Consider the following 230,686-nt stretch of genomic DNA (forward strand, 5'->3'; position numbering starts at 1 on the left):
CAGCTTTTTCCTGCAGTGTCAGTGCGCGCCATTTCGACATGTCGAAAATAGTCTGGGTTAATTGCAGCGAGCCGCTGGTCGTGTTGGAATGGAGACCACTGCTGTCGCGATAACCGTTGTTATAGGTGTAGTCTGCACCCAGGCCGAGCTGGGGTAATAATGGGCTACGCGCTTCGTTGATTTTCTCAAAGGCAGAATCGCGATCGGCAGCGGCGCTGCGCAGATCCGGGTTGCTCAGACGTGCTTGCTGGTAAACCTGAAGCAGGTCTTCGGCCTGGCTGGCGAAGCTGAAACCGCCCAGGCTCAGCCCAATAAAAAATGGGAGCAGTTTTTTCATTTGCATTCCTTTTGTTGCAGCAAATTGCAGTGGGTGCGCTGCCGGGTAGGCCAAAAAATTATCGCCGATTCTAGCAGAGGGCAACTGTGAGATAAGTTGGCTGAACGTGCCTTCTCCCCCTAATTTACGTAAATAATTCAGAAAGAACCACTTACATGGAGCACGGTGACAGGCTTTTTTCGCTCCACCCCAATCTGCACAAGGAACCTGATGATGCCGGAAGAAAAAAAATCCCCTGTGACTTTCACAAAAAACGATGTAGAAATTATTGCACGCGAAACCGTCTATGATGGTTTTTTTTCCGTCGAACGTTACCGCTTCCGCCACCGCCAGTTTAATGGCGAAATGAGTGGAGAAGTGCAGCGCGAAGTTTTTGAGCGCGGACATGCCGCCGTGCTGCTACCTTATGATCCCTTACGCGATGAAGTGGTGCTGATTGAACAGATCCGCATCCCGGCTTATGACAGCAGTGCTTCGCCCTGGCTGCTGGAGATGGTCGCCGGCATTATTGAGCCGGGTGAATCTGTTGAACAGGTTGTACGCCGCGAAGCCGTTGAAGAAGCAGGATTAGAAGTCGGCCGGGTTAAGCCTATGCTTAGCTATCTGGCCAGCCCTGGCGGCACCAGCGAGCGTCTGTCGGTGCTGATTGGGGAAGTGGATGCCAGCCAGGCAGAGGGATGCCATGGTCTGGAGGAAGAGAATGAGGATATTCTTGTCCATGTGGTGAGTCGCGAACAGGCTTACCGTTGGGTGGAAGAGGGGATAATCGATAATGCGGCGTCTGTCATCGCCCTGCAATGGCTGGCGTTGCACCATGAAAAACTACGCGAAGAGTGGATACAAAAATGAAACAGCGCTATACCCCTGACTTTCCCGAAATGATGCGGCTCTGCGAAACCAATTTCGCCCAGTTACGCCGCCTGCTGCCGCGTAACGATGAGGCGGGAGAATCGGTGATCTATCAGGTGAGTGGCGCACGTTATCAGCTGACGATCCAGGAGTCGACACGCTACACCACGCTGGTAGAGATCCGCCAGGTCGCGCCTGCCGTGAGTTACTGGAGCCTGCCCTCAATGTCGGTCAGGCTCTATCACGATGCAATGGTCGCCGAAGTGTGTTCAACTCAACAGATCTATCGTTTCAAAGCGCGCTATGATTATCCTAATAAAAAATTGCATCAGCGCGATGAAAAACATCAGATAAACCAGTTTCTCGCAGACTGGCTGCGCTACTGCCTGGCACATGGCGCGATGGCAGTTCCGGTCTGCTGATGCGTATAATGCAGTAAATGGCGTGGAGACGAAGGAAACGCTTTGGATAGCCTGCTAACTCTTCCTGCAGCGAACGGTTCCGAAATCAGGATTTTGCAAATCACGGATACCCACCTGTTCGCGGGAAAACATGAATCGCTGCTTGGGGTGAATACCTGGTCGAGCTATGAAGCGGTGCTGGATGCGATTATTGCGCAACATCGCGACTACGACCTGATCATCGCCACCGGCGATCTCGCCCAGGATCACTCTATCGAAGCCTATCAGCATTTCGCTGAGGGTATCTCACGTTTGCCGCGGCCCTGTGTCTGGTTGCCAGGTAATCACGATTTTCAGCCTGCGATGGTCGACACGCTGGCCGCATCGCACATCAATGCCCACAAGCAGGTGCTGGTGGGTGAGCAGTGGCAGATCGTGTTGCTCGACAGCCAGGTCTACGGTGTCCCGCATGGGATGCTGAGCGACTATCAGCTGGAGTGGCTCGACAACGCGCTGGCCCGCTTTCCGCAACGGCATACGCTGGTTATGCTGCATCACCATCCGCTGGCTTCTGGCTGTACCTGGCTCGATCAGCACAGCCTGCGCAATTCCCATCAGCTTGATGCCGTGTTGCAGCGCTACCCGTTAGCCCGGACGCTGGTCTGTGGTCATATTCACCAGGAGCTGGATATGGAGTGGCATGGCCGCCGGGTACTGGCGACGCCATCCACCTGCGTTCAGTTCAAACCGCACTGTACCAGTTTTGCGATCGATACCGTGGCTCCCGGCTGGCGCTGGTTTACGCTGCATCCCGATGGCGGTCTTGAGACCGAAGTGAACCGGCTCGACACCGACGCTTTTCGTCCCGACTTAGACTCAGAAGGATACTGACGCGTGGCGGCATTGCTCTATCTGCACGGTTTCAACAGCTCGCCGCAGTCGGCGAAAGCGACTCAGTTCCGGCAATGGTTAGAGACGCAGCATCCGGAAATCGAAATGATTGTGCCCCAGTTGCCGACCTTTCCGGCCGATGCCGCTGCCATGCTGGAAGATCTGGTGCTGAGCCGCAGTGGCGAAACCCTGGGGCTGGTGGGCTCTTCGCTGGGCGGTTATTACGCCACCTGGCTGTCGCAATGTTTTATGCTGCCGGCCGTGGTCGTCAATCCCGCGGTACGGCCTTTTGAGCTGCTGGCGGATTTCCTGGGCGAAAATCAGAATCCCTACACGGGCCAGCAATATGTGTTAGAGTCACGCCACATTTACGATCTCAAAGTAATGCAGATTGAACCGCTGGAAGCGCCCGATTTACTCTGGCTGCTGCAACAGACCGGCGATGAAGTTCTCGATTACCGACAGGCGCTCGACTATTACAGCGCGTGCCGTCACACGGTAGAAGAGGGCGGCAATCATACATTTACTGGATTCGAGCGCCATTTCCCGCAGATTCTGGACTTTCTCGGTCTGAATCATCCCTGAGTAATGCGGAAATCGCACCCCATTTCACCCTTCTAATCAGACATTTACGATGAGTCAATCAAACTATAACGCGGATGCCATTGAGGTCCTGACTGGCCTTGAGCCTGTTCGCCGTCGTCCGGGCATGTACACCGATACGACGCGGCCCAACCATTTGGGTCAGGAAGTGATTGATAACAGCGTCGATGAGGCGCTGGGCGGCCACGCGAAGCGGGTTGAAGTGATCCTGCACGCTGACCAGTCGCTGGAAGTGATTGATGATGGTCGCGGCATGCCGGTGGATATCCACCCGGAAGAGGGCGTGCCAGCCGTCGAGCTGATCATGTGTCGTCTGCACGCAGGTGGCAAGTTCTCCAATAAAAACTATCAGTTCTCGGGCGGCCTGCACGGCGTCGGCATCTCGGTGGTTAACGCCCTGTCAAAACGCGTCGAAGTCACGGTGCGCCGTAATGGCGAAATTTATGACATGGCGTTTGAAAATGGCGACAAAGTTCAGGATCTCACGGTCACCGGCACCGTGGCGAAACGCAACACCGGTACGCGCGTCCATTTCTGGCCTGATGAAAGCTTCTTCGACAGCCCGCGTTTCTCGGTGTCACGCTTATCCCATCTGCTGAAAGCCAAAGCGGTACTCTGCCCTGGCGTTGAGATTGTTTTTAAAGACAAGCTGAATAATACCGAACAGCGCTGGTGCTACGAAGATGGTCTGACAGATTACCTGTGCGAAGCGGTAGATGGCTTACCGACGTTGCCGGAAAAACCCTTTGTCGGCAGCTTTGCTGGCGATGTGGAAGCGGTGGACTGGGCGCTGTTGTGGCTGCCGGAAGGCGGCGAGCTGTTAACTGAAAGCTACGTTAACTTGATCCCGACCATGCAGGGCGGGACTCACGTCAACGGTCTGCGTCAGGGGCTGCTGGATGCGATGCGCGAGTTCTGCGAATACCGCAATATCCTGCCGCGTGGCGTGAAGCTCTCTGCGGAAGATATCTGGGATCGCTGTGCCTATGTGCTGTCGGTCAAGATGCAGGATCCGCAATTCGCCGGGCAGACCAAAGAACGCCTCTCTTCACGTCAGTGCGCAGCCTTTGTCTCTGGCGTGGTAAAAGATGCCTTTAGCCTGTGGCTGAATCAGAATATTCAGACGGCAGAACAGCTGGCTGAACTGGCAATTTCCAGCGCCCAGCGGCGTATGCGGGCGGCCAAGAAAGTGGTGCGTAAAAAGCTCACCAGCGGTCCGGCGCTGCCGGGCAAACTGGCGGACTGCACCGCGCAGGATCTGAATAAAACAGAACTGTTCCTGGTCGAAGGGGACTCGGCAGGCGGATCGGCCAAGCAGGCGCGCGATCGTGAATATCAGGCGATCATGCCGCTTAAAGGTAAGATCCTTAACACCTGGGAAGTCTCTTCCGATGAGGTGCTGGCGTCGCAGGAAGTGCACGATATTTCCGTGGCGATCGGTATCGATCCTGACAGCGAAGATCTTTCGCAGCTGCGCTATGGCAAGATCTGCATTCTGGCGGATGCGGACTCCGATGGTCTGCACATCGCTACGCTGCTCTGTGCGCTGTTCGTGAAGCATTTTCGCTCACTGGTCAGAAATGGTCACGTCTACGTTGCCATGCCGCCGCTCTACCGCATCGATCTCGGCAAAGAGGTCTACTACGCGCTGGATGAAGATGAGAAAGAGGGCGTGCTGGAGCAGCTGAAACGCAAAAAGGGCAAACCTAACGTTCAGCGCTTTAAAGGGCTGGGCGAGATGAACCCGCTGCAGCTGCGCGAAACGACGCTGGATCCGAATACCCGCCGCCTGGTCCAGCTGACCATCAGCGAAGAGAATATCGACCAGACGCTGCGCATGATGGATATGCTGCTGGCGAAGAAACGTTCCGAAGACCGGCGTAACTGGTTGCAGGAAAAAGGCGATAAGGCCGATATCGAAGTGTAAAAAACAGGACGCGAAAGCGTCCTGTTCTCTTTGTGCTTCAGCCAGCACATTCTCAGAGAACCTGGCAGATTCAGAGCAGAGACAGTAACCATTGTGAAGATTACCCTGGAAGAGCTACGCGCCTGGGTGGCGGTGGTGGACAGCGGTTCTATTACCGCGGCGGCATCCCAGCTGGCGCAGACCAGTTCGGGCGTCAGCCGGGCGTTGTCGCGGCTGGAGAGTAAGCTGCAGACTACCCTGTTGCATCGCACCACCCGACGGCTGGCGCTGACCGAAGAGGGACAGGTTTTTCTGGAGCATGCGCGCCAGATCCTGGCCTCGGTTGAGCAGGCCGAAGAGCAGATTGCCCTGCGGCGCGAGATGCCGTCAGGACGGCTGCGGGTGAACGCTGCCACGCCCTTTATGCTGCATGTAATTGTGCCGCTAGTGGACGATTTCCGCGCCCGCTATCCCCTGATCCAGCTTGAACTGAATACCGACGACATCATGATCGATCTGCTGGAGCAGCAGACCGACATTGCCATTCGTATCGGCGAACTGCGTGATTCCACGCTGCGCGCCCGAATGCTTGGCAGCAGTGCGATCCGGCTGATGGCCAGCCCGGCCTATCTGGCGAAAGCGGGCACGCCGCAAAGCGTTGCCGACCTCGCGCAGCATCAAACCATCGGCTTTAGTTACCCTGACACCCTCAACGTCTGGCCGGTCTGGCAGTCCGACGGCAATTTCATGCGCATTAAACCGACTCTCTCTGCTTCCAGCGGCGAAACCATCCGGCAGCTGGCGCTGGCAGGACAGGGCATTGCACGCCTCTCCGACTTTGTCAGCCGGGAAGATTGCGCGGCTGGCCGGCTGGTGCCGGTCCTCCCCGCTGAAACCCGCGATCTGCGCCTGCCGGTGCATGCGGTCTATTACCGTAACACGACGCTCTCTTCGCGCATCGGCTGCTTTCTGGATTTTCTTCGCAACGAGATTGATCGGCGACAGTTGCTCTGAACCGGTCTGTCACAAACAAAAAACCTCTGTCGCAGGACAGAGGTTCAGATGGGTGACAATTCTGCACTCGGGCGCATCTTACCGCAACGCATTAGCTCAGCACGCAGGGACCAGGGTCAGAGGAGGAAAACGTCCCGCGTCAGGGACGACGCGGGCCGAGCATGTCATGGATGACAGCTTTTGCGTTTTTCCGATCTGACCCTGATCCCTGTGCCGGCTCGATCTCACAGCGACGGTGGCCGGAATTTATCACCAGGCTTAACTCCGGCTACTCAACAGGGATTAAGCCTTCAGCAATAATCAGGCGCTCGGTTCCAGCACCAGAATCTTCACATCCACCACATCATCTTTAATGATGGCGCGATGCGCATCCATGTGCGGCATCTGCTGATGCTGCTCCAGATGGCGTAGCGTTTCCCACTGTTCCAGCATGAAAATGGAGTCCGGCGAGTTCTGCTTCCACGGCACCTGCGCCTGATGGTCCAGCAGCGCGTCATACTGATGGCAGCCATCTTCTTCTAAGACCAGCGGGATCAGCTTCTTCACCGCATCCAGCACGGCCTGACGGCGACCGGGTTTAACACAAATTTCAGCAACGACTGTTAACATTCGCGAATTCCTCTTTCGTGGGAAAATAGGGGATAGCCCCCAACCATCTTACGCAAAAACGCGGCTAAGATGGGTCCGATAAGCGGCAATATCGCGTGGCACGTCCGGCGCTTTAATCACGTCGTTACAGATAAAGGTCGGCAGCGCTTCCATTCCCAGGAACTGGTTGGCTTTGTGGAAGTGCAGATAGAGACCGTCGACGCCGACGCCTTCAAAGAACTGCTCCGGGTCAGTAAAGGCCTGCAGCGGCGCATTCCAGGTCAGTGACAGCATATATTTTTTGCCCTGCAACAGACCGCCGGAACCGTACTTCTTCGCGGCATCGGAGCGGGTGCGACCATCGCTGGCGTAGAGCGAGCCGTGGCCTTCGGTAAAGACTTCATCGATATAACGCTTAACCGTCCAGGGTTCGCCCATCCACCAGCCTGGCATCTGATAAATCACCACATCGCTGTCGACATATTTCTGCACTTCATCCGCAACCACATAGTTGCTGTCAGCCACGGTTACTGACACCTCATGGCCCATATCACGCAGCTGGCTGGCCGCGACATCGGTCAGGGTGTGGTTCAGTTCGCCTTTAGAATGGGCAAAGGTTTTGCCGCCATCGATAATTAAAATCTTGCTCATGAATAGATTGCCTCGTTTCCTGAATATGGCGCCCAGCTTACGCGTACCAGGGCCCCAGAAAAATGGGAGGTTGATCACAAGACTTTTGCTGTGGCAGCAACAATACGCCGGTTTATGGCACCATCGACGGGCAAACTCATCATCAAAACCATCAATGAAAAAACGTAAAATGAAAAAAATTGTCCTCTCTTTGCTGCTGGCCAGCGGTGCTGTCCAGGCACAGTCTCATCTCGACACCATTCTCAGTTCTAAAACACTTAAGGTCTGCACCACCGGGGATTACAAGCCTTACAGCTACCTGCGTCCCGATGGTCAGTATGAAGGGCTGGATATCAGCATGGCGAACGCGCTGGCGACGTCGCTCGGCGCGAAAGTGCAGTGGGTACCGACTACCTGGAAAACCCTGATGCCTGACTTTCTGGCAAAGCAGTGCGATATCGCTGTTGGCGGCGTCTCCGTCACGCTGAAACGTCAGCAGACCGCCTGGTTCGCCCGGCCGCTGGATGTGGATGGCAAAATCCCGCTGGTGCGCTGCACGGACAAAGATCGCTTCCAGACCATCGAACAGCTCAACCGGCCTGACGTGCGGCTGATTGAACCGGCGGGCGGCACCAACGAAGCCTTTGTACACAGTCATCTGCCGACAGCCTCACTGACGCTGTTCCACGATAACGTCACCATCTTCCAGCAGCTGGTGGACAACAAGGCGGATGTGATGATTACCGATGCCTCAGAAGCGCGTTTTCAGCAGCAGCATTACCCGACGCTCTGTGCGATCAATCCCGACAAACCGCTGCAGTATGGCGAGAAGGCTTACATGATCCCGCGTGATGACATCAGCTGGAAGCTCTATGTCGATCAGTGGGTGCATCTCAGCACCGCCACTGGCGAATATGGTGACATTGCCCGCCAGTGGATGGGCGCAAAGCCCTGATCCACTTCCGCAGAGAGGTCAGGCACTTGCCGGTCTGAATCCAGCGTGTCTCCGGCACATAAAATCGCGTGGCGGGACGCCTCTTGTCCCGCGCTTCCCCTGTGACTAACACCAGGGAATAAGGTACTATCCTCGCCAAACCACCGCCGGGTGTCCCGCCGTTGTGGGCCACGATGTGAGGATGAGAAATTAATGAGTGAACTGACTCAGGATGGTGCAGAGCGTCTTGCCCTGCACACATTCACCGAGAATGCGTACTTAAACTACTCGATGTACGTCATCATGGACCGCGCCCTGCCTTACATTGGCGACGGATTAAAGCCGGTTCAGCGACGTATCGTTTACGCCATGTCTGAACTGGGACTGAGCGCCAGCGCAAAATTCAAAAAATCGGCGCGTACCGTGGGTGACGTGCTGGGTAAATACCATCCGCACGGCGACAGCGCCTGCTATGAAGCGATGGTGCTGATGGCGCAGCCCTTCTCCTACCGTTATCCGCTGGTTGACGGCCAGGGTAACTGGGGTGCGCCGGATGATCCCAAGTCGTTCGCGGCGATGCGTTACACCGAATCCCGCTTGTCTAAATATGCCGAGCTGCTGCTGGGTGAGCTGGGCCAGGGTACGGTCGATTATCAGCCGAACTTCGACGGCACGCTGCAGGAGCCGAAGATGCTTCCGGCGCGCCTGCCCAACATTCTGCTGAACGGAACCACCGGCATTGCCGTTGGCATGGCGACTGATATTCCGCCACACAACCTGCGCGAAGTGGCTCAGGCCGCTATCGCGCTGATCGACTCGCCGAAAACCACGCTGGAACAGCTGCTGGATATTGTCCAGGGCCCTGATTATCCTACCGAGGCGGAGATCATTACGCCGCGTGACGAAATCCGCAAAATCTATCAGACCGGTCGCGGCTCCATACGCCAGCGTGCGATATGGAAGAAGGAAGAGGGCGAGGCAGTGATCACCGCGCTGCCACATCAGGTGTCAGGCGCGCGCGTGCTGGAGCAGATTGCTAACCAGATGCGCAATAAAAAGCTGCCGATGGTGGAGGATCTGCGTGATGAATCGGATCACGAGAACCCGACCCGCCTGGTGATCGTGCCGCGCTCCAATCGCGTCGATCTCGATCAGGTGATGAACCATCTGTTCGCCACCACCGATCTTGAGAAGAGCTACCGCGTTAACCTCAACATGATCGGGCTGGATAACCGTCCGGCAGTGAAAAACCTGCATGAGATCCTGACCGAATGGCTGGTGTTCCGCCGCGATACGGTCAAACGTCGTCTTAACTACCGGCTGGATCGCGTGCTGCGTCGCCTGCATATCCTGGAAGGTTTGCTGGTTGCGTTCCTGAACATCGATGAGGTGATCGAGATCATCCGTACTGAGGATGAGCCGAAGCCGGTTCTGATGTCACGGTTTGGCATCAGCGAAACCCAGGCCGAATCGATCCTCGAACTGAAGTTGCGCCACCTGGCAAAACTGGAAGAGATGAAGATTCGTGGCGAGCAGGCGGATCTGGAAAAAGAGCGCGATCAGCTGCAGGCTACGCTGGCCTCTGAACGCAAGATGAACACCCTGCTGAAGAAAGAGTTACAGGCTGACAGCGCCAGCTACGGCGACGATCGTCGTTCGCCACTGCATGAGCGTGAAGAAGCCAAAGCCCTGAGCGAAACCGAGCTGGTGCCGTCTGAACCGGTCACCATTGTACTGTCGCAGATGGGCTGGGTGCGCAGCGCCAAAGGTCACGATATCGATCCGGCCGGACTGAGCTACAAAGCGGGCGACAGCTATCTGGCTGCAGCACGCGGCAAGAGCAATCAGCCGGTGGCCTTTATCGACTCAACCGGCCGCAGCTACACGCTGGATCCGACGTCGCTGCCTTCCGCGCGCGGCCAGGGCGAGCCGCTGACCGGCAAGCTGACGCCACCGCCGGGTGCGGTGGTTGAACAGGTGCTGATGGAGCCGGATGACCAGCGTCTGCTGATGGCTTCTGATGCGGGCTACGGCTTTATCTGTACCTTCAGCGATCTGGTATCACGTAACCGCGCCGGTAAAGCGCTGCTGACGCTGCCGGAAAATGCCCGCGTAATGACGCCGATGGCAGTGCATCATGAAGATGACATGCTGCTGGCGATCACTCAGGCGGGACGGATGCTGATGTTCCCGGTCGGCGAGCTGCCGCAGATGTCGAAAGGCAAGGGCAACAAAATCATCTCGATTCCATCAGCGGAAGCGGCTGCCGGTCAGGACAAGCTGGCCTGGCTGATGATTCTGCCGCCGGGCAGTGCTATCACGCTGCACGTGGGCAAGCGTAAAATGCTGCTGCGCAGTGAAGAGCTACAGAAATTCCGCGCCGATCGCGGACGTCGCGGCACGCTGTTACCGCGCGGCCTGCAAAAAATTGATCGTGTTGAACTGGATGCGCCTGCGCGTCCGGCGAGCCCGGATAGCGAAGCGTAAACTACCCGGCTGACCCTGCGTCAGCCGTGGCTCAATGAGGGAACTATGTTACTGATTCTGCGTGCCATTATCGTCGTCATTTATTCGATCTTAGTCTGTATCTTTGGCTGTATCTGGTGTCTTTTTACACCACGCGATCCGCGCCACGTCGCGACGTTTGGTCGTCTGCTCGGCAAATTGTCGACGGTGTTTGGCCTTAAAGTAGAACTGCGCAGACCGGAAGGCGCGGATAATTATGGTAATGCGATCTACATCGCTAACCATCAGAACAACTACGACATGGTTACCGCGGCCAAAATGGTGCAGCCCTATACGGTCACCGTGGGCAAGAAGAGCCTGCTATGGGTGCCGTTTTTTGGCCTGCTCTACTGGCTGACCGGTAACTTGCTGATTGATCGCGATGACCGGGCTAAAGCGCGCGGCACCATTGGTGAACTGGTGGATCAGTTCAACAGTAAGCGTATTTCGATCTGGATGTTCCCCGAGGGAACGCGCAGTCGTGGTCGTGGCCTGCTGCCATTTAAAACCGGGGCTTTCCACGCTGCCGTGGCGGCGGGTGTGCCGATCATTCCGATTGTGGTCTCGAACACTCATGGCAAGATCAACCTCAACCGCTGGAAAAACGGCCTGGTTATTGTTGAGATGCTGCCACCGATTGATGTAAAAGCGTTTGAGTCCTCGTCGGTGCGTAAGCTGGCGACTCACTGTCGCGAACAGATGGCGGCAAAGCTGGAAGAGCTGAACGCCGAAGTCGCAGAACGCGAAAAAAACGGAAAAATCTGACCGGCGAACCACTCGCCGAACTATCCTGCATGGATGCCGCACGGTGGGCCTTTTCCGGCTCGCCGTGAACGCAGCACAGCAAATCAGAGCAATAAAAACAGGGTCGGCGCTTAGCGCCACGCGTAAAGGGTCAGAAGTTTTATGTCTTTCAGCAGACGTCAGTTCATCCAGCTTTCTGCCGGAGCGGCGCTTAGCGCCAGTGTATTACCTCATGCGGCGCACGCCGCTTCTTCAGCTAATGGCGATACGCTACTTCCGATTCCGCCGTTGCTGGAATCCCGTCGCGGCCAGCCGCTGTTTCTGACAATGCAGCGCAGCCACTGGTCTTTTAATGGCGACAATAACAAAGTGCCGGTGTGGGGCATCAATGGCCTCTATCTTGGCCCGACCGTACGGGTTTACAGCGGCGACGACGTTAAGCTGATCTACAGCAACCGGCTGAACGAGCCGGTCTCGATGACTATCAGCGGCCTGCAGTTGCCGGGCGCACTGATGGGTGGCGCGCCGCGTATGATGTCGGCCGGTGTCGACTGGTCGCCGGTGCTGCCGATTCGTCAGGCGGCTGCAACCTGCTGGTATCACGCCAACACGCCAAACCGCATGGCGCCGCACATCTACAACGGTCTGGCGGGTATGTGGCTGGTGGAAGATGATATCGGCCGGCAGCTGCCGTTGCCGAAGCATTATGGCGTCGATGACTTCCCGATTATCATTCAGGACAAGCGGCTCGATAACTTTGCCACGCCGGTCTATGACCCGCCGCAGGATGGTGGCTTCCTGGGCGATACGCTGCTGGTGAATGGCGTGCGTAATCCGTTTGTGGAAGTGTCACGCGGCTGGGTACGTCTGCGCCTGCTCAACGCCTCGAATGCGCGCCGCTATGAGATGGTGCTCAGCGACAATCGGCCGTTTATGGTCATCGCCAGCGATCAGGGCTATCTGCCTGCACCGGTCGCGGTGCAGCGACTGTCACTGGCACCAGGCGAACGCCGCGAAGTGCTGGTAGATATGTCGCAGGGCGATGAAGTATCGATTACTGCAGGCACGGCGGCGGGCATTATGGATCGGCTGCGCGGTTTCTTTGAGCCATCTTCTATTCTGACCTCAACGCTGATCCTGACGCTGCGACCTACCGGCTTACTGCCGCTGGTGACGGATAATCTGCCGATGCGGCTGCTGGCCGATCAGATTCTGGATGGTGTGGCGGTTCGCACCCGCGAATTCCGCATCGGTGACAGCATGCCGGGCATTAACGGCGCGCTCTGGGATATGAACCGCATTGACACCACCACGCAGCAGGGCACCTTTGAGCGCTGGATCCTGCACGCGGACCGGCCACAGTCGCTGCATATTCAGGGCGTGATGTTCCTGATTAAAAGTGTGAATGGTGCACAGCCGATGGGCGAGGATCGTGGCTGGAAAGATACGGTGTGGGTCGATGGCAGCGTGGAACTGATGGTGACCTTCCCACAGAGTTCGTCCGATCACTTCCCGTTCGTCTATTACAGTCAGACGCTGGAACTTGCCGATCGCGGCACGGCGGGTCAGCTGGTAGTGCAGCCCACCGCATAACAGCGCGGTCAGGCGGGAAGAACCCGTCTGACCGCGTTACTCTCTCGGCCCGACTGCAGGGCTGAGGGTTTTTAGTTAAAGGTTTCCGGGTCGGGTCCCAGACGGTTGCCGCTGTCCAGTTTCGCAATATCACTCACTTCATGCTTATCCAGACGGAAGTCGAACACCTTAAAGTTCTCTTCGATGCGTGCTGGCGTCACCGACTTCGGAATCACTACCAGGCCGCTATCCAGATGCCAGCGGATCACAATCTGCGCTGGTGTCTTGCCATATTTTTTCGCCAGCGACTTAATGATCTCCTGATCGAAGACCCCTTTACCGCCCTGAGCCAGCGGACTCCAGGATTCAGTCTGGATCTGATGCAGTGCGTTCCACGCATGCAGCGTGCGCTGCTGCAGCATCGGGTGCAGCTCAATCTGGTTCACGACTGGCGTCACACCGGTTTCATCCAGCAGGCGCTTCAGGTGCGCTTCATGGAAGTTACAGACACCGATGCTTTTAGTCAGACCCTGCTGCTGCAGTTCGATCATCTTCTTCCAGGCATCAACATAATTATCTTTCTCCGGGCACGGCCAGTGCATCAGATAGAGATCCACCTGATCCAGCTTTAGTTTCTCCAGGCTGGTTTCCATCGCCTGCTGAACGTTCTGCTGATCGTCGTTCCACAGTTTGGTGGTCACGAAAATCTCTTCACGCGGGACGTCGGTTTCCTGCAGTGCCTGACCAATCGCCTCTTCGTTCTTATAGGCGGCGGCGGTATCGATTGAGCGATAGCCGACCTCAAGCGCTTTCAGCACCGCATGACGCGCATCTTCAATGCTGGCCTGCCACACACCGAGGCCGAGTTGCGGCATCATATTGCCATCGCGCAGTTTGATAATGGGTTGGTCTGCCATAGTTGCTCCTTTCCGTTGCGGTTAATCCGTGAGATTTCACTGTGCTTAAGTCTAGCCAACAATTTTCAGCCTGCTCAGCTCGTGCAACAACAGCGGTGTGGCTGGCATGCCCGATTCGGTAAATTTCTTGCCTGATTCTCCAGGTGGCTGGCGATTCAGGCATTCGCGCGTCACACTGCATTTTTGCCCGAAAAAGGAGTCGCTATGGCGCACGATGCACTGTGTCACCGGCTGGCACAGCAGGTAGTCACATTAATGACCCACGGTCATGACCGTCTCTGTCCGGTCGAAAATGTGTCGCTGATTTATGCGAATCAATATCGTCCCCGTACGCCGATGATGTATCAGCCCGGCATTGTGATTCTGTTTCAGGGCAGCAAAACCGGCTATCTCGGCAGCACCGTATTTCAGTATGACGCCAGCAAGTACCTGATGCTGACCGTGCCGCTGCCGGTGGAGTGCGAAACCTGGGCCTCGCCGGAGATACCGATTGCCGGGCTGTGCCTCAACGTCGATACCGCCAGCCTTCAGGATTTGCTGATTGAAATCGGTGATGACGATCAGTTTCAGCCGCAGCCGCAGACTTCAGGCATTCACTCCGCGTGGCTGACCGAACCGATGCTCTGTGCCGCTGAGCGGCTGCTGGATGTGATGACCCAGCCACGCGATGCACGGGTGCTGGGACCGCACATCGTGCGGGAGATTATCTACTACGTGCTGACCGGCCCGATTGGCGGCGCGCTGCTCTCACTGGTGAGCCGACAGACGCAGTTCAGCCTGATCGCGCGCGCCCTGCGACGGATTGAAAATCACTATGCGGAAAACCTCAGCGTCGATGCGCTTGCGGCAGAAGTGAACATGAGCGTTTCAGCCTTTCACCATAACTTCAAAGCGGTGACGCAGACCTCGCCGTTGCAGTATCTCAAGCGCTATCGTCTGCATCAGGCGCGATTGCTGATGCTGCACGACGGACTGAAAGCGAGTACGGCGGCGGTGCGGGTCGGCTATGAAAGCCCCTCACAGTTTTCGCGGGAGTTTAAACGCTATTTTGGCGTGACGCCGGGGGAAGAGGTCAATCGTGTGCGGCAGACAGTAGCGGACCCGTCCGCCTGAGTGGCGGCGGGTCAGTAGGTTTCCTGCGCGTCAGGCGCGTTTCTGGCGACGCTGTTTCCAGATCACCAGGATGCTGCCGAACAGGCCGAGCACCAGCAACACCATCGGCAGGATCATCAGAATCGCCATCACCTGATCTTCATGACGCTTGATGAACGGCACCTGGCTGATGCCATAGCCAAAGGTCACTACAATGCCGACCCACAGCACGCCGCTGAGCCAGTTAAACAGCTGGAAGCGACCATTCTGTAAACCCGCAATGCCTGCCATAGTCGGCAGGATAGTGCGGATAAAGGCGAGGAAACGGCCGACCAGCAGCGCCATCAGACCGTGACGGTTAAACATATTCCAGGCGCGCTGGTGATACTGTGCGGGCAGATGCATCAGCCAGCTCTTCACCAGTCGGGTATTGCCCAGCCAGCGGCCCTGCAGATAGCTCAGCCAGCAGCCGAGGCTGGCGGCCGTCGTCAGGATCACCATCGTCGGCACAAAATCCATCACCCCTTTAGCCACCATCGCGCCTGCCAGCAGCAGCAGGCTGTCGCCCGGCAGGAAAGAGGCGGGTAACAGGCCATTTTCCAGAAACAGCGTCAGGAACATCACGCCGTACACCACCCACACCACATCCGGATTTGCCAGCGCGGCAAAATCCTGATGCCAGAGCGCCTGGACAATCTCGTGTAAAACACCCATTAGCGATTCCATCACGTCACAAGGAACAATCCGTCTGCGTTCAGGCAGCGCAGTGATTTCACTGACAACCTGAACGATGCGGGATAAATTTTAACAATAAATGAGCCGGTGCCCGGCAAACTCTGCGGGCCGCCACAGCCCGGTTTACCATCTGTTTACTTTCTGTTGAACTGACTCAGCGCGTCAGGCGCGCAAAACCGGCCTCCAGGTCAGCCAGCAGGTCGTCAACGTGCTCCAGGCCAATATGCAGTCGCACCAGCGTGCCGGTGAAATCCACGCCGCCCGCCGGACGAATCTCTGCCAGCTCTTCGGGCTGATTCGCCAGGATCAGCGATTCATAGCCGCCCCAGGAGTAAGCCATGCTGAAATGATGGAAGTGATCGAGATATTCCGCCAGCTGAGGCGCGTCTAATTTTTCCTGCAGGATGAACGAGAACAGGCCGCTGCTGCCGTTAAAATCGCGCTGCCAGAATTCATGACCTTTGCTTTGCGCCAGCGCCGGATGATTCACGCGCGCCACTTCGGGACGCGCCGCCAGCCACTCAGCCACCTGAATCGCACTCTCTTCATGCTGACGCAGACGGGTGCCCAGCGTACGCAGACCCCGGCTCGCCATGTAGGCCGTATCGGCATCGACCATCTGGCCCATCAGATAGGAGTTCTCGCGCAGCTGATCGATGCAGCGCGCATTGGCGACTGCGGTGCCAATCATCGCATCGCTGTGACCAATCAGATATTTGGTGCCAGCCTGAATTGAAATATCGATGCCATGCGCCAGCGCGTTAAAAAGAATACCGGCCGCCCAGGTGTTGTCGATCATGATGACCGCTTCAGGCGCTTTAGCGCGAACCGCTGCGACAATCGCCGGAATATCCTGCACTTCCATGGTGATCGAGGCAGGTGATTCCAGGAAGACAACGCGGGTATTGGGCTGCACCAGCTCACCGATTTCACTGCCGATGCAGTGATCGAACCAGCCCGTTGTCACCTGCAGCTTCGCCAGGATTTTCGTGCAGAAGTCCTGCGTCGGCTCGTAGACCGCGCCGCTCATCAGCACGTGGTCGCCCGCGTCGACAAACGCCAGAATTGCGTTCGCCACGGCAGCCGCGCCGCAGGGGTAGAGCACGCAGCCTGCGCCGCCTTCCAGCTCGGTCATGGCATCCTGCAACGCGAAGTGCGTCAGGGTGCCACGACGGCCATAAAAGAGTTCGCCTTTTGCCCGACCGGCGGTGGCGCGTTTTTTCTCCGCGACCGTATCAAAAACCAGCGAGGAGGCCCGTTGAATCACGCTGTTCACCGAGCCCTGGGTATAACGCTTGCTGCGTCCTGCACTGACGAGCGTGGTATCAATTTTTCTGGTGGTCATGAGTCGCCTTTACCGCTTCAGACTAAGCCCTCACGTTACCACGAAACAGCCAGCAGGGTTGAGACTCAATGGTGATTATCAGAGTGCATCGCAGGAAAATAAACGGCCCGCAAGCGGGCCGGTTTTCATTGCCTTACATCACGCCCATCAGGCGCGGCAACCAGAGCGAAATGGCGGGAATATAGGTAATCAGCATCAGGACAATGAACAGCATGCCGTAGAACGGCAGCATCGCCCCGACTACCTGCTCAATCTTCTGCTTACTCACCGCGCTGGCCACAAACAGCACGGTGCCTACCGGCGGCGTAATCAGCCCGATACCCAGGTTAGTCAGCATGATCATGCCGAAGTGAACCGGATCGACCCCCAGCGCGGTCGCCACCGGCAGCAGCACCGGCGTCAGGATCAGAATCAGCGGCGCCATATCCATCAGCGTGCCCACCACCAGCAGCAGGATGTTGATGCACATCAGAATCACATATTTGTTATCGGAGAGGCTGGTGAACGCCTCGGTAATAATGGTCGGCAGCTGCATAAAGGTCATCACCGCGCCAAACCCGGCCGCGAAGGCGATCAGCACCATCACGATGGTGACGGTTTTAATGGTGCGGAACAGCAGGATATGCAGCTGACTCCATTTAAAGTCGCGATAGATAAACATGGTGACGAAGAAGGCCCAGATGCAGGCGATCGCCGCAGATTCCGACGCGGTAAAGATGCCGGAGAGGATCCCGCCCATGATGATCACGACGGTAAACAGACCCCAGAACGCGTCGAAGAAGATCTTCAGCGCCTGACGAAACGGAATCCGCTCGCCTTTGGGATAGCCGCGTTTATGGGCAAAGCCCAGGCACATCACCATCAGACAACCGCCGAGCAGCAGGCCAGGGAAGATTCCGGCAACAAACAGCGAGGAGATGGTGACCATGCCGCCGGTCGCCAGTGAGTAGATCACTGAGTTGTGGCTGGGTGGCGTCAGCACCGCCTGCACCGAACCGCTGGCGGTCACTGCGGCAGCGAAATCACGCGGATAGCCTTTCTCCTCCATCTGCGGGATCATCACCGAACCAATCGAGGCGGTATCCGCCACCGACGACCCGGAGATGGCACCAAAGAAGGTCGATGCGACGATGTTAACCAGCGACAGCCCACCGCGAATAAAGCCGACAAAGATATAGGCGAAGTTGACCAGACGCCGGGCAATGCCGCCTTCCGCCATGATCGCGCCCGCGAGGATAAAGAACGGAATGGTCAGCAGCGAAAATTTGTTAATCCCGTTGGTTACCTGAATCACCACCGCCTCCAGCGGCAGGTCGATCCACCAGGCCCCGATAAAGGCGCTCAGGCCCACCGCAAAGGCGACCGGAAAGCCCACCATCAGCAACACCAGCAAACTGCCTATCAAGATCAATGCATCCATTTTTCTGCTCCGCGTTAGTGGGTGCCGCCCAGCGTGACAATCGGCCGCTGGCTCTGATCGCCGCTCAGCAGGCGCTCAACAACAAACAGCAGGGTGAAGATCGCGCCAATCGGGATTGGCAGATACATCTCGCCGTAGGTCACCGCCGGCAGTGAGGCGAGGGTTTGCACCCACATCGCTTCGCACAGGCTGTAACTGGCCTGGAAGATCACCAGGCAGGTGAAGATCATCAGCAGATCGCTGACGCGCAGCATCAGGCGCTGCCGGGCGGGCGACAGGCGATCGGTCACCATCGATACGCAGATGTGTGTCCCGGCGCGCAGGCCAACCGGTGCGCCGATAAAGGTAAAAATGATCATGCAGATAATAGCGACCGGTTCCGGCCAGGAGAGCGCACCATTCATCACGTAACGGGCGAAAATCCCAATCGGGATCACCGTCACCATGATCAACAGCGCCACGGCGGCCACCAGCATGCAGAGCAGATAAAGCCCATCCATCAGACGCGTATAAGCAGACATAATTGATCCCTGATTAAGCACGCCACACTGGAGTGTGGCGTCTGGATTATTTCACCTCAGCGATCCGGGTCATCAGATCCTGATATTTGCCGCCAAACTGATCGCGCACCGGCTGGGTCGCTTTGACGAAGTAGTCGCGGTCGGTCTGCTGGAAGGTGACGCCGCCCGCCTTCATTTTGGCGATCGACTGCTCGGTGTAGGTTGCCCAGAGCTGGCGCTCCTCATCCTGAGCCTCTTTGCCGAGCTTTTTCAGCAGTGCCTGATCGTCGGGTTTCAGGCGATCCCAGGCGCGTTTGGAAAACAGGATCATCTCTGGCTGGATAAAGTGGCCGCTGAGGGTGTAGTACTTCGCGACCGGCATGTAGTTATGCGCGACAAAGGTTGGTGGGTTGTTCTCGGTGCCATCGACCACGCCGGTCTGCATCGCACTGAACACCTCACTGACGCCCATCGCTACCGGATTCGCGCCCATCGCTTTCAACGTCGCCAGCGAGATGGCGCTGTTCTGCACCCGAATCTTCATCCCTTTGAGATCTTCCGGTTTTGCCAGCGGCTTCTTGGTGATCATGTTGCGCTCACCGGCATCGGTCCAGCCCAGGAACACCATGCGGGCGTTGGGATCTTTGTCGAACTTGTCGGCAATCTCGCGACCTATTTCGCCATCCAGCACTTTATGCATGTGGTCAACGTCGCGGAAAATGTAGGGCAGGGTCAGCACGCTGGTTTCCGGGGCAATCGAGGTGACCGGCGCCAGCGAGACACGGATCATATCGATCGCACCCAGCTGCACCTGTTGCAGCGTCTGATCTTCATCGCCCAGCACGCCACCGGCGTAGAGCTTCATCTCCAGCCGTCCATCGGTGGCCTGTTTGAGTTTGTCGCCCATGTGTTGAAGGGCGACCACGGTGGGATAGCCGGCAGGCTGCACTTCAGCCACTTTAATCACCTGTGCCGAGGCGGTGGCGCTCATCATCATCACCGCCAGGGCACTGGCCAGGCATGTTTTCGTCATTCTCATTATCTTGTCTCCCGCAGAGGTAAGACGGCCTGGGATCTGGGCTAACGCAGAGGGCCGTGTGCAGCCAGCATAGTGAAAACGCGTCTGAGTAAAATGCGGCAATGTTGATTGAATGAATGGCGTCACATTTTGAAACGTTGTTTTAATAAATTTTCATGCAACTTCACATTTTCGAAACATCCCTGCAAATAGTGTTTAAACAAGGTCAATGGGAGGTCAAAAGGAGGTCAATAGCGGCGATCGGGTTTGTAAATACTAATGAGAACTACTATCAATTCGCGGCCATTTTGCTATTATTCGCGCTTGTTTTGCATCCCTGAATCAGAAGTTGGAGAAGCAGCGTGGTAGCCAGTGATTTGATGCAAACGGACCTCTCCGTTTGGGGCATGTATCAACATGCCGATATCGTGGTAAAGGTGGTCATGATTGGCCTGTTGTTGGCCTCAGTGGTGACCTGGGCGATCTTCTTCGGCAAATATGCCGAACTCAGCGCTGCTAAACGCCGCCTGAAGCGTGAGCAACTGGCACTGGGCGAAGCCCGCAGTCTCAATGACGCCACCCGCATTGCTCAGTCGTTTACCGGTCACAGCCACAGCGTCGTGCTGCTGAACGATGCGCAGAATGAACTCGAACTCTCAGCGGGCGTGGAAGATACCAACGGCATTAAAGATCGCACCAGTTTCCGTCTTGAGCGCCGCGTGGCCGCGTTCAGCCGTCATGCAGGTCGTGGCAACGGCTTCCTGGCAACCATCGGTTCTGTTGCGCCGTTTATCGGTCTGTTCGGCACCGTCTGGGGCATCATGAACAGCTTTATCGGCATCGCGAAAACCCAGACCACCAACCTTGCGGTGGTGGCTCCGGGGATCGCCGAAGCGCTGCTGGCGACGGCGGTAGGTCTGGTGGCGGCAATTCCGGCCGTCGTGATCTACAACGTCTTTGCCCGCATGATCGCCAACTACAAAGCCTCGCTGGGTGATGTCGCCGCGCAGGTGCTGCTGCTGCAGAGTCGTGACATCGACCTGGGCACTGTTGCCACCGATGTTCCGCGTCCTGCGACCGCCCAGAAACTGCGCTTAGGGTAAGTTCTTATGGCAATGCGATTAAACGACGATCTGGAAACCGATGGTGAAATGCATGAGATCAACGTGACGCCGTTTATCGACGTCATGCTGGTTCTGCTGATCATCTTTATGGTGGCCGCGCCACTGGCCACGGTCGACGTGCGCGTCAATCTGCCCGCCTCAACCAGCGCGCCTCAGCCCCGCCCGGAGAAGCCGGTCTACCTGTCGATTAAAGCGGATAAGCAGCTTTACATCGGTAACGATCAGGTGACGCCGGATTCGCTGGTGAACGTGCTGACCAGCCAGACCCAGGGTAACAAAGAGACCACCATTTTCTTCCAGGCGGATAAGTCGGTGGATTATGAAACGCTGATGAGCGTGATGGATAAGCTGCGCACGGCGGGCTATCTGAAAATCGGTCTGATGGGCATGGAAACCGTGAAGAAATAGCGGGTTATCCGGCACTAAGGAAAGGCGACTGTTGAGGTCGCCTTTTTTTATGGCGGCGCTTCAGCCCTATAAAATCAGGCAGATCGGCGGCCAGGCGGATCATTTATGCTGCTTGAATTGAATTGTTAATTGGTTGTTACTTATGTACACAGATTTGTAAAGTGCAATGGTGACTCAGGTCACATTAATCCCGCCACAGGCAGGCTAAAACGGCTAAAAAACAACAGGAAGCCGTTATGAGTCACAGCCCGTCTTTACAAAAGCCGCCGAAAAGTGCTGCCCGAACTATCTTCACCGTCACCAGTGGTAACTTCCTGGAGATGTACGATTTTATGGTGTTCGGCTACTACGCGACCGCCATTTCCAAAACCTTCTTCCCCGGTGATGACCCGTTTGCCTCCCTGATGCTGACCCTGATGACCTTTGGTGCCGGCTTCCTGATGCGCCCGCTGGGGGCGATCATCCTGGGTGCCTACATCGACCATCATGGTCGTCGTAAAGGCCTGCTGCTGACGCTGGGCCTGATGGCGATTGGTACTCTGACTATTGCGGTGGTGCCGGGCTATGCCACGCTGGGCGTGGCGGCGCCGATTCTGATCCTGCTGGGACGACTGTTGCAGGGCTTCTCGGCGGGTGTTGAATTGGGTGGCGTGTCGGTCTATCTGGCCGAAGTCGCGCCTGAAGGACGCAAAGGCTTCTTCGTGAGCTGGCAGTCAGGCAGTCAGCAGATTGCGGTGATCTTTGCTGCTCTGCTGGGGCTGATGCTGAATCATCTGCTGGCGAAAGAGGCGGTGACAGAGTGGGGCTGGCGTATCCCGTTTGTGGTCGGCTGCCTGATTGTGCCGTTCCTGTTCTATATCCGCCGGATGCTGGAAGAGACTGAAGCGTTCAGCAAACGTAAACATCATCCGAGCATGACGGAAATCATGCGGTCGGTCGCCAGTAACTGGGCACTGGTGCTGGCGGGGATGCTGATGGTGGTCACTACCACGGTGATGTTCTACATGATCACTGCTTTTACCCCGACCTTTGGTAAAACCGTGTTGATGATGAGCGACAAGCAGGCCTTTATGGTGACGCTCTGCGTTGGTGTTTCCAACCTCTTCTGGCTGCCACTGATGGGCGCGCTGTCGGACCGCGTCGGACGCCGTCCGCTGCTGATTGGCTTTACCCTGCTGATGATTGTCACCACCTGGCCGGTGCTGCACTGGATGGTGGGTTCGGCCAGCTTCGCCCACCTGCTGGAGGCGGAACTGTGGTTGTCGTTCCTCTATGCCAGCTACAACGGTGCGATGGTGGTTTATCTGGCAGAGATTATGCCGGCTGAGGTGCGCGCTGCCGGCTTCTCCATGGCCTATAGCCTGGCGACAGCGCTGTTTGGTGGCTTCACGCCCGCGATCTCCAGCTACCTGATCCACGCTACTGGTGACAAAGCGATGCCGGGCGTCTGGCTCACCTTTGCTGCCGTCTGCGGACTGATTGGCACGCTGCTGATTGGCCGGATGGTGAAACAGTACCGGTTGCGTCATAACGGCACGACGACGGTCAGCGCCTCACTCTAAAACGACAAATCGACCACCACGCTGTCGCTGTAGTTTCCCGCAGGCGGCGTGTTCTGAGTGGTCAGGACGCGCGCGGTGTAGTTAAAACCGCGCGTCAGTCCATCCGTGGATACCGCCGTCGAGGTGGTACTGCTCCAGCGTTCCGTGCCTGCCGATCCCCAGCGATTGCTGGTGGTGTCTTTATAAATCTCATAGCTCAGCCGATTCGCTCCGCTCGCCATGTTCCTGACGCTGCCCACCGGATAACTGCCATTGCTAAGCCCGACGGTGTAGGTGCTGCCTTTGCTGCACAGCACGTTGATGGTCTGCGAAACGGCGGAGAAGCTGCCCACCAGCGGTGCGCTGCCAAAGCTGATATTGGGCGCGGTAATCGTGGTGCAATCGTTGGTGAGGATAACGGTGATGTTAATCGGGATCACGCCGCTGCCGTTCTGCTCGCTTAAACAGAGGTTACCTACGCTGACGCTGGTGCAGACACGGTAGGTTACGGCCATATTCAGCGTCACCTGATAGGTTCCGGCAGCCACCACCTGACCGGGCACGGTGCGCAGATAGACCGGAATCGCGAAGTTGAGGCTGCCCAGCAGACCCGCCAGGTTAATCAGCGTTTGTGACCCATAAACAAATGGCGTGCCGCCAACCGTCAGTTCGCTGGCACAGGCAGAGTCGGTGCAGAGCCGCACCGGCACATTATCGCTGCCGGTATCACCGCTGCGCTTCAGGATGCCACGCGTGCCGCTGACATTGGTCGCGCCGGTCAGCTGAAACGTTATCTGGTTATTACCGAGCAGCGACAGCGCCGATCCCGAGCCACAGTTGACGTTGGCGTTGGTGGTGACCGAGCTGACCGTGGTATTCGCCACAAACGTTGTGACCGAACCAAAGCTGGCGGTGGAGGCGGGCAGGGTACAGGCGGCGTAACTCAGCGACGGGAGCAGCAGCAACAGGCCAGTCAGTATCAGCGATTTCATCATGGTTGGGTTCCGGACGTAAAAGATTCGGCCTGAGATTTGGCGCTGCCTGCGGCGGGCGCGGGCAGCGCACAGGTCAGCGGGCCATAGGTTTTCAGCGCCTGCGGCTGACCGCTGGCGATGCGCAGTTCGATTTCGCAGCGGCGACCATCGGGCGTCACCACCTCCATCGGGTTACTGGCGGTGAGATCTTCCATCCAGACGATGCCATCCCAGCCGACATACTCCGTCGCATGATCAGGACGCTGCACCAGGCTTGAGACCGGCAGCGGCTGGCCCTGCGTATCGACCAGAATCACGCTGGCTGAGCGCAGTTTCTCCACCGGGAAGTTGAGCAGGTAGCCGCTCTGACGTTTCACCGCAAAGCGCTGCTCAACACGAGGTGTGGTCATATCTGCGGGCAGGTCGAGGGTATCGATATCATATTTGGCCGGATAGTAGCTGCTGATGGCGGGCACCAGCAGATAGCCCTGTTGATTGGTGCGTCCCATCGACTGGTTTTCATAGCGCACGTTCACGTCGGGGTAACCGGTTTTTACCAGCACAAAGGCGTCGTTGATGGCGTTGGCGGCAAAGACGCTGTTGTCCATTAACACCAGCGCGCCCGAGAGATCGGCCCACTGAGTCAGGTTGTCATCGTCGCCATAGAAACCGCCCGAGGTATCGATCTGGTTGTTGCGATAGCGCAGACTGCCCTGACGGTAATCGCCGCTGTCACCGCTCTGATTCGCCCATGAGGCATCCCAGGCGAACCCGCCGTCGCTGGGCATGGCGCTGGAAGCATAGATGCGCTGGCTGTCGCGACCGCGCTGATCGCGTTCGGTGCTGATGGCTGCGCTGCCCTGTTCGCCAAACGGGATCACCAGCGAGATGGCACCGGTCCAGCTCTTCTCCTCCTGATCGCGACTGGCGGAGACATAGAGGCTGCTGTTGCCCCACAGGTTTTTACTCCATGAGAGGTTCCACAGGCGGGTGCGGTCGCCCTGACCGTCGGTGATATCAATGAACGCGGCACCGACGCTGCCAAAGCGGTTCAGTGAGACGCTGGCGCTATACTGCGCACTGCGGCGTGACAGCGCATAGCGGCTATCCGCCTGGCTACCGGCACGGCTGCCGACCAGCGCCAGATTGCCGAAGTCGCTGCTGCGCTGGGTCTGCTGCGTGCCGATGTTGAACCAGCGGTTGTTGTACTGATAGCCCCAGCTGTATTGCCTGCCGCTTTTGCCATCGAGCTGACTTTGCGCCACCGCGCCATTGACCACGCCCCAGCTGGCAACGCGCAGCTGACCTCCCAGCCCGCCCATCGCCAGGCTTTCGCTGCCTTCGGCGTGACTCTCCAGCGTCAGCCAGTCGTTCAGGCCATAGCGATACGACCCGCTGGCGGCGGCCTCACCATAATCGAAGTTCTTAATGCCGTAGTTCTCGCGAATCGCGCCAGCAGAGAAAGCATAATCCGATAGCCCCGATTTCAGCAGATTGCTGGAGACGTAAAACGGCATGGTGGTAGTGACGCGTCGGCCCACCGCATCGGTGGTGGTGATCACCGCGTCACCCGCGCCGTTAACGAACGGCACATTGGTCATCGACCAGGGGCCGGGTTGCACGTTTGCCTGGCTGGAGCGATAGCCGTTGATAAAGAGATCGACGGTGGAGGGCACGGCAGCCTGGCCGGAAAAGGCGGGCAGTGGATAGGTCACCAGATCGGGACGGACGCTGAAGTCGCGACCAACACGGATGCCGCCGAGCCGCACGCTGCTGCTCCAGGCCAGCGAGTCAGTCACCAGATCGCCGACCCGCCAGCTCACCGCTGTGTTCTCATCTTCGTTACTCCACCAGCTGTCGTAGCGAATATAGCCGTTGTCCTGATATGTCGTACTGCCTTCCAGCTGCTGCTGCCAGACGCCGTTGGTAGAGAAGTGTCCGGCATCACCAAACAGCCGCAGTTCGTTCCAGGCGGAAAGCCGGGTGCCGGTGGTATCGGTGCGGCTGGCGTAGAGGTCGTAGTTGATCAGCGCACCGTTGCTGGTGCGTCCCGGATAGCGTGGCCCGTTCTTCGTCTCGCCAATCACCTGACCGGGCAGCCACTCCGGCGGCACGGTGAGCAGCAGGCGCTGACGGGAGGCGTCATACTCCACGCTGACGGGTTGCAGGCTGCTGACATCGATCTGCTCCTGCTGGCCCAGCTTATCCAGGGGCAGACCGGCGCGTTGCAGATCGCCACTGCGCAGCCAGAAATGCCCGTCACGCTGCTCCACCGGCACAATGTTGCCGTTCTCCTGCTGGTTAATCACCAGCTCCAGCATATATTGCTGACCGCTGCTGCTGGTCTGCAGGCTGGGCGGCGGAGGCAGGGATGAGTAAGTCTCCGCCAGCACAGGATCCGGCGTTAAAGCGTATATAACACTGGCCACCGCCAGCGCGCAGGGATGCAGGGAAAAAGGTCTCATTCAGGCGCTTATTTCTGGGCAGCGCTGCGCCACTGGCTCTTGTTGACCTCTGCGGTGAGTTCGCCGCTGACCGGCGCGGTGAGTGGCCAGCGGTAAGTGCTGTCCGCCAGCACATAACCGTATAAGCCTTCGCCCATTTTGCGACCGCCGATCGCCACATTGCTCAGCCGGGCATGACCGTTACCGCTGTTGGTCAGCTGCAGCCAGCGCTTGCCGCCCTCACTGACCTGCTGCCAGCGCAGAGCCGGACGGGCGCTGTCGGTAGTCAGCCCGCTGCCATACACAAACAGCGGTACGGAGTAGCGCATCTGGAAGGTCAGTCCGGCCTGATTCTCACCGGGCGTGCGCGGCGTCGGGATCTCATCCAGCACCACCCGATAGGCCAGCTCTTTCCCGGCGGCGGGCGGCGTCTGTTTGATCAGCCTGACCAGCTGTTTCTGGCCCGGCTCCATCCGCACCATCGGCGGGCTGGCGACCACCTGCTGCTGGGTCTGATACTGCTCCTGGCCGTTGCTCTGCTGCCAGCTGAAAACGCGGATCTGCATCATGGTGGTCGTGCTGCCGCGATTCTCCAGCCAGAGTTCGCTGGCTTTCTCTTCAGGATTAATCGCGGGATCGATGGGCCAGATCATCACCGAATTAGCGGCGAAGGCCGGAGAGAGCAGGGTGGAACTCAGCAGCAGCAGCAGGGCGCGCAGTGGCTTCATGATCATATCCTTGTTTTCTATCGCCTCACCAGCTCAGGGTGACGGTCAGCGTATCGGTATAAACGCCGGCGCGCGCAGTGCCGGGCAGTTGTAGCTGGCCATAAATCGGCAGCGTAATGTTATTGGCGTTGCTGTAGCTCAGCGGCACCGCCTGATTCACCGGGATCACCGTGGTGCGGCTGGCGTTACTAAAGAGCGTATAGGGAACGGTATTACTGAAATTGGGCAGCTTCAGGTTACGGGTCGTGGTGAAGTTGGCGCCCTGATTAATGCTCATGCTCAGCGTGGTGCCTGGCGTGCAGGCAAGATTAATCGAGGTGCTCTGCACAAAGCTGGCGTTAGCGGTCGTTGCCGCCACGCCAGACTGTGTGCCGAAGTTAAGCGTGCCGAAAACGCCGGTATTGGTACCGGATATCACGCAGCCTGCCACCACTGAAGCGGTAACCTGGAAAGTGCTGGTGGGCAGACTCCAGACGCTGACACTCCCTGTCAGCAGGGGCAGACCGCATGCGATCGTCAGGCAGGATCGCCAGAGAACCACCCTTATTTACCTGCGACAGCAGTTAGTAGTTCACGGCAACGTTAATCGTATCGGTATAGGTTCCGGCAGGGACCAGGGGGTTGAAGCCACCGCCGACCACCCGGCCATAAATGGCGTAGTTGGTGCCCAGCGTCGGGTCAGTCGTTCCACTGGCCGCAATAGGTGTGTTGTTGGCGATCGCCGTGGTGAAAGAGGCATCACTGTAGAGGGTATAGGCGATGCCCTGCGCATTATTCGATCCCAGAATCAGATAACGCGGCGACGTCGAAGCGGTGCCATAGATCGTGGCTGGCGCAGCATTACTGCTGGTCACCACGACGTTGTAGTCCTGACCGGTGGTGCAGCGCACAAAGATACCGTTGCCCGCCGCACCGACCAGTGTGGCGTTCAGGGTATCAAAGGTAGCGGCGCTGCTACCAAAGTTCAGGGTACCGAAGTTGACGCCCGCCGTGGCTGACTGACCGTTCACCAGGCAACCGGTGGTCAGCGTTAACGTGGCATTGATGGTTCCCGAGGTCGTCGCCGCCTGGGTTAATGATGGAATTGCGACAGTTAATCCTGCAGCGGCACACAGAAAAAGCTTGAGTTTCATAATATTTCCTTACGGATTATCGAGAGTCAGTGCTTTTTCACCCGGTGTTTATTAACGATTCAACCCAAAGTAAGGAAATAAAAGTAACAAGGCGGGCAGTGCCGCTGTCTTAAGAAAAATCTTAGACTTAAGAATGATGATTTATATCAGTTTTACTTACTATAGAACACTTAAAGCGTTACGCGAAGCCCCGCCCATTATTTTTCATTAATCAAATAGCCCCTTTTGCCGATAACCCAGTTACAGCAAGGCTTATAAGCGAGACGGTAAAGCAGAATCCTTTGTTTTTTCGGCATCTGGCACGCTTTCTGTTTCGGTGAGATGTTCCTTTACCAATCAGACATAATAACGATTTACCGGCTGGCACAGCTGACGGGTAATAAGATGCAGGTCTTTAAAGGCCAGCGTCTGCGAACGCGTTTTGCCGGGCCTTCGGGATAAATAAATACCGAAATTTAAATACTTTCACCCATTGGGTGTTTTTAGATCATTTATCAGACTACACACAGCATCCGTTTCTGCGCGGGTGGTGAGGAGCTACAGATGTTGCCAGTCACCTGGGATAGCGTTCTGATCTGCGTTTCGCTGATCGTGGCGTTTATTGCCTCTTTTACCGCCCTGGATACTGCCGGACGGGTTGCGGTATCCCGTGGCTGGAGCGCCCGGCTCTGGCTGCTGGTGGGCGGCACGGCAATGGGGATTGGCGTCTGGGCAATGCACTTTATCGGAATGCTGGCGATGATGATGCCGATGACGATGCGCTATGACACGCGGCTGACGATCCTCTCGCTGCTGGTGGCGATCCTGGCATCCATCATCGCCTTTGGTCAGACGGTAGGGGGCCTGTATCTCACTCGTCACCGGCTGCTGCGCGGCACGCTGATCCTCAGCGCGGGGGTGGTGGTCATGCACTATGTCGGCATGGTTGCCCTGCTGATTGATCCGCGACCAGAGTGGAATGCGCTGCGGGTGGCGCTCTCTGTGCTGATTGCGTTTGTGGCCTCTGGCGTGGCGCTGTGGCTGGCGTTTCATCTGCGTCAGGGCGACCATCATCTGCTGATGATGCGGGGCCTGGCCTCACTGGTGATGGGGATCGCTATCGCCGGTATGCACTATGTTGGCATGTCAGCAGCCCACTTCAACGAGAGCAGCACGATGCAGCCGGGCGGCGTCAGCAATCCGGGGCTGGCGGTGTGGGTGACGCTGATTACGCTGATCATTCTGGGCATCACGCTGCTGAGCTCAATGCTGGATGCGCAGCTGCGTGCTGCGCGGCTGGCCACCCGACTCCGGCGCGCTAACCAGGAGCTGCGTCAGCTGGCAATGCATGACAATCTGACCGCGCTGCCCAATCGGGTGATGCTGGAGCAGCAGCTCGATCTGGCGATTAAACAGTCTATGCTCAATGAGAGCCGCTTTGCCGTGATCTACATGGATCTCGATGGCTTCAAAGCGGTCAATGACACCTGGGGACATCACGTCGGCGATCGGTTGCTGGTGGCGGTGGCGGAACGGCTGCGCAGCCAGCTCAGCAACACGATGCTGCTGGTACGTCTGGGTGGCGATGAATTTGTGCTGATGGCCGAAGCGTGCGATATCACTCCGTCCCGTCAGCTGGCGCAAAAACTGGTTAAAGTGATCAGCACGCCATTTGAACTGGATCGCTACGTGCTGCACGTTTCACTTAGCGCGGGCATTGCAATATTTCCGCTGCACGGTCGCAACCGGCAGGAGCTGTTGCTGAATGCCGACGCGGCGATGTATCACACCAAACACAGCGGTCGGAACGGCTGGTGTCTGTTTGAACCGGAGATGAGAGTGGCGACGCAGCATCAGCTGGAGCTGGCAAATGATCTGTGGGAGGCGATCGATCGTCAGCAGATGCGGCTGTTCTACCAGCCCAAATTCCGTTCCGGTGGCACCCGACTTATGGGATTCGAAGCGCTGCTGCGCTGGCAGCATCCGCAGCGCGGTTTGCTGACGCCGGAGCTGTTTCTGCCGCGCGCCGAAAAAACCGGCCAGATTGTCGCGCTTGGCAACTGGGTGATCGATGAGGCATGCCGACAGCTGAGGATCTGGCACAGCCAGGGACACAGCGACTGGACGGTCTCGGTGAACCTTTCCGCGTTGCAGTTTCACCAGCGTGATTTGCTGGACACCCTGACCCAGACGCTGGCGCGATATCAGTTGCCAGGCAGTGCCATGATGCTGGAGATCACCGAAGCGATCGCGATGCGCGATCCCGTTTTCAGCCAGCAGCGTATTCGTGAACTGCAGCAGGCGGGTGTCAGCGTCGCCATTGATAACTTCGGCATTGGTTACGCAAACCTGCTGCATCTCAAGGATCTGGATGCCAGTGAACTCAAAATCGATCGCAGCTTTATCAACTGTCTGCGACCGGGCAGCGAAGATGCGACCGTGGTCAGCGCCATGCTAACGCTGGCGCAGAGTCTTAATCTGCGTATGGTGGCGGAAGGCGTTGAGACGGAAGAGCAACAACTTTTGCTCACCAGCTTAGGCTTTGATGCGCTGCAGGGTTATCTGCTGGGCAAGCCGACGCCAGCGGACCGGGTTGATGCGTTGAATTTTCCCCTGTTGCGACTGCCGGTGGCGTCACTGTCGGGCTGACGCTGACGATAGATTTCATCACTCAGAATGAGTGGAAAGGAGGCAGGGTTCGCGGCTGATTAACCGCCGCGCCGTGCCGATAACGAAGAGTATAAATTTAAAAAACCTCTGCCCAACCACCAGCACGGCTTCACGCGGGAATGCACTATGTTAGCGACCTCATACGACTCTTTTATCGTCATCGTCTCCGTCCTGGTGGCAATGCTGGCTTCGTTTACTGCCCTGGATATGGCGGGACGGGTGGTGCATTCCACCGGCAAAGTCGCGCTGGTCTGGCTGTTCGGCGGCGGTTTCTCCATGGGTATCGGCATCTGGGCGATGCACTTCATCGGCATGCTGTCGATGAACATGGAAATGGTCATGAGCTACAACTCCGGACTGACGGCTTTATCCGCCGCCATCGCGGTCTGTGCGTCGATATTTGCGCTGTGGCTGGTCTGTAGCAGTGTCGATCTGCCCTTACCGCGCCTGGCGGGCGGTGCGCTGATCCTCGGCAGTGGCGTCGTAGCGATGCACTACACCGGTATGGCGGCGCTGATGTTCTCGCCGGGTATCACCTGGAAATGGGGCTGGGTGGGCCTGTCGGTCGTGATCGCCCTGGCCGCTTCGGGCGCGGCGCTGTGGCTGGCGTTTAATCTGCGGGAAGGGCAGACGGGCCGGGTCACTCTGCTGCGCATTGGCGCATCGGTAGTGATGGGCTGTGCGATTGCAGGCATGCACTACACCGGCATGATGGCGGCAGAGTTTCCCGCTCACAGTCATTCGGTGGGTCAGGGCGTTAACAGCAACTGGCTGGCGATTCTCGTCACGGTAGTCACCATCTCGATTCTGGGCATAACCCTGCTGGTCTCGATGCTGGATGCGCGGATGCAGGCGCGTACCTCGATTCTCGCCAGCTCACTGGCTGAAGCGAATCGCGAGCTGGCACAGCTGGCGCTACACGACAACCTGACGCGCCTGCCAAACCGCATTCTGCTGGAAGACCGGCTGGAGCAGGCGATCAACAAAGCGAACCGTGAGCAGACGCAGTTTGCCCTGATGTTTATGGATCTCGACGGATTTAAGGCGGTTAACGACGCGTTCGGACACCACATTGGCGACAGGCTGCTGGTGGGCGTGACCGAGCGGATGAGTCAGCAGATGAACGGCTACTACACGCTGGCGCGGCTCGGCGGTGATGAGTTCGTACTGCTGGTGGAGATCGACGATCCCAATGATGCGGCGGCCATCGCCGATAAGCTGGTTAAAGCGGTGGGTCGTTCGTTTAATATCTCACGCTATGAGCTGGTGGTCTCGCTGAGTCTCGGCATCGCGGTCTATCCCGGCGATGGCGTGGATGAGCGCGAGCTGATGTTTAACGCCGATGCGGCGATGTACCACACCAAAAATAATGGCCGCAACGGCTACACCTTCTTCCAGCCCTCAATGAACATTCAGGCGCAGAGCCAGCTTCAGCTGAACAACGATCTCTGGCAGGCACTGGATAACGATGAACTGCGCCTGTTCTATCAGCCAAAATATTGCGCGCCGCGCGGACCCATTCTCGGTTTTGAGGCGCTGCTGCGCTGGGAACATCCGAAGCGCGGCCTGCTATCGCCGGATACATTCCTGCCGATGGCGGAAAAGACCGGCATGATTATTAACATCGGCACCTGGGTGATCCACGAAGCCTGTCGCCAGCTGCGCCAGTGGCATCTGCAGGGCCATCCGGACTGGTCGGTGGCGGTCAACCTGTCGGCATTGCAGTTTGAGCAATCGAATCTGGTGGAGACGGTGGTGGATGCGCTGGCAAAACATCAGATTCCGGCCGAACTGCTGACGCTGGAAGTGACAGAAACCACCGCGATGCGCGATCCCGATGAGAGCGTGCGTATTCTCACCGAGCTGACTCAGCTGGGGGTGAAAGCCTCGATTGATGACTTCGGCACCGGCTACTCCAGCCTGCTCTATCTGAAACGTCTGCCAGCCAGCGAGCTTAAGATTGACCGGGCCTTTGTGAATGAGCTGCAGCATCAGAAAGAAGATGCCACCATCGTCTCGGCGATTGTCGCGCTGGCGCAGTCGCTGCAACTGAAAGTGGTGGCCGAAGGTGTTGAAACCGCCGAACAGCAGGCTTTCCTGACCAGCCTGGGCTGTAACACCCTTCAGGGCTATCTGCTGGGCAGGCCGGTTCCCCCGGATCGGGTGCCGGAGCTGGCTAACTTTGTGCTGGCGGAAACGGATGACGCGGTGGCGGATGTGAGCCTCATCCCTGACGGCGACCCGCTGCTGACGCCGCACGTTGTGGCTATCTGACACGCCTGACGCAGCCTGGAGTCCGTGCGGTCGCCAACGATAAGCGATGCGCGCCACCTGTCATTGGTCGCCTGTCGTGGTAAAGTCTCGCGGTTAAACGACTTGTAGTTTAACTATTCACGGTTAAACAGGGAGAGGCGACCCGTGGCGAAATACCAGCGATTGATGGATGAGATTCAGCAGCAGATCGAGGCCGGCATCTGGCTGCCGGGCACCCGTTTACCCTCTCTGCGTCAGCAGGTGGCGCAGCAGGGTGTCAGCCTGATGACGGTGCTGCATGCCTATGAATTGCTGGAGAGTCAGGGCTGGATCGTCTCCCGTCCGCAGTCAGGTTACTACGTGGCACCGCGTGCCTTAGCGCCCGCACCGCTGAGTGTGGCGATCAGCGAACAGGTTGATATCAACGACTTCGTGTTTGATGTGCTGCAGGCCACGCGCGATCCCGCTATCGTGCCGTTTGGCTCCGCGTTCCCCGATCCCGCACTCTTTCCGCAGCGCCAGCTGATGCGCTCGCTGGCGAACGTCTCTCATCATCTCACCCCAACCGATGCGTTGCACAATCTGCCGCCCGGCAACGCCACGCTGCGACAGCTGCTGGCGCAGCGCTATGCACGTCAGGGCATTACCCTGTCGCCGGATGAAATTGTCATCACCAGCGGGGCGCTGGAGGCGCTGAACCTCAGTCTGCAATCCCTGACCGAACCCGGCGACTATGTGGTGATTGAGCAGCCGGGTTTTTATGGTGCGCTGCAGGCGATAGAGCGGCTCAGGCTCAAGGCGCTGGCGATCCCGGTCGATGCAAAGCAGGGTATCGATCTCGTCCAGCTGGAAGAGGCTCTGCAGCGCTGGCCGGTGAAAGCCTGCTGGCTGATGACGACGTTGCAGAATCCGCTGAGCGTGACCTTAACTCCGGAACGCAAAGAGCAACTGGTGGCGCTGCTGGCACGCTATCAGGTGCCGATGATCGAAGATGATGTCTATGCCGAACTCTGGGCAGGTGATGTGGCGCCGCTGCCGGCAAAAGCCTGGGATCGCCAGGGGAAGGTGCTGCACTGTGGCTCATTTTCAAAGTCGCTGGTGGCGGGATTTCGCGTTGGCTGGGTCGCGGCAGGGCAACATGCGCAGCGTATTCAGCGGCTACAGCTGATGAGCACGCTCTCAACCAGCGCACCGATGCAGCTGGCGCTGGCCGATTTTCTGGCCACGCGGCGTTACGACACCCATCTGAAGCGGCTGCGACAGATTCTGGCGAAGCGACAGCAGATGGTGCGTCAGGCGTTGCTGAAGGTGCTGCCGCCACAGGCCACGGTCAGTGAAGCGCGCGGCGGCTATTTTCTCTGGGTGACGTTGCCGGACAGCATCAATACCACCCGGCTCTATCAGCAGGCGCTGGCGCGGGGAATCAGTATTGCACCGGGGCAGTTATTTTCGGCAGGGGAGCAGTTCAGTCACTGTTTTCGGCTGAATACCGCCTGGCCGTGGGATAGTCGGGCCGAGGCGGCAATAGCCACGCTGGGTCAGTTGATGGCGGAGCCGCAGGTCGATTAGACCCGCGCGGCTTCCTGATGGCCCCAGGTCAGGTAGTAGACATCATAGAAGTCCACTTCCCCTTTTTGCGTCAGCAGACGCTGGATACCGGTTTTTACCCGTTCCGGTGTCTCGGGCAGCGACAGAATCCGGGAAATAGCCTGTTCGCGCACCGGCTGAACGTAATACCATTCGCCGTTGTAGCAGACGCGCAGATCGAGCGCATCGATATCTTCGAAGCGATATTTCGGATTGATATCCAGCAGCATCAGCACGCTCATCACCAGCACAAACACGGTGGCAAACCAGAAGGCGGGCCAGCCGAGCATCTCGGTGGTGAAGATCAGCGCTACGCACAGCCCGTAGCAGAGGTACATGACTGCCCAGAGGCCGGGATGGTTTTTCAGAAACGAGAGGCTAAAGCGCGGCAAATTGTCGCGACGTTCTTCGCGGTTAAGCGTGGCGATCTCGTCAATCAGGATTTGTTTAATAGCGTCCATGGGTTACCTCACTGTCATCTGTTAGCTATTACAACAGATAACAGTCAAGCATATCAGAAACAGATCTGTGCAGTTTTTGCATAACAGTTTAGCGCGTGCCTGCCCGCGTGACATTTTGCAACACTTTGCCGCAGTAAGAACCGCTTCCCATCGCCGCGCAGGCACATCGTTGCACTATTGTTAACGACACATTTGGCTTTAGTCAGCAATATCAGTCAATTATCTGAATTGTGTCGTCTGGCGCACATTGCATTGTGCCGGAGGTTTGCCACACTTAGAAAAAAACGGAGAACCTGTATGCGTGCCTCATCCTCCAGTCTGATGTTAATGATGTCCTTTGCTGCGGGAACCTTCTCGGCCGGGGCCTCTGATAATCCTCAGCATCTTATGCTCGGCATCCCCTCGGGCGGCGTGCCGAATAACCCGTTACCTCTGATTATCTGGCCGCGCGTAGTGCCGGAAGAGGAGGAGATCGCGACGTGGTTTGAGAAAACCTTCGAAGAAAACGGCTGGCCGCCAGCCTGGCGCTATCCGATTTACCCCTACACCCACTATCACCCCAACACCCATGAACTGCTGGGCGTAGCGGAAGGCTGGGCGGAAGTGCTGTTTGGCGGCGACAGTGGCCGGATGGTTACCCTGCGCGCAGGCGATGCGGTGCTGATTCCGGCGGGTGTCGGCCATCGTCAGGTCAGCGCCAGCGAAGATTTCATGGTGGTGGGAGCTTATCCGCGTGGCATGTCGCCAGAAACGATGCGCGATGAGCCAGCAAAGCTGAAGATAGCCCAGGAGCAGGTGAAAAAAGTGCCGTTGCCGACGCAGGACCCCTTCACCGGCAAAGAGGGTGCATTAACCGAGATCTGGCAGCCCATTGCCGCGCTGCATTTACAGCAACAGATGGACCTGTAAATAGCCATGCCCGTCACGAAATAATTAAGCGCGAGCACGCCTCGCGCTTCTGCTGTTCTGCCCTGAAATCTCTCTCTGACGTTAATCCCATTCGCTTAATCCTGTTGTCATACCATTGAATATTTGGCCGCCGCTGCCGATATATCACCTGCTAAGATTAGTTATTCTTCTTAATACGCTTGTGTTTGCAGACCTTTTCCGCTTTAGTCTCGGCCAGTTTATTAAGAATATTCCTAAGCCATCACCCGGCTACCGAGCAGCAGGCAAATAACAATGGATAATAACTCTGATGTCATCTATCGCATGCTGGTACAAAGCGTGATCGATTATGCGATCACCATGCTTAAACCGGACGGAACCGTCGCCAGCTGGAACGGTGGGGGTCTGCACGTCCTGGGTTACAGGCCTGACGAGATTATTGGTCAGCATGCCACCCTGTTTTACAACGAAGAGGATCGTCGACGCGGTCAGCTGCAGCGAGAACTCGATATTGCAGCGACCGTGGGACGGTATGAAACCGAAGGCTGGCGCTGCCGTAAAGATGGCAGCACGTTCTGGGCGCATGTGGTGATCTATCCGATCCGCGATGAAGCGGCCCGGCTGGTGGGATTCGCTGCGATCTGCCGTGACTGTACGCGGCAGCAGGAGCAGCAGCAGAAAGAGCGGGAGCAGGAGTCGCGCTTCCGTCTGCTGGTGGAAGGCGTCACCGATTACGCTATCTACATGCTCGATCATGACGGCAACGTAGTGAACTGGAACGCTGGTGCGCAGCGCGCCAAAGGCTATGTGGCGGAAGAGATCGTCGGCAAGCATTTTTCCCGCTTCTACAGCGCTCAGGATCGGCTGAACCATGTTCCGGAGCAGAATCTGCAAACAGCGTATCGCACCGGCCGCTTTGAAGATGAGGGCTGGCGCTATCGCAAAGATGGCAGTGCCTTCTGGGCGCATGTGGTGATCGACACGATCCGCGACGATCAGGGCAAGCTGCTGGGCTATGCCAAAATCACCCGCGACTGCACCGAACAGCAGCGCATCCGCAGTGAGCAACGTGAGCAGGAACAGCGTTTCCGACTGCTGGTCGAGGGCGTCACCGATTACGCCATCTACATGCTTGACGTCGACGGCGTGGTGGTGAACTGGAATGCCGGTGCCCAGCGTGCCAAAGGTTACAAAGCGGAAGAAGTGGTCGGTCAGCACTTCTCGCTGTTCTACAGTTCACAGGAGCGGCTGAACCGGACGCCGGAAGCCAACCTCGGTATCGCGCTGAAAACCGGCCGCTTTGAAGATGAGGGCTGGCGCTACCGCAAAGATGGCAGCGCCTTCTGGGCGCATGTGGTGATCGACGCCATCCACGATGATGACGGTAAGCTGGTCGGCTTCGCCAAGATCACTCGTGACCGCACGGAACGTCGTGAGCAGGAGCAGCAGATCCTGCGCGCCCGCGATCTGGCTGAAGCGCAGAGCACCCAGAAAACTGCGCTCTCTAAATTCCTCGATAACATCATCGCCAACATTCCCTCCTGCGTGATTGTGGAAGATGCGATTACCCGCGAGATCCTGCTGGTTAACGACCGCACTCAGCAGCTGTTCGGCCTGTCGAAATCGCTGATCGTCAATAAGCGCCCGCACGAATGCATGTCGCCTGAACTCAGTGACTACTTCAATAATCTGGCGGATGTGGCGCTGCGCAGTGAAGGCATGCATGAGCGCGAACAGCTGCTGATGACCGCCAGCGGCGAACGCATTCTGCATACCCGCGCGACCGCGATTAATGGCCAGGATGCGCGCCGTAACTATCTGATGCTGCTGGTGGAAGATGTCACCGAACAGCGCGCCGCCGATGCCCGTATTCACCATATGGCGCACCACGACAACCTCACCAGCCTGCCGAACCGCATGCTGTTCCGCCAGCGTCTGAGCGAAGCCTTGCGCAGCGCCGGTCAGGCTCAGCGTCAGACCGCCGCGCTCTGCCTCGACCTTGATAACTTCAAAAATGTGAACGATGCGCTGGGTCACCAGATTGGCGATGAGCTGCTGCGCAGCGTGGCAAAGCGTCTGCGCAACGCGCTGCGCGACCAGGATACGCTGGCGCGTATCGGTGGCGATGAGTTCGCCATCGTGCTGCCTTCGGTGGTGAACAGTGATGAGGCGAGCGCGGTGGCGCAGCGCCTGATCGAAGCGATCCGTCCGCCGGTTAATATCGAAGGCCATAATCTGTCGGTCGGGCTGAGCGTGGGCATTGCGCTCAGCACCACCATCACCAATACGCCGGAACAGCTGCTGCGCTGTGCGGACATGGCGCTGTATGAAGCCAAGCGCAACGGTCGCAACCGCTATGAGCACTTCACGCTGGAGATGGACGATGTGGCGCGCAGCCGTCGCCTGATTGAAAACGATCTGCGCGATGCGATCAGCGGCGGGCATCTGCGGCTCTACTATCAGCCCATCACCAACGGCGATCACCGCACGATTATTGGCTACGAGGCGCTGATGCGTTGGCATCATCCGATCCGTGGCTTGATCATGCCCAACGACTTCATCCCGATTGCGGAAGAGACCGGCCTGATTCATATGCTCGGTGCGTTTGCGCTCTACGAAGCCTGTCGTGAGGCGGCAAGCTGGGAAGGGGTGCAGTCGGTCTCGGTCAACCTCTCACCGCTGCAGTTCAAAAACAGCTCGCTGGTGCCGGTGGTCGAAGGCGCGCTGAAGGAGTCGGGTCTCGATCCGGCGCGGCTGGAAGTCGAGATCACCGAGTCGGTGCTGCTGGATGATTCGCTGGGGAATATCCGTACCCTGCAAAACCTCAAGGCGCTGGGCGTGCAGATTGCGCTGGATGATTTTGGCACCGGCTATTCATCGCTGAGCTATCTGCGATCGTTCCCGTTCGACAAAATCAAAATCGACAAATCGTTTATCAACGATATGGGCGACAGCCGCGAGGCGCTGGCGATTATCCGCGCCATCACCGGCATGAGCCGCAGTCTGGATATCCAGATTACCGCCGAAGGCGTAGAGAGCGATGAGCAGTTCGCTAAGCTGCGCGACGAGGGCTGTACGCTGTTCCAGGGCTTCCTGTTCGGACGGCCTCAGCCGTCGGAACTGCGGCTGAAAACGCTGGGTTAATCCGCGCCACATTAATCATAAAGGCCGTGCTGCTGGACCGGCGCATGGCTGAGATTATCGCGGATGCGGCGCACCGACTCACGCACCACCAGCCTGCCATTGAGCAGCAGGCTGCCATTGAGCAGCAGGCTGCCGGTGGGTGTGCCGGGATTCAGCCGCATCTCCTGCAGCATTCTTACGGCCGCAGCGCCCAGCTCATCACGTGGCACCTGCACCGACGTCAGCGGAATATCGTGGATCGCGGCCAGGTTAAATCCATCCATGCTCATTACCGAGATATCCTGCGGCACCCGCAAACCCGCCTGCTCCAGCGCCGTGACCGCACCGGCGGCAATGTAATCCCCGCTGGCGAGAATCGCGGTGGGGCGCAGCGCGTCCGGGCAGTGACGCAGATATTCCCCCAGCCGCTCCGCCGCCTCATTGCTGCTGAAGCTGTTCAGGGTCAGCAGATGCTGGCGGCTGTCAAAGCGCAGGTTCATGGCGTGCCAGGCGTCGCGGACACCCTGCAGACGCTGCTCCATGGTGTAGCGGCGCAGGCAGTGCAGCGACAGGATCTGCCGGTGTCCCTGCTCAAACAGATAGCGCGCTGAAAACTCGCCAATCAGCTGATGGTGTGGCGAGACCGACGGCAGGCGCATACGGCGATCGCGGGCGTTAATCAGCACGCAGGGTTTGTTCATCTCCGCCGCCAGCTGATGAATATGCTCATCATCAATGCCAATCAGCAGTGCCGCTTCGGTCTGCTGCATCTTATCGATAAACAGCGCGGCATCACTTTCCACCTCTTCCAGCGGGCAGTAGCGCAGCCGCACCTCATGCGGCTCCACCGCCTGGCTGATCCCCTGAATCACCTTGTAGTAGAAGATGTCACTGCGCACGTCGAAAGCGCGGGGCGGGGCAAAGACCATCAGATTATTCAGCAGCAGGCGACCGCTGTGCAGGTTGTTCAGCACGCCCTGCTGCTGCGCCACGGCCAGCACTTTGTCCCGGGTGGCGGGTCGGGTATTGGCTTTACCCGCCAGCACGCGCGAGACCGTGCTGATCGAGACCCCGCTCAGCGCCGCAATTTCACCCACTTTCAGCCTTTGTTTCATTCTGTGATCGCCTTCAAATCTGCTGATGAAAAATTTTTCATAGCCTGCTGAATCGCGTCAGATAAGCGTTTCAGTGCCATTTCCTGCCGGGATAAAGCCTGCCATGAAAAGCGTTGCAAAAAAGTGGCTGTACCCACGTTTCGCACTTTTCTAAATTCGTGAAAAGGACACGCGGTACGCCTGCTGGCGGTGTGCGTCATCAATGGCAATCAGGAGTGGCACAATGAGCCTCGAATCAACAACGAAACCCATCAGTGCGTCACGCACGGTGCGCGTGATTAAAAATTTACGCTGGTGGATGCTGGGCATGTTCCTGCTGGGTGTGACCGTCAACTACATCACCCGTAACTCGCTCGGCATTCTGGCACCGGAACTGAAAAACAGTCTGCATATGAGTACCGAGCAGTACTCCTGGGTGGTCGCCGCGTTTCAGCTGGCCTATACCCTGTTTCAGCCTCTCTGTGGCTGGCTGATCGATGTCATCGGACTGAAGATGGGCTTCCTGGTCTGCGCGCTGATCTGGTCGGTGACCTGTCTGCTGCACGCGGGTGCGGGAAGCTGGCTGCATCTGGCGCTGCTGCGTTTTGTCATGGGTGCATCCGAAGCCGCGGCCACGCCGGCTAACGCCAAAGCGATTGGTGACTGGTTTCCGAAAAGGGAGCGTCCGGTCGCCGCGGGCTGGGCGGGCGTGGGCTTTTCGATTGGTGCCATGCTGGCGCCGCCGATTATCTATGTCGCGCACATTACCTTTGGCTGGCAGGGCGCCTTCCTGCTGACCGGCGGTCTGGGCCTGCTGTGGGTGGGACTCTGGTGGTGGGGCTATCACTCGCCGGAGACTCATCCTCGTCTCTCTGATGAAGAGCGCGCCTTTATTAATCAGGACAACGAGGCGATCGGTGAAAAACTGCCGTTCTTCACCGCGCTGAAAGTGATTGGTAAAGAGAAGAAATTCTACGGCATCGCTATTCCTGCGTTTCTGGCCGAACCGGCCTGGGCGGTGCTGAGCTTCTGGGTGCCGCTCTATCTTGCCAACGAGCGCGGCATGGATCTCAAGCAGATCGTCATGTTCGCCTGGCTGCCATTCCTGGCCGCCGACCTCGGCAGCGTCGCCAGCGGCTATCTCACTAAACTCTATGTGCGCTGGTTTGGCATGACTCGCGTCAACTCCATTGTCGCCAGTTCGATGACCGGCGCACTGCTGATGGTCTCGCTGGCGCTGATGACGCTGGTGAAAGATCCCTGGCTGGCTATCGCCCTGATCTCCGTCGGTGGCTTCGGTCATCAGGTGATCTCCTGCATGCTGAGCGCACTGGTGGTAGAGCGTTTTGATCGCCGCCAGATGGCCACGGTCAACGGTATGCGCGGCTCCTGCGCCTGGATCGCCAGCTTTATCTTCTCGCTGATTATCGGTGTTACCGCCGATACCATCGGCTTTAATCCGCTGTTTGTGGCGATGGGCTTTTTTGACCTGATTGGTGCCGTTTTCCTGGTGATGCTGATCGCCGAACGCCGCCAGCGCCCTGCTAACCCATAAGGATATCGCGATGAAAACCCTGAAGAACTGGACGCTGCATCAGCAGGCCGATCACTTTGTCGAACTCAAGGTCGAAGATCGTCATTTCCTGCGGCTTTACGTGCTGGAAGAGAAGCTGATGCGCGTGCTGCTGAAGCGCGACGGTGAGCTGGCACTGAACCGCACATGGAGCATTGCGCCTGAGACTGATGTGCCCTGGGAGGGACGTAACCGCGAGGCGCTGGATGGCTTTACGCTCCCCGCATTTCAGGTGGAGCACGATGCGCATCAGCTACGTATCAGCACCCAGCAACTGCGGGTGACGGTACATCAGCCGCTCTGCCTGAGCTGGGAGCAGTTTGATGGCGAGAGCTGGCAGCCGCTGGCCGCCGATCGCCACACCGGTGCCTATCTGCTGAATGCCCACGGTGATGGAGTCGAACACTATCAGCGTCGTCAGCCGCAGGATCGGGTGTATGGTCTGGGCGAGAAGAGCGGCGACCTGAACCGCGTTAACCGCCGTTTTGAGATGCGTAATCTTGACGCCATGGGCTACAACGCCGCCAGCACCGATCCGCTCTACAAACACATTCCGTTTACCCTGACGCAGCGTGATGGCGTCAGTTTCGGCCTGTTTTATGACAACCTTAGCAGCAGCTGGCTCGATCTGGGGAATGAGCTGGATAACTACCATCTGCCTTATCGCCGTTATCGCGCCGAGGCGGGCGATCTTGATTACTACATGATGCTTGGCCCGACGCTGCTCGACGTGACCAAAGCCTTTGTGCGCCTGACCGGACGCACGTTGTTTCAGCCGAAGTGGAGCCTCGGATACAGCGGTTCTACCATGCACTACACCGACGCGCCGGACGCACAGCAGCAGCTGCAATCCTTTATCCGCCTGTGCCGCGAGCATGAAATTCCCTGCGACTCGTTCCAGCTCTCTTCCGGTTACACCTCGATTAATAACAAGCGCTACGTCTTTAACTGGAACTACGACAAAGTCCCGAATCCTAATGCGCTGAGCGACGCATTTCATACTGCCGGAATGAAGCTGGCGGCCAATATCAAGCCCTGTCTGCTGCAGGATCATCCGCGTTATCAGGAAGTCGCGTCACAGGGGCTGTTTATTCGTGACTCTGAGCAGGATCGCCCGGAGCGTTCGGTGTTCTGGGATGATGAGGGATCGCATCTTGATTTCACCCATCCGCAGGCGGTGCGCTGGTGGCAGGATAATGTCACGCAGCAGCTGCTGGAAAAGGGCATCGATTCTACCTGGAACGACAACAACGAATATGAGGTGTGGGATGGCGAAGCGCGCTGTCACGGTTTTGGTCAGCCGATCGCCATCAAGCATATCCGGCCGGTGATGCCGTTGCTGATGATGCGCGCCTCGATGGAAGCGCAGCAGCAGTTTTCCCCCGATAAACGTCCTTATCTGATCTCCCGTTCCGGCTGTGCCGGAATGCAGCGTTATGTGCAGACCTGGAGCGGCGATAACCGCACCAGCTGGCAGACCCTGCGTTACAACATCCGCATGGGGCTGGGAATGAGCCTGTCAGGGCTGTTTAACGTCGGACACGATGTCGGCGGTTTCTCGGGCAACAAGCCGGATGCCGAATTGTTTGTGCGCTGGGTTCAGAATGGCGTAATGCATCCGCGTTTTACCATCCACTCGTGGAATGACGATCACACCGTGAACGAGCCGTGGATGTACCCGGAAGTCACCCCGATGATCCGCGAGGCGATCCGGCTGCGTTATCGTCTGATGCCTTATCTCTATAATCTGGCGTGGCAGGCCAGCGTGGAAGATGAGCCGATGCTGCGCCCGACCTTCCTTGATCATGAGCAGGACCCGCAGACGTATCAGGAGTGTGATGACTTTATGCTGGGACGCGATCTGCTGGTCGCCAGCGTTGTAGAGCAGGGCGCGCGCAGCCGTGAAGTCTATCTGCCACGTAATCGCGGCGGCTGGTATGACTGGCACAGCGGCAAGGCGTTTGCAGGTGGCGAGACCATCACGCTGGATGCGCCACTGGATCGGCTGCCGTTGCTGGTGCGGGCTGGTGCGATCATCCCGCTGGGCGAGTGTGAAACCACCACCGATGCGCGGCGCGACACAGTGCGGCAGTGGCAGCTATGGCCAGCACCTGAAGGCGTAGCCACTCAGGGCGAAATGTTTGACGACGATGGTGAGAGCCATGGCTGGCAGCAGGGCAATGCTCTATGGCTGAGCTGGACGTTGTGCAGCAGCGCAAGCCGAATCGACCTGACGGTGGAAAAACGTGGAGATTACCAGCCCGCCTGGCGAGAGATCGCGCTGTTACTGCCTGCAGGTGAACGTCGTGAGCTGTGGGTGAATGGCGAGAAAGCAGCGAGTTACCGGCTGGAATAGCGGTGGCGTGGTGGCAAAGCCTAATCAATCAGGTTTTGGGCAGCAACGCTTAAATTCATTGAACAGGGAACAGGGGCAGAGGAGGAAAGCGTCCCGCGCCATGGATGGCGCGGGCCGAGCATGCCAGGGATGGCGGCTTTTGCGTCTTTCCGATCTGACCCTGTTCCCTGTGAAGGCACGATCTCGCAGCGACCAGGTCTTATACCTCAGTGGTCGCAACAGATATTATTCTGCGTGATTCTCAGTGCTCATGCGGCCCAGATCTTTATCGACCAGGAACAGACCGTTGCCGCTGTTGCTGACCAGCGCCAGTTTATCCAGCACGGTTTTGAACAGCTTCTCTTCTTCGTGCTGCTCGGCAACATACCACTGCAGGAAGTTGAAAGTTGAGTAATCCTGCGAAGTCATGGCAGCGTGCGCCAGCTCATTGATTTTGCTGGTGATCAGCTGCTCATGCTCCAGCGCCTGCTGCAGGATTTCATTCAGCGAGGTGAAAGAAACCGGTGGCGCAGCGATGGTGCCCAGCACCGGCATGCCGCCGGTATCGCTCAGGTAGTCAAACAGACGCTGCATGTGCTGCATCTCTTCGCGTGAATGCATCTTCAGGAAGGAAGCGGCACCCTCAAAGCCTTTGTCGCTGCACCAGGCGCTCATTTGCAGATAAAGATTGGCAGAGAAAAATTCCAGGTTCAGCTGGTCGTTTAAACGCCCAGTCATTTCAGCAGTCAGCATGGCCGAGTCCTTTTAAGAAGATGTTAAATACAGATGTATAGTCGGTGAATTATGCATCAAACATGTTAGTAAAGTGAAGCCTTTTCGGCAAAATGAGCGAATTTATCTGATTGATTTAACTAGAATTATTTCGGAAATTGAATGCGACCAATTCTCATTTTGCATCACAGGTTACCTGGCAATAAAGTCAGGGTAATCAGCACCATGATAGTGCGCACGTTCGTGAGTCTGCTGGTGCAACCGTCACAAACACAGGCGAAATAGCCACAATCTGATGACGTCGCGAAAATATAACCTCGTGGTCGGAAAACGTTATTTCGGAATGCAACTGACGGCTGGCAGGGATAAAACGTTCAGTAGCGACAGACACGCCGTTAATAATCGCGCTCTGATCTGCTCTGGCATAAATCCTGCTTAAAACTCACTTCCCTAAATTAAAATTTGCTACGCCAGGGAATTTACGGCAAAGCAGCTTATCAGGAGAAAGAGATGTCAGAAGAGAGTGTGGTTAATCCGGTAAAAATGACGGCGACCAAAGGCAGTTATGTCGCGTTAATTTTTGCCATCCTGTTTTTTTCAGGGCTGTTTTATAACGTCGAGGGTCTGAAATGGCTGGGTGCCTTTGACTTCACCACTCTGGGCGGCAGCTTTGGCACGATGAAAGATCCCGCAAGTAACACCTTTGTAGGCGCAGGCGGACTCAGCGCCAAAGCGGGCTTCCTGTTTGCGCTGTCGCTGACGCCTACGGTGATGCTGGCACTGGGCGTGCTGGAAATCTTCACCCACTATGGCGCGATTCGCGCGGCACACCGCTTACTGACCCCACTGCTCAAGCCGCTGATGGGGCTGCCGGGCCATTGCGGTCTGGCGTTAATCACCGACCTGCAAAGCACCGATGCGGGCGCGGCATTAACCAAAGAGATGGCTGACCAGAAACAGATCAGCAAAAAAGAGGTGGTGGTAATGAGCGCCTGGCAATATTCCGGTGCCGGATTAATCAATAATTACTTCGCCATCGGTTCTGCGCTGTTCGCCTCCATGACCCTGCCGATTATTATTCCGCTGTTATTAATGTTCGTTCTGAAATTTGTCGGTGCGGCGATAACACGCGCTGTGTTAAACAGTGTTTATAAGAAGGATTTCGCCGATGGAAAATAAATCCGTAAGCAGTAATCCGTTCGATGTGTTTGTGACCGGCGCGCGTAAAGGTTTTCATATCGCCATTCACAACCTGATGCCGAACGTAGTGATGGCCTATGTGCTGGCAGAAGTACTGAACCTGCTCGGCATTATGCAGTTTCTAGGGCATGTCTTTGCGCCGGTGATGGGGCTGTTCGGCCTGCCGGGTGAGGCGATTACCGTACTGCTCACCGCCTGGCTCTCATCGTCGGCGGGCACCGGCGTAGCGGTCAGCCTGCTGACTAAAGGGCTGCTGACCGGCGCGGATATCACTATTCTGGCTCCGGCGATTTTCCTGATGGGATCGCAGCTGCAATACATGGGACGGCTGCTGGGCGTGGCCGATGTGCCCAAAAAATACTGGCCGCTGCTGATGCTGGTGAGCATCATCAACGCGCTGATCGCGATGTCTGTTATGCGTCTGTTTATTCAGGAGTAACGCTGTGTCTAAGGTATTAGAGCATTACCACTATCTGCACGAAATTCCGGAGCTGGGTTTTCAGGAGGTGAAAACCTCGGCCTACATCGCAGACCAGCTGGAGAAAGCGGGCCTGAAGGTGACGCGTAATATTAATAACACCACCGGCATTGTGGCGGAGATCGACAGCGGGGTGCCTGGGCCGGTACTGGCGCTGCGTGCGGATATGGATGCGCTGGGCCACATCATTGATGGCGTGCCGTGCGCGCGTCACACCTGTGGTCACGACGGTCACTCTTCAGTGGTGCTGACAGCGGCGACGGCGTTGCTGCAGGAGGGCACGGTGAAACGTGGCCGGCTGAAAATCCTGTTTCAGCCCGCCGAGGAACTGGGTGCTGGTGCGCTCTCGATGATCGAAGGCGGCGCCCTGGATGATGTGGAGATGATTCTGGGCTTCCATCTGCGTCCGCTGGAGGAGTGCGTGGTCGGCCAGGCGGTGCCTGCCGTGCTTTACTCCGCCTGCAGCACGCTGGAAGCGACCATCAAAGGCCAGCCCGCTCATGCGGCGCGACCGCATCTTGGCATAAACGCGCTGGATGCTGCTGTACAGGCAGTGCAGGCGGTTAACGCCATCCATCTTTCGCCCGGCCTGACCTGGAGCGTCAAAGCGACGCGCTTCCTGTGCGATGCGGGTGTCACCAACTCGGTGCCGGATGAAGCCCGCGTGGTGTGGGATTTACGTTCGCAGGAGAACGGGCCGATGACGCTGCTGAAAGAGCAGGTCACGCGTGCCATTACTCACAGCGTGGCCGCACTGGGTGCCACCGCCGAGGTGCGTGTGCTGAAAGAGATGCCCGCCGCCGAGATTGATGATGAAGCGACGGCGGTGATCCGCGCCGCCATCGTCGAGGTGCTGGGCGAAGAGGGCGCACTGTCGACCCGGACCACGCCGGGCAGCGAGGACTTTTTCAACTATCCGGTGAAGCGTCCGGGTGTGAAAGCGGGCTTCTGGGGGCTGGGCACCAACCTGACGCCAGGGCTGCATCATCCCGATATGCGTTTTGATCTCAGCTCGCTGGAGATTGGTGTGCAGATCTTTAAAGCCTGCGTCAGGAAGGTGCTGGGATAATGGTGGCGGGACGGATGCCGATCCGTCCCGCACTGTTGCGGCATTAACCGTTCTCCGATTCTCCGCCCAGGAAATCCTGCCCCTCTCCCTGTAGGCCGCGCGCGCAAAATATTGTATGCTATGCCGCCTTAAAGCTGACCAGGTAACCGGACTTCACGCCAATGTAACTTCGCGCTGACCCGCCAGCGATCAATGATCGTTTTTGGCACCGTTTACCCGCCGGTAAGGTTCTGCCGGCCACCGTGATTTATCAGCAGCGCCAGTACGTTGCGCTGCCTATTGAGAAGAATTCCATGTCTAATCCCTTTTTAGAAGAGGTGGCACGCCGCCGCACCTTCGCGATCATTTCGCACCCGGATGCCGGTAAAACCACCATTACCGAAAAAGTGTTGCTGCTCGGACAGGCTATCCAGACCGCCGGTACGGTAAAAGGCCGTGGCTCTAACCAGCACGCCAAGTCGGACTGGATGGAGATGGAGAAGCAGCGTGGTATCTCCATTACCACTTCTGTGATGCAGTTCCCTTACCGCGATAGCCTGGTGAACCTGCTGGATACCCCAGGTCACGAAGACTTCTCGGAAGATACCTACCGTACGCTGACGGCGGTTGACTGCTGTCTGATGGTGATCGATGCCGCGAAAGGCGTCGAGGATCGTACCCGTAAGCTGATGGAAGTCACCCGTCTGCGCGATACGCCGATCCTGACCTTTATGAACAAACTTGACCGTGACATCCGCGATCCCATGGAAGTGCTGGATGAGGTGGAAAGTGAGCTGAAAATTGCCTGCGCACCGATCACCTGGCCTATCGGCTGCGGCAAGCTGTTCAAAGGGGTGTATCACCTCTATAAAGATGAGACCTATCTCTACCAGACCGGTAAAGGCCACACCATTCAGGAAGTCCGCATCGTGAAGGGCCTGAACAACCCGGATCTCGACACCGCAGTGGGTGAAGATCTGGCGGCACAGCTGCGCGAAGAGCTGGAACTGGTACAGGGCGCATCGCACGAGTTTGAGCAGGAAGCGTTCCTGAGCGGCAAACTGTCGCCGGTCTTCTTCGGCACCGCGCTGGGTAACTTTGGCGTTGACCATATGCTGGATGGCCTGGTTGCCTGGGCGCCACGTCCAATGCCGCGCGATACCGACACCCGTACGGTAGAAGCGAAAGAAGAGAAGTTCACTGGCTTCGTGTTTAAGATCCAGGCCAACATGGACCCGAAACACCGTGACCGCGTGGCCTTTATGCGCGTGGTGTCCGGTAAATATGAAAAAGGGATGAAGCTGCGTCAGGTACGTACTGGCAAAGATGTGGTGATCTCCGACGCTCTGACCTTTATGGCGGGCGACCGTTCGCACGTTGAAGAAGCTTATCCTGGCGATATTATCGGTCTGCATAACCACGGCACCATTCAGATTGGCGACACCTTTACCCAGGGTGAGAACATGAAGTTCACCGGTATTCCGAACTTCGCGCCAGAACTGTTCCGTCGTATTCGCCTGCGCGATCCACTGAAGCAGAAACAGCTGCTGAAAGGGCTGGTTCAGCTGTCGGAAGAGGGTGCGGTGCAGGTGTTCCGTCCGGTGCATAACAACGATCTGATCGTGGGCGCGGTCGGTGTGCTGCAGTTCGATGTGGTGGTCGCGCGTCTGAAAAGCGAATATAACGTCGAAGCTATCTACGAAGCGATTAACGTCTCCACGGCGCGCTGGGTTGAATGCAGCGATGCGAAAAAGTTTGAGGACTTCCAGCGTAAAAACGAAGTTAACCTGGCGCTCGATGGCGGTAATAATTTGACTTATATCGCGCCGACCATGGTAAATTTGAATATTACTCAGGAACGTTATCCCGACGTTACTTTCCGTAAAACGCGCGAGCACTAATCGCCTGTTTCAGGGCCATTCCAGCTGGGAATGGCCCTGATTTCCCCCTTCCAGACTCCTCCTAAAAACCTCGTTTTTCTTCTGTTTTGACGTGCGATCAACCAGTTAGCCAGGCAAATTGCAAAATGCCGTCTATGATTACTCTATCGGACGGCGGAAGAGACTTCTCTTGTCCTTACGTCCTGTTACGCAGTGGCCCTGGCTGCCTCTGTTTCGCCCACAGTTTTTTGGGTGAGTTAACTGATAGAAGGAAGATATCGATGAACAAGACTAAGATTGCTAAAACCCTGATGGCCGCCATGATTGGTTCAGCACTGATCAGCGGCAGCGCACTGGCTGACGAATCAATGTCGCAGAAAGCGTCACAGACAGCCGACAGCGCGGGTTCAAAAATCGATAGTTCTATGAAAAAAGTCGATGGTTATATGGATGACAGCGGCATCACCGCCAAAGCTAAAGCTGCTCTGGTGGATGACGACGCAATTAAAAGCACGGATATCTCGGTAAAAACGCATAGCGGCGTCGTGACCTTAAGCGGTTTCGTCACCTCACAGGATCAGGCTGAAAAGGCTGTGGCTGTGGTGCAGAAAATCGAAGGTGTTAAATCCGTCAGCGACAAACTACACGTCCGTGACAGCAAATCATCTTCAGTGAAAGGTTATGCCGGTGATGCCGCAACGACCAGCGAAATTAAAGCTAAGCTATTAGCAGATGACATTGTTCCGTCGCGCAACGTAAAAGTTGAGACTACCGACGGTGTTGTTCAGCTTTCAGGGCATGTTGCTAATCAGGCACAGTCAGATCGTGCAGAAAGCATCGCTAAAGCCATTGAAGGCGTGAAAAGCGTTAAGAATGACCTGACGGTTAAATCTTAATAGCTGACGTACGGTCACTCTGGTGGCCGCACGAATAAAAGACACCCATCCGGGGATGAAATAACCAGTTCGATTTTTTAAATTGGGTAAGGAGAGGCTTATGTTTCGTTGGGGCATTATTTTTCTGGTGATCGCACTGATCGCTGCAGCGTTAGGTTTTGGCGGTTTAGCGGGCACAGCAGCATGGGCAGCTAAAGTTGTCTTCGTCGTTGGTATTATCCTGTTCCTCATCAGCCTGTTTACCGGCCGTAAAAAGCTTTAGCCGATGAGTTCTGCAGTCTAATGCAACGCAAAGCATAGAGCGGAGACCAGTCATCTGTAGCGACTGACGTGAAGAGAGGGATATCTTCATATCGCTACAAGGTAAGCCAGCCCAGCTGGCCTGCCGGTTAAAGGAATAGATGACTGGTTCTCCGGAATGCTGCCGTCATAAACGGATCGATCCTCCAGCATACCCGGAACCCCTTTTTGAGGTTCGCACAGTGGGTATACGCATTCCCGTCACACTCGGCGCCATTGAACCTCTGGCCCTGACACCGTTTAAATCTCAGAAAATAGCTTTGGTTTGTGAAGGCGGCGGTCAGCGTGGCATTTTCACCGCAGGCGTATTAGACGAATTCCAGCGCGCCCGATTCAATCCTTTTCAGCTGATGCTCGGCACCTCTGCCGGTGCACAAAATCTCTCTGCCTTTGTCTGTGGTCAGCCCGGCTATGCCCGTCGTGTGATTACCCGCTACACCACCAGTAAACTCTTCTTTGATCCGCTGCGCTTTGTGCGTGGAGGCAATCTGATCGATCTCGACTGGCTGGTCGATATTACCCGCAGTGAATTCCCGCTGGCGATGAGCAGCGCGGAGCAGCTGTTCTCCAGCGGTCGCGAGTTCTATATGTGCGCCTGCCGCAGCGATGACTACACGCCCGGCTACTTCAATCCCACCGCCGACAACTGGCTGGATCTGATTAAAGCCTCCAGTGCCATTCCCGGTTTTTACCGGCTGGGAGTCAATGTGGAAGGGATCAGCTATCACGATGGCGGCATCAGCGATGCGATTCCGGTGCGTGAAGCCGCGCGACGCGGGGCCGATACTATTGTGGTGATCCGCACCGTGCCGTCGCAGATGTTCTATACCCCGAAATGGTTTAAACGCATGGAGCGCTGGCTCAGCACCGGCGCGCTGCAGCCGATGATTAACGTGCTGAATAAGCATGAGCAGAGCTATCGCGAGATCCAGCAGTTTATTGAGAATCCGCCCGATGATTTGCGCATCATTGAAATCTTCCCGCCGCACGTGCTGGCCAGTAGTGCGCTGGGCAGCAGCATCGCGGCGCTGAATCAGGATTACCATCTGGGACGCCGCTGCGGTCGCTATTTCCTCGCCACGCTGGGCCAGTGGCTGAGCGATGCGGAACCGATGGTCTCTGCGCGTATCGTCACGCCGCCTGCGCCTGTCGCCAATGCGCCGGATACCCGACTGATCATCACACCGCCGCTGGCGGACAATGATGCGGATTACGACAAAGGATCGCTGGCATGAAGTTTATCGACACGCACTGTCACTTCGACTTTCCGCCATTCGAAGGGGACATTGCCCCCAGCCTGGCGCGCGCCGCTGAGGCGGGCGTGGAGAAAATCATTGTTCCGGCAATCGATGCCAGCCGCTTCGAACGGGTCTGTGCGCTGGCCGCGGCGCATCCGCCGCTCTATGCCGCGCTGGGCCTGCATCCCATCGTCATCGAAAATCATCAGGACGCCCATCTCGACCAGCTGGAAACCTTACTGCAACAGCGGCCGCGTAAGCTGGTGGCGATCGGCGAGATCGGGCTGGATCTCTATCGCGACAATCCACAGTTTGATAAGCAGCAGCGCTTTCTCGACGCGCAGCTTAAGCTGGCAAAGCGTTATGCATTGCCGGTGATCCTGCATTCGCGCCGGACCCATGACAAGCTGGCGCAGATTCTGCGTCGTCACGATCTGCCGCGCCGTGGCGTGGTGCACGGTTTCGCTGGCAGCCTGCAACAGGCGCAGGCCTTTATTAAGCTGGGTTATGCGATTGGTATTGGCGGGACCATTACCTATGAACGTGCCAGCAAAACCCGTCAGACCGTGGCGCAACTGCCGCTCTCTTCGCTGCTGCTGGAAACCGATGCACCCGATATGCCGCTGCAGGGTTTTCAGGGCAAGCCAAACCGTCCCGAACGGGCGCGTCAGGTGTGGGAAGTGCTCTGCAGCCTGCGGGAAGAGTCACCTGAAGAGATTGCTGATGCGCTGTGGCACAACAGTCAGAAGCTGTTTCAGCTCGATCCCGCTTTTCCGGCGCTGCGCAGCTGACCAGCCTCCCGATCATCACCCCTTGCGTTAAAATGTTATAATAGTAACATTGCATCAGCTGGCGTATAATCGCTATCAGCGAGTGTAATTTGCCAATTCAGTCACGATTTATGTGGCAGGATTGCATCATTTTCTTATTTCTATGTGACTGCTGGCACATATCAGGCCGCTTCAGAGTGTTATTATTATAACATTCCGCCGGCAAGCCGGTGGGTTGCACCCCGATCCTTTGGAGAGCCTCATGACCGATATCAAACACCTTGCCCTGCGCGCCCTGAAACTGATGGATTTAACCACCCTGAATGACGACGACACCGATGCAAAAGTGATTGCCCTGTGTCATCAGGCTAAATCCCCGGCAGGCAACACCGCGGCAATCTGTATCTATCCGCGTTTTATTCCGATCGCGCGTAAAACGCTGCGCGAGCAGGGTACTCCGGAGATCCGCATCGCCACGGTAACTAACTTCCCGCACGGCAATGACGACATCGACATCGCGCTGGCAGAAACCCGCGCTGCTATCGCCTACGGTGCCGATGAAGTAGATGTGGTGTTCCCGTACCGTGCACTGATCGCCGGTAACAGCCAGGTCGGCTTTGATCTGGTGAAAGCCTGTAAAACCGCCTGTGCAGAAGCGGACGTGCTGCTGAAAGTGATCATCGAAACCGGTGAGCTGAAGCAGGAAGCGCTGATTCGTCAGGCCTCTGAAATTGCCATCGATGCTGGTGCTGACTTCATCAAAACCTCCACCGGTAAAGTGCCGGTCAACGCCACGCCAGAAGTGGCGCAGATCATGATGAACGTGATCCGTGATAAAGGCGTCAGCAAGGACGTTGGCTTTAAACCTGCGGGCGGCGTACGTACCGCGGAAGATGCCGCGATCTATCTGCAAATGGCAGAAGATACGCTGGGTGCCGACTGGGCCGATGCGCGCCATTTCCGCTTTGGTGCCTCAAGCCTGCTGGCGAGCCTGCTTAATACCCTGGGTCATGACAGCGACACCAGCAAAGCGGGTTACTGATCCCTCGGGCGGTCTCTGACCGCCTGTTCTCCATTCTGATTTCCCTGAACCAGGGGGCTACCTTGTTCCTGCCACAAGAAATTATTCGCAAAAAACGTGACGGCCATGCGCTGACGGAAGAGGAGATTCGTTTCTTCATCAATGGTGTGCGCGATAACACCGTCTCGGAAGGTCAGATCGCCGCGCTGGCGATGACCATCTGGTTCCACGACATGACGCTGCCAGAGCGGGTCGCGCTGACGATGGCGATGCGTGATTCCGGTACGGTGCTTAACTGGAAATCACTCAACCTTAACGGGCCGGTGGTGGATAAGCACTCGACCGGCGGTGTCGGCGATGTGACGTCGCTGATGTTAGGGCCGATGGTCGCCGCCTGCGGTGGATATGTACCGATGATCTCCGGTCGTGGCCTGGGTCATACCGGCGGTACGCTGGATAAACTGGAAGCGATTCCGGGCTTCGATATCTTTCCCAGCGATGACCGCTTCCGCGACATCATTAAGCAGGTCGGTGTGGCGATTATCGGCCAGACCAGCTCGCTGGCGCCGGCGGATAAGCGTTTCTACGCCACACGTGACATCACCGCCACCGTCGATTCCATTCCGCTGATCACCGCCTCGATTCTGGCGAAGAAGCTGGCCGAAGGGCTGGATGCGCTGGTGATGGATGTCAAAGTGGGTTCCGGCGCGTTTATGCCAACCTATGAAGCGTCAGAAAGTCTGGCGCAGTCGATTGTGGGCGTTGCCAATGGCGCAGGCTGTCAGACCACTGCACTGCTGACGGACATGAACCAGGTTCTCGCTTCTTCAGCCGGTAATGCGCTGGAAGTGCGTGAAGCGGTTCGCTTTCTCACCGGCGAGCAGCGTAATCCGCGTCTGCTGGAAGTGACGCTGGCGCTCTGCAGCGAAATGTTGATCTCCGGCAAACTGGCCGCCAGCGACACCGAAGCGCGTCAGAAGCTGATGACAGTGCTGGATAACGGCAAAGCCGCCGAGGTGTTTGGTCGCATGGTCGCTGCCCAGCAGGGACCGGCTGATTTCGTCGAACGCTACGACACTTATCTGCCCGCGCCAATGCTGAGCAAACCGGTCTATGCCGACCAGCCAGGCATCGTCAGCAGCATGGATACCCGTGCGCTGGGTATGGCGGTCGTCGCGATGGGCGGCGGACGTCAGCGCGCCAGCGACAGCATCGATTACAGCGTTGGCTTCAGCGAGATGATCACCCTGGGCGAACGTGCCGATGCGCAGCGTCCGCTGGCGATAATTCACGCCAGCAGTGAAGACAAATGGCAGCAGGCCGCCGCTGCGGTCAAAGCCGCGCTGGTGCTCGGTGATTCCGCGCCAGCTGAGACGCCAGTTGTCTATCGCCGCGTGAGCGATATCAGCTAACTGACCAGTAACCGGTGCCAGCGGTGATGCATTCGGGTATACTGATCTGATCGCTTTTTTTTGACTTGTCACGCGCCAATGCGCAGGAGACTTGCATGAAACGTGCTTTTATTATGGTGCTCGATTCCTTTGGAATCGGCTCCAGTAAAGATGCCGATAAATTCGGTGACGTGGGTTCAGATACCTTAGGTCATATCGCCGAAGCCTGTTTTAAAGGTGAAGCAGACAAGGGACGTAAAGGCCCATTGCATCTGCCTAACCTCACCGCGCTGGGTCTGGGCAAAGCCGCCGAGCTGTCGACCGGCCGCTTCCCGGCAGGCCTGGATCCTGAAGCGAAGATCACCGGCGCGTACGCATACGCCAGCGAACTTTCGTCAGGTAAAGATACGCCGTCAGGCCACTGGGAAATTGCCGGTGTGCCGGTGCTGTTTGACTGGGGCTACTTCAGCGACAAAGAGAACAGCTTCCCGCAGGAGCTGCTGGACAAGCTGGTTGAGCGCGCAGATCTGCCGGGCTATCTCGGTAACTGCCACTCATCAGGTACGGTGATCCTCGACCAGCTGGGCGAAGAGCATATGAAAACCGGCAAGCCGATTTTCTATACCTCTGCGGACTCCGTATTCCAGATCGCCTGTCACGAAGAGACCTTTGGTCTTGATCGTCTCTATGCGCTGTGCGAAATCGCCCGTGAAGAGCTGACCGAAGGTGGCTACAACATTGGCCGCGTGATCGCCCGTCCGTTTGTGGGTGACAAAGCGGGTCAGTTTGAGCGTACCGGCAACCGTCACGATCTGGCCGTCGAGCCACCATCCGCCACCATGCTGAAAAAGCTGGTGGATGAGAAGGGCGGTCATGTGATTTCTGTGGGTAAAATCGCGGATATCTATGCTGAGCAGGGCATCACCAAAAAGGTCAAAGCGACCGGTCTGGATGCGCTGTTTGACGCGACAATTCAGGAAATGAAAATCGCGCCGGATCAGTCGATCGTTTTCACCAACTTCGTTGATTTCGACTCAACCTGGGGACATCGTCGCGATGTAGCCGGTTATGCGGGCGGGCTGGAGCTGTTTGACCGTCGTCTGCCTGAGCTGATGGAGCTGGTTGGCGAAGATGACATTCTGATCCTGACCGCTGACCACGGTTGTGACCCGACCTGGCAGGGCACCGAACATACGCGTGAGCACATTCCGATTCTGATCTACGGACCGAAAGTGGAGCCGGGTTCACTGGGATACCGCGAGACTTTCGCCGATATTGGTCAGACAATTGCACACTACTTTGGCCTGTCCGAGATGGACTATGGCAAGAACATGCTGTAAATCAGCAATTTAATAAGGATTAAACAATGGCAACTCCACATATTAATGCTGAAATGGGCGATTTCGCAGACGTCGTACTGATGCCTGGCGATCCGCTGCGTGCAAAACACATCGCAGAAACCTTCCTGGAAAACGCGGTTGAAGTGAACAACGTGCGCGGCATGCTGGGCTACACCGGTACTTACAAAGGCCGCAAAGTCTCTGTAATGGGTCACGGAATGGGTATCCCTTCCTGCTCCATCTACACCAAAGAGCTGATCACGGACTTTGGCGTTAAAAAGATCATCCGTGTGGGCTCCTGTGGTGCCGTACGTGCCGACGTAAAACTGCGTGATATCGTGATTGGTATGGGTGCCTGCACCGATTCCAAAGTGAACCGTATGCGTTTCAAAGATCACGACTTCGCTGCGATTGCTGACTTCGACATGGTGCGTAACGCGGTTGATGCGGCGAAAAACCTGGGTGTTGAAGCGCGCGTGGGTAACATCTTCTCTGCCGATCTCTTCTACACCCCGGATCCGCAGATGTTCGACGTGATGGAAAAATATGGCATCCTCGGCGTTGAGATGGAAGCCGCAGGTATCTACGGTGTGGCCGCTGAATTCGGCGCGAAAGCGCTGACCATCTGTACGGTTTCAGACCACATCCGTACGCACGAGCAGACCACCGCTGCTGAGCGTCAGACAACCTTCAACGACATGATTAAGATTGCGCTGGAGTCTGTCCTGCTGGGTGATTAATCCGCGTGGCGGGTGATCGTTCCCGCCTGCTGCCCGATCGCCTGTTCAGATCCTCCTTTACCGGAGGATCTGATTTTCCCGCCTTGCCTTCCCGGTAACATTCACATCAAATGACACACTTTTGCTGAGGCTTGTGCATCTTCGCGCTGGCACCTCTGCGATCCCGCTTTATCATAGTGCGCAATAACAGATAATAATTAATCGCCTGATAATGCCCCCTGATGAACTTTCGTAACTTCGAAGCTGAAGAGAAGCTGTTTGCCCGCCGCGCCGCAATAGCCTTTGCTCTGGTCTGTATCTGTTTCACCATTCTTGGCGTAAACCTTTATCGTCTGCAGGTGCGCGATCATAGCTACTACCAGACGCGCTCCAATCAGAACGACATCAAGATGATCCCCATCGCCCCGACGCGCGGGCTGATTTATGACCGCAACGGCATTCCGCTGGTGCGTAACGTCAGCTGGTACGCCATTACGCTGACGCCTTACAAAATCACCGATATGGACGCCACGCTGCGGGAACTGACACCCATCGTTAATCTGACGCCGGACGAGATCGACACCTTCCGCCGTGCGCTGAAGCAGACCAGCCGTTACAAGCCGGTAGTGCTGAAAGAGGAGCTGACCGAAGAACAGGTCGCCCGCTTTGCGGTGAATCAGTTTCACTTCACCGGAGCCAGCATTGAGACCTATCAGGATCGTGAATACCCCTATGGCGCGGATCTGGCGCATGTGATCGGCTATGTGTCGAAAATCAACGATAACGACTACAAACGCCTGAATGCAGAGGGCATCGCCGAAAACTATGCCGCTGACCACAACATCGGCAAGCAGGGAATTGAGGGCTATTACGAATCGCTGCTGCACGGCAAGCCGGGTTATCAGGAAGTGGAAGTGGATAACCATGGCCGCATTGTGCGGGTGCTGAAAGAGGTGCCGCCGGTCGCGGGTAAAAACCTGACCCTGACGCTGGATCTGCATCTGCAACAATATATTGAGAGTCTGCTGGCGGGACAGCGTGCGGCGCTGCTGGTTGAAGATCCGCACGACGGCTCGGTGCTGGCGATGGTCTCCAGCCCCAGCTACGACCCGAATCCGTTTGTGAAAGGCATCAGCTATCAGGCCTACAAAAAGTTGCTGCAGGATAAAGACCTGCCGCTGATTAACCGCGTCACGCAGGGACTTTATCCGCCTGCCTCCACGGTGAAGCCTTACATGGCGATGTCGGCGCTGCTGACCCATGTGATTACGCCGCAGTCGCAGTTCTTTGGCGCGCCGACCTGGACGCTGCCAGGCACGGACCGGCGCTATCGTGACTGGAAGAAAAGCGGGCACGGCATGCTGGATGTCACCCGCGCCATTGAAGAGTCTGCCGACACCTTCTTCTATCAGGTGGCCTTCATGATGGGCATTGATCGGATTCACACCATGCTCAGCCAGTTTGGCTACGGCAAGTCGACCGGCATCGACCTCAATGAAGAGTACAGCGGCTTGCTGCCGAGCCGGGAGTGGAAGCAGAAGGTGCATAAAAAGGGCTGGTATCAGGGCGATACCGTTTCTGTTGGCATCGGGCAGGGCTACTGGGTGGCGACGCCGATTCAGATGGTAAAAGCGATGGTGGCGCTGATTAACAATGGTCGGGTAATTGCACCACATCTGCTGGAGAAAACCCAGCGCGGCACGCTGGTGGAGAACTACCGTCCGCAGAAGCCCGAGGCGCAGATTGGCGATCCGCATTCGCCGTACTGGTCGCTGGTCCGCCACGCGATGTTTGGCATGGCAAACGCGCCAAACGGCACCGGGTACAAATATTTCCACACGGCACCTTATGGCATCGCCGCGAAGAGCGGAACGTCTCAGGTGTTCAGCCTGCGCCAGAACCAGACCTATAACGCGAAGATGATCCCGGTGCGGCTGCGTGACCATATCTTCTACACCGCCTTTGCGCCGTTTAACGATCCGAAAGTGGCGGTGGCGTTGATTCTGGAGAACGGCGGCAACGAAGGGATTGTTGCGGCACCTGTGATGCGGGCGATTCTGGATCACATCTTTATTCCGCCAACGCCAGAAGCACCCGCTCAGGCAACACCGTAAAAGGGGGCGATTGCCCCCGCAGATCGTCAGGCTTTAAGCGTTTTGGTCACATGGCCGATAGCGCGCACCACATCCGTTGCGCCTTCACGGATTTCCGCAATCACGCCGCCCGCTTCCTGGGCCAGTTGCACACCCTGATCGGCGCGCTTCAGGTTTGATTCAATCCCTTTCAGTGCCCGGCTCGCCAGCAGGTGGTTTTGCTGTACCCGATTTTCGATGTCGGTCGTCGCGCGGTTGATGTTCGCCGCCAGCGTCCGGACTTCGTTAGCGACTACTGCAAAGCTGCGGCCATGGGTTCCGGCCCGTGCTGCTTCAATCGCGGCATTCAGCGCCAGCAGGTTAGTCTGGTCGGCGATCCGGCGGATACCTTCCACAATCGCGCCAATACGATCGGAGGATTCACTCAGCCCGGTAATATCACCGGAAATCCCCTGCAACTCACCGGCCAGGGCGTTCATAGTCTGCACGCTGCTGGCGATTACATCGGCTCCCAGCTTTGTGCTTTGATCCGTTTGCAGCGCGGTGTGATAAGCCCGCTGTGCCGCATCATGCTCCTGCTGATTCTTTTCCACCTGTGCGGTCACATCCGTCGCGAATTTGACGATCTTGTAGAGCCGCCCCTGTTCGTCAAACACCGGGTTGTAGGTGGCGCGCAGCCAGACCGTCTCGCCTCTTTTATTGACCCGGGGAAACTGGCCCGAGACAAATTCACCCCGGTTCAGCTGCTGCCAGAACTCGCTATATTCGCGGCTGTCACGCAGTTCCTGCGAGCAGAAACGGCTATGGTGAACACCTTCTACTTCCTCGCGGCGGTAGCCCATGGTTTTCAGGAAGTTTTCATTGGCTTTAAGCACTTCACCTTTCAGGTTAAAGGCGATGACGGCCATGGAGCGCTCAATAGCGGTGGTGATAGCGCGCTGCTCCTGCGCATCGTTGATATGACCGGTGATGTCGGTCGCCAGCTTAACGATTTTAATGACCCGGCCATGGCGGTTCTGCACCGGCACATAGTTGGCTTCGAGCCAGATCGGACGGCTGTTTTTCGCCATGCGCAGAAACTTATTGCTGAAGCTTTCGCCCCGGTTCAGTCGCAGCCAGAAATCCTGATACTCGCGCGACTGAAGCTGTTCCGGCGTGCAAAAGAGGCTGTGGTGCTGGCCTTCAATCTCTGCCAGCGTGTAGCCCATGCGCGCCAGAAACAGCGCATTGGCGCTGAGAATGGTGCCATCGGGGGAGAACTCAATCATGGCGATGGAGCCGTTGAGAGAGCTCAGCGTGGCGGCTGAGTGTGAGCGTTTCTGCCAGCTATGGCGCGAAGCAATTCCTGATGTAATGGTGGAAAACATGGCGATCCTTATTATTAGTGTTGGTCTCGCATGCTATATCGGCAAAACCTCGCCACAATGCAGCCTTTGCCGCTCCGCTGAGTGAAATTTATCCGGCCGACCGCGAGGTTTTTGCGCCAGGTCAAACCCGGTATTTGAGTTGATGGAAAAGCGGTCAGTCGACTGGATTTTGGTGAAAAGCGTTTGACGCTGCCGGGCCGCTTTGGTTTAATGCGCCCCGTTGCCCGAATAGCTCAGTCGGTAGAGCAGGGGATTGAAAATCCCCGTGTCCCTGGTTCGATTCCGGGTTCGGGCACCATCTTTAAAGAACCCGCCTCTGGCGGGTTTTTGCGTTCTGGAGCGAACCCGTTATCGAAGGTTCGATACACTCGCCACCTCCTGTGGCTCGCCCTGCGGGTCGCGCTGACGCGCGATGCAAAAATGCTCCCGGCATTTTAGTCCGGGTTCGGGCACCATCTTTAAAGAACCCGCCTCTGGCGGGTTTTTGCTTTTTAAGGCCACTCTATTCGCCAGACTCCCCGAACATTCCGAATTTCACCTCTCCCTGGTAAATTCCGGCTCTGATCCCTGGGCAATACAAACAGATTTCACGGCGAAACCAATTTGCCGGTTCGCCTCTGTGCTGTGATGCCAGACCCGCACCGCCTGATATCCTGTCCAGCCTGCAATTGACCGGGGCTAATCGTGTTTTATAAGCCACTCTTTACAGAATCCACCTGACAGGCACAATAGCCCTTTTTCCAGCTCCGTCTCGGTTATGTCAGAAGAAGCACTGCGTCTGCAGATACAGAACCTGAAAAAGCACAATGCGCGTCTGAAGCGTATAGCGCATGACGCCCGCACAAAACTCAACGCGGCGCTGGATGGCACCGGACTATTCCTGTGGCAGCTCGATATTCCCAGCGGCAAACTGGTGATCTTCAACCGGCGCTGGGGCGCGATGCTCGGCTTCCAGCCGAAAGAGACCGATGCCAATTTCGAGTCCTGGAAAGAGAGTCTGCATCCCGATGATGCCGACGAAGTTTTGCAGGCGTTCAACGATCACATCGCCGGCAAAGCACCTTACTATGAAGCGCTTCACCGCATGATCGCCAAAAATGGCAGTATCACGTGGGTGCTGGATCGGGGCCGGGTCAGCGAATGGAATGCGCACGGAGAGCCGGTCAAAGTGATCGGCACTCACATCGACATGACCAAAGAGAAGCAATATGAAGAGCAGCTCGCCTTGCTGGCGCTGCACGATCCTCTTACGCTGCTCAACAATCGCCATGCCCTGCAGACCTATTTCTGTGAACTGAAAGCGCAGGGGCCGCTCTGCGTGGTCTTTATCGACCTGGATAACTTCAAACACGTCAACGACACCCTGGGGCATCGCAGCGGTGACGAAGTGCTGATCCAGTTAAGCCATCGGTTTACTGAACTTGCTCCGACAGAGGTCATGATTGGTCGGCTTGGCGGCGATGAGTTCGTTCTGTTATTGCCGTTCGCGATTGATCATCCGCAGGTCAGAAAGCTGGCACACGCCTGCCTTGATGCCGTGATTACCCCTTTTGATATGGCCAACGGCCATGCGCTCATAGGCGCTTCAGTGGGTGTGTCTCAGGCACAGGCAAAAGATGACTTCGATACCGCCCTGGCGCGGGCTGATGAAGCGATGTACCGCATCAAGAAAAACGGCAAGCGCGGCGTTGCCTTTGATCCTGCTTTCACCGATCCACTCTGACCCTGTTTCATCCGGCATCTGTTTTGTCTGTTACTGCCGCTAAATCTCCTCTCATGCCTTTGCCCTGGCTCACCCACGACGTTTTGTACTCTGTCTTGCGCCTGCGTGTGCAATCCCTGCGTATCCCCGCAGAAACTCCTTTTTAGTACTATTCCGAAAATCTGATTTTCACAGCCAGAATAGGTAAATCCTGCCGCTTCGGTTAGTCGCTAATATGTACCAGTAGTCCTGAGTCTCTTCCGAATTAAAATTTTATTTAAATCAGCATAATTGATCGTTTAATGATCAATTTCGGCAGTTTTCAGCTGGTGCGAACAGCCTTTTGCGCTTCGCTTATTTATAATGTTATGAAAGGTAGGCGAAATTCTATTTATCGCTTCGCTTAGGTAATTTGATCGTTTATTGATCATCTTAACCACCTGATATTGATGGAATTATCTTAATACCGCTTCGGTTACTATTTTTTCAATTGGACATTTTTCGTAAATGATCGATTAATAGGGCGCGGCGATTTTCGTTAAAAAAGGTTTTACACGTCGCCGCTCTTTTAGGAATTGAAAAGAGCGATAGTTGAAATGCGTTATCAATCTGGATGAGGGTGGTACTGCCAATAAAACAGATCTATAGCGTGTTTTTTATTTGTCTTGCTTGATCGGATCGGTTTTCTGTCTACATTTATGTTGCTGAATCGGCCTGAGGAAGCATTAACTGTGAAAATTCTGATTTTAAATTCAAAGAGGAACACAGAATGACTCAATATCGCGGTGGGGCCGGGAACTTTGCGGCTGATAAGGAGCGTGCTGCAGAAGCAGGACGCAAGGGCGGTCAGAAAAGCGGCGGGAATTTTAAGAACGATCCCGAACGTGCCATTGAAGCGGGTCGCAAGGGAGGTAAGGTAAGCCGCCGTAGCTAAACGCGTTTAGTGCTGCTGTGATGGCAGTTTTAAAGCGTTTGCCGGGCTATACAGATTCTCATTCATTTGCCTGCAAGATAATTACCCACTAAATTATATCGCTGCTTTATTACTGGCAGGGAGATACACCGTTAATTAAACCGGAAGGGTTTTCCTTTCCGGTTTTTTTTATTTCCAGGCGATTAAACTTATACGATTTAATAAAACCTTGTACAACTAAGTTTTGACTGGTTCTTTTTTTATGCAGTTAATCTGAAAAAATTTATACAGCTTTTTATTACTTTGTACAAATTATGGTGCAGATAGCGAAGCCGCAAACATAAAAACATTCTCCTGCTAAATGTCTGCTGTAAAAGGAAAATGCATTTTACATGCCACTTTTGTCTTAAATTCATACTGAAGCGGCGTGCGATATTAGGAATCTCCACTAGACTTTTCAGGTGTCAACGATATGACTGGCGTTGCGTTATTTCCGACGCAGCTTTTTAATCAATGAGGCTATCTTATGACAGTGAAAACGTTAAACGACCTGTTCATCCATGACTTATCCGATGTATACAGCGCTGAGAAACAGATAACCCGTGCATTGCCTAAAATGGCGCGTGCAGCCAGTGACGAAAATCTTATCGCTGCGTTTAATCAGCATCTGGAAGAGACCCGTGCTCAGATTGAACGACTCGACGAGCTGGTGGAAGTGACACCTGAAGTCAAAATTAAAAGAATGAAATGTCATGCGCTTGAAGGTCTGGTTGAAGAAGCGCAGGAAATTATCGACTCGGTCGAAAAAGGCGAGATCCGCGATCAGGGGCTGATCGGTGCGGCGCAGAAAGTGGAGCACTATGAGATTGCGACCTACGGCACTCTCCATGCGCTGGCGCTGAAGCTGGGTTACACCAAAGCCGCGCAGCTGCTGGAAGAAACCCTGAATGAAGAGAAGCAAACGGATGAGAAGCTCACCCAGGTAGCCGAGGCTATTACTGTCTCTTAAGGAGTAACACATGACCGCGATTGAACATTATCATGACTGGCTGCGCGATGCGCATGCGATGGAAAAGCAGGCTGAAAGCATGCTGAGTAAGATGGCAGGCCGTCTTGATCACTATCCGGCGCTGGAACAGCGTCTGGCGCAACATCTGGAAGAGACTAAACATCAGCTGACGCTGCTGGAGCAGCTGCTTGACAGCCACGGTATCGATCACTCTGTGATGAAAGATGCGATGGGTAAAATGGCCGCCACCGGGCAGGCTGTGGGCGGTATGTTCAACTCAGATGAAGTCGTGAAGGGCGCCATCAGTGGCTACATATTCGAGAATGCGGAAATCGCCAGCTACACCAGCCTGATTGCCGCGGCTGAGCAGGTCGGCGATACGCTGGGCGTACGCGTGCTCAATGAGATCCGCGATCAGGAAGTGGCGATGGCGGAGTGGCTGCTGCAGAACCTGCCTGACGTCACCCAGCAGTTCCTGCAACGTGCCTCACAGCCGGGTACTGAAGCGAAGAAATAACGCTTAAACGCGTGCATGAAAAAAGCCGGGAAATTCCCGGCTTTTTTGCGTTAATGCTTTTCAGGCTGTGATTTTCAGTCAGCCATTAAATGCCCATACATCGTCATCAACTTGCGGGTAACGCCGTTAGTCCAGCCGAAGCCATCCTGTAACGGATATTCACCGCCGCCACCGGGACGCGCACGATCGCCACTGATGTCATACTTCTCAACCAGCTTGTGGTGCAGCTGATAGAAGTTACTGACCGTATTAAGCCAGTTCACCGCCACTTCCGTCGCCAGCGTCTCTTCACCGTAGTTATTCAGGCCAACAATCGCCATCCACTGCATCGGTGCCCAGCCATTCGGTCTATCCCACTGCTCGCCGCTTTCCACCATTGAGGTCAGCAGACCGCCGTTGCTCAGCAGCAGATGACGCAGAGAGATGGCCTGCAGATGCGCCTGATGCGGCGTCGCCAGGCCGACAAACAGCGGAACCACCGAAGCCACGGTAAAGGCACCAAAACGTTCCCGACGCCAGTCGTAGTCGCGGAACACACCGGCAGTGCTGTCCCACAGATAACGGGTAATGGCACGTTTACGCGCTTCCGCTTTTTTCTGCCATGCCAGCGCCGTCAGCTCTTCGCCTTTGGCGTGGGACAGAGTCGCGATCATCAGCTCCAGCTTGTACAGGAACGAGTTCAGATCGATAGGGATAAACTGCGTGGTACGGATACTCGACAGCCGTTTCGGGTTACGCAGCCAGCGCGAAGAGTAATCCCAGCCTGACTCCGCACCTGCGCGCAGGTCACGATAGACTTCACTGGCCGGACGTTTAGATTCGCGGGCAGTTTCAACATCCTCTATCCACGATTCATCACGCGGCGTATCGCGGTCATCCCAGTAGCGGTTCAGCAGTGAGCCGTTTGGCATGCGCACCACGTGACGATAAGCCTGGTTTGGCATCAGAGAACCGGCGCCATCCATCCAGAACTGATACTCCTTCATCAACTGTTCCTGATAGCGCTTCGCACCGCGCACGCCATCCTCTTCGAACAGCTCCACCATCAGCGCAAACACCGGCGGCTGAGAGCGGCTGAGATAGTAAGTACGGTTGCCGTTTGGCACATGGCCGTAGTTATCAATCAGCCAGGCAAAGTTATCCGCCATGTGACGCAGCAGGTCATCACGACCCGATTCTGCCAGGCCGAGCATGGTGAAGTAGGAATCCCAATAGTAGGTTTCGCCAAAGCGTCCGCCTGGTACGACATAGGGTTTCGGTAACGGCAGCAGCGATGAGTGCGGCATATGCTGCTGCGGCATTTTGGTCAGAACCGGCCACAGGTCATCAATATGCTCATTGAGCGTTTTATCCGGGTTGGAGACATAAAAGCTTTCGTTTACGCCAGGCAGATAAAAGTGATCGGCGACAAAACGCGACAGGTCGAAATCACTGCTGCGTTTCTGTCGACGATAGCGCATCAGCACATCCAGCGGATCGTACTTAGGCGAACAGTCGGGGAAGGTTTTGCTGTCCTCGAAGATCCGCGACATCTGGACATGTTCAAACAGTTCCAGATAACGATCGGCAGGCGTCAGCGCATCCGGGGCCGGTAAGCCTTCAATCAGCTCCGGCTCCGGTTCAGAATCCTGCATGCGATCCAGTTTCAGTTCATGGGGATCGTATTGATACTCAACTTCCGCCCCTGCACGAACTTCTTCAGGTGCATTTTGTTGCTGGCGATGGGTATTAATAACGGCCTCCTGAGCGGTCGTGGTTGCACAAAGGACAAATTATAGACCTCTCATCCCGCGGAACAACAATGCAGAATATCTATGAACGTAATAAAAATTGTCGATTAATCGAGCTTTTCTAATAAATTCCAGCCAATTCAACCAAATATAGCGGAGTTCACAAAAAATACATTTCGGATGAATCTCTTAGCGACATGAATAAAAAAATTTAAGCTGAAGAAAACTGGCATTTATTCACATTTTGTAAAAGAAACCGCAGCCGTAAAGGGTGCAGAAGATGGCATACGCAACGGAAATCAGGGCAGGAGAGGGAGGTGAGCGGGCCGGGTTGCCCGCTCAGAGAGATCTGGATTAATGGTTCGCCAGTGCTGCGCGGATCACCGCCTGCCAGCTTGTGGTCGGGCGACCGATCAGTTTGCTCAGCTGACGCGAATCGTCAAACAAACCGCCTTTTTCTGCACCGGCATCAGAATCTGCCAGCATCTCTGCCAGACCCTCTGGCAGACCTGCACCTTTCAGCGCGGCGGCAAAGTCAGCCTGAGACAGATTAACGTAATCGACCTTCTCACCACTCTGTGCGGCAATTTCCGCAGCAAACTGCGCCAGCGTGTAGCTGTCGTCGCCGGACAGTTCATACACTTTCCCCGCCTGGTCCTCACGGGTCATCACTTCAGCCGCCGCTTCAGCATAATCCTGACGGGCAGCAGAGGCGATGCGGCCTTCACCCGCCGCGCCGATAAATGCATGATGCGCCAGCGCCGGTGGAATGCTGGCGGCGTAGTTCTCGGTGTACCAGCCGTTACGCAGCAGCGCGAACGGAATGCCAGAGGCTTTCAGCAACGCTTCTGTCGCGCGGTGTTCAACGCCTAAACCCAGTGGCGAGGTATCTGCATGCAGCAGGCTGGTATAGGCGATAAAGCCCACGCCTGCCGCCTGCGCAGCTTCAATGACGGCTTTATGCTGCGCTTCGCGCTGGCCGACTTCACTGCCGGAGATCAGCAGCAGTTTATCGACGCCTGCAAAAGCGGCCCTGAGCGTCTCTGGCTGACCATAGTCGGCCTGGCGGACAATGACGCCCAGCGCTGCAAGATCGGCCGCTTTGGCTGGCGTACGCACAGCGGCGACGATTTCTCCCGCCGGCACTTTTTTCAGTAATGCATCGATAACGAATTGGCCCAGCTGGCCGGTGGCACCTGTAACTGCAATCATGGGATAACTCCTGTGGCTGTTGGTGAAATCCAGACTAGGGTATAAACTAATTTTTAGTAAGTACTTACAGAATTGTTAGTTTGAGGTGTGCAGGTTAAATGTCTGAAAAGCTGAGTGAAAAATTTAGTCGTGGCGAACTGCTTAACGTTAACTGCCCGTCGCGGGACGTGCTGAAACGCGTGACCAGTCGCTGGAGCGTATTGATCCTGCTGGCTCTGCAGGACCAGACGCTGCGCTTCAGTGCGTTACGCCGGGCGGTTGGTGGCGTCAGCGAACGAATGCTGGCGCAGAATCTGCGCTACCTTGAGGAAGATGGCTTTGTGCAGCGCATCGCCTACGATGTGGTGCCGCCGCACGTGGAATATCGCCTGACCCCGCTCGGGCGCGAAGTCGGTGAGCAGGTGGTGGGGCTGGCGGACTGGCTTGAGCTGAACCTGAGCCGGATTCTGGCACAGCGTGAAAAATCCGCAGCAGAGTAAATTACCCCCTTCTAAGCCGTCAGACTGTGACGGCATCGCTATCCTTTCCGCAAAATATCTGTTCACGCTTATCGTGGATCTGGCTCTCCTGAACCGCAATAACGTAACGGCAGAGAAAATAATTTCGGCGCAATTTTCGCACTGTTGCTGCTTATTAAATCATTTTATCAGGGGCCGGACTGGAATAATTGACTGCATAAGGAGTGCCGTTAATTGAGGTCTGCTTTTTGACTCATTTCTTTAACATTTTCACTGGCGCTTAACTGTGCCATTTCCACTTTATTTCATCAAAAATAATGGCGTGATTGGCAGGGATAAAACAAAAAAGAAAACAAAGCGGCAGAGGTAAGTGTTTACGTTTTTAACCTGTTAGAAATCAAGTCGATTTAGATTTTTTACTCTCATTTTTTGCCTTGTTATCTTTAAGGTTTATCGAAAAATAGCGTCTGAAAACAGGCCGTTGAACACTTTTTTAAGACAGGCGACGCTTTAGCTTATGCGATTTTTAAAGTAAGAATTACCGTAACATTAACGACACATAAACACCCTCTGATTAACCTTTAAGCCTTATTTTTAAATAAATATTTCCCGCCAAAAACAATGATCAAAATCAACAAAGACTGTTATAGTTTTCATTAACCCCACTGTTTCTGTTTCCTCGTCGCAAATAGCTCTAAATTTGCGGCGGGAATTTCAATAAGCGCAGAGAAGTCAGCGCATCAGGCTTAAGTTGTTAATTATAAGTAAATACATGGTGTTCTATGTGGCAAAGAGGTAAGCAATGTTCGGATTAGATGCCTTTCATCTGGCCAGGATTCAGTTCGCATTTACTGTGTCCTTCCATATTATCTTTCCCGCCATCACCATCGGTCTCGCCAGCTTCCTGGCCGTACTCGAAGGTATGTGGCTTAAAACCCGCGATCAAACCTATCGCGATCTCTACCATTTCTGGTCGAAAATCTTTGCCGTAAACTTCGGTATGGGTGTGGTATCAGGGCTGGTCATGGCTTATCAGTTCGGGACTAACTGGAGTGGCTTCTCGGCGTTTGCGGGCAGTATCACCGGTCCGTTGCTGACCTATGAAGTGCTGACGGCGTTCTTCCTGGAAGCGGGCTTCCTGGGCGTGATGCTGTTCGGCTGGAATCGCGTGGGGCCAGGTCTGCACTACTTTGCCACCTGCATGGTCGCCCTGGGTACGCTGATTTCGACCTTCTGGATCCTGGCCTCTAACAGCTGGATGCAGACGCCTCAGGGCTTCATCATCGAGAACGGCATTGTGGTTCCCCAGGACTGGTTCAAGATTGTCTTTAACCCCTCTTTCCCTTACCGCCTGTTCCATATGTCGGTAGCAGCCTTCCTGGCAAGTGCCTTCTTTGTCGGTTCGTCGGCGGCCTGGCATCTGCTGAAGGGCAATAACAATCCGGCTATCCGCAAGATGTTTTCCATGGCGCTGTGGATGGCATTAATCGTTGCACCGATTCAGGCGATGATTGGTGATGCGCACGGTCTGAATACCCTGGAGCATCAGCCTGCCAAAATCGCGGCGATCGAAGGACACTGGGAAAACCCGCCGGGTGAAGCCACGCCGCTGATTCTGTTTGGTATTCCGGATATGGAGCAGGAGCGCACCAAATATGCGCTGGAAGTGCCTTACCTCGGCAGCCTGATTCTGACGCACAGTCTGGACAAACAGGTTCCGGCGCTGAAGTCGTTCCCGAAAGAGGACCGGCCTAATTCCACCGTGATCTTCTGGTCGTTCCGCGTGATGGTCGCGCTGGGCCTGCTGATGATTACGCTGGGCGTGGTCAGCCTGTGGCTGCGTTTCAAAGGGCGTCTCTACGAGTCGCGTCCGTTCCTGTGGTTTGCGCTGCTGATGGGGCCATCGGGTCTGATTGCGATTCTGGCGGGCTGGTTTACTACTGAAATCGGTCGTCAGCCGTGGGTGGTGTATGGCGTGCAGCGCACCATTGATGCGGTCTCGGCACATGGCGATATGCACATGAGCATCAGTCTGCTGGCCTTTATTCTGGTCTACAGCTCAGTGTTTGGTGTGGGGTATCACTACATGATGCGTCTGATTAAGCAGGGACCGGTTGTCGGCGAAGGTCATATCACCGAAGAGGGTGGACCGGGTCAGAAGAAAACGCCAGCGCGTCCGCTTTCCGCTGCCACCTTTAAGGATGGAGACCACTAAGATGATCGATTTTTCCGTTATCTGGTTTGTGATTATCGTCTTCGCAACCCTGATGTATATCGTGATGGATGGTTTCGACCTGGGTATTGGTCTGCTGTTCCCGTTCAATAAAGATGCCGGTGAGCGCGACATGATGGTGAACACCGTTGCGCCGGTCTGGGATGGTAATGAAACCTGGCTGGTTCTGGGTGGCGCAGGCCTGTTTGGTGCGTTCCCGCTGGCTTACGCGGTGATTACCGATGCGCTGTCGATTCCGCTGACCGCGATGCTGATTGGCCTGATTTTCCGTGGTGTTGCCTTTGAGTTCCGCTTCAAGGCGGTTGAAGGCCACCGGGCATTCTGGGACAAATCGTTTATTGCCGGTTCCGTTATCGCTACCTTCAGTCAGGGTGTTGCGGTCGGTGCGTTCCTGGATGGCATTCCGGTTGAGGGACGCCGTTTCGCCGGTTCCGCACTGGACTGGCTGGCACCGTTCCCGCTGTTCTGCGGCGTGGGTCTGGTTGTGGCGTATGCGTTGCTGGGTTGTACCTGGCTCATCATGAAGACCGAGAACGAGCTGCACCGCAAAATGTCTGCGCTGGCGACGCCGCTGGTGATCGCGCTGTTAGTGATTATCGGCATCGTCAGTCTGTGGACACCGTTTGCGCATGCGGATATCGCGCATCGCTGGTTCAGCAAGCCCAATCTGTTCCTGTTCCTGCCGGTTCCGGTGCTGGTGTTGCTCTGTTCGTGGGGCATTGTGCGCGCCATTAAGCGTGAGGCGCACTATTCACCGTTCCTGCTGACGCTCGCGCTGGTCTTCCTCGGCTTCTCCGGTCTGGGTATCAGTGTATGGCCAAACATTATTCCGCCATCCGTGACTATCTGGGATGCCGCGTCGCCGCCGCAGAGCCAGGCCTTTATGCTGGTGGGTAGCCTGCTGATTATCCCGATGATCCTGGGTTACACCTTCTGGAGCTACTACGTGTTCCGTGGAAAAATCAAAGCAGATGAAGGATATCATTGATATGAAAAGCCTCAGCAGCATGAAAGACCACAATCACCAGGAAGAGACGAAAGCGCCGTGGTGGAAGCGTGTGATGTGGCTGGTATTGATTTATGCCGCCAGCGTGCTGGCACTGGGCGTCGTCGCCTCGCTGTTTCGCATGATGATGACTGCAGCGGGTATGCGTAGTCATTAATTGTCGCAGGCTTGTTCTCACCGCTATGTCGCGCTGATTTTATCAATAAGCAGAAGGCTGACGTTAGTCAGCCTTTTTTAGTTAGTAACCTAAGCAATTAATGCGGAATCGCCTCGAACAGGCGCGTGCGCCTTACCCTTTCCTTACACCGATTCGCGATTTTTGTTATCCTTTTGTAACGAAAATCCCAGTCCTAACCCGCGTCGTAAATCGCCATCATGCTCAGTCAGGCTATTAAAAAACAGCACATTAACGATCTGGTCGAGTGGATAGAAGCCAATCTCACCGACGATCTCAATATCGATCAAATCACCCTGAAATCGGGTTATTCGAAATGGCACATGCAGCGCATGTTCAAGGAGATGACCGGACAGACGCTGGCGGCCTATACTCGTAAGCGGCGTCTGACGATGGCGGCCATGGCGCTGCGTCTGACGCGTATGACGCTGATCGATATCGCCGTGCGTTTTGGTTTTGATAACCAGCAAAACTTTACCCGGGTATTCAAAGGCCACTTTGCGCTGACGCCCGGCGCGTTTCGTCGTATTCCCCATTTGCCAGTCAAAAACTTCCACGGACGCATTCTGGTGCGGTCGCTGGCAGAGCGCGCAACGCTGGTGGAACGCTATGAAGCGCTGCATCTGCGCGGAGAGACGCAGGAGTGGGAGTGTAGGTTCGGTGATTACATTGCCGACCACGATCACCGGGTCGCTGATCAGGCGCGACAACTGGTTACGCTGGCGGGCAGACACGTGACGCAGGGCTGGTTAGGCTTTCAGTATGGTCCCGGGCACAGTTCGGCTGACCAGCAGAATATCAGCCTGTTTCAGGCGCTGGAGCCGCAATATGCCGGCCTGCTGGGTGACCACACCGACAACTGGAGTGAAGTGCCGGGCCTCTATGCGTCGATTCGCTGGAGCGGCAAGCCAGAGCAGCTGACGCGCTTTATCGAAGATATCTATTACCAGCATCTGCCCGCGCTGGGGGTCTCCCGTCGTCCGGGCAAAGATCTGCTGCGTCTCGACTTTGCACAGTGTAAGTCCGACTGGCTGAGCGGCGTTTTTTCTATTCCGGTGATGCAGGCGTAGCCAGCAGGGCAGGGCGCGCAGCTACGTGCCCTCACAATGCATAATTCGTGCGGTAAACTGTGACAAACCGCACGATTCTATAAACTAACTCGCCATTCTGGCGTAAAATCCTCCACCGAAACCCCGTCATACCTGAATCATCGTGCATCTGTGATGGGGCTGGAACATTCATCTGCATTTCAGGCCTTTTCCGGCCAAAACGACAAACGAAGACAACTATGCGACGCTTAATGATTTCACTGATTCTGGCATTGCCTGTTATGGCAATGGCGCAGCAGGCTGAGCCTTTCTCACCGCCCGCCGGACTTCATCCGCACTCTCAGACTTCTCAGCATGAAATTCTGGGTGACGGTGAGCTGCCGGAACACACCAGCAGTAACGCTTCCCTCTCCGGATTCAACGACACGCTGTAAGTGCTGATGCGCTGCCAGACCCGGCGGCGCACTATGACCGGCTCGTCAGGAGCCGGCCAGCCTTAACCTGATCTGCCTGCCTCAACAACCCGCTAATACCTCTCTCTGAACATTTTCAGGGCCGCCTCACGCCTGCCATACCCACATCTGTAACTCTATAAAATATATCTTAAGCCGCCTGATCGCATTTTTCGTTCTTGTGCTCAAGATATATCATAGCTAATCTCCCGGCTTGAGATGAGAATGATTGTTATTCCATTACAGTTTTATGACAGTGAGCATGCCCCTGAATCACGGGCATCGATCCCGATTGAGGAGAGATATTTTGACTGCATCAGCTAATCAGCGCTTACCCCAGCGCGTCCGTAATGAACTGCGTTTCCGCCATATCCAGGTCGTCAGTAAAACCAACGTTGCCGGTAAATTCTGGCGCATCAGTTTCAGCGGCAGCGATCTGGCGGGCTTCACATCGCCAGGCTTTGATGACCACATCAAGGTATTTTTCCCTTCTTCGGAAGGTGAAACACTGGCTCTGCCGCAGATAACCGACGCGGGAATTGTCTGGCCTGAAGGTCTGCGTCCGCAGGCACGTGACTACACGCCGCTGGCGTTCGATGGTGTCTCTTCACTGACCCTCGATTTCTATATTCATCAGCAGGGCGTAGCGAGTGACTGGGCAACGCAGGCGCAGGCAGGCGATAAACTGATTATCGGTGGGCCACGCGGTTCGCTGGTGGTGCCGACCGATTATGCGTTCCAGCTTTATGTCTGTGATGAAACCGGGTTGCCAGCCTTTGCACGCCGTCAGCGTGACGCAAGGGCGCAGTCGCTGCATCTCTATGCCTTTACCGATGAAGCGACGGGCTGCGACTATTTATCGGATACGACTGGCGTAACGACAAACTGGCTGGGCAGTGGTCAGATGCAGAAAGCGCAACTCAGCCAGCTGATTGCCCGGCTGGATCAGCTCGCACTTCCGGCGGAAGATTACTTTATCTGGCTGACCGGCGAAGGTGAGTTTGTCAAAGCGCTGTCTGACTACTTCCAGGTGCAGCGCGGCCTCAGCAGTGATTTTGTTCGCGCGGTAGCCTACTGGCATCAGAAGTAAGCGCCTTTGGCAATTGAGTTTTACCAGACGGCGGACTACCATCAATCCGACTTTTTTTCCGCAGGGCAGGCTATGAAACAGCATCCGACTTCCACATCATCTGACGATCAGAGCGCGCGCGCAGGCGGCTGCGGCGGACGACGAAAACGTCGTGAAAAGATGCTGGAAGCGAGTGAGATCCGCCTGCTGATGCTCCATTTCCTGGCGCAGAATGCGGCGCACGGCTATGAGCTAATCAAGTCGGTTGAGGAGCTGTCGAAGGGAGAGTATTCACCCAGTCCGGGGATCATCTACCCCAATCTGACGCTGCTGGAAGAGATGGAGGCGATTGAGGTGGTGGATGCGCAGGCAGCGCGTAAAGCCTACCGTCTGACCGCAACGGGAGAGGCGCAACTGGCAGAAAACCTGGAAACGGTGACCAGCCTGATAACTCGGCTCTCTACGCTGGCGATTCTGGTCAATAACCGCAACATTCCTGCTGTTGAACAGGCGATTCATGGACTGAAGGTCGCGCTGAACCGGCGGCTGGCGCAGGAAGATATCTCAGAAGCCGCGCTGCAGACGCTGATTAAGGCGCTGCACGACGCGGCTGAAAAAATCACCGACAGTTAATCAGCTGATTTCAGCTTTGTTTTTGTCGATGTGGCCCAGGGTACGATCCGGGAAACAGATGTCGCGCACGCGCTGTTTCAGCGTGGTCGCATCCGGGAAGCCACCATCGCGCTTACGTTCCCACAGCAGATGCTCATCCAGCGTAATCTCAAAGATACCGCCGGTGCCTGGTTTCAGCGTCACCTCCGCCAGATCCTCAGCGAAAGTATGCAGAAGTTCCTGTGCCATCCACGCTGATCGCATCAGCCAGTTGCATTGCATACAGTAGTGAATAACAACCACAGGTTTTTGCGCCATAACTCTATTCCTTTACGTGTTGATAAATGCCAGTGCATTCAGGTTAAAAAAGTGTGCGCTGTGGTCTGTAAGGTTAATGTAAATAAGATTGATAATGATTATCACTTGCATTAGATTCCCGGCAATAATGATTACACCCGCAAGATGTTCTGACTTTTTACGGCTTTTATGCAGGGCCGTTTTTATATAGCAGCAAGCAAGTGAGCGAATACTAACAATTAATCAGGTAATTCGCGCCTATGTCACCACGTTTTCGGAGATTGACGCAAACGCGTCTGTCTCAACTGGCGTTGTTCGCCACATTCATCACAACCCCCTGCACGTATGCCGCGCGCAGTGAATCTGTCCCGCAGAAACTTTCCGACCGCCAGGACAGCAGTGCCGAGCCGGTAATGACTGTGATGTCGCCGGAAATCAAAAAAACGGCAGGCAGCAAGACTACGCTCTCTGCCAGCGATCTGCAGCAACGTGGCGCCACCGACTTCGGATCGATCATGCGCTATGAACCGTTGATCAGCGCTACCGGCACCAGTGGTGGTTCCTCGGCGGGTAAAAGCGGCTTTGATCGGGCGGGTTATACCGGCTACAACATTCGTGGTCTGGAGAGCAACCGCGTGGGTCTGGATGTGGATGGCATTCCATTGCCACAGGCCACCGGCCGCAGCTATGTGGGACGCGCCGGTCTCGACAGCTTTGGGATTGGCCGCGATTACATCGATCCTTATATGTTTGGCCGCATTGAGATAGAAAAGGGCGCCACAGCAGTGGATCAGTCCAACACGTCGCTTGGCGGCAATGTCTCGTTCCGTAACAAATCCCCGGACGACTATCTGCATCCCGGTAAAACCACTTATTTCGGTTATCAAAGCGACTACGACTCATCCAGCCGCAGCTGGCACAACGGCATGACTGCGGCAGCAGGTGACGATACGCTACGGGGGATCTTTGTTTACAGTCGTCGTGACGGACAGCAGGCCCGCAATAACAGTGACACGCTTGATGCTTATCCGGCCAACTGGCACTCCGACGCCTTTATGACCTCCGGCATCTGGCAGCCCAATGATGTTCACAAGTTCAGCGCGACGGTCGATTACTATCACAAAACCAACCACAGCCATTACGACAGCTGGAGCACATCAGGCAATACCGTCTGGGGAACGGCACAGCAGCAGAGCGATACCCGGCGCTGGGGCATTAGCCTTGCGGATGAGTACACGCCGTATAATGACCTGATCGACAGTCTGACGACCCGCGTTTACTGGCAGCAAACCCAGGCACATGACAACACCTTTATGCCGTCAAGCGCCACCGCCTGGCAAACCGTCTACTCCGACTACAATAGCGACAGCTACGGTTTTGACACTCGCGCGCTTAAAAGCATCGGGCGACATGAACTGAGCGCCGGGCTGAATGCGCGTCTGGTCGATACTGAACGACCTTTCCGCCAGGCACCGCCCGCCAGTGCTTTTGCTGAGATCATGCAGCCGCAGGCTAACAGCCGCAGCTATACCGTGGGCGGTTATCTGCAGGACACCATCAGCTTTGATGCTGACGGGCACCGTGCGGCTATCGTGCCGGGCGTGCGCGTGGCGTACCAGAATACCCGACCGCGTGATGTGGCGACGCTGACCACCAACAGTAGTGTGCTCGACGCCAGCGAAGTCTCTGCGCTCTACGGTTCGCCAAACAGCGACACTCAGATATTGCCGTCGATCGCCTTCCAGTACGATCTGACGCCGAAGCTGATGACGTATCTGCAATATACCCGTGGCGCGCAGTTCCCCAACGACTCTCAGCTCTATGGCTCCTGGAACCTTGGATCCAGCTATGCCGGCCCCGCACAGTATGCGCTGATTGGCAATGCAGACCTGAAAACCGAAACCAGCAACAATTACGAGTGGGGTATAAAAGGTCAGGTTGCAGAAGGCGTCACGCTTAATACTGCTGCGTTCTATAACGACTATAAAAACTTCATCGCCTTTACCCGCTACAGCCGGGCGGCCAATCCGGGTAAGTTTGTCAATGTACCCAGCAACATCTACACCACCTATCAGGCGGAGAACCGTGACAAAGCCTACATCTATGGGGCTGAAATCAGCAGCAAAGTGAACTTCGGCAGCTGGTTCAGCGAGGTCGAGGGGCTGAGCGCGAATCTGGCGTTGGGTTATACCCAGGGCGCGGCGAAGTCAGGCTACGCAGGCGATCGCTACGTCGATCTGGAGAGCGTCGCGCCGATGAAAGCGATTGTCGGGCTCGCCTGGGATGATGAGACGCGCAACTACGGCGCCGCCGTCACCGCCACGTTTGTTAAAGGCAAGAAAGCCAGCGCCACCAACCGCAACAGCTTCACTAACTCCGGCAATAGCCTGACTGATTCCAGCACTGATTACATGCGGGTGCCGGGCTATGGCATGGTGGATATGACCGCGTACTGGCGCGTTGCACATAACGTCAGGTTAAGCGGCGGACTTTACAACATTACCGATCGCAAATACTGGGATTATCTCAGCAGCCGTGAACTGACCAGCGCCACCCAGCAGGAGCGCAACGATCAGGCACTGGCCGTGATGCCGGGCCGCACTTTCCAGTTAGGTGTTAACGTCGATTTTTAATCACTGTCGCCCTGCGCTGATGCAGGGCATTACTAAGAGAATCTAAACCATGAGTCCGATTTATCAGCACTATCTTGCCCTTAAGGGTGAACAGCCGAAAAAATATGCCCGCGACCTGGCTTCGCTTATGGGTATCAGCGAAGCGGAACTGTGTGAAGCGCGCATCGGCGTTGATGCCGTGGCGCTGAAACACGATTTTCCGGCTCTACTGAAGGCACTGGGCGCAGTCGGCGAAACCAAAAGCATTACCCGTAACGCTTATGCGGTGCATGAGCATCTGGGCGAATACCAGAATGTGCAGATTGGCGCGCATGGCGGCCTGGTCCTTAATCCCCGCGCGCTCGACCTGCGTCTGTTTGTCGGACAGTGGTTCAGCGCCTTTGCGCTGCAGGAGACAACCGCGAAGGGCGTCCGTCACAGCATTCAGATCTTCGATCGTCACGGCGATGCGGTGCTGAAAGTTTACGTTACGGAGCAGACCAACATGGCGGCGTGGCAGGCGCTAATCGCCGACTTTACCCAAGCCGCTGCGATGCCGCTTGTGGTTGAGCCGGAAGCTGCTGCTACCCAGACAGAGACCATTGATGCCATCGCCATTGACCGTGAATGGCGCGCCATGACCGATGTTCATCAGTTTTTCGCGTTGCTGAAGCGCCATCAGGTGTCTCGACCGCAGGCGTTCCGCGCAGTGGGTGAAGATCTTGCCTGGCAGACCAGTAATGACGCGCTTGAGCGTGTATTGCAGATGGCGAAGCAGGCGGGCAATGAAATTATGATTTTTGTCGGCAACCGTGGCTGCACCCAGATTTTCACCGGCAGGGTAGAGAAGCTGCAGCCAATGGAAAACTGGCTCAACATCTTCAATCCACAGTTCACGCTGCACCTGATGGCTGACCAGATCAGCGAAAGCTGGGTCACGCGCAAGTCAACAGGCGATGGCTTTGTTACCAGCCTGGAACTGTTCGCCGCCGACGGCACGCAGATCGCCCAGCTCTATGGACAGCGCACGGAAGGCACGCCAGAACAGGCCTGCTGGCGTGAGCAGGTGAGCGCACTCCGCACACCGGGAGCCGCGGGATGAAATGCCTGAGTCTGTTGTGGCTGCTGATGGCGCTGCCATCACTGACGCTGGCGGCGGAGCGGGTGGTGTCGATTGGGGGAGATATCACCCAGATTATCTACGCGCTTGATGCCCAGTCACAACTGGTGGCGCGCGACAGCACCAGTCTGCGTCCGGCGCAGGCTGTGCGACTGCCGGACGTAGGGTATATGCGCCAGCTTAATGCTGAAGGAATCCTGGCACTGAAGCCGACGCTGGTTCTCGTCAGCGAGCAGGCAAAGCCGTCGCTGGTGCTGCAACAGATTGCCCGCGCGGGCGTCAGGGTGGTGACGGTCAGCGGCGAGAGCAGCCTGCAAGCGATCCCAAAGAAAATTATGACTGTGGGCATGGCGCTGCAGCGTGAAGGTGAAGCTCAGGCACTGACGCAGCAATTAACGCAGCAGATTCACCAGTTGCCGCAGCAACCACTGCCGGTGAAAGTGCTCTACATCATGGCAAACAGCGGTATGAAAACGATGGCAGCGGGAAATCAGACCGCGGCTGATGGCGCAATTCGCAGCGCCGGGCTGGAGAATGCCATGGGCTCGGTGCCGCACTATCAGGCGCTGTCGCAGGAAGGCGTGATCGCCGCCGCGCCGGATCTGGTGGTGATCGGCGAGGAGGGTCTGAAAACCCTGGGCGGTGAAGCCCAGCTGTGGCAGTTACCGGGTCTGGCGCTGACACCAGCCGGACAGCAGCATCGTCTGCTGGTGATCGACACCATGGCGCTGCTAGGTTTTGGACTTGATACACCACAGGCAATGGTGAAATTGCGTCAGGCTGCGGAATCGCTGAAGCATGATTAATGGCAATGCGCTGCGTAGCCTGGCGCTGATGCTGATTGTTCTGCTGGTAGCGATGGTGCTGGCGGCGAATCTGGGGGCGATGTCGCTGTCGGTGCGGGCGCTGTGGCAGGCACCGCTCAGCGATCTCATCTGGCAGATCTGGCTGGATATCCGCCTGCCGCGCGTGCTGCTGGCGGTGGTGATTGGCATGGCGCTGGCGGTCTCTGGCGCGGTGATGCAGGGCGTTTTCCGTAACCCGCTGGCCGATCCGGGTCTGCTCGGTATCAGCAGCGGCGCGGGGCTGGCGGTAGCGGTGGCAATCGTTATTCCGCTGGCCTTGCCGCCATCGCTGGCATTGTGGCTACCGATGATCGCTGCATTTATCGGCAGCCTGCTGGTTACGCTGCTGATCTTTAGTTTCAGTCGGCTGGCACGCGGCAATCTCTCCCGACTGCTGCTGGTCGGCATTGCGATTAATGCGCTCTGCGGCGCGGCGGTAGGCGTGCTGTCGTGGCTGAGCGATGACCAGCAACTGCGTCAGCTGTCGCTGTGGGGCATGGGCAGCCTGAGCCAGGCGCAGTGGCCCGCGCTGCTGATCTGCCTGCTGCTGATTCTGCCTGCGTTGCTGCTGTTACAGACTCGTGCCCGCCACCTTAACCTGCTGCAGGCGGGCGAGGAGGATGCGCACTACATGGGCATTGATGTGAAACGTACTCAGCATCAGCTACTGATTATCAGTGCGCTGCTGGTTGGCACGGCGGTCTCGGTCAGCGGCGTGATCGGCTTCGTCGGACTGGTGGTGCCGCACGTGATGCGTTTTTGTCTGGGTAGCGATCATCGCTGGCTGCTGCCCGGTTCAGCGCTGGCGGGGGCGATTCTGCTGCTGCTGGCCGATACTCTGGCACGCACCCTGGTGGTTCCGGCAGAGATGCCGGTCGGGCTGCTCACCAGTCTGATTGGCGGTCCGTGGTTTCTCTGGCTGATCCTGCGTCAGCAGCGAGGATTTGAGTGATGGAAACGTTAAAGGCCACAGGATTGTGTCTCACCCGCGGCGGCAAAACGGTTATTGATCATCTTGACGTCACGCTGTCAGGTGGCGAGCTGGTGGCGCTAATCGGTCCCAACGGGGCGGGTAAATCGACATTGCTGCGGATGCTGACCGGATTTTTACCGCCCGAAAAGGGGGAGTGCTGGCTGAACGATCGGCCGATGTCGGCATGGCCGCGCGAGCAGCTGGCGCGACGCCGTGCAGTGATGCGTCAGCAGAACAACCTGACTTTTTCGCAGTCGGCGCAGTCGGTAGTGGCGATGGGCCGTGCGCCCTGGCCGGAGGCGCACACATCGCAGATTGTGGCGGAGGTGATGCAATTGACAGGCTGTGAACGGCTGGCGCAGCGCGATTACCGCCAGCTCTCCGGCGGCGAACAGCAGCGGGTGCAGCTGGCGCGTGTCCTGGCGCAGCTCTGGCAGGAAGGAAGACCACGCGGCTGGCTGTTTCTGGACGAGCCGACTTCGGCGCTGGATCTCTTCTGGCAGCAGCAAACCCTGCGTTTATTGCGCCAGCTGACGCGTGCCGGTGATCTTACCGTCTGCACCGTGTTGCATGACCTGAATCAGGCGTCATTGTGGGCCGATCGCATCCTGCTGCTGCACGCGGGTAAGCTGGTGGCACAGGGCTCGCCGCAGACGGTGATGACGGAAGCGACGCTGATGCGCTGGTACCAGGCCGATTTGCAGGTGGTGGCGCATGCGGAGAGTGGACAGCCGCATATTCAGCTGCGGGTTTAGACCGTTTCGCTTTAAAAACATTGCCTTGCGCGCTTTGATTCGCTGATTTTGCGCTATACCTGGAGTTCCGGACAGTCTTAAGGAGACCATAATGGCAAAATCATTAGATCAAACCGCTGAGCAACTGGGTAATATTTTACTCTCCTCCGGACTTCATCTGGCAACCGCCGAATCCTGTACCGCCGGGCTGATCAGCATGACACTGGCCGCGGTGGAAAACAGCGGTGACTTCTACACCAGCGGCTTTGTGACCTACAGCGAAAATGCCAAAACGCGTCTGCTGGGGGTACATCCTGACACGCTGAAACAGCATACGGCGGTGAGCGAACAGACGGCGAGGGAGATGGTGCAGGGAGCCTGCGCCCGCTCGGGTGAACCGGTTGGATTATCGATCACCGGCTATGCCGGACCGGATGGCGGCGAGGATGGCACACCGGCAGGCACTATCTGGTTTGGCTGGGTATTGCCCGACGGCAGGGACGAGGCGGAATGCCACCAGTTCAGCGGCGATCCGAAATCGGTAATGGAGCAGGGCACGCAGTTCGCGCTGGAAGGGCTGATTAAACGGCTGCAGCGAGCCGATCGATAAAGGCGCGATTCACGCGCCTTTAAAAGCGTTAGCGGCAGTCGACAATCAGACGGCCCTGCACTTTGCCATCCAGCAATGCCTGCGCACCTTCTCTGGCTTCACTCAGCGGAATAACCCGGCTCAGCTTATTGAGCCGTTCGCTATCCATCAGCTCACCGAGTCGCTGCCAGGCCTGCTCACGAAGCGGCTTCGGACACATCACGCTATCGACACCGGCCAGCGTCACGCCACGCAGAATAAAAGGTGCGACGCTGGCTGGCAGGTCGAGTCCCTGCGCCATGCCGCAGGCGGCAACCGCGCCGTCGCGCTGGGTGGCGGCCAGCACGTTTGCCAGAGTATGACTGCCGACGCTGTCTATCGCAGCGGCCCAGCGTTCTTTTGCCAGCGGCTTGCCAGGCTGGGAGAGCTCTTCACGGTCTATCACCGAGGCTGCGCCCAGCGTCTCGATCAGATACGCATGGTCGCTGGCGCGTCCGCTCGACGCGATCACCTCATAGCCCAGACGCGCCAGCAGGCTGACGCTATAACTGCCGACGCCGCCACTGGCTCCGGTCACCAGCACCGGACCACGGTCAGGTGTGATGCCCTGCTTTTCCAGCGCCATCACGCAGAGCATAGCGGTCAGCCCCGCCGTACCAATGGCCATGGTCTGCAACGGACTCAGCGTAGCGGGCGCACGCACCAGCCAGTCGCCGCTGACGCTGGCTTTCTGCGCCAGGCCGCCCCACTGTTTTTCGCCCACGCCCCAGCCTGTCAGCAGCGCCACATCATCCTCTTTCCAGTCGGGATGGCGGCTGGCTGTCACCCGGCCCACAAAATCGATACCCGGCACCATCGGGAACTGACGCACAATCGGGCCTTTGTTGCAGATAGCCAGGGCATCTTTGTAGTTCAGGGATGAGTAGCTGACGTCGAGCGTGACATCGTGGTCGGGCAGTTGGGATTCGGGGAGATCTTTCAGCAGGGAACGGTAACCTTGTTCGTCATTTTCAATGACCAGTGCCTTGAACATGCAGCCTCCGGCAGAGTGGGAAAGAGGAGATCAGTTTACGCCTGGCAGCGGTAATGCGGTAGGGCAATGGCCGCCTCTGCAAATGAAGGCGGCGGCTGGACCGAAAAAGCACGCTGCATGCTATTTGCATAAATCTGCATGTATTTCAGATAATTAGTCGGATTATTAAGTTTTTATGATAAATAGACTATAAAAATCATATTGTTACATTTTAGTGGGGTGACTGAATAATTGCGTGGTTCGGGTTGTTCATGCATAAAAAAGATGACATTATGACCGCCACTTTTTGACCCTGCTTCTTCACCACAGAGGACGTCGCCATGTCCGGTTCACCGCGCACCTGCCCGGATTACCGTTCGCTTTTTCCGGCGCGCACCGGGTTTTCCTCATTTCCGCACTCTGCGTTATTCCTCATGCGGTGAGGCCAGCCAGGCCGCGGCTGTGGGGCTTTTCTCCACGGGCTGTGTAATGCTGAATAATTCGCCGGGGCGCTGTCCCCATGATTGTGCCTCAGGCACTTCCTCCCTGACGTTAGGGATTCTGTTATGACTCCACTGAAAATTGCTGCCAGCGCCGCTGTCGCGCCCAGTCTGACCCTGAATACCGCGCGTGACGTCGTGACGCTGGATAACACCGACTTTACTGATGTGGCGGCGGTCGTCGTCTCGCTGGCGGATACCCGCAGCGGTGTGCTGGCGCTGCTGCGTCACACCGGCTTTAATCTGCCGGTGTTTGTCGCGAATGCGTTTGAAGAAGAGGTGATGCACCTGCCCGGCGTCAGCGGTGAGCTGAATGGCGAGCCGCAGGAGTGGGTTGCGCTGGAAGCGGCCGCGCAGGCGTATGAAGCTGAGCTGCTGCCACCTTTCTTCGAAACGCTGACCCGCTATGTCGATATGCAGAACAGCACCTTTGCCTGTCCCGGACATCAGGGCGGCGCGTTCTTCAAAAAGCATCCGGCGGGCAAACAGTTTTATGACTTCTACGGCGAGAATGTTTTCCGCTCAGATATGTGCAACGCCGATGTCAAACTGGGCGATCTGCTGATCCATGAAGGCTCAGCCAAAGATGCACAGAAGTATGCGGCAAAGGTGTTTAACGCCGACAAAACCTACTTTGTGCTTAACGGCACCTCAAGCGCCAATAAAGTGGTGACCAATGCGCTGCTGACCCGTGGCGATCTGGTGCTGTTTGACCGCAACAATCACAAGTCGAACCATCACGGCGCATTGATTCAGGCGGGCGCGACCCCGGTTTATCTTGAAGCGGCCCGTAATCCCTTCGGCTTTATTGGCGGCATTGATGCGCATTGCTTTGATGAGGCTTATCTGCGCGAGCAGATCGCGGCAGTGGATCCGCAGCGTGCGGAAGCGGCGCGGCCTTTCCGTCTGGCGATCATTCAGCTGGGCACCTACGACGGCACGGTCTACAACGCGCGTCAGGTAGTGGATCGTATCGGCCATCTGTGTGATTACATCCTGTTTGATTCCGCGTGGCTCGGCTATGAGCAGTTCATTCCGCTGATGGAAGGCTGTTCGCCGCTGACCCTGGAGCTGAATGAAAACGATCCCGGCATCTTTGTCACGCAGTCCGTGCATAAGCAGCTGGCCGGTTTTTCTCAGACCTCGCAGATCCATAAAAAAGATAACCACATTCGCGGGCAGCGGCGCTTTTGCCCGCATAAGCGACTGAATAACGCCTTTATGCTGCACGCCTCAACCAGTCCGTTTTATCCGCTGTTTGCCGCGCTGGATATCAACGCCAGAATGCATCAGGGTGAAGCGGGCCGTCGCATGTGGGATGAGTGCGTCGTGCTGGGTATTGAGGCGCGTAAAGCGATCCTGGACCGTTGCGAAATGATCCTGCCGTTTGTGCCGGAGACGGTGGATGGTCAGCGCTGGCAGGATGCACCCACGGAGACGATCGCTCGCGATCTGCGTTACTTCAGCTTTGAACCGCAGGCGAAATGGCACGGTTTCGCGGGTTACGCGCGCGATCAGTATCGGGTCGATCCCTGCAAACTGCTGCTGACCACGCCGGGCATTGATGCGGCCAGCGGGGAATACAGTGATTTCGGTATCCCGGCGACCATTCTGGCGAACTACCTGCGCGAAAACGGCATCGTGCCGGAGAAGTGTGATCTCAACTCGATCCTGTTCCTGCTGACGCCGGCTGAAAGTCCGGAGAAGATGGCGAATCTGGTGGCGATGCTGGCGCAGTTTGAGCAGCACGTTAAAGAGGATGCGCCGCTGGCCGAAGTGCTGCCGACGATTTACCGCAAAAACGCGCAGCGCTACGCCGGTTATACCCTGCGTCGCCTCTGTCAGGAGATGCACGACCTTTACGTCAGTCACAACGTCAAAGATCTGCAGCGCCTGATGTTCCGCGCCGCCGAGTTCCCGCCGGTCAGCGTGAATCCGCAGGATGCGCATCAGGCTTATATTCGCGGCGAAGTGGAGCTGGTGCCCATCGCCGAGGCCGCAGGCCGTGTCGCTGCTGAAGGCGCGCTGCCTTATCCACCGGGCGTGCTGTGCGTCGTGCCAGGAGAAGTCTGGGGCGGCGCGGTGCAGCGTTACTTCCTGGCGCTGGAAGAGGGGCTTAATCTACTGCCAGGCTTCTCGCCGGAGCTGCAGGGCGTTTATACCGAAGAGGATGAGCAGGGACAGAAGTATCTGGTGGCGAATATGATGGTGGGGCGCTGATCTGAGCGGGGGCAGAGGCGGGTAGCGGCCCGCCCAGCCTTTTTGTTTGCTGCGCGAACGGGCTCAAACTGAGCGGGTTGCGCCCGTCCGGCGGCAGGGTTCGCTTAGCAGCGGGCTGGCTATGAGAAGGTCACGCCCGCCAGGCAGTGGGCAGTTTCAGGTTCTCCGTGCAGGCGGACGCGTCAAGGGGCGGACGCCCGCCCCTTAACAATCCCGGCGTCCGGCTGCCTGCGCGCCCCGCTCTGCGGGGTCCCTTCGTCACGCCCTGCGGCCCGCGGACCGTCCGGACTCGCCATCCCTGGCTCGTGCCGTCCTTTCGCCGACGTCCTGTCGGCTCATCCTCGCCTCCGGTTGTTCCTCAGCGCTTCGGATGCCTCTGATAACCCCCCCCCGCCTGTAAAATTTTTATGCTTTTTAGTGCAGTATTGTCTGCTGCCCAGAGACCCTTCCAAAAACATGAAGCGATAGAGTACTCAACATTAAAAAGAAGAGATAAAAGCGGGGAGAGGGAGGCCGTCAGAACCGCTGAGCGGATGAAGGATTTCAGGACGAGCGACAGGGATGTCGCGAAGAGGCGGGTTCGCGCCAGGGATGGCGCGTCCCGGCGGTCCGTGAGAAATCCTGAAGAAGCGAAGGGACCGCGAAGCGGCGGTGAAGCAGGCCGGAGACCGGGGTCAAGGGGGCGCGGCGACTGGCGCCCCCTTGTTGGTCGCCTGCAGAGGCGTTACTGAAACTGCCCAGTCCGCCAGGCGAACGAAAACTTCTCATAGCCCGTCCGCGCAGCGAACACCCCAGCTTCAGCTCCGCAGCAAGCCCGTTCGCGCAGCGAACACCCCCAACTTCAGCGCCGAGCCATCAGAATCCCCGATAACTCTTCTGCGCCGTGCTCACCTTATAAAGATAACGACGCGACTCCGCCGACGGATGCTGGTTCGCCAGGGTCGAATAAACCTTGCTGGGTGACATGCCGTTGATCATCGAGAACGCCCGATCTTTATCGCTGGAGAAGACGCGCAACACGCTGCCTGCACCACCGTTATAGGCGGTGATCACCGCATAGCGGCGTGATACCGGATCCTGAATGCCGCCCAGATAGCTGCGCTGCAACAGCGACAGATACGCCGTGCCGGCATCAATATTGTTCTCCGGATCCAGCAGATAGCTGCGGCTCGGCTTGCCCCATTTACCCTTCATGCGGAACACGTCAACACCGGCGGTATGCTGCACCACCTGCATCAGACCCAGCGCATCAGAGTGGCTCACGGCGTAGGGGTTAAAACTCGATTCGGTCTGCATAATCGCCAGAATCAGCGAGGCATCGACACCATACTGTTCGGCAGCTTTACGCACCATCGGCAGGTATTTGTGCGCACGCTTATCCAGGTGGTTCGGCACCATCGGAATCGAAATGCTGTAAATCACATGCAGACCCGAAGTGCGGCGCATCAACTTATTCTGAATCAGATAGTCAGCAAAGGCTTCTGCGCGGCCCTGCCAGCGAATCGGCTGACCGGTGTTATCCAGCACCTGCCCATACAGCAGCGGCTCTTTACTGATCTCGATATCGTTGGCGTCAGAATAGAGATCGACATTACCCGGATCTTCACCAATCAACAGCGTGGTCACGATCGCCTGACGCAGACTGGCCATGGGATCGGTGCCAGAAATCGTCTCGATGGTCAGCTTACCGCTTTCAAAGTTGATGTGGCTGCGGGTGTAATAGTTGTCGCTATATTTGACGTAATCTTTCGGTCCGGCGATCAGGACCTCGTTGATACCCCAGATATTCTCAATATTGTGAGCAAACTGGCCCATCAGAATATCAAAGCCATTGGTGTCTTTAACCCACTCCTCGTGGGACTGCTGATTCTTTGATCCGGAGCAGGAAACCAAAAGTGGTGCTATCACCAGCAGGGCGATTAATTTTTTATTCATTGGGAGTGCAAGCCTGACCTGGATAACTGGCCTCAGCGATGAGGCCCGGAATATTTACGCTTCTGGCGGTGTATAGCCTTCGATATGAACGTCTTTGCCTTCGAACAGGAAATTGATCATCTCCTTCTCCAGCACTTTACGATCTTCGGGATTCATCATGTTGAGCTTCTTCTCGTTAATCAACATGGTCTGTTTCGCCATCCACTTCTGCCAGGCTTCTTTAGAAATATCGTTGTAAATGCGCTTACCCAGATCGCCCGGATAGAGCTGAAAGTCCTGCCCTTCGGCGTCGCGCTGTAAAAAAGTACAAAAAATGGTGCGGCTCATTATTCTTCCTCATTAATCTCACAACTGCTTAAAGCCAGTTGTCGGGGATGGCGCAGCTCGTGTAACAGGCGCTCAACGGGTGCGGCTAATCCCACAGATGGTGGCAGCGCTAAGTTATACCAGAGACCGCCTGCTTCATCCATCGCCGCCCCGGCAGAAGGCCATGCCAGCCACATAGGTACGATATCGAGATGGAAATGGCTGAAGGTGTGACGAAACGCGGTGAGCTGCTGCGGTTTGGCATGAATACCACGCGCCGCCAGCCAGTCGGTCAGCGCCGCTTCAGTGGTGAACTGCGGGAAGCAGAACAGACCGCCCCACAGGCCCACAGGCGGCCGCTGCTCCAGCCAGACATCATCGCCATCCTGCATCATCAGGAACCAGCCGCTGCGCTCTGGCAGCACCTGCTTAGGCTTTTTGCCAGGATAGCTCGCCCAGCTGCTGCTGGCATAGGCCTCACACCCGCTGTTCAGCGGACAGATTTCACACTTCGGCTTAGATCGGGTACAGACGATAGCACCCAGATCCATCATCGCCTGATTAAACTGGCTGACGCCCTCAGCGGGCGTGACCTCCTCGCTGATCTGCCAGAGCCGCTTTTCGACCTCTTTTTTACCCGGCCAGCCGCTGACGGCATAGCAGCGAGCCAGCACGCGCTTGACGTTGCCATCCAGAATCGGGAAATGCTGACCCAGTGACAGCGAGAGGACCGCGCCTGCCGTTGAGCGGCCGACGCCGGGCAGGGCAGAGACATCATCGAAATTACGCGGGAACTCGCCCTGATGAACGTCGACAATCTGCTTTGCGGCTTTATGCAGATTGCGCGCACGGGCGTAGTAGCCCAGGCCGGTCCACAGATGCAGCACTTCATCCAGCGGAGCCGCAGCCAGATCGGTGACCGTGGGGAAGCGCGCCATAAAGCGTTCAAAATAGGGAATTACCGTGGCAACCTGGGTTTGCTGTAGCATTACTTCGGAGAGCCACACCTTATAAGGCGTTTTCTCCAGCTGCCACGGCAGGGTTTTGCGACCAAAGCGCTGATACCAGTCCAGCACCTGTTGCGCGAACTGCGGCGCTTGCATCATAAGAAGGAAATTTTCCGTGTTTACTCTACACTCAGGCAGGAATTCCAGCACATGCGCACCTGGGTGTAAACCGGAAGATTGCAAAGGCTTGCTTCTGCTTATGAACTTTGCATAATGCCCGTTTCCCGGAACAGGCTAACCAGCAGGCTTTTACATGATTAATGACGTCATCACCCCAGAATTTGATGAGAACGGGCGGCCATTGCGCCGGATCCGCAGCTTTGTGCGCCGCCAGGGTCGCTTAACGAAAGGCCAGCAGCAGGCGCTGGATACCCTGTGGCCGGTCATGGGGGTGGAATATCAGCCGGAGCCTGTCGATCTGCCCGAGCTATTTGGCCGCGAAGCTCCGGTGACGCTGGAGATTGGCTTTGGTATGGGCGCATCGCTGGTGACCATGGCGCAGAACACGCCGCATCAGAACTTCCTGGGTATAGAAGTGCACGCGCCGGGCGTGGGTGCCTGTCTCGCCGCCGCCAAAGAAGCCGATCTGCAGAACCTGCGGGTAATGTGTCACGATGCGGTGGAAGTGCTGGAGAAGATGATTCCGGATAACTCACTGCGCATGGTTCAGCTTTTCTTCCCCGATCCGTGGCATAAAGCACGTCACAATAAACGTCGTATCGTTCAGGTTCCCTTCGCCGAGCTGGTGATGCGTAAACTGAAACTGGGCGGCGTTTTCCATATGGCGACCGACTGGGAAGCCTACGCGGAGCATATGCTTGAAGTGATGAACAGCATCGATGGCTACCGCAATCAGTCAGAACAACAGAATTACGTGCCGCGTCCTGAGACGCGTCCACTGACCAAGTTTGAGCAGCGCGGGCAGCGTTTAGGCCATGGCGTATGGGATTTAATGTTTGAGAGGGTGAAATAATGGCCACACAACGCAGCCGCCGTTTACGTAAGAAACTGCACATCGACGAGTTTCAGGAGCTGGGCTTCTCGGTTGCCTGGCGCTTCCCGGAAGGCACCAGCGAAAGCGAAATTGATGAGACGCTGAACCAGTTCATCAATGAAGCGATCGATCCTAATGGTCTGGCCTTCGATGGCAGCGGTTACCTGGTGTGGGAAGGTCTGGTTTGCCTGCAGAAAACCGGCAAATGCACCGATGAGCATCGTGCGCTGGTGCGCAAATGGCTGGAAGACCGCAAGCTGCAGGACGTGCAGATGACTGAACTCTTTGACGTTTGGTGGGACTAAGTCGTCACACCGTGTCGGGCTGAGGCCCGATCAGAGGGTTTCAGACCCGATCTTAGGGAGTAGATATGATGCGTAAAGCGCTTCTTGCTGTGCTGCTGGTGGCAGCAACTCAGGCTCAGGCAGCCTATGAATGCAGCGTTAAGCCGCAGGACGATGTGGTCATCAGGCCGCAAAGTGTGCAGGTAGTCGGTGCTAACGGCAATATGGAAATCTCGCCGCAGGGCGACGTACAGTTCAACGGACAGAAGATCACGCTGGATATGGCTGAACGCCAGAAAGCGATCGACTATCAGAACGCGTTGCGTCGCGATCTGCCGTGGATCGACAGCGGGGCGACGTCACGTCTGGAGAAAGGGCGTGCAGCACTGGACCGGGTCATCGTTGAGAAACTGGGCACCGACAGCAACGTGCGTAATCGCCTGACCACGCTGAATGGCCAGCTGAAACAGCAGATGAACCGCATCATTGAACACCGTGAAGATGGGCTGACGTTCCACCATCAGGCGATTGATCAGGTGCGCGCCGAAGGCGAAAGACTGGTTCAGTCAACGCTGGGCGGCGTGATGCAGGATAGCCTGAATGAGATGGGCAGTAAGCAGGGCAGCGGCGGCAGTAATCCGCTGCAGGCGATTATGGGCAATCTGGGCGGTCTGCAACAGTCGATTCAGGATGAGTGGAGCAAGCAGGAGCAGGATTTCCAGAACTTCGGTCACGAGGTATGTAATCGCGTTATTTCGCTGGAAGATCAGCGTAAACAGCTTACCGGCGCACTGAAAAAATAGTTTAACGCCTCAGCCTGCCGGGCTGAGGCGCTTTTTTACTCTTCCGCACTTACTCTTCCGCTAAGAACAGCTCCAGCAGCGAATTCAGGAACAATTTCCCTTTCTCCGTAATCTGCCACTGCTCAGCGGTTTCAGTCACGTAACCGGCGGCAATCGCGGCATCCATCTGCGGACGGATCACCTCTTCTGACAAACCGGTGTAGCGGCTGAACTCTTCGCGCGGCGCGGCTTCCAGCAGGCGAAAGCGGTTCATGAAATATTCAAACGGCTTGTCGCTATCGGCAACGTCATACTGCTTTTCGCGGTAGTTACCCTGCATGAATCCACGCGGATGACGGGTTTTGACCGTGCGGACAATGCGGCCATCCGGCTGAGTCAGCTTGCCATGTGCGCCACAACCAATCCCCAGATAGTCGCCAAAGCGCCAGTAGTTGAGGTTGTGTTCACAGCGATATCCCGGCTTCGCGTAGGCCGAGGTCTCATACTGCTGATAACCGGCGGCCTGCAGCAGCTGATCGCCCTGTTCGAAAATATCCCACAGTGCATCATCATCCGGCAGCACCGGCGGGCGTGAGCCAAACAGGGTGTTGGGTTCGATGGTGAGCTGATACCAGGAGAGGTGCGGCGGATTCAGCGCAATCGCCTGACGCAAATCATCGAGCGCCTCTTCCAGCGACTGATCCGGCAGGCCATGCATCAGGTCGAGATTAAAGCTGCGCAGTGACAGCGACTCCGCCAGTTCAGCGGCGCGGACAGCCTCTTCCGGGCCATGAATGCGGCCAAGACGCTGCAGCTTTTGCGGACTGAAACTCTGTACGCCAATCGAAATACGGTTAATTCCGGCGCGCTGATAGGCACTGAACCGGTCCGCTTCTACGGTGCCTGGATTGGCTTCCATGGTCACTTCCGCATCCGGGGAGAGCGTCAGACGCTCCCGCACACCATCCATCAGCATCTGCATCGCGCTGCTGCTCAGCAGGCTGGGCGTGCCGCCACCAATGAAGATAGTGCGCACTTCCCGGTCACCGATCAGCGGTAAGTCGATCTCCAGATCGCGCAGCAGATGCTGCACGTATTCAACGTGCGGCACCTCATCTTTCAGCGCGTGGGAGTTAAAATCACAGTAGGGACACTTCTGTACGCACCACGGAATATGAATGTAGAGACTCAACGGCGGCAGATTAGGCATTACGCATCGCTTCCAGCAACAGCGTCAATGCTTTACCCCGGTGAGAAACCGCACCTTTTTCCGCTTTGCTCAGCTCGGCCGCGGTTTTACCCAGCGCCGGGACAAAGAAAATCGGGTCGTAACCAAAGCCACCGGCACCAGCGGCCGAGCGGGTGATCTCACCCTGCCAGCTGCCGTGGAATACCAGCGGAGTCGGGTCTTCTGCATGACGCAGATAGACCAGCACGCAGTGGAACTGCGCCTGGCGCTGACCGTCAGGGACATTTTCCAGCGCCTGCAGCAGCTTCTCCAGGTTCTGCTGATCGCTGGCCTCTTCACCGGCGTAGCGCGCCGAGTAGATGCCAGGCGCGCCGCCCAGCGCATCCACGGCCAGGCCGGAGTCATCGGCAATGGCCGGTAATCCGGTGATCTGTGCCGCGTGACGCGCCTTGAGAATCGCGTTCTCAATAAAGGTCAGGCCGGTCTCTTCGGCCGATTCAACCCCAAGGTCAGTCTGTGCGACGATATCCAGACCAAAGGCGGAGAGTAACTCCGCCAGCTCACGCACTTTGCCGGGGTTGCCGGTTGCGAGGACAACTTTTTGCATAACAGTTCCAGTTTGATTCATTTACAGCAGATACCAGAGACCCGGGAACAGGTCCATGCCGAGAAAGTTCAGGGCATACAGCACCAGGATGACGATCATCGCGGAGAAATCGATGCCGCCCATCGCAGGCAGAATACGGCGAATAGGCGCCATCATCGGCTCGGTTAGCTGCACCAGCAGATAATCGACCGGGCCACGGCCCTGGCTGATCCAGCTCATCAGAGAGCGAACGATGATGACCCAGAAGACCAGATAGCCGGCGGATTTCACCAGCGACAGCAGGCCGACCAGCAGGTTAGTCGGATCGACTGAGAACACGCCCACCTGAATCAGCAGTAAAATCGGGTATTTCAGCGTTGTCAGCACAAAGGCCAGCAGCAGCGATGCGGTATCAATCGGCCCCAGAGCCGGCAGTATGCGGCGCAGCGGCTTAACAATGGGCTGGGTAACTTTAACGACAAACTGTGCCACTGGATTGTAAAAATCGCAGCGTGACCACTGCATCCAGATGCGTAACAGCAGCACCATGACGTAGAGATCGATCAGCGTTTTTACTAAAAACGTCAGTGTTAACATGAAGTTCCTCTATTATTGTTGTGAGTTGTGCGCATAATCGCGTGCGCCAAAAATGGCGGTGCCGATACGCACCATCGTACTGCCTGCGGCGATTGCCGCCTCCATGTCATCGCTCATTCCCAGCGAAAGCGTATCAATACCTGCATACTGCTGTTGCAGCTGCCGGAAGGCCTCCGCCATCTGCTGACACACCGCCAGCTGCCGCTGGTAATCACTCTCCGCCGCCGGAATCGCCATCAATCCGCGCAGCCGCAGTTGCGGCAGGGCAGCGATCTGCTCCGCCAGCCCGGAAACGGCCTCCAGCATGATGCCAGATTTGCTGTTCTCGTCACTGATATTTACCTGAATTAACACATTCAGCGGTGGCAGCGACGCGGGCCGCTGATCGTTGAGCCGCTGCGCAATGCGCTGGCGGTCAATGGTGTGACACCAGGCGAAATTCTCTGCCACCAGACGGCTTTTGTTGGACTGCAACGGGCCGATGAAGTGCCACTCCAGCTCAGGATGTGCGGCCAGTGCCTGAACCTTTTCAACCCCTTCCTGAACGTAATTTTCACCAAAGGCAATATGGCCAGCGGCAAAGGCTTCTTCGACCGCGCTCGCAGGTTTGGTTTTGCTGACTGCAAGCAGGGTAATTTCTTCTGGTGCGCGGCCGCAATTCGCGGCAGCGGCGGCGATTCGCTGCCGCATTTGCTGTAGGTTCTGCTGGATTGAGGTCATAGTCAGGAGAAATTATGAATCTGGATGAAATGGTGGGGCTTAGTGTAAAGCATAATGCCGCCGATCTGCACCTTTGCAGCGGACATTTGCCCTACTGGCGGCGGCAGGGAAGGCTGGAAGTGATTCCGCAGCAGGCCAGGCTCTCTGCCGTCTGGATGGAGCAGTTTATGGCCCGCTGGCTCAGTGACCCGCAGCGGCAGGAGCTGGAACGCGCAGGGCAGCTCGATTTCGCCCTGAGTCTGGCAAGCGGTCAGCGTCTGCGTGCGAATCTGTTTATGCAGCGCAACGGGCTGTCACTGGCGCTGCGCATTATCGCCACGACGTGCCCGACGCTGGAGAGCCTGCAACTGCCCGCCATTGTGCCGACGCTGCTGGAACAGCAGGATGGGCTGATTCTGGTGACGGGGGCGACCGGCAGTGGAAAATCGACCACGCTGGCGGCGCTGGTCGATGCGCTGAACCGCCAGCAGGCGCGTCATATCATCACGCTGGAAGACCCGATTGAATTTATTCATCACAGCCAGCAGTCGCTGATTCAGCAGCGTGAAATCGGCCTGCACTGCGGTTCGTTCTCGCTGGGGATAAAGGGGGCACTGCGTGAAGATCCGGATGTAATTCTGCTGGGCGAACTGCGCGACAGCGACACCATTCGTCAGGCGCTGACAGCGGCAGAGACCGGCCATCTGGTGCTGGCGACATTGCACACGCGTGGTGCGGCGCAGGCGGTGGATCGGCTGGTGGATGTCTTTCCGGCGGAGGAGAAACAGCTGGTGCGCACTCAACTGGCGGGGAGCCTGAAAGCGGTGATCGCGCAGCGGCTGGTGCCGTCTGTTGCCGGATCGCGTATCGGACTGTTTGAGGTACTGTTCGCCACACCCGGCATCACGAATCTGATCCGGGAAGGCAAGATGCACCAGATCCCTGCGCTGCTGCAGACCGGCGCGCAGGCTGGTATGCAGACGTTTGAACAGAGCCGGCTGGCGCGGCAGGCAGCCGGACTGATTGAGCAAGCAGATCAGTAATGATTTTCGAACCAGTCCTGCAGAATGATGGCAGCAGATTGTGAATCGACCGATCCTTTGTTAAGCGCGCGATAGCCGCCGCGCTCAAACAGTCCTGCCCGCGCTTCTACCGTGCTGAGTCGTTCATCCTGCAGCTCCACCTGGATGCCGAAGCGACCATGCAGACGATTGGCAAATTTACGCGCGCGATCGGTCAGCGGCTGCTCGGTACCATCCATGTTCAGCGGTAAACCGACGACCACGAAATCGGGCTGCCACTCTTTCAGCAGCTTTTCAATCACCTGCCAGTCCGGGATGCCATCCTGCGCTTTGATGGCGGTCAGCGGACGGGCGCTGCCAGTAAGTTCCTGACCTACGGCGACACCAATACTTTTGGTGCCGAAGTCGAAGCCTAACAGAGTCTGAGTTGACATCAGGCGTGTCCCGCGTCACTGGCCATATTATGAATATCGACGCCAATACTGCGTGCCGCTTCGCGCCAGCGCTCTGAAATCGGCGTCTGGAACAGGATGTTGCTGTTAGCTGGCGTCGTCAGCCAGGCGTTTTCCATCAGCTCGTTTTCCAGCTGATCTTTTTCCCAGGCACAGTAGCCCAGCGCGACCAGCACATTGGCAGGCTGAGATGCGGTGCCAATCGACTCCAGCACGTCCCGGGACGTGGTGATGATCGTGTTATCGGAGACACGAATGCTGGAGGTAAAAGTGCGTTGTGCTGAGTGCAGGATAAAGCCACGATCTTCTGCCAGCGGGCCGCCGGTAAACACCGGTTTATCCAGCTTGATCGAGGGGTCGCGATCGTCAGCAGAGATTTTCAGCTTCTTAAGAATGCCTTCAACCGTCAGGTTTTCCATGGGTTTATTGATGATCAGTCCCATTGCACCCTCTTCGTTATGTTCGCAGAGATAGACCACGGAACGTTTGAAGAAAGGATCCTGCAATGAAGGCATGGCAATCAAAAAGTGATGTTGTAAATTCATTCTCACACGATGTACCAAAAAAATAACCGGCACGCGACGGCCGCACCGGTATTGGGTTGATCACGGAGCCACGCCCCGGCGTCATGCTCAGCCCAGGCGCTTCTCAATGGCATCCATCAACATGCCGGTGATGGAGATCGGGAACGCAGCCTCAATTTCACGAATACAGGTTGGGCTGGTCACGTTAACTTCAGTCAGTTTATCACCGATGATGTCCAGACCGACAAAAATCAGCCCTTTTGCTTTCAAGGTCGGGCCAACACGGCGCGCAATTTCCCAGTCGCTTTCGCTCAGCGGACGCGCTTCACCACGACCACCGGCGGCCAGATTCCCACGCGTTTCACCGCCCTGCGGGATACGCGCCAGGCAGTAAGGCACCGGCTCACCATCCACGACCAGCACGCGTTTGTCACCCTCGGTGATCGCCGCGATGTAGTTCTGCGCCATGCAGAAACGGCTCTCATGTTCGGTCAGGGTTTCAGTAATCACGCCAAAGTTAGGATCGTCTTTCTTCACGCGGAAAATCGACGCGCCGCCCATGCCATCCAGCGGTTTCATGATGATGTCGCCATGCTCCTGCCAGAATTCACGCAGCTGCGCTTTGCTGCGGGTCACCAGGGTGTCAGGCGTGAACTCCGCAAACCAGGCGGTGTAGAGCTTTTCGTTACAGTCACGCAGGCTCTGCGGTTTGTTCACGATCAGCGTACCCAGCTCTTCGGCGCGCTCCAGAATGTAGGTCGCATAGATGAACTCGGTATCGAATGGCGGATCTTTACGCATCAGCACCACGTTCAGATCAGCCAGCGGGATCACCTGCTCGCTGCCGAACTGATACCAGTTCTCAGGGTTCTGCTCAACGGTCAGCAGACGGGTGCGGGCAGACGCCACGCCACCGCGCATGGAGAGATCGTGCATCTCCATGTAGTGAATTTCGTAACCACGGCGCTGTGCTTCCAGCAGCATAGCGAAGCTGGAGTCTTTTTTAATATTGATGGATGAAATAGGGTCCATCACGATGCCAAGTTTAATCATTATTATCTCCTCGGTGAGGCGGTGTTAACCGCCTCGTCTGGTTCGGTCTGCAGTGGGCCGATCGGTCAGGACATTATGCCTGCTCTCTTTCCGCTGAAAGTATCGCTTAACCCAGGTCGCCAAACCTCACCTGAAGTGCCGTAATGGCCGTCAGCGCGGTAGTTTCGGTGCGTAATACCCGTGGGCCAAGCAGAATGTCAGTAAAATCGTGCTGTGCCGTCATCGCAATTTCGTCCGCAGACAAACCGCCTTCAGGGCCAATCAGCAGTCGGACCCGTTCAACAGGCTGTGGCAGCGTGTTGATGCTGTGGCTGGCACGCGGATGCAGGTTAAGCTTCAGACCGCTGTCAGCTTCGGCACACCAGGCTTCCAGCGTCATTGCTTCACGAATCTCCGGCACGCGATTACGGCCGCACTGCTCGCAGGCGGCAATAGCGATTTTCTGCCACTGCTGGATCTTCTTCGCCAGACGCTCAGCATCAAGCTTTACGCCACAGCGCTCGGAAAACAAGGGTGTAATGACATTCACGCCAAGTTCGATCGATTTCTGGATAGTGAATTCCATTTTTTCACCACGCGACATCACCTGACCTAAATGCAGATGTAAAGGCGACTCGCGATCGTCCGGCTGGCTCTCTGTGAGCGATACTTTTACACGCTTTTTATCAACATGCGTGATCTCTGCTGCAAAAGTCAGATTAGTGCCATCAAAGAGTTCCAGACGCTGACCTGCCGTCATCCGGAGTACCCGGCCCACATGATTGGATGCATCTTCATCCAGGGTAATTTCACTGCCGATGTCTAAGGGTTCGGCGTGATAGATGCGAGGTATGCGCATAAGTTTCCTGAGACCGGACGCCGCGCTGCAGCGACGTCATGGGAAAAAGAGCTAGTGTAGGGCAGGGATTTTAGCGCTGGCAAGCCTGCTGCACATAAGGATTGTGATTGCCCTGAACCTTTGCAATGCGCTGGTCGCGTTCACACTCCCATTGGGTGACGGGATAGAGCTTGTCCCAGGCGGTAAACAGCTGCGTCTGCTGGCGCGAAATGCGCAGATTATACTGGTCGCGCATATAGAAATAGGTGCGGGCAATGGCGCCGCGCGCCCGTGCAGGTGGCTCCGCCAGTTTGAGTTTAAAGTCGATCTTCATCTCACACTGGCCGTACTGCTTCTCGCTGCCGTTCCATTGACTGTAGGCGAAGTTGCCACGGTCGCCATTCACTTCACCCACCGCGGGTTCCAGATTGTGCAGGTCACTTTCGATGCGGCGATAGTCAGGATCTTTGCTGCAGTTTTTGCGGCCACCCTCCTGCCAGCACTGGCGCTGATGACCAAACTCCCAGGCCGGCATCACATGTTCCCACTCAATGCGTGCGGCGCGATTCGCGTTTTTGCGCGGCTGATAGCCGCAGCTGTTGAGATCGGGAATGCCTTTTTTTCCCTGCCACTGAATCTTACAGCCACAGTAGAACGAACCTGGTGCATCGGCGTTAATCGCCGCCGCAAAAGTTTTAGCCTGCTGAAAGTTATTTTGATGATAGTTATTCAGATTAAGGGCGTCAGCGGCGGGCGCGAACAGCAGCGCAACCGCCAGACTTATTATGCGAGACATATTCCAGTTTCTACCTGATACGAAAAAGGGCGGCAGGTTAACAGAATGTGGAATAGGGCGGAATGGGGATTGTTCTCAGGAAGCGACAAACTCGCCTGCGATCAGCAGGCTGCCACAGTGCACGCAGCGATATTCACTCTCTTTACGCAGCACCCGATTATGGCGTCGCACCGTCAGCTGATGCTGCTGACACTGACAGCGGTAAGCAAAGGTGTTGCTGCGCACGGAGGCGATCTCAAACTGATGGGTGCGGCGTGCCGGAACGCCCAGTACCTGCTCCATCATCCACTTCCACTCTTTACCATGCGGTGCAACGCGACCGAACTGCTTCCAGACCAGCAGATGCGCCAGCTCGTGCGGCACCACTTCATCGATAAACGCCTGCTGATTTTCCAGCAGCAGCACCGGATTGATGCGGATCTCCCAGGCGGAAAGCCAGGCGGTACCCGCCGCCGTTCCGCGCTGCTGATAGAGCAGTTTCGGTTCCGGATAAGCGGTTTTCAGTGCCTGATTTGCACGCTCAAGCGACTGGCGCAGTGAGCGCATCACGGCCTGCTGCAGGGCAATGGGGAGACGAGGAGTTTTCATGGCGCTCAGGATAATCGCCGCCGCGCAGGAACTCAACGCTGGCAGCGACCGGCGCGGTTCTGGCTGGGGGAAAAATTCTGGTTTAAATATGGTTATGGGCTTTTTTAGAATATCCTATTAATAATGTTCACCGCAGAGTGGATGGATGAGTAGCGAACGGCACAGAGCATGGATAAAGCAATGAAAAATAATGATAACGTCAGGAAACAACGGATTGTGCTGGTGACGGATCTGATGGCCGGTCGGGGTGGTATGGAAAATGTCACCGGTCAGTTGATCACGGCTCTGAATGCGGAACCTGGAACGGAAGCGGGGCTGTTTATTATTAACAGCGGAGAGGAGAGCCAGTCACGCGCCTGGACCGCTAACGCCGTTCTGGCAGAGAGCATCTGCACGCTGCGGAATAAGAAGATAAAAAATCTTATTCATACGCTGAGAATGGCCGCCTTCTTTCGTCGCTATCAGCCCGATCATGTCCTGACGCTCAACACCATTCCCTGTCTGATGACGCGCCGGGCCATTACGCTGTCAGGGCGTAAAATCGTCCTGTCTAGCTGGATGCACCTGCCTCCGCGTGAACGATATCGCCCCCATTATCTGCTGCGGGCCGATCACCATTTTGCCATCAGTAAGCAGATCAAAGAGCAGTTGGTGGAGTTGGGTGCACGCGCTACTAACGTTGACGTTATCTATAACCCGATCAGGCGTAATGACGTCGTTATCGGCAGACCGCTGGGGCTGAAGTTTCTCTATATCGGTCGCGTTCATTTTCAGCGGCAGAAACAGCTTAAAGACCTGTTTGATGCGTTAAAGCATCTGGATGCGCCCTGGACGCTGGATATTGTGGGCGACGGGGAAGATCTGACGCAGTGTCAGCACTACGTGGCGGAACTCGGCATTCAGGATCGCATCACCTGGCATGGCTGGCAGGAGAACGCGTGGGAGTATGTCCGCGAGCATATCAAACAGGTCACCTGTCTGCTTATGACCTCGAACTTCGAAGGCTTCCCGTTGATCCTGCTGGAAGCGATATCGCGTGGCGTTTACTGCGTCTCATCCGACTGCATCAGCGGCCCGTCAGAAATTATTCAGAACGGTCTCAATGGCCAACTCTACCCCACTAATGACAGCATGGCGCTGGCCGCGATTCTCAACGCCATGAGCGGGGATTTCCACTTCCCTGATCATCAGGTTATTAAAGCGAGCATCACCGGTTTTTATGAGGAAAATTATATGAAGCACCTGATGAGTGTGTTTAACCGTCTTACTGAGGTTAAGCATGACGAATAAAATCAGTCGCAATGGATTAACGTTAATAGTTAATTTTTCAGTCATTGCGCTTTGCCTGGCGCTGTCACTGAATATGTTTGTCACCGGCCTGCCGCAAAAAATATTCTATCTGGTCTCCTATCTCTCCGTCGCGTCCGTGCTGTATGGCGTGGTGCGCAGGCGCGTGGATTTTAAAGAGAACGGTTTTTATCTCGCCCTGTTTGCTGTGCTGATTATTTTCGCCCTGCTCCGTCTCTTCTGGGCGATACACGTGAAGGGGATTGAGACCGCGCCCTCACACGATGCCATCACCAATATCGGCAACTATCTGCTGGGGGCGAAGCGGCTGCTGCTGGGGGCCTTTGTGCTGCTCAGTCTGGCTATCTACGGGCATCGGGTCTCTGCAACCACGCTGCGCGTCGGACGAGGCTTAATCCTGGTCGGACTGCTGATCACGCTGGGCTTTGGTATTCATGAGCATCTCTATACCGCGAATATCCGCATCAAGCTCACCACCGAAGCGGCCTCGATGTCCTCTTACATGATTCTGTTTATCTACTGTGCCTGGTTGTGGCTAAGCCGCTTTGAGACGCACTCGTACTGGAAGGTGGCTGATGTCGTTGTGCTGGCGGTGACCTTTGCCTTGCTCTACCTGTGTGGCACCCGCGTGACCCTGATTGCGCTGATTGCTGTGGGCCTGCTGTTCCTGGTGCAGACCTATCGGCTGTCGCTGCTGACTAACTGGCGGATTAGCGCTCTGCTGGTGGGCGTGCTGGCGGTGCTGATCCTGATGACCAGCAACCGCTGGGTGGAAGGGGTGCAGGATATTGAGAACTATGGCTCAAACAGTTCGACCTCGCTGGGCGCACGTGTGGCTATCTGGGGTGGGGCGGTCAACTTTATAGAGCATCATGGCGGCGGCTTTGCGACGCCGGATGCGCGCACCACTGAGGCGCGTCAGTTCATCATGGCGCACTATCCTCTCAACGTTGAAGGCTACACCAACGTTAAATACAACATGCACAACGAGTTTCTCGAAGTCACCTCATTGCAGGGCTGGCTGGGTACTCTGTCGCTGGCGCTGATCTATCTGACGGTGCTTGGCGGCGTGCTGAAGAAGTGCGATTTGCGCGGCGTGGCGCTGCCGGTGCTGGGGCTGTTTATCTCCGGCCTGACCGATTCGGTGCTGCCCTACAATCAGACCGCGACCATTTTCATGATGGCGCTGGCGCTCTGCTGCATACGGCGGCCGCTGCCGGAGACGCGGGTGACGTCTGCGTAGTGCCTGTCTGAACCAATAAAAACGGCGGGGTTTCCAGAGAAACCCCGCCGTTTTTTTTACCGCGTTTTTATCAGGGAATGTTAGTCGCGTGAACCGATGTCGCGCAGTTTCTTACCGGCCATCAGGTTACGTTCAATGTGTTCCAGCGAGACGTTTTTGGTCTCAGGAATCAGCATCACCGTCAGCAGGATGAAGAACAGGTTAAGCAGTCCATAGACCCAGAAGGTGTTCGCGTTGCCCAGCGTATTCAGCATGGTCAGGAAGGTCGCACCTACGATCATGTTCGCGATCCAGTTGGTGGTCGTGGAGACAGTGATACCGAAGTCGCGGCCTTTCAGCGGCTGAATTTCGGAACAGAGTACCCAGATCAACGGACCGGCTGACATGGCAAAACCGATGATGAACATCAGCAGCATACCGACCGCGAAGTACTGTGCGCCCGCAGAGTGAATGCCGAAGTGCAGCATCGTGCCCAGCACGCCCATACCGGCTGCCATCACCATAAAGCCCAGAATCAGGGTAGGTTTACGACCCCAGCGATCCACCAGACCAATAGCAATGAAGGTCGCCAGTACGTTGACCAGACCTACAATCACCGTGCCCCACATCTGCTGGGTGGTGTTGGTGAAGCCTGCGATTTCAAAGATTTTTGGCGCGTAATACATGATGACGTTCATGCCGGTAAACTGCTGCATCACCTGCAACAGGATGCCGAGATAAACCGCGCGACGGAAGTGGCTGCTGCTGGTGAACAGACCCCAGCCAGACTGCTTGACCTTCAGGCTTTCACGAATCTCTTCCAGCTCACGTTTTGCCTGCTCGCTGGTGTCACGCAGACGATCCAGTACGCGTTGTGCATCGCGGAAGTTGCCTCGCGCCGCCAGCCAGCGTGGGCTGTTTGGCAGGAAGAAAACACCGACCAGCAACAGCAGTGCCGGAATAGTGATGATGCCCAGCATCCAGCGCCAGTTGCCGGTAAAGCTGAACGCCGTATCGGTCAGGTAAGCACCCAGAATACCGATGGTGATCATCAGCTGGTAAAGCGAAATCATACTGCCGCGAATTTTTTCCGGAGCGATCTCAGAAAGATAAAGCGGGGCGGTATAAGAGGCGATACCGACAGCCAGTCCCAGCAGAACGCGGGCGCTGATCAGCATTTCCGGGTTTGGCGACATCGCCGACCAGAGTGAACCGATAACGAACAGAATCGCACCCGCCATCAGGCTTTTCTTACGGCCCAGACGGGATGACATCCAGCCGCTGCCGATAGCACCGACCGCCGCACCAAACATCATGGAGCTGACGATCCACTCCTGCTGATGAGGAGTGACGTTAAAGTCCTTTGCGATAAACGGCAGGGCACCGGCAATAACGCCGATATCCAGACCGAACAGCAGTCCCGCAAGGGCCGCCAGAAAGCAGACAAATAAGGTCATCGCCTTATTTGAAGTTCTGCTTTTGTGTGTATTGCCAGGCATTTTAGCCTCCAGGTTTATCCATCATTGTTTTTATCAATGTTAAAAAACCATTTGCGGGAAAAAAGTGAGCCTGATCACATCAGTGTAATCGCTTACACACGCTGAAACCCTGAAATTCAGCATATTTTTCCCGGAAAGATTAATTAACCAGTGAGGTATAGCACTCATTAAGTTTCTGACAATGCTCTATTTAGTGGCTATCAGACGACGCTGAAAATAACGCATTTTCAGCATAATAACTACGTGCGTTAATTCCTAAATATCGGATAAACAAAGCATTTCAATTTGTAATCGCTAACATTTAGTCGTCAGAAAAAGCGAAAGGAATTGTAGTTGAGAATTGAAAATTTGCTGCAGAGTGAAGGAGATGCCGGAAATATTCTGTTTTTCGTCGTCGGGCGCGCTCTGAAAACGGTGCGGTCAGGTCGTTCAGAAGGATGGCGGAAGCAAAAAATCTCCGGTTAGCCGTGGGGCTAAAAAGGCGATAAAAAACCCCGCCGCAGGGGCAGGGTTTTATCAGCAGTCGCTGACCTTACAGGCCAGCGGCTTCACGCAGCAGGGCAGCTTTGTCGGTTTTTTCCCACGGGAAATGTTCACGACCAAAGTGACCGTAAGCGGCGGTCTCTTTATAGATTGGGTGCAGCAGATCCAGCATCTGAATCAGACCATATGGACGCAGGTCGAAGAACTCGCGTACCAGCAGGGTCAGCTGTTCAGTAGAGATTTTCTCGGTGCCGAAGGTTTCCACCATGATGGAAGTCGGTTCCGCTACGCCGATAGCGTAGGAGACCTGGATTTCACAACGGTCAGCCAGACCGGCAGCAACGATGTTTTTCGCCACATAACGCGCCGCATAGGCTGCAGAGCGGTCAACTTTAGAAGGATCTTTACCAGAGAACGCACCGCCACCGTGACGTGCCATACCGCCGTAGGTGTCTACGATGATTTTACGACCGGTCAGACCGCAATCGCCCATCGGGCCGCCGATCACAAAGCGACCGGTCGGGTTGATGTGATATTTGGTTGAGGCGCTCAGCCATTCTGCTGGCAGAACCGGCTTGATGATCTCTTCCATCACGGCTTCCTGCAGATCTTTCTGGCTAATGGATTCCGCGTGCTGAGTAGAGAGCACGACGGCATCGATGCCGACGATTTTGCCATCGTCATACTGGAAAGTGACCTGGCTCTTGGCATCCGGACGCAGCCACGGCAGGGTGCCGTTTTTACGTACTTCAGCCTGACGCTGAACCAGACGGTGCGCATAGGTCACCGGCGCAGGCATCAATACGTCTGTTTCGTTGGTGGCATAGCCGAACATCAGGCCCTGGTCGCCCGCGCCCTGTTCCAGCGGATCGGTGCGGTCAACGCCCTGGTTGATATCCTGAGACTGTTTACCAATCGCGCTTAATACCGCGCAGGAGTTGGCATCAAAGCCCATATCGGAATGAACATAGCCGATTTCACGTACGGTCTGACGGGTGATCTCTTCGATATCGACCCAGGCGCTGGTGGTGATTTCACCGCCAACCAGCACCATACCGGTTTTAACGTAGGTTTCGCAGGCCACGCGCGCTTTAGGATCCTGTTCCAGGATCGCATCCAGCACAGCATCGGAGATCTGGTCGGCGATTTTATCGGGATGTCCTTCTGATACGGACTCGGACGTAAAAAGGTGTTTAGCCATTCTGTTCTTTACCTTAAATATGGTTTGAGTACGACTGCATAGCGCCAGTGAGGTTGTCTGACCTGACGCCCCTTCAGGCAAAGCCGCGAGCAGTGAGGTTGTGTCAGCACAGCAGGCTGACACCGCCTGGATAATAACCTGTTTAGATGGAAAACCATCTGGACGGCTATTTTAGGATAGAGGGGAAACCAATTACCAGCCCTTTTTCTGTTTCGGCGCTTAACCTTTAACCGTTATCGGCATAATTTGCTGACACTCCACGCAATTCCCGGATTATCTTTTTGCTTTTTAGGGCCGTAAACGGTATAAAACGCCGCTGCTTCGATTGCAGCAGTAAGGATGACGCCACGGTTTGCGTCGCGCCTGTCAGACTCTGGTCTGGCTTTCACCCAGGTTGTTTTCCATGTGCCCCTGGCATATGCGGAGGTGATACAAGTAATGAACCACGCTTTTTCTTCTTCCGGTTCTTTGCGCTGTAGCGCGGCACTGGCTCTCTCCTGCCTCCCATCTGTTTCTTTTTCCTGCCGACAATATGTCCGATGCGGTAATTTTACCGACACAGGCGCCGGCTAATCTTTATCTCTGCTCTACCAGTTTTGTCTCTTCTCTGCGTCCGCGCAGCGGAACGACGCAGGTTATCCATGGTCAATACAAAACAGTTAACTGTTCTCTGTTTAAACGGAGATGGCCAGGGTGTTTTACACTTAACTCTCATGCGTGAATCGCGCTGACGGCAACGTCAGGTGAACAGGACAATGCGTTTAATGTGGCAACAGGTTTTCAGATTAGCGGCCATAAAGCCGGTTAATAGTTTTATCTTTCAACGGAAAATTGAGGTTCGCGATGTCTGACGACATGAAGAATATCAAAGGTTCGTCAGCTGGCGAACAGGGTGCACTCCGCTCCATGCAGGAGGTTGCAATGAACGATCAGGATGCGAGCAAAATGTTGCGTACGTACAACATCGCCTGGTGGGGCAACAACTATTACGACGTTAACGAACTGGGCCACATCAGTGTCTGCCCCGATCCGGATCGTCCGGACGTGCGCGTCGACTTAGCCCGCCTGGTTAAAGAGCGCGAAGCACAGGGCCAGCGTCTGCCCGCCTTGTTCTGCTTCCCACAGATTCTGCAGCACCGTCTGCGTTCGATTAATGCCGCCTTTAAACGTGCGCGTGAATCTTACGGTTACAAAGGTGACTACTTCCTGGTTTACCCGATCAAAGTTAACCAGCACAAACGCGTCATCGAATCACTGATCCACTCTGGTGAACCGCTGGGACTGGAAGCGGGCTCGAAAGCAGAGCTGATGGCCGTGCTGGCGCACGCCGGTCAGACCCGCTCAGTGATTGTCTGTAACGGCTATAAAGACCGCGAATATATTCGTCTGGCGCTGATCGGCGAGAAGATGGGCCACAAGGTCTATCTGGTGCTGGAGAAGATGACAGAAGTGCGACTGGTGCTGGAAGAAGCGGAGCGTCTGAATGTGGTGCCGCGTCTCGGTATCCGTGCGCGTCTGGCTTCACAGGGCTCCGGTAAATGGCAGTCGAGCGGCGGCGAAAAGTCGAAGTTTGGCCTGTCTGCAACGCAGGTGCTGAAGCTGGTTGAGATCATGCGCGAAGCGGGTCGCATCGACAGCCTGCAGCTGCTGCATTTCCATCTGGGTTCGCAGATGTCCAACATCCGCGACATCGCTACCGGCGTGCGTGAGTCGGCACGTTTCTACGTCGAACTGGCGAAGCTGGGCGTTAACATCAAATGCTTCGATGTCGGCGGCGGTCTGGGCGTCGATTACGAAGGAACGCGCTCGCAGTCTGACTGCTCGGTCAACTATGGCCTGAATGAGTACGCCAACAACGTGATCTGGGCGATTGGTGCGGCCTGTGATGAGCACGGTCTGGAGCATCCGACGGTGATTACCGAGTCGGGTCGTGCCGTGACCGCGCACCACACGGTGCTGGTCTCCAACATCATTGGTGTAGAGCGCAACGAGTTCAGCGAACCTGAAACGCCGGATGCGGATGCGCCGCGCCCGATCCTCAGCATGTGGGAAACCTGGCAGGAGATGCACGAGCCAAGCACCCGCCGTTCGCTGCGTGAATGGCTGCACGACAGCCAGATGGATCTGTTTGATATCCATACCGGCTACTCGTCCGGTACCTACGATCTTAAACAGCGTTCATGGGCTGAGCAGCTCTATCTGAGCATCTGCCACTATATTCAGCAGCATCTCGATCCCAGCAACCGTGCGCACCGTCCGATCATCGACGAACTGCAGGAGCGGATGGCGGATAAGATCTACGTTAACTTCTCGCTGTTCCAGTCGATGCCGGATGCGTGGGGTATCGATCAGCTGTTCCCGGTACTGCCGCTCGAAGGGCTGAACAAGAAGCCGGAGCGCCGCGCCGTGCTGCTCGACATCACCTGTGACTCCGATGGCACCATCGATCACTACGTGGATGGCGACGGTATCGCGACCACCATGCCGATGCCGGAATATGACCTGGATAACCCGCCAATGCTGGGCTTCTTCATGGTCGGTGCTTATCAGGAAATCCTGGGCAACATGCACAACCTGTTCGGTGACACCGAAGCGGTGGATGTCTACGCACGTGAAAATGGCGATGTGGAAGTCCAGCTCTCCGATGAAGGCGACACCGTGGCGGACATGCTGCGCTACGTGCAGCTTGATCCCAACGAGCTGATGGCGCTGTTCCGCAATCAGGTGCAGGCGTCCGATCTTGACGAAGAGCTGCGCGCGCAGTTCCTGGAAGAGTTTGAGAGCGGCCTCTACGGATACACCTATTTAGAAGATGAATAATCGGCTCTGGCAGCCCGCAATCGTATATTGCAGTTGCCGTTAACTATGTCGATAATCTGACTCACTCAATCCCTTCCTCGTCGGGCCTAACGACGCGGAGGGGATTTTTTTATCTCAGCCTTAATGGTTTGCGGGCCTGGCCCGACTTACGCACATAGAGAGAGCAATTATGTATAACACTCTTGGCAATCAGTACGACAATTCCCTGGTTTCTAACGCCTTTGGCTTCATGCGTTTTCCGCTGAATTTCCAGCCTTACGACAGCGACGCCGAGTGGGTTATCACCGGTGTGCCGTTTGATGCTGCAACCTCGGGTCGTCCGGGCAGCCGCCTGGGCCCTGGCGCCATTCGTCAGATCTCCACCAATCTGGCCTGGGAATGCTGCCGCTGGCCGTGGGATTTCGACCTGCGTCAGCGTCTGAACGTCGTCGACTGCGGCGATCTGGTTTATGCGTTCGGTGACTCGCAGGATCTCTCTGACAAATTACAGGCCCACGCGGAAAAATTGCTGGCCAATGGCAAGCGCATGATGACTTTTGGCGGCGACCACTACGTTACGCTGCCACTGCTGCGCGCCCATGCGAAACATTTCGGCAAGATGGCGCTGGTGCATTTCGATGCGCATACCGACACTTACTCCAATGGCCCGACTTTCGACCACGGCACCATGTTCTTCACCGCGCCGAAAGAAGGCCTTATCGATCCACAGCACTCTGTGCAGATCGGTATCCGTACCGAATTCGACAAGAGCCTGGGCTTTAACGTGCTGGATGCGGCGCAGGTCAACGACCGTAGCGTTGACGATATCCTTGCCGAAGTGAAACGCACCGTCGGCGATCTGCCGATCTATCTGACCTTCGACATTGACTGTCTGGATCCGGCGCATGCGCCTGGCACCGGCACGCCGGTCATTGGCGGCCTGACCACCGATAAAGCGACCAAGCTGATCCGTGGCCTGCAGGGCATGAACATTGTCGGCATGGATCTGGTGGAAGTGGCACCGGGTTACGATCACGCTGATCTGACGGCACTGGCGGCGGCGACGCTGGCGCTGGATATGCTGCATGTTCAGGCTGCGAACAAAGGCTAATCCCGTCCTAAGCCTGCCGGGTCAATCCGGCAGGCTTTGCGCCGCCACCTGAAGCGGCGCAATGCCAGTAACGATCTCCATCCGCTTTCCCCCTCCGGATTTTTCTCCCCTTGTGATAGCGCACGCGCCTCAGGCGTAACCACGCATCAGCAACTAAACTGACTGATATCAATTCTCAACGTGGAGACAATCATGGGCTTTCTTGATGAACTGGCGGGATCGCTGCAGGGCAATCAGAGTGAAGGGCATCTGCCCGGACAGTTGCAGGCAGTCTGGCACTGGGTGCAGGAGCAGGGCGGCATTGAAGTGCTGCTGCAAAAATTCCAGCAGGGCGGGCTGGGCGAGGTGTTTGGTTCGTGGATCGGCACCGGGGCTAATCAGCCGGTAGAACACAGCGACATCCACTCTGCGTTTGGTCAGGCTGAGTTGCAGTCACTGGCAGATAAGCTGGGAACCGACGTTAAGGGCGCAGCGGGCACGCTGGCGGTTATTCTGCCGCAGCTGATCGACAAGATGTCACCTCAGGGGCATATGGATGAAGCATCGCTGCACGAGAACAAACTCGATTTAGGTTCGATGGTGGATCAGATATTCAAACGTTAGGTCTGTGATGCTGAACTGACACGTTTTACAGGCGCATGCACCGCGCATGCGCCTGGGTTATGCGTTACTTCGCGTCAGCTGCGATACGCTCACGGATGTGCGCGGCGCGTGCTTCAGAAGCCGGGTGCGAGTCAAACATTGAGCTCTGACGTCCCTGTTCCAGCTTTGCCAGTTTTTCGAAGCTGGTCACCAGACCCTCTGGATTGATGTTGCGCTTCTTCATCAAATCGTAGGAGTAGTCATCCGCCTGCGATTCCTGCGTCTGGGAGAACTGCGCATTGACCAGCTTTTCACCCATTTCACCCAGCTGCGACTGTGACAGTGAACCGATCACACCGCCCACAGAGGCCGCTGCCGTGCGGGCTGCGGTCGTGGCATATGCCACCTGCATCGCTTTACGCGTATGGCCTAACGCCACGTGGCCCATCTCATGGCCCAGCACGCCTTCCACTTCATTGTCGGTCATCATATCCATCAGGCCGCTGTAAACGCGGATACAGCCGTTTGCCATTGCCCAGGCGTTGACGTCTTTGGTCTGATAAACCTTGTAGTTCGCGGGAACGCCGTTGATGTTGTCGCCCAGCGCGGCGGCAATCTTGTTCAGACGCTGCTGATACTCACTGTTAGCGGGCGCAATCTGATTATCTTTGTCCATCTGCTCACAGGATTTGTCGCTCAGAAGCTTTACCTGATCGTCGCTCAGGGAATAAGCCTGATACGCCTGCGCGCCCGACTGCATCAGCGCATTATTGTCTAAACCCTGACAGCCGCTGAGCAGCGTCGTCAGACCCAGTGCTAACACCATTTTTTTGATTTTCATGCTGTATCCCATCCATAACAAGGTAAGAAAAACAAACACCTGAAACTCAGTCAGGTGAATAAACGATTTGGTTATAGCGTGCCAGTCTGCACTTTGCTAGCAGAGTTGGCCGGAAAAGCCATACGAAGCGGTTACATTTAGCGTTTTACAACATGTACTTTTGACCCGATTTTCATGTACATTGATTGGCAACTTTTTCCTTGTTTTGCCCGGTAACTCATTAATAACAATAAGTTAAGGTGCGAAGCATTAATCCGACCTGGAGTAGAAAATGCCCTCTCGTAAAGAGCTTGCCAACGCCATTCGTGCGTTAAGTATGGATGCAGTACAGAAAGCGAAATCGGGACATCCGGGTGCCCCTATGGGCATGGCGGACATCGCTGAAGTACTCTGGCGCGGCTACCTGAACCACAACCCAACCAACCCGCTGTGGGCCGACCGCGACCGTTTCGTGCTTTCTAACGGTCACGGCTCCATGCTGATCTACAGCCTGCTGCACCTGACCGGCTACGATCTGCCAATGAGCGAACTGGAAAACTTCCGCCAGCTGCACTCTAAAACTCCAGGTCACCCTGAATATGGTTACACCGTGGGCGTTGAAACCACTACTGGTCCGCTGGGGCAGGGCATCGCGAACGCCGTCGGCTTCGCCATTGCTGAGCGCACGCTGGCTGCACAGTTCAACCGTCCGGGTCATGACATCGTAGACCACAACACCTATGTCTTCATGGGTGATGGCTGCATGATGGAAGGTATCTCGCACGAAGTCTGCTCTCTGGCGGGTACGCTGAAGCTGGGCAAACTGGTTGCGTTCTATGATGACAACGGTATCTCTATCGACGGTCACATCGATGGCTGGTTCACCGATGACACCGCTAAGCGCTTTGAAGCGTACGGCTGGCACGTGGTGCGCGGCGTGGATGGTCACGATGCAGATGCCATTTCTAAAGCGATCGACGAAGCGAAGAGCGTCAGCGACAAGCCTTCACTGCTGATGTGCAAAACCGTTATCGGCTTCGGTTCACCCAACAAAGCGGGCACCCATGATTCACACGGCGCACCGCTGGGTGATGACGAAGTGGCACTGACCCGCAAACAGCTGGGCTGGAACTACGCACCGTTCGTTATTCCTTCTGACATCTACGCTGAGTGGGACGCGAAAGAAGCAGGCAAGGCGAAAGAAGCAGCATGGGATGAGAAATTCGCTGCCTATGCGCAGGCACATCCTGAACTGGCTGCGGAATTCAAACGTCGCGTGAGCAACGAACTGCCTGCTAACTGGCATGAAGAGTCTCAGAAATTCGTTGAGCAGCTGCAGGCGAACCCGGCGAAGATCGCCAGCCGTAAAGCCTCTCAGAATGCTATCGAAGCCTTTGGTAAAATCCTGCCGGAATATCTGGGCGGCTCAGCCGACCTGGCACCGAGCAACCTGACTATCTGGTCTGGCTCTAAGCCAATCAACGAAGATGCGGCAGGCAACTACATCCATTACGGCGTGCGCGAGTTCGGTATGACCGCCATCGCCAATGGTCTGGCGCTGCACGGCGGCTTCCTGCCTTACACCGCCACCTTCCTGATGTTCGTTGAATATGCGCGTAACGCAGCGCGCATGGCGGCACTGATGAAGATCCGTCAGATCATGGTCTACACCCACGACTCTATCGGTCTGGGCGAAGATGGCCCGACGCATCAGCCTGTTGAGCAGATGGCGAGCCTGCGCACCACACCAAACATGAGCCTGTGGCGTCCATGTGACCAGGTTGAATCCGCCGTTGCGTGGAAATATGCCATCGAACGTCAGGATGGCCCGACGGCGCTGATCTTCTCCCGTCAGAACCTGGCGCAGCAGGAACGTGACACCACGCAGCTGGCTAATGTGACGCGCGGTGGTTACGTGCTGAAAGATTGCAATGGTACGCCTGAGCTGATCCTGATCGCGACCGGTTCAGAAGTTGAACTGGCTGTGGGTGCCTGGGACAAACTCACCAGCGAAGGCCGCAAAGTACGCGTGGTCTCTATGCCGTCAACAGATGCATTCGACAAGCAGAGCGATGAGTACCGTGAATCTGTGCTGCCAAAAGCGGTCAGCGCGCGCGTGGCTATCGAAGCGGGCATTGCTGATTACTGGTTCAAATACACCGGCCTGAACGGCGCTATCGTGGGTATGACCAGCTTCGGTGAATCTGCTCCTGCGGATCAGCTGTTCGAGCTGTTTGGCTTTACCGTCGACAACGTGGTCGCAAAAGCGAAAGCGCTGCTGGCGTAAAAACCGGCCAGGCGGGTCTGCTCCCGTCTGGCAGTGAAATTAAAGGGACGAGCCATTCGTCCCTTTTGCTTTTTTATTCCTGCAGTAATAAACGTTTCAGGCTTATTTTTGTGACGCAGATCCAAATTTAAGCAGTCAGATTGATCGCAATCATTCCTGTTATTCCTTCCTTCTATTATTCTGGCTGAACCGTTTCAGTCGCCGGACAAACCGCCCTGATTTCGGACAATGCCGGGTAAGAATCTCCTGTACAAAGTGCAGTGAAACGCTCAGGCTAACGGCACGTTTTTTTCAGTCTGACGTGGCAGGAGAGAAATGACGGTACGGGTAGCGATAAATGGTTTTGGCCGGATTGGACGCAACGTCCTGCGCGCGCTCTATGAGACGGGCCGACGAGCAGAGATCACCGTGGTCGCGATTAACGAGCTGGCAGAAGCCACCGGTATGGCGCACCTGCTGAAATACGATACCAGCCATGGCCGCTTTGCTTTCGATGTCCGCCAGGAGCGCGATGTCATGTGGGTAGGGGGCGATACCCTGCGCATTCTGCACCGTGCAGACATAGCCGATTTGCCGTGGCGTGAACTCGACGTGGATGTGGTGCTGGACTGCACCGGCGTCTATGGCTCGCGGGCTGATGGCGAAGCCCATCTGCAGGCGGGTGCTAAAAAAGTTCTGTTCTCCCATCCCGGCGGAAACGATCTCGACGCCACCGTTGTGTACGGCGTTAACGAGCAGTATCTGACCGCCAGCGACCGCATCGTTTCCAACGCTTCCTGTACCACGAACTGCATTATCCCGGTCATTAAATTGCTGGATGATGAGTTTGGTATCGAATCCGGCACCGTCACCACGATCCACTCGGCGATGCACGATCAGCAGGTGATCGACGCCTATCACAGCGATCTGCGCCGCACCCGCGCCGCCAGTCAGTCGATCATCCCGGTGGATACCCGTCTGGCGGCAGGCATTACCCGTATTTTTCCGAAATTCAACGATCGCTTTGAGGCGATAGCCGTTCGCGTCCCGACGATTAACGTGACGGCCATTGATCTCAGCGTTTCTGTGCATAACGCGGTAACGGCGGGTGACGTTAACACCTTGTTGCGAAGCGCGGCAGAAGGGGCATTTCGTGGTATAGTTGACTACACGGAATTACCGTTAGTCTCAGTAGATTTTAACCATGATCCGCACAGTGCCATTGTGGACGGAACACAAACGCGGGTCAGCGGTCAACACCTTATCAAGACACTGGTCTGGTGTGACAATGAATGGGGCTTTGCTAACCGAATGCTCGACACGACGTTAGCGATGGCCGCAAGCGGTTTCAGGTAAGACGCGGTTTGCGTCTGGCAAAACTTATGAGAATCAACGAGAGGATTCACCATGTCTGTAATTAAGATGACCGATCTGGATCTGGCTGGTAAACGCGTTCTGATCCGTTCCGATCTGAACGTACCAGTTAAAGAAGGTAAAGTGACGTCTGATGCACGTATCCGTGCTTCTCTGCCAACCATTGAAGCGGCGTTGAAACAGGGCGCGAAAGTAATGGTTACCTCTCACCTGGGTCGTCCGACCGAAGGTGAATACAATGAAGAGTTCTCGCTGCTGCCGGTAGTTAATTACCTGAAAGACAAGCTGAGCGGCACCAAAGTGACCCTGGCAAAAGATTACCTCGACGGCGTTGAAGTTGGCGCTGGCGAACTGGTAGTGCTGGAAAACGTTCGCTTTAACAAAGGCGAAAAGAAAGATGACGAAGCACTGTCTAAAAAATACGCTGCCCTGTGCGACGTATTCGTGATGGACGCGTTTGGTACTGCGCACCGTGCGCAGGCTTCTACTCACGGCGTTGGCAAATTTTCTCCTATCGCCTGTGCCGGTCCGCTGCTCTCTGCAGAACTGGAAGCGCTGGGTAAAGTCATGAGCAACCCTGAGCGTCCACTGGTGGCTGTGGTCGGCGGTTCTAAAGTCTCTACCAAATTTGACGTGCTGCAGTCTCTGGTCAAAATCGCGGACACCGTGATTGTGGGCGGCGGCATCGCGAACACCTTCGTGGCTATCGACAACAATGTCGGTAAATCACTCTATGAACCAGACTTCGTTGAAGCGGCTAAAGGCCTGCGCGATCAGCACGGTATCCCGGTTCCAACTGACTCACGTGTCGGCACAGAATTCTCTGAAACTGCGCCAGCGACCGTGAAAAAGGTTTCGGAAGTGGCGGATAACGAAGAGATTATGGACTTCGGCGATGAAACCGCTCAGGCCATGGCTGCTATCCTGAAGGATGCTAAAACCATCCTGTGGAACGGCCCGGTAGGCGTGTTTGAATTCCCTAACTTCCGTAAAGGCACCGAGATCGTGGCTAACGCCATTGCAGACAGCGATGCCTTCTCTGTTGCAGGCGGCGGCGATACCTTAGCGGCTATCGACCTGTTCGGCATCGAAGACAAAATTTCCTACATCTCTACCGGCGGCGGCGCGTTCCTTGAGTTCGTGGAAGGTAAAACACTGCCTGCAGTTGCCATGCTGGAAGAGCGTGCGAAGCAGTAATCCTTTGGGGGCGATGCCACACGGCATCGCCTGAAGTCTTGCCCGTCAGGGCGTTTAAATCGACGTTCCTCAAGGGGAACAACGGTCACGAAACAGGACACAATCATGTCTAAAATTTTTGATTTCGTAAAACCCGGCGTTGTCACTGGTGATGACGTACAGAAGATCTTCAAAGTTGCGAAAGAGAACAAATTCGCACTGCCAGCCGTAAACTGCGTCGGCACCGACTCTATCAATGCGGCACTGGAAGCAGCGGCGAAAGTAAAAGCGCCAATCATCATCCAGTTCTCTAACGGTGGTGCGGCATTTATCGCGGGTAAAGGCTTCAAGACTGACAAACCACAGGGCGCGGCAATCTTCGGCGCTATCGCCGGTGCACACCATGTTCACCTGATGGCAGAGCAGTATGGCGTGCCGGTTATCCTGCACACTGACCACTGCGCTAAGAAACTGCTGCCGTGGATCGACGGTCTGCTGGACGCGGGTGAAGAGTACTTCCAGAAAAACGGTAAGCCACTCTTCTCTTCTCACATGATCGACCTGTCAGAAGAGTCACTGGAAGAGAACATCGAAATCAGCAGCAAGTACCTGGCGCGCATGGCGAAACTCGACATGACACTGGAAATCGAACTGGGCTGCACCGGTGGTGAAGAAGATGGCGTTGATAACAGCCATATGGACGCCTCTGCGCTTTACACCCAGCCAGAAGATGTGAACTATGCCTACGAAAAACTGAATGCTATCAGCCCGCGCTTCACCATTGCGGCTTCATTCGGTAACGTACACGGCGTGTACAAGCCAGGTAACGTGAAACTGACCCCAACCATTCTGCGTGATTCGCAGAAATTCGTGTGTGAAAAACATGGTCTGCCGCATAACGCGCTGGACTTCGTTTTCCACGGCGGTTCAGGTTCTTCTGCTGCAGAAATCGAAGAGTCTATCAGCTACGGCGTGATCAAGATGAACATCGATACCGATACCCAATGGGCAACCTGGGACGGCATCCTGCAGTACTACAAAAAGAACGAAGGCTATCTGCAGTCGCAGCTGGGTAACCCGGAAGGCGACGACAAGCCAAACAAGAAATACTACGACCCACGCGTCTGGCTGCGTTCTGCCCAGGCCTCTATGGTCGTGCGTCTGGAGCAGGCTTTCAAAGAGCTTAACGCTGTCGACGTTCTGTAACTGACATTCTATGTATAAATAGTTTTCAGTACAAAAAAGGCCCGGAAGGGCCTTTTTTTATACCTCATTTCTGGAAAACAGAGCATAAATGCCGTGTCGTTTGGCACTCTGACTGATAATTGTTTACCCTTGGTAGCAGGGTGTCGGATGTCATCTGGCAGTTTTTTCATTCCCGGTGGGAATCTAACAACAGGGCTTATTAATGGAAGATTTACACGTCGTCGACGGATTAAATAACGCAGGTAACTGGCTGGTTCGCAATCAGGCGCTGATTATCAGCTATGCCGTGAATATCGTTGCGGCTATTGCCATCATTATCATCGGGATGATCATCGCCCGTATCATCTCCAATGCCGTGAATCGCCTGCTGCGCGCCCGTCACATCGACGCGACCGTGGCAGACTTCCTCTCTGCGCTGGTGCGCTACGGGGTTATCGCCTTCACCATTATCGCCGCACTGGGACGCATTGGCGTACAGACGGCCTCGGTAATTGCCGTACTGGGTGCCGCCGGTCTGGCCGTGGGTCTTGCCTTACAGGGTTCGCTCTCAAACCTGGCCGCAGGCGTCCTGCTGGTGACTTTCCGTCCATTCCGCACCGGCGAGTTCGTTGACCTGGGCGGCGTGATGGGAACCGTGCTGCATGTGCAGATTTTTTCTACCACACTGAGAACGGCTGACGGCAAAATCGTCGTCGTGCCTAACGGCAAGATTATCAGCGGAAACATCGTCAACTTCTCGCGAGAGCCGGTTCGCCGCAATGAATTTATCATTGGTGTGGCTTATGAAGCAGATGTGGATGAAGTGATCGCTCTACTGAAGCAGGTTGTTGAAGCCGATAGCCGCGTTCTGAAAGAGAAGGGCATCCAGATCGGTCTTAATGAACTGGCCGCGTCTTCAATGAACTTCGTGGTGCGTTGCTGGAGCAACAGTGGAGACCTGCAGGACGTCTACTGGGATCTGCTGAAGAACTTCAAGCGTGCGCTGGATGGCAAAGGAATCGGTATTCCTTATCCGCAGATGGATGTGCATTTGCATCAGAAATCCGCGCCTGAAACCACAGAAACTCAGGTACAGCCGCAGTAACCCTTTACTGGGCGGCTTCTGTCGCCCATTAATTTTGCTAATCACAGATTAATTCTTTCAATTTCCGCTAATCATCTCCTCTCATTATACTTCCCCACATCTGACCATGTGAGGACGTAATCCTGTGTTATCTCTCTACTTACAAGGGCTTGCCCTCGGTGCTGCGCTGATCCTGCCACTGGGGCCGCAAAATGCATTTGTGATGAATCAGGGCGTTAAGCGTCAATACCATCTGATGACGGCGGCACTCTGTTCGCTAAGCGATATTCTGCTGATATGCGGCGGCATCTTTGGCGGCAGCGCCTTGCTGAGCCAGTCTCCGCTGCTGCTGATGATCATCACCTGGGCGGGCGTGGCGTTTCTGTTGTGGTATGGCTGGGGTGCGCTGCGAAGCGCCTTTCGTGGCGATGCCGATCTGGCGAATGGCGAGCCGTTAAAGCAGAGCAGGGGACGCATTATCGCGACGCTGCTGGCGGTAACCTGGCTCAATCCACACGTCTATCTCGACACCTTTGTGGTGCTGGGTAGTCTTGGCGGTCAGTTGCCGACCACCACGGCGCGTCAGTGGTTTGCCCTGGGCACCATCAGCGCGTCGATCCTCTGGTTCTTCGGCCTGGCTCTGCTGGCCGCATGGCTCTCACCGCGCCTGCGAACTGCGAAAGCACAGCGCATTATTAACCTGCTGGTGGGGGCTGTGATGTGGTTTATTGCTTTGCAACTGGCGCGCCAGGGGATTGCCGGATTTTGATCTCTGCCCCGATCCAGGGCGGTAATTGCCGCGCTGAGGGCGAACTTTTGCCATAATGACCACTCAAAGCATGGCGCATACCGATGCGCTTTTGGGCTTCGCCGGTTGGAAGCCGTCATAGTGACCTTTTCAAGGAGGACTTTCATGAAACTGAAAGCATTGGCTCTGGCCGCAATCATGAGCGTCGGGGCATTGCCTGGCGTATACGCTGATGAGTTACCGAACGGACCGCACGTGGTGACCTCAGGCAAGGCAACGGTCGATGCCCGTCCCGATATCGCGACGCTCTCTATCGTAGTGAATGTGTCGTCAAAAGATGCCGCAGATGCGAAGAAGCAGGCAGATAGCCGGGTTGCACAATATTTCGATTTTCTGCAGAAAAACGGCATTGAGAAGAAAGATATCGATGCGGCCAACCTGAGCACGCAGCCAGAGTACGATTACACCAAAGAGGGTAAATCGGTACTGAAAGGCTACCGTGCGGTGCGTCAGGTGCAGGTCACGCTGCGTCAGCTGGACAAGCTGAATGATCTGCTGGACGGAGCACTGAAGTCCGGTCTGAATGAGGTGCGCAGCGTTGAGTTAGGCGTGGCAAATCCGGAAAGCTACAAAGAGCAGGCGCGTAAAGCAGCGATTAAAAACGCGACTCAGCAGGCATCAGAACTGGCTGAAGGCTTTAACGCGAAGCTGGGATCGATCTACAGCATTCGTTATCAGGTTGCCAACTATCAGCCGATGCCAATGAACCGCATGTATAAAGCGGCTGCAGCGGCAGATACCACGGCGCAGGAGACCTACGATCAGCAGAGCATCAACTTTGACGATCAGGTTGATGTGGTGTTTGAGATTAAGCCCAACACGCCATAATGCAAAACGGGGCTTTCGCCCCGTTTTTGTTTTCAGGCTGCCACGTCATCCTGACGCAGCACCCGATGTCCATGCGCAATCAGCGCATCGGTCACCCGACGCATTAACCGGCTTTCCGGCGCAAACCGATGCCAGTAGAGCATCCGCCGCTGATACAGACCCGGCGTCAAATCGATTAACTCACCGCTCGCCAGCTCACGCTCAATCTGCAGATGCGGGATCATACAGCAGGTTGAACCCTGCCGCGCCATCTGCACAAAGGCTTCAGAGGAGTTCACGATGTGGCAGGGTACGCTGCCCGGTGAAAGATCAAAGTTCTGCTGCAGGAAAGCCTGATGCATATCATCAAGATGATCAAACGCCACCGCAGGCGCTTTCAGCAGGGCTGAGCGGGTGACGCCGTTCGGGAAGAAGCGATCGGCAAAGTCGCGTGACGCCACAAACAGGTAGTCGAGCGCGCCGAGCTGATCCACCAGGCAACTGGGCAGCGGCTGCGGCTGAATACTCACCGCACCCACCACTTCACCCCGACGCAGACGCTCCTGGGTGCGGGTTTCATCTTCGACCTGCAGATTCAGGCGGACGGGGGAGTCTGCCAGCACATCTTTCAGCGCAGGCAGCAGCCAGGTCGCCAGACTGTCGGCGTTGACCGCCAGCGACAGCAGCAGCGGCGTGGTGCCACTGTTCTCATCGCCCAGCCACTCCTCTTCCAGCAGCTCAACCTGATGCAGCAAAGCCAGCAGTTTCTGACCCTGTTCGGTCGGACGCGGCGGCACGGTACGCACCAGCAGCGGCTGCCCAAACAGGTTCTCCAGCTGCTTGATACGCTGTGAAACTGCCGACTGGGTGATACACAATTTTTGTGCGGCACGTTCAAATCCGCGTTCGCGGATCACTGAATCCAGCGCCTGAAGCGTTCGATAATCCGGGCGTTTCATTATTCTTCTCTCTCCTTCAGGGTGGACGTCACTATGCCACAAAAGTGTCACCTGTGATGGCTCTCTTGTTTTTTGTGGGCTGGCTTCCAAAGCGATAAATCCACGTCGGTCAGCCGAGCATTTTCAGCAAGCCTTGTTTTATACTACGCGCACTTCGTTGTCGCACAGGTTTTAAACATACCATGACCCAGGATGAACTGAAAAAAGCCGTTGGCTGGGCTGCACTTGAGTACGTGCAGCCGGGCACCATTGTTGGCGTAGGCACAGGATCCACCGCTGCTCACTTTATCGATGCGCTTGCCACGGTCAGGCATCAGATCGACGGTGCCGTCTCCAGCTCAGATGCCTCCACCCAGAAGCTGAAAAGCCTGGGCATTCAGGTGTTCGACCTGAACGAGATTGACGTGCTGTCGGTGTACGTTGATGGCGCGGATGAGATCAACCCGCAGATGCAAATGATCAAAGGCGGCGGTGCAGCGCTGACGCGTGAAAAGATCGTGGCTGCAGTGGCTGAGACCTTTATCTGTATCGCTGACGCCTCAAAAGAGGTGGATGTGCTGGGCCGTTTCCCGCTGCCGGTTGAAGTGATTCCGATGGCGCGCAGCTATGTAGCGCGCCAACTGGTGAAAATGGGCGGCTTACCTGAGTATCGTCAGAACGTGGTCACGGATAACGGCAACATTATTCTCGATGTGCATAATCTCCGCATTCTCGATCCGATTGAGCTGGAAAAAACCATCAACGCCTTGCCTGGCGTAGTCACCGTCGGACTTTTTGCCGCGCGTGGAGCCGATATCGCACTGATTGGTGGGCCTGATGGTGTGAAAACCATCAAAAAATGATCTGTCTGGCGCTGTAACGGCGCCGGTTATTTCTGCCTGCAAATCATCTTTTCTCACACCGGTGAAATTTGGTGACTTATGTCACATAAGCGTCATCGGCAGTGGGTTCGTTCTCTCATCTTCGCCGACCTCATGATTTTGTCCGGCAATGTGCGGCTGTCAGCCGTTGCCGTGCTGGCTGCCGGGCAATCGTTTGTATTGCCGGACGCGATTTTTTTGATATTTTGACAGAAGGCTGGCTTATGGTAGTCCTCATTGAATGCTGAATAGGATCGGGAAATGGCAAAGGTATCACTGGAAAAAGATAAGATTAAGTTCCTGCTGGTGGAAGGTGTGCATCAGAGCGCGCTGGAAAACCTGCGGGCTGCAGGCTATACCAACATCGAATTCCACAAGGGCGCGCTGGACTCTGACGCGTTAAAAGCATCAATCCGCGATGCGCACTTCATTGGTATCCGTTCCCGCTCCCAGCTTACTGAAGAGATTTTTGCGGCGGCTGAAAAGCTGGTCGCTGTTGGCTGTTTCTGTATCGGCACCAACCAGGTTGATCTGCAGGCCGCTGCCAGCCGGGGGATTCCGGTATTCAATGCGCCGTTCTCGAATACCCGCTCCGTTGCGGAGCTGGTGATTGGTGAGATGCTGCTGATGCTGCGTGGCATCCCCGAAGCGAATGCGAAAGCGCACCGTGGTATCTGGAATAAGATTGCCAAAGGCTCATTTGAAGCGCGTGGTAAAAAGCTGGGTATCATCGGTTACGGTCATATCGGGATGCAGCTGGGCGTGCTGGCAGAAAGCCTGGGTATGCATGTTTTCTTTTACGACATTGAAAACAAGCTGCCGCTGGGTAATGCCACGCAGGTACGCCATCTGGCAGACCTGCTCAACATGAGCGACGTTGTTAGCCTGCACGTGCCGGAAACCGCTTCTACACAGGATATGATCGGTGCAGAGCAGCTGGCGCAGATGAAGCCAGGTGCACTGCTGATTAACGCCTCACGTGGTACCGTGGTCGATATCCCGGCGCTGTGCGATGCGCTGGCCAGCAAGCATGTGGGTGGCGCAGCCATCGACGTCTTCCCGACCGAGCCAGCCACCAACAGCGAGCCGTTTATCTCTCCACTGAGTGAGTTCGACAACGTGATCCTGACGCCGCACATTGGCGGATCGACGGAAGAAGCGCAGGAGAATATCGGGATTGAAGTGGCGGGCAAGCTGGCGAAATATTCCGATAACGGCTCGACTCTCTCGGCGGTTAACTTCCCGGAAGTATCACTGCCGATTCACGGTATCAGCGCCAGTCGTCTGCTGCATATCCATGAGAACCGTCCAGGCGTGCTGACGGCCATCAACCAGATTTTCGCAGAGCAGGGCATCAACATCGCCGCACAGTATCTGCAAACCTCGCCGTTTATGGGTTATGTGGTTATCGATATTGATGCAGAGCCAGAAGTGACAGAGAACGCACTGCAGCTGATGAAGGCGATTCCGGGCACTATCCGCGCTCGTTTGCTTTACTAAGGGGATCTTTACAGCCTGTAGCGTTTAGTGGCGCTACAGGCTATTGAGAAACCTGAGTCTGGTAAATATGACCGTGTTTCCTGCGCTGGCTCGATCTCACCGCTAACAGGGCAGAATTGCCAGCAATCTCAGGCGATTCACTACGCTTGTTTCTTAACAATTCTACTCCCACTGCCAGAGCTTTGACGGGGTCATCACTGCCGGTAAAGGCACATCCCATTCCGCAACCGGCAAGCGATCGACCTGCTGACAATCGTGTGCCAGACCGACCGGCAAAAAACCGTGCTGTCGCCAGTTCTGCAGGGTGCGATCGTAGAAGCCACCACCCATCCCCAGTCGCTGCCCATGCTGATCAAACGCCACCAGCGGCACTATCATCAGATCCAGCTGATCAAGCGTGATCAACTGCCGGATATCCAGCGGCGGTTCAGGAATACGTAGTTTATTGGTGTGCAATGGGGTATCGGGCGAGTAGCGCAGAAACAGTAAATTACCGGGCGAAAAGGGGTGCAAAACCGGCAGATAGACGGCTTTCTTCATATGCCAGAGCCTGGCAATCAGCGGACGGGTATTCAGCTCACCATCAACCGACAAAAAGAGTGCAATATTGCGCGCGGCAGTAATCGGAGCGTAGTTAAGGGCGAGTTCAGCGAGTTGCTCGGCCGCCTGGGCCTGCTGGTCATCAGTCATCGCACGACGCAAATGGCGTACCTGCTGACGGATAACCTGACGCTGTATCATTGAAGGATGTTCAGACATAATTTCCCCGCCGGATAAGTCGCTGAACAGCGACTATAACATGTCGGTATGGGGAAGAAAGCAGGACTACAGGAAGAGAGATCTCCGAGATGCCGCCGTAGGCTGTAACCCTTGAACCCTTGGTTCAAGGTGAACATGCCGTCATAACCATCAGGCTTCTCGGACGAACCGAGCATGCACACAGGTTACGAGCGTCACATTCTGTTTTTTCGAAATATCGGCTCAGGGGACTGGCCCACATGCAAACATCTCAGAGAAAATTTACCTCACCGTTACTTTGAGTATAGCAACCATGAAGTTTTATTCGAACTTCGCACCCTCACGATCAGAGATACGACCCTGCTCAACTAATGCCTGTTCAATCGTCTGCTGCAACATACGGATACGCTGTTCCATATTAGCAGCATAATCGCGCGTTTTCACTTTCTCTTGCGCCAGCTCGTGGCAGACGTTTAACGCGGCGATGAACACCAGTTGTTCTGTATTGGTGACTCTAGTGCGAACTTTTAGATCTTGCAACCGTTGATTGAGATCTTCAGCCGCGCTATTGAGCGCATCTTGCTGCTCTGGCGGACAATTCACTCTCAACGAACGACCAAAAATTTGTAAATCTACCGGTTGTGCAGACATGCCACCTTCCTGACTGATTACTTCGCACGCAACTCCCTTAGCAGTCAATGGCTTGGGAGGCGGGCAACTATATAGACCCACGAAATAAGATACAACCCCTTTTCTGGAAACCTTGAGGCAGCTAGTGGTAGCATAACACGAACTTATTCTGCCAACGACGATGAAAACTTATGTCCTTACAGAACGCAACCCCCGATTACAACGCGCTTGCGGCGGTGCTCTCACAGCAGGGCGTTGGAATGACGCCCGCTGAAATGCACGGCCTGCTGAGCGGGATCCTCTGCGGCGGTAACCAGGACACCAGCTGGAAGACGCTGGTTCACGATCTGGCTAACGAAGGCATGGCGTTTTCACACACTCTTGCCGTGCCGCTGGCGGCGCTGCACGAGCACACGGCGATCACACTGGAAGATGACGGCTTCCTGTTTCAGCTAATGCTGCCTGAGGATGACGACATCACCGTCTTTGACCGTGCAGATGCGCTGGCCGGATGGGTTAACCATTTTCTGCTCGGCCTGGGCGTAACACAGCCTAAACTGGATAAAGTCACTGGCGAAACCGGCGAAGCAATCGATGATCTGCGCACCATCGCACAGCTCGGTTATGAAGAAGATGAAGACCAGGAAGAGCTGGAGCAGTCGCTGGAAGAGGTGATCGAGTATGTGCGCGTCGCGGCACTGCTGTGCCACGATACGTTCACCCGTCCACAGCCCACCGCGCCAGAAGTGCAAAAACCGACGCTACACTAATTTCAGGTCAACGAGTTTAACCGGTCAGTTTACAGGGAGTGCAGAGATGATTTCACTGGAACGATACCTGCAGCGTCGTCAGGCGCTGCTGGCGAAGATGGTGCCAGGCAGCGCAGCGCTGATTTTTGCTGCGCCTGAAGTGACGCGCAGTAATGACACGGAATATCCGTTCCGCCAGAGCAGCGACTTCAGCTATTTCACCAGCTTTAATGAGCCGCAGGCGCTGCTGGTGCTGATCAAAAGCGATGAAAATCACAACCACAGCGTGCTGTTTAACCGCGTGCGTGACCCTGCAGCGGAAGTCTGGTCTGGCCGTCGGCTGGGCCAGGAGGCGGCTCCCGATAAACTGGGCGTGGATCGCGCGTTACCCTGGAACGATATCGGTGAACAGCTGCATCTGCTGCTGAATGGCCTGGATGTGATTTACCATGCGCAGGGCGAATATGCCCATTCGGACACCCTGGTGTTCAGCGCGCTGGATAAACTGCGTCGCGGTTTTCGCCAGAATCTCAGCGCGCCTGCCACTGTCACTGACTGGCGTCCGTGGGTGCATGAGATGCGCCTGTTTAAAGATGCGGACGAAATTGAGCTGTTACGTCGCGCCGGTAAAATCAGTGCACTAGCGCATACCCGCGCGATGCTAACCTGCCAGCCAGGCATGTTTGAGTATCAGCTCGAAGGGGAAATTCTTCACGAGTTTACCCGCCACGGCGCGCGTTACCCCTCCTATAACACCATTGTCGGTGCTGGTGAGAACGGCTGTATTCTGCACTACACCGAAAACGAAAGTGAGATGCGTGACGGCGATCTGGTGCTGATCGATGCAGGCTGTGAGTTCCACGGCTATGCAGGTGATATCACTCGTACCTTCCCGGTTAACGGCAGATTCAGCCCGGCGCAGCGCGCCATTTATGACATCGTGCTGGCTTCGCTGAAGCGATCGCTTGAGATGTTCCGGCCTGGCGTCAGCATCCGTGAAGTGAATGATGAAGTGGTGCGCATCATGATCACCGGTCTGGTGGAGCTGGGCATTCTGGAGGGCGACGTCGATACCCTGATCGCCGAGGAAGTGCATCGCCAGTTCTATATGCATGGCCTGGGCCACTGGCTGGGACTGGATGTTCACGATGTCGGCCACTACGGTACGCCGAGCCGCGACCGGATTCTGGAACCGGGCATGGTGTTAACCGTCGAACCGGGTCTTTATATCGGACCGGATGCGGATGTGCCTGCGCAGTATCGCGGCATCGGTATCCGGATCGAAGATGACATTGTGATTACGGAAGATGGCATTGAGAATCTCACCGACAGCGTCGTGAAAGAGGCCGATGAGATTGAAGCACTGATGGCGGCGGCAAAACAGGCATGACGATTCTGATTGCCGGTGGCGGCATGACCGGGGCGACGCTGGCGCTGGCGATCTCCCATCTGACCCAGGGCACTCTGCCGGTAACGCTGATTGAAAGCAGCGAGCCTGGCAGCCGGGCACATCCCGGTTTCGACGGCCGCGCTATTGCGCTCTCTGCCGGAACCTGCCAGCAGCTGGCGGACATCAACCTGTGGCAGCAGATCGCCCGTTGTGCCACGCCGATTACCGATATCCATGTCTCCGATCGCGGTCACGCCGGCTTTGTGTCGATGGCGGCGTCAGATTACGCTATTCCGGCGCTGGGACAGGTGGTCGAGCTGTTTGACGTCGGTCAGCGGCTGTTTGCTGAACTGAAAAAAGCGCCGGGCGTGACGCTGCGCTGTCCGGCGCGCGTCACCCAGGCCCACCGTAGTGAACAGCAGGTTGAGGTGACGCTGGACAGTGGTGAGCAACTCAGCGGCAAACTGCTGGTGGCGGCGGATGGCACGCGCTCTGCGCTGGCCGCCTCGTGCGGTATTCAGTGGCAACGGGATGACTATCAGCAGCTCGCCGTGATTGCCAATGTCTCCACCGCGCTGCCCCATCAGGGCCGTGCGTTTGAGCGCTTCACAGAACATGGCCCGCTGGCGCTGCTGCCGATGTCCGGCAACCGTCTCTCGCTGGTCTGGTGTCATCCGCTTTCGCAGCGTGAACGTATTGAGCAGTGGAGCGAGGCCGAATTCCTGAGCCAGCTTCAGCGTGCCTTTGGCTGGCGGCTGGGCAAATTCACCCACACCGGCCAGCGCGAGTATTACCCGCTGGCGCTGCACCGGGCGATGTCGCCAGTGACGCATCGCGTAGCGGTGGTGGGCAATGCGGCGCAGACGCTGCATCCGATTGCCGGACAGGGCTTCAACCTGGGCCTGCGCGATGTGATGTCGCTGGCTGAAACGCTGGCAGCCGCCCATCGTCAACAGCAGGATCCCGGCAGTTATGCGGTGCTGCATCATTACCAGCAGCGTCGTCAGCCCGATCGCGCCGCCACTATCGGCATTACCGACGGACTGGTTCGCGTTTTTGCGAATCGCTATGGTCCGATGGTGGCCGGTCGTAACCTGGGCCTGCTGGCGATGGATCATCTGCCGTGGCTACGAAATCAACTGGCTGAGCGTACGCTTGGCTGGGTTAAGCGTTAATAAAGAGGCTCAGATGCAAACTTTTGATGTGGTGATTGCCGGTGGCGGTATGGTGGGACTGGCGGTGGCCTGCGGCTTGCAGGGCAGCGGACTGCGCATCGCCGTGCTGGAAAAATCGCCGGAGCCACCGCTGGCGCTGAGTGCGTCTCCGTCCATCCGCGTGTCGGCGATCAACGCCGCCAGCGAACGGCTGCTGCAGAAGCTGGATGTCTGGTCGACTATTCTCTCGCTGCGCTGCCGCGCGTATCACGGCATGGAAGTGTGGGATAAGGACAGCTTCGGCTCCATCGCCTTTGATGATGAGCAGCAGGGCTTGTCGCATCTGGGTCATATCATCGAAAACCCGGTGATCCACAATGCACTCTGGCAGCGTGCCAGCGCCTGCAGCGACGTGACGATAATGGCGCCCTCGCAGTTACAGCAGGTGGCGTTTGGTGACAACGAAGCCTTTGTGACCCTGCAGGATGGCAGCATGTTAAGCGCGCGATTAATGATTGCCGCTGACGGGGCGAACTCCTGGCTGCGCAACAAAGCCGACATTCCGCTGACCTTCTGGGATTACGATCACCATGCGTTAGTCGCTAACGTCCGCACTGAGAAGCCACACGACGCGGTGGCGCGGCAGGTGTTCCACGGCGACGGTATTCTGGCTTTCCTGCCAATGCAGGATCCGCATATGAGCTCTATCGTCTGGTCGCTCTCGCCACAGGAAGCGAGCCGTCTGGAAACCATGCCGGAAGCGCTGTTCAATCAGCAGCTCTCGGTGGCGTTTGATATGCGGCTCGGCCTGTGCCAGCTCGAAAGCGAGCGTAAATCGTTCCCGCTGGTGGCGCGCTATGCCCGCAACTTTGCGGCACACCGTCTGGCGCTGGTGGGCGATGCGGCTCACACCATTCATCCGCTGGCGGGTCAGGGCGTTAACCTTGGCTTTATGGATGCCGCCGAGTTGATTGGTGAGATTCGCCGTCTGCATCAGCAGGGTAAAGATATTGGTCAGCACCTCTATCTGCGTCGCTACGAGCGCAGTCGTAAACACAGCGCCGCGATGATGCTGGCAGGAATGCAGGGCTTCCGTGAAATGTTTGCCGGTAATCATCCGGCGAAAAAACTGCTGCGCGATGTCGGTCTGAAGCTGGCAGATCGCCTGCCTGGGGTAAAACCCATGATGCTTAAGCAGGCGATGGGCCTGAATGATTTGCCCGCCTGGCTACGCTAATTCCACGCCTCCTGATAAGCCAGCATCTGCTGGCTTTTTTTATGCCTGAACCCTTCTGCACCACCAAAAGGCAACGCTGCACCAGCAGGGATCTTCGTTTGATTTATTCTAATTTTGCGAGTTAATTCGCATTACTTTTTCTCATTCATCGCCTCGCGGGCTGCGGGATTTTTTTAACATCCTGAACGCCATCCCGCATAAATTTGCTGCGTATATTTAAAAGCCCTGCATTTATTGCGCGATTAATCACAAAATTGTAGTTTTTTATCCTGTTAGCAGCGGTTCCTGGTTAGGCTGTGCCTCTGCTTTCGACCCCGGTTTTCTTATGGTTAATCGTCAGATTCGGTGGTAACGTCAGCCGTAAGAGAACGTTTGCGTCGGCACTGAATTCCGGCGCAGTTTTGCACTCACTCGCTTCTGCACAGGATGGTTATGACTCAGCAAACACCTCTGTTTGAACAGCATCAGGCCTGCGGTGCCCGCATGGTGGATTTTCATGGCTGGATGATGCCGCTGCACTATGGCTCCCAGATGGATGAACATCATGTGGTGCGAACCGACGCCGGGATGTTTGATGTTTCTCACATGACCATCGTCGACCTGACAGGTCCGCGTACCCGCGAATTTCTGCGCTACCTGCTGGCGAATGATGTGGCAAAACTGACGCAGCCAGGCAAAGCGCTCTACACCGGCATGCTGAATGCTTCGGGTGGCGTCATTGACGATTTGATTGTTTACTTTATGAGCGAAGAGTTCTTCCGGCTGGTGGTGAACTCCGCGACCCGTGAAAACGACCTCGCCTGGATCACGCAACATGCGCAGGGCTATGGCATTACGCTGACGGAACGCGATGACCTGGCGCTGATTGCTGTGCAGGGCCCGCAGGCGCAGCAGAAAGCGCAGACGCTGTTCAGCGAGGAGCAGCGTCAGGCTGTTGCTGGCATGAAACCGTTTTTTGGTGTGCAGTCAGGTGAGCTGTTTATTGCGACTACCGGCTACACCGGCGAAGCGGGCTATGAAATTGCGATGCCTGCAAGTGAGGCGGCCGATTTCTGGCAGCGTCTGCTGGCCGCTGGCGTAAAACCGGCTGGCCTTGGCGCACGCGATACGCTGCGTCTGGAAGCGGGTATGAATCTTTATGGTCAGGAGATGGACGAAGGCGTTTCACCGCTGGCTGCCAACATGGGCTGGACGGTGTGCTGGGAACCCGCTGACCGCGATTTCATCGGCCGGGAAGCGCTGGAACTGCAGCGTGAACGCGGCACCGAAAAACTGGTGGGGCTGATCCTCACAGAAAAAGGGGTGCTGCGTAACGGCCAGCCGGTGCGTTTCACCGATGACCAGGGGCAGCCGCAGGAGGGGATCATCACCAGTGGTTCTTTCTCACCGACACTGGGTTGCAGTATCGCCCTGGCGCGCGTACCGGCCTCCGTCGGCAGCACCGCCATCGTTGAGATTCGTAACCGCCAGATGCCTGTCCAGGTTACCCGCCCCGTTTTTGTCCGCGCCGGTAAACCGGTCGCCCAGTAAATTTTATTCAGGAGAAATGGCCAATGAGCAATGTGCCGAATACGTTGAAGTACCGCGACAGCCACGAATGGGTGCGCAAAGAAGCCGATGGCAGCTACACGGTGGGTATCACTGAACATGCGCAGGAGTTACTGGGCGACATGGTATTTGTCGATCTGCCGGAAGTGGGCGCGACGTTTGCTGCCGGAGAAGAGTGCGCGGTTGCAGAATCCGTTAAAGCGGCTTCAGATATCTATGCACCCATCAGCGGTGAGATTGTGGCGGTTAACGAAGCACTAACTGACTCACCGGAGCAGGTCAACAGCGAGCCTTATGACGGTGGCTGGTTATTCAAAATCAAAGCCAGCGACGCGTCTGAAATCGACTCGCTGCTGGACGCGGATGCTTATAAAGCTTCCATCGACGAGTAGTCGTCAGGCGGCCTCATGCAGAGGCCGCTGATTTCTGTTTGCTCTCCGGTTCCCCCAGCCCGATTCAGGATTTACTGCTAATGACTCAGACTCTCAGCCAGCTTGAACACAACGGTGCATTCATTGAGCGCCATATCGGTCCTTCACCTGAGCAGCAGGCGCAGATGCTTGACGCGATTGGTGCCCGTTCGCTGGACGCGTTAATCAGCACCATTGTGCCGGCAGATATTCAGTTGCCGGGTCCGCCCGCCGTTGGCGAAGCCGCCACTGAACAGCAGGCGCTGGCCGAACTGAAAGCCATTGCCAGCCAGAATCTGCGTTACAAATCCTGGATCGGAATGGGATACAGCGCGGTCATCACCCCGCCGGTTATCCTGCGTAACATGCTGGAGAATCCGGGCTGGTACACCGCCTATACGCCGTATCAGCCTGAAGTTTCACAGGGCCGTCTGGAAGCGCTGCTGAACTTCCAGCAGCTGACGCTGGATCTCACCGGGATGGATATCGCGTCCGCCTCGCTGCTGGATGAAGCCACTGCCGCTGCCGAAGCGATGGCGATGGCAAAACGCGTCAGTAAGTTCAAAAACGCCAATAAATTCTTCATTGCCAATGATATTCATCCGCAGACGCTGGATGTGGTCCGTACCCGTGCGGAGACGTTCGGCTTCGAATTGATCATTGATAGCGCCGACAAGGCATCCGATCACGACGATCTGTTTGGTGTACTGCTGCAACAGGTAGGCACCACCGGTGAAGCGCACGATTACAGCGCGCTGATTGCCGGGCTGAAAGCACGCAAAGTCGTGGTCAGCATGGCGGCGGACTTTATGTCGCTGGTGTTACTGGAAGCGCCAGGCAAGCAGGGCGCAGACATCGTCTTTGGTTCCGCTCAGCGCTTCGGCGTGCCGATGGGTTACGGCGGCCCTCACGCGGCCTTCTTCGCCAGCCGCGACGAGCATAAACGCTCTATGCCTGGCCGCATCATCGGTGTGTCACGTGATGCCGCGGGCAACACGGCGCTGCGTATGGCGATGCAGACCCGTGAACAACATATCCGCCGTGAAAAGGCCAACTCCAACATCTGTACTTCTCAGGTGCTGCTGGCCAACATGGCCGGTCTCTACGCGGTGTTCCACGGTCCGGCTGGTCTGAAACGCATTGCCTCACGCATCCATCGCTTCACGAATATTCTGGCAGCCGGACTGCAGCAGGGCGGCCTGAAGCTGCGCCATCAGCATTGGTTCGATACGCTGACGGTAGAAGTGGCGGATAAAGCCGCCGTGCTGAACCGCGCCCTGAGCTTTGGCGTTAACCTCCGCAGCGACATCCATAACGCTGTTGGTATCACGCTGGATGAAACCACCTGTCGCGAAGATATTCTGGCGCTGTTCGCCATTCTGCTGGGTGATGAGCACGGCCAGGATCTGGAAAAACTCGACAGTGAAGTCGCCAGCGAAAGCCACGCGATTCCTGCTGGCCTGCAACGCCACAGCGAAATCCTGACCCATCCGGTGTTCAACCGTCATCACAGCGAAACTGAGATGATGCGTTACATGCACAGCCTGGAGAAAAAGGATCTGGCGCTGAATCAGGCGATGATCCCGCTGGGCTCCTGCACCATGAAGCTGAATGCCGCCGCCGAGATGATCCCGATCACCTGGCCGGAATTTGCGGAACTGCATCCGTTCTGTCCGGCTGAACAGGCTACCGGCTATCTGCAGATGATCGGCCAGCTGTCGCAGTGGCTGGTGCAGCTCACCGGCTATGATGCACTCTGTATGCAGCCAAACTCCGGCGCGCAGGGTGAATATGCCGGGCTGCTGGCGATCCGCCGCTATCACGAAAGCCGCGGCGAGGGCGATCGTCATCTCTGCCTGATCCCGAGCTCGGCGCACGGCACGAACCCGGCCTCAGCCCAGATGGCGGGCATGGACGTCGTGGTGGTGGCCTGTGATAAACAGGGCAACATCGACCTCGGCGACCTGCGTGAAAAGGCAGCTCAGGCGGGCGACAAGCTCTCCTGCATCATGGTGACTTATCCTTCTACTCACGGCGTCTATGAAGAGACCATCCGTGAAGTGTGCCAGATCGTGCATCAGTACGGCGGTCAGGTTTATCTGGATGGCGCGAACATGAATGCACAGGTCGGCATCACCACGCCAGGCTACATCGGCGCAGATGTCTCGCACCTCAATTTGCACAAAACCTTCTGCATTCCGCACGGCGGTGGCGGTCCGGGTATGGGACCGATTGGCGTGAAAGCGCACCTGGCGCCGTTTGTTCCGGGACACAGCGTGGTACAGATCGACGGTGTACTGACGCAGCAGGGCGCGGTCTCCGCAGCGCCGTTTGGCAGCGCCTCTATTCTGCCGATCAGCTGGATGTATATTCGCATGATGGGTGCTGAAGGGCTGAAACAGGCCAGCTCGGTCGCGATTCTGAATGCCAACTATATCGCCAGCCGCCTGCAGTCGGCCTATCCGGTGCTCTACACGGGCCGTGACGGCCGCGTGGCGCACGAATGTATTCTCGATATCCGTCCGCTGAAAGAGCAGACCGGTATCAGTGAGCTGGATATCGCTAAGCGCCTGATCGATTACGGATTCCACGCGCCGACCATGTCCTTCCCGGTGGCGGGTACGCTGATGGTGGAGCCGACCGAGTCAGAGAGCAAAATCGAACTGGATCGCTTTATCGACGCGATGCTGGCGATCCGCATGGAGATTGACCGGGTAGCGGGTGGCGAATGGCCGCTGGACGACAACCCACTGGTTAATGCGCCGCACACCCAGCTGGAAATCGTCAGTGAGTGGTCACATCCTTACAGCCGTGAACTGGCGGTCTTCCCGGCGGGCAGCTATAACAAATACTGGCCGACGGTAAAACGTCTGGATGATGTATTTGGCGACCGTAATCTGTTCTGCTCCTGCGTGCCGATGAGCGACTATCAGTAAGCTTGCCGCAGGTAAGCATTAACCATCAGGGGCCGATTCGTCGGCCCTTTTTTACTGGAGAATCAGTATGAAAATGGCACTGGTTACGGGTGGCAGCCGCGGTATCGGACGGGCCACGTCGCTGTTACTGGCAGCCCGGGGATATCGGGTTGCGGTGAACTATCGTCAGCGCGAGGCCGAAGCGCAACAGCTGGTGGCACAGATCCAGCTGCAGGGCGGTGAAGCCTTTGCGGTTCAGGCGGATATCAGTGATGAAGCCCAGGTGATGGCGATGTTTGCGCAGCTCGACCAGCAGTCTGTGCCGCTGGCGTTGCTGGTGAACAACGCCGGGATTCTGTTTCAGCAGTGCCGCACCGAGCAACTGGATGCGGCTCGCCTGCACAAGGTTTTTGCCACCAACGTCATCGGATCTTTTCTCTGCTGTCGTGAGGCGGTTAAGCGGATGGGCACGCATCACGGCGGTCAGGGCGGCGCGATTGTAAACGTCTCGTCGGCCGCGTCGCGTACCGGTTCGCCTGGCGAATATGTTGATTATGCCGCGTCAAAAGGGGCGATGGATACGCTGACCAAAGGCTTGTCGCTGGAAGTGGCGCAGCAGGGGATTCGGGTTAATGGCGTGCGTCCGGGATTCATCTACACAGAGATGCATGCCGATGGCGGAGAGCCGGGAAGGGTTGACAGGCTGGCCAGCATAATCCCGATGGGACGTGGCGGTGAGGCAGAAGAGGTGGCGGAAGCGATCGTCTGGCTGGCCAGCGACGCGGCCTCTTACATCACCGGCAGCATCATTGACGCTGCCGGTGGGCGTTAACGAGTCGCCGCTTATGCAGCGTGAATAATCAGAGGTTTTCGCCGTTGCTGGCGATAACCTGCTGATACCAGCCAAAGCTCTTCTTCTTCGAACGAGAAAAATCGCCGCTGCCATCATCGTTTTTATTCACATGAATAAAGCCGTAGCGCTTGTCGTACTGGCCGGTGGTAAACGAAACGCAATCCAGACAGCCCCACGGCGTATAGCCCATTAAATCCACACCATCATACGCCACGGCTTTCTTCATCTCTTCGATGTGCGCACGCAGATAGTCGATGCGGTAATCATCTTCAATCAGTCCGTCAGCATTGGGCTTATCGATCGCCCCAAAGCCGTTTTCCACAATGAACAGCGGCTTCTGATAACGCTCGTACATCTCGTTCATGGCATAGCGCAGGCCAACCGGATCGATCTGCCAGCCCCAGTCGGAGGCTTTCACATGCGGGTTTTTCACCACGCCTTCAAAGCCGGTGATCGGGTCGTCAACGCCGCTGGCATCGGTCTTCACGGCGTTGCTCATGTAGTAGCTAAAACCGACATAGTCTGCGCAGCCCTGACGCAACGTCTCGGCATCGTCCGCTTCCATCTGAATATCGTAGCCTTTGCGCGCCCACTCTTTCAGGGTGTAGGCCGGGTAGTAGCCGCGCATCTGCACGTCACTGAACACATAGCGCTGATGCATCGATTCCTGCGCCAGCACCACATCGTCCGGGTGGCAGGAGAATGGATAGATCGGCACCATGGCGATCATGCAGCCAATCTGTAAGTCAGGATTGATGTCGTGGCCGAGTTTCACCACTTTGGCGCTGGCAACAAACTGGTGGTGCATGACCTGATACATCGCCTGTTCAGGTTTCTCATGCTCAGTAAAGATCACGCCTGAGCAGCAGTAACCAAACAGCGGATACTGCCAGTTACGCTGGTTGTTGATCTCGTTAAAGGTCATCCAGTATTTCACTTTGTTTTTATAGCGATTCAGCACCACTTCGCTGAAGCGCACAAAGAAGTCGACCACTTTGCGGTTGTGCCAGCCGCCATACTCTTTGACCAGGTGATAAGGCATTTCGAAGTGCGAAAGGGTGATGACCGGTTCAATGCCATATTTCAGCAGTTCATCAAACAGATCGTCATAGAATTGCAGGCCCGCTTCGTTCGGCTGCTGCTCATCCCCGTTGGGAAAGATGCGGGTCCAGGCAATGGAGGTGCGGAAGCATTTGAAGCCCATCTCGGCAAACAGCGCGACATCCTGTTTATAGTGGGAGTAAAACTCCACGCCTTTGTGGTTCGGGTAGAAGTGGCCAGGCTGCACGCCGTCGGTGATGACACGGTCAACGCCGTGTGAACCGCCGGTCATCACGTCAGCGATGCTGACGCCTTTGCCGCCCTGATCCCAGCCGCCTTCAACCTGATGCGCTGCGACCGCTCCGCCCCAAAGAAAGCCTTTTGGTAACTGCAATTCTGCACTCATGCTTCACCCCATTACGGATATTGAAATTGAGGTGAGTGTAGCAAGGCAATATTGAAAGTCACGATATAACAGCACGCGAATAATTGCGTTTGTTACATGCAAAAAACAGGCTGTTTTATTTTCCCAGCTGGCGACCAATCGCTTCAATAATATAGGTCACCGGCACCTGAGTCGTAATGTCAGTATTGTCCGCCATGCGGATAATCGGCACATGGTAGCAGAGGTTGAAATCACCAATTTTCGCCAGCGAGCAGCTTTCCGTATTGGTTATCGCAATGATTTTGCACTTATTCAGGCTGAACTGGCTGGCAATGCGCAGGATCTCTTCAGTTTCGCCGGAGACCGATAAAATAATGGCGACGGCATTTTCATAGAGATCGGGACTGACCGGATAATAGGGGTCATCAATCGCATGGCTGAATTTTCCGAGGTTTGAGAAAAAACGCGCGCCATATTTTGCCAGGCTGCCGGATGTGCCGACGCCAATAAAGAAAACCTGCTCTGCCTGATTAATTTTTTGTGCAGCCTGCGTGATGAGCTGTTCAAACTCCGGGTTATTAATACTTTTAAAAAAGCTCAGCATCTCGCTGACACCCGCCGTATTGAGCAGCGGCGCGCTCTGTTGTTCGCTTAAGCGCAGGCGGATGCGGAATTCTGACCAGCCTTCGCAATCCATCTTGCGGCAAAAACGCAGCACGGTGGTGGTGGAGACACCAGCCTGCTCAGCCAGCTCGCGGATCGTCATGTAGCTGACGCCTTCGCGGTGCTTAATGATGAACTGATAGACCTGCATTTCCAGATCGTTAAGACGAGCGAGATCGCGATGCGAAAACATGGATGACTCATTGAACAGTTGACCGGCGGTCAGTTTACCAGATTCATCACCCGGTTTAACGGAGAGTGAATTTCAGCAAATAATTTTAGCGTACACGTGTACACTGAAAAAATTATTGGCTACGCTGGGTAACAGTTATTACTGCTATGGAGCTGTTCAGGAACCTGATATGACCACCACACTCTCTCAAAAACACCGGCCCGCTGCGGGCTATTCAGTTGCTGAAGAAATTGCCAACAGTATCAGTCACGGCCTCGGCTGCCTGTTTGGTATCGTCGGGCTGATACTGATGCTCAATCAGGCCACTGAGAGGCAGGCTGACACCATTACTTTTATCAGTTACAGCCTCTATGGCGGCAGCATGATCCTGCTGTTTCTGGCCTCAACGCTCTATCACGCTATCCCGGATGGACCGGCCAGGCCCTGGCTGAAAAAGCTGGATCACTGCGCCATCTATCTGCTGATTGCGGGCACCTATACGCCGTTTCTGCTGGTCGGGCTGAGGACGCCGCTGGCCTATGGATTAATGGCGGTGATCTGGGGGCTGGCGCTGGCGGGTATCGTGTTCAAGCTCACGATTGCGCATCGCTTTAAAGCGCTGTCGCTGGTGACCTATCTCTGTATGGGGTGGCTGTCGCTGGTCGTGGTTTATCAGCTGGCGATGATCCTGCCGCCGCGCTGCATCTGGCTGCTGGCCGCAGGAGGAATTATCTATTCGCTGGGGGTGATTTTCTATGTGGCGCGCCGCATTCCCTTCAATCACGCCATCTGGCATTTGTTCGTACTGGGCGGCAGTCTCTGCCACTTCTGCGCCATCTATTTTTATGTGCGCTGAGTAGATTGCGGCATGGCCCTTCCGTTAATGAGAGGGCCATGCGGTGATATCACTCTTCAGCCAGCGAGTAGGGCAGCGGCTGAATGGTCAGATGCCCACCTTCGTCACCTTCAACCCGCAGCACGCTATCCGGCTCCAGATCGTTATTCAGCACCACCTGAATCCAGCTGATGCCATCATCTAACTGCACCGCAGCCAGCACGCTGCCGGTACGACGCCAGCGTTCACCCATCTGCAACTCCAGCGGGGCATTGGCTTCGGGCAGATGACTGGCCTGACCCGCCAGCCAGTAAAGTGCGCGTTTATTGGCACCGCGATATTTCGCCCGGGCGACCATCTCCTGACCGGCATAGCAGCCCTTTTTAAAGCTGATGGCATCCAGCGCCTGCAGGTTAGTGGCCTGCGGAATAAACTGCACGCTGGTGGCCGGATCGATCACCGGAATTCCCGCTTCAATATCCAGCGCCAGCCACTGCTGACTGTCATTGAACTGCGCATCATCATTAAGCTTCTGCTTCAGGGTTTCTGCCATAGCCTGCGAGGTAACAATCAGAAAACGCTCGGCCGGATGGGCAAACCACAGCAGCGTAGTTTCTCCCTGCTGCACAACCGGTTTCTCGCTGTCGGGCAGGCTTTCAAACAGATTCGCCAGCGCGGCGCGCGCCTGAAAACCGGCTACGCCCAGCAACACGGACTCGTCGTCAGCCGCCATCGTCACTTTCGAAAATACCGCGTATTTCTTTAACTCGGTCAGCTGGGTGTCGCGCAGTTCACGGCGAATCAGATAGGCATAGCCTTCACCGCGATGGAACAGGCGCATATTGCTCCACATTTTGCCTTTGGCATCGCAGTGTGCGGCGGGCGAATGGTGGTCTGCATCCAGTGCCGCGACATCCAGCGTTAACTGACCCTGCAGGTAAGAGGTGCTGTCGGCACCGGTAATGGAAACCAGCGCCCATTTATCCAGTGACATCAGGGTTAACGGCAGACGAGACGACGCGGCAGGCTGACGCGGCGGTAAAGTAAAAGTGGGCATGGAGATATCCTGTATTAGAAGGTTCATCCGGAACATTGTCTTCAATGTTAAAAGAGCCGACTGGCAATGCAACCTGTTTACGGAAAACGGCGCACAAAAGGCGTGATAACCCTGCAAAAGTGCGATCTGAAATGTGGCAGGTTGCACAGCCTGCGATGCTGCGCCTGCGAGCCGCATTAAACCAGGTTACACTAGCGGCCACGTTGTGAATTGTGGAAATTGATGCATGGATATTAATGATAAATCACGTATTCAGTGGGCCTGCCGTCGCGGCATGCTGGAGCTGGATGTGGCGATTATGCCGTTCTTCAAATTTGAGTATGACACGCTGAACGACACCGATAAGCAGGTCTTTGTTGATCTGCTGAAGAGTGACGATCCCGATCTGTTCAACTGGCTGATGAATCACGGTGAGCCACAGGATCCGGAGCTTAAGCGGATGGTGAATCTAATCCAGCAGCGTAACCATGATCGCGGCCCGGTGGCAATGTAAACTGCGCCCCTCTCGCCTGGCGTGCGCCATACTGTGCGCCTGGCTGGTGGCTGCAGTAACGGGCGTAGTAATGATGACGCTGCCGGTGGGCGGCTGGCTGATTAAAGCGCCGATTATTCTGCTGTTGCTGGCTGAAAGCTGGCGCAGCTATCGGCGATTGCGTCAGAGGCACGGCGGGTTACAGCGGGAAGGGGGTCATTGCTGGATCTGGCAGGGAAAACGCTGGCGACCGACCCAGCCGCTGCGCTGGTTACCGATTGGCGTGCTGCTGGTGGCCCGGAGTGAAAAGGGTGCCACGCTGCGCTGGTGGCTGATGCGGGACAATATGCAGCCTGGCGAATGGCGTGCGTTACGCGCCTGCTGTTTCAGCAAGGCGCGGCATTAACGTCAGTGGGGCAGGCAAGGCCGGTCAGAGCAGCGCAGCGGTTTCGGTCAGCACCTGTTCGCACCACTGCTCAACGCGCTCGTCGGTAATCTCGAACTGATTTACATCATCCAGCGCCAGACCCACAAACTGCGAACCATCGGCACTCAGCGGTTTAGGACTGGTAAACTCATAGCCCTCAAGCGGCCAGTAGCCGACAAAACGCACGCCCATCGGCTGCAGCAAATCGTGCAGCATGCCGAGCGCATCTAAAAACCACTCGCCATAGCCAATCTGATCGCCCATGCCATACAGCGCGACAAGCTTGTTTTGCAGATTCAGCGCGGGCAACTGCGTCCAGATCGCCTCCCAGTCCTCCTGCAACTCACCGAAATCCCAGGTCGGGATGCCCATGATCAGCAAGTCGTACTGCTCCATCAGGCGTGGGTCGTCATCTTTGACGTTATGCAGCGTCACTAACTCTTCGCCAATAAAATCGCGAATTTTCTCCGCTACGATTTCGGTGTAACAGGTACTGGAACCGTAAAAAAGACCGATTTTCATGCAGATAACACTCTGTAAATACTGACTTTGGCGCAATTGTACCAGAAGCGCTGCTGAATCAGGCATAATGAGCATGATTTTACACCAGACGGCGGAGACAACGTGCAGGACAGCGATCTGACAGAACAGTTTCTTGATGCGCTCTGGATTGAACGCAATCTGGCGCAGAACACTCTCTCCTCTTATCGTCAGGATCTTCAGACGCTGACCGGCTGGCTGGCGCATCACCAGCTGACGCTGCTCAGCGTGACGCCGCTGGATCTGCAGCAGTTCCTGGCTGAACGGCTGGAGGGCGGCTACAAGGCGACCAGCTCAGCGCGGCTGCTCAGCGCGATGCGTCGCCTGTTCCAGTATCTTTATCGCGAAAAGCTGCGCACGGACGATCCCAGCGCGCTGCTGTCTGCGCCAAAACTGCCGCAGCGTTTGCCGAAAGATCTCAGTGAAGCGCAGGTCGAGCGGCTGTTGCAGGCACCGAATATCGATATCCCGCTGGAGCTGCGCGACAAGGCGATGCTGGAGCTGCTTTATGCCACCGGCCTGCGCGTCTCCGAACTGATTGGGCTGACCCTCAGCGACATCAGCCTGCGCCAGGGCGTTGTCCGGGTTATCGGTAAAGGGGATAAAGAGCGGCTTGTGCCTTTAGGTGAAGAAGCGGTTTACTGGCTGGAGCAATATATGGAACATGGTCGTCCGTGGCTGCTCAACGGGCAGACGCTGGACGTGATGTTTCCCAGCAACCGGGCGCAGCAGATGACGCGCCAGACTTTCTGGCATCGCATTAAGCACTACGCCACGCTGGCGGGCATCGACAGCGAAAAGTTATCGCCGCATGTCATGCGCCATGCCTTTGCGACCCATCTGCTGAACCACGGCGCGGATCTGCGTGTCGTACAGATGCTGCTGGGACACAGCGATCTCTCCACCACCCAAATTTATACGCACGTCGCCACTGAGCGCCTGCGTCAGTTGCATCAACAACACCATCCGCGAGCGTGATTCGCGGCCATAAGGATAAAAATGAACAAGCATTTTGCCATGCTGGCCCTGTTAGCCAGCGCATTTTCCGGTCTCGCACAGGCCGATGACAGCGCCATTCAGCAATCACTTAAAAAGCTTGGTCTGAACCAGACGGAGATCAGCCCGTCACCGCTGCCGGGCGTTAAAACCGTGCTGTCGGAAAGCGGCGTGCTCTATGTGACCGATGACGGTAAACATATGATCCAGGGTCCGCTCTATGACGTCAGCGGCAAACAGCCGGTCAACGTTACCAACCAGCTGCTGGACAAAAAAGTCGAGGCGCTGGTGCCGGAGATGATCGTCTATAAAGCGCCGAAAGAGCAGCACGTGATCACGGTCTTCACCGACATCACCTGTGGCTACTGTCACAAGCTGCATGAGCAGATGGCCGACTACAATGCGCTGGGCATCACCGTGCGCTACCTGGCGTTCCCGCGTGAAGGGCTGAATGGTCAGATCGAACCGGCGATGAAGGCGATCTGGTGCAGCGCTGACCGCAATAAAGCGTTTGATGAGGCGATGAAAGGCAATGCGCCGAAGATGGCCGCACCCGACAGCTGCAAAATCGATATTTCTCAGCACTACAAACTCGGCGTGCTGTTCGGCATTCAGGGCACCCCTGCGATGCTGACTGACACCGGCATGATGATCCCCGGTTATCAGTCGCCGCAGGAACTGAAGCAGGTGCTGGACAATCAGAAGCGTGGTGGTTAATCGGTGGTAAAACAGGAAGTGGAACTGCGTCGCCGTGAGGTGACGGTTGACGATGCGTTACCGGCCTCGCTGCCGCCGTTGCTGAAACGGCTCTATCTGCAACGCGGCGTGCGTGACGCCGCAGAGCTGGAGCGCGGTGCGAAAAATCTGCTGCCGTATCAGTCCTTAAGCGGGATTGAGAGTGCAGTGGAACTGCTGCATCAGGCGCTGCTGGATGGGCGTCGTATTATGGTGGTGGGCGACTTTGATGCCGATGGCGCGACCAGTACCGCTCTGACGGTGATGGCGCTGCGCAGCATGGGCGGCGGCAACGTGCAGTATCTGGTGCCTAACCGCTTTGAAGATGGTTATGGCCTCAGCCCGGAAGTGGTTGAGCAGGCGCGGGCGCGCGGTGCCGCGATGATTCTGACCGTCGATAACGGCATCTCCTCCCACGCTGGCGTTGATTTTGCCCACCAGCACGGGATTCCGGTGCTGATTACCGACCACCATCTGCCGGGCGAGACCTTACCGGCCGCTGAGGCGATCGTGAATCCCAATCTGCCGGACTGCAACTTCCCCTCACGCGCGCTGGCGGGTGTTGGCGTGGCGTTTTATCTGATGCTGGCGCTGCGCGCCCATCTGCGCACCCAGGGATGGTTTGGCACCACCCGCACGGAACCGAATCTGGCGGAGATGCTGGATCTGGTGGCGCTTGGCACGGTTGCTGATGTGGTGCCGCTCGACGTCAATAACCGCATTCTGGTGTGGCAGGGACTTAGCCGTATCCGGGCCGGAAAATGCCGGCCCGGCATCCGGGCGCTGCTGGAAATTGCTAATCGCGATGCCCGTCAGCTGGCGGCCAGCGATCTCGGTTTTGCGCTGGGGCCACGGCTCAACGCCGCAGGCCGCCTCGACGATATGTCGGTGGGTGTGGCGATGTTAATGACTGACGATCTTAGCCAGGCGCGGATGTTAGCCAGCGAACTGGATGCGCTGAACCAGACGCGCAAAGAGATAGAGCAGGGCATGCAGAGCGAAGCGCTGGCGCTGTGTCAGGCGCTGGAGCGTGAGCAGAGCGATCTGCCGCTGGGACTGGCCTTTTATCATCCCGAATGGCATCAGGGCGTGGTGGGCATTCTCGCCTCTCGCCTGAAAGAGCGCTTCCATCGTCCGGTGATTGCCTTCGCCCCGGCGGGCGACGGCACGCTGAAAGGCTCGGGCCGTTCGATTGCCGGTCTGCATCTTCGCGATGCGCTGGAGCGTCTGGATACGCTGAATCCGGGTCTGATGATGAAGTTTGGCGGTCACGCTATGGCGGCCGGTTTATCGCTGGAGACCGCGCGCTACGAGGAGTTTCGTCAGCGCTTTGCCGACCTGGTCGGTGAGTGGCTGGATGGCGAATCGCTGCAGGGCATCATCTGGTCAGATGGCGCGTTACAGCCGCAGGAGTTTTCCCTGCAGACCGCTGAGATGCTGCGTGAAGCCGGTCCCTGGGGCCAGGCGTTCCCGGAACCCGCGTTTGACGGCAAATTTAAGCTGCTGCAACAGCGGCTGGTGGGCGAGCGGCATCTGAAAGTGATGGTGGAGCCGCTGGACGGTGGGCCGCTGATCGACGGTATTGCCTTTAATGTCGATACCACGCTGTGGCCCGACAGCAGCATTCGTCAGGTCGAACTGGCCTACAAGCTGGATATCAATGAGTATCGCGGTAACCGCTCAGTGCAGCTGATCATTGATCATATCTGGCCGCTGAACTGAGTGAAACAGGGCGCGCGCGTCTCCGGCCACGGCAGAGGCGCGTCCGCCTGATTATCCCCGGCGTTAACCTGCCGCGCGCGAGGATGCCACGTAAATGCGACCCCTCACGCAACCCCGGCAACAGCTCCCTGTCTCAGCGCTACAATCTGCCGCCAGTTTCGGGTAAACTTGTGCGTTAAATTTCCTGTCCCATCGAACATAAGAAAGACGCTAAAGCCATGTTTGAAATCAACCCGGTCAAAAACCGTATTCAGGACCTCAGTGAGCGCAGCGACGTTCTTCGGGGGTATCTTTGACTACGATGCCAAGAAAGAACGCCTCGAAGAAGTAAACGCCGAGCTGGAACAGCCCGATGTCTGGAACGAACCTGAGCGTGCTCAGGCGCTGGGCAAAGAGCGCTCCTCACTGGAAGCCATCGTGCAGACGCTGGATCAGATGTCGCAGGGCCTGGAAGATGTGCAGGGTCTGCTTGAACTGGCAGTTGAAGCGGAAGACGAAGAGACTTTCAACGAAGCGGTTGCCGAGCTGGATGTCCTTGAGGGCAAGCTGGGCGAACTGGAATTCCGCCGCATGTTCTCTGGCGAGTATGACAGTGCTGACTGCTATATCGATCTGCAGGCGGGTTCCGGCGGCACCGAAGCACAGGACTGGGCCAGCATGCTGATGCGTATGTATCTGCGTTGGGCCGAAGCGAAAGGCTTCAAAACCGAAATTATCGAAGAGTCTGAAGGTGAAGTTGCGGGCATCAAGTCTGTAACCATTCGCGTATCAGGCGACTATGCCTTTGGCTGGTTGCGCACCGAAACCGGCGTGCATCGCCTGGTGCGTAAGAGCCCGTTTGACTCCGGCGGCCGTCGTCACACCTCATTCAGCTCTGCCTTTATCTACCCGGAAGTGGATGACGATATTGATATCGACATCAACCCAGCCGATCTGCGCATTGACGTTTATCGTGCGTCGGGTGCGGGCGGTCAGCACGTTAACCGGACAGAATCTGCGGTGCGTATTACCCATATTCCAACCGGTACCGTCACCCAGTGTCAGAATGACCGTTCTCAGCACAAGAACAAAGATCAGGCGATGAAGCAGATGAAAGCGAAGCTGTACGAGCTTGAGATGCAAAAGAAAAATGCTGAGAAACAGGCGCTGGAGGACAACAAGTCCGACATTGGCTGGGGCAGTCAGATCCGTTCTTACGTTCTCGATGATGCACGCATCAAAGATCTGCGCACCGGCGTAGAGACGCGTAACACCCAGGCGGTGCTGGACGGCGATCTGGATCGATTCATTGAAGCTAGTTTAAAAGCAGGGTTATAGACATGTCTGAACAACAACCGCAGAGCGCTGATGCCGCCGTTGAGTTAAATAACGAACTGAAAACGCGCCGCGAAAAGCTGAGCGCGCTGCGTGCCAACGGTCTGGCATTTCCCAACGATTTCCGTCGTGATAGCCTTTCAAACCAGCTGCTGGAAAGCTATGGCGAGAAGAGCAACGAAGAGCTGGAAGAGTTAGGTATCGAAGTCAGCGTTGCCGGACGCATGATGACCCGTCGTATCATGGGTAAAGCCTCTTTCGTCACCCTGCAGGATGTGGGCGGCCGGATTCAGCTTTACGTCTCACGTGACGATCTGGCTGAAGGCATCTACAACGAGCAGTTCAAGAAATGGGACCTCGGCGATATCCTGGGTGCGCGTGGCAAACTGTTCAGAACCAAGACCGGCGAACTGTCGATTCACTGTTCAGAACTGCGTCTGCTGACCAAAGCACTGCGTCCGCTGCCGGATAAATTCCACGGCCTGGCCGATCAGGAAACCCGTTACCGTCAGCGTTACCTTGATCTGATCGCCAACGAAGAGTCACGCAACACCTTCAAAATTCGTTCGCAGATTATGGCCGGCATTCGCCAGTTCATGGTAGGCCGCGACTTTATGGAAGTGGAAACTCCGATGATGCAGGTGATCCCGGGCGGCGCCTCTGCGCGTCCGTTCATCACCCATCACAATGCGCTGGATATCGACATGTATCTGCGTATTGCGCCAGAGCTTTATCTGAAGCGTCTGGTGGTGGGCGGCTTCGACCGCGTGTTCGAGATCAACCGTAACTTCCGTAACGAAGGTATTTCGCCACGTCATAACCCAGAGTTCACCATGATGGAACTCTATATGGCCTATGCGGATTACAAAGATCTGATCGAGCTGACCGAAAGCCTGTTCCGTACGCTGGCGCAGGATGTGCTGGGCAGCACGGTCGTGCCTTACGGCGAGCAGGAGTTTGATTTCGGCAAGCCGTTTGAAAAACTGACCATGCGTGAAGCGATCAAGAAATACCGTCCGGAAACGGATCTGGCCGATCTGGAAGACTTTGATAAAGCGGTGGCGATTGCACAATCCCTGCATATCAAAGTGGAGAAGAGCTGGGGTCTGGGCCGCGTCGTGACCGAGATCTTCGAGGAGACGGCAGAAGCGCATCTGATTCAGCCAACCTTCATCACCGAATATCCGGCTGAAGTCTCTCCGCTGGCCCGTCGTAACGACGAGAACCCGGAAATCACCGATCGCTTTGAGTTCTTCATTGGTGGTCGTGAAATCGGAAACGGCTTCTCCGAGCTGAACGATGCAGAAGATCAGGCTGAGCGTTTCCTGCAGCAGGTGAATGCCAAAGATGCCGGTGACGACGAAGCGATGTTCTATGACGAAGACTACGTCACCGCGCTGGAACATGGTCTGCCGCCAACCGCCGGTCTGGGTATCGGTATTGACCGTATGGTGATGCTGTTTACCAACAGCCACACTATCCGCGATGTGATTCTGTTCCCGGCACTGCGTCCAGGCAGCAAGTAAATCTGACTGTTCTCAGAAAAGGCCGGGTATCCCGGCCTTTTTTATGTCTGCTGACAGAGTATGGCCCGGTTCGCTATGAGATCGAGCCTGCTCAGGGAACACGGTCAGATCGGAAAGACGCAAAAGCCGTCATCCCTGACCGCTCGGCCCACGCCATCCCTGGCGCGGGACGCTTTCCTTTTCTGACCGTGTTCCCTGGGCGCTTACTTTATCAGTTGCTGTCAGATGCACTCTGATTCGGCGTTGTCAGCACGCAAAAGGGCCGGAATTTCCGGCCTTTTTTACATCTGTTCGTTAGCCGATATCAGGATTTAATCGCCTGATCCAGCCAGGTCTGAAACCGCGAATAGGGCACATAGAGCGCAACGTTCTTATAGAGTGTCTTACCGCTGACATTGTCATTGATGTTATTGCTGTAGCCAATAATCACACCCGCCAGCGTATCATCAGAGGCGTTATAGACCGCGCCGCCTGACATCCCTTTCACCACACCTGCATTCGCCGCTACCACGACGCAGTCCGGCTTATTCCAGCTGTTCGCCAGCGTGGTATTAATCAAATTCTGTCCGCTGGAGCTGACCGGCATGGCCGAAATAAAACTGTAGCCGTAGAGATTTACCTGGTCGCCGATATGACTGTTGCGGAAGCTGGGTGGCAGATTCATTTCGCTGTTTTTGTGATAGACCACCGCCAGATCGCATTCCGGATGCCAGGCTTTGACCCGGTAAAGGGAGAACTTCGCCACGTGTGCGGCGGTCAGGCTGTACTCTGGCGTCAGCGGGATGGTGGTCCCAAGCGTGCCCAAACCCAGTATGGTAGGAATGCCGGTCACGGTCATATCAACCCGCTTTTCAGCCTCTTTACTGTACTCATAATGACCCACCGAGCAGCCGGTTAAGCCAAAAACCATTAAGGCTATGAGTCGTTGCATTCTCTCTCCCTGCGTCAGAAGTTGATTACATCACCTGGCAATTCATTAGGGATATATCGGCAACGTTAAAGATTTATTAATTAAATACGCATTAAAAAGCGTAACCGGTTAACGGGAAATGACAACCTGACCCCGGGTAGCCAGGGCCTTGCGGGTATGGCTCGCAGGCAGAAAGAGAAAGATTTATCCAGGCAAAGCGGCAGGATTGTTGCGGCAGAGGCAATAATCCTTTGCTGCACACAGGCTATGTGGCGCATCAGCGCTGTGCTGTAATACTCAACGTGACGCAGATCAAATTTTAATGAGCGTCGAGGGGCTGCGCGTCTGTGCGGTTCACCTGCAAATGAAACCGGGAGAGTGTTATGCCTGTAGCATTAATGGCGCTGGCGTTGAGTGCGTTCGCCATCGGAACCACGGAGTTTGTCATTATGGGGTTGCTGCCGGAGGTGGCGCGTGACCTTCAGGTGTCGATTCCATCGGCGGGCTGGCTGATCAGCGGCTATGCGCTGGGAGTGGCGATTGGTGCGCCGATTATGGCGCTGCTCACCGCCAGGCTACCGCGCAAAAAAACGCTGATTCTTCTGATGGTGATCTTTATCGTCGGTAATCTGCTGTGTGCGCTGGCTTACAACTATAACCTGCTGATGCTGGCCCGAATCGTTACCGCGCTCTGTCACGGTGCCTTCTTTGGTATTGGTGCAGTGGTTGCCGCCAGTCTGGTGCCTGCTGGTCGTCAGGCTTCCGCTGTCGCACTGATGTTTACCGGACTCACTTTAGCCAACGTGCTGGGCGTCCCGCTGGGAACCAGCTTCGGACAGATGTTTGGCTGGCGGGCGACCTTCTGGGGCGTGGCAGTCATCGGCGTGCTGGCGTTTATCGCCCTGATCGTCAGTCTGCCCAACAATAAAGAGGAAAAACCGGTTCATCTGGCGAGTGAAATTGGCGCACTGGCCAACGGGAAACTGTGGCTGTCACTGCTGATGACGGTATGTTTCGCGGCGGCGATGTTTGCGCTGTTCAGCTATATTGCGCCGCTGCTGCTAGAGGTGACGGGCATCAGCGATCGCGGCGTCAGCTGGACGCTGTTCCTGATTGGCGCGGGCCTGACGGTCGGTAACATCCTTGGCGGAAAACTGGCCGACTGGAAAGTCTCCTTCAGCCTGATCCTCAGCTTCTCACTGATTGCCATCTTCTCGCTGCTCTTCAGCTGGACCAGCCATGCGCTGTGGCTGGCGGAGATCACCCTGTTCCTGTGGGCGATGGCGACCTTTGCGACGGTACCGGGTCTGCAGATCAATGTGGTGCGTCACGGCAAAGAGGCACCGAACCTGGTCTCAACCCTGAACATTTCGGCGTTTAATGTGGGCAATGCGCTGGGTGCCTGGGTGGGTGGCGCGGTGATTGGCCGCGGTTTTGGCCTGACGGCGGTGCCGGTTGCTGCGGCTGCGCTGGCCGCCATCGGTCTGCTGGTCTGTCTGATCACCTTCCGTAAATCGGGCGGCGCGACCGCCAGGGTCCGCGCTTAAGCCAGGCGGGCGGCGATGCGTGCCGGAAAGTCAGCCACCTGCTGTTGCAGATGGTTGACAAAGGCATCGACCAGCGCTGACGCGGGTCGGTGCTGCGGCCTGACCAGGCTGACGGTAAACGGTACCGCCACGCTGAACCTCCGCATTACCACACCGCTGTCGGCGTAATCCAGCGCCGTCAGCGGATTCACAATCGAAATTCCCACCCCCGCCCTGACCATCGCGCACACTGAAGCGGCGCTGTGCGTCTCCATCACCAGTCGCCGTTCAACTCCCTGTTCCTGAAACAGCGCATCCAGCAGCTGACGATAGCTGTCACTGCGCGACAGGCTCACATACTTTTCGCCCGCAAAATCGTGCGGCGTCAGCTCTTCACGCTGACTCAGGCGATGATTCTGTGGCAACACGCACACTTCATCGCAGGTCAGCAGGGCGAGGCGGTCAGTGCCGGCCGGGGCGTGCTGGGTTTCGGTTAAGCCGATATCGTAGCGCTGCGCTGACAGCCACTCCTCCAGCAGCGGCGACTCCTGCGGTATCACATTCAGGCTCACATCCGGGTAGCGCTGTAAAAAGGGCTGACACAGCGGCGGCAGCAGCGACTGCGAAAAAACCGGCAGGCATGCTATAGACAGCTCGCCCTGACGGAACTGGCGCAGGCCTTCCGCCGCTTCCATGATGCGGTCCAGGCCATACCAGGAGCGCTGCACCTCTTCGAACAGACGCAATCCCTGCACTGTCGGCTGCAGGCGACCGCGTACCCGTCCGAACAGCGCTAATCCCAGTTGCTGCTCCAGACGCGCCAGCTCCCGGCTGACGGTAGGCTGTGACGTGTGCAGCAGCGTGGCGGCCTGCGTCAGATTGCCGCTGGTCATCACCGCATGAAAAATCTCAATATGCCGCCAGTTAATGTTCGCCATGCCGTTTACCTATATCCATTCTGCATAGATGCTATTAAAACAGATATTTTTCGCTATGACACGATTCTGGCTTAATGCGGTTATCGCCACAGGAGAATTGCTATGCCACGTTCATTACAGAGTACCGAAACCGCACTTAATGCCGCTAACCTGCTGCCGCTGGCACAACGTTATGCTGGCCCATTCTGGGCCTACGACGCGCAGATTATTCAGGCGCGTATTGCTCAGCTGCAGGCTTTTGATGTGGTGCGCTTTGCGCAGAAAGCCTGCTCGAATACGCATATCCTGCGCCTGATGCGCGCGGCAGGCGTGAAGGTGGACTCGGTCTCGCTGGGTGAAATCGAACGTGCGCTGGCCGCCGGTTATCAGCCTGGCGGTGACGAGATCGTCTTTACCGCGGATCTGTTCGATCAGCCCACGCTGGAGCGGGTAACGGCGTTAAAGGTGCCGGTGAATGCGGGTTCGATCGATATGCTGCATCAGCTCGGCGCAGTGTCACCGGGACACGCGGTGTGGCTGCGGGTCAACCCTGGCTTTGGTCACGGCCACAGTCAGAAAACCAATACCGGCGGCGAAAACAGCAAGCACGGTATCTGGCACGGTGACTTAGTCGAGGCGCTGGCGGCCATTGAGCTGCACGGCCTGAAACTGGTGGGCATTCACATGCATATTGGTTCCGGCGTCGATTATGCGCATCTGCAGCAGGTCTGTGATGCGATGGTCGAACTGGTGATGGCGTCGGGTCAGGATCTGACGGCGATCTCTGCGGGCGGTGGCCTTTCGATTCCTTATCGCTACGGCGAAGAGGCGATTGATACTGAGCACTACTTCGGCCTGTGGGACGCAGCGCGTCAGCGCATTGCTCAGCATCTGGGTCATGCGGTCAAACTGGAGATCGAACCCGGCCGTTTCCTGGTGGCCGAGGCGGGCGTGCTGGTGTCGCAGGTCCGGGCGGTGAAGTCGATGGGAAGCCGTCACTTCGTGCTGGTCGATGCCGGTTTCAGTGACCTGATGCGCCCCTCAATGTATGGCAGCTATCACCATATCTCGCTGATGGCGGGCGATGGGCGGGCGATTGATGAACAGCAGACATTCGACACGGTGGTCGCCGGGCCGCTGTGCGAATCGGGTGATGTCTTCACCCAGCTCGAGGGCGGCATGGTCGAACCGCGCGCGATTCCGGCGGCGAAAGTGGGCGATTATCTGGTGTTCCACGACACCGGCGCTTATGGCGCCTCCATGTCTTCTAACTACAACAGCCGTCCACTGATCCCGGAAGTGCTGTTTGAGCAGGGCCAGCCGCGCGAAATCCGTCGCGCGCAGACGATTGAGTCGTTACTGGCGCTGGAAAACGATTAACCCATGAAAATCGTCTCGCTCAGCGATGCGCCACAGTTTGCCGATCAGGTCATCGACTGGCAGTGGCGCGCATTTGGTGAAGCCAGTAGCCGCGACTTTTTCGCCAGTGTGGTGAACAGCAGCCTGAATGGTGCTGATTTCCCTGTCACCTTTGTCGCCGTTGAGACAGGCAGGGCGGTCGGCACGGTGGGATTCTGGCGCTGCGACCTCATCAGCCGTCAGGATCTTTTCCCGTGGCTGGCGGCGCTCTATGTTGATGAGTCGGCGCGCGGCAAAGGCGTCAGTGAGGCGCTGCAGCAGCATGTCATTGCTTATGCACAGGCGCGTGGCTATCCACGGTTGTGGTTATGGTCAACGTTTGAAGGTTACTACGAACGGTCTGGCTGGCTGCCGCAGGGGGAAGCGCTGGAGTATCCCGATAAGCCGGTAAAACTCTATTATCGCGAACTGTAAGAGAGGCCAGCCGCCATAATGGCAGCTGGCAAAGAAGAGCTTAGGGTGCCGGATAGGTATAACGACGGTGGATCGCCTCAATGCCTTCCAGAATTTCTGCATTTAAGGTGAGATTGAAACTGTCGATATTGACCTGCAGCTGCTCAAGCGTGGTGGCTCCCAGCAGCGTACTGGCGACAAACGGCTGCTGACGCACATAGGCGAGCGCCATCTGCGACGGGTCGATCTGATGCTGATGAGCCAGCGCCACATATTCGGCAATCGCCTTTTGTGACTGCTCGCCGCTGTAGCGGGTAAAGCGGCTGAACAGCGTGTTGCGTGCACCCGCAGGCTGCGCGCCATTCAGGTATTTGCCGCTCAGCGTACCAAACGCCAGGCTGGAATACGCCAGCAGCTCTACGCCTTCATGCTGGCTGATTTCGGCCAGACCCACTTCAAAGCTGCGGTTCAGCAGGCTGTAGGGATTCTGGATGCTGACGATGCGCGGCAGTTCATGTTTCTCAGCGAGCTGCAGATAGCGCATCACGCCCCACGCAGTTTCGTTCGATACCCCGATATAGCGAATCTTACCGGCGCGCACCTGTTCGGCCAGCGCTTCCAGCGTCTCCAGCAGCGTTACCTGCGCGGTGGTCTCGCTGTACTGATAGCCCAGCTTGCCAAAATAGTTGGTCTGACGCTGCGGCCAGTGCAGCTGATAGAGGTCAAGGTAGTCGGTATTCAGGCGTTTCAGGCTGGCATCCAGTGCCGCGCGGATGTTTTTACGGTCCAGCGCCATATCCGGGCGGATCGACGCATCATTGCCGCGCGAAGGTCCGGCGACTTTACTGGCCAGAATGATTTTATCGCGGCTGCCGCGCTGCTTGAGCCAGCTGCCAATATAGTGTTCGGTCAGACCCTGGGTTTCCGGGCGCGGGGGCACCGGATACATCTCGGCGGTATCAATAAAGTTGATGCCGGAACGGAGTGCTAAATCCAGTTGAGCATGGGCGTCGGCTTCGCTGTTCTGTTCGCCAAACGTCATGGTGCCCAATCCCAGCTGACTCACTTCCAGCGTGCTGTGAGGAATACGATGATAGTGCATTGCCAGCTTCCTTTTCTTTATGGAATGGAATGTTGTGTTCTCAGGGACTATAGCGCGAGCAATGGCGGGGAAGGAAGGGGGAAAAGTCGGGGAAATCACCTGCCAGCGGGGAATCGGCGGCAGGTGATTAAATCGGGCAATTAACGTTCAATGATCGTTGAGACCTCATCGCTGTTAATCTGCACCATATGGCCCGTCTGGTCGGTGTACTCCACCAGGCCGGTCTCTTTATCAATGCTCGGCTTGCCTTCGGTCATGATCATCCGGCCATCTTTGGTCGCCATAACATAATCAGAACTGCATCCACTTAAGAATGCGGCGGTTACCATCACCAGTGCTACTCCTGCCAACCCTTTCATCACGCCTTATCCTCACAAATGGTCAAGTGCAAACAGTGTAGTAATAAATGGTTTTGCCGGCAGGGTTAATCGCAGAAATCTGAAAGTAACCGGGCGAGCAGGCTCGCCCTTGACTTTATCAGGCGTGCTTTTTCTTACTGCGCATCAGGTTAAGGCACTCAACCGCCATCGAGAAGAACATCGCGAAATAAATGTAACCTTTTGGTACATGGACCGCAAAACTCTCCAGAATCAGGGTAAAACCGACCAGAATCAGGAAAGAGAGCGCCAGCATTTTCACCGACGGATGGCGTTCAACAAATTCACCAATGGCACGTGCGGCGAACATCATCATCAGTACCGCAATCACGACGGCCGCCATCATAATAAACAGATGATCGGAGAGGCCGATCGCGGTTATCACGGAGTCCAGGCTGAAAATAATGTCCAGCATCATGATCTGCACAATCGCGCCGAGGAACGAATGGACGCGGGTGTTGTGTTCGCCTTCGCTGCCTTCGATCGTTTCATGGATCTCCATGCTCGATTTCCATAGCAGGAACAGGCCACCAGACAGCAGAATCAGATCGCGCGCCGAGAAGGCATGATCCATCAGCGTAAACAGCGGGTTAGTCAGACGGGCAACCCACGCGATAGAGGCCAGCAGGCCAAGACGCATCAGCATCGCGCCCATCAGACCAATGCGGCGTGCGCTGGCTTGCTGGTGCTTTGGCAGTTTAGCGACCACCAGCGACAGGAAAATGATGTTATCAATACCCAGCACCACCTCAAGGATGGTCAGGGTGCCCAGCGCCAGCCAGGCGTTGGGATCAGAAATCCACTCAAACATACCGACATTCAATCCTAAACGAAAAGTAAACGGCGATTATACGCATTCAATTCACCGATCTCCCACATAATTGCGACATCTCAGCGCGAGAGGCGCGGTTCAGAGGAGAAAATGCCGCGCCAGCAGTGGCCCGGTGAAGCTCTTTTTGAGGTAGAAGCCGCGCGGCAGCGTCATGATGGGCTGGCCCTGATCGCCAATCCCCTCTGTCAGCGCCTTACTGTTGGCAGCTTTAGGACGGATCTGCAGCCAGGCACCATGTCGTGCGGTAATCTGCTCAACACGTCCCAGCACAATCATGTCCATCAGCTCTTCCCAGTCCTGTCGCAGCATCTCATCTTCTTCCGCATCCGGACTCCATAACAGCGGCGCGCCCACACGACGTTCCCGTAGCAGAATCTCACGCTCGCCTTCAACCGGGATCCACAACACCCGCGCCAGCTTGTGACGCACATGGCTGGTAAGCCAGGTGACGCCGCTGTTGCCGGTCAGCGGTGCAACGCAGACAAAGGTGGTTTCCAGCGGTTTTCCCTGCGCATCAATCGGGATCGTTTTCAGTTCAATACCCAGATGGGCAAAGTCCTGTTCCGCCTTACTGCCCGCGCTGGCACCAAGATGCCACTCCAGCAGCATGCCGACCCAGCCTTTATCGCGTTTAAGATCCGCAGGCATGGACAGACCGGCGCGGGCGGCCAGCGTTTCCAGCGTTAATCCGGCTAAATCCTGCGCGCGTGCCAGCAGGCTGGCCTCATCTTCGGGTGGTCCTGGCAGATAACTCATGATGATGACTCGCAATGATTAAAATTTGTACAGTGACGGCCGGGTATATCTTTTCGCTAAAATAAACCACGTCAGGGATCGATAATAACATGATAGATCATGCTTTTTTTAGTGGATCTCACGCTCCCCATCAGCGGGCACTCAGGGTTATCCCAGCTTACGCGCAACAATGAACAGGATCTCCAGCCCGGTTATCCACAGAAAAATGGGATAACCCCCGTTTCTGTGCGGTACTGGTTCCATTTACAGCCTTGACTTTTCCCGATCTGAGCATAATTTCGCCTCTCTGGCCTAACCCTGAGCGATTAACTGTGGATAAAAAGCAGTGTGCTTATATTTTAAGCAATTGTCAGTTGCCGCGAAAATATCCGCGTTTTATGAAAGTTTTATGGCTGGCAGGATCGATTTAATTTTATTAAAAATCATAGTGATGAGCTGTTAACTCTTTTAGGCTCGCGTGTGACCTCAGAAAAGGTTATTCAGTTAACTCCCGCGTTCTGCACAAAGCTATCCACAGAAAAGGTGAATAAGATCGATCTTTTCCGCGGTCTTTGTTTATAACTTTGCCATTTTCTGTGAGTTATCCCTGTGCCGGTGGCTTAACCCCCCATGAATCCAGTGGTTTACCGCCTGTAAGGAGTGTGAAACAATCAGCGCATTCAAATTTTGCTTTGAGGTAGTCCGGTGATCGATGATGATGGCTACCGCCCGAATGTTGGTATCGTAATCTGTAACCGGCAGGGACAAGTGTTATGGGCCAGGCGCTTTGGACAGCACTCCTGGCAATTTCCTCAGGGAGGCATCAATCCCGGTGAAACCGCAGAACAGGCGATGTATCGCGAACTGTTCGAAGAGGTCGGCTTACACCGGAAAGATGTTCGAATACTTGCCTCTACCCGCAACTGGTTGCGTTACAAGTTGCCAAAACGTTTGGTGCGTTGGGACACAAAGCCGGTATGTATCGGCCAGAAACAAAAGTGGTTTCTTCTGCAGTTAATGTGTAATGACGCGGATATCAATGTGCAGCACAGCAGCACGCCGGAGTTTGACGGCTGGCGCTGGGTCAGTTTCTGGTATCCGGTGCGTCAGGTTGTCTCCTTTAAGCGCGACGTTTATCGTCGGGTCATGAAGGAATTCGCTGGCGTGGTGATGTCTATGCAGGAGAGTGCGGGGCAGCGAAATAATCCTGCCCATCGACGTAAGAGAGGATAGGCCACGCCCTTTATGCTCACTCAGTTGCGCGAAATTGTAGAAAAAGTGGCGAGTGCGCCGCGTCTCAATGAAGCACTCGACATCCTGGTCAATGAGATCTGTCTGGCGATGGATACGGAAGTCTGTTCCGTTTACCTCGCCGACCAGGACCGTCGCTGCTATTACCTGATGGCGACGCGCGGACTCAAAAAACCGCGTGGACGAACCGTAACGCTGGCGTTTGACGAAGGTATCGTCGGTTTAGTGGGCCGTCTGGCCGAACCGATCAACCTTGCTGACGCCCAGAGTCACCCCAGCTTTAAATATATCCCCGCAGTAAAAGAGGAGCGCTATCGCTCCTTCCTCGGCGTGCCTGTGATCAGCCGTCGCCAGCTTCTTGGCGTGCTGGTCGTGCAGCAGCGTGAACACCGTCAGTTTGATGAAAGCGAAGAGTCATTCCTGGTCACGCTGGCTACCCAGATGGCGGCGCTGCTGTCGCAATCTCAGATGGGCCAGCTGTTTGGCCAGTTCCGCCAGACGCGGGTGCGCGCGATTGCAGCAGCACCAGGTGTCGCGGTGGCGCCAGGCTGGGTCGATGAAACGCAGCCTCTGCTCGATCAGGTATCGGCCGCTTCAACGCTGGATGTTCAGCGTGAACGTGAGCGTCTGTCGCTCGCCATGAGCGAAGCAACCAATGAATTTCGCCGTTTCAGCAAACGTTTCAGCGCCAGCGCACAGAAAGAGAGCGCGGCCATTTTCGATCTCTACTCTCACCTGTTAACCGATGCCCGCCTGAAGAAAGATCTGTTCGATGAGATCGAGCGCGGATCCGTCGCCGAATGGGCGGTAAAACAGGTGATCGAGAAGTTTGCTGAACAGTTCGCGAGCCTGACGGACAACTACCTGCGAGAACGTGCAGGCGATTTGCGGGTACTGGGCCAGCGTCTGCTGTTCCACCTCGATGACACGCTGGTTGGCACTAATGCCTGGCCGGAACGCTTCGTGCTGGTGGCCGATGAGCTGACCGCCACCACCCTGGCTGAACTGCCGCAGGAGCGGCTGGCTGGCGTGGTGGTGCGTGACGGCGCAGCCAACTCCCACGCGGCGATCCTGACCCGTGCCATGGGGATCCCGACGGTCATGGGCGCTGACATCCAGCCTCATCAGCTCAACAAACGGCTGCTGATCGTCGATGGTTATCGCGGTGAGCTGTTGATCGATCCTGAGCCGGTGCTGGTGCAGGAGTATCAGCGGCTGATCAGCGAAGAGAACGCGCTGAGCAAAATGGCGGAAGGCGTGGTCGATCAGCCGGGTGAGCTGAAAAGTGGCGAACGCGTGCAGGTGATGCTGAATGCTGGCTTAAGCCCGGAACATGAGCAGACGGTGGGCGACTGGGTGGATGGCATCGGCCTCTACCGCACCGAAATCCCGTTTATGCTGCAGAATGGCTTCCCCTCCGAAGAGGAGCAGGTAGCCCAGTATCAGGGCATGTTGCAGCTGTTTCGCAACAAGCCGGTGACGCTGCGAACGCTGGATGTGGGTGCCGATAAACAGCTGCCTTACATGCCGATCAGCGAAGAGAATCCCTGCCTGGGCTGGCGCGGCATTCGCCTGACGCTGGATCAGCCGGAAATCTTCCTGGTGCAGGTTCGTGCGATGCTGCGTGCCAACGCCGCCTCCGGCAACCTCAGTATTCTGCTGCCGATGATCAGTCATATCGACGAGATCGACGATGCAAAAGAGCTGATCGATCGCGCCGGACGCGAAGTGGAAGAGATGCTGGGCTTCCCGATTCCCAGGCCGCGTATCGGTATCATGATCGAAGTGCCGTCGATGCTGTTTATGATCCCACATCTGGCGTCACGGGTCGATTTTGTCTCGGTCGGCACCAACGACCTGACGCAGTATCTGCTGGCGGTGGACCGCAACAACACCCGCGTTGCAAACCTTTATGACTCGCTGCATCCGGCGATGCTGCGCGCGCTGAATGCGATTGCGCAGGAAGCCCGCCTGGCCAATCTGGAATTGTGCCTGTGTGGTGAAATGGCGGGCGATCCGATGTGCGTCGCACTGCTGGTCGGCCTGGGGTATCACCATCTCAGCATGAACGGTAAAAACGTACCGCGCGTGAAGTACCTGCTGCGTCATCTGGATCACGAAGAAGCGCAGAAGCTCAGTGAGCAGGGGATGAATGCCCACACCGCCACGGAAGTGCGCCATCTGGTATCTACCTTTATGGAGCGGCGGGGGTTAGGTGGTTTGATTCGCGGTGGTCGCTAACTACGAGGCTCGGCGGATTATTCGCGTTTACATTTGCAAGACAATTCAGAAAACCGGCTGTGCTATTATGCGCAGCCTTAATTTATGTGCCTGACAATGCCCCTTTTCAGGGTTGAAAAATAGACGGTGAATGATGAATAACGGCTATATTGCATTTCCGCAGTTCGATCCGGTGATCTTCTCGATCGGACCGGTTTCGCTTCACTGGTACGGTCTGATGTATCTGGTGGGCTTTGTTTTCGCCATGTGGCTGGCTGTACGCCGCGCCAATCAGCCTGGCAGCGGCTGGAAAAAAGAGGAAGTTGAGAACCTGCTTTACGCCGGTTTCCTGGGGGTCTTCCTGGGCGGACGTATCGGCTATGTCCTGTTCTACAACTTACCGCTGTTCCTGGAAAATCCCCTCTATCTGTTCAAAGTCTGGGATGGCGGCATGTCATTCCACGGCGGCCTGATCGGGGTGATTGTGGTGATGCTGGTCTTTGCCCGCCGCACTAAGCGTCATTTCTTCCAGGTCGCTGATTTCATTGCGCCGCTGATCCCGTTTGGTCTGGGTGCCGGTCGTCTTGGTAACTTCATTAACGGCGAACTCTGGGGCCGTGTCGATCCGGGCTTCCGCTATGCCATGCTGTTCCCCGGTTCACGCAGCGAAGATGTCGCGCTGGCCGCCACCAATCCGCAATATCAGGAACTGCTCAACACCTACGGTGTGCTGCCGCGTCATCCTTCACAGCTGTATGAACTGGCGCTGGAAGGCGTGGTGCTGTTCATCATCCTGAACCTGTTTATTCGCAAGCCACGCCCGATGGGCAGCGTCTCTGGTCTGTTCCTGATTGGCTACGGCGCGTTCCGTATTATCGTTGAGTTCTTCCGCCAGCCGGATGCGCAGCTTGGCCTGTTTGAAGGCGGAATCAGTATGGGACAGATCCTCTCTGTGCCGATGATTGTTGCCGGTATTATTATGATGATCTGGGCGTATCGTCGTCGCCCGCAACCACAATTTCGCGAGGAAAAATGAAACAGTATCTGGATTTAATGCAACATGTGCTGCACGAAGGCACACCAAAAGCTGACCGTACCGGAACCGGTACGCTTTCAATTTTTGGTCACCAGATGCGTTTCAATCTGCAGGATGGTTTTCCGCTGGTCACCACGAAGAAATGCCATATCCGCTCCATCATTCATGAGCTGCTGTGGTTCCTGAAAGGGGACACCAACATCGGTTATCTCAGGGAAAACAACGTCTCAATCTGGAATGAGTGGGCAGATGAGAATGGCGATCTTGGCCCGGTGTATGGCAAGCAGTGGCGCAGCTGGGGAACGGCCAGCGGTCAGGAAATTGACCAGTTAAGCCAAGTGATGGAACAGCTGAAGCGCGATCCTGACTCTCGCCGGATTATCGTTTCTGCGTGGAACGTCGGTGAACTCAGCGAGATGGCACTGGCTCCTTGCCACGCGTTCTTCCAGTTCTATGTGGCAGACGGCAAGCTCTCATGCCAGCTTTATCAGCGCTCGTGCGACATCTTCCTGGGTCTGCCGTTTAACATCGCCAGCTACGCGTTGCTGGTGCATATGGTGGCGCAGCAGTGCGATCTGCAGGTGGGCGACTTCGTCTGGACCGGCGGTGATACGCACCTCTACAGCAACCATCTGGAGCAGGCGCGCTTGCAGCTGACTCGCGAACCGCGTCCGTTGCCAAAGCTGGTGATCAAACGCAAACCGGCGTCACTGTTTGACTATCAGTTCGACGATTTCGAAATTGAAGGCTACGATCCGCACCCCGCGATCAAAGCTCCTGTCGCTATCTGATTCGCGATAAAAGATAACGCCCTGGCAACGTTGCCGGGGCTTTTTTTTTGTCCACACACCGCTAAATCTGCGGCATCGCTCGCACGCTTCTGACACTGCCTGTGTGTGGCGAAGATTCTCTGCGGCACGCTTTCCAGCCTGAGATCGCTCACCTTGTTTCGCCTGTCCTTAGTCCGCACTCTGACGCCATGAAAACAGCACACTTACGTGGTTTTACCCTGCCGGAGCTGCTGCTGGTGATGGTGATTGCCGGCCTGATGAGTCTGGCTGCGCTGCACGGCTGGCAGCGCTGGCAACAGCGGCAGCAACTACGCGACAGCGCTCAGCAATTGCAGGGATTCCTGCTGCGGCTGCGCGCCCAGGCTAACCGGCAAAATAGCGACCTGGTTTTATGGTCACAGCCTGGCGATCCCTGGTGCATTGGTGCCGGAAGCCGCCCCGTTGCGGGTTGTGATCACGGGAGACGGCTGCATTTCCTGGCGCCGCACCCGGGTGTTGAGCTCTATGGCATCCGGGGGGAACCAGGCTTCTATGGCCGCCGCAATGTCGCTAAAGCGGGCAGTATTGAACTGGGGAATAGCGCCGGACGTATACGGCTGATTATCTCGGCCAGAGCCCGTATTCGCCTCTGCATGACCGATGAGGAGACGTGCCGTTGAAAAGCGCCGGATTCAGCCTGCTGGAGATGCTGATCGCCATGGCAATCAGCGCCGTCGTGATGCTCAGTGTGGGCCGTTTTCTGCCGTTGCTGCTGGCGGAAAACGCGGCCGTGCTGCAACGGGCGCAGCTGCGGCAGGAGCTACAGCAGATAATGGCGACGCTGGAAAAGGCGGTGCGACGGGCCGGTTATTGTCACGGCGAGTGTGGCAGTGGCGCACTGAAAATCAGTGAGAACTGTCTGCTGCTGCGCTGGGACGAGAACAGCAACGGCAAATGGGAGGCGGTAAGCCATGCAGAGAGTGACTACTACGGTTATCGCCTGCGGCAGCAGCAGCTTGAGATGCAGCGTGGTGTTGACCAGTGCCAGTCAGCAGGCTGGGAGCGGCTCTCCGATCCCGCGTTCATGACGCTGGAGCAGTTCAGTGTCAGCCAGCAGCGCATTCAGGTCAGGATAGTGCTGCAGGGGCGGGCCGGTCGCTGGCTTGAAACCGTGGAGAGCTGGGTTGAGGGAGAGAACCTGTGAAGCAGCGAGGCAGCAGCGCGCTGGGCATGGTGTTGATGATTATGGTCATCGGCAGCTTTACGCTGCACGCCAGCCGAAAGATGTCAGAGCAGGGAATGCGACTGCTGGCCGATGAACAGCAGTTTGTGCAGGATTTCTGGCGGGCGCAGTCGGCGCTACAGTGGGGCTTATCCCTGAGCTGGCCAGCCAGTGAGGCGGCCCGCTGTCAGGAGGATGATCGCCAGGGCTGGCGCAGCTGTTTATTACGAGGTGAAGAGGATGAAGGTCTGCTTAAAGGTGAGGCGAGCAGCAGTGGTATGGCGGTCTGGCATTGGGTCCGGTTACAGGGGAATCAGGTTACTGCACTGCCGCACGGCTGGATTGACTATTGCCCGCTCACGCCGCCGGCAACCTGCCTGTAAGTGCGGTGGATTCAGCTTGCCGGAAGTGTTGTTTGCTCTGCTGTTAATGGCATTAAGCAGTAGCACCCTGTTGCACTATCATCGCGCACTGGCACTGGGATTCAGCCAGCAGTGGTATCAGCGTGAGGCATGGCGGGTTGCTGAACAACGTCTGGCAGGGCATGAAGTGGCAGGCTGGAAATCCACGCTGCAACAACAGAGCGGCCCCTCGGGCTGCACTCTGGAGCGGGCTGAAGTCACGGGGCCTTATCAGCGCAGTGCCACCCTGACACGACTGCGCTGTTAAACGTCGCGGGTCGCCCTTTTAATGGGTTTCAACCGCGATACGCGGTAAAGTGACAGAGCCGCAATACCGCAGTCATGTTCTGAGTTATCACAGGAGTTTTCATGTTTCACGTTTATCACTCAAATCAGCTTGATGTGCTGAAGATTCTGGCGGCTGCGGTGATTAAACATGATCCTCTTGATGATCCGTTCGCCTCAGAAATGGTGCTGGTGCAGAGCCCGGGTATGGCGCAGTGGCTGCAAATGGAGCTGGCGCAAACCTTTGGTATTGCGGCCAATATCGAATTTCCGTTGCCCGCCAGTTTTATCTGGGAGATGTTCGTCCGCGTACTGCCCGATATCCCGGTAGAAAGTGCCTTCAGTAAGGCCAGCATGGGCTGGAAGCTGATGCACCGTCTGCCGGTGATGCTGGAGCATGAAGAGTTCACCTCTTTACGCCACTATCTCCATGACGACGGCGACAAGCGAAAACTGTTTCAGCTCAGCTCCCGCGTGGCCGATCTGTTCGACCAGTATCTGGTCTATCGTGCCGACTGGCTCAACAGCTGGGAGCGCGGCGAAACCATTGAGGGGCTGGGCGATGCGCAGCGCTGGCAGGCCGCACTCTGGCGCGATCTGGTGAGTTATACCCAGGCGCTGCGTCAGCCTGAATGGCACCGTGCCAACCTCTATTCGCGATTTATCCAGACGCTGGAGCAGGCGAAAAGCACGCCGGAAAATCTGCCTAAGCGGGTCTTCATCTGTGGCATCTCTGCGCTGCCGCCGGTCTATCTGCAGGCGTTGCAGGCGCTGGGACGTCACATCGACATCCATCTGCTGTTCACCAATCCCTGCCGCGATTACTGGGGCGATATTCAGGACTATGCGTTTCTGGCGAAACTGCAAAGCCGTCAGCGCCGACGTCATGGTGCCGATGAATCTCGCGGACTCTTCAGGGATGCAGAGCAGGCACCGGCGCTGTTTAACGATGCTGGCGAACAGCAGCTGACCAACCCGTTGCTCGCCTCCTGGGGCAAGCTGGGCCGCGATAACCTGTTTCTGCTCAGTCAGATGGAGTCGAACGACGACATTGATGCATTTGTAGATGTGGAGCCGGACAACCTGCTGCACTGTATGCAACACGATCTTCTCAACCTGCAGGATAACGCCGTCATCGGACTGAATGCGGCAGAACTGGCGCACAGCGATCAGAAGCGCTGCCTTGATCCGGCGGATCGCTCAATTGCGGTGCAGGTCTGTCACAGCGCCCAGCGTGAAGTCGAAGTACTGCAGGATCATCTGCTGGCGATGATGGAGGCCGACCCGACGCTGAAAGCCCGCGACATCATCGTCATGGTGGCGGATATCGACGCCTACGCGCCTTTTATTCAGGCCGTGTTCGCCAACGCACCTGCCGATCGTTATCTGCCTTTTGCGATTTCAGATCGCCGCGCCAGTCAGGCTCATCCGGCCATTGTGGCATTTCTGCATCTGCTGGCGCTGCCGGACAGCCGTTTTGTCTCGGAGGATGTGCTGGCACTGCTGGATGTCCCGGCGCTGGCTTCGCACTTCTCCATTGATGAAAGCGGCCTGCGCTTACTGCGGCGCTGGGTCAGTGAGTCGGGTATTCGCTGGGGGCTGGATGATGCCAGCGTCGAAGCCCTGTCACTCCCGATTACCGGCCAGCACACCTGGCGCTTTGGCCTGCAGCGTATGCTGCTGGGCTATGCGATGGAGAGCCATAACGGTGACTGGGAAGGGATTCTGCCTTATGACGAGTCGAGTGGTCTGGTGGGGGAACTGGCTGGCCATCTGGCAGAGCTGCTCTCCCGGCTTAATAACTGGCGACAGCTGCTGGCTGAACCCCGGCCACTGACGGCCTGGCTGCCCCTGTGCCGGGAACTGCTGAACGCCTTTTTCAGCCCCGATGCAGAAACCGAGGCCGCCTTGTTACTGGTGGAAGAGCAGTGGCAGCAATTGATTGAATATGGCATGGATGCCCGGTTTGAAGAGGCGATTCCGGTGGCGCTGTTACGCGATGATCTGCGCAGCCGCCTTGATCAGCAGCGTATCAGCCAGCGATTCCTCGCGGGTCAGATTAACTTCTGTACCCTGATGCCGATGCGCTCCATTCCTTTTCAGCTGGTCTGTCTGCTGGGCATGAACGACGGCGTCTATCCGCGCACCTTAGCGCCGTTAGGCTTTGATCTGATGCAGCAGCAGTCCCGTAAAGGCGACCGCAGCCGCCGTGATGATGACCGCTATTTGTTCCTTGAAGCGATGATCTCGGCACAGCAGCAGCTCTACATTAGTTATATCGGCCGGGCGATTCAGGACAATACGGAACGCTACCCTTCGGTGCTGGTCACAGAACTGCTGGATTACATCGGACAGAGTTTTTATCTGGAGGGTGATGGTCATCTGGAGCTGGATGAGAGTGCCGGGCGGGTGCGGATGCACCTGCAGCACCTGCACAGCCGTATGCCGTTTGCTGCGGAGAATTTCCAGCCAGCGGCCAGACTACAGAGTTTTGCTCGTGAGTGGCTGCCTGCCGCGCAGGGAGCGGGGCAGCCCCAGCCCGATTTTGTTCAGCCGCTGGAAGCGCCACTCATTGATGCGCTGACTCTGGAGGCGTTTCTGCGCTTCTGGCGACATCCGGTGCGTGCCTGGTTCCATCAGCGGCTTGGCGTGAGTTTCTGGCTGGAGGAGAACGAATTGCCCGACAGCGAGCCGTTTGCCCTCGACAACCTGGAGCGTTATCAGATCAACGCGCAGTTGCTGAATGCCCTGGTCGAAGGCGAGGATACCCAGCGGCTCTATGCGCACCATCGTGCGGCCGGAAATCTGCCCTACGGCGCATTCGGTGAGCTGTTCTGGCAGGCGCAGCACGATGAGATGCAGGAAGTGGCGGCAGAAGTGGTGACGCAGCGCAGCGACGGCGAGAGCTGGGAAGTAAATCTGCAGCTGGAGCAGGTCAGCTTAACCGGCTGGCTGACGCAGGTGCAGGATGATGGATTGCTGCGCTGGCGGCCTGGCGTGCTCAACATGAACGATGGACTGTTGCTCTGGCTGGAGCACCTGGTTTACTGCGCGCTGGGTGGCACCGGCAGCAGCCGGATGTTTGGCCGGCAGCAAAGCCGCTGGTGTTTCCTTGCCGTACCACAGACAGAGGCGATCGCTGCACTGAATGAGTATGTTGCTGGCTATCTCGCCGGTATGCGTCAGCCGCTGATGCTGCTTAACAAGAGCGGCGGCGCGTGGCTCACCGCCAGTTTCGACAAAAAAAGTCAGCAATTACTGACCGATGAGGCCACCCAGCTCAAGGCGCGCAATCGCCTGCTGACGGCCTGGTCAGGCAACTATCAGGTTGAGGGTGAAGGCAGCGATCCCTATCTGCAACGTCTTTGCCGGGTCCTGGATGAAGCACAACTACAGCAGATAACTGAGGCGGCACAGCGCTGGTATTTACCGGTGCTGGCTGCACATCAGGATGATGAATAGCCGATCAGAAGGCATTTTGCTTTCTGACTCATAACACAGAAATTTTGCTCTGCTTTGAGCCGCCGGGTACGACATTGGCGGTTTATCGGGAAACGAGAGGGGTTTACATGCGGGTACACGCACGCTGGATAGCGGCGCTAATGTTAAGCCTGGCGGCTTGCACAGCACAGGCGCAGGCATCTTCAGGCTGGCAGCCAGTTAACGACACCATTCGCAAAAGTGAACAGGATCCTCGTCACTATCAGGCGATCCGGCTGGATAACGGGATGACGGTATTACTGGTTTCCGATCCTGTGGCACCGAAATCGCTGGCGGCGCTGACGCTGCCGATAGGATCGCTGGACGATCCCGATCAGCAGGCGGGCCTGGCGCACTATCTTGAGCATATGGTGCTGATGGGGTCAAAGCGCTACCCGCAGCCGGACAACCTTGCTGAGTTTCTGAAAAAGCATGGCGGCAGCCACAACGCCAGCACGGCCTCTTATCGCACCGCCTTTTATCTGGAAGTCGAAAACGATTCGCTGGAACCGGCGGTTGATCGCCTGGCGGATGCGGTGGCTGAGCCCCTGCTGGATCCGATTAATGCCGATCGCGAGCGGCACGCGGTAAATGCCGAGCTGACCATGGCACGCTCGCGTGATGGCCTGCGTATGGCTCAGGTCGGGGCTGAAACCCTGAACCCTTCGCATCCGGCGTCACGTTTCTCGGGCGGCAATCTTGAAACCCTGAAAGATAAGCCGGGCAGCAAACTGCACCAGGCGCTGCTGGATTTCTATCATACCCATTACTCCGCCAACCTGATGAAGGCGGTGATCTACAGTAACAAGCCGCTGACGGATATGGCGTCGATTGCGGCTAAAACCTTTGGCCGGGTGCAAAACCATGACGCCAGCGTGCCGGAGATTACGGTGCCGGTGGTGACCGATGCACAGCAGGGCATCATCATTCATTACGTTCCGGCGCAGCCGCGCAAGCAGCTCAAAATTGAATTCCGCATTGCGAATAACAGCGATCGCTTCCGCAGCAAAACTGACACGCTGATCAGCTACTTAATCAGTAACCGCAGCAAAAATACTCTGACCGACTGGCTGCAAAAACAGGGGCTGGCCGACGGGGTGAATGCGGGCGCGGACCCGATGACCGAGCGTAACAGCGGCGTGTTTGCGATTACCGCTTCCCTCACGGACAAGGGTCTGGCACAGCGTGACGAAGTGGTGGCGGCGATATTCAGCTACATCAATCTGCTGCGTCAGCAGGCCGATGATAAGCGCTATTTCGATGAAGTTTCACACGTGCTGGCCCTCGACTTCCGCTATCCCTCCATCACCCGCGATATGGATTACATCGAATGGCTGGTCGACACCATGCTGCGCGTGCCGGTTGAACATACGCTGGATGCGCCTTATCTGGCGGATCAGTACGATGCCGCCGCGATTAAAGCCCGGCTGGATGAGATGACCCCGCAGCATGCGCGCATCTGGTACATCAGCCCGCAGGAGCCGCACAACAAAACAGCCTATTTTGTGGATGCCCCTTATCAGGTTGAGAAGATCACGCCGCAAACCTTTGCCGACTGGCAGCAGCGCGCCAGCCAGATTACGCTGTCGATGCCCGTGCTGAATCCGTATATCCCGGATGATTTCACGCTTTTGCCATCAGACGGTAAAACGTATCCGCATCCGGTGAAGCTGGATAACGAAGACGGTATGCGCATTTACTGGATGCCAAGCCGTTATTACGCCAGTGAGCCAAAAGCAGCAATCACCCTGGCGTTACGCAATAAAAATGCCATCAGCGACGCCCGTCAGCAGGTGTTGTTTGGCCTGAATGATTACCTCTCCAGCCTGGCTCTGGACGAGCTTAACTCGCAGGCTTCGGTGGGCGGCATCAGCTTCTCAACCGGTGAAGATGACGGACTGGTGTTCAGCGCCAGTGGCTTCACTCAGCGGCTGCCCGTGCTGCTGAAGAAACTGGTGGAAGGTTATGCCACCTTCCAGCCGACAGAACAGCAGCTGGAGCAGGCCAAATCCTGGTATCTGGAGCGGCTGGACGCGGCGGAAAAAGGCAAGGCGTTTGAGCAGGCGATTCAGCCGATGCAGCTGTTGTCGCAACTGCCTTATACTCAGCGAGAAACCCGCCGCAAGCTGGTCAGCACTATCTCACTCAAGGATGTGACGACCTATCGCGATACGCTGTTCCGCGATGCCACGCCAGAGATGCTGGTGGTGGGTAACCTCAGTGCTGACAGCGTGAAGCAGCTGGGGCATGAGCTTAAGCAGCAGATGCAGAGTAATGCGACCCGCGACTGGCACAGCCAGTATGTGACCATTAAAAAACCGCTGAAAGCTAACCTGCAGCAGCAGGGCAGCAGCACCGACTCCGCCCTTGCCGCGCTCTATGTGCCACTGGGATACGGTGAATATCAGAGCATGGCGCACAGCTCCATGCTGAGCCAGATTGTGCAGCCCTGGTTCTACAATCAGCTGCGAACCAAAGAGCAGCTCGGCTACGCGGTATTTGCCTTCCAGATGCCAGTCGGTCGCCAGTGGGGTATTGGTTTCCTGTTGCAAAGTAACAGCAAACAACCGGGCTGGCTGTTGCAGCGCTATCAGGCCTTCTATCCGCAGGCGGAAAAACGGCTGCGCAGCATGAGCCAGGCAGACTTTGCCCAGTATCAGCAGGCGATGATTAATGATTTACAGCAGCGTCCTCAGACGCTCTTTGAGGAAGCGGATCGCTATAGCCGCGACTTTGATCGGCAGAATGATCAGTTTGATACCCGGCAAAAAATGGCAGAGCAGGTTCAGCGGTTAACCCCGGCCAGCCTGGCCGACTTTTTCCGGCAGGCGGTGATCGAACACAAGGGCATGGTGATGACCTCGCAGATTGCCGGCACCGGCAATGGCAAAGTTGAATTTGCCCGCCAGCCTGGCTGGAAAACCTGGAATGAAGTGGCGCAACTGCAGCAGTCGCTGCCGGTAAAGAGTGAGACCCAATGACGCAGTTACCTCCCGTATCGCTGAATCCTTTAACGCTGCCGCTCAGAGGCGAGCGTCTGATTGAGGCGTCAGCGGGCACCGGAAAAACCTTTACCATTGGTCTGCTCTATCTGCGCCTGCTGCTGGGACTGGGGGGTGAAAACGCGTATAGCCGACCACTCTCGGTAGAAGAAATTTTAGTGGTGACTTTCACCGAGGCCGCCACCGCTGAGTTGCGCGGGCGCATCCGCGAGAATATTCATCAGCTGCGTCTGGCCTGTATTCGCGGCAAAAGCAGCAATCCGATGCACCAGTTACTGCTGGAGCAGATGCCGGATCTAAGTCAGGCCGCCGCGCAGTTGCTGGCGGCTGAACGGCAGATGGATGAAGCCGCCATCTTCACCATTCACGGCTTCTGTCAGCGGATGCTCAATCTCAACGCCTTTGAATCGGGCATGCTGTTTGAGCAGGAGTTGATCGAAGATGAGCAGGCGCTGCTGAAGCAGTCTACCGCCGATTTCTGGCGTCGTCAGTGCTACCCACTGACGCTTGATGTGGCACGCATTATCGCCGCAGAGTGGAGCGGGCCGGACAGCCTGCTGACGACGCTGCGTCCCTGGCTACAGGGTGAATCGCCGGGCCTGAAACGTCCGCCCGCCGCCGGTGAGACGCTGGAGTCACGCCACGCGAGTAATCTGGCACGCATCGAGGCTATCAAGCAGCAGTGGCAGGCGCTCAGCGCCGATGTTGAGGGAATGATCAGCGCATCCGGCGTGGATAAGCGCAGCTACAGCAGCAAACATCTGCCCAACTGGGTCGCCCGCGTCACGCAGTGGGCCAGCAGCGAAACGCTGGATTATCAGTTGCCCAAAGAGTTGGAGCGATTTGGTCAGCAGGTGCTGGATGAGAAAACAAAAAAAGGCGAAGCGCCACGTCATTCACTGTTTGAGGCGATCGATCAGTTCCTGGCCGAACCGCTGTCGCTGCGGGATGTGATCATTGCTCAGGCGCTGACCGATGTGCGCGCCACGGTACAGCGAGAGAAACGGTTACGTGCGCTGTTAGGCTTCGACGATCTGCTCAGTAAGCTGGATGAGGCGCTGCAGCAGCCCGGTGGTGTTTTGCTGGCAGAAACCATCCGGGCACGCTTCCCGGTAGCCCTGATCGATGAATTTCAGGACACCGATCCGCAGCAGTATCGTATCTTCCGCACGCTCTATATTAATCAGCCGGAACAGGCGCTGTTTCTGATTGGCGATCCCAAGCAGGCGATCTATGCGTTTCGCGGCGCGGATATCTTTACCTATCTGCGGGCCAGAAACGAAATCAGTGCTCACTACACACTGGATACCAACTGGCGTTCTTCACCGGAAATGGTAGAGAGCGTCAACCGCCTCTTTTCTCAGCTCGATTCGCCTTTCCTGTTCTCGGCGATTCCCTTTCAGCCGGTTATGCCCGCTGCGCCCAATCAGTCGCTGCGGCTGATTTTTGACGAGCAGCAGCAACCGGCGTTACGGTTCTGGTTGCAGCCTGGCGAGGGCGTCGGTAACAGCGATTACCAGCAGTTTATGGCGCAGCAGTGTGCGGCCGATATCAGCCGCTGGCTGGTGGCCGGACAGCAGGGGCGTGCCTGCCTGGGCAAAGGCGAAGCGCTGCAGCCGGTGCGGGCTTCCGATATTACCGTGCTGGTGCGCAGCCGCAACGAGGCCGGTTTAATTCGCGACGCGCTGAATGCGCTGTCGATTCCTTCGGTCTATCTCTCCAGTCGGGACAGTGTCTATACCACGCCGGAAGCGCGCGAACTGCTCTGGTTACTGCAGGCGATACAGGCACCGGAGCAGGAACGGCTTCTGCGCAGCGCGCTGGCGACTTCTATTTTTGCCATTGACGCGGCAACGCTGGACGAGCTGACACAGAATGAACGGGAGTGGGACGCGCTGGTGGAGCAGTTTGCCGTCTGGCAGCAGCTGTGGCATCAGCGCGGCGTGTTACCGATGCTGCGTGATGTGATGATCAAGCGGCAGCTGGCGGAGAATATGCTGGCCTCGGAGAACGGTGAACGTCGGCTGACAGACCTGATGCATCTGGGTGAACTGCTGCAGGAAGCCTCAGTGCAGCTGGAGAGCCCGCACGCGCTGGTGCGCTTCCTGGCGCAGCAGATTGCCCGGCCAAACAGCCAGGCCTCCAGCCAGCAACTGCGTCTGGAAAGCGACCGCCATCTGGTGCAAATCATCACCATCCATAAATCAAAAGGGCTGCAGTATCCGCTGGTCTGGCTGCCGTTTGCCGCAGGGTTCCGCGAGGCTGCCAGCGCGCTCTATCACGATCGCGAGAATTTCACGGCATTGCTCGATGTGCAGGGCGATGCACAGAGTCTGGCGCTGGCCGAAGAGGAGCGTCTGGCGGAGGATCTGCGTCTGCTCTACGTGGCGCTGACTCGTTCGGTTTATCACTGCAGCGTCGGCATTTCACCGCTGATTAAAGGCACCCGCAAGAAAGAGGGCGAAAGTGATCTGCATAAGAGTGCGCTGGGCTACCTGGTGCAGCAGGGCCAGGCAGCCGATGCGCAGCAGCTCAGCCAGCGACTCAATGCATTAACCGGTGAAGGCATTGCGCTGGTCGAAGAGGATCTGATTCCGGGTGAAATATGGCAGGACGCTGAGCAGGGTGATGAGGCGTTAAGCAGCCGCGACGTGACCCGCGCGCTGGCGGATGTCTGGCGGGTAACGAGTTACTCCGGTCTGCAACAGCATCACAGCTCGCCGCTGCTGGATGCACTTCCGAATTTCGATATCGATGCGGCGGGCGAAGAAGAGAGTGGTGAAGAGGCGGCATTGACGCCGCACCACTTTCCACGTGGTGCGGCACCCGGCACCTTCCTGCACGGCCTGTTCGAGTCGATCGACTTTACTGAGCCGCCGGATCGCATCTGGCTGGAAGATCAGCTGCAGCATAATGGCTATCCACTGAGCTGGTTACCGGTCATTGAACAGTGGATTGATCGGGTGTTACATACGCCGCTCAACGCAGAGGGGCTGACGCTGTCGGCGATCAAAAGCAGCGATCGGCTGATCGAGATGGAGTTTTATCTGCCGATCAACAATCTGCTGACGGCGACCGATCTTGACGATCTGCTGCGGCGGCATGACAGCCTTTCACAGCAGGCTGCTGCTCTGGATTTTCGTCAGGTGCGAGGCATGCTGAAGGGCTTTATCGATCTGGTCTTCCGCTGGCAGGGAAAATATTATCTGCTGGATTACAAATCGAACTGGCTGGGTGATAGTCACGCCGCTTACACCCCAGAGGCGATGGCGCAGGCGATGATTGGTCACCGCTACGATTTACAGTATCAGCTCTATACGCTGGCGCTGCATCGCTATCTGCAGCATCGCCTGCCAGACTACGACTATCGGCGTCACTTTGGTGGCGTGTTTTATCTGTTTTTGCGCGGGATGGATGGCAGCTCACCGGACAACGGTATTTTTGCCACCCGACCGGACGAAGCCTTTGTGGAAGAGATCGATGCACTGTTTGGTGAAACCGGGGAGATGTTATGAGTGACATGCTGAGCCTGTTGCTGCAGGCGGTAGAGAAGCGTCTCCTGCGGCCGCTGGATATTCAGTTTGCCCAGCTGGTGGCGCCGGAATCGCAGCCTGCGCTGCTGCTGGCGGCCGCCTGCGTCAGCGCTGAGGCGGGTGAAGGGCATGTCTGTTTACCACTGAGCAATCTCAGTGAAGCGAACCTCTTTGCCGGGCGTCAGCCTGCGCTGGCTCAGGCCATCTGGCAGGCGGCTGGCGCGCCGGATGACTGGCCAGCACGCTTTGCGGACTGGCCGGCTGTCAGTGACGGCAGCCGGGTGACGCCGCTGGTGCTCAGTAAACAGCGTTTATATCTGCATCGGCTGTGGCAAAGCGAAGGTCGGGTCGCCGACTTCTTTGCGGCACAGGAAGTGAAAACCGCCTTTGATATCAGCGCCGCGGGCGAAATACTTAACACCCTGTTTGGTGACCAGCCGGAGAACTGGCAGAAAATTGCGGCGGCCGTGGCGCTGACCCGCAAGACGGCGGTGATTTCCGGCGGGCCGGGTACCGGCAAAACCACCACGGTAGCGAAACTGCTCGCCGCTCTGATTCGCCTGAATCCTGGCGCGCTGCGTATTCAGCTGGCGGCACCGACCGGTAAAGCCGCCGCGCGGCTGACCGAGTCTCTGGGCCGGGCGCTGCAGGATCTGGCGGTCAGCGATGAAGAGCGGCGGCGTTTTCCCGCCGAAGCCACCACGCTGCATCGCCTGCTGGGCGCGCAGCCCGATACCCAGCGGCTGCGCTATCATGCGGGTAACCCACTGCATCTTGATGTGCTGGTGGTGGATGAAGCGTCGATGGTCGATCTCTCCATGATGGCAAAACTGATCGCCGCGCTGCCTGCGCATGCCCGCGTGGTGTTTCTGGGCGATCGCGATCAGCTGGCCTCTGTTGAAGCCGGGGCGGTGCTGGGTGATATCTGCCGTTGCACAGAAAGCGGCTACAGCCTGGCGCGGGCAGAGCAGCTCGCTCTGCTGACCGGCTGCACTTTGCAGGGCAGTGATGATGCGCAGGCTCCGGCAGTGCGCGACAGCATCTGTCTACTGCAAAAAAGTTATCGTTTTGATGCCTCATCCGGCATCGGCCTGCTGGCCAAAGCAATCAATCAGGGCGATGCAGAGCAGGTCAGGGCAGTGTTTGCTGCGGCTCATGAAGATGTCAGTTACCAGCCGCTGGACAGCGCTGAAACGTATCAGGCGATGCTCGATGAGGTCGCACAGGGCTATCAGCCCTTCCTGCAGCTCATCAGACAGCAGGCACCGCCCGCTGAGGTGATAGCTGCGTTTGGTCGTTATCAGCTGCTTTGTGCGCTTCGTGACGGGCCGTTTGGCGTGCAGGGACTTAACCAGCGCATTGAGCAGCGACTGATGCAGCTGCAGCGCATCCGGCGTCCTGGTATGGGCAGCCGCTGGTATGAAGGACGTCCGGTGATGATTACCCGAAATGACAGCGCGCTCGGCCTGTTTAATGGCGATATCGGCATTACGCTGCGGGATGAAGAGGGCAATCTGAAGGTCTTTTTCCCGCTACCGGATGGGTCGATCAAGGCGATTCAGCCGAGCCGGTTACCTTCACATGAAACCGCCTGGGTGATGACGGTGCACAAATCGCAGGGATCGGAGTTTGAACACACCGCGCTGGTGATGCCGACGCAGTTTCTGCCGGTGCTGACCCGTGAACTGGTCTATACCGCGATTACCCGTGCGCGCAGACAACTGACCATTTACAGCGAACCGGGCGTGTTTCAGCGTGCCGTGCAGCTGCAAACGCAGCGACGCAGCGGTCTGGTGGAGCGACTGGGTGAAACCGGTTAAGAAGAGAGGGGACAGACCATGAGGCGGGCTGTCCCTTCGGGATTAAATCAGGTGAGATCGGCCATCAGCACTTTTGAGCGGCGCTGATAGTTGTACATCTCTTTTTTACTCTCAGGCAGTGACTCGATATCGACCGGCGTAAAGCCGCGTTCCTGGAACCAGTGGATGCTGCGGGTGGTTAACACAAACAGCTTTTCCAGCCCCATTTGCTTCGCCTGCAACGCCACGCGCTGCAACAGCATCTCTCCGCGTGAGGAGCTGCGATAGTCAGGATGAACCGCCACACAGGCCATCTCACCAATCTTCTCATCCATAAACGGATAGAGTGCGGCACAGGCGATGGTCAGATTGTCGCGCTGAATAATCGTGAACTTATCGATCTCCATTTCCAGCTGCTCGCGTGAGCGACGCACCAGAATGCCCTGCTGCTCCAGCGGACGAATCAGTTCGAGAATGCCGCCGATATCGTTGATATTGGCGCGACGGATCTGCTCGGCCGACTCCATCACGATCTGCGTACCGATACCGTCGCGCGAGAAGAGCTCCTGCAACAGCGCGCCATCTTCCTGATAGCTGATTAAATGGCTGCGGCGCACGCCACTGCGACAGGCTTTTACGGCACCACGCAGGAAGCGGACCGTCCCGGAAAGATAGTCGCCTTCCTTTTCAATCTCGTCGATACGGGCCTGCGCGTCATTCGGGAACAGCTCGGAGATGATTTCACCTTCGCTGTTCAGTACACCTTGCTCAGAGCAGAAGCCGATCATTTTTTCCGCTTTAAGCTTAATCGCCAGCTGGGTGGCCACTTCTTCCGAGGTCAGATTAAAGCTTTCGCCGGTCACAGAAACTGCCACCGGCCCCATCAGCACAATGGCATCGTTATCCAGCTGGCGATGAATAGCCTCTTCATCAATACGACGGATACGTCCGCTGTGACAGTAGTCCACGCCATCATCCACACCCAGCGGCTGCGAAATAATGAAGTTGCCGCTGACCACATTGATATGCGCGCCCTGCAGTGGGGTGTTGTTGAGACTCATTGAGAGGCGGGCAGTGATATCTAACTGCAACCGGCCGGCAGCCTGCTTCACTAACTCCAGCGATTGTGCGTCGGTCACCCGAGTAAATTTATGATAAACCGGCTCCAGCTGCTGCTGAGCGAGGCTGGCATCAATCTGCGGCCGGGCGCCATAAACCACGACCAGGCGGATGCCCAGGCTGTGCAGCAGGCCGATATCATTAACGATGCCGGAGAAGTTCTCATGCTCAATCGCTTCGCCACCGAGCATGATGACAAAGGTTTTACCCCGGTGGGCATTGATATAGGGAACGGTATGGCGAAAACCCTGAACCAGTTCGGTACTACGTTCCTTCACGGCCAACCCTCAGTGAATGTTTATTCGTATTTTTTGTATTTTTATGCTTTTACGCCCGATTTTGCAAGTCTTAATCCTGACGAAAATTTACGTTTTTATGGGTGTCAAAGCCGCTAACAGCCTGCATTATTTAGGGTTTCCGGAGTGACATCATGCTGCGGATTGGATAAAGTTTTCGCCGCCATTTGATTAACTGGCGATTTTTTAGACATCACACAGCAGCTGGAGCGGCATGTCAGACGGTAATTCCCAATTTTCACGCAGACGATTTTTACAGGGGACAGGCGCCTTACTGCTGTTAAGCGTCAGCCGCACAGGACTGGCGGCGAAGAACCACATTGTGGCGGTGCGAATCTGGCCCTCATCCACCTACTCGCGTATGACGCTGGAGTCCAATGTCGCGCTGAAGTATAAGCAGTTTGCGCTGAGCAATCCCGAACGTCTCGTCATAGATATTCAGGGCCTGCATCTCAATTCGGCCCTGAAAGGGGTGGATAAGCAGGTACGGGTAGACGATCCCTTTATTAAAAATGCCCGTGTCGGCCAGTTCGACAGCAACACGGTGCGCGTCGTCCTGGAGTTGAAGCGCAACGTCGCGCCGAAGATCTTCAATCTCTCGCCGGTCGCCGGGATCAATCACCGGCTGGTAGTCGATCTCTATCCGAGCCAGAACCCGATAGAAGAGGATCCGTTGCTGGCCCTGCTGAAAGATTATAACCAGGGCGATCTGGAGAAAGATGAGGGCGTGCAGGCCCCGTTGCCGGGCAAAGCGGGGCGTGATCGTCCGATCATCATCATGATCGATCCCGGTCACGGTGGGGAAGATCCGGGCGCGCACGGTAAATATAAAACCCGCGAAAAAGATATTGTGCTGAAGATCGGACGGCGGCTCAAAGCGCTGATCGATAAACAGCCCAACATGAAAGCCTATATGACGCGCAATGAAGATGTTTTTATTCCGCTGCGCGTCAGGGTCGCTAAAGCTCGTAAACAGCGCGCCGATCTCTTTGTTTCTATTCATGCGGATGCCTTTACCAGTCGCGCGGCGCGAGGCTCTTCGGTGTTTGCCTTATCGACCAGCGGTGCCACTTCCGCAGCCGCCCGTTTCCTGGCGCAGACGCAGAATGAATCCGACCTGATTGGCGGCGTCAGCAAAAGCGGTGACCGCTATCTGGATCACACCATGTTCGATATGGTGCAGCGCCAGACGATTCATGACAGCCTGAAGTTTGGCAAAGAGGTACTGCATCGCATGGGGCGCATCAACCATCTCCACAAACGCACCGTGGACCAGGCTGGATTTGCGGTGCTGAAAGCCCCGGATATCCCGTCCATCCTGGTCGAGACCGCGTTTATCAGTAATGTGGAAGAGGAGCGCAAGTTGCGAACCACCCGCTATCAGCATCAGGTTGCGGAGGCGATTCTGGAGGGTATTAAGGCTTATGTGAAGAGTGGGGCGGCATTAGCCCATCGGTGATGGAGAGTGCGGGTAGCCCGGCTATCCGCACGCTTTTAAGGGCAGAGAGGGGCTAAAGAGGTGTTTTGGGAACGTCAGAAACAAAAAAACACCCTTTCAGGTGTTTAAATGATTGGTTGCGGGGGCCGGATTTGAACCGACGACCTTCGGGTTATGAGCCCGACGAGCTACCAGGCTGCTCCACCCCGCGTCCGTATCATACTTTTTTCACATTGTGACTTCTGTAAAACTACTGCAGAAGTATTGGTTGCGGGGGCCGGATTTGAACCGACGACCTTCGGGTTATGAGCCCGACGAGCTACCAGGCTGCTCCACCCCGCGTCCGTATTGCTTCTTACTTTTACTTCTCACATTGCGACTTCTGTAAAACTGCTGCAGAAGTATTGGTTGCGGGGGCCGGATTTGAACCGACGACCTTCGGGTTATGAGCCCGACGAGCTACCAGGCTGCTCCACCCCGCGTCCGTGGAAGCGCACTATACTCTCCGCGCTAATTCATGCAACCCCTTTTTAAAGATAAACGCCAAATTAACAGCCAGTTGCTGAAGGATTCAACCATCTGGTTAATTATTGAACTGATATGCGCCAGGTCAAAGCGGATGCATTTCATTCTGTCGGGGGCTTTGCTATCGTCGCGGGGCGAACAGTTATAAAAAGAGAAGATAATGAAATCACATTGGGTGAAGTATGCACTTACTGGCGCGTTAATCACGCTGCTGGCGGCCTGTAGCTCTAAACCGACCGATCGCGGTCAGCAATATAAAGATGGAAAACTGGAACAGCCGCTGGCGCTGGTAAATCAGCCCAACGCGAAAGGCGCGCCGGTTAATGGCAAAGACTTTGGCGATCAGGTTCGCCAGATTCAGTCCGCCTCATCCGCCCTTTATAGTCGTCAGAACGGCACCTACAGTGCAATTGAAAGCTGGCTGATGGCGGGAGCCGATACCCGGCAGCTTCGTCAGTATGGCCTGAACGCCTGGCAGATGGAGGGCACGGATAACTACGGTAACGTGCAGTTCACGGGTTACTACACGCCGGTCATCGAAGCGCGTTACACCCGTCAGGGTGAGTTCCAGTATCCGATCTACCGCATGCCGCCGCGCAAACGCGGTGAAAAATTACCAAGCCGCGCCTCTATCTATAGTGGCGGACTGGATGACCGCTACGTCATTGCCTACAGCAACTCGCTGATTGATAACTTCATGATGGATGTGCAGGGCAGTGGTTATGTCGACTTTGGCGATGGCCGCCCGATGACCTTCTTTGGTTACGCCGGTAAAAATGGCTGGGGTTATCACAGTATTGGTAAAGAGCTGATCGATCGCGGCGAAGTGAAGCGCGAAGATATGTCGATGCAGGCGATTCGCCAGTGGGCGCAGGAGCACTCACCGCAGGAAGTGCGTTCGCTGCTGGAAACCAACCCATCATTCGTTTTCTTTAAAGCTGAGCCGTTTACGCCAGTACGCGGTGCCAGCGCCGTTCCGCTGGTAGCGAAAGCTTCCGTTGCTTCTGACCGCTCAATTATTCCGGCGGGCACCGTACTGCTGGCAGAAGTGCCGCAGTTGAATGAGAAGGGCAAATTCAACGGCAAATATGAGATGCGCCTGATGGTGGCGCTCGACGTGGGCGGCGCAATTAAAGGGCAGCACTTTGATATCTATCAGGGTATCGGCCCTGACGCCGCACATCTGGCGGGCTTCTATAATCACTACGGACGCGTCTGGGTGATCAAAGCCGCACCGGGGGCCGGACAGCCGCTGTTCTCCAGCCCGCAAAACGGTAATAATGGTTCACTGCTTCTCGGCTCTAATTAAATTCTTCTCTGCGGGTCCCCGGGCCCGCACGACGTAACAGGTTCAACTATGAAAGTGTTAAATGACGCCTGGCATCAGCGCTTTGGCGGCACGGCGCGTCTCTATGGCCAGGATGCGCTGCAACGTTTTGCTGACGCACACTTCTGCGTCATTGGTATTGGCGGCGTCGGATCCTGGGCGGCGGAAGCACTTGTGCGCACCGGGATTGGTAAAATCACCCTGATAGATATGGATGATGTCTGTATTACTAACACCAACCGACAGCTTCATGCGCTGCAGGGCAACGTTGGCAAAGCCAAAACGGACGTGATGGCGGATCGGCTGCGTGCGATTAATCCCGACTGCGAAGTGATCTGCATTGATGACTTTATTACGCCTGAAAACACCGCCGAACTGATGGCTGCCGGTTTTGACTACGTGATCGATGCTATCGACAGCGTGCGGCCTAAAGCGGCGCTGATCGCCTGGTGTCGCCGGAATAAGATCCCGCTGATCACCACCGGTGGCGCGGGCGGGCAGATTGATCCAACCCAGATCCAGGTCACCGATCTGGCAAAAACCATTCAGGATCCGCTGGCGGCGAAGCTGCGCGAACGGCTGAAAAGTCTGGGCGTGGTGAAAAACAGCAAAGGCAAACTCGGCATCGACTGCGTTTTTTCCACCGAAGCGCTGGTCTATCCGCAGGCAGATGGCAGTGTCTGTGCTTCACGCAGCACGGCAGAGGGTCCGAAGAGAATGGATTGCACATCTGGCTTTGGCGCGGCAACCATGGTTACCGCGACCTTCGGCTTTGTTGCCGTTTCGCATGCGCTGAAGAAGTTTCTGGCGCGCGCGGCGCGTCAGGACGCCGTCAGTGCCTGACGAGCCGCGTGTTCAACTGCGGTGGCCAGTGCCTGCAGGCCGCTGCTGCGGGAGGCGCTGAGCTGGGCGCGCAGGCCGAGTTCATCAAACAGGGTTAAGGGATCGGTGGCCAGCAATTGCTGCGGCGTCTGGCCCTCAACGGCGGTCAGCAGCACGGCCAGCAGGCCGCGCACAATCCGTCCTTCACTGTCACCATAGAAGTGCAGTGAGCCATCTTCAGTTAACTGGCTGCCCAGCCAGACCCGGTTTTCACACCCGCTCAGTTCAATTTCCGCTGTTTTCAGTTCCTCCGGCAAGGCAGGCAACTGGCGGCTCAGCTGGATCAGCTGGCGATAACGATCCTCCCACTGATGAAAGCGGCCGAAACTCTCTTTCAGGCTGGCAACGGTAATCTGTTCGCCAAACGGGTGTGGCGCTAACAGCGATGAACGCATAATCAAAACTCCGATAACAGCGAGATGGCGCTTTTCATGGCGCGCACCAGCGTATCAACATCCTGCAGATTATTATAGGGTGCAAAAGAGGCCCGCAGCGTGCCGCTGACGCCCAGTGCCGTCAGCAACGGCTGCGCACAGTGCTGGCCAGCGCGCAGGGCGATTCCCTGCTCAGCCAGCAGCGTCACCAGATCGCTGTGATGCAGGTCAGCAATTTCAAAAGCCAGCAGGCTGGCGTTGCCACAGCGGAAGCTGCGAAAGCCGGGCAGTTCTGCCAGCTGCTCTTCCGCCAGCGAGGCAAGCTGCTGACTCCAGCACTCGGCTTCGGGCAGATCGTACTGCGCCAGCCAGCTCAGTGCGGCACTCAGACCCACCACGCCCGCCACATTCGGGGTACCGGCCTCAAAACGCCACGGCACCGGCTGCGGCGTGAAACCATTGAAATCGACATCCGTAATCATCTTACCGCCGCCCTGCCAGGGCTCCATCGCCTCCAGCAGTTCCGCTTTGCCATATAACGCGCCAATGCCCATCGGGCCGTAAATCTTATGGCCGGAAAAAGCGTAAAAGTCGATATCCAGCGCCCGTACGTCTGGCGGGCAGTGCACCACGCCCTGCGCGCCATCGACCATCACTTTCGCGCCCACGGCGTGCGCCAGCGGAATCGCCCTGGCGAGATCGGGACACCCGCCGGTGACGTTCGACATCTGGCCGACAGCCAGCAGGCGGGTGCGGCTGTTGAGCAGGGCAGGTAACAGGCTGATATCCGGCAGACGGTCTGGCCCCAACGGCCATTTTACGACGCGGGCGCCGCACGCCTGGGCGGCCATCAGCCAGGGCACCAGGTTGGCGTGATGTTCAGCCTCGCTGACCACAATCTCATCACCGGGCTGCAGGCGAGGCCGCAGCCAGCTGTTCGCCACCAGGTTTATTGCTTCAGTGGTGCCGCGCGTCCAGACAATCTCACGATCGTCAGCGGCGTTAAGCCAGCGGGCAACCTGATGACGCGCCTGTTCATAGCGATGAGTTAAAGCCTGGGCGGCGGCAAACTGGCTGCGATGAACTGTACCCGCGCTCAGGCTGTAAAACTGCTGCGTGCTGTCAATGACGGCCTGCGGCTTCAGCGTGGTTGCGGCGCTGTCGAGATAAACGCCGGCGTCGGCGAGTGCGGGAAACTGCTGGCGGAATGCGGTGGGATTGAATGCGGTCATGCCTGGTCCATGATAAGAAAAATTAGGACCAAACTGAAAGAATGGTCTGCGTCTGGCAAAGCTGGAAAAGCGCGTTATGCTAAATATTGCAAGGTTTGAACCAAACCCGCATAACTACGGGACGTTTACTAGTCGAACTCACTTATCGGCTGCCTCGGGTTAGCGTAACGCGGGTGGTTTGATGCAATCAATCTACAAGGAGATAGCAGATGAAAAAAATTACCGCAGTACTGGCCATGTGTACGCTGGCTTTCACCCTGACTGCCTGTTCAAGCAATTACGTGATGCATACCAATGATGGACGCACCATTGTCGCTGCCGGCAAGCCTAAAGTCGATAACGATACCGGCATGATCAGCTATAAAGATGCGAATGGCAACGAGCAGCAAATCAACCGCTCTGATGTCAAAGAAATGGTCGAGTCTGGCAAGTAATAAGCAAAAAAAAAGCACCGCAATTAGCGGTGCTATTTAAAAATCACTATGGACAGACAGGGTAAATCTACAGGAATTAAGCGCTTGATCCGCAATCGTCGGATCAAAAATTGCAAACACAACATCACGACCACAAGCCAAAAGCTTTCAGAAAATCTGCGAACTCACTCACAATTCTAAAAACTTTTCGTTCCGGCTCAGGAAGTGCGGCAACTATAGGTATTTGCTGGAGGTTCCTCAACGGACAAATTATAATGCCTCGGATTAAAAATTCTAATACGTAAACGCTTTGTATAAGCCTGCGTATTTTTCGCCGATCCGGATACGGAAAACCATGTCGAAACGCCTTCCTCCTCTCAACGCACTGCGTGTTTTTGATGCCGCTGCGCGCCATTTAAGCTTTACCAAAGCCGCTGAAGAGCTGTTTGTCACCCAGGCTGCTGTAAGCCATCAGATTAAATCTCTGGAAGATTTTCTGGGGTTAAAGCTGTTTCGCCGGAGGAATCGTTCGCTTTTGCTGACCGAAGAAGGACAAAGCTACTATCTCGACATCAAAGAGATTTTCCAGGCGATCAATGAAGCGACCCGCAAACTGCAGGCGCGCAGTGCCAAGGGTGCGCTGACGGTCAGTTTACTGCCGAGCTTTGCCATTCAGTGGCTGGTTCCCCGCCTCTCCAGCTTTAATATGGCTTATCCGGGAATCGACGTGCGTATTCAGGCGGTTGACCGCGACGAAGAGAAACTGGCCGACGATGTTGATGTGGCGATTTTTTACGGTCGGGGCAACTGGCCCGGACTGCGCGTTGAAAAACTCTATGCCGAATATCTGCTGCCGGTCTGTTCGCCGTCACTGATGACCGGAGAGAATCCGCTGAAAACGCCGATGGATCTCTCGCGCTTTACCCTGCTGCATGATGCCTCCCGCCGGGAGTGGCAATCGTATATTCGCCAGCTGGGCCTGCAGCATATCAATGTTCAGCAGGGACCGATCTTCAGCCACAGCGCCATGGTTTTGCAGGCGGCGATTCATGGTCAGGGCGTGGCGCTGGCGAATAATGTGATGGCGCAGAGTGAAATCGAAGCCGGACGGTTAATCTGCCCGTTTAATGACGTATTAGTGAGTAAAAACGCTTTTTATCTGGTTTGTCATGACAGTCAGGCAGAACTGGGTAAAATAGCCGCCTTCCGACAGTGGATCCTGGAAAAAGCTGCAACCGAACAAGAAAAATTCCGCTTCCGCTATCAACAGTAACAGTTTGATTTGTTTGCATTCAGATGCAAAAAGCACCCAGAGGATCGGTTAATGTCCAGTCGTGCCATGTTTGTTTTTGCGGCTATCAGCGGATTTCTGCTGGTGGCTTTTGGCGCATTTGGTGCCCACGTTTTGAGTCAGTCGCTTGGTGCGGCTGAAATGGCCTGGATTCATACCGGGCTGGAATATCAGGCTTATCACACCTTAGCGGTGATGGGACTGGGTGCCGCGATGTTACGCCGCGCCAATATCTGGTTTTACTGGAGCAGTGCGCTGATGGCGCTTGGCACCGTGTTATTTAGTGGCAGCCTATATTGTCTGGCGCTGTCACATCTGAAGTTTTGGGTTTTTATCACACCAGTGGGCGGGATCTGTTTCCTCGCCGGTTGGGTATTGATGTTGATTGGCGCTCTGCGTCTTAAACGAAAGGCAGAACGCCATGAATAAAGTTTTACTCTATTGTCGTCCCGGTTTTGAAAAAGAGTGTGCGGCAGAAATCAGTGCTAAAGCAGCGGAACGTGAAATCTACGGTTTTCCACGGGTTAAAGATGACTCCGGCTACGTGCTGTTTGAGTGCTATCAGTTTGAAGATGCTGAGCGTCTGGCGCGTGAACTGCCGTTTGACGAGCTGATCTTTGCCCGTCAGATGCTGGTCGTCGGTGAAATGCTGCGTGACCTGCCGCAGGAAGATCGCATTACCCCAATTGTCGGCATGCTGACCGGCGTGGTGGAAAAGGGTGGTGAACTGCGTGTTGAAGTCCCTGACACCAACGAAGCCAAAGAGCTGACCAAATTCTGCCGCAAGTTCACCGTGCCACTGCGTTCAGCACTGCGTGAAAGCAAAATTCTGCTGAACTATGAAAGTCCGAAACGCCCGGTAGTGCATGTGTTTTTCATCGCACCTGGCACCTGTTATGTCGGCTACTCCATCCGGGAAAACAGCTCGCCGTTTTACATGGGTATTCCACGCCTTAAATTTCCTTCCGATGCGCCAAGTCGTTCCACGCTTAAGCTGGAAGAGGCGTTCCACGTCTTTATCCCTGCGGATGAGTGGGATGAGCGTTTAGCCAGCGGCATGTACGCCGTGGATCTCGGAGCCTGTCCGGGCGGCTGGACTTATCAGCTTGTCCAGCGCAGCATGATGGTTTATGCGGTGGACAACGGACCGATGGCCCCGAGCCTGATGGATACCGGACAGGTGATGCACGAGAAAGCCGATGGATTTAAATTCCGGCCGCCACGCACCAACATCAGCTGGCTGGTGTGTGACATGGTGGAGAAGCCGGTTCGGGTGGCTAACCTGATGACCGACTGGCTGGTCAACGGCTGGTGCCGTGAAGCGATCTTCAACCTTAAATTGCCGATGAAAAAGCGCTATGAAGAGGTGACGCAGAATCTGGCAATGATGCAGGAGCGCTTTGATGAGAACGGCATAAACGTGCAGATTCGCGCCCGTCAGCTCTATCATGACCGCGAAGAGGTGACGGTTCATGTGCGCCGTATGTGGGCAGCGACCGGTGGCCGTCGCGACGAACGTTAATCACCCTCACCCGGCTGAGTGCAGCTGCACTCAGCCGGTATAACGCAGCGTATTCAGATTTCCCTGCAACACCAGATCCCGTTTCAGCGTGGCTACCTGACGGCTGATCTCAGCCATCTGCTGACCTTCCGCGAGCTTTTCCTGCCATTTGGCGGGCACCTTATCCAGTTGCTGATAGATCCCTTCAAGCGTGTGAAACTCTGTCAGCAGCTGTTTCGCGCTTTTCGGACCGATGCCGGTGATGCCCGGAATTTTACTGCTGCTGATGCCGCACAATCCCCAGTAATCGGGCAGAAGCTGTGGCGCCACGCCAAACTCAGCTTCGATAAAGGGCAGATCGAGCCAGCGTTTCTGGAAGTAGTCACGGATGCGAATCTCGGGTGCCAGTAGCTGACAGTAACCTTTGTCAGTGGAAACAATAGTGGCCTGATGTCCGGCCTGAGCCATTTTCACCGCCAGGGTCGCCGCTAAATCATCCGCCTCATCCTCGCCCGCTATCCAGCAGCTGACGCCTGCGGCACGAAACGCCTCCTGTAACGCCGGCATCTCTGCCTGTAAATCGTCTGGCATCGGCGGGCGACCGCTTTTGTAATCGGGTAGCAGCTGATGTCGCCAGCCCTGATGACGCGCTTCGCCATCAAATACCGCTACGGCGTGAGTCGGATGGGCGTGACCCAGTACCTGGCGCAGTGCGGCTACGCAGCCTTCGACACAGGGTGAGCCTTGTACCGCATGCAGACGGCGAATCAGATTCAACGCGTCAACAATAACAAGATGAAGAGCCATGAGAGTATGGGCAGCCCGGGGGCTGCCTCCTGATTTATTTGATAATTTCGTAGCAGGGGATGTAGGCGGTGCCTGGCAGTTTCATGCGTTGCTGGGCAACGAATCCCTGCAGCAGTTCATCCATGCGGTGCATGATGTCGGGGTCGCCATGCAGTTTAAAGCGGCCCTTCTCACGGATTTCGCGGATACCTATCTCTTTAACGTTACCCGCGACGATGCCTGAGAAAGCGCGGCGCAGGTCAGCAGCCAGCTTCTCAGGAGGCTGGTTGGTGTAGAGATTAAGGTTCGCCATATTTTCATGGGTTGGCAGGAACGGCACCTGCAGATCCGGTTCAATGCGAATCGACCAGTTAAAGCTGTAAGCATCGCCGGTTTCACGACGATTCTCTTTCACCTGCGGCATCGCTTTCTTCATCAGACGAGCGACTTCTGCCGCATCATCAATGATGATCTGATAATGCTTACGTGCCTGCTCACCCAGCGTGTTAACAATGAAATCATCCAGCACGCGGAAGTAATCGGCGCTCTCTTTCGGCCCGGTCAGAATCAGCGGCAGCACCTGATCGCTGTTGTGCGGATTCATCAGGATGCCCAGCAGATAGAGCAGCTCTTCTGCTGTGCCGACACCGCCAGGGAAAATGATGATGCCGTGGGCGATACGCACAAACGCTTCCAGACGTTTTTCAATGTCCGGCATGATGATCAGCTCATTCACCAGCGGATTCGGCGGTTCAGCCGCGATGATTGAGGGTTCGGTCAGGCCGATAAAGCGGCTGTCACGATAGCGCTGCTGAGCATGGCCAACGGCGGCCCCTTTCATCGGCGCTTCCATTACGCCCGGCCCGCAGCCGGTACAGATGTTCAGTTCACGCAGCCCAAGCTGTGTTCCGACGTTGCGGCAATACTGGTACTCAACGGCATTGATAGAGTGACCGCCCCAGCACACTACGGTGTTGGGATACTCGCCGATGTGCAGTGCCCGCGCATTACGCAGAATGGAAAACACGGTGTTGGTGATCGTGGCGGAATCGTTCTCTTCGGCTGCCGTGAAACGGCCCGGCATGTTGAGCTGACCGCTGACAAACAGGATGTCACGCAGCACCGCAAACAGGTTAGCCTGTAGTGATCGGATGATGCGGCCATCCACGAACGCCTCTTCCGGCGGATTGATCAGTTCCAGTTTGACGCCGCGCTCACGGCGCAGCACGTTGATATCGAAGTTCTCAAAGCGGGAAAGCAGTTCGTGGCTGCTGTCAGTCTGGCTGCCGGAGTTAAGTACGGCCAGAGAGCAATTGCGAAACAGCTGGTAGAGGTCACTGCTGGCTGTGCGCTTCAGCATATCCACTTCCAGCTGCGAGAGCAGATCCATTGAGCCAAGTGGGCTGATATGGGTAATCAAATGAACTCCTTTGCACCCGCCTGGGTGCGTGTTGGCACTGCAACGGCAGTGACGAAAATCCCTGGTCGGCAACCCGCAGGTTACCGCCATCACCAGAGTAGCCTTGTCGGCCCGCACAGCTCAAGCGGAACTGCGCTTCCTGCACGCAGCCTGCGAGAAGTCTCGCAAACTACTGACGAACCAGTCGTGAAAAACCGGGTGAGAAGGGCACATTGGTGCGCCACGGGTTGATATCCAGCCCGCCACGACGGGTATAGCGCGCATAAACCGTCAGCGCTTCCGGATGGCAGAAACGCATCACATCATTAAAGATGCGCTCGACGCACTGCTCGTGAAATTCGTTGTGCTGGCGGAATGAGACCAGGTAGCGCAGCAGCGCTTCACGGTCAATCCGCGGGCCTTTGTAGCGGATCATTACCGAACCCCAGTCAGGCTGATTGGTAATCAGGCAGTTTGACTTGAGCAGGTGGCTGACCAGCGTCTCCTCAACGATTTCGCTGCCGGTGGCATCCGCCAGATAATCAGCATTGAAGCGGTAATCCTCGATGGCGATATCCTGCTCATCAATGCAGCTCCCCTCAAAATGACCGATGGGCTGACCTTCTATCTCATTAAGGCGGAACAGCGCGACCCGCGCTTCACCTTCGGCACAGGCACTCAGATCCCGCTCCAGCGTCTGCCGGACCTCGCCCCAGTCAGCAAAGCGGGTCTGGTTGAAGCTGTTCAGGTAGAGCTTGAAGCTTTTCGACTCGATAAGATTGCGGCTCTGCGCATCCAGCACCACTTCGCCGACGGCAACCTGAGGCAGACCTTTGCTGTTGAGCCACGAGAGTTCATACAGGGTCCAGATATCGCTGCCGGTAAAAGGCAGGCTGTCGGGAAACAGGCCAAGCGGTTCACGGTTCAGGCTGCGTGGCACCGACTGCAGTAAGCTGTTGTCATACCGATCGTGATAGGCTGTGGGTTTGCCCAGCGTCAGGTTACTGAGTGCCTGATCCTGTTCGTGAGTAGTCATTGCGGTTACCACCAAAATTAATCAAAGTGGCTAAGTGTAACCCATCAGAAGTGAGAATATGAATGATGCAGCAAACTGCCGCCGCGTTGCGCGACTTTACCACCCGATACTGCCAGCACTGGCTTCAGCAGGCGGGACATGGGCCGGCCAGCAGCGATCTTTATGGCGTCCCGTCGCCCTGTGTTTTGGAGGATCGCGACCAGCGGGTCATCTGGCAGCCGCAGCCGTTTAGTCTGCCAACGACGCTGGATGCGATTGAGCGGGCGATCGACATCCAGCTCCAGCCGCCGATCACAGATTTCTACACCACGCAGTTTGCCGGGGATATGCAGGCCCGTTTTGGTGAGAATCAGCTGACGCTGTTGCAGGTATGGAGTGAAGAAGATTTCCTGCGGTTACAGGAGAATCTGATTGGGCATCTGGTGATGCAGCGCCGCCTGAAACAGTCGCCGACGCTGTTTATTGCCACCACCGATTCAGAGGAGGAGATCATCTCTCTGTCTAATCTTAGTGGCGAAGTCATTCTGGAGCAGCCTGGCCGTAAACAGCGTGTCGTCTTAGCAGAAAGTCTTGAGATATTTCTTAAGTCATTACAACCGGTTATCATCTGATTTGCAGTGATTTGCCGCTCGGCTTGTGAGACATCTCTTACATCTGCTGTAAGAGATCGCCATATAACAGTTGAGACATCCGGAAGGCCAGGATGTAAAAATATTGTGAATCATCAACTTAATGGCGTTTATCCTAATTTGTACCGCACATTTCGTAAAGTTCCGCTGTGAGTACCTTGTGCGCGTAACGAGTTCTGTCAAAATGTTTCGCACTGCAGGACGCTCAGGAAACAGATATCGTCAGGATGATGATAAGCCATGAGGCAGGAACGTAACGGAGCTTACGGCACACGGAAGGTTTCAGGACGAAACAGGATCGCTCAGGATTGAGTAAGGGACACCTCCAGGATGGAGAATGAGAACCCCTCAGAAGAGGTGGTGGGCCAGGACGCTAAGGATACATCAGGACGATGCGCGACAGGAGTTCGCACTGGACAAGTTGTCATGGAAGAGCAGGGAGCATAAACGTAGCAGGATGGCTGCAAACGAACCGGGAGCACTGTTTATACAGTGCTCCCTTTTTTTGTGCCTGTGCCAACAAGTGATATGCTTGCCGCCCATTTTTGACTGCTCGCTGGAGGTGGCGCATGACGCCCGAACAATTGATTACGCAACGGCTGGAGCAACTGGAAGCGGTGATGCGTGAGCACCATCTCTGGCAGAGTACGCCGCCAGCCGGGGGCGCGCTTGAAAGCCAGGAACCTTTTTGCCTGGATACGCTGGAGCCGCTGCAGTGGCTCCAGTGGGTCTTAGTCCCGCGCATGCATGCCCTGATTGCCGCCCGGCATCCGTTACCGCAAAACTTTGCCGTTGCCCCCTACTATGAGATGACGCTGGTGCCTGATCAGCCCGGTATTGCACCGCTGCTGCTGACCCTGCGTCAGCTGGATGCGATGATCAAGGATGCTGCCCACTAATGCTGGAGATACTTTATCAGGATGAGTGGCTGGTTGCCGTCAACAAGCCCAGCGGCTGGCTGGTGCATCGCAGCTGGCTGGATCGCCATGAAACGGTGTTTGTGATGCAGACCGTTCGTGACCAAATCGGACAGCATGTCTTTACCGCGCACCGTCTGGACAAGCCGACGTCAGGCGTGCTGCTGATGGGGCTTTCGAGTGAAGTCGGACGTCTGCTTTCCCTGCAGTTTGAACAGCACCAGATGCAGAAAACCTATCACGCCGTGGTACGCGGCTGGCTGGAGAGCAGCGGGACGCTCGACTATCCGCTGGTGGAAGAGCTGGATAAAATTGCTGACAAACATGCCACTGAAGCGCGTACCGCCCAGCCCGCCGTCACCGATTATCAGTCACTGGCCACCGTTGAGATGCCGGTCGGCATTGGTCGTTATCCCACGTCGCGATACAGCCTGGTTGAAATGGCCCCTAAAACCGGTCGCAAGCATCAACTGCGTCGCCATATGTCACACCTGCGTCATCCGATTATCGGTGATTCGGCGCACGGTGATCTGCGTCAGAACCGGGGGGCCGCCGAACATTTTGGCGCTAACCGACTGATGCTGCACGCCAGCAGCCTGGCATTGACCCATCCGGTGACCGGTGAACCTTTGCTGATTCGCGCCGGACTGGATGGCGTCTGGCAGAATCTGATGAATCAGTTTGGCTGGCAGGATCAGATTCCTGAGGTGCCGCGGGTTGAGTTTAACGCAGCGCCAGGACAGGATAACGTTTCAGAATAAGGGAGAAAGCAGATGGCAAAGATTGGCATTTTTGTGGGTACGGTTTACGGCAACGCGCTGATGGTGGCGGAAGAAGCGGAGCCGTTACTGCAGCAGCAGGGTCACAGCGTCACCGTGTTTGACGATCCGACGCTGGCAGACTGGCAGAACTATGCCAGCGATGTGGCGTTAGTTGTCACCTCAACTACCGGACAGGGCGATTTCCCCGACACGATTTCAGGCCTGTTCCATGCGATTAAAGATAAGCTTGGCCATCAGCCTGCGCTGCGCTATGGCGTGATTGCGCTGGGTGACAGCAGTTATGACCATTTTTGTGGCGCGGGCAAAACCTTTGATGCGCTGCTGCAGGAGCAGGGCGCGCAGCGGGTTGGAGAGGTGTTACTGGTTGATGCCTCTGAAAACCCTGAGCCGGAAGCGGTTACCTCTCCGTGGGTTGAAGCCTGGGGCGCGCAGCTCTGATGGCAATGCCAGGCTTATCTCTGCCTTAGCTGCATAAAGATAAGCCTGGCGTGCGATATCAGGTGATGGGTGCCGGGTTAAACACCGCCAGCTGATTACGGATGCCCCAGCGATCGGACCAGGTCTGCTTCCTGCCACTGGCAATGTCCAGAATCAACTCAAACAGTCTCCAGCCTACCTGTTCAATACTCTCTTCACCGGTCGCAATCGTCCCGGCATTGATGTCCATCAGATCGTGCCAGCGCTCGGCCAGGGCATTACGCGTCGCCATCTTGATCACCGGAATCGCGGCCAGACCATAAGGCGTACCGCGCCCGGTGGTAAACACCTGCAGAGTAATACCCGATGCCAGCTGCTGCGTACCGCAGACAAAATCGCTGGCGGGCGTCGCCGCATAAATCAATCCACGCCGCGTAGGCCGCTGACCGGGTGAGAGCACTTCGACAATGGCGCTGCGTCCCGATTTGGCGATCGACCCAAGGGCTTTCTCCACCACGTTTGCCAGCCCGCCTTTTTTATTGCCCGGCGACGGGTTAGCGCTGCGATCGGTCTGGCCCTGGTCGAGGTAATTGTCATACCAGGCCATCTCCTCCAGTAAGCGCTTACCAACTTCCTGATTAATCACCCGCGGCGTCAGCAGGTGAATCGCATCACGCACTTCAGTCACTTCTGAGAACATCACGGTAGCGCCGCAGCGCACCAGCAGATCAGAGGCGAAGCCCACGGCCGGATTCGCCGTCACGCCCGAGAACGCATCGCTGCCACCACACTGCATACCGACAATCAGTTCTGCCGCAGAGCAGGTTTCGCGCTGGCGCTGATTGAGCCGCTGCAGATGACGCTCCGCTACCTGCAGAATCTCATTCACCATCGCCCCAAAGCCCACCAGCTTTTCATCCTGCAAACGCACGATGTCATGATCGTCCAGCGAAATCGCCTGTACGTCAGGCGTGCCGGTCAGCAGACGTTCCGGCTGTAACTTTTCACAGCCCAGACTGACGATCATCACTTCGCCGCCGAAATTGGCATTCAGCGCCAGATTGTGAATGGTGCGAATCGGCACGACAGCAGCCGGTGCATTGATCGCCACGCCGCAGCCATAGAGGTGGTTCAGGGCGACCACGCCGTCGACATTCGTATAGCGCGGCAGTAAATCCCGTTCAATGATCTGCACGACATGATCCACCACACCGGCCACGCAGTGGACGCTGGTAGTAATGCCGAGGAGGTTACGTGTACCCACACTGCCATCGGCATTGCGGTAACCCTCAAAGGTGTAGCCCTCCAGCGGCGGCAATTCAGGCGGAACCTGCGTGGCTAACGGCAGACTCTCCAGCGGAGGGGCTGCCGGCAGCGCCACCAGCGACTCATCAATCCAGCTACCCTGGGCAATATCCCGCAATGCATAGCCAATGACTTCGCCATAACGCACGATCTCTGCACCCTGGTTAATCGCGCTCAGCGCCACTTTGTGGCCCTGCGGCACATGCTCTGTGAGTGTCAGGCCATCCGCAAACTGCGTGCCGGCTGGCAGACCCAGGCTGTTAACCACAATCGCTACATTGTCATGCTCATGGACTTTGATATAGAGCGGTTGTTCATCTGTGTTGGGGTTCATCGCTCACCTTCCTGTCTGTCGTACCGTACTTGTGCGGCACGCTGTAATGTTCTGACCTGTCACACGCTTGTTTGCCAGCTTCAGTATAGGGAGGCGGCTCAAGGGGCGCATTGTGCAAATGACCACCATTAAGTTCATTCACCTCACTGTTTTGAGTCGATTATCCAAAAGCAAGTGAAGAGCCTCACAAACAGCGGGCAGAAGCGTTATCAATGGCAGATTTCGACCCGGTTTTTGCCACTTTCGTGAGCCACACCGCAGGGTTTTGTGCATCCGCCAGACATTCAGTTCTACAACGCGGTTATTCCAGGGCGATGCGCCAATGTCATCGCCACAGCCTGTTCTTATACTGAGTTCCGTTAGCCAAAGTCAGGTTATCTGTCACGACGTATTACTCATCCGTAAAGGCTGAAGAGGCGCATCACTGCCGCTTCCGCCTGCAGCCGGATGAATAAATAAAGGTTTGCCAAAACAACAAGATCGCCGTGTTTAACCCAACTTCTCTCTGATACCCAACGCGATGTGTATGCAGTCAGAGCGAATGTAGCTCACGCTATATTTCAGGAGTGCATCATGAATAGTTTTAGCCAGACAGCGGAAACGGTGCAGAAACGCACCAATGCCCGTTACTGGATTGTGGTGATGTTATTTATCGTCACCTCATTCAACTACGGTGACCGCGCAACCATTTCGATTGCCGGTTCGGCGATGTCCAAAGATATCGGCCTCGATTCGGTCGGACTGGGCTATATCTTCTCTGCCTTCTCATGGGCGTACGTTATTGGTCAGATTCCGGGCGGCTGGCTGCTCGATCGCTTCGGCTCAAAACGCGTCTACTTCTGGAGCATCTTTACCTGGTCGCTGTTTACCTTCCTGCAAGGGTTCGTCGATATCTTCAGCGGTTTCGGCATCATCATGTCGCTGTTTATTCTGCGTTTCCTGGTCGGTCTGGCGGAAGCGCCTTCCTTCCCGGGCAACAGCCGCATTGTGGCCGCCTGGTTCCCTGCGCAGGAGCGCGGCACGGCGGTAGCGATCTTCAACTCGGCGCAATACTTCGCCACCGTGATCTTCGCACCCATCATGGGCTGGCTGGTCTCTGAAGTGGGCTGGGCGCACGTGTTCTGGTTCATGGGCGGCCTGGGCATCATCCTCAGCTTTATCTGGCTGAAAGTGATCCACGATCCTACCGATCACCCCGGCGTGAACAAGGCTGAACTGGAGTACATGGAGCAGGGCGGCGCGCTAATCAACATGGATGTCAAAAAGGATAGCCGCAAAGTGAGCTGGAGCGAGAAGTGGTTCCAGATCAAGCAGCTGCTGACGTCACGCATGATGCTGGGCGTCTACCTGGGTCAATATTGTGTTAACGCCCTAACCTACTTCTTTATTACCTGGTTCCCGGTCTATCTGGTGCAGGCGCGCGGCATGTCGATTCTCAAAGCGGGCTTTATTGCTTCGATTCCGGCGGTGTGCGGCTTCCTCGGCGGGGTACTGGGCGGGGTGATTTCTGACTGGCTGATGCGTAAAACCGGCTCGCTGAATATCGCGCGTAAAACGCCAATCGTGCTCGGCATGCTGCTCTCTATTTCGATGGTGATGTGTAACTACACCGATACCGAATGGATGGTGGTGTTCTTTATGGCACTGGCGTTCTTTGGTAAAGGCATCGGTGCGCTGGGCTGGGCGGTAATGGCGGATACCGCGCCAAAGGAGATCAGCGGTCTGAGCGGCGGCCTGTTCAACATGTTCGGTAATATCTCCGGCATCGTTACCCCTATCGCCATCGGTTACATCATTGCGACCAGCGGATCCTTTGAGGGCGCGCTGATCTATGTCGGCATTCATGCCTTTGTCGCGGCCTTCAGCTTCCTGGTGATTGCCGGAAATATCAAACGTGTCGAACTGAAATCCTGGCCCGGTAAGGACGCATCATGAATACGCAAAGTTCACCGGTGATAACTGAGATGCAGGTTATCCCGGTCGCCGGTTACGACAGCATGCTGCTCAACATTGGCGGTGCGCACAACGCCTGTTTTACCCGCAACATCGTGGTGCTCACTGATAGCGCCGGTCACACCGGCGTCGGTGAAGCGCCAGGCGGCGACACCATCTATCAGACGCTGGTGGAGGCGATTCCGCAGGTGAAAGGCCAGCAGATTGCCCGAATGAACCGTCTGGTGCAGCAGGTGCACAAGGGCAATCAGTCGGCTGACTTCAGCACCTTTGGCAACGGTGCCTGGACCTTTGAACTGCGTGTCAATGCGGTAGCTGCGCTGGAAGCCGCGCTGCTCGATCTGCTGGGACAGTGTCTGGGCGTTCCGGTGGCTGAACTGCTGGGGCCGGGCAAGCAGCGTGATGAAGTTACGGTGCTGGGCTATCTGTTCTATCTCGGCGACCGCCGCAAAACCGATCTGCCCTATCTGAGTGGTGAGCAGGCCAGCCACGACTGGTATCACCTGCGTCATCAGGAAGCGCTGACCAGCGATGCCGTAGTGCGGCTGGCTGAGGCGGCACAGGATAAGTACGGCTTTAAAGATTTCAAGCTTAAAGGTGGCGTGCTGCCGGGCGAGCAGGAGATCGCTACGGCCGCAGCGCTCAAGCAGCGCTTTCCCGACGCCCGCATTACGGTCGATCCCAATGGGGCCTGGCTGCTGGATGAGGCGATAGCGCTGTGTAAAGGGATGCAGGATGTACTGAGCTACGCCGAAGATCCGTGCGGCGCGGAGCAGGGCTATTCGGGACGTGAAGTCATGGCCGAGTTCCGGCGCGCCACCGGCTTGCCGGTCGCCACCAATATGATCGCCACCAACTGGCGTGAAATGAACCACGCGGTGATGGTCAACGCGGTCGATATTCCGCTGGCGGATCCTCACTTCTGGACGCTGAGCGGGGCCGTGCGGGTCGCGCAGCTGTGCGATGAGTGGGGCCTCACCTGGGGCTGCCACTCCAATAACCACTTCGATATTTCACTGGCGATGTTCACCCATGTTGGTGCAGCCGCGCCAGGCAATCCTACCGCGATTGACACCCACTGGATCTGGCAGGAGGGCGATCAGCGCCTGACTAAAAATCCGCTGCAAATCCGTAACGGGAAAATTGCTGTGCCGGATGCGCCTGGTCTGGGCGTTGAGCTCGACTGGGAGCAGGTCAACAAAGCCCATCAGCTTTATCAGTCACTGCCCGCCGGTGCACGTAACGACGCCACGGCGATGCAGTATCTGGTCCCCGGCTGGACTTTTGATCGCAAGCGTCCGGCATTTGGCCGGGCAACAGCATAAGGAGCAGGAGATGAGTTCAACACCGAAAGTGACCGCCATGCAGGTTATCCCGGTCGCAGGCTACGACAGCATGCTGCTGAACCTCAGCGGCGCTCACTCGCCATTCTTTACCCGCAATATTGTGATTATCAAAGACAACGCCGGACACACCGGCGTCGGCGAAATTCCGGGCGGCGAGAAAATCCGCCAGACACTGGAAGATGCCGCCTCGCTGGTGATCGGCAAAACTCTGGGTGAGTACAAAAATACCCTCAGCCTGGTGCGCACCACCTTTGCTGACCGCGATGCGAACGGGCGCGGCAACCAGACGTTTGATCTGCGCACCACGATCCATGTGGTAACCGGCATTGAAGCGGCGCTGCTTGATCTGCTGGGCCAGCACCTGGGCGTTAACGTCGCCTCGCTGCTGGGCGACGGGCAGCAGCGCGACCGCGTTGAGATGCTCGGCTACCTGTTCTACATCGGCGACCGCAATAAAACGTCGCTCTCTTATCAGCACCAGCAAAGTGATCCGTGCGACTGGTATCGCCTGCGCCACGAAGAGGCGCTCACCCCGGATGCGGTGGTGCGTCTGGCGGAAGCGGCCTATGAGAAATATGGCTTCAACGACTTCAAACTAAAAGGCGGCGTGCTGCGCGGCGGTGAAGAGGCTGAAGCGGTTACCGCGCTGGCAAAACGTTTTCCTGAAGCCCGTATCACCCTCGATCCCAATGGGGCCTGGTCGCTCAATGAGGCGATCATGCTCGGCAAACAGCTCAAAGATGTGCTGGCCTACGCAGAAGATCCCTGTGGAGCCGAGCAGGGCTACTCCGGCCGCGAAGTGATGGCCGAGTTCCGCCGCGCCACAGGCATGCCAACCGCTACCAACATGATCGCCACCGACTGGCGGCAGATGGGACATACCCTGTCGCTGCAGTCGGTAGACATTCCGCTGGCTGACCCGCACTTCTGGACCATGCAGGGTTCGGTGCGCGTGGCGCAGATGTGTCACGACTTCGGTCTGACCTGGGGTTCGCACTCCAATAACCACTTCGACATTTCGCTGGCGATGTTCACCCACGTTGCCGCTGCCGCGCCGGGCGCGATTACTGCGATTGATACCCACTGGATCTGGCAGGAGGGCAATCAGCGCCTGACCAAAGAGCCGTTCCAGATCAAGGGCGGTATGGTGCAGGTGCCGCAAAAACCGGGCCTCGGCGTAGAGCTGGATATGGATCAGGTGATGCAGGCCAATGCGCTCTATCAGAAGCAGGGGCTGGGCGCGCGTGACGATGCCGAAGCGATGCAGTTTTTAGTGCCGGGATGGACTTTCGACAATAAACGTCCGTGCCTGGTGCGTTAACCTTTTCGGCTCCCCGTGCGGAGCCATCGTCACAGGAGTTCAACCATGAGTAATGCAGCCTGGCCGAATGGATTTCGTCGTCGCCTGTTAGCGGGCAACACCCTGATTGGCAGCTGGTGCGCGCTGGCCAGTCCGATCTCAACTGAAATCCTGGGGCTGGCCGGTTTTGACTGGCTGGTCCTGGATGGAGAGCACGCGCCCAACGATATCACGACGTTTGTGCCGCAACTGATGGCGCTGAAAGGCAGCCACAGTGCGCCTGTGGTGCGTCCGCCCTGCAACGAGCCGGTGATCATTAAGCGTCTGCTGGATATCGGGTTTAACAACTTCCTGGTGCCGTTTGTCGAGACTGAAGAGGAAGCCCTGCGGGCGGTCGCCTCAACCCGCTATCCGCCAGCCGGGATTCGCGGTGTTTCGGTGTCGCACCGCAGCAACATGTACGGCACGCTGCCGGATTACAACCAGCTCATTAATGACAACATCACGGTGCTGGTGCAGATCGAAACTCAGCAGGCGGTCGACAACATTGACGCGATTGCAGCCGTGGACGGCGTCGACGGAATTTTTGTCGGGCCGGGCGATCTTTCCGCTGCACTAGGCTATCTCGGCCAGCCTGCGCATCCCGAAGTGCTGAAAGTGATTAAGCACATTTTTGAACGTGCCAAAGCCGCTGGAAAGCCGAGCGGCATTCTGGCACCGGTGGAAGCGGACGCGCGTCGCTACCTGGAGTGGGGCGCCACCTTTGTGGCCGTCGGCAGCGATGTCGGGATGTTCCGCAACGCCTCGCAGGCGTTATGCGACAAATTTAAGCGCTAATCAATCAAGGGGAAACGCAATGAAAATTGGATTCATCGGCCTGGGCATCATGGGTAAACCCATGAGTAAAAATCTGGTGAAAGCCGGTTATTCACTGGTGGTACGCGACAACAACACCGAAAACGAAGCGGAACTGGCTAAACTGGGCGCGACCGTGGCGAAAACGCCTAAAGAGGTGGCGGAGCAGTGCGATGTGGTGATTACCATGGTGCCGAACTCGCCGCAGGTTATCGACGTCTGCCTGGGGAAAAACGGCATCATAGAAGGGGCGAAGCCGGGTCTGGTCGTCATCGACATGAGCTCGATTGCACCGCTGGCGAGCCGTGAAGTGCATGATGCGCTGGCAGAAAAGCAGATAAAAATGCTCGATGCGCCGGTCAGTGGCGGCGAGCCAAAAGCGATTGAAGGCACGCTCTCCGTAATGGTCGGCGGTGATAAAGCCGTGTTCGATGCCTGCTACGACATTATGAAATCGATGGCGGGTTCGGTGGTGCATACCGGCGACATCGGCGCAGGTAACGTGACCAAGCTGGCTAATCAGGTGATTGTGGCGCTGAACATTGCGGCGATGTCTGAGGCATTATCGCTGGCGACCAAAGCGGGTGTGAATCCGGATCTGGTTTATCAGGCCATTCGTGGCGGCCTGGCTGGCAGCACGGTGCTGGATGCTAAAGCGCCGATGGTGATGGATCGCAACTTCAAGCCGGGCTTCCGTATTGACCTGCATATCAAGGATCTGGCGAATGCGCTGGATACCTCGCACAGCATCGGCGCGCATCTGCCGCTGACGGCGGCGGTGATGGAGATGATGCAGGCACTGCGCAACGATGGACAGGGTAACGCCGACCACAGCGCGCTGGCCTGCTATTATGAGAAGTTAGCGAAGGTTGAAATCGCCCGCTAAAACCCGGTGCCGGTCTCCCGAAACCGGACTGGTTCAGAGCCGTTTCAATAAATTAACTGCGCTCGGATTGCCTATGAAAATCGTAATCGCACCGGATTCATATAAAGAGAGTTTATCCGCCCTGGATGTGGCATCGGCGATTGAAGCGGGCTTCCGTGACATCTTCCCCGATGCGCATTACGTGAAAATACCGGTCGCCGACGGTGGCGAAGGCACGGTAGAAGCGATGGTGGCGGCGACGAAGGGAAAAATCGTCAGGCTGAAGGTGACCGGGCCGCTGGGTACGCAGGTCGACGCCTTTTATGGCCTGTCCGGCGATGAGTCTACTGCCTATATCGAAATGGCAGCGGCCAGCGGACTGGAGCGGGTGCCAGCGTCCCAGCGTGACCCGCTGATCACGACCTCATTCGGCACCGGCGAGTTGATCAGGCATGCGCTGGATAAGGGCGTCGGCCACATCATCATTGGTATCGGCGGCAGCGCCACCAATGATGGCGGTGCCGGGATGATGCAGGCATTGGGTGCGCGGCTGCTGGACGCTCAGGGCAACGAGATTGGGCACGGTGGCGGCGCGCTTTCTGACCTCACCAGCATTGATATTGACGCGCTGGATGCCCGCATTCATCAGTGCCGCATTGAAGTGGCCTGTGACGTCACCAATCCGCTGACCGGCAAAGAGGGCGCATCGGCCATTTTCGGTCCGCAGAAAGGGGCGACTCCGGCGCTGGTGCAGCAGCTTGATCAGGCGCTGGCCCATTACGCTGCGATTATTCACCGCGATCTCGATATCGATGTGCTGCACATTTCAGGCGGCGGCGCTGCGGGCGGCATGGGTGCAGCCTTGCACGCCTTCTGTCATGCGGAACTGCGGCGCGGCATTGAGATTGTTACAGAGGCGCTGGGGCTGGCGGAAGAAGTGAAAGATGCGGATCTGGTGATTACCGGTGAAGGTCGCATCGACAGCCAGAGTATTAATGGCAAGGTGCCGATTGGGGTCGCCAGCGTGGCAAAGCGTTTTAACAAGCCGGTAATCGGCATTGCCGGAAGCCTGACGGCGGATGTCGGCGTGGTGCATCAGCACGGAATCGATGCGGTATTCAGCGTGCTCTACAGCATCTGTTCACTGGATGAGGCGCTCGCCAGTGCCGGAAAAAATGTTGAGATGACGGCGCGTAATGTGGCCGCCACGCTGAAACTGGCCGGATTTAAATAATCGCCAGTCTCACAGGGCCGCAGGCAGTGAGCGCTGACGCGCGGCCCGGTGAGTTTCTGCGCTGGCGACAGAAGCGCAGAAGCCTTACACCATTCCTAATAGCTGCCTGGCTTCTCTGGCGACGTTCTCCATCTCATCCTGCAGCTCCAGCAGTTCCGGCTCCAGCGCGGCGATATCGCTGGCTTCCAGCAGCTCCCGCTCAAGCTGATGACAGAGTTGCTTCATGCGCGGCACACCGCTGTAGCTGGCGCTGCCGTGCAGCTTATGAATAATCTCACGCAGGGCGTTGACCTCATTGGTCGCCATAAACTGCGCCATCTTCGTATGTACTTCCGGTAAAAACTCCAGCAGCATCCGCAGCAGATCGCGCGCCAGTTCGGGTTTGTTCGCCGCCTGTCGCAGCGCCAGTTGCCAGTCCAGCGTCGGTAATATCGGCAGCAGTTCGGGCACAGAGACCACCGGAGGCGGCGTGTAGCGCGCCAGCAGCTGTCTTAACTTGCTCTCATCAATCGGCTTGGCAAGGTAGTCATTCATGCCCGCCTTGATTAACTGCTCACGCTCGCCATCAATCGCATGAGCAGTCACCGCCACAATCGGCGTGCTGGCGTGATGCGCCATACTGCGGATAATTTCGCTGGCGCGAATACCATCAATCTCAGGCATCTGAATATCCATCAGAATCACATCCAGCGACTGCTGGCGCGCCTCGCGAATGGCGTGTTCTGCACTACTGCACAACAGGATGTTCTGCACCTGCTCCTCCAGCAGCGCACCAATCAGCTTGAGGTTGGCGGGATTATCATCCACCGCCATCACCGTCAGCGGCAGACGCGGTGAAAGCGGCAGTTCACTGATCTGCCGGGTATGGAGATCCAGTAACATCGGCAGGAGCCGCGTCAGGGAGATCGGTTTAGCGATACAGCCGTCAATGCCGCGCACCTTCAGCTCATCAGCCAGTAACATCATCGGGCTGGGAAGCGCCATCAGCACGTTGTCTGCCCGATCCAGCAGTCCATTAATCAGACGCTCATTGAGCAGTTCGGGCTGGCTGATATCGACCGGCATCGCCATCAGCAGCAGCGGATAGTGAGACTCTTTTAATCCCTCCAGCGTTTCGCTGTAATCGATCTGCAGCGGAGTAGCGCTCAGCATCTCCAGCGCCGGGCTGGCAACGTTAGCATCCGCTTCCACGTAGGCAATGCGCGCATTGGAGAGTGCCTCCAGCACGCGCGGCATGCCTGGCGCATTGGGATTGAGATCCAGCTGCACGCGAATCACAAAGACAGAGCCCTGATCTGGCTGGCTGCTGAAGGTGATTTCACCGCCCATCTCCCGCACCAGTTTCTGGGTGATGACCAGCCCCAGCCCGGTGCCGCCATGACGGCGTGTAATGCTGGCGTCAGCCTGACGGAACGCCTGGAACAGCTGTGTCTGTTGCTGCTCAGAGATGCCGATGCCGGTGTCCTCAACCTGAATCTCCAGCTCAACGCGCGACTGCGTAATCACCCGCTGTCCGACGCGCAGGCCGATGTATCCTTTCTCAGTAAACTTGATGGCGTTACCGATCAGGTTGATCAGAATCTGTTGCAGGCGCAGCGCATCGCCAATCACGTTGTCCGGCACGCTGCTGTCACACACCACCGTCAGCTCCAGCCCTTTGTCATGCGCCGACGGAGCCAGCAGCACCAGCGTTTCATCCAGCGTGGCGCGCAGCGGGAAGGGGATCGCTTCCAGCATCAGCTTGCCCGCTTCCAGCTTCGAGAAATCCAGCACGTCATTGATGATGCTGAGCAGGTTGTTAGCGGAACGCTCGATGGTCTGCATATAGTCGCGCTGCGTAGTGCGCAGCTGGGTTTTCAGCATCTGCCGGGTAAAGCCCAGCACGCCATTCAGCGGCGTTCGCAGCTCATGGGACATATTGGCCAGAAACTCAGATTTAATACGCGCCGCTTCCTGGGCGCGTTTCTTCGCCAGATCCAGCTCAACGTTCTGAATCTCCAGCTGTTCCAGCGTCTCCCGCAGGTCGTAGGTTGCCTGGTCGATATTGTGCTGCATCTCTTCGTGATAGGCGGTCAGCGACATCGCCATCGCGTTAATCCCGTTTTTCAGAATGCTGAGTTCACCCAGCATGTAGCCCTCAACGCGGCTGTCGAGCTGGCCGCGACGGATGCGGTCAACGGTGGTGACCATGTTGCGAATCGGGCCGGTGACATCGCGCATCAGACGATAGGCAAACAGCATGGCGAGACAGAGGCAGAAGAGCAGCATCAGCGTGGCGACAAACACCTCTTTGTACTGCTGCAGCCGCACCGACTGCAAATCCAGTTCTATCGCCACGTAGCCCAGCGGATTACCCGACGGCTTGGCATCTTCATCCGGTAATTCATCCACATCGTAACGCTCGCTGGTAATCGGCGTACGCAGAATCAGTATGCTGCCGTGACGCTCCATTGAGACATCGTCGGGCAGACCCCGGATATCATCCTGCTGCAGCAGACTGAGGTTTTGCTTGTGGTTGGAGGTGACATAGAGCTGGTTGTGGTTATCAAACACCGAGATCGCCCGGACGATGCCGGAATGGCGGCGGTGCAGCAGGCTGACCAGTTCACGCATGGCATCACGGTTGTGCCAGGTCATGCTGTATTCGCTGGAGATCGCCAGCGGTTCGATGATGTTGGCCCCGGCATCGATCACCTGGCGCTGCAGTTCATTGTAGCGATGCACCACAAAAAATGAGCTGAGCAGCAGGCCAACCATCAGCGTGGGTGCCAGAATTAAAATCATCATTCGCGCCCGCAGGCTGTATTTGGTCATAATAGTCGCCTGGCTACTCCGGCATTAACGTCCCTGTGCATGCTGTCGACAAAAACTATGCAGGTCGTTTTCGATAAAGAGAATTAATAACACTATGGCGCAATTCTACGTTGCAAAACAGCGCGTGACGACGCAACAACGGATCACCGTCACCATTGAAGAGCTTGATCCGTTTGGACAGGGGGTGGCGCGCCACAAGGGCAAAACCCTTTTTGTCACAGGTGCTCTGCCGGGTGAACAGGCGGAGGTCGTGCTGACAGAGGATAAACGTCAATTTGCCCGGGCGAAAGTGACACGCCTGATTAGCCGCAGTCCGGCACGCGTTACGCCGCGCTGCCCACACTATGATCGCTGTGGTGGCTGCCAGCAGCAGCATGCCGATGTGGCGTTGCAACAGCAGAGCAAAGCCCAGGCGCTGAGCCGGATGCTGAGCCAGGCCGCGGCACAAGACGTGGCGGTAGATGAGGTGATCGCCGGACAGCCCTGGGGCTATCGCCGTCGCGCCCGTCTGGGTCTGCAATGGCAAAATAAAGCGCAGCGACTGCTGATGGGATTCCGCCAGGAAGCCAGCAACGATCTGGTCGATATTCAGCACTGCCCCGTTTTAGTGCCCGAACTTGAGGCACTACTGGTTCCGCTGCACCAGTGTCTCAGCGACTTACGCGCCGTCAGGCGTCTCGGGCATGTGGAACTGGTACTGGCCGACAACGGCCCGCTGATGATTCTGCGCCATCTTGATGCGCTGCATGCCGATGACCGTGAAAAACTGGAACAGTTTTCGCATAAGCATCAGCTGATGCTGTTCCTGGATGCCGGTGATGAAGCATTGACCGCGTTAAGTACGTCGATGCCGTTTTATCAATCTCACCAGCTTAAGCTAACCTTCAGCCCACAGGATTTTATTCAGGTTAACGATGGCGTTAATCAGCAGATGGTGGCGAAGGCGATCGCCTGGCTCGATCTGCAGCCGGAAGACCGGGTGCTGGATCTGTTTTGCGGCATGGGAAACTTCACACTTCCTATAGGAATCTTCGTACATAATGTGGTTGGTGTGGAGGGGATTGCAGCATTAGTGCGGCAGGCAGCGTATAATGCTGATTTGAATAATCTTAAAAATGTAAGTTTCTTTCAGCATAATCTGGAAGAAGAGGTGTCGCGCCAGCCGTGGGCGGCACAGGGTTTTAACAAGGTATTACTCGATCCGGCACGCGCCGGGGCTGCGGGCGTAATGGCGCATGTGGTTAAACTTGCACCAGAACGCGTGGTCTATGTTTCGTGTAATCCCACAACACTCGCCCGCGACAGTCAGACATTGCTGTCGGCAGGCTACCAATTGGAAAGGGTCGCGATGCTGGATATGTTCCCACATACCCGTCATCTCGAATCCATGGTGCTGTTCAGAAAAACATAAGCGATGTAAGTCGTTGTGCAGGAGAGGTTATGGTTGCGGTCAGAAGTGCGCATTTAAATACTGAGGGGGATTTCGCCCTCGACCAGTGGATCGCCAGTCTCGGTATTGCCAACCCGCAATCATGTCAACGTGTTGCCGAGACCTGGCGCTACTGCGAAGCGCAGACGCAGGGCCATCCCGATCAGTCGCTGCTGCTGTGGCGCGGTATCGAGATGGTGGAAATCCTCTCAATGCTCAGCATGGATATCGAAAGCCTGTGTGCGGCGCTGATTTTCCCGCTGGCTAACGGTGAAGTGGTGAGCGAAGAGGAGCTGGAAACCGCTGTCGGCAAAGGCATCGTCTCGCTGGTACACGGCGTGCGCGACATGGACGCCATCCGCCAGCTGAAAGCGATTCACAACGACTCCATGGCCTCTGAACAGGTCGATAATGTCCGCCGTATGCTGCTGGCGATGGTGGAGGATTTCCGCTGCGTGGTGCTCAAGCTGGCCGAACGCATCATGAACCTGCGCGAAATGAAAGATGCGCCGGAAGATGAGCGCGTGCTGGCTGCCAAAGAGAGCACCAACATCTATGCGCCACTGGCCAACCGTCTGGGTATTGGTCAGCTTAAATGGGAGCTGGAAGATTACTGCTTCCGCTATCTGCATCCCGACGAATATAAGCGCATCGCCAAATTACTGCATGAGCGAAGAATCGACCGTGAGCAGTACATCGATAACTTCGTCAGCAATCTGCGTAAAGAGATGGCCAAAGAGGGCGTGCGCGCCGAAGTCTACGGCCGTCCGAAACATATCTACAGCATCTGGCGCAAGATGCAGAAAAAGTCGCTGGCCTTTGATGAGCTGTTTGACGTGCGTGCGGTGCGCATCGTGGCCGATCGTCTGCAGGATTGCTACGGCGCGCTGGGTACGGTGCATACGCTCTATCGCCATCTGCCCAGCGAGTTTGATGACTACGTCGCTAACCCTAAACCCAACGGCTACCAGTCAATTCATACGGTGGTTTTAGGGCCGCAGGGCAAAACGGTGGAGATCCAGATCCGAACCCGCCAGATGCATGAAGATGCCGAGCTGGGCGTGGCGGCGCACTGGAAGTATAAAGAGGGTCCTTCCTCCAGCAGCGCGCGCGGCGCGGCCGGACACGAAGAGCGTATCGCCTGGCTGCGTAAGCTGATCAGCTGGCAGGAAGAGATGGCAGACTCCGGCGAGCTGCTGGAAGAAGTACGAAGCCAGGTGTTCGATGACCGGGTTTACGTCTTTACCCCGAAAGGCGATGTGGTGGATCTGCCCGCCGGATCGACGCCGCTCGACTTTGCCTACCATATTCACAGTGATATCGGTCACCGCTGCATCGGCGCGAAAATTGGTGGCCGCATCGTGCCGTTCACCTACCAGTTGCAGATGGGCGATCAGGTTGAAGTCATCACCCAGAAGCAGCCGAACCCGAGCCGTGACTGGCTTAACCCGAATCTGGGCTACATCACCACAAGCCGTGGACGCTCGAAGATCCATAACTGGTTCCGCAAACAGGATCGCGACAAGAACATTATCGCCGGACGCCAGATTCTGGATAACGAACTGAATCAATTCGATATCAGCCTGCGTGAAGCGGAAAAACTGCTGCTGCCGCGCTATAACGTGACCTCGCTTGAAGAGCTGCTGGCGGCCATTGGCGGCGGCGATATTCGTCTTAACCAGATGGTCAACTTCCTGCAGGCGAAGCTCAACAAGCCGAGTGCCGAAGAGGAAGACCGCGAAGCGCTGCGTCAGCTGACCCAGAAATCCTATACCCCCTCTGCCCGTAAAGAGAGTGGGCGCGTGGTGGTGGAGGGCGTCGGCAATCTGATGCACCACATTGCCCGCTGCTGCCAGCCGATTCCTGGGGATGATATTGTCGGCTTCATCACGCAGGGGCGCGGCATCTCGATCCACCGCGCCGACTGCGACCAGCTGGCTGAACTTACGTCGCATGCGCCGGAACGTATCGTCGATGCGGTGTGGGGTGAAAGCTACTCCAGCGGTTACTCGCTGGTGGTGCGCGTCACCGCCAATGATCGCAGCGGCTTACTGCGCGACATCACCACCATTCTCGCCAACGAGAAAGTGAATGTACTGGGCGTTTCAAGCCGCAGCGACACCAAAAAGCAGCTGGCGACCATCGACATGGATATCGAGATCTATAACCATCAGGTACTGGGACGTGTCCTGGCGCGCCTGAACCAGGTCTCTGATATTATTGACGCCCGCCGCCTGCACTGATATTCAGTCAGGCACTGCGGCAACCGGCAACAAGAGCCTGCGCGGGCGTTTTCTGCACCACAACACACTGGCGGAGGCTGTTCACCGCATCCGCCAGTGTTGCCGCCTTGCCTCTTCGCCCGTTACCTGTCACCTGACTACTCAAGGACCCTCTGAATGAACGCGATTGAGCGCCTGCTTGGCATAATGAAAACCCTGCGCGATCCCCAACATGGCTGCCCGTGGGATCGTGAACAGACCTTCGCCACCATCGCGCCCTATACGCTGGAAGAGACCTACGAAGTGCTGGATGCCATTCAGCGCGAAGATTTTGACGACCTGCGCGGCGAGCTGGGCGATCTGCTGTTTCAGGTGGTGTTCTATGCGCAGATGGCCAGCGAACAGGAGCGCTTCAATTTCGAGGATATCTGTAACGCGATTAGCGACAAGCTGGAGCGCCGTCATCCGCATATTTTTGGCGATGCCACGGCAGAAACCAGCAGCGAAGTGCTGAAAAACTGGGAAGCGATTAAAACTGCCGAGCGGGCTGACAAAGCCCAGCATTCCGCGCTGGACGATATCCCCAAAGCCCTGCCTGCGCTGATGCGCGCCCACAAGATTCAGAAGCGCTGTCACAATGTCGGCTTCGACTGGACCACGCTGGGGCCGGTGGTGGCGAAAGTGCATGAAGAGATTGATGAAGTGATGCACGAGGCACAGCAGAGCGTGGTAGATAGCGAGAAGCTGGAAGAGGAGATTGGCGACCTGCTGTTTGCCACGGTTAATCTGTCGCGCCATCTCGGCAGCAAAGCTGAAACTGCGCTGCAAAAGGCCAATGACAAGTTTGAGCGCCGGTTCCGCGAAGTGGAAGCGATCATCGCTGCACAGGGGCTGAGTATGCCGGGTGCGACGCTGGAGCAGATGGAAGCGGCCTGGCAGCAGGTTAAACAGGGCGAGAAGCGCTGATTATTCCAGCGCTGTGCATTAAGTCGCCGTTTTCGCTTACTCGATTCAGCGCGGCGGCAACTTTGTGACGCACATCAACATTTCATCGGCGGCTATCCGCTATGTTAAGGCGCAGCAATGCGTTGGAGGATGGCTGTGATTCATCAATTGTGGCTGATAGCGGTTTCCAGTATACTGTTTTCCCGTCCTGGTTATTCCACCGTCTTTAAACCTAAACTCTCAGGTTCAGCATGACAACGAATTATATTTTTGTGACCGGCGGGGTCGTTTCCTCTCTGGGTAAAGGCATTGCCGCAGCCTCCCTCGCAGCCATTCTCGAAGCCCGTGGTCTGAACGTGACCATCATGAAGCTGGACCCGTATATCAACGTGGATCCAGGCACCATGAGCCCGACGCAGCACGGTGAAGTTTTCGTCACTGATGACGGCGCTGAAACCGATCTGGATTTGGGTCACTACGAGCGCTTCATCCGTACCAAAATGTCGCGTCGTAACAACTTTACCACTGGCCGTATCTACTCAGAAGTCCTGCGCAAAGAGCGCCGTGGCGACTATCTGGGCGCAACCATTCAGGTTATCCCGCATATCACCAACGCCATCAAAGAACGCATTATTGAAGGCGGTGAAGGTCATGATGTGGTGCTGGTCGAAATCGGCGGCACGGTCGGAGATATCGAATCTCTGCCGTTCCTGGAAGCGATTCGCCAGATGGCCGTGGATGTGGGCCGCGAACACACGATGTATATGCACCTGACGCTGGTGCCTTACATGGCGGCGGCCGGTGAAGTGAAAACCAAACCGACTCAGCACTCCGTAAAAGAGCTGCTGTCGATTGGTATCCAGCCAGACGTGCTGATTTGCCGTTCTGACCGTGCCGTACCGGCCAACGAACGCGCCAAAATCGCCCTGTTCTGTAACGTCCCTGAAAAAGCGGTTATCTCGCTGAAAGACGTTGATTCCATCTACAAGATTCCTGGCATGCTGAAATCGCAGGGCCTGGATGACTATATCTGCAAGCGCTTCAACCTGAATGCACCGGAAGCCAACCTGGCCGAGTGGGAGCAGGTAATCTACGAAGAAGCCAATCCGGGTGGTGAAGTCACCATCGGTATGGTGGGCAAGTATGTTGAGTTGCCGGATGCCTATAAGTCCGTCATCGAAGCGCTGAAACATGGCGGCCTGAAAAATCGCGTTACTGTGAACATCAAACTGATCGATTCGCAGGACGTTGAATCACGCGGTGTCGAATTACTGAAAGATCTGGATGCGATTCTGATTCCAGGTGGTTTCGGTTACCGTGGCGTGGAAGGCAAGCTGATGACCGCGCAGTACGCACGTGAAAACAACGTGCCTTACCTCGGCATCTGCCTGGGTATGCAGGTCGCTCTGATGGAGTTTGCCCGCAATGTCGCTGGCATGCCTGGCGCCAACTCCACTGAATTTGTGCCAGACTGTAAATACCCGGTGGTGGCATTAATCACCGAATGGCGTGACGAAGAGGGCAACGTCGAAGTCCGCAGCGAGCAGAGCGATCTGGGCGGCACCATGCGTCTGGGCAGCCAGCAGTGTCAGTTAACGCCGGGCAGCCAGGTTCGCCAGCTCTACGGCTCTGACACCATCGTTGAGCGCCATCGCCACCGCTACGAAGTGAACAATATGCTGTTAAAGCAGATTGAAGCAGCCGGTCTGCGCGTAGCAGGTCGCTCTGGTGATGATCAACTGGTTGAGATTATCGAGATCCCGAACCATCCGTGGTTTGTGGCTTGCCAGTTCCACCCGGAGTTTACCTCGACCCCACGCGACGGCCATCCGTTGTTTGCCGGTTTTGTTAAAGCCGCGCATGAGCATCAGAAGCGTTTAGCGAAGTAAGTTTCACAGGCAGCGCGCGAACTTTTCGCGCGTTGCTTGTCTTAGGATTGACTAACTTGTACTGAGGAAAATCGTAATGTCCAAAATCGTAAAAGTCATCGGTCGCGAAATTATCGACTCACGTGGTAACCCGACTGTTGAAGCTGAAGTGCATCTGGAAGGCGGTTTCGTAGGCCTGGCCGCTGCGCCATCAGGTGCCTCTACCGGTTCACGCGAAGCGCTGGAACTGCGTGACGGTGACAAATCACGTTATCTGGGCAAAGGCGTAACTAAAGCCGTTGCTGCAGTAAACGGTCCGATTGCTGAAGCGGTAAAAGGCAAAGACGCGAAAGATCAGGCGAACATCGATAAGATCATGATCGACCTGGACGGTACTGAGAACAAATCTAAATTCGGTGCTAACGCCATTCTGGCCGTTTCACTGGCAGCGGCTAAAGCTGCTGCAGCCTCTAAAGGTCAGCCGCTGTATGAGCACATCGCTGAACTGAACGGCACCCCAGGCAAATACTCTATGCCACTGCCAATGATGAACATCATCAATGGCGGCGAACATGCCGACAACAACGTCGACATCCAGGAATTCATGATTCAGCCGGTTGGCGCTGCAAACCTGAAAGAAGCCATCCGTATGGGTTCTGAAGTTTTCCACAACCTGGCAAAAGTTCTGAAAAGCAAAGGCATGAGCACTGCAGTCGGTGACGAAGGCGGCTATGCACCAAACCTGGGTTCCAACGCCGAAGCACTGGCTGTTATCGCTGAAGCGGTAAAAGCATCAGGCTACGAGCTGGGCAAAGACATCACCCTGGCAATGGACTGTGCGGCATCTGAGTTCTACAAAGATGGCAAATACGTTCTGGCCGGTGAAGGCGGTAAAGCGTTCACATCAGAAGAGTTCACCCACTTCCTGGAAGATCTGACTAAACAGTATCCGATCGTTTCAATCGAAGATGGCCTGGACGAATCTGACTGGGATGGCTTCGCTTACCAGACCAAAGTTTTGGGCGACAAAATCCAGCTGGTGGGTGACGACCTATTCGTAACCAACACCAAAATCCTGAAAGAAGGTATCGATAAAGGTATCGCTAACTCCATTCTGATCAAATTCAACCAGATCGGTTCTCTGACCGAAACTCTGGCTGCGATCAAAATGGCGAAAGACGCGGGCTACACTGCCGTGATCTCTCACCGTTCAGGCGAAACCGAAGATGCAACCATCGCTGACCTGGCGGTAGGTACTGCAGCGGGCCAGATCAAAACCGGTTCTATGAGCCGTTCTGACCGTGTTGCTAAGTACAACCAGCTGATCCGTATCGAAGAAGCGCTGGGTTCTAAAGCGCCATTCAACGGTCTGAAAGAAGTTAAAGGTCAGTAATGACCCTGTGCTGATGTCGCGTTAAGCGGTATCGCATACTCTGAAAGCCCCGCCTTGTGCGGGGCTTTTGCTTTTTCGTGTCGCGCAGCTGTTGTTGTGTGGCACACGCTGGCATAATCAGCGCCCCGATTTATCCAGGCGAGTAAAAAATGTTCTACCCGATTAACGAAATGTTCCAGACACTGCAGGGCGAAGGTTATTACACCGGCGTGCCTGCTATTTTCATTCGCCTGCAGGGCTGCCCGGTGGGCTGTAGCTGGTGCGATACCAAACACACCTGGGAAAAGCGGACAGATCGGGAAACATCGCTGGGCGATATTTTGATCAAGACAGTGGAAAGCGACGCCTGGGGTGATGCCGACGCGGCAACCCTGGTGAATGCCATTGCGCAACAGGGCTGGACAGCGCGTCACGTGGTGATTACCGGCGGCGAACCGGCGATTTACGACCTGCGTCCATTAACGACTGCGCTGGAGCAGCACGGTTTCCAGTGTCAGATTGAAACCAGCGGAACCCATGAGATTCACTGCTCCGGACAGACCTGGGTGACCGTTTCCCCGAAGGTCAATATGCGCGGCGGCTACGATGTTCTGCCCCAGGCGCTGAGCCGGGCCGATGAGATCAAACATCCGGTGGCGCGCGAGCGCGATGTCGAAGCGCTGGATCTGCTGCTGGCCAGCATTAATGACACCAAAGCCCGGATCATCGCGTTACAGCCGATCAGCCGCAAAGATGATGCCACCCGACTCTGCATTGAAACCTGCATTGCACGCAACTGGCGTCTGTCGATGCAGACCCATAAATATCTCAATATCGCCTGATAATGCGTGTTGAGGGGTTAACCGCAGGGAAGAGGGGGAATTCAGATGCGAAACGGAGAGGGGAAGAGCGTCGGATCGAAGGGTTCGATCCGACAGGCTTAGCCGCGGTAAACGCAGCCTGCAGTGCAGGTTTCTTTGATCATGACCGCGCTCAACAGCGGCAGTTGTGGCTTCATCTGATCCCAGATCCATTTCGCCAGCACTTCGCTGGTGGGATTTTCCAGGCCAGGAATATCATTCAGATAGTAGTGATCCAGCCGATTATAGAGGGGCTTAAATGCCGCCTTCAGTTCAGCAAAATCCATAACCCAGCCGGTATGCGCATCCACTTCGCCGGTAATCTCCAGACGAACCAGGAACGAATGACCGTGCAGACGGCCACATTTGTGTCCGGCCGGCACATTCGGAAGATGGTGCGCGGCTTCGAACTGGAACTCTTTAAACAAGGTGGTAGACATAGTGGTTCTCAGACATTAAAAAACCGCTGAATTCTACCTGATTACCGTTTTTTTCGCACCCGCACCGCACAAAGCGATACTTTTCCTGCCTGATTGCACACGGGCGACCAGTTAATTAACTGATATACCACCGCTTTACTTACCACTTTTAACGATTACGACTACCTGGAAAACCATTTAGTCATTTTGGTTATTTGATATGTCGAAGGTGTATTTAATCGTTAATATACGGACCGGTAACCTACGCACTCTTCCGCCACTTTACGGTCCGGACTTCTGATACTGGAATTTTTAACGCGATGACGACTCAGGCACCTGGTTCACTGCTTCCGCTCTCCCCGGAACAACTCGCTCGCTTACAGGCGGCGACGACAGATTATTCCCCGACTCAACTGGCGTGGCTGTCAGGCTATTTCTGGGGCCGGGTAGAACAGACGCCGGCCGTCGCCAGCACGGCATCCGCGCCCGCTCCGGCTGAAGTGCCCGCCATCACTTTGCTTTCCGCCTCTCAGACCGGCAACGCCCGTCGTCTGGCTGAGCAACTGCGTGACGACCTGCTGGCCGCAAAGCTGAACGTAAACCTGGTGAATGCCGGTGATTACAAGTTCAAGCAGATTGGTCAGGAAAAAATGCTGGTGGTGGTGACCTCCACCCAGGGTGAAGGTGAGCCGCCGGAAGAGGCGGTGGCACTGCATAAATTCCTGATGTCGAAAAAGGCACCGAAAATGGAGGGGGCAGCCTTTGCGGTATTTGGCCTGGGCGACACTTCCTATGAATTCTTCAGTCAGGCGGGCAAAGATTTTGACAGCCGTCTGGCCGAACTGGGCGGCGAGCGTCTGCTGGATCGCGTCGATGCGGATGTTGAGTATGCAGAGCAGGCTACCGCCTGGCGCAGTGCGCTGACAGAAATTCTGAAAAAGCGTGTGCCGACCGAATCCCCGGCGCAGGCTGCGGCGACAGCGGCAGGCAGCGTCAACGAAGTTACCACCAGTCCCTACAGCAAAGAGTCTCCGCTCAGCGCCAGTCTGGCGGTGAATCAGAAAATTACCGGACGTGACTCTGACAAAGATGTGCGCCATATCGAAATCGATCTGGGCGACTCCGGTCTGCGCTATCAGCCTGGCGATGCGCTGGGTGTCTGGTATGAAAACGATGCAGCGCTGGTCAGCGAACTGCTGGAGCTGGTCTGGCTGAAGGGCGATGAGCTGGTAGAGGTTCAGGGCAAAACCCTGCCGCTGGCTGAGGCGTTGCAGAAGCATTTCGAGCTGACGGTGAATACCGCGCAGATCGTGGCGCAGTACGCTCAGCTGTCCCGTAACGCCGAGCTGCTGTCGCTGGTGGATGATAAAGCCAGGCTGCAGCAGTATGCGCAGCACTATCCGATTGTAGATATGGTGCGTCTGGCCCCGGCTGAACTCACAGCAGTTCAGCTGACCGGCCTGCTGCGACCGCTGACGCCGCGACTCTACTCTATCGCCTCTTCGCAGGCCGAAACCGATACCGAAGTGCACATCACCGTGGGTGCCGTGCGCTTTGATATTGAGGGTCGCCAGCGCGGCGGCGGTGCATCGACCTGGCTGGCCGATCGCATCGAAGAAGAGGGCGAAGTCCGCGTCTTCATCGAGCACAACGACAATTTCCGCCTGCCGGCTAACCCGGACGCGCCGGTGATCATGATTGGCCCGGGCACTGGCATCGCGCCGTTCCGCGCCTTTATGCAGCAGCGCGACAACGACGGTGCCAGCGGCAAAAACTGGCTATTCTTTGGTAATCCGCACTTCACCGATGACTTCCTCTATCAGGTGGAGTGGCAGAAATATGTGAAGGATGGCCTGCTGACGAATATCGACCTTGCCTGGTCACGCGATCAGGCAGAGAAGATTTACGTACAGGATAAGATCCGCGCGAAAGGGGCCGAAGTCTGGCGCTGGATTGAAGAGGGCGCGCATCTTTATGTCTGTGGCGACGCGAATCGAATGGCAAAAGACGTCGAGCAGGCATTGCTGGATGTGGTGGTCGAACACGGTGGAATGGATCGTGAAACGGCCGACGAATTTTTAAGTGAGCTGCGCATTGAGCGCCGTTATCAGCGAGACGTTTACTAATGAGTGATAAACACCCTGGCCCGCTGGTTGTAGAAGGCAAATTAACGGACGCTGAGCGTCTGAAGAAGCAGAGCAACTATCTGCGCGGCACCATCAAAGAAGATCTGGAAGAGGGTCTGACCGGCGGCTTTACCGGCGACAACTTCCTGCTGATCCGTTTTCACGGCATGTACCAGCAGGACGATCGCGACATTCGTGCCGAACGTGCCGAGCAGAAGCTGGAACCGCGCCATGCGATGATGCTGCGCTGCCGACTGCCGGGCGGCATCATTACGCCGACCCAGTGGCTGGCCATCGACAAATTTGCTACCGATAAAACCATTTATGGCAGCATCCGTCTGACCAACCGTCAGACCTTCCAGTTTCACGGCATTCTGAAGAAGAACGTCAAGCCGACCCATCAGATGCTGCATGAAGTGGGCCTGGATGCGCTGGCGACCGCCAATGACGTGAACCGTAATGTGCTCTGTACCTCGAACCCGGTGGAGTCGGAGCTGCATCAGGAAGCGTATGAGTGGGCGAAGAAGCTCTCTGAGCATCTGCTGCCGCGCACCCGTGCCTATGCAGAGATCTGGTGGGATAAAGAAAAAGTCGCGACTACTGACGAAGAGCCGATTCTCGGTGAAACCTATTTGCCGCGTAAATTCAAAACCACCGTGGTGATCCCGCCGCATAACGATGTGGATCTGCACGCCAACGATCTGAACTTTGTCGCTGTCGCTGAGAATGGCAAGCTGGTGGGCTTCAACCTGCTGGTGGGCGGCGGCCTGTCGATTGAACACGGTAACAAAGCGACTTACGCGCGCACCGCCAGCGAGTTTGGTTACTTCCCGGTTGAGAAGATCCTTGATGTGGCCGAGGCGGTCGTCACCACTCAGCGCGACTGGGGTAACCGTACCGACCGTAAAAACGCCAAAACCAAGTACACCCTGGAACGCGTCGGCGTTGAGACCTTTAAAGCAGAAGTTGAAAAACGCGCTGGCCTGACGTTTGAGCCGATCCGTCCGTATGAGTTCACCACCCGTGGCGATCGCATTGGCTGGATCAAAGGCATCGACAACAAATGGCACCTCACGCTGTTTATTGAAAATGGCCGCCTGCTCGACTATCCGGGCCGACCGCTGAAAAGCGGCATCGCTGAAATTGCGAAAATCCATCAGGGCGATTTCCGCCTGACCGCCAACCAGAACCTGATTGTGGCGGGCGTGCCGGAAAGTGATAAAGCGCAGATCGAAGCGATCGCCCGTGAACATGGTCTGATGGATCACGTTACGCCACAGCGCGAAAACTCGATGGCCTGCGTCGCGTTCCCGACCTGTCCGCTGGCGATGGCAGAAGCTGAACGTTTCCTGCCAGCGTTCGTGACCAAAGTCGAAGGGATCATGCACGCGCATGGCGTCGGTGATGAGCACATAGTGTTACGCGTTACCGGTTGTCCGAACGGTTGCGGCCGTGCCATGCTGGCTGAGCTGGGTCTGGTGGGTAAAGCGCCAGGCCGCTACAACCTGCATCTGGGTGGAAACCGCAGCGGAACGCGTATTCCCCGTATGTATCGTGAAAACATTAACGAAAGCGAAATTCTCGCCACCATTGATGAGCTGGTGGGACGCTGGGCCACCGAGCGCCAGGCCGCAGAAGGCTTTGGTGACTTCACCATCCGCGCGGGCATTGTAGCGCCGGTGCTGGACCCGGCACGCGATTTTTGGGAGGAAGCAAAATGAGTCAGCCCGACCTCGCAGCACTGAATGAGATGTCCAAAGTCCAGCGCGCCATGGCGCTGGCGGCGACCAATGCGCAGCTGGAGAAGTCATCAGCGGAAGAGCGTGTCAGCTGGGCGCTGGAGAATCTGCCGGGTGCTTATGTGCTCTCCTCCAGTTTCGGTATTCAGGCCGCGGTGTCGCTGCATCTGGTGACGCGTCAGCAGCCCGATATTCCGGTGATCCTGACCGACACCGGCTATCTGTTCCCGGAGACCTATCGTTTTATTGATGAGCTAGCGGACCAGCTCAATCTCAACCTCAAAGTGTTCCGTGCCGAAACCTCACCGGCCTGGCAGGAAGCGCGCTACGGCAAACTGTGGGAGCAGGGCGTCGAGGGGATTGAGAAATATAACGAAATCAACAAAGTCGAGCCGATGAACCGCGCTATCGAAACGCTGGGCGCGCAGACCTGGTTTGCCGGCCTGCGCCGCGACCAGTCCGGCAGCCGGGCGAATCTGCCGGTGCTGGGCGTGCAGCGTGGCGTCTTCAAGCTGCTGCCGATTATCGACTGGGATAACCGCCAGATTCACCAGTATCTGGAGCAACACAAGCTGAAGTACCATCCGCTGTGGGATGAAGGTTATCTTTCAGTGGGCGATACCCACACCACCCGCAAGTGGGAGCCGGGTATGGCAGAAGAAGAGACACGCTTCTTCGGTCTCAAGCGTGAGTGTGGTCTGCACGAAGGCTGATGCCGTGCTTCTCTCCCTGAAATCAGGGAGAGAAGTGCTTCGTGACGGTCTGGCGGGAAGCTAAACGCCTTTTAATCCGGCAAATGCCTCCGCTGCACGCGTCACATTCACTTTTGTCACTTCATACTCTGCCACCGCGACAAACGGATCTTCCGCTAAGATCGCATCCAGCTCTTCACGTTCCATCTCCCTGACCAGCAACATGCCGCCCGTGCGCGGATCTTTTCGCCCTGCGGCAATAAAACTGCCCGCCTCAAAATAGCGATCGAGCCAGTCGATATGGCCTGCCAGCAGCGCTTCAACCTCTTCTATCGGACGAACGTAATTCAGAAAGACCACGTACATGTCAGATCCTTATACTTTGGGATTGGTCAGTTCGCTGATCAGCGGCAGCAGCACGCGCACGCTGTCGCGGGTTCGCAGGGCAATCTGGCCCGGCAGCCAGCGGTCGAGATAGCTGAGATTATCCAGGTCAGTCTGATGACGGGTTACGCCATCAGGAAAGTGGTGGCTGCGATGACGCTGCAGTGCGCCATCTTTGTTCCCCAGCATCCAGTTGCTGGCGGTGACATCCAGCAGCGGAAAACCTGCCTTGTCGAAGGCATTCAGACCGTTGAAGTCGTTGCGATTCAGCTGATGACTGGCAGCGGGAATGCCCTGCTGACGTGCCAGTAGCAGAGCGCGATCGCTGGTCTGCTTGCGCACCGCCCGGGGCGTGTTCATGCCGCTGTTGAAATAGAGATGATCGCCGGTGATCAGGCTGTTCAGATCGATGACCAGCAGCGTGTTCTTCTTCTCGCGCGTGCTCATCCGCTCAACATAGTTATCCATGCCATGCAGGTCCGCTTCTCCGGCGCTCAGCGCCACAAAGCGAATGCCATAGTGCAGCGGCTTGCGACTCAGCTGCTGCGCCAGCTCCAGCATCACGCCAAGACCTGACGCATTGTCATCGACGCCCTGCAGGCGTAAGCCGCCCAGATTGTGATGGGCCTGGCTGCTGTTTTGCGGCGTCCAGGTATCCAGATGCGCCACGATCAGAATCTCCTGCGGCACGCTGCCTGCGCGCGCGGCAATGACCGAGGTGGCCGTGAGTTTATGCCAGCGCTGTGTGCCGTCATTTTCCTGCCACTTATAGCCAGTGTTGAACTGGCGGGTATCGGTTTTATAACCCAGCGCGGTAAATTGCTGCTGCAGGTAGTCAGCGGCCATTAGCTCCGCCGGACTGCCGCTCATGCGGCCAGGGAAATAAGTGGCAATGTGCCGGACCTGCTGTTCGGCAAACTGGCCAGTCGGCGTGGCCAGAGCCAGCGGGGAAATGAGTGCGCTAAACAAAACTGTCGCTACCCTCAAGCGGAGGGAACAAAACATAATGCATCCTTTTTTTCATTATCCGGGAGGCGTTCTGCATACCGGCCAGGGCCAGTTATGCCGCGCGTATTATACCCTTTTTGTTCTGCGACCTGGTTAGCGGAATCGGGCGCTGCTTTAACAGAAAGAAGCAACGCGCACTTATCACTGGCACTTATCTGCTTTTACAGGTGCAGGCTCGGGCACGAATCTGTGAACCGGTTCACGAAAAAAACATTAAATTTCATCTGCTAAGACCAAATTGTTCTGTGCTTTGCGGAGTCGTTATTCCATTCGGTAACTACTCATTCCAATTCGTAATTTCATCTGGATAAACCCAGCGACGTATAGTCGCGTTAATACAAAGTTAAAACATCAGGGTTAACGTGGACTATTTGCCTCTTTTTGCCGATCTCTCTGGCCGCCCGGTTCTGGTTGTCGGCGGTGGAGATATTGCGTCGCGAAAAATTGAACTGCTGCGTCGTGCGCGTGCGCGCGTTCTGATCGCCTCTCGTGAACTCTGCCCTGAACTTCAGGAACTGCTGGAAAGCCAGGATCTGGAGTGGCTGGCGACCGAATTTGATCCGTCCCAGCTGGATGGCGTTTTCCTGGTGATTGCCGCCACCGACGATAACCATCTCAACACCCAGGTTTTTGAAGCCGCTAACGCGCGGCATAAGCTGGTTAACGTGGTCGACGACCAGCCAAAGTGCACCTTTATCTTCCCTTCGATTGTTGACCGCTCACCGCTGGTGGTGGCGATCTCCTCCAGCGGCACCGCACCGGTGCTGGCCCGCATGCTGCGCGAAAAAATCGAAACGCTGCTGCCCGCCAGTCTCGGTCAGATGGCGGAAGTGGCTGGACTCTGGCGCGATAAAGTTAAACAGCGCTTCAGCCGCATGTCTGATCGTCGACGCTTCTGGGAGCGGGCTTTTAATGGCCGGTTCGCCAGTGAGATGTCAGCCGGTAACGTTGAAGAGGCGAAACGCACGCTGGACCGTGAACTGCAGGAAGAGCCGACCCGTCAGGGTGAAATCTTCCTGGTGGGCGCCGGGCCGGGCGACAGCGGCCTGCTGACGCTGCGGGGCCTGCAGGTGATGCAGTTAGCCGATGTGGTGCTCTATGATCACCTGGTCAGCGAAGAGGTGCTGGATCTGGTGCGCCGCGATGCCGATCGCATCTGCGTCGGCAAACGGGCCAGCGCGCACACGTTGCCGCAGGAAGAGATCAATCAGTTGCTGGTTTCACTGGCGCTGAAAGGCAAGCGCGTCGTGCGCCTTAAGGGCGGCGATCCCTTTATCTTTGGCCGTGGCGGCGAAGAGCTGCAGGCGGCGCAGCAGGCGGGTATTCCGTTCCAGGTGGTGCCAGGCGTTACCGCAGCTGCCGGTGCGACAGCCTATGCCGGTATTCCGCTGACTCACCGCGACTACGCGCAAAGCGTGATGTTTATTACCGGTCACTGCCGTCCCGATGGGGATGACATTGACTGGCCTTCGCTGGCGCGTGCGCGTCAGACGCTGGCGATCTACATGGGAACGGTTAAAGCGGCGGCTATCAGTGCGGCGCTGATTCAGCACGGTCGCGCACCATCAACGCCGGTGGCGGTGATCAGTCGCGGCACCCGTCAGGATCAGCAGGTGCTGACCGGCACCTTAGAACAACTTGAGGCGCTGGCCGCCTCGGCACCTACCCCGGCGCTGCTGGTGATCGGAGAGGTGGTTAATCTGCACGGGCAACTCGCCTGGTTTAAACATTCAGCACAGCAGGGGGCTCGCGAGTCCGCCGTTGTCAATCTGGCTTGAGGGAAAATCATGGACCAAAAACGACTCACTCATCTGCGTCAGCTGGAGGCAGAGAGTATCCACATCATTCGCGAAGTCGCGGCGGAGTTCAGCAACCCGGTGATGATGTACTCCATCGGTAAAGACTCCTCAGTGATGCTGCATCTGGCGCGTAAAGCCTTTTACCCGGGCACGCTGCCGTTCCCGTTGCTGCATGTGGATACCGGCTGGAAATTCCGTGAAATGTACGAGTTTCGCGACCGCACCGTGAAAGCGATGGGCGCAGAGTTGCTGGTTCACCGCAACCCGGAAGGCGTGGCGATGGGGATTAACCCGTTTGTCCACGGCAGTGCCAAACACACTGACATCATGAAGACCGAAGGGCTGAAGCAGGCGCTGAACAAATATGGTTTTGATGCAGCCTTTGGTGGCGCACGTCGCGATGAAGAGAAGTCACGCGCTAAAGAGCGTATCTACTCCTTCCGTGACCGTTTCCATCGCTGGGACCCGAAAAACCAGCGTCCTGAGCTGTGGCACAACTACAACGGCCAGATCAATAAGGGCGAGAGCATCCGCGTCTTCCCGCTGTCGAACTGGACCGAACTGGATATCTGGCAGTACATCTTCCTGGAAAACATCGAGATCGTGCCGCTCTATCTCGCCGCGCCACGTCCGGTGCTGGAGCGTGATGGCATGCTGATGATGATCGATGACGATCGCATCAACCTGCAGCCGGGTGAAGAGATCACCCAGCGGATGGTCCGTTTCCGTACGCTCGGCTGCTGGCCGCTGACCGGCGCGGTTGAGTCCGAAGCGCAGACGCTGCCGGAGATCATCGAAGAGATGCTGGTTTCCACCACCAGCGAGCGTCAGGGCCGCATGATCGATCGCGATCAGTCCGGTTCGATGGAACTGAAAAAACGTCAGGGTTATTTCTAAGGAGACGCCAGATGAATACCGTAATTGCACAACAGATTGCCGACCAGGGCGGCGTTGAAGCCTGGCTGACCACTCAACAGCATAAGAGCCTGCTGCGTTTTCTGACCTGCGGCAGCGTCGACGATGGAAAAAGTACCCTGATTGGGCGTCTGCTGCACGACACCCGTCAGATCTATGAAGATCAGCTTTCCTCGCTGCACAACGACAGCAAACGTCACGGCACCCAAGGCGAGAAACTCGATCTGGCACTGCTGGTGGATGGCCTGCAGGCTGAACGTGAGCAGGGCATCACCATTGATGTGGCCTACCGCTATTTCTCGACTGAAAAGCGTAAATTTATTATCGCCGACACGCCGGGACATGAGCAGTACACCCGCAACATGGCAACCGGTGCATCAACCTGCGATCTGGCGATCCTGCTGATCGATGCGCGTAAAGGCGTACTGGATCAGACCCGCCGCCACAGCTTTATCTCGACGCTGCTGGGAATCAAACACCTGGTGGTGGCGATCAATAAGATGGATCTGGTGGAGTACGATCAGGCGCGCTACGAGCAGATCAAACAGGATTACCTGGATTTTGCTGCCCAGTTGCCGGACGACCTCGATATTCGCTTTGTGCCGATGTCGGCGCTGGAAGGGGATAACGTGGCTTCCGCCAGTCAGACCATGCCGTGGTACAGCGGCCCGACGCTGCTGGATGTGCTGGAGACCGTGGAGCTGAAGCGCGTCGTCGATCATCAGCCGATGCGTTTCCCGGTGCAGTATGTCAACCGTCCGAACCTGGATTTCCGTGGCTATGCCGGTACTCTGGCGTCAGGCAGCGTGCAGGTCGGTCAGCGCGTTAAAGTGCTGCCGTCTGGCGTCGAGTCGACCATTGCCCGGATTGTGACCTTTGATGGCGATCTGCAGGAAGCGGGTGCAGGCGAAGCGATTACGCTGGTGCTGCAGGATGAGATTGATATCAGCCGTGGCGATCTGCTGGTCGATGCCAGCGAATATCTGGCAGCGGTTCAGTCGGCCAGTGTTGACGTGGTCTGGATGGCAGAACAGCCGCTGCAGGCCGGTCAGAGCTATGACCTGAAAATCGCCGGTAAGAAAACCCGTGGCCGGATAGAGAAGGTGCTGCATCAGGTCGAGATCAACTCGCTGGAGACGCGTCAGGTCGATGCGCTGCCGCTGAACGGTATTGGTCGCATTGAGTTAACCTTTGACGAACCGATGGTGCTCGACAGCTATCAGCAGAATCCGGTGACCGGCGGCATGATCTTTATCGATCGCCTGACCAACGTCACCGTGGGTGCTGGCATGATCCATCAGCCAAACCATGATGCCCCGGTTAATACCGGTGAGTTCAGCGCGTTTGAGCTGGAACTGAATGCGCTGGTGCGTCGTCACTTCCCGCACTGGAACGCGCGCGACCTGCTGGGCGGTCAGTAATGGCTCAGCACGATGATAACGTGGTGTGGCATGACCATTCGGTAACACGCGCCTCACGCGAACAGCAGCACGGCCATCAGGGCGTGGTGCTGTGGTTCACCGGGCTTTCGGGTTCGGGGAAATCGACAGTCGCAGGTGCGCTGGAGCAGGCGCTTCACCGCATCGGCGTCAGCACCTATCTGCTGGATGGTGACAATGTGCGTCACGGTCTCTGTCGCGACCTCGGCTTCAGTGACGATGACCGCAAGGAGAACATCCGTCGGGTCGGCGAAGTGGCGAAACTGATGGTGGATGCCGGACTCGTGGTGCTCACTGCCTTTATTTCGCCGCATCGCGCCGAGCGTCAGATGGTGCGCGACCTGCTGGAGCCCGGGCAGTTTATCGAAGTGTTTGTCGATACGCCGTTAGCGGTGTGTGAAGCGCGCGATCCGAAGGGCTTGTACCGCAAAGCGCGCGCCGGAGAATTGCGTAATTTCACCGGTATCGACAGCGTCTATGAGGCGCCCGAAAGCCCGGAAATCCAGCTGGATGGCGAACAATTGGTTACAAAACTCGCCGCCCAATTGTTAGACGTGCTGCGCGACCGCGATATCATCAGATCCTGAAGAGACAGCGGCAAATCGCTTCGGGTTTGCCGCCCTCGCAACAACAGGATGCCTATGCAGAACATCACCCCCATGCTCGCTCGTAAAGATGACTCCTCCCAGGATGAGCCACGCTCATTGCTGCCGGGCGGCGTTATCGGCTTACTCGCTTACTGGTGTGCACTGGCGCTGCCTTTCCTGCTGTTCGGCTCTAACACGCTGTTCTTCTTTCTCTATACCTGGCCATTCTTTCTGGCGCTGCTGCCGGTTGCCGTGGTCACGGGCATCGCATTGACTACGCTGCTGAGCGGACACTGGATCTGGGCCGCCCTCGCCACGGTCATTATGGTGGTCACTCTCTTCTGGTTAATGTTCTCCTTTCTCTCCGGCTGGTGAGCCTTAACGGCGTCCGCGCTGATGTGCAAACGCATCGGCAGGTTACAAATCTTTTCCCGTCCGAATCGGTACTGATTGTGCAGACGTGCAGCAAAGCGCGCCATTTTCGCCGCTGGTGTGGAGTCCTGCGCAAAGTTATGGGATGATTGGGCCGTTTTTAGGGGGCGGGATGGGAAAACTGACGTTACTGTTATTGGTGCTGCTTGGCTGGCTGCAATATTCGTTGTGGCTGGGGAAAAATGGCATCCATGACTATACGCGCGTCAATGATGATGTCGCGGTGCAACAGGCAAACAATGCCAAACTTAAATCGCGAAACGATCAGCTGTTTGCCGAAATTGACGATCTCAATGGCGGCTCGGAAGCGATCGAGGAGCGCGCACGCAATGAACTGGGCATGATTAAGCCCGGTGAGACTTTCTATCGTCTGGTGCCTGACCAGAACAAACGTAACGCGCAACAATCAGCGCAAAACCTACAACGATAAAACATGAACACTCTGGCCTCCCTTGCGGATGTGATTGCCGTGGTGCCCGCTGCCGGGATCGGCAGTCGCATGCAGGCAACCTGTCCGAAGCAGTATCTGACGATTGGTCAGCACACCCTTCTGGAACACAGCATTGCGCGTCTGTTTTCCCATCCTGCCATCAAACAGGTGATTGTCGCCCTCAGCCCCGATGACCAGCACTTTGCTTCACTGCCGCTGGCACGCGATCCGCGTGTGCTCAGGGTCACAGGCGGAGAGACCCGTGCTGAATCAGTGCTGGCCGGATTACAGGCCGCGCAGGGTTCCGCCTGGGTGCTGGTCCATGACGCTGCGCGTCCCTGTCTTCATCCCGACGATCTCCAGAAACTGCTTAACGTGCGTGGGCAGAGCCACGTAGGTGGGATTCTGGCTGCGCCCGTGCGTGACACCATGAAACGGGGCGAGCCGGGCAAAGCCGCGGTGGCCCATACGGTGGAACGCGACGATCTCTGGCACGCCTTAACGCCGCAATTTTTCCCTCATGCGCTGCTCACTGCCTGCCTGACGCGGGCGCTGACAGAAGGCGCAACCATCACCGATGAAGCATCGGCGCTGGAGTATTGCGGCTACCATCCGCTGCTGGTCAGCGGACGCAGTGATAACATTAAAGTCACCCGGCCAGAAGATCTGGCGCTGGCGGCTTTTTATCTGAGTCAGATTCAATTAAAGGAGAGCGCATGATGCGTATCGGTCACGGTTTTGACGTTCACGCCTTTGGCGGAGAGGGTCCGTTAGTGATTGGCGGTGTGCGGATCCCGTTTGAACACGGTTTTATCGCCCATTCGGATGGCGATGTGGCGCTACATGCGCTGACTGATGCGCTGCTGGGCGCAGTGGCGATGGGCGATATCGGCAAGCTGTTCCCCGACACCGATCCGGCCTTCAAAGGGGCGGACAGCCGCGGCCTGCTGCGTGAGGCCTGGCGTCGTATCGAAGCCAAAGGCTATCGCATCGGTAATGTCGACGTCACGATTATTGCTCAGGCACCGAAAATGCTGCCGCACGTGCCGCAGATGCGCATCAACATCGCAGAAGATCTGGGTTGCCATATGGATGCGGTCAACGTTAAAGCGACCACCACCGAGAAGCTCGGCTTTACCGGGCGCGGTGAAGGCATCGCCTGTGAAGCGGTCGCGTTAGTCCTGAAAGCTGACAGCCAATGATTCTGAATTACCTGCACGGCACACCTGTGGCCTCTGGCGTGATCAAAGCCAATCCGGAAGACTTCGTGGTGGTTGAAGATCTTGGCTATGGCGCGGATGGTGAAGGTGAGCACCTGCTGGTGCGCATCCGTAAAGTCGGGGCTAATACCCGCTTTGTGGCGGAGGCACTGGCGAAGTATCTCGGTATTCATCAGCGCGACATGAGCTATGCCGGGATGAAAGACCGTCATGCGGTGACAGAGCAGACTCTCTGTTTTCGTCTGCCAGGCAATGCGATGCCCGATCTGCGTGGTTTTACGCTGGAAGGGGTCGAGATTCTGCAGGCGGTGCGCCACAAGCGTAAACTGCGCATCGGCGCACTGGCAGGGAATGCGTTCCGGCTGGTCATCCGCCAGATCAGCGATCGTGATGCGGTTGAAACCCGTCTGGCGCAGATTCGCGATGCAGGCGCGCCCAACTATTTTGGTGAACAGCGCTTTGGGCGTGGCGGCAACAACCTGGTGATGGCGGAGAAGTGGGCGCGCAATGAAATTATCATTCGCGACCGCAACAAGCGCAGCATGATGCTTTCTGCCGCGCGCAGTGTGCTGTTTAATCAGGTGACCAGCGGGCGTCTGCAACAGCAGGGCGGCCTGACTCAGGTGCTGAACGGCGATGCTCTGCAGCTGAACGGACGCGGCAGCTGGTTTGTCGTCCAGCCTGATGAGCTGGAAGAATCACAGCGTCGTGTTGATCAGCATGAGCTGCGCATTACCGGACCTCTGCCGGGACGCGGCGAGCCGGGCCCGCAGGCTGACGCGCTGGCTTTTGAACAGCAGGCGCTGGCGGATGACACGCTGCTGCTCGGACTGATTGAACGCGAGAAGGTCGATGCAGCCCGCCGCGCCATGTTAGTGGTGCCGCGCGATATGCAGTGGAGCTGGTGGGATGACGTCACGCTGGAGCTGTCATTCTGGCTGCCCGCAGGCAGCTTTGCCACCAGTGTGGTCCGTGAGTTGCTGACCCCCGCGGACTCGCCTGACCAGATTGATGAGTAATCTTCGCCGCAACCTGACCCGCAGTGTGGGTAATGTTGCGGCAAACCCCCTCCATCGTGTGATTTACGCCTACCACTTCCTTGCGCGCCTCGCTAGAATGCAAAAATCGCTGTCCATTCCCTGCCTGTTGCCATGCCGTTAAAACAGGTTCAGTCACGGCGACCAGTCGAATAAAAAAAGGTCAGAACGAAATGCGGATATTGCTCAGCAACGATGACGGCATTCATGCGCCAGGTATTCAGACTCTGGCGAAAGCCCTGCGGCAGATTGCTGACGTGCAGGTTGTTGCCCCCGATCGTAACCGAAGCGGTGCCTCGAACTCCTTAACGCTTGAAACGCCTCTGCGTACGTTCACCCATGAAAACGGCGATATCGCGGTTCAGATGGGGACGCCGACCGACTGCGTCTATCTGGGGGTGAATGCGCTGATGCAGCCGCGTCCCGACATTGTGGTGTCAGGCATCAATGCCGGTCCCAATCTGGGTGACGATGTGATCTATTCCGGCACGGTGGCGGCGGCGATGGAAGGGCGACATCTGGGCTTACCGGCAATCGCGGTTTCGCTCAATGGCCATCAGCACTACGACACCGCAGCGGCGGTGACCTGCGCTATTCTGCGGGCGCTGACGCATGAACCGTTGCGCACCGGCCGCATTCTCAACATCAACATCCCCGATCTGCCGCTGTCCGAGCTTAAAGGTATTCGCGTGACGCGCTGTGGCAGCCGACATCCTGCAGATCAGGTGATTGCGCAGCAGGATCCGCGCGGCAATACCCTCTACTGGATTGGACCGCCGGGCGAAAAGCTCGATGCGGGCCCGGATACAGATTTTGCTGCCGTGGATCAGGGCTATGTGTCTGTCACCGCGTTGCATGTCGACTTAACGGCGCACGGTGCGCAGGACGTGCTCTGTGACTGGCTGGCAAAAGCTGAGGTGAACCTGGCATGGTGAACCGGCGTATTGAGACACTGCTGTCACAACTGCGTCAGCAGAGCATTGATGATGAAATCCTGCTGAAAGCCATTAGCGAGGTGCCGCGCGAACGTTTTATCGACGAGGCGTTCGAGCATAAAGCCTGGGACAATGTTGCCTTGCCTATCGGCTCCGGCCAGACGATATCCCAGCCTTATATGGTCGCGCGGATGACTGCACTGCTGGAACTTAATCCGCATTCACGCGTACTGGAGATTGGTACGGGTTCCGGTTACCAGACGGCGATCCTTGCCCATCTGGTGGACCATGTCTATTCAGTGGAACGCATCAAAGGGCTGCAGTGGCAGGCTAAGCGCCGCCTGAAACAGCTGGATCTGCATAATGTCTCGACCCGTCATGGCGATGGCTGGCAGGGCTGGCCGTCACGAGGTCCGTTCGATGCCATCATTGTCACCGCCGCACCACCGGAAATTCCGATTGCGCTGATAGCACAACTGGCAGAAGGCGGCATTATGGTGCTGCCGGTCGGCGAAGAGCAGCAGGTACTGAAACGCCTGCGTCGTCAGGGCGAAGAGGTCACGGAAGAGATCATTGAGCCGGTGCGTTTTGTTCCGCTGGTGCAGGGCGATCTCGCCTGACACTCTTCGTATTTCTTCACAAGTGTTTCATGGCACCACGTACCTGATGTTGTTACTATCCGGTTTATTCAACAAAAATGCAGATTTTATCACGCCGCGCAGAGCATTCTGCTGGCAGGTACAGTGAAACAGATAGATCAGAGTTGCCATCACGGGGGATTAATGAGCACGGGAAGCACACTTTTTCAGTTACGCCGTCTGGCGGCGCTTTCACTGGTAGGTTTTTGGCTGGCAGGCTGCAGCTCCAGCGACAATTCACAGGCACCCATCAGTCGCGTTGGCGATGATGGCGGCATGACAAACAGCCAGGCTGGAGCCGACACGGTTTCAGGTGGCGTTCCTGTCGCGCCATCCCAGGGACAAATGTTAAGTAAAAATTCAGCATCTGTTCCCAGCAGCGGTGGAATGATTAGTACCAATAGTAATGTTGAGACGCAGAATGGCCGGATAGTGTACAACCGCAGTTACCAGAATATTCCTAAGGGTAGCTACTCCGGTGAAACCTACACCGTTAAGCGTGGGGACACCTTGTTTTATATTGCCTGGATTACCGGCAATGATTTCCGTGATTTAGCCCAGCGTAATAACGTTCCTGCGCCATACGGCCTGAATGTTGGTCAGACTTTACAGATTGGAAATGGGTCGGGCCAGCCGATTACCGGCGGCAATCCCATTACCGTTGCTGATGCAACGCAGGGAGGGGTTCCGGCGGCGCCGCAAATTAAAGCGCCTCCTGTTGCACAGCAACCTGTTATTACGTATTCTGATGATTCGGGTAATTCGGGTGGCAGCAAATTGTTGCCTTCGAAAGGAGCAAATGTTGCAACGACAACAGCTCCATTAGTTACCGCACCCCCAACGGTTAGCAGTACAACCAACAGTTCAACGCCGGTCGGAAGCTGGCGCTGGCCGACTGACGGGAAGATTATCGATAACTTCTCTGCCGCCGAAGGTGGCAATAAAGGCATCGATATCGCCGGGACGCGCGGACAATCTGTGGTCGCCACTGCTTCAGGACGAGTGGTTTACGCAGGTAACGCACTCCGGGGTTACGGTAATTTAATCATCATTAAACACAATGATGATTACCTGAGCGCCTACGCCCACAACGATACAATGCTGGTTCGGGAACAACAGGAAGTTAAGGCGGGGCAGAAGATCGCTACCATGGGTAGCACCGGAACCAGTTCAGTCAGATTACACTTTGAAATTCGTTACAAGGGGAAATCCGTAAACCCGTTGCGTTATTTACCGCAGCGATAATCCGGCAGAACAAAACTGTTTTATGTTCTGCCCTGGAATCACGGGTAGGAGCCGCTTATGAGCCAGAATACGCTGAAAGTAAACGAGTTACATGAGAACGCGGAATTCGATGAGAACGGAGCTGAAATTTTTGACGAGAAGGCACTCGTTGAAAACGAAGCCAGTGATAGCGACGTAGCGGAAGAAGAGTTGCTATCACAGGGTGCGACGCAGCGTGTATTAGATGCGACGCAGCTCTATCTCGGGGAGATTGGCTATTCTCCGTTGTTAACGGCAGAGGAAGAAGTTTTCTTCGCTCGCCGTGCATTGCGGGGTGATATCCCTTCCCGTCGCCGCATGATCGAAAGTAACTTACGCCTGGTGGTAAAAATCGCCCGTCGTTACAGCAATCGTGGTTTAGCTCTGCTGGACCTGATTGAAGAAGGTAACCTCGGCCTGATTCGCGCCGTAGAGAAATTTGACCCGGAGCGCGGGTTCCGTTTCTCAACGTACGCCACCTGGTGGATTCGTCAGACTATTGAACGGGCGATTATGAATCAAACCCGTACCATTCGTCTGCCGATTCACATTGTGAAAGAACTGAATGTTTATCTGCGTACTGCGCGTGAACTTTCCCACAAGCTCGACCATGAGCCGAGTGCGGAAGAGATCGCCGAACAGCTGGATAAACCGGTTGATGACGTAAGCCGCATGTTACGTCTTAACGAACGCATTACCTCGGTTGATACGCCATTAGGCGGTGATTCTGAAAAAGCGCTGCTGGACATTCTGGCCGATGAGAAAGACAACGGCCCGGAAGACACCACGCAGGACGATGATATGAAACAAAGCATCGTCAAATGGCTGTTCGAACTGAACGCCAAGCAGCGTGAAGTGCTGGCTCGTCGTTTCGGCCTGTTGGGCTATGAAGCGGCAACGCTTGAGGATGTAGGTCGTGAAATCGGCTTAACCCGCGAGCGTGTACGCCAGATTCAGGTTGAAGGTTTGCGCCGTCTGCGCGAAATCCTGCAGGCGCAGGGCCTCAGCATTGAAGCACTGTTTCGTGAATAATCGTTTATAAGACGATCTGAGTACGAATGCGAAAAGCGATGGTGAAAACCATCGCTTTTTTTATGTCTGCAGAAAAGTGATTTGGAGCGAATAGCACCGCACCACGCATTAACGCGATGCGGTGAGCTATCAGACCAGCGATTTAAGACGATAAATCCAGTCGAGCGCCTGACGCGGTGTCAGCGTATCCGGATCCAGTGCCTCAAGTGCCTCCACGGCTGGTGAAGTCTCTTCAACCAGCAGCGGCAGCTGAGAACCATCGACCGTCGATGACGCGGAGTGGTTTGAAACGTTTTCCAGCTCCTTCAGCTTGTTGCGTGCCCGCTTAATCACCTCTTTAGGCACGCCAGCCAGCGCCGCCACCGCCAGACCATAACTCTTACTCGCAGCCCCTTCCTGCACGCTGTGCATAAAGGCGATGGTATCACCGTGCTCGACTGCATCCAGATGGACGTTGACCACGCCTTCCATTTTCTCCGGCAAGGTGGTCAGTTCGAAGTAATGGGTGGCAAACAGCGTCATCGCCTTGATGCGGTTCGCCAGGTTTTCGGCGCAGGCCCAGGCCAGCGACAAACCGTCATAGGTGGAGGTTCCGCGTCCAATCTCATCCATCAGCACCAGGCTGTTTTCGGTGGCGTTGTGCAGGATGTTGGCGGTTTCGGTCATCTCAACCATAAAGGTCGAGCGCCCGGAGGCGAGATCATCCGCGGCACCGACGCGGGTAAAGATGCGATCCAGCGGACCAATCAGCGTCTCATCGGCCGGAACAAAACTGCCAATCCATGCCATCAGCGCAATCAGTGCGGCCTGGCGCATATAGGTACTCTTACCGCCCATGTTGGGGCCGGTAATGATCAGCATTCTGCGCTGGGGTGCCAGTGACAGCGGGTTGGCAATAAACGGCTCTTTCAGGACCTGTTCAACCACCGGATGGCGACCGCCGCTGATTTTAATCCCGGCTTTATCCTGCAATACCGGGCGGCAATAGTTCAGTGACCAGGCGCGTTCCGCCAGGTTGCTCAACACATCCAGCTCGGCCAGCGCGGCAGCACTGAGCTGCAACGCTTCAAGATGCGGCAGCAGCTGATCGAACAGTGCCTCATACAGGCTTTTCTCCAGCGACAGCGCTTTGCCCTTAGAGGTGAGGACTTTGTCTTCGTACTCTTTCAGTTCCGGGATGATGTAGCGCTCAGCATTTTTCAGCGTCTGACGACGGACATAGTGCATCGGAACCTGATGACTCTGTCCGCGGCTGACCTGGATGTAATAGCCATGCACACCGTTAAAGCCGACTTTAAGGGTATCCAGTCCCAGCTTTTCGCGTTCGCGAATCTCCAGCCGGTCAAGATAGTCGGTTGCGCCATCGGCCAGTGCCCGCCATTCATCCAGCTCCGCGTTGTAGCCTGGCGCAATCACTCCGCCGTCACGGATCAGTACAGGTGGTGACTCAATCACCGCCTGCTCCAGCAGCTCACGTAACGCGGTGAACTCGCCCATCTGCGCGCGCAGTTTCTGTAACTGCGGTGCTTCGACATCGGCCAGCAGCTGGTTCAGTTCCGGCAGTTGCTGGAACGCATGACGCATACGGGCCAGATCGCGTGGACGTGCAGTGCGCAACGCCAGGCGGGCCAGGATGCGCTCCAGATCACCGACCTGACGCAGCACCGGCTGCAGCACGTCGCTAAGATTTTGCAGCTCGGCAATCGACTCCTGACGCTGGTTAATGATGCGCACATCGCGCAGCGGCATATGCAGCCAGCGCTTCAGCATCCGGCTACCCATCGGCGTGACGGTTTTATCCAGCACGGCCGCTAAGGTGTTGTCCGTGCCGCCTGCCAGGTTCTGGGTGATCTCCAGATTACGGCGTGTGGCGGCATCCATGATGATGCTGTCCTGCTGCCGCTCCATGCTCAGCGAGCGGATGTGGGGCAGCGTGGTGCGCTGGGTATCTTTGACATATTGCAGCAGGCAGCCCGCCGCACTCAGTCCGAGGTGCGCGTTCTCCACGCCAAAGCCATTGAGGTCGCGGGTGCCAAACTGCAGGTTCAGCTGCTGGCGCGCGGTGTCGATCTCAAACTCCCACAGCGGACGGCGGCGCAGGCCCCGTCGCTGATCGATCAGCGACATCGCCTGAAAATCTTCGGGGTAGAGCAGCTCAGCCGGATTGGTACGCTGCAGCTCTGCCGCCATGGTTTCTGCATCGGCAGGTTCGCTCAGACGAAAACGGCCTGAGCTTATATCCAGCGTGGCGTAACCAAAACCGCGCGGGCTTTGCACGATTGCCGCCAGCAGATTGTCGTGCC

General features: G+C 56.4%; 206 protein-coding genes, 4 tRNA genes and 1 other RNA gene (2 of these 211 cut by a window edge). 143 read left to right on the forward strand and 68 right to left on the reverse strand.

The annotated features are described in order from the left end of the window. On the reverse strand, positions 1-337 hold the 5' end (the start) of the coding sequence (tolC, locus tag ACN1CO_RS17845; RefSeq protein WP_419140105.1) for an outer membrane channel protein TolC. It extends 1,130 nt beyond the left edge of the window; only the first 337 of its 1,467 coding nucleotides appear in the window; it begins with the start codon at positions 335-337; its stop codon lies beyond the left edge, outside the window. A 213-nt stretch (positions 338-550) separates the two neighbouring features. Here tolC and nudF point away from each other — a divergent pair, with 213 nt between their 5' ends. From nudF to ACN1CO_RS17875, 6 genes are all read left to right on the forward strand, one after another. Further along, positions 551-1,186 carry an ADP-ribose diphosphatase gene (nudF, locus tag ACN1CO_RS17850; protein ID WP_090966313.1) on the forward strand — a complete coding sequence of 212 codons (636 nt, stop codon included), beginning with the start codon at positions 551-553 and terminating at the stop codon, positions 1,184-1,186. Continuing rightward, positions 1,183-1,608, forward strand: a complete 426-nt coding sequence (locus ACN1CO_RS17855; RefSeq protein ID WP_008925735.1) for a DUF1249 family protein — start codon at positions 1,183-1,185, stop codon at positions 1,606-1,608. The genes nudF and ACN1CO_RS17855 overlap by 4 nt, the downstream gene beginning before the upstream one ends. 42 nt (positions 1,609-1,650) lie before the next feature. Further along, positions 1,651-2,478, forward strand: a complete 828-nt coding sequence (gene cpdA, locus ACN1CO_RS17860) for a 3',5'-cyclic-AMP phosphodiesterase (protein ID WP_419140106.1) — start codon at positions 1,651-1,653, stop codon at positions 2,476-2,478. A 3-nt stretch (positions 2,479-2,481) separates the two neighbouring features. Further along, a complete protein-coding gene (gene yqiA / locus ACN1CO_RS17865) occupies positions 2,482-3,063 on the forward strand; it encodes an esterase YqiA (protein ID WP_419140107.1) in 582 nt (193 codons plus the stop codon). Between the two features lie 49 nt (positions 3,064-3,112). Next, positions 3,113-5,008: a DNA topoisomerase IV subunit B gene (parE, locus tag ACN1CO_RS17870; RefSeq protein WP_419140108.1), complete on the forward strand. Its 1,896-nt coding sequence runs from the start codon at positions 3,113-3,115 to the stop codon at positions 5,006-5,008. 93 nt (positions 5,009-5,101) lie between these two features. Further along, positions 5,102-6,001, forward strand: coding sequence for a LysR substrate-binding domain-containing protein (locus ACN1CO_RS17875; RefSeq protein WP_419140109.1), 900 nt, complete (start codon positions 5,102-5,104; stop codon positions 5,999-6,001). Positions 6,002-6,301: 300 nt separating this feature from the next. On the opposite strand, the gene ACN1CO_RS17880 is transcribed toward ACN1CO_RS17875, so the two are convergent. Both ACN1CO_RS17880 and ACN1CO_RS17885 read right to left on the reverse strand, forming a co-directional pair. Continuing rightward, positions 6,302-6,610: a putative quinol monooxygenase gene (locus ACN1CO_RS17880; protein ID WP_031590861.1), complete on the reverse strand. Its 309-nt coding sequence runs from the start codon at positions 6,608-6,610 to the stop codon at positions 6,302-6,304. 48 nt (positions 6,611-6,658) lie between these two features. Continuing rightward, the gene (locus ACN1CO_RS17885) at positions 6,659-7,240 is read right to left on the reverse strand and encodes an NAD(P)H-dependent oxidoreductase (protein ID WP_419140110.1); all 582 of its coding nucleotides are present in this window, start codon (positions 7,238-7,240) and stop codon (positions 6,659-6,661) included. Between the two features lie 169 nt (positions 7,241-7,409). Between ACN1CO_RS17885 and ACN1CO_RS17890 the strand changes: the two genes are divergently transcribed. The 4 genes from ACN1CO_RS17890 to ftsP all read left to right on the forward strand — a co-directional run bounded on the left by ACN1CO_RS17890 (position 7,410) and on the right by ftsP (position 12,995). Then, complete coding sequence (locus tag ACN1CO_RS17890; RefSeq protein ID WP_419140111.1) at positions 7,410-8,174, forward strand: transporter substrate-binding domain-containing protein; 765 nt, start codon at positions 7,410-7,412, stop codon at positions 8,172-8,174. A gap of 192 nt (positions 8,175-8,366) precedes the next feature. Beyond that, positions 8,367-10,640 carry a DNA topoisomerase IV subunit A gene (parC, locus tag ACN1CO_RS17895; protein ID WP_136196742.1) on the forward strand — a complete coding sequence of 758 codons (2,274 nt, stop codon included), beginning with the start codon at positions 8,367-8,369 and terminating at the stop codon, positions 10,638-10,640. Between the two features lie 45 nt (positions 10,641-10,685). Beyond that, positions 10,686-11,423 carry a 1-acylglycerol-3-phosphate O-acyltransferase gene (locus ACN1CO_RS17900; RefSeq protein WP_419140112.1) on the forward strand — a complete coding sequence of 246 codons (738 nt, stop codon included), beginning with the start codon at positions 10,686-10,688 and terminating at the stop codon, positions 11,421-11,423. A gap of 141 nt (positions 11,424-11,564) precedes the next feature. Further along, complete coding sequence (gene ftsP, locus ACN1CO_RS17905) at positions 11,565-12,995, forward strand: cell division protein FtsP (protein ID WP_419140113.1); 1,431 nt, start codon at positions 11,565-11,567, stop codon at positions 12,993-12,995. A gap of 71 nt (positions 12,996-13,066) precedes the next feature. Here ftsP and dkgA read toward each other — a convergent pair whose 3' ends face one another. Beyond that, positions 13,067-13,891: a 2,5-didehydrogluconate reductase DkgA gene (dkgA, locus tag ACN1CO_RS17910; RefSeq protein ID WP_283547075.1), complete on the reverse strand. Its 825-nt coding sequence runs from the start codon at positions 13,889-13,891 to the stop codon at positions 13,067-13,069. Positions 13,892-14,095: 204 nt separating this feature from the next. On the opposite strand from dkgA, the gene ACN1CO_RS17915 reads away from it, so the two are divergent. Beyond that, positions 14,096-15,004 carry an AraC family transcriptional regulator gene (locus ACN1CO_RS17915; protein ID WP_419140114.1) on the forward strand — a complete coding sequence of 303 codons (909 nt, stop codon included), beginning with the start codon at positions 14,096-14,098 and terminating at the stop codon, positions 15,002-15,004. 30 nt (positions 15,005-15,034) lie between these two features. Here the strand turns inward: ACN1CO_RS17915 and ACN1CO_RS17920 are convergent, their stop codons facing one another. From ACN1CO_RS17920 to ACN1CO_RS17940, 5 genes are all read right to left on the reverse strand, one after another. Beyond that, positions 15,035-15,697, reverse strand: coding sequence for a DedA family protein (locus ACN1CO_RS17920; RefSeq protein WP_090966016.1), 663 nt, complete (start codon positions 15,695-15,697; stop codon positions 15,035-15,037). Positions 15,698-15,872: 175 nt separating this feature from the next. Further along, positions 15,873-17,063, reverse strand: a complete 1,191-nt coding sequence (gene metC / locus ACN1CO_RS17925; RefSeq protein ID WP_419140115.1) for a cystathionine beta-lyase — start codon at positions 17,061-17,063, stop codon at positions 15,873-15,875. 133 nt (positions 17,064-17,196) lie between these two features. Beyond that, on the reverse strand, positions 17,197-18,483 hold the full coding sequence (locus ACN1CO_RS17930) for a TRAP transporter large permease (RefSeq protein ID WP_315314064.1): 1,287 nt from the start codon (positions 18,481-18,483) through the stop codon (positions 17,197-17,199). Positions 18,484-18,497: 14 nt separating this feature from the next. Next, the gene (locus ACN1CO_RS17935) at positions 18,498-19,004 is read right to left on the reverse strand and encodes a TRAP transporter small permease (RefSeq protein WP_419140116.1); all 507 of its coding nucleotides are present in this window, start codon (positions 19,002-19,004) and stop codon (positions 18,498-18,500) included. A 46-nt stretch (positions 19,005-19,050) separates the two neighbouring features. Further along, the gene (locus tag ACN1CO_RS17940) at positions 19,051-20,022 is read right to left on the reverse strand and encodes a TRAP transporter substrate-binding protein (RefSeq protein WP_419140117.1); all 972 of its coding nucleotides are present in this window, start codon (positions 20,020-20,022) and stop codon (positions 19,051-19,053) included. Positions 20,023-20,381: 359 nt separating this feature from the next. On the opposite strand from ACN1CO_RS17940, the gene exbB reads away from it, so the two are divergent. The 3 genes from exbB to ACN1CO_RS17955 all read left to right on the forward strand — a co-directional run bounded on the left by exbB (position 20,382) and on the right by ACN1CO_RS17955 (position 23,095). Next, positions 20,382-21,104: a tol-pal system-associated acyl-CoA thioesterase gene (gene exbB / locus ACN1CO_RS17945; RefSeq protein WP_419140118.1), complete on the forward strand. Its 723-nt coding sequence runs from the start codon at positions 20,382-20,384 to the stop codon at positions 21,102-21,104. Positions 21,105-21,110: 6 nt separating this feature from the next. Continuing rightward, entirely contained in the window at positions 21,111-21,533 is a 423-nt protein-coding gene (exbD, locus tag ACN1CO_RS17950; protein WP_419140119.1) for a TonB system transport protein ExbD, read from the forward strand. A 236-nt stretch (positions 21,534-21,769) separates the two neighbouring features. Next, complete coding sequence (locus ACN1CO_RS17955; RefSeq protein WP_419140120.1) at positions 21,770-23,095, forward strand: MFS transporter; 1,326 nt, start codon at positions 21,770-21,772, stop codon at positions 23,093-23,095. Here ACN1CO_RS17955 and ACN1CO_RS17960 read toward each other — a convergent pair. From ACN1CO_RS17960 to ACN1CO_RS17980, 5 genes are read right to left on the reverse strand one after another with little or no spacing between them, the layout of a single operon-like run. Beyond that, positions 23,092-24,069, reverse strand: coding sequence for a spore coat U domain-containing protein (locus ACN1CO_RS17960; RefSeq protein WP_419140121.1), 978 nt, complete (start codon positions 24,067-24,069; stop codon positions 23,092-23,094). The genes ACN1CO_RS17955 and ACN1CO_RS17960 overlap by 4 nt on opposite strands. Beyond that, a complete protein-coding gene (locus ACN1CO_RS17965) occupies positions 24,066-26,513 on the reverse strand; it encodes a fimbria/pilus outer membrane usher protein (RefSeq protein ID WP_419140122.1) in 2,448 nt (815 codons plus the stop codon). Before ACN1CO_RS17965 ends, ACN1CO_RS17960 begins: the two co-directional genes overlap by 4 nt. 8 nt (positions 26,514-26,521) lie before the next feature. Continuing rightward, positions 26,522-27,220, reverse strand: coding sequence for a molecular chaperone (locus tag ACN1CO_RS17970; RefSeq protein WP_419140123.1), 699 nt, complete (start codon positions 27,218-27,220; stop codon positions 26,522-26,524). A gap of 25 nt (positions 27,221-27,245) precedes the next feature. Then, entirely contained in the window at positions 27,246-27,761 is a 516-nt protein-coding gene (locus ACN1CO_RS17975; RefSeq protein ID WP_419140124.1) for a spore coat U domain-containing protein, read from the reverse strand. A gap of 22 nt (positions 27,762-27,783) precedes the next feature. Next, positions 27,784-28,353, reverse strand: coding sequence for a spore coat protein U domain-containing protein (locus ACN1CO_RS17980; protein ID WP_419140125.1), 570 nt, complete (start codon positions 28,351-28,353; stop codon positions 27,784-27,786). A 543-nt stretch (positions 28,354-28,896) separates the two neighbouring features. On the opposite strand from ACN1CO_RS17980, the gene ACN1CO_RS17985 reads away from it, so the two are divergent. The 3 genes from ACN1CO_RS17985 (at position 28,897) to ACN1CO_RS17995 (ending at position 34,824) form a co-directional block, all read left to right on the forward strand. Continuing rightward, a complete protein-coding gene (locus tag ACN1CO_RS17985) occupies positions 28,897-30,981 on the forward strand; it encodes a putative bifunctional diguanylate cyclase/phosphodiesterase (RefSeq protein WP_419140126.1) in 2,085 nt (694 codons plus the stop codon). 147 nt (positions 30,982-31,128) lie between these two features. Beyond that, entirely contained in the window at positions 31,129-33,276 is a 2,148-nt protein-coding gene (locus ACN1CO_RS17990) for a putative bifunctional diguanylate cyclase/phosphodiesterase (protein ID WP_419140127.1), read from the forward strand. Between the two features lie 144 nt (positions 33,277-33,420). Continuing rightward, on the forward strand, positions 33,421-34,824 hold the full coding sequence (locus ACN1CO_RS17995) for a PLP-dependent aminotransferase family protein (protein WP_419140128.1): 1,404 nt from the start codon (positions 33,421-33,423) through the stop codon (positions 34,822-34,824). Here ACN1CO_RS17995 and ACN1CO_RS18000 read toward each other — a convergent pair. Beyond that, the gene (locus tag ACN1CO_RS18000) at positions 34,821-35,303 is read right to left on the reverse strand and encodes a YlaC family protein (RefSeq protein WP_136197976.1); all 483 of its coding nucleotides are present in this window, start codon (positions 35,301-35,303) and stop codon (positions 34,821-34,823) included. The genes ACN1CO_RS17995 and ACN1CO_RS18000 overlap by 4 nt on opposite strands. Positions 35,304-35,600: 297 nt before the next feature. On the opposite strand from ACN1CO_RS18000, the gene ACN1CO_RS18005 reads away from it, so the two are divergent. Beyond that, complete coding sequence (locus tag ACN1CO_RS18005; protein WP_419140129.1) at positions 35,601-36,212, forward strand: cupin domain-containing protein; 612 nt, start codon at positions 35,601-35,603, stop codon at positions 36,210-36,212. A 273-nt stretch (positions 36,213-36,485) separates the two neighbouring features. Beyond that, the gene (locus ACN1CO_RS18010; RefSeq protein WP_419140130.1) at positions 36,486-39,335 is read left to right on the forward strand and encodes an EAL and GGDEF domain-containing protein; all 2,850 of its coding nucleotides are present in this window, start codon (positions 36,486-36,488) and stop codon (positions 39,333-39,335) included. Positions 39,336-39,346: 11 nt separating this feature from the next. Here the strand turns inward: ACN1CO_RS18010 and ACN1CO_RS18015 are convergent, their stop codons facing one another. Continuing rightward, positions 39,347-40,429: a LacI family DNA-binding transcriptional regulator gene (locus tag ACN1CO_RS18015; RefSeq protein ID WP_419140131.1), complete on the reverse strand. Its 1,083-nt coding sequence runs from the start codon at positions 40,427-40,429 to the stop codon at positions 39,347-39,349. A gap of 223 nt (positions 40,430-40,652) precedes the next feature. On the opposite strand from ACN1CO_RS18015, the gene ACN1CO_RS18020 reads away from it, so the two are divergent. Then, positions 40,653-41,963, forward strand: a complete 1,311-nt coding sequence (locus tag ACN1CO_RS18020; RefSeq protein ID WP_419140132.1) for an MFS transporter — start codon at positions 40,653-40,655, stop codon at positions 41,961-41,963. A gap of 10 nt (positions 41,964-41,973) precedes the next feature. Next, a complete protein-coding gene (locus tag ACN1CO_RS18025; protein WP_419140133.1) occupies positions 41,974-44,337 on the forward strand; it encodes a TIM-barrel domain-containing protein in 2,364 nt (787 codons plus the stop codon). 225 nt (positions 44,338-44,562) lie between these two features. Here the strand turns inward: ACN1CO_RS18025 and ftnA are convergent, their stop codons facing one another. Beyond that, positions 44,563-45,069, reverse strand: a complete 507-nt coding sequence (ftnA, locus tag ACN1CO_RS18030) for a non-heme ferritin (protein WP_010248984.1) — start codon at positions 45,067-45,069, stop codon at positions 44,563-44,565. Between the two features lie 489 nt (positions 45,070-45,558). On the opposite strand from ftnA, the gene ACN1CO_RS18035 reads away from it, so the two are divergent. The 13 genes from ACN1CO_RS18035 to mrdA all read left to right on the forward strand — a co-directional run bounded on the left by ACN1CO_RS18035 (position 45,559) and on the right by mrdA (position 59,443). After that, complete coding sequence (locus ACN1CO_RS18035) at positions 45,559-46,227, forward strand: nucleoside recognition domain-containing protein (protein WP_419140134.1); 669 nt, start codon at positions 45,559-45,561, stop codon at positions 46,225-46,227. Further along, positions 46,217-46,687: a YjiG family protein gene (locus ACN1CO_RS18040; protein WP_266306133.1), complete on the forward strand. Its 471-nt coding sequence runs from the start codon at positions 46,217-46,219 to the stop codon at positions 46,685-46,687. Before ACN1CO_RS18035 ends, ACN1CO_RS18040 begins: the two co-directional genes overlap by 11 nt. 4 nt (positions 46,688-46,691) lie before the next feature. Next, positions 46,692-47,795, forward strand: coding sequence for a M20 peptidase aminoacylase family protein (locus ACN1CO_RS18045; RefSeq protein WP_419140135.1), 1,104 nt, complete (start codon positions 46,692-46,694; stop codon positions 47,793-47,795). 293 nt (positions 47,796-48,088) lie between these two features. After that, positions 48,089-49,675 (forward strand): peptide chain release factor 3, encoded by a 1,587-nt coding sequence (gene prfC, locus ACN1CO_RS18050; protein WP_419140136.1) that lies wholly within the window; start codon positions 48,089-48,091, stop codon positions 49,673-49,675. Positions 49,676-49,935: 260 nt separating this feature from the next. After that, positions 49,936-50,550: a molecular chaperone OsmY gene (gene osmY / locus ACN1CO_RS18055; protein WP_003848532.1), complete on the forward strand. Its 615-nt coding sequence runs from the start codon at positions 49,936-49,938 to the stop codon at positions 50,548-50,550. A 100-nt stretch (positions 50,551-50,650) separates the two neighbouring features. Beyond that, on the forward strand, positions 50,651-50,812 hold the full coding sequence (locus ACN1CO_RS18060) for a DUF1328 domain-containing protein (protein WP_003848537.1): 162 nt from the start codon (positions 50,651-50,653) through the stop codon (positions 50,810-50,812). Between the two features lie 220 nt (positions 50,813-51,032). Then, positions 51,033-52,085, forward strand: coding sequence for a patatin-like phospholipase family protein (locus tag ACN1CO_RS18065; protein ID WP_419140137.1), 1,053 nt, complete (start codon positions 51,033-51,035; stop codon positions 52,083-52,085). Then, positions 52,082-52,879: a TatD family hydrolase gene (locus ACN1CO_RS18070; RefSeq protein WP_419140138.1), complete on the forward strand. Its 798-nt coding sequence runs from the start codon at positions 52,082-52,084 to the stop codon at positions 52,877-52,879. The genes ACN1CO_RS18065 and ACN1CO_RS18070 overlap by 4 nt, the downstream gene beginning before the upstream one ends. Before the next feature lie 241 nt (positions 52,880-53,120). Further along, on the forward strand, positions 53,121-53,900 hold the full coding sequence (gene deoC / locus ACN1CO_RS18075; RefSeq protein ID WP_419140139.1) for a deoxyribose-phosphate aldolase: 780 nt from the start codon (positions 53,121-53,123) through the stop codon (positions 53,898-53,900). A 62-nt stretch (positions 53,901-53,962) separates the two neighbouring features. Continuing rightward, the gene (deoA, locus tag ACN1CO_RS18080; RefSeq protein ID WP_419140140.1) at positions 53,963-55,291 is read left to right on the forward strand and encodes a thymidine phosphorylase; all 1,329 of its coding nucleotides are present in this window, start codon (positions 53,963-53,965) and stop codon (positions 55,289-55,291) included. 95 nt (positions 55,292-55,386) lie between these two features. Further along, complete coding sequence (gene deoB, locus ACN1CO_RS18085) at positions 55,387-56,610, forward strand: phosphopentomutase (protein WP_419140141.1); 1,224 nt, start codon at positions 55,387-55,389, stop codon at positions 56,608-56,610. Positions 56,611-56,636: 26 nt separating this feature from the next. Further along, on the forward strand, positions 56,637-57,350 hold the full coding sequence (gene deoD / locus ACN1CO_RS18090; protein ID WP_090965956.1) for a purine-nucleoside phosphorylase: 714 nt from the start codon (positions 56,637-56,639) through the stop codon (positions 57,348-57,350). 221 nt (positions 57,351-57,571) lie between these two features. Next, on the forward strand, positions 57,572-59,443 hold the full coding sequence (gene mrdA, locus ACN1CO_RS18095) for a penicillin-binding protein 2 (protein WP_419140142.1): 1,872 nt from the start codon (positions 57,572-57,574) through the stop codon (positions 59,441-59,443). Between the two features lie 26 nt (positions 59,444-59,469). On the opposite strand, the gene ACN1CO_RS18100 is transcribed toward mrdA, so the two are convergent. Then, positions 59,470-60,789, reverse strand: coding sequence for a methyl-accepting chemotaxis protein (locus ACN1CO_RS18100; RefSeq protein ID WP_419140143.1), 1,320 nt, complete (start codon positions 60,787-60,789; stop codon positions 59,470-59,472). A 222-nt stretch (positions 60,790-61,011) separates the two neighbouring features. Between ACN1CO_RS18100 and ACN1CO_RS18105 the strand changes: the two genes are divergently transcribed. From ACN1CO_RS18105 to ACN1CO_RS18125, 5 genes are all read left to right on the forward strand, one after another. Next, a tRNA-Phe gene (locus ACN1CO_RS18105) sits at positions 61,012-61,087 on the forward strand. Between the two features lie 459 nt (positions 61,088-61,546). Next, positions 61,547-62,512 carry a diguanylate cyclase domain-containing protein gene (locus ACN1CO_RS18110; RefSeq protein WP_419140144.1) on the forward strand — a complete coding sequence of 322 codons (966 nt, stop codon included), beginning with the start codon at positions 61,547-61,549 and terminating at the stop codon, positions 62,510-62,512. Between the two features lie 748 nt (positions 62,513-63,260). After that, a complete protein-coding gene (locus ACN1CO_RS18115) occupies positions 63,261-63,425 on the forward strand; it encodes a general stress protein (RefSeq protein WP_004571242.1) in 165 nt (54 codons plus the stop codon). 505 nt (positions 63,426-63,930) lie between these two features. Then, the gene (locus ACN1CO_RS18120; RefSeq protein WP_419140145.1) at positions 63,931-64,413 is read left to right on the forward strand and encodes a ferritin-like domain-containing protein; all 483 of its coding nucleotides are present in this window, start codon (positions 63,931-63,933) and stop codon (positions 64,411-64,413) included. 10 nt (positions 64,414-64,423) lie between these two features. Continuing rightward, positions 64,424-64,930 (forward strand): ferritin-like domain-containing protein, encoded by a 507-nt coding sequence (locus tag ACN1CO_RS18125; RefSeq protein WP_419140146.1) that lies wholly within the window; start codon positions 64,424-64,426, stop codon positions 64,928-64,930. 74 nt (positions 64,931-65,004) lie between these two features. Here ACN1CO_RS18125 and treF read toward each other — a convergent pair whose 3' ends face one another. After that, a complete protein-coding gene (treF, locus tag ACN1CO_RS18130; protein ID WP_419140289.1) occupies positions 65,005-66,663 on the reverse strand; it encodes an alpha,alpha-trehalase TreF in 1,659 nt (552 codons plus the stop codon). A gap of 351 nt (positions 66,664-67,014) precedes the next feature. Continuing rightward, complete coding sequence (locus ACN1CO_RS18135; RefSeq protein ID WP_419140147.1) at positions 67,015-67,872, reverse strand: SDR family oxidoreductase; 858 nt, start codon at positions 67,870-67,872, stop codon at positions 67,015-67,017. 98 nt (positions 67,873-67,970) lie between these two features. Here ACN1CO_RS18135 and ACN1CO_RS18140 point away from each other — a divergent pair, with 98 nt between their 5' ends. The 8 genes from ACN1CO_RS18140 (at position 67,971) to ACN1CO_RS18175 (ending at position 74,947) form a co-directional block, all read left to right on the forward strand. Beyond that, a complete protein-coding gene (locus tag ACN1CO_RS18140) occupies positions 67,971-68,351 on the forward strand; it encodes a winged helix-turn-helix transcriptional regulator (protein WP_419140148.1) in 381 nt (126 codons plus the stop codon). A 781-nt stretch (positions 68,352-69,132) separates the two neighbouring features. After that, positions 69,133-70,545: a cytochrome ubiquinol oxidase subunit I gene (locus tag ACN1CO_RS18145; RefSeq protein WP_419140149.1), complete on the forward strand. Its 1,413-nt coding sequence runs from the start codon at positions 69,133-69,135 to the stop codon at positions 70,543-70,545. A 1-nt stretch (position 70,546) separates the two neighbouring features. Beyond that, complete coding sequence (cydB, locus tag ACN1CO_RS18150) at positions 70,547-71,551, forward strand: cytochrome d ubiquinol oxidase subunit II (RefSeq protein ID WP_283547113.1); 1,005 nt, start codon at positions 70,547-70,549, stop codon at positions 71,549-71,551. Between the two features lies 1 nt (position 71,552). Beyond that, the gene (locus tag ACN1CO_RS18155) at positions 71,553-71,726 is read left to right on the forward strand and encodes a DUF2474 domain-containing protein (RefSeq protein ID WP_419140150.1); all 174 of its coding nucleotides are present in this window, start codon (positions 71,553-71,555) and stop codon (positions 71,724-71,726) included. 218 nt (positions 71,727-71,944) lie between these two features. After that, positions 71,945-72,814: a helix-turn-helix domain-containing protein gene (locus ACN1CO_RS18160; RefSeq protein WP_419140151.1), complete on the forward strand. Its 870-nt coding sequence runs from the start codon at positions 71,945-71,947 to the stop codon at positions 72,812-72,814. Between the two features lie 218 nt (positions 72,815-73,032). Further along, entirely contained in the window at positions 73,033-73,227 is a 195-nt protein-coding gene (locus tag ACN1CO_RS18165; RefSeq protein WP_419140152.1) for a hypothetical protein, read from the forward strand. A 325-nt stretch (positions 73,228-73,552) separates the two neighbouring features. Continuing rightward, positions 73,553-74,335 (forward strand): siderophore-interacting protein, encoded by a 783-nt coding sequence (locus tag ACN1CO_RS18170; RefSeq protein WP_419140153.1) that lies wholly within the window; start codon positions 73,553-73,555, stop codon positions 74,333-74,335. 72 nt (positions 74,336-74,407) lie between these two features. Continuing rightward, complete coding sequence (locus ACN1CO_RS18175; protein ID WP_419140154.1) at positions 74,408-74,947, forward strand: PadR family transcriptional regulator; 540 nt, start codon at positions 74,408-74,410, stop codon at positions 74,945-74,947. On the opposite strand, the gene ACN1CO_RS18180 is transcribed toward ACN1CO_RS18175, so the two are convergent. Continuing rightward, on the reverse strand, positions 74,948-75,244 hold the full coding sequence (locus tag ACN1CO_RS18180; protein WP_004571230.1) for a SelT/SelW/SelH family protein: 297 nt from the start codon (positions 75,242-75,244) through the stop codon (positions 74,948-74,950). A gap of 239 nt (positions 75,245-75,483) precedes the next feature. Between ACN1CO_RS18180 and ACN1CO_RS18185 the strand changes: the two genes are divergently transcribed. The 6 genes from ACN1CO_RS18185 to ACN1CO_RS18210 all read left to right on the forward strand — a co-directional run bounded on the left by ACN1CO_RS18185 (position 75,484) and on the right by ACN1CO_RS18210 (position 82,117). Next, positions 75,484-77,856: a TonB-dependent receptor domain-containing protein gene (locus ACN1CO_RS18185; RefSeq protein ID WP_419140155.1), complete on the forward strand. Its 2,373-nt coding sequence runs from the start codon at positions 75,484-75,486 to the stop codon at positions 77,854-77,856. A gap of 49 nt (positions 77,857-77,905) precedes the next feature. Continuing rightward, positions 77,906-78,937 carry a hemin-degrading factor gene (locus ACN1CO_RS18190; protein ID WP_419140156.1) on the forward strand — a complete coding sequence of 344 codons (1,032 nt, stop codon included), beginning with the start codon at positions 77,906-77,908 and terminating at the stop codon, positions 78,935-78,937. Beyond that, positions 78,934-79,761 (forward strand): heme/hemin ABC transporter substrate-binding protein, encoded by an 828-nt coding sequence (locus ACN1CO_RS18195; protein ID WP_419140157.1) that lies wholly within the window; start codon positions 78,934-78,936, stop codon positions 79,759-79,761. The genes ACN1CO_RS18190 and ACN1CO_RS18195 overlap by 4 nt, the downstream gene beginning before the upstream one ends. Further along, complete coding sequence (locus tag ACN1CO_RS18200) at positions 79,754-80,752, forward strand: FecCD family ABC transporter permease (protein ID WP_419140158.1); 999 nt, start codon at positions 79,754-79,756, stop codon at positions 80,750-80,752. The genes ACN1CO_RS18195 and ACN1CO_RS18200 overlap by 8 nt, the downstream gene beginning before the upstream one ends. Beyond that, positions 80,752-81,528, forward strand: a complete 777-nt coding sequence (locus ACN1CO_RS18205) for a heme ABC transporter ATP-binding protein (protein ID WP_419140159.1) — start codon at positions 80,752-80,754, stop codon at positions 81,526-81,528. Before ACN1CO_RS18200 ends, ACN1CO_RS18205 begins: the two co-directional genes overlap by 1 nt. A 91-nt stretch (positions 81,529-81,619) precedes the next feature. Then, positions 81,620-82,117, forward strand: a complete 498-nt coding sequence (locus ACN1CO_RS18210) for a CinA family protein (protein ID WP_419140160.1) — start codon at positions 81,620-81,622, stop codon at positions 82,115-82,117. A 28-nt stretch (positions 82,118-82,145) separates the two neighbouring features. Here the strand turns inward: ACN1CO_RS18210 and ACN1CO_RS18215 are convergent, their stop codons facing one another. Next, positions 82,146-83,129: an MDR family oxidoreductase gene (locus ACN1CO_RS18215; protein WP_419140161.1), complete on the reverse strand. Its 984-nt coding sequence runs from the start codon at positions 83,127-83,129 to the stop codon at positions 82,146-82,148. A gap of 545 nt (positions 83,130-83,674) precedes the next feature. On the opposite strand from ACN1CO_RS18215, the gene ACN1CO_RS18220 reads away from it, so the two are divergent. Then, positions 83,675-85,828 carry an ornithine decarboxylase gene (locus ACN1CO_RS18220; RefSeq protein WP_419140162.1) on the forward strand — a complete coding sequence of 718 codons (2,154 nt, stop codon included), beginning with the start codon at positions 83,675-83,677 and terminating at the stop codon, positions 85,826-85,828. 855 nt (positions 85,829-86,683) lie between these two features. On the opposite strand, the gene mltC is transcribed toward ACN1CO_RS18220, so the two are convergent. From mltC to mutY, 3 genes are read right to left on the reverse strand one after another with little or no spacing between them, the layout of a single operon-like run. After that, positions 86,684-87,763, reverse strand: coding sequence for a membrane-bound lytic murein transglycosylase MltC (gene mltC, locus ACN1CO_RS18225; RefSeq protein WP_013358985.1), 1,080 nt, complete (start codon positions 87,761-87,763; stop codon positions 86,684-86,686). A 54-nt stretch (positions 87,764-87,817) separates the two neighbouring features. After that, entirely contained in the window at positions 87,818-88,090 is a 273-nt protein-coding gene (locus tag ACN1CO_RS18230) for an oxidative damage protection protein (protein WP_003853409.1), read from the reverse strand. After that, positions 88,090-89,175 (reverse strand): A/G-specific adenine glycosylase, encoded by a 1,086-nt coding sequence (gene mutY / locus ACN1CO_RS18235; protein ID WP_419140163.1) that lies wholly within the window; start codon positions 89,173-89,175, stop codon positions 88,090-88,092. The genes ACN1CO_RS18230 and mutY overlap by 1 nt, the downstream gene beginning before the upstream one ends. Positions 89,176-89,329: 154 nt before the next feature. On the opposite strand from mutY, the gene trmB reads away from it, so the two are divergent. From trmB to ACN1CO_RS18250, 3 genes are all read left to right on the forward strand, one after another. Beyond that, on the forward strand, positions 89,330-90,049 hold the full coding sequence (gene trmB, locus ACN1CO_RS18240; protein WP_283547122.1) for a tRNA (guanosine(46)-N7)-methyltransferase TrmB: 720 nt from the start codon (positions 89,330-89,332) through the stop codon (positions 90,047-90,049). After that, positions 90,049-90,375 carry a YggL family protein gene (locus ACN1CO_RS18245; RefSeq protein WP_003853403.1) on the forward strand — a complete coding sequence of 109 codons (327 nt, stop codon included), beginning with the start codon at positions 90,049-90,051 and terminating at the stop codon, positions 90,373-90,375. The genes trmB and ACN1CO_RS18245 overlap by 1 nt, the downstream gene beginning before the upstream one ends. 65 nt (positions 90,376-90,440) lie before the next feature. Then, complete coding sequence (locus ACN1CO_RS18250; RefSeq protein ID WP_419140164.1) at positions 90,441-91,157, forward strand: DUF2884 domain-containing protein; 717 nt, start codon at positions 90,441-90,443, stop codon at positions 91,155-91,157. Positions 91,158-91,206: 49 nt separating this feature from the next. Here the strand turns inward: ACN1CO_RS18250 and hemW are convergent, their stop codons facing one another. Genes hemW through ACN1CO_RS18270 form a run of 4 tightly spaced genes read right to left on the reverse strand, consistent with a single transcriptional unit; the run spans position 91,207 to position 94,228 of the window. Further along, positions 91,207-92,346: a radical SAM family heme chaperone HemW gene (gene hemW / locus ACN1CO_RS18255; protein WP_419140165.1), complete on the reverse strand. Its 1,140-nt coding sequence runs from the start codon at positions 92,344-92,346 to the stop codon at positions 91,207-91,209. Beyond that, complete coding sequence (locus ACN1CO_RS18260) at positions 92,339-92,932, reverse strand: XTP/dITP diphosphatase (RefSeq protein WP_419140166.1); 594 nt, start codon at positions 92,930-92,932, stop codon at positions 92,339-92,341. The genes hemW and ACN1CO_RS18260 overlap by 8 nt, the downstream gene beginning before the upstream one ends. Before the next feature lie 21 nt (positions 92,933-92,953). After that, positions 92,954-93,508, reverse strand: coding sequence for a YggT family protein (locus tag ACN1CO_RS18265; RefSeq protein ID WP_013358979.1), 555 nt, complete (start codon positions 93,506-93,508; stop codon positions 92,954-92,956). 12 nt (positions 93,509-93,520) lie between these two features. Further along, entirely contained in the window at positions 93,521-94,228 is a 708-nt protein-coding gene (locus ACN1CO_RS18270; protein ID WP_419140167.1) for a YggS family pyridoxal phosphate-dependent enzyme, read from the reverse strand. 14 nt (positions 94,229-94,242) lie between these two features. Here ACN1CO_RS18270 and ACN1CO_RS18275 point away from each other — a divergent pair, with 14 nt between their 5' ends. Beyond that, the gene (locus ACN1CO_RS18275) at positions 94,243-95,250 is read left to right on the forward strand and encodes a type IV pilus twitching motility protein PilT (protein ID WP_419140168.1); all 1,008 of its coding nucleotides are present in this window, start codon (positions 94,243-94,245) and stop codon (positions 95,248-95,250) included. Here ACN1CO_RS18275 and ruvX read toward each other — a convergent pair. The 6 genes from ruvX to ACN1CO_RS18305 form a co-directional block, all read right to left on the reverse strand. Next, positions 95,244-95,663, reverse strand: coding sequence for a Holliday junction resolvase RuvX (gene ruvX / locus ACN1CO_RS18280; protein ID WP_419140169.1), 420 nt, complete (start codon positions 95,661-95,663; stop codon positions 95,244-95,246). The two genes, ACN1CO_RS18275 and ruvX, sit on opposite strands and share 7 nt — an antisense overlap. Next, positions 95,663-96,226 (reverse strand): YqgE/AlgH family protein, encoded by a 564-nt coding sequence (locus tag ACN1CO_RS18285; RefSeq protein ID WP_419140170.1) that lies wholly within the window; start codon positions 96,224-96,226, stop codon positions 95,663-95,665. Before ACN1CO_RS18285 ends, ruvX begins: the two co-directional genes overlap by 1 nt. Before the next feature lie 87 nt (positions 96,227-96,313). Continuing rightward, the gene (gene gshB, locus ACN1CO_RS18290) at positions 96,314-97,258 is read right to left on the reverse strand and encodes a glutathione synthase (protein ID WP_419140171.1); all 945 of its coding nucleotides are present in this window, start codon (positions 97,256-97,258) and stop codon (positions 96,314-96,316) included. 106 nt (positions 97,259-97,364) lie between these two features. Continuing rightward, positions 97,365-98,096: a 16S rRNA (uracil(1498)-N(3))-methyltransferase gene (gene rsmE, locus ACN1CO_RS18295; protein WP_419140172.1), complete on the reverse strand. Its 732-nt coding sequence runs from the start codon at positions 98,094-98,096 to the stop codon at positions 97,365-97,367. 70 nt (positions 98,097-98,166) lie between these two features. Further along, a complete protein-coding gene (gene endA / locus ACN1CO_RS18300; protein WP_419140173.1) occupies positions 98,167-98,871 on the reverse strand; it encodes a deoxyribonuclease I in 705 nt (234 codons plus the stop codon). Between the two features lie 75 nt (positions 98,872-98,946). Then, a complete protein-coding gene (locus tag ACN1CO_RS18305) occupies positions 98,947-99,459 on the reverse strand; it encodes a SprT family zinc-dependent metalloprotease (RefSeq protein WP_419140174.1) in 513 nt (170 codons plus the stop codon). Here ACN1CO_RS18305 and ACN1CO_RS18310 point away from each other — a divergent pair. Genes ACN1CO_RS18310 through ACN1CO_RS18320 form a run of 3 tightly spaced genes read left to right on the forward strand, consistent with a single transcriptional unit; the run spans position 99,458 to position 102,010 of the window. Then, a complete protein-coding gene (locus ACN1CO_RS18310; protein ID WP_419140175.1) occupies positions 99,458-99,580 on the forward strand; it encodes a hypothetical protein in 123 nt (40 codons plus the stop codon). The two genes, ACN1CO_RS18305 and ACN1CO_RS18310, sit on opposite strands and share 2 nt — an antisense overlap. Before the next feature lie 59 nt (positions 99,581-99,639). Beyond that, positions 99,640-100,749 carry a glycosyltransferase gene (locus tag ACN1CO_RS18315; protein ID WP_419140176.1) on the forward strand — a complete coding sequence of 370 codons (1,110 nt, stop codon included), beginning with the start codon at positions 99,640-99,642 and terminating at the stop codon, positions 100,747-100,749. Next, on the forward strand, positions 100,739-102,010 hold the full coding sequence (locus ACN1CO_RS18320; protein WP_419140177.1) for an O-antigen ligase family protein: 1,272 nt from the start codon (positions 100,739-100,741) through the stop codon (positions 102,008-102,010). The genes ACN1CO_RS18315 and ACN1CO_RS18320 overlap by 11 nt, the downstream gene beginning before the upstream one ends. An 80-nt stretch (positions 102,011-102,090) precedes the next feature. Here ACN1CO_RS18320 and ACN1CO_RS18325 read toward each other — a convergent pair whose 3' ends face one another. The 3 genes from ACN1CO_RS18325 to ACN1CO_RS18335 form a co-directional block, all read right to left on the reverse strand. Then, complete coding sequence (locus ACN1CO_RS18325) at positions 102,091-103,488, reverse strand: sugar porter family MFS transporter (protein ID WP_090965882.1); 1,398 nt, start codon at positions 103,486-103,488, stop codon at positions 102,091-102,093. Between the two features lie 532 nt (positions 103,489-104,020). Further along, on the reverse strand, positions 104,021-105,172 hold the full coding sequence (metK, locus tag ACN1CO_RS18330) for a methionine adenosyltransferase (RefSeq protein WP_283547133.1): 1,152 nt from the start codon (positions 105,170-105,172) through the stop codon (positions 104,021-104,023). Between the two features lie 233 nt (positions 105,173-105,405). Then, positions 105,406-105,732: a hypothetical protein gene (locus ACN1CO_RS18335; RefSeq protein ID WP_419140178.1), complete on the reverse strand. Its 327-nt coding sequence runs from the start codon at positions 105,730-105,732 to the stop codon at positions 105,406-105,408. A 283-nt stretch (positions 105,733-106,015) separates the two neighbouring features. Between ACN1CO_RS18335 and speA the strand changes: the two genes are divergently transcribed. From speA to ACN1CO_RS18350, 3 genes are all read left to right on the forward strand, one after another. Then, entirely contained in the window at positions 106,016-107,992 is a 1,977-nt protein-coding gene (speA, locus tag ACN1CO_RS18340) for a biosynthetic arginine decarboxylase (RefSeq protein ID WP_090965877.1), read from the forward strand. A 169-nt stretch (positions 107,993-108,161) separates the two neighbouring features. Continuing rightward, positions 108,162-109,082, forward strand: coding sequence for an agmatinase (gene speB / locus ACN1CO_RS18345; RefSeq protein WP_419140179.1), 921 nt, complete (start codon positions 108,162-108,164; stop codon positions 109,080-109,082). A gap of 192 nt (positions 109,083-109,274) precedes the next feature. After that, a complete protein-coding gene (locus tag ACN1CO_RS18350) occupies positions 109,275-109,685 on the forward strand; it encodes a YidB family protein (protein ID WP_419140180.1) in 411 nt (136 codons plus the stop codon). Between the two features lie 64 nt (positions 109,686-109,749). Here ACN1CO_RS18350 and ACN1CO_RS18355 read toward each other — a convergent pair whose 3' ends face one another. After that, a complete protein-coding gene (locus ACN1CO_RS18355) occupies positions 109,750-110,505 on the reverse strand; it encodes a M48 family metallopeptidase (protein WP_419140181.1) in 756 nt (251 codons plus the stop codon). A 271-nt stretch (positions 110,506-110,776) separates the two neighbouring features. On the opposite strand from ACN1CO_RS18355, the gene tkt reads away from it, so the two are divergent. The 7 genes from tkt to ACN1CO_RS18390 all read left to right on the forward strand — a co-directional run bounded on the left by tkt (position 110,777) and on the right by ACN1CO_RS18390 (position 119,205). After that, positions 110,777-112,771, forward strand: coding sequence for a transketolase (tkt, locus tag ACN1CO_RS18360; RefSeq protein WP_419140182.1), 1,995 nt, complete (start codon positions 110,777-110,779; stop codon positions 112,769-112,771). 315 nt (positions 112,772-113,086) lie between these two features. Continuing rightward, entirely contained in the window at positions 113,087-114,106 is a 1,020-nt protein-coding gene (epd, locus tag ACN1CO_RS18365; protein WP_419140183.1) for an erythrose-4-phosphate dehydrogenase, read from the forward strand. Between the two features lie 51 nt (positions 114,107-114,157). After that, positions 114,158-115,321, forward strand: a complete 1,164-nt coding sequence (gene pgk / locus ACN1CO_RS18370; RefSeq protein ID WP_419140184.1) for a phosphoglycerate kinase — start codon at positions 114,158-114,160, stop codon at positions 115,319-115,321. A 105-nt stretch (positions 115,322-115,426) separates the two neighbouring features. Continuing rightward, the gene (gene fbaA, locus ACN1CO_RS18375; RefSeq protein ID WP_003852838.1) at positions 115,427-116,506 is read left to right on the forward strand and encodes a class II fructose-bisphosphate aldolase; all 1,080 of its coding nucleotides are present in this window, start codon (positions 115,427-115,429) and stop codon (positions 116,504-116,506) included. A gap of 202 nt (positions 116,507-116,708) precedes the next feature. Further along, on the forward strand, positions 116,709-117,590 hold the full coding sequence (gene mscS / locus ACN1CO_RS18380; RefSeq protein WP_419140185.1) for a small-conductance mechanosensitive channel MscS: 882 nt from the start codon (positions 116,709-116,711) through the stop codon (positions 117,588-117,590). 124 nt (positions 117,591-117,714) lie between these two features. After that, the gene (gene argO, locus ACN1CO_RS18385; protein ID WP_419140186.1) at positions 117,715-118,338 is read left to right on the forward strand and encodes an arginine exporter ArgO; all 624 of its coding nucleotides are present in this window, start codon (positions 117,715-117,717) and stop codon (positions 118,336-118,338) included. A gap of 144 nt (positions 118,339-118,482) precedes the next feature. Beyond that, positions 118,483-119,205 carry an oxidative stress defense protein gene (locus ACN1CO_RS18390; RefSeq protein WP_419140187.1) on the forward strand — a complete coding sequence of 241 codons (723 nt, stop codon included), beginning with the start codon at positions 118,483-118,485 and terminating at the stop codon, positions 119,203-119,205. Between the two features lie 32 nt (positions 119,206-119,237). Here ACN1CO_RS18390 and ACN1CO_RS18395 read toward each other — a convergent pair whose 3' ends face one another. Next, positions 119,238-120,143 carry a LysR family transcriptional regulator ArgP gene (locus ACN1CO_RS18395; RefSeq protein WP_009087111.1) on the reverse strand — a complete coding sequence of 302 codons (906 nt, stop codon included), beginning with the start codon at positions 120,141-120,143 and terminating at the stop codon, positions 119,238-119,240. A gap of 182 nt (positions 120,144-120,325) precedes the next feature. Here ACN1CO_RS18395 and rpiA point away from each other — a divergent pair, with 182 nt between their 5' ends. Next, a complete protein-coding gene (gene rpiA, locus ACN1CO_RS18400) occupies positions 120,326-120,985 on the forward strand; it encodes a ribose-5-phosphate isomerase RpiA (RefSeq protein WP_419140188.1) in 660 nt (219 codons plus the stop codon). 279 nt (positions 120,986-121,264) lie between these two features. Next, complete coding sequence (gene serA / locus ACN1CO_RS18405; protein ID WP_419140189.1) at positions 121,265-122,503, forward strand: phosphoglycerate dehydrogenase; 1,239 nt, start codon at positions 121,265-121,267, stop codon at positions 122,501-122,503. Positions 122,504-122,665: 162 nt separating this feature from the next. Here serA and ACN1CO_RS18410 read toward each other — a convergent pair whose 3' ends face one another. From ACN1CO_RS18410 to zapA, 3 genes are all read right to left on the reverse strand, one after another. After that, positions 122,666-123,262: a 5-formyltetrahydrofolate cyclo-ligase gene (locus ACN1CO_RS18410; RefSeq protein WP_419140190.1), complete on the reverse strand. Its 597-nt coding sequence runs from the start codon at positions 123,260-123,262 to the stop codon at positions 122,666-122,668. Positions 123,263-123,339: 77 nt separating this feature from the next. Next, positions 123,340-123,522: non-coding RNA, 6S RNA (gene ssrS / locus ACN1CO_RS18415), on the reverse strand. A 40-nt stretch (positions 123,523-123,562) separates the two neighbouring features. Beyond that, on the reverse strand, positions 123,563-123,892 hold the full coding sequence (gene zapA / locus ACN1CO_RS18420; protein WP_090965854.1) for a cell division protein ZapA: 330 nt from the start codon (positions 123,890-123,892) through the stop codon (positions 123,563-123,565). A gap of 170 nt (positions 123,893-124,062) precedes the next feature. Here zapA and ACN1CO_RS18425 point away from each other — a divergent pair, with 170 nt between their 5' ends. From ACN1CO_RS18425 to ACN1CO_RS18460, 8 genes are all read left to right on the forward strand, one after another. Next, on the forward strand, positions 124,063-124,641 hold the full coding sequence (locus tag ACN1CO_RS18425; protein ID WP_419140191.1) for a YecA family protein: 579 nt from the start codon (positions 124,063-124,065) through the stop codon (positions 124,639-124,641). Positions 124,642-124,687: 46 nt separating this feature from the next. Then, complete coding sequence (pepP, locus tag ACN1CO_RS18430; RefSeq protein WP_419140192.1) at positions 124,688-126,010, forward strand: Xaa-Pro aminopeptidase; 1,323 nt, start codon at positions 124,688-124,690, stop codon at positions 126,008-126,010. Next, complete coding sequence (gene ubiH / locus ACN1CO_RS18435; RefSeq protein ID WP_419140193.1) at positions 126,007-127,185, forward strand: 2-octaprenyl-6-methoxyphenyl hydroxylase; 1,179 nt, start codon at positions 126,007-126,009, stop codon at positions 127,183-127,185. The genes pepP and ubiH overlap by 4 nt, the downstream gene beginning before the upstream one ends. 13 nt (positions 127,186-127,198) lie before the next feature. After that, complete coding sequence (ubiI, locus tag ACN1CO_RS18440; RefSeq protein ID WP_419140194.1) at positions 127,199-128,401, forward strand: FAD-dependent 2-octaprenylphenol hydroxylase; 1,203 nt, start codon at positions 127,199-127,201, stop codon at positions 128,399-128,401. Between the two features lie 432 nt (positions 128,402-128,833). Further along, a complete protein-coding gene (gcvT, locus tag ACN1CO_RS18445; protein ID WP_419140195.1) occupies positions 128,834-129,931 on the forward strand; it encodes a glycine cleavage system aminomethyltransferase GcvT in 1,098 nt (365 codons plus the stop codon). Between the two features lie 23 nt (positions 129,932-129,954). Further along, positions 129,955-130,341 carry a glycine cleavage system protein GcvH gene (gene gcvH, locus ACN1CO_RS18450; RefSeq protein WP_419140196.1) on the forward strand — a complete coding sequence of 129 codons (387 nt, stop codon included), beginning with the start codon at positions 129,955-129,957 and terminating at the stop codon, positions 130,339-130,341. 80 nt (positions 130,342-130,421) lie between these two features. Continuing rightward, entirely contained in the window at positions 130,422-133,295 is a 2,874-nt protein-coding gene (gene gcvP, locus ACN1CO_RS18455) for an aminomethyl-transferring glycine dehydrogenase (RefSeq protein WP_419140197.1), read from the forward strand. Positions 133,296-133,362: 67 nt separating this feature from the next. Beyond that, positions 133,363-134,106: an SDR family oxidoreductase gene (locus ACN1CO_RS18460; RefSeq protein WP_419140198.1), complete on the forward strand. Its 744-nt coding sequence runs from the start codon at positions 133,363-133,365 to the stop codon at positions 134,104-134,106. A gap of 28 nt (positions 134,107-134,134) precedes the next feature. Here ACN1CO_RS18460 and ACN1CO_RS18465 read toward each other — a convergent pair whose 3' ends face one another. Together ACN1CO_RS18465 and ACN1CO_RS18470 are read right to left on the reverse strand one after the other, a co-directional pair. After that, positions 134,135-135,574 (reverse strand): 6-phospho-beta-glucosidase, encoded by a 1,440-nt coding sequence (locus ACN1CO_RS18465; RefSeq protein WP_419140199.1) that lies wholly within the window; start codon positions 135,572-135,574, stop codon positions 134,135-134,137. Between the two features lie 115 nt (positions 135,575-135,689). Continuing rightward, entirely contained in the window at positions 135,690-136,409 is a 720-nt protein-coding gene (locus tag ACN1CO_RS18470) for a MurR/RpiR family transcriptional regulator (RefSeq protein ID WP_419140200.1), read from the reverse strand. Positions 136,410-136,578: 169 nt separating this feature from the next. On the opposite strand from ACN1CO_RS18470, the gene trhA reads away from it, so the two are divergent. Next, positions 136,579-137,244: a PAQR family membrane homeostasis protein TrhA gene (trhA, locus tag ACN1CO_RS18475; protein WP_419140201.1), complete on the forward strand. Its 666-nt coding sequence runs from the start codon at positions 136,579-136,581 to the stop codon at positions 137,242-137,244. A 49-nt stretch (positions 137,245-137,293) separates the two neighbouring features. On the opposite strand, the gene ygfZ is transcribed toward trhA, so the two are convergent. Further along, positions 137,294-138,280: a tRNA-modifying protein YgfZ gene (gene ygfZ, locus ACN1CO_RS18480; RefSeq protein ID WP_419140202.1), complete on the reverse strand. Its 987-nt coding sequence runs from the start codon at positions 138,278-138,280 to the stop codon at positions 137,294-137,296. Positions 138,281-138,506: 226 nt separating this feature from the next. Here ygfZ and sdhE point away from each other — a divergent pair, with 226 nt between their 5' ends. Together sdhE and ACN1CO_RS18490 are read left to right on the forward strand one after the other, a co-directional pair. Continuing rightward, positions 138,507-138,773 (forward strand): FAD assembly factor SdhE, encoded by a 267-nt coding sequence (gene sdhE, locus ACN1CO_RS18485; protein ID WP_419140203.1) that lies wholly within the window; start codon positions 138,507-138,509, stop codon positions 138,771-138,773. Then, a complete protein-coding gene (locus ACN1CO_RS18490) occupies positions 138,748-139,158 on the forward strand; it encodes a protein YgfX (protein WP_419140204.1) in 411 nt (136 codons plus the stop codon). The genes sdhE and ACN1CO_RS18490 overlap by 26 nt, the downstream gene beginning before the upstream one ends. Positions 139,159-139,182: 24 nt before the next feature. Here the strand turns inward: ACN1CO_RS18490 and fldB are convergent, their stop codons facing one another. Next, complete coding sequence (gene fldB / locus ACN1CO_RS18495) at positions 139,183-139,701, reverse strand: flavodoxin FldB (protein ID WP_419140205.1); 519 nt, start codon at positions 139,699-139,701, stop codon at positions 139,183-139,185. Between the two features lie 102 nt (positions 139,702-139,803). Here fldB and xerD point away from each other — a divergent pair, with 102 nt between their 5' ends. The 5 genes from xerD to lysS all read left to right on the forward strand — a co-directional run bounded on the left by xerD (position 139,804) and on the right by lysS (position 146,012). After that, positions 139,804-140,697, forward strand: a complete 894-nt coding sequence (gene xerD, locus ACN1CO_RS18500; protein WP_419140206.1) for a site-specific tyrosine recombinase XerD — start codon at positions 139,804-139,806, stop codon at positions 140,695-140,697. 21 nt (positions 140,698-140,718) lie between these two features. Further along, a complete protein-coding gene (gene dsbC, locus ACN1CO_RS18505) occupies positions 140,719-141,432 on the forward strand; it encodes a bifunctional protein-disulfide isomerase/oxidoreductase DsbC (protein ID WP_419140207.1) in 714 nt (237 codons plus the stop codon). Positions 141,433-141,435: 3 nt separating this feature from the next. Beyond that, positions 141,436-143,172, forward strand: a complete 1,737-nt coding sequence (recJ, locus tag ACN1CO_RS18510) for a single-stranded-DNA-specific exonuclease RecJ (RefSeq protein WP_419140208.1) — start codon at positions 141,436-141,438, stop codon at positions 143,170-143,172. Between the two features lie 218 nt (positions 143,173-143,390). Continuing rightward, positions 143,391-144,489 (forward strand): peptide chain release factor 2 gene (prfB, locus tag ACN1CO_RS18515; protein ID WP_100228839.1). Its coding sequence is split into 2 segments (ribosomal slippage): positions 143,391-143,465 and positions 143,467-144,489, totalling 1,098 coding nucleotides; the frame shifts between segments, so codons are not numbered across the junction. A 2-nt stretch (positions 144,490-144,491) separates the two neighbouring features. Then, positions 144,492-146,012: a lysine--tRNA ligase gene (gene lysS / locus ACN1CO_RS18520; protein WP_033733665.1), complete on the forward strand. Its 1,521-nt coding sequence runs from the start codon at positions 144,492-144,494 to the stop codon at positions 146,010-146,012. Between the two features lie 304 nt (positions 146,013-146,316). Here the strand turns inward: lysS and ACN1CO_RS18525 are convergent, their stop codons facing one another. After that, entirely contained in the window at positions 146,317-146,943 is a 627-nt protein-coding gene (locus tag ACN1CO_RS18525) for a serine protease (RefSeq protein WP_419140209.1), read from the reverse strand. A 362-nt stretch (positions 146,944-147,305) separates the two neighbouring features. Between ACN1CO_RS18525 and ACN1CO_RS18530 the strand changes: the two genes are divergently transcribed. After that, entirely contained in the window at positions 147,306-148,469 is a 1,164-nt protein-coding gene (locus tag ACN1CO_RS18530; protein WP_419140210.1) for an MFS transporter, read from the forward strand. Here ACN1CO_RS18530 and ACN1CO_RS18535 read toward each other — a convergent pair. Beyond that, positions 148,466-149,386, reverse strand: coding sequence for a LysR family transcriptional regulator (locus tag ACN1CO_RS18535; protein WP_419140211.1), 921 nt, complete (start codon positions 149,384-149,386; stop codon positions 148,466-148,468). The genes ACN1CO_RS18530 and ACN1CO_RS18535 overlap by 4 nt on opposite strands. A gap of 102 nt (positions 149,387-149,488) precedes the next feature. Between ACN1CO_RS18535 and lysA the strand changes: the two genes are divergently transcribed. Beyond that, positions 149,489-150,745, forward strand: a complete 1,257-nt coding sequence (gene lysA, locus ACN1CO_RS18540; RefSeq protein ID WP_419140212.1) for a diaminopimelate decarboxylase — start codon at positions 149,489-149,491, stop codon at positions 150,743-150,745. A 3-nt stretch (positions 150,746-150,748) separates the two neighbouring features. Next, positions 150,749-151,198 (forward strand): GNAT family N-acetyltransferase, encoded by a 450-nt coding sequence (locus tag ACN1CO_RS18545; RefSeq protein ID WP_419140213.1) that lies wholly within the window; start codon positions 150,749-150,751, stop codon positions 151,196-151,198. Positions 151,199-151,238: 40 nt separating this feature from the next. Here the strand turns inward: ACN1CO_RS18545 and ACN1CO_RS18550 are convergent, their stop codons facing one another. From ACN1CO_RS18550 to mutH, 4 genes are all read right to left on the reverse strand, one after another. Continuing rightward, entirely contained in the window at positions 151,239-152,279 is a 1,041-nt protein-coding gene (locus tag ACN1CO_RS18550) for an NADP(H)-dependent aldo-keto reductase (protein WP_419140214.1), read from the reverse strand. A gap of 140 nt (positions 152,280-152,419) precedes the next feature. Next, a complete protein-coding gene (locus ACN1CO_RS18555) occupies positions 152,420-152,638 on the reverse strand; it encodes a YgdI/YgdR family lipoprotein (RefSeq protein WP_003853956.1) in 219 nt (72 codons plus the stop codon). A 118-nt stretch (positions 152,639-152,756) separates the two neighbouring features. Then, positions 152,757-153,467: a TerC family protein gene (locus tag ACN1CO_RS18560; protein WP_419140215.1), complete on the reverse strand. Its 711-nt coding sequence runs from the start codon at positions 153,465-153,467 to the stop codon at positions 152,757-152,759. Positions 153,468-153,566: 99 nt separating this feature from the next. After that, positions 153,567-154,244 (reverse strand): DNA mismatch repair endonuclease MutH, encoded by a 678-nt coding sequence (mutH, locus tag ACN1CO_RS18565; RefSeq protein WP_419140216.1) that lies wholly within the window; start codon positions 154,242-154,244, stop codon positions 153,567-153,569. A 684-nt stretch (positions 154,245-154,928) separates the two neighbouring features. On the opposite strand from mutH, the gene rppH reads away from it, so the two are divergent. From rppH to recD, 12 genes are all read left to right on the forward strand, one after another. Beyond that, on the forward strand, positions 154,929-155,456 hold the full coding sequence (gene rppH, locus ACN1CO_RS18570) for an RNA pyrophosphohydrolase (RefSeq protein WP_009087042.1): 528 nt from the start codon (positions 154,929-154,931) through the stop codon (positions 155,454-155,456). A gap of 12 nt (positions 155,457-155,468) precedes the next feature. Then, positions 155,469-157,715, forward strand: a complete 2,247-nt coding sequence (gene ptsP, locus ACN1CO_RS18575) for a phosphoenolpyruvate--protein phosphotransferase (protein WP_419140217.1) — start codon at positions 155,469-155,471, stop codon at positions 157,713-157,715. 133 nt (positions 157,716-157,848) lie between these two features. Next, a complete protein-coding gene (gene lgt / locus ACN1CO_RS18580) occupies positions 157,849-158,730 on the forward strand; it encodes a prolipoprotein diacylglyceryl transferase (RefSeq protein WP_090966301.1) in 882 nt (293 codons plus the stop codon). Then, positions 158,727-159,521: a thymidylate synthase gene (gene thyA, locus ACN1CO_RS18585; RefSeq protein ID WP_283547170.1), complete on the forward strand. Its 795-nt coding sequence runs from the start codon at positions 158,727-158,729 to the stop codon at positions 159,519-159,521. Before lgt ends, thyA begins: the two co-directional genes overlap by 4 nt. 188 nt (positions 159,522-159,709) lie before the next feature. Beyond that, entirely contained in the window at positions 159,710-160,180 is a 471-nt protein-coding gene (locus tag ACN1CO_RS18590) for a prepilin-type N-terminal cleavage/methylation domain-containing protein (RefSeq protein ID WP_419140218.1), read from the forward strand. Next, entirely contained in the window at positions 160,177-160,704 is a 528-nt protein-coding gene (locus ACN1CO_RS18595; RefSeq protein ID WP_419140219.1) for a prepilin peptidase-dependent protein, read from the forward strand. The genes ACN1CO_RS18590 and ACN1CO_RS18595 overlap by 4 nt, the downstream gene beginning before the upstream one ends. Further along, positions 160,701-161,105 carry a DUF2509 family protein gene (locus tag ACN1CO_RS18600; RefSeq protein ID WP_419140220.1) on the forward strand — a complete coding sequence of 135 codons (405 nt, stop codon included), beginning with the start codon at positions 160,701-160,703 and terminating at the stop codon, positions 161,103-161,105. Before ACN1CO_RS18595 ends, ACN1CO_RS18600 begins: the two co-directional genes overlap by 4 nt. 46 nt (positions 161,106-161,151) lie before the next feature. Next, positions 161,152-161,391: a prepilin-type N-terminal cleavage/methylation domain-containing protein gene (locus ACN1CO_RS18605; protein ID WP_419140290.1), complete on the forward strand. Its 240-nt coding sequence runs from the start codon at positions 161,152-161,154 to the stop codon at positions 161,389-161,391. 101 nt (positions 161,392-161,492) lie between these two features. Next, positions 161,493-164,870 carry an exodeoxyribonuclease V subunit gamma gene (gene recC, locus ACN1CO_RS18610; protein WP_419140221.1) on the forward strand — a complete coding sequence of 1,126 codons (3,378 nt, stop codon included), beginning with the start codon at positions 161,493-161,495 and terminating at the stop codon, positions 164,868-164,870. Positions 164,871-164,977: 107 nt separating this feature from the next. Next, positions 164,978-167,869, forward strand: a complete 2,892-nt coding sequence (gene ptrA, locus ACN1CO_RS18615; protein WP_419140222.1) for a pitrilysin — start codon at positions 164,978-164,980, stop codon at positions 167,867-167,869. After that, positions 167,866-171,405, forward strand: coding sequence for an exodeoxyribonuclease V subunit beta (recB, locus tag ACN1CO_RS18620; protein WP_419140223.1), 3,540 nt, complete (start codon positions 167,866-167,868; stop codon positions 171,403-171,405). Before ptrA ends, recB begins: the two co-directional genes overlap by 4 nt. Next, complete coding sequence (recD, locus tag ACN1CO_RS18625) at positions 171,402-173,243, forward strand: exodeoxyribonuclease V subunit alpha (protein WP_419140224.1); 1,842 nt, start codon at positions 171,402-171,404, stop codon at positions 173,241-173,243. The genes recB and recD overlap by 4 nt, the downstream gene beginning before the upstream one ends. A 47-nt stretch (positions 173,244-173,290) precedes the next feature. On the opposite strand, the gene argA is transcribed toward recD, so the two are convergent. Next, positions 173,291-174,619 (reverse strand): amino-acid N-acetyltransferase, encoded by a 1,329-nt coding sequence (argA, locus tag ACN1CO_RS18630; RefSeq protein WP_003853937.1) that lies wholly within the window; start codon positions 174,617-174,619, stop codon positions 173,291-173,293. Between the two features lie 232 nt (positions 174,620-174,851). Between argA and amiC the strand changes: the two genes are divergently transcribed. Continuing rightward, on the forward strand, positions 174,852-176,096 hold the full coding sequence (amiC, locus tag ACN1CO_RS18635) for an N-acetylmuramoyl-L-alanine amidase AmiC (RefSeq protein WP_419140225.1): 1,245 nt from the start codon (positions 174,852-174,854) through the stop codon (positions 176,094-176,096). Between the two features lie 113 nt (positions 176,097-176,209). Here the strand turns inward: amiC and ACN1CO_RS18640 are convergent. The 3 genes from ACN1CO_RS18640 to ACN1CO_RS18650 form a co-directional block, all read right to left on the reverse strand. Further along, a tRNA-Met gene (locus ACN1CO_RS18640) sits at positions 176,210-176,286 on the reverse strand. A gap of 54 nt (positions 176,287-176,340) precedes the next feature. After that, positions 176,341-176,417 (reverse strand) — tRNA-Met (locus tag ACN1CO_RS18645). Between the two features lie 63 nt (positions 176,418-176,480). Beyond that, positions 176,481-176,557: transfer RNA gene (locus ACN1CO_RS18650), tRNA-Met, on the reverse strand. Between the two features lie 203 nt (positions 176,558-176,760). Between ACN1CO_RS18650 and mltA the strand changes: the two genes are divergently transcribed. Together mltA and tcdA are read left to right on the forward strand one after the other, a co-directional pair. After that, positions 176,761-177,909: a murein transglycosylase A gene (gene mltA / locus ACN1CO_RS18655; RefSeq protein ID WP_419140226.1), complete on the forward strand. Its 1,149-nt coding sequence runs from the start codon at positions 176,761-176,763 to the stop codon at positions 177,907-177,909. 48 nt (positions 177,910-177,957) lie between these two features. Further along, on the forward strand, positions 177,958-178,770 hold the full coding sequence (tcdA, locus tag ACN1CO_RS18660; RefSeq protein WP_419140227.1) for a tRNA cyclic N6-threonylcarbamoyladenosine(37) synthase TcdA: 813 nt from the start codon (positions 177,958-177,960) through the stop codon (positions 178,768-178,770). Here tcdA and csdE read toward each other — a convergent pair. Beyond that, the gene (csdE, locus tag ACN1CO_RS18665; protein ID WP_419140228.1) at positions 178,749-179,204 is read right to left on the reverse strand and encodes a cysteine desulfurase sulfur acceptor subunit CsdE; all 456 of its coding nucleotides are present in this window, start codon (positions 179,202-179,204) and stop codon (positions 178,749-178,751) included. The genes tcdA and csdE overlap by 22 nt on opposite strands. A gap of 2 nt (positions 179,205-179,206) precedes the next feature. After that, positions 179,207-180,415, reverse strand: a complete 1,209-nt coding sequence (csdA, locus tag ACN1CO_RS18670; RefSeq protein WP_419140229.1) for a cysteine desulfurase CsdA — start codon at positions 180,413-180,415, stop codon at positions 179,207-179,209. Positions 180,416-180,624: 209 nt separating this feature from the next. Between csdA and ACN1CO_RS18675 the strand changes: the two genes are divergently transcribed. The 4 genes from ACN1CO_RS18675 to rlmM all read left to right on the forward strand — a co-directional run bounded on the left by ACN1CO_RS18675 (position 180,625) and on the right by rlmM (position 183,641). Then, positions 180,625-180,849: a YgdI/YgdR family lipoprotein gene (locus ACN1CO_RS18675; protein ID WP_419140230.1), complete on the forward strand. Its 225-nt coding sequence runs from the start codon at positions 180,625-180,627 to the stop codon at positions 180,847-180,849. A gap of 334 nt (positions 180,850-181,183) precedes the next feature. Then, positions 181,184-182,101 (forward strand): transcriptional regulator GcvA, encoded by a 918-nt coding sequence (locus ACN1CO_RS18680; protein WP_419140231.1) that lies wholly within the window; start codon positions 181,184-181,186, stop codon positions 182,099-182,101. A gap of 51 nt (positions 182,102-182,152) precedes the next feature. Further along, positions 182,153-182,548 carry a DUF423 domain-containing protein gene (locus ACN1CO_RS18685; RefSeq protein ID WP_013358901.1) on the forward strand — a complete coding sequence of 132 codons (396 nt, stop codon included), beginning with the start codon at positions 182,153-182,155 and terminating at the stop codon, positions 182,546-182,548. Beyond that, positions 182,541-183,641, forward strand: coding sequence for a 23S rRNA (cytidine(2498)-2'-O)-methyltransferase RlmM (rlmM, locus tag ACN1CO_RS18690; RefSeq protein WP_033783981.1), 1,101 nt, complete (start codon positions 182,541-182,543; stop codon positions 183,639-183,641). Before ACN1CO_RS18685 ends, rlmM begins: the two co-directional genes overlap by 8 nt. A 30-nt stretch (positions 183,642-183,671) precedes the next feature. Here the strand turns inward: rlmM and xni are convergent, their stop codons facing one another. From xni to queF, 3 genes are all read right to left on the reverse strand, one after another. Then, complete coding sequence (gene xni / locus ACN1CO_RS18695; protein WP_419140232.1) at positions 183,672-184,427, reverse strand: flap endonuclease Xni; 756 nt, start codon at positions 184,425-184,427, stop codon at positions 183,672-183,674. Between the two features lie 34 nt (positions 184,428-184,461). Then, positions 184,462-185,826: a nucleotide 5'-monophosphate nucleosidase PpnN gene (gene ppnN, locus ACN1CO_RS18700; protein ID WP_419140233.1), complete on the reverse strand. Its 1,365-nt coding sequence runs from the start codon at positions 185,824-185,826 to the stop codon at positions 184,462-184,464. A gap of 169 nt (positions 185,827-185,995) precedes the next feature. Continuing rightward, entirely contained in the window at positions 185,996-186,841 is an 846-nt protein-coding gene (queF, locus tag ACN1CO_RS18705; protein ID WP_419140234.1) for an NADPH-dependent 7-cyano-7-deazaguanine reductase QueF, read from the reverse strand. Between the two features lie 62 nt (positions 186,842-186,903). Here queF and syd point away from each other — a divergent pair, with 62 nt between their 5' ends. The 4 genes from syd (at position 186,904) to ACN1CO_RS18725 (ending at position 189,607) form a co-directional block, all read left to right on the forward strand. After that, a complete protein-coding gene (gene syd / locus ACN1CO_RS18710) occupies positions 186,904-187,452 on the forward strand; it encodes a SecY-interacting protein (protein WP_419140235.1) in 549 nt (182 codons plus the stop codon). A 587-nt stretch (positions 187,453-188,039) separates the two neighbouring features. Then, the gene (locus ACN1CO_RS18715; RefSeq protein WP_419140236.1) at positions 188,040-188,369 is read left to right on the forward strand and encodes a YqcC family protein; all 330 of its coding nucleotides are present in this window, start codon (positions 188,040-188,042) and stop codon (positions 188,367-188,369) included. Continuing rightward, a complete protein-coding gene (gene truC / locus ACN1CO_RS18720; RefSeq protein WP_419140237.1) occupies positions 188,369-189,148 on the forward strand; it encodes a tRNA pseudouridine(65) synthase TruC in 780 nt (259 codons plus the stop codon). Before ACN1CO_RS18715 ends, truC begins: the two co-directional genes overlap by 1 nt. A gap of 12 nt (positions 189,149-189,160) precedes the next feature. Continuing rightward, positions 189,161-189,607: a flavodoxin gene (locus tag ACN1CO_RS18725; RefSeq protein WP_419140238.1), complete on the forward strand. Its 447-nt coding sequence runs from the start codon at positions 189,161-189,163 to the stop codon at positions 189,605-189,607. Positions 189,608-189,665: 58 nt separating this feature from the next. On the opposite strand, the gene garD is transcribed toward ACN1CO_RS18725, so the two are convergent. Then, positions 189,666-191,225 (reverse strand): galactarate dehydratase, encoded by a 1,560-nt coding sequence (gene garD / locus ACN1CO_RS18730; protein WP_419140239.1) that lies wholly within the window; start codon positions 191,223-191,225, stop codon positions 189,666-189,668. A gap of 573 nt (positions 191,226-191,798) precedes the next feature. On the opposite strand from garD, the gene ACN1CO_RS18735 reads away from it, so the two are divergent. The 6 genes from ACN1CO_RS18735 (at position 191,799) to ACN1CO_RS18760 (ending at position 198,778) form a co-directional block, all read left to right on the forward strand. Next, complete coding sequence (locus ACN1CO_RS18735; protein WP_419140240.1) at positions 191,799-193,160, forward strand: MFS transporter; 1,362 nt, start codon at positions 191,799-191,801, stop codon at positions 193,158-193,160. Further along, positions 193,157-194,503 (forward strand): enolase C-terminal domain-like protein, encoded by a 1,347-nt coding sequence (locus ACN1CO_RS18740; protein ID WP_419140241.1) that lies wholly within the window; start codon positions 193,157-193,159, stop codon positions 194,501-194,503. Before ACN1CO_RS18735 ends, ACN1CO_RS18740 begins: the two co-directional genes overlap by 4 nt. 10 nt (positions 194,504-194,513) lie before the next feature. Then, on the forward strand, positions 194,514-195,845 hold the full coding sequence (gene gudD / locus ACN1CO_RS18745; protein WP_419140242.1) for a glucarate dehydratase: 1,332 nt from the start codon (positions 194,514-194,516) through the stop codon (positions 195,843-195,845). Between the two features lie 45 nt (positions 195,846-195,890). After that, positions 195,891-196,661, forward strand: a complete 771-nt coding sequence (gene garL, locus ACN1CO_RS18750; RefSeq protein WP_419140243.1) for a 2-dehydro-3-deoxyglucarate aldolase — start codon at positions 195,891-195,893, stop codon at positions 196,659-196,661. 19 nt (positions 196,662-196,680) lie between these two features. Beyond that, on the forward strand, positions 196,681-197,565 hold the full coding sequence (gene garR, locus ACN1CO_RS18755) for a 2-hydroxy-3-oxopropionate reductase (RefSeq protein WP_419140244.1): 885 nt from the start codon (positions 196,681-196,683) through the stop codon (positions 197,563-197,565). A 73-nt stretch (positions 197,566-197,638) separates the two neighbouring features. After that, positions 197,639-198,778 carry a glycerate kinase gene (locus tag ACN1CO_RS18760; RefSeq protein ID WP_419140245.1) on the forward strand — a complete coding sequence of 380 codons (1,140 nt, stop codon included), beginning with the start codon at positions 197,639-197,641 and terminating at the stop codon, positions 198,776-198,778. 84 nt (positions 198,779-198,862) lie between these two features. Here the strand turns inward: ACN1CO_RS18760 and barA are convergent, their stop codons facing one another. Further along, complete coding sequence (gene barA, locus ACN1CO_RS18765) at positions 198,863-201,592, reverse strand: two-component sensor histidine kinase BarA (RefSeq protein WP_419140246.1); 2,730 nt, start codon at positions 201,590-201,592, stop codon at positions 198,863-198,865. A gap of 94 nt (positions 201,593-201,686) precedes the next feature. On the opposite strand from barA, the gene rlmD reads away from it, so the two are divergent. The 6 genes from rlmD to queE all read left to right on the forward strand — a co-directional run bounded on the left by rlmD (position 201,687) and on the right by queE (position 210,270). Further along, complete coding sequence (gene rlmD, locus ACN1CO_RS18770) at positions 201,687-203,003, forward strand: 23S rRNA (uracil(1939)-C(5))-methyltransferase RlmD (protein WP_419140247.1); 1,317 nt, start codon at positions 201,687-201,689, stop codon at positions 203,001-203,003. A gap of 29 nt (positions 203,004-203,032) precedes the next feature. Continuing rightward, on the forward strand, positions 203,033-205,264 hold the full coding sequence (relA, locus tag ACN1CO_RS18775) for a GTP diphosphokinase (protein WP_419140248.1): 2,232 nt from the start codon (positions 203,033-203,035) through the stop codon (positions 205,262-205,264). A 156-nt stretch (positions 205,265-205,420) separates the two neighbouring features. Then, a complete protein-coding gene (gene mazG / locus ACN1CO_RS18780) occupies positions 205,421-206,209 on the forward strand; it encodes a nucleoside triphosphate pyrophosphohydrolase (RefSeq protein ID WP_419140249.1) in 789 nt (262 codons plus the stop codon). A 230-nt stretch (positions 206,210-206,439) separates the two neighbouring features. Then, positions 206,440-208,077, forward strand: coding sequence for a glutamine hydrolyzing CTP synthase (gene pyrG / locus ACN1CO_RS18785; RefSeq protein WP_013358881.1), 1,638 nt, complete (start codon positions 206,440-206,442; stop codon positions 208,075-208,077). Between the two features lie 76 nt (positions 208,078-208,153). Continuing rightward, a complete protein-coding gene (gene eno / locus ACN1CO_RS18790; RefSeq protein ID WP_419140250.1) occupies positions 208,154-209,449 on the forward strand; it encodes a phosphopyruvate hydratase in 1,296 nt (431 codons plus the stop codon). A gap of 149 nt (positions 209,450-209,598) precedes the next feature. Further along, positions 209,599-210,270: a 7-carboxy-7-deazaguanine synthase QueE gene (queE, locus tag ACN1CO_RS18795; protein ID WP_419140251.1), complete on the forward strand. Its 672-nt coding sequence runs from the start codon at positions 209,599-209,601 to the stop codon at positions 210,268-210,270. A 98-nt stretch (positions 210,271-210,368) separates the two neighbouring features. Here the strand turns inward: queE and queD are convergent, their stop codons facing one another. Continuing rightward, positions 210,369-210,728 carry a 6-carboxytetrahydropterin synthase QueD gene (queD, locus tag ACN1CO_RS18800; RefSeq protein WP_013358878.1) on the reverse strand — a complete coding sequence of 120 codons (360 nt, stop codon included), beginning with the start codon at positions 210,726-210,728 and terminating at the stop codon, positions 210,369-210,371. 299 nt (positions 210,729-211,027) lie between these two features. Here queD and cysJ point away from each other — a divergent pair, with 299 nt between their 5' ends. Genes cysJ through ACN1CO_RS18815 form a run of 3 tightly spaced genes read left to right on the forward strand, consistent with a single transcriptional unit; the run spans position 211,028 to position 215,285 of the window. Continuing rightward, positions 211,028-212,833, forward strand: a complete 1,806-nt coding sequence (gene cysJ / locus ACN1CO_RS18805; RefSeq protein ID WP_419140252.1) for an NADPH-dependent assimilatory sulfite reductase flavoprotein subunit — start codon at positions 211,028-211,030, stop codon at positions 212,831-212,833. Then, a complete protein-coding gene (gene cysI / locus ACN1CO_RS18810; RefSeq protein WP_419140253.1) occupies positions 212,833-214,554 on the forward strand; it encodes an assimilatory sulfite reductase (NADPH) hemoprotein subunit in 1,722 nt (573 codons plus the stop codon). The genes cysJ and cysI overlap by 1 nt, the downstream gene beginning before the upstream one ends. Then, entirely contained in the window at positions 214,551-215,285 is a 735-nt protein-coding gene (locus ACN1CO_RS18815; RefSeq protein ID WP_004571209.1) for a phosphoadenylyl-sulfate reductase, read from the forward strand. Before cysI ends, ACN1CO_RS18815 begins: the two co-directional genes overlap by 4 nt. A gap of 60 nt (positions 215,286-215,345) precedes the next feature. Here the strand turns inward: ACN1CO_RS18815 and ACN1CO_RS18820 are convergent, their stop codons facing one another. Together ACN1CO_RS18820 and ACN1CO_RS18825 are read right to left on the reverse strand one after the other, a co-directional pair. Then, positions 215,346-215,630, reverse strand: coding sequence for a YciI family protein (locus ACN1CO_RS18820; protein WP_419140254.1), 285 nt, complete (start codon positions 215,628-215,630; stop codon positions 215,346-215,348). A 9-nt stretch (positions 215,631-215,639) separates the two neighbouring features. Next, positions 215,640-216,653, reverse strand: a complete 1,014-nt coding sequence (locus ACN1CO_RS18825) for an aminopeptidase (RefSeq protein ID WP_419140255.1) — start codon at positions 216,651-216,653, stop codon at positions 215,640-215,642. 365 nt (positions 216,654-217,018) lie between these two features. Here ACN1CO_RS18825 and cysG point away from each other — a divergent pair, with 365 nt between their 5' ends. From cysG to rpoS, 13 genes are all read left to right on the forward strand, one after another. Further along, positions 217,019-218,434: a siroheme synthase CysG gene (cysG, locus tag ACN1CO_RS18830; RefSeq protein WP_419140256.1), complete on the forward strand. Its 1,416-nt coding sequence runs from the start codon at positions 217,019-217,021 to the stop codon at positions 218,432-218,434. Positions 218,435-218,443: 9 nt separating this feature from the next. Continuing rightward, positions 218,444-219,352 carry a sulfate adenylyltransferase subunit CysD gene (gene cysD, locus ACN1CO_RS18835; protein WP_033733611.1) on the forward strand — a complete coding sequence of 303 codons (909 nt, stop codon included), beginning with the start codon at positions 218,444-218,446 and terminating at the stop codon, positions 219,350-219,352. Between the two features lie 11 nt (positions 219,353-219,363). Further along, positions 219,364-220,791 carry a sulfate adenylyltransferase subunit CysN gene (cysN, locus tag ACN1CO_RS18840; protein ID WP_419140257.1) on the forward strand — a complete coding sequence of 476 codons (1,428 nt, stop codon included), beginning with the start codon at positions 219,364-219,366 and terminating at the stop codon, positions 220,789-220,791. Further along, complete coding sequence (gene cysC / locus ACN1CO_RS18845; RefSeq protein ID WP_419140258.1) at positions 220,791-221,396, forward strand: adenylyl-sulfate kinase; 606 nt, start codon at positions 220,791-220,793, stop codon at positions 221,394-221,396. The genes cysN and cysC overlap by 1 nt, the downstream gene beginning before the upstream one ends. 54 nt (positions 221,397-221,450) lie before the next feature. Beyond that, positions 221,451-221,771 (forward strand): DUF3561 family protein, encoded by a 321-nt coding sequence (locus ACN1CO_RS18850; RefSeq protein ID WP_419140259.1) that lies wholly within the window; start codon positions 221,451-221,453, stop codon positions 221,769-221,771. A gap of 169 nt (positions 221,772-221,940) precedes the next feature. Further along, a complete protein-coding gene (gene ftsB, locus ACN1CO_RS18855) occupies positions 221,941-222,258 on the forward strand; it encodes a cell division protein FtsB (protein ID WP_003849108.1) in 318 nt (105 codons plus the stop codon). 3 nt (positions 222,259-222,261) lie between these two features. Further along, positions 222,262-222,978, forward strand: a complete 717-nt coding sequence (ispD, locus tag ACN1CO_RS18860) for a 2-C-methyl-D-erythritol 4-phosphate cytidylyltransferase (RefSeq protein WP_419140260.1) — start codon at positions 222,262-222,264, stop codon at positions 222,976-222,978. Then, on the forward strand, positions 222,978-223,460 hold the full coding sequence (ispF, locus tag ACN1CO_RS18865) for a 2-C-methyl-D-erythritol 2,4-cyclodiphosphate synthase (protein WP_008927107.1): 483 nt from the start codon (positions 222,978-222,980) through the stop codon (positions 223,458-223,460). The genes ispD and ispF overlap by 1 nt, the downstream gene beginning before the upstream one ends. Further along, on the forward strand, positions 223,457-224,497 hold the full coding sequence (truD, locus tag ACN1CO_RS18870; protein ID WP_419140261.1) for a tRNA pseudouridine(13) synthase TruD: 1,041 nt from the start codon (positions 223,457-223,459) through the stop codon (positions 224,495-224,497). The genes ispF and truD overlap by 4 nt, the downstream gene beginning before the upstream one ends. Before the next feature lie 191 nt (positions 224,498-224,688). Then, the gene (gene surE, locus ACN1CO_RS18875) at positions 224,689-225,450 is read left to right on the forward strand and encodes a 5'/3'-nucleotidase SurE (RefSeq protein WP_419140262.1); all 762 of its coding nucleotides are present in this window, start codon (positions 224,689-224,691) and stop codon (positions 225,448-225,450) included. Continuing rightward, complete coding sequence (locus ACN1CO_RS18880) at positions 225,444-226,070, forward strand: protein-L-isoaspartate(D-aspartate) O-methyltransferase (RefSeq protein WP_419140263.1); 627 nt, start codon at positions 225,444-225,446, stop codon at positions 226,068-226,070. The genes surE and ACN1CO_RS18880 overlap by 7 nt, the downstream gene beginning before the upstream one ends. Positions 226,071-226,232: 162 nt before the next feature. Continuing rightward, entirely contained in the window at positions 226,233-227,333 is a 1,101-nt protein-coding gene (nlpD, locus tag ACN1CO_RS18885; protein WP_419140264.1) for a murein hydrolase activator NlpD, read from the forward strand. Positions 227,334-227,390: 57 nt separating this feature from the next. Next, positions 227,391-228,383, forward strand: a complete 993-nt coding sequence (gene rpoS, locus ACN1CO_RS18890) for an RNA polymerase sigma factor RpoS (RefSeq protein ID WP_003849090.1) — start codon at positions 227,391-227,393, stop codon at positions 228,381-228,383. A gap of 129 nt (positions 228,384-228,512) precedes the next feature. Here the strand turns inward: rpoS and mutS are convergent, their stop codons facing one another. Beyond that, on the reverse strand, positions 228,513-230,686 hold the 3' portion of the coding sequence (mutS, locus tag ACN1CO_RS18895; RefSeq protein WP_419140265.1) for a DNA mismatch repair protein MutS. The gene runs 388 nt beyond the window's last position; only the last 2,174 of its 2,562 coding nucleotides appear in the window; the start codon falls outside the window, past its right edge; the stop codon is at positions 228,513-228,515.

It is taken from the genome of Pantoea sp. R13S299 (genome assembly GCF_048515925.1).
Taxonomy (GTDB): domain Bacteria; phylum Pseudomonadota; class Gammaproteobacteria; order Enterobacterales; family Enterobacteriaceae; genus Pantoea.

Bases quoted from the DNA above. Each gene is read 5' to 3' on its own strand.
- nudF (WP_090966313.1), top strand. From the start codon at position 551: ATGCCGGAAGAAAAAAAATCCCCTGTGACTTTCACAAAAAACGATGTA.
- ACN1CO_RS17855 (WP_008925735.1), top strand. From the start codon at position 1,183: ATGAAACAGCGCTATACCCCTGACTTTCCCGAAATGATGCGGCTCTGC.
- parE (WP_419140108.1), top strand. From the start codon at position 3,113: ATGAGTCAATCAAACTATAACGCGGATGCCATTGAGGTCCTGACTGGC.
- ACN1CO_RS17880 (WP_031590861.1), bottom strand. From the start codon at position 6,610: ATGTTAACAGTCGTTGCTGAAATTTGTGTTAAACCCGGTCGCCGTCAG.
- ACN1CO_RS17885 (WP_419140110.1), bottom strand. From the start codon at position 7,240: ATGAGCAAGATTTTAATTATCGATGGCGGCAAAACCTTTGCCCATTCT.
- ACN1CO_RS17890 (WP_419140111.1), top strand. From the start codon at position 7,410: ATGAAAAAAATTGTCCTCTCTTTGCTGCTGGCCAGCGGTGCTGTCCAG.
- parC (WP_136196742.1), top strand. From the start codon at position 8,367: ATGAGTGAACTGACTCAGGATGGTGCAGAGCGTCTTGCCCTGCACACA.
- ACN1CO_RS17900 (WP_419140112.1), top strand. From the start codon at position 10,686: ATGTTACTGATTCTGCGTGCCATTATCGTCGTCATTTATTCGATCTTA.
- ftsP (WP_419140113.1), top strand. From the start codon at position 11,565: ATGTCTTTCAGCAGACGTCAGTTCATCCAGCTTTCTGCCGGAGCGGCG.
- dkgA (WP_283547075.1), bottom strand. From the start codon at position 13,891: ATGGCAGACCAACCCATTATCAAACTGCGCGATGGCAATATGATGCCG.
- ACN1CO_RS17915 (WP_419140114.1), top strand. From the start codon at position 14,096: ATGGCGCACGATGCACTGTGTCACCGGCTGGCACAGCAGGTAGTCACA.
- ACN1CO_RS17920 (WP_090966016.1), bottom strand. From the start codon at position 15,697: ATGGGTGTTTTACACGAGATTGTCCAGGCGCTCTGGCATCAGGATTTT.
- metC (WP_419140115.1), bottom strand. From the start codon at position 17,063: ATGACCACCAGAAAAATTGATACCACGCTCGTCAGTGCAGGACGCAGC.
- ACN1CO_RS17930 (WP_315314064.1), bottom strand. From the start codon at position 18,483: ATGGATGCATTGATCTTGATAGGCAGTTTGCTGGTGTTGCTGATGGTG.
- ACN1CO_RS17935 (WP_419140116.1), bottom strand. From the start codon at position 19,004: ATGTCTGCTTATACGCGTCTGATGGATGGGCTTTATCTGCTCTGCATG.
- ACN1CO_RS17940 (WP_419140117.1), bottom strand. From the start codon at position 20,022: ATGAGAATGACGAAAACATGCCTGGCCAGTGCCCTGGCGGTGATGATG.
- exbB (WP_419140118.1), top strand. From the start codon at position 20,382: ATGCAAACGGACCTCTCCGTTTGGGGCATGTATCAACATGCCGATATC.
- exbD (WP_419140119.1), top strand. From the start codon at position 21,111: ATGGCAATGCGATTAAACGACGATCTGGAAACCGATGGTGAAATGCAT.
- ACN1CO_RS17955 (WP_419140120.1), top strand. From the start codon at position 21,770: ATGAGTCACAGCCCGTCTTTACAAAAGCCGCCGAAAAGTGCTGCCCGA.
- ACN1CO_RS17960 (WP_419140121.1), bottom strand. From the start codon at position 24,069: ATGATGAAATCGCTGATACTGACTGGCCTGTTGCTGCTGCTCCCGTCG.
- ACN1CO_RS17965 (WP_419140122.1), bottom strand. From the start codon at position 26,513: ATGAGACCTTTTTCCCTGCATCCCTGCGCGCTGGCGGTGGCCAGTGTT.
- ACN1CO_RS17970 (WP_419140123.1), bottom strand. From the start codon at position 27,220: ATGAAGCCACTGCGCGCCCTGCTGCTGCTGCTGAGTTCCACCCTGCTC.
- ACN1CO_RS17980 (WP_419140125.1), bottom strand. From the start codon at position 28,353: ATGAAACTCAAGCTTTTTCTGTGTGCCGCTGCAGGATTAACTGTCGCA.
- ACN1CO_RS17985 (WP_419140126.1), top strand. From the start codon at position 28,897: ATGTTGCCAGTCACCTGGGATAGCGTTCTGATCTGCGTTTCGCTGATC.
- ACN1CO_RS17990 (WP_419140127.1), top strand. From the start codon at position 31,129: ATGTTAGCGACCTCATACGACTCTTTTATCGTCATCGTCTCCGTCCTG.
- ACN1CO_RS18000 (WP_136197976.1), bottom strand. From the start codon at position 35,303: ATGGACGCTATTAAACAAATCCTGATTGACGAGATCGCCACGCTTAAC.
- ACN1CO_RS18005 (WP_419140129.1), top strand. From the start codon at position 35,601: ATGCGTGCCTCATCCTCCAGTCTGATGTTAATGATGTCCTTTGCTGCG.
- ACN1CO_RS18010 (WP_419140130.1), top strand. From the start codon at position 36,486: ATGGATAATAACTCTGATGTCATCTATCGCATGCTGGTACAAAGCGTG.
- ACN1CO_RS18015 (WP_419140131.1), bottom strand. From the start codon at position 40,429: ATGAAACAAAGGCTGAAAGTGGGTGAAATTGCGGCGCTGAGCGGGGTC.
- ACN1CO_RS18020 (WP_419140132.1), top strand. From the start codon at position 40,653: ATGAGCCTCGAATCAACAACGAAACCCATCAGTGCGTCACGCACGGTG.
- ACN1CO_RS18025 (WP_419140133.1), top strand. From the start codon at position 41,974: ATGAAAACCCTGAAGAACTGGACGCTGCATCAGCAGGCCGATCACTTT.
- ftnA (WP_010248984.1), bottom strand. From the start codon at position 45,069: ATGCTGACTGCTGAAATGACTGGGCGTTTAAACGACCAGCTGAACCTG.
- ACN1CO_RS18035 (WP_419140134.1), top strand. From the start codon at position 45,559: ATGTCAGAAGAGAGTGTGGTTAATCCGGTAAAAATGACGGCGACCAAA.
- ACN1CO_RS18040 (WP_266306133.1), top strand. From the start codon at position 46,217: ATGGAAAATAAATCCGTAAGCAGTAATCCGTTCGATGTGTTTGTGACC.
- prfC (WP_419140136.1), top strand. From the start codon at position 48,089: ATGTCTAATCCCTTTTTAGAAGAGGTGGCACGCCGCCGCACCTTCGCG.
- osmY (WP_003848532.1), top strand. From the start codon at position 49,936: ATGAACAAGACTAAGATTGCTAAAACCCTGATGGCCGCCATGATTGGT.
- ACN1CO_RS18060 (WP_003848537.1), top strand. From the start codon at position 50,651: ATGTTTCGTTGGGGCATTATTTTTCTGGTGATCGCACTGATCGCTGCA.
- ACN1CO_RS18070 (WP_419140138.1), top strand. From the start codon at position 52,082: ATGAAGTTTATCGACACGCACTGTCACTTCGACTTTCCGCCATTCGAA.
- deoC (WP_419140139.1), top strand. From the start codon at position 53,121: ATGACCGATATCAAACACCTTGCCCTGCGCGCCCTGAAACTGATGGAT.
- deoB (WP_419140141.1), top strand. From the start codon at position 55,387: ATGAAACGTGCTTTTATTATGGTGCTCGATTCCTTTGGAATCGGCTCC.
- deoD (WP_090965956.1), top strand. From the start codon at position 56,637: ATGGCAACTCCACATATTAATGCTGAAATGGGCGATTTCGCAGACGTC.
- mrdA (WP_419140142.1), top strand. From the start codon at position 57,572: ATGAACTTTCGTAACTTCGAAGCTGAAGAGAAGCTGTTTGCCCGCCGC.
- ACN1CO_RS18100 (WP_419140143.1), bottom strand. From the start codon at position 60,789: ATGTTTTCCACCATTACATCAGGAATTGCTTCGCGCCATAGCTGGCAG.
- ACN1CO_RS18110 (WP_419140144.1), top strand. From the start codon at position 61,547: ATGTCAGAAGAAGCACTGCGTCTGCAGATACAGAACCTGAAAAAGCAC.
- ACN1CO_RS18115 (WP_004571242.1), top strand. From the start codon at position 63,261: ATGACTCAATATCGCGGTGGGGCCGGGAACTTTGCGGCTGATAAGGAG.
- ACN1CO_RS18120 (WP_419140145.1), top strand. From the start codon at position 63,931: ATGACAGTGAAAACGTTAAACGACCTGTTCATCCATGACTTATCCGAT.
- ACN1CO_RS18125 (WP_419140146.1), top strand. From the start codon at position 64,424: ATGACCGCGATTGAACATTATCATGACTGGCTGCGCGATGCGCATGCG.
- ACN1CO_RS18135 (WP_419140147.1), bottom strand. From the start codon at position 67,872: ATGATTGCAGTTACAGGTGCCACCGGCCAGCTGGGCCAATTCGTTATC.
- ACN1CO_RS18140 (WP_419140148.1), top strand. From the start codon at position 67,971: ATGTCTGAAAAGCTGAGTGAAAAATTTAGTCGTGGCGAACTGCTTAAC.
- ACN1CO_RS18145 (WP_419140149.1), top strand. From the start codon at position 69,133: ATGTTCGGATTAGATGCCTTTCATCTGGCCAGGATTCAGTTCGCATTT.
- cydB (WP_283547113.1), top strand. From the start codon at position 70,547: ATGATCGATTTTTCCGTTATCTGGTTTGTGATTATCGTCTTCGCAACC.
- ACN1CO_RS18155 (WP_419140150.1), top strand. From the start codon at position 71,553: ATGAAAAGCCTCAGCAGCATGAAAGACCACAATCACCAGGAAGAGACG.
- ACN1CO_RS18160 (WP_419140151.1), top strand. From the start codon at position 71,945: ATGCTCAGTCAGGCTATTAAAAAACAGCACATTAACGATCTGGTCGAG.
- ACN1CO_RS18165 (WP_419140152.1), top strand. From the start codon at position 73,033: ATGCGACGCTTAATGATTTCACTGATTCTGGCATTGCCTGTTATGGCA.
- ACN1CO_RS18175 (WP_419140154.1), top strand. From the start codon at position 74,408: ATGAAACAGCATCCGACTTCCACATCATCTGACGATCAGAGCGCGCGC.
- ACN1CO_RS18180 (WP_004571230.1), bottom strand. From the start codon at position 75,244: ATGGCGCAAAAACCTGTGGTTGTTATTCACTACTGTATGCAATGCAAC.
- ACN1CO_RS18185 (WP_419140155.1), top strand. From the start codon at position 75,484: ATGTCACCACGTTTTCGGAGATTGACGCAAACGCGTCTGTCTCAACTG.
- ACN1CO_RS18190 (WP_419140156.1), top strand. From the start codon at position 77,906: ATGAGTCCGATTTATCAGCACTATCTTGCCCTTAAGGGTGAACAGCCG.
- ACN1CO_RS18195 (WP_419140157.1), top strand. From the start codon at position 78,934: ATGAAATGCCTGAGTCTGTTGTGGCTGCTGATGGCGCTGCCATCACTG.
- ACN1CO_RS18200 (WP_419140158.1), top strand. From the start codon at position 79,754: ATGATTAATGGCAATGCGCTGCGTAGCCTGGCGCTGATGCTGATTGTT.
- ACN1CO_RS18205 (WP_419140159.1), top strand. From the start codon at position 80,752: ATGGAAACGTTAAAGGCCACAGGATTGTGTCTCACCCGCGGCGGCAAA.
- ACN1CO_RS18210 (WP_419140160.1), top strand. From the start codon at position 81,620: ATGGCAAAATCATTAGATCAAACCGCTGAGCAACTGGGTAATATTTTA.
- ACN1CO_RS18215 (WP_419140161.1), bottom strand. From the start codon at position 83,129: ATGTTCAAGGCACTGGTCATTGAAAATGACGAACAAGGTTACCGTTCC.
- ACN1CO_RS18220 (WP_419140162.1), top strand. From the start codon at position 83,675: ATGACTCCACTGAAAATTGCTGCCAGCGCCGCTGTCGCGCCCAGTCTG.
- mltC (WP_013358985.1), bottom strand. From the start codon at position 87,763: ATGAATAAAAAATTAATCGCCCTGCTGGTGATAGCACCACTTTTGGTT.
- ACN1CO_RS18230 (WP_003853409.1), bottom strand. From the start codon at position 88,090: ATGAGCCGCACCATTTTTTGTACTTTTTTACAGCGCGACGCCGAAGGG.
- mutY (WP_419140163.1), bottom strand. From the start codon at position 89,175: ATGATGCAAGCGCCGCAGTTCGCGCAACAGGTGCTGGACTGGTATCAG.
- trmB (WP_283547122.1), top strand. From the start codon at position 89,330: ATGATTAATGACGTCATCACCCCAGAATTTGATGAGAACGGGCGGCCA.
- ACN1CO_RS18245 (WP_003853403.1), top strand. From the start codon at position 90,049: ATGGCCACACAACGCAGCCGCCGTTTACGTAAGAAACTGCACATCGAC.
- ACN1CO_RS18250 (WP_419140164.1), top strand. From the start codon at position 90,441: ATGATGCGTAAAGCGCTTCTTGCTGTGCTGCTGGTGGCAGCAACTCAG.
- hemW (WP_419140165.1), bottom strand. From the start codon at position 92,346: ATGCCTAATCTGCCGCCGTTGAGTCTCTACATTCATATTCCGTGGTGC.
- ACN1CO_RS18260 (WP_419140166.1), bottom strand. From the start codon at position 92,932: ATGCAAAAAGTTGTCCTCGCAACCGGCAACCCCGGCAAAGTGCGTGAG.
- ACN1CO_RS18265 (WP_013358979.1), bottom strand. From the start codon at position 93,508: ATGTTAACACTGACGTTTTTAGTAAAAACGCTGATCGATCTCTACGTC.
- ACN1CO_RS18270 (WP_419140167.1), bottom strand. From the start codon at position 94,228: ATGACCTCAATCCAGCAGAACCTACAGCAAATGCGGCAGCGAATCGCC.
- ACN1CO_RS18275 (WP_419140168.1), top strand. From the start codon at position 94,243: ATGAATCTGGATGAAATGGTGGGGCTTAGTGTAAAGCATAATGCCGCC.
- ruvX (WP_419140169.1), bottom strand. From the start codon at position 95,663: ATGTCAACTCAGACTCTGTTAGGCTTCGACTTCGGCACCAAAAGTATT.
- ACN1CO_RS18285 (WP_419140170.1), bottom strand. From the start codon at position 96,226: ATGAATTTACAACATCACTTTTTGATTGCCATGCCTTCATTGCAGGAT.
- gshB (WP_419140171.1), bottom strand. From the start codon at position 97,258: ATGATTAAACTTGGCATCGTGATGGACCCTATTTCATCCATCAATATT.
- rsmE (WP_419140172.1), bottom strand. From the start codon at position 98,096: ATGCGCATACCTCGCATCTATCACGCCGAACCCTTAGACATCGGCAGT.
- endA (WP_419140173.1), bottom strand. From the start codon at position 98,871: ATGTCTCGCATAATAAGTCTGGCGGTTGCGCTGCTGTTCGCGCCCGCC.
- ACN1CO_RS18310 (WP_419140175.1), top strand. From the start codon at position 99,458: ATGGCGCTCAGGATAATCGCCGCCGCGCAGGAACTCAACGCTGGCAGC.
- ACN1CO_RS18305 (WP_419140174.1), bottom strand. From the start codon at position 99,459: ATGAAAACTCCTCGTCTCCCCATTGCCCTGCAGCAGGCCGTGATGCGC.
- ACN1CO_RS18315 (WP_419140176.1), top strand. From the start codon at position 99,640: ATGAAAAATAATGATAACGTCAGGAAACAACGGATTGTGCTGGTGACG.
- ACN1CO_RS18320 (WP_419140177.1), top strand. From the start codon at position 100,739: ATGACGAATAAAATCAGTCGCAATGGATTAACGTTAATAGTTAATTTT.
- ACN1CO_RS18325 (WP_090965882.1), bottom strand. From the start codon at position 103,488: ATGCCTGGCAATACACACAAAAGCAGAACTTCAAATAAGGCGATGACC.
- metK (WP_283547133.1), bottom strand. From the start codon at position 105,172: ATGGCTAAACACCTTTTTACGTCCGAGTCCGTATCAGAAGGACATCCC.
- speA (WP_090965877.1), top strand. From the start codon at position 106,016: ATGTCTGACGACATGAAGAATATCAAAGGTTCGTCAGCTGGCGAACAG.
- speB (WP_419140179.1), top strand. From the start codon at position 108,162: ATGTATAACACTCTTGGCAATCAGTACGACAATTCCCTGGTTTCTAAC.
- ACN1CO_RS18350 (WP_419140180.1), top strand. From the start codon at position 109,275: ATGGGCTTTCTTGATGAACTGGCGGGATCGCTGCAGGGCAATCAGAGT.
- ACN1CO_RS18355 (WP_419140181.1), bottom strand. From the start codon at position 110,505: ATGAAAATCAAAAAAATGGTGTTAGCACTGGGTCTGACGACGCTGCTC.
- tkt (WP_419140182.1), top strand. From the start codon at position 110,777: ATGCCCTCTCGTAAAGAGCTTGCCAACGCCATTCGTGCGTTAAGTATG.
- epd (WP_419140183.1), top strand. From the start codon at position 113,087: ATGACGGTACGGGTAGCGATAAATGGTTTTGGCCGGATTGGACGCAAC.
- pgk (WP_419140184.1), top strand. From the start codon at position 114,158: ATGTCTGTAATTAAGATGACCGATCTGGATCTGGCTGGTAAACGCGTT.
- fbaA (WP_003852838.1), top strand. From the start codon at position 115,427: ATGTCTAAAATTTTTGATTTCGTAAAACCCGGCGTTGTCACTGGTGAT.
- mscS (WP_419140185.1), top strand. From the start codon at position 116,709: ATGGAAGATTTACACGTCGTCGACGGATTAAATAACGCAGGTAACTGG.
- ACN1CO_RS18390 (WP_419140187.1), top strand. From the start codon at position 118,483: ATGAAACTGAAAGCATTGGCTCTGGCCGCAATCATGAGCGTCGGGGCA.
- ACN1CO_RS18395 (WP_009087111.1), bottom strand. From the start codon at position 120,143: ATGAAACGCCCGGATTATCGAACGCTTCAGGCGCTGGATTCAGTGATC.
- rpiA (WP_419140188.1), top strand. From the start codon at position 120,326: ATGACCCAGGATGAACTGAAAAAAGCCGTTGGCTGGGCTGCACTTGAG.
- serA (WP_419140189.1), top strand. From the start codon at position 121,265: ATGGCAAAGGTATCACTGGAAAAAGATAAGATTAAGTTCCTGCTGGTG.
- ACN1CO_RS18410 (WP_419140190.1), bottom strand. From the start codon at position 123,262: ATGTCTGAACATCCTTCAATGATACAGCGTCAGGTTATCCGTCAGCAG.
- zapA (WP_090965854.1), bottom strand. From the start codon at position 123,892: ATGTCTGCACAACCGGTAGATTTACAAATTTTTGGTCGTTCGTTGAGA.
- ACN1CO_RS18425 (WP_419140191.1), top strand. From the start codon at position 124,063: ATGTCCTTACAGAACGCAACCCCCGATTACAACGCGCTTGCGGCGGTG.
- pepP (WP_419140192.1), top strand. From the start codon at position 124,688: ATGATTTCACTGGAACGATACCTGCAGCGTCGTCAGGCGCTGCTGGCG.
- ubiH (WP_419140193.1), top strand. From the start codon at position 126,007: ATGACGATTCTGATTGCCGGTGGCGGCATGACCGGGGCGACGCTGGCG.
- ubiI (WP_419140194.1), top strand. From the start codon at position 127,199: ATGCAAACTTTTGATGTGGTGATTGCCGGTGGCGGTATGGTGGGACTG.
- gcvT (WP_419140195.1), top strand. From the start codon at position 128,834: ATGACTCAGCAAACACCTCTGTTTGAACAGCATCAGGCCTGCGGTGCC.
- gcvH (WP_419140196.1), top strand. From the start codon at position 129,955: ATGAGCAATGTGCCGAATACGTTGAAGTACCGCGACAGCCACGAATGG.
- gcvP (WP_419140197.1), top strand. From the start codon at position 130,422: ATGACTCAGACTCTCAGCCAGCTTGAACACAACGGTGCATTCATTGAG.
- ACN1CO_RS18460 (WP_419140198.1), top strand. From the start codon at position 133,363: ATGAAAATGGCACTGGTTACGGGTGGCAGCCGCGGTATCGGACGGGCC.
- ACN1CO_RS18465 (WP_419140199.1), bottom strand. From the start codon at position 135,574: ATGAGTGCAGAATTGCAGTTACCAAAAGGCTTTCTTTGGGGCGGAGCG.
- ACN1CO_RS18470 (WP_419140200.1), bottom strand. From the start codon at position 136,409: ATGTTTTCGCATCGCGATCTCGCTCGTCTTAACGATCTGGAAATGCAG.
- trhA (WP_419140201.1), top strand. From the start codon at position 136,579: ATGACCACCACACTCTCTCAAAAACACCGGCCCGCTGCGGGCTATTCA.
- ygfZ (WP_419140202.1), bottom strand. From the start codon at position 138,280: ATGCCCACTTTTACTTTACCGCCGCGTCAGCCTGCCGCGTCGTCTCGT.
- sdhE (WP_419140203.1), top strand. From the start codon at position 138,507: ATGGATATTAATGATAAATCACGTATTCAGTGGGCCTGCCGTCGCGGC.
- ACN1CO_RS18490 (WP_419140204.1), top strand. From the start codon at position 138,748: ATGATCGCGGCCCGGTGGCAATGTAAACTGCGCCCCTCTCGCCTGGCG.
- fldB (WP_419140205.1), bottom strand. From the start codon at position 139,701: ATGAAAATCGGTCTTTTTTACGGTTCCAGTACCTGTTACACCGAAATC.
- dsbC (WP_419140207.1), top strand. From the start codon at position 140,719: ATGAACAAGCATTTTGCCATGCTGGCCCTGTTAGCCAGCGCATTTTCC.
- lysS (WP_033733665.1), top strand. From the start codon at position 144,492: ATGTCTGAACAACAACCGCAGAGCGCTGATGCCGCCGTTGAGTTAAAT.
- ACN1CO_RS18525 (WP_419140209.1), bottom strand. From the start codon at position 146,943: ATGCAACGACTCATAGCCTTAATGGTTTTTGGCTTAACCGGCTGCTCG.
- ACN1CO_RS18530 (WP_419140210.1), top strand. From the start codon at position 147,306: ATGCCTGTAGCATTAATGGCGCTGGCGTTGAGTGCGTTCGCCATCGGA.
- ACN1CO_RS18535 (WP_419140211.1), bottom strand. From the start codon at position 149,386: ATGGCGAACATTAACTGGCGGCATATTGAGATTTTTCATGCGGTGATG.
- lysA (WP_419140212.1), top strand. From the start codon at position 149,489: ATGCCACGTTCATTACAGAGTACCGAAACCGCACTTAATGCCGCTAAC.
- ACN1CO_RS18545 (WP_419140213.1), top strand. From the start codon at position 150,749: ATGAAAATCGTCTCGCTCAGCGATGCGCCACAGTTTGCCGATCAGGTC.
- ACN1CO_RS18550 (WP_419140214.1), bottom strand. From the start codon at position 152,279: ATGCACTATCATCGTATTCCTCACAGCACGCTGGAAGTGAGTCAGCTG.
- ACN1CO_RS18555 (WP_003853956.1), bottom strand. From the start codon at position 152,638: ATGAAAGGGTTGGCAGGAGTAGCACTGGTGATGGTAACCGCCGCATTC.
- ACN1CO_RS18560 (WP_419140215.1), bottom strand. From the start codon at position 153,467: ATGTTTGAGTGGATTTCTGATCCCAACGCCTGGCTGGCGCTGGGCACC.
- mutH (WP_419140216.1), bottom strand. From the start codon at position 154,244: ATGAGTTATCTGCCAGGACCACCCGAAGATGAGGCCAGCCTGCTGGCA.
- ptsP (WP_419140217.1), top strand. From the start codon at position 155,469: ATGCTCACTCAGTTGCGCGAAATTGTAGAAAAAGTGGCGAGTGCGCCG.
- lgt (WP_090966301.1), top strand. From the start codon at position 157,849: ATGAATAACGGCTATATTGCATTTCCGCAGTTCGATCCGGTGATCTTC.
- thyA (WP_283547170.1), top strand. From the start codon at position 158,727: ATGAAACAGTATCTGGATTTAATGCAACATGTGCTGCACGAAGGCACA.
- ACN1CO_RS18590 (WP_419140218.1), top strand. From the start codon at position 159,710: ATGAAAACAGCACACTTACGTGGTTTTACCCTGCCGGAGCTGCTGCTG.
- ACN1CO_RS18605 (WP_419140290.1), top strand. From the start codon at position 161,152: ATGGCATTAAGCAGTAGCACCCTGTTGCACTATCATCGCGCACTGGCA.
- recC (WP_419140221.1), top strand. From the start codon at position 161,493: ATGTTTCACGTTTATCACTCAAATCAGCTTGATGTGCTGAAGATTCTG.
- ptrA (WP_419140222.1), top strand. From the start codon at position 164,978: ATGCGGGTACACGCACGCTGGATAGCGGCGCTAATGTTAAGCCTGGCG.
- recB (WP_419140223.1), top strand. From the start codon at position 167,866: ATGACGCAGTTACCTCCCGTATCGCTGAATCCTTTAACGCTGCCGCTC.
- recD (WP_419140224.1), top strand. From the start codon at position 171,402: ATGAGTGACATGCTGAGCCTGTTGCTGCAGGCGGTAGAGAAGCGTCTC.
- amiC (WP_419140225.1), top strand. From the start codon at position 174,852: ATGTCAGACGGTAATTCCCAATTTTCACGCAGACGATTTTTACAGGGG.
- mltA (WP_419140226.1), top strand. From the start codon at position 176,761: ATGAAATCACATTGGGTGAAGTATGCACTTACTGGCGCGTTAATCACG.
- tcdA (WP_419140227.1), top strand. From the start codon at position 177,958: ATGAAAGTGTTAAATGACGCCTGGCATCAGCGCTTTGGCGGCACGGCG.
- csdE (WP_419140228.1), bottom strand. From the start codon at position 179,204: ATGCGTTCATCGCTGTTAGCGCCACACCCGTTTGGCGAACAGATTACC.
- csdA (WP_419140229.1), bottom strand. From the start codon at position 180,415: ATGACCGCATTCAATCCCACCGCATTCCGCCAGCAGTTTCCCGCACTC.
- ACN1CO_RS18675 (WP_419140230.1), top strand. From the start codon at position 180,625: ATGAAAAAAATTACCGCAGTACTGGCCATGTGTACGCTGGCTTTCACC.
- ACN1CO_RS18680 (WP_419140231.1), top strand. From the start codon at position 181,184: ATGTCGAAACGCCTTCCTCCTCTCAACGCACTGCGTGTTTTTGATGCC.
- ACN1CO_RS18685 (WP_013358901.1), top strand. From the start codon at position 182,153: ATGTCCAGTCGTGCCATGTTTGTTTTTGCGGCTATCAGCGGATTTCTG.
- rlmM (WP_033783981.1), top strand. From the start codon at position 182,541: ATGAATAAAGTTTTACTCTATTGTCGTCCCGGTTTTGAAAAAGAGTGT.
- xni (WP_419140232.1), bottom strand. From the start codon at position 184,427: ATGGCTCTTCATCTTGTTATTGTTGACGCGTTGAATCTGATTCGCCGT.
- queF (WP_419140234.1), bottom strand. From the start codon at position 186,841: ATGACTACTCACGAACAGGATCAGGCACTCAGTAACCTGACGCTGGGC.
- syd (WP_419140235.1), top strand. From the start codon at position 186,904: ATGATGCAGCAAACTGCCGCCGCGTTGCGCGACTTTACCACCCGATAC.
- ACN1CO_RS18715 (WP_419140236.1), top strand. From the start codon at position 188,040: ATGACGCCCGAACAATTGATTACGCAACGGCTGGAGCAACTGGAAGCG.
- truC (WP_419140237.1), top strand. From the start codon at position 188,369: ATGCTGGAGATACTTTATCAGGATGAGTGGCTGGTTGCCGTCAACAAG.
- ACN1CO_RS18725 (WP_419140238.1), top strand. From the start codon at position 189,161: ATGGCAAAGATTGGCATTTTTGTGGGTACGGTTTACGGCAACGCGCTG.
- garD (WP_419140239.1), bottom strand. From the start codon at position 191,225: ATGAACCCCAACACAGATGAACAACCGCTCTATATCAAAGTCCATGAG.
- ACN1CO_RS18735 (WP_419140240.1), top strand. From the start codon at position 191,799: ATGAATAGTTTTAGCCAGACAGCGGAAACGGTGCAGAAACGCACCAAT.
- ACN1CO_RS18740 (WP_419140241.1), top strand. From the start codon at position 193,157: ATGAATACGCAAAGTTCACCGGTGATAACTGAGATGCAGGTTATCCCG.
- gudD (WP_419140242.1), top strand. From the start codon at position 194,514: ATGAGTTCAACACCGAAAGTGACCGCCATGCAGGTTATCCCGGTCGCA.
- garL (WP_419140243.1), top strand. From the start codon at position 195,891: ATGAGTAATGCAGCCTGGCCGAATGGATTTCGTCGTCGCCTGTTAGCG.
- garR (WP_419140244.1), top strand. From the start codon at position 196,681: ATGAAAATTGGATTCATCGGCCTGGGCATCATGGGTAAACCCATGAGT.
- ACN1CO_RS18760 (WP_419140245.1), top strand. From the start codon at position 197,639: ATGAAAATCGTAATCGCACCGGATTCATATAAAGAGAGTTTATCCGCC.
- barA (WP_419140246.1), bottom strand. From the start codon at position 201,592: ATGACCAAATACAGCCTGCGGGCGCGAATGATGATTTTAATTCTGGCA.
- rlmD (WP_419140247.1), top strand. From the start codon at position 201,687: ATGGCGCAATTCTACGTTGCAAAACAGCGCGTGACGACGCAACAACGG.
- relA (WP_419140248.1), top strand. From the start codon at position 203,033: ATGGTTGCGGTCAGAAGTGCGCATTTAAATACTGAGGGGGATTTCGCC.
- mazG (WP_419140249.1), top strand. From the start codon at position 205,421: ATGAACGCGATTGAGCGCCTGCTTGGCATAATGAAAACCCTGCGCGAT.
- pyrG (WP_013358881.1), top strand. From the start codon at position 206,440: ATGACAACGAATTATATTTTTGTGACCGGCGGGGTCGTTTCCTCTCTG.
- eno (WP_419140250.1), top strand. From the start codon at position 208,154: ATGTCCAAAATCGTAAAAGTCATCGGTCGCGAAATTATCGACTCACGT.
- queE (WP_419140251.1), top strand. From the start codon at position 209,599: ATGTTCTACCCGATTAACGAAATGTTCCAGACACTGCAGGGCGAAGGT.
- queD (WP_013358878.1), bottom strand. From the start codon at position 210,728: ATGTCTACCACCTTGTTTAAAGAGTTCCAGTTCGAAGCCGCGCACCAT.
- cysJ (WP_419140252.1), top strand. From the start codon at position 211,028: ATGACGACTCAGGCACCTGGTTCACTGCTTCCGCTCTCCCCGGAACAA.
- cysI (WP_419140253.1), top strand. From the start codon at position 212,833: ATGAGTGATAAACACCCTGGCCCGCTGGTTGTAGAAGGCAAATTAACG.
- ACN1CO_RS18815 (WP_004571209.1), top strand. From the start codon at position 214,551: ATGAGTCAGCCCGACCTCGCAGCACTGAATGAGATGTCCAAAGTCCAG.
- ACN1CO_RS18820 (WP_419140254.1), bottom strand. From the start codon at position 215,630: ATGTACGTGGTCTTTCTGAATTACGTTCGTCCGATAGAAGAGGTTGAA.
- ACN1CO_RS18825 (WP_419140255.1), bottom strand. From the start codon at position 216,653: ATGTTTTGTTCCCTCCGCTTGAGGGTAGCGACAGTTTTGTTTAGCGCA.
- cysD (WP_033733611.1), top strand. From the start codon at position 218,444: ATGGACCAAAAACGACTCACTCATCTGCGTCAGCTGGAGGCAGAGAGT.
- cysN (WP_419140257.1), top strand. From the start codon at position 219,364: ATGAATACCGTAATTGCACAACAGATTGCCGACCAGGGCGGCGTTGAA.
- cysC (WP_419140258.1), top strand. From the start codon at position 220,791: ATGGCTCAGCACGATGATAACGTGGTGTGGCATGACCATTCGGTAACA.
- ACN1CO_RS18850 (WP_419140259.1), top strand. From the start codon at position 221,451: ATGCAGAACATCACCCCCATGCTCGCTCGTAAAGATGACTCCTCCCAG.
- ftsB (WP_003849108.1), top strand. From the start codon at position 221,941: ATGGGAAAACTGACGTTACTGTTATTGGTGCTGCTTGGCTGGCTGCAA.
- ispD (WP_419140260.1), top strand. From the start codon at position 222,262: ATGAACACTCTGGCCTCCCTTGCGGATGTGATTGCCGTGGTGCCCGCT.
- ispF (WP_008927107.1), top strand. From the start codon at position 222,978: ATGCGTATCGGTCACGGTTTTGACGTTCACGCCTTTGGCGGAGAGGGT.
- truD (WP_419140261.1), top strand. From the start codon at position 223,457: ATGATTCTGAATTACCTGCACGGCACACCTGTGGCCTCTGGCGTGATC.
- surE (WP_419140262.1), top strand. From the start codon at position 224,689: ATGCGGATATTGCTCAGCAACGATGACGGCATTCATGCGCCAGGTATT.
- ACN1CO_RS18880 (WP_419140263.1), top strand. From the start codon at position 225,444: ATGGTGAACCGGCGTATTGAGACACTGCTGTCACAACTGCGTCAGCAG.
- nlpD (WP_419140264.1), top strand. From the start codon at position 226,233: ATGAGCACGGGAAGCACACTTTTTCAGTTACGCCGTCTGGCGGCGCTT.
- rpoS (WP_003849090.1), top strand. From the start codon at position 227,391: ATGAGCCAGAATACGCTGAAAGTAAACGAGTTACATGAGAACGCGGAA.